Raw genomic sequence first — 230089 nt, 5'->3', positions numbered from 1 at the left:
AGGCGGCGACCATGCGGCCACGGTGCCTGCCGAGGGTGCGACGGAGGATCGAACCGCCGGTGACGGTCTCGGCGGTGACGCCGTCCGGCGTCGACGATCGACTCACGACAGACAGCCTACTGAGGCTGCCCTGAGTGGTGGGACGCGCGGTGGAGCCGGTCAGTCCGCCAGCGAATCGATCGCCGCCCGCAGCCGGACACCGGCCTCCGCGGCGACCGGGGCCAGCGCCGGCTCGCCGGTGACCTGCACCATCAGCTGGGGGTTCATCGCCTCGACGACAACCGCCCCACCCTCCGTGGCGGAATCGCGATCCTCACGGACGACGACATTGCAGGGCAGCAGCAGGCCGATTCGGCGGTCGATGTCGACGGCGCGATGCGCCAGCGGCGGATTGCACGCGCCGAGGATCACGTAGCGCTCCATGTCCACGTCGATCTTCGACTTCAGGGTCGCGGACATGTCGATCTCGGTGAGGATGCCGAACCCCTGCTCCTGCAGAGCATTCCGTGTGCGCTGTACGGCCTCGTCGAACGTGGCGTGCAGTCGGGTGGCGAGGGCCAGGGTGTCGTCTGTCATGATGTCGTCCTTCACTTCTTCGGTGGCCACGTCTTCAGTGACCGTTCCTCCGGTGCCGGTGCCGGGGCCGCTCCCGGCCGCTCAGGCGAGCGCGAGGAACAGCTTCTCCAGCTCGGCCTCGGTCATCGATGGGGTTGCCCCCACCTCACCTTCGCCCGCCTTCTCCCCCGCCAGACACTCGCGCAATCCGGAAGCGACGATCTTGAATCCCGCGCGATCGAGCGCGCGGGACACCGCCGCGAGCTGGGTCACCACGTCCTTGCAATCCCGGCCGTCCTCGATCATGGAGATCACTCCGGCCAGTTGACCGTGGGCACGGCGGAGTCGATTGAGGACCAGCGCGATGCTCTCTTCGTTGCCGACCACGGCACATCCTTCCTGCGGATCCGGGGCGTCCGAACGGGCAATCCGTCACGGTTCGGGTCACTACGCCCGATTATACCCCCGGGGGTATCAGCCGACCAGCGCTCGGCCCGGTTCTCCCCGTCGCTACCCACGGGTAGTGTGGTGGAGCGCACAGCCGGACCAGCGGGAGGATCGACGATGACAGAAGACACCGGGGCCACCGAGGCCACGGACGCCGGAGCTGCCGGGACCGCGGCCCCCGAGCACATCGACGTCCTCGTCATCGGCGCCGGCCTGTCCGCCATCGATGCGGCCTATCACGTCCAGAAGAACTTCCCGGACCGTTCGTACACCCTGCTCGAGGCCCGCGATTCCCTCGGCGGCACCTGGGATCTGTTCCGCTATCCCGGAATTCGATCCGACTCGGACATGTACACACTCGGGTTCCCGTTCCGGCCGTGGACCGGCGAGAAGGCCATCGCCGACGGCCACACGATCCTCGAGTACCTGCGGGACACCGCCGCCGAGTTCGGTATCGACGAGCACATCCGGTACGGCCACCGCGTCGTCCGCGCCGAATGGTCCACCCGGGACTCCCTCTGGACGATCGAGGCGCAGCGCACCGATTCCGGGCAGACGGTGCGCTTCACCGCGGGGTTCCTCCTGTGCTGCACCGGCTACTACCGGTACGACGAGGGCTACACGCCGGACTTCCCGGGAGTGGACCGGTTCGGCGGCACCCTCGTGCACCCGCAGCACTGGCCGGAGGATCTCGACTACACCGGCAAGCGGGTCGTCGTCATCGGTAGCGGCGCGACGGCGGTGACCCTGGCACCCTCGATGGCCGATGCCGCCTCGCACGTGAGCATCCTGCAGCGCTCGCCTTCCTACATCATCTCGGTGCCCGCGCGGGACGCCCTCGCCACCACGCTGCAGGAGAGGCTGCCCGGGGGTCTCGGTCACCGCCTGGCCCGGCTCAAGAGCACCCTGGTCGCGACGGCTCTCTACCAGGCGTGCCAGCGCTTCCCGACGTTCATGAAGGGCCGCATCCGGGATCTCCAGAAACGCTGGCTCCCCGACGGTTACGACATCGACACCCATTTCGCTCCCCGCTACGACCCCTGGGACCAGCGGATGTGCCTGGTACCCAACGGCGATCTGTTCCGGGCCATCCGGCACGGCGACGTCGACATGGTGACCGACCGCATCGCCACCTTCACCGAGACCGGAATCGCGCTCGAATCCGGGGCCGAACTCGAGGCAGACGTCGTCGTCAGTGCCACCGGGCTGAATCTGCTCGCCTTCGGCGGTATCGAGCTGGTCGTGGACGGCGACTCCGTCGAACTGTCCGACACCATGGCCTACAAGGGCATGATGCTCAGCGGCGTACCGAATTTCGCCTTCGTCGTCGGCTACACCAACGCGTCGTGGACGCTCAAGGCCGATCTCGTGTCCGAGTACGTCGTGCGGCTACTGCGGTACATGGACGACAAGGGGTTCGCGCGCGCTGTTCCGCGTCGGGATCCGTCGGTCGACGAAGAGCCGTTCCTGGACTTCGCCGCCGGTTACGTACTCCGCTCGGTGGATTCGTTCCCCCGGCAGGGCTCACAGGCGCCGTGGCGCCTGCGGATGAACTGGTTCCGCGACCTCGCCGCGCTCCGGCACGGCAGCATCGTCGATGCTGCGATGTCCTTCGACGTCGCACCGGTCAGGACGGAGCAGACGCCTCACCGCGAGACCTCTGCCACGGCCAGCGGCCGGTGATCTCGAGGTCGAGAGACCAGCTGAGGAACGTACGGATCAGCACGATGATCGCGAGCACCGCGACGTCGGTGAGCGTCGGGGTAACCGCGACGGTCTTGATGATGTCGCCCGCGACCAGCAGCTCGAGACCGAGCAGGATCGCCCGGCCCAGCCGGCTCCGGAACAGCTGGTAGACGCCCGGGCTGCGGCGTTGCAGATCGACCAACACCCGCAGCGCCGCGATGACCGCGCCTGCCGCGATGACCGTCACCCCGGCGAAATCGATACACCTGGCGATCGTCTCGACGACGCGGTCGAAATCCATCACCTCGTCGACGTCCACGCCCGTCCCCTTCCGTCACACCTGTTCCGACAGTAGCCCCGGACGGCCCTCGCTGCCCGGGGATTTCACCTGGACGGAGATACCCGCGTGCACCCACGTGAGCCGCTACCGTGAACGCATGTCAGCCTCACGCGATGTGCTCGTCGACAACAGCCTCCCGAGCGGTGCGAGCCCCGCCGAGCGGATCGCCTTCGGCCGCGCCAGGCGCAAGCAGGTTCCGCGCAGTGCCCTGGCCGAGGTCTCGCCCGAGGCGGGCCGCAGCGATCCGCTCGGTCTGCTCGAACTCCAGGCCCGCGACCGGGTCCCGGAGCTGGTGCCGATCCGCTACGGACGGATGGCGGCGAGTACCTTCGCGTATCTGCGCGGAGCCGCACTGGTGATGACCGACGATCTCTCCCACGCACCGGACTCGGGCCTGATCGCCCCGCTCTGCGGCGACGCGCACCTGAGCAACTTCGGCCTGTACGCGACACCGGAGCGGGCGCAGGCCTTCGATCTCAACGACTTCGACGAGACCCATCCCGGACCGTTCGAATGGGACGTGAAGCGCCTTGCCGCCAGTTTCCTCGTCGCGTCCCGCGGCAACGGATTCAGCGACACCCGAGCCCGTGCCACCGCCCTCGCCGCGGCCGAGAGCTATCGCTCCGCGATCCGGGAGTCCGCCCGGTCCGGGAACCTCGAGAACTGGTATCGGAACATCGACATCGACGCGGCACTCGCCGTCATCCGGGACCGGCTCGACACGTCGCGGGAGAAGAACACCCGTAAGGCGCTCGCGAAGGCGCGCAACCGCAACAGCGCACAAGCCCTGTCCAAGCTCACGGTCGTGGTGGACGGCAAGGCGCGCATCCGCAGTGACCCGCCTCTGCTGGTCCCGGTCGAGCAGGTCTTTCCCGGTGGCTACGGGGACGAGGTGTACACCGAGATCCGGCGGCGGCTCGAGGACTACCGGCAGACGTTGCAGCCGCACCTACGTCGGCTCTTCGACAGCTACGAACTGGTCCAGGTGGCTCGCAAGGTGGTCGGTGTGGGCAGTGTGGGCACCCGCACCTGGATCGCGCTGTTCACCGGTGCCGGCGACAACGATCCGCTGTTCCTGCAGATCAAGGAGGCGCCGCCCTCGGTGCTCTCGAACTACGTGCCGGGGTACACGTTCGACAACCAGGGTGAGCGGGTGGTGAACGGGCAGCGACTGCTGCAGGCCAGCAGCGACATCTTCCTGGGATGGCAGAGCGGCCCGGGGCCCGGCGGCATCGAGCGGGACTTCTACGTACGGCAACTACGGGACGGCAAGGGCTCAGTCGTGATCGAGGCGATGGCCCCGGATGCGATGCGCCTGTACGCCGAGCTCTGCGGCCGCACCCTCGCCCATGCACACGCCCGCAGCGGCGACCGATTCGCGATCGCCGGCTATCTGGGCGCGAAACCGGTGTTCGACGAGGCGATCGCGGACTTCGCGGTCTCCTACGCAGACCGCACCGAGCGCGACCACGCCCAGCTGGTCGCCGCCATCGCGGGTGGAACGGTGGGCGCGGAGCAGCTCTGACCCCAGGAGCTACCCCGCCCCTGGGTGAACGGACCATTCGCCCGGTCTGAAAAGGCGAAGGGTCCCTTCACCCCACGGGGAGGGGCGGCCTGTGGCCACCGGGGAGGCCTATGGCAGGTCAGGTCAGGTCAGGTCCGTTCCGAGATCAGCACGGCCCGGGTGCCCGGCTCGAGCGCCTCGAAGACGTGCGCGAGGTCTCCGGGATACGAGATGTAGTCACCGGGACGGAGTTCGACCGGCTCGTCCACCAGGCCGACCAGGGCACGGCCTGTGCCCAGGACGACGTGTTCGACGACACCGGACTGGTGCGGATCGGACAGCCGCCGTCCGCCCGGCTCCGCCGAGATCGAATAGACGTCGCGCCGGGCCGTGGGCGGGGAGGCGGACAGGAGCGCGGCGCTGTAGTCGGCCTGGCTCGAAGGGACGGCAGGCCCTTCCCCCGCGCGGATCACCTGGACCCGCGGGCGCGGCTCCCCGAGCAGACCGGCGAACGGGATGTCGAGCGCCACACACAGCGCCCACAGCGTCTCCAGACTGGGGTTTCCCGATCCGGATTCCAGCTGGGACAGAGTCGATTTCGATACATTCGCCCGACGAGCGATCTCGGAGAGCGACAGTCCCGAGCGGGCCCGTTCGCGGCGGAGGGCCGCACCGATGATCTCTCGCGGCGGCACCGATTCCGTCATGACGCCTCCTCGGCTGGCGGCTGGCTTCGTTCGATCTGATGTCAGTTATGTTCGGTTTGACGAACAAGCCTACACGCGTGCATTCTGATGAACATGCGTTTGATATGGCGAACACTCGATCGGGGCGTCCTCCGGGACAGTGCGCTGATCTGCCTCGCCATGAGCGTCGTCGGCATCTCCTACGGCGCCGTGGCGGTCTCGTCCGGGCTGCCGGTGTGGCTCCCCGTCGTCCTCGCCGTCGTCGTCCTCGCCGGGTCCGCCGAGCTGTTGTTCGCCGGAATCGTCGCGGCAGGAGGCAGCCCGATCGCCGCCGTCGTGGCCGGGCTGGTGATCAATGCCCGTCACGTCCCGTATGGACTCGCTCTTCCCGACGTCCTCGGCAGCGGACGTCGGAGACTGGTCGGCGCACACGTGATCAACGACGAGTCGGTGGCGATGACCTTCGCCCAGAAGGACCCTGCCCTCCGCAAGCAGGCGTACTGGGTCACCGGCATCGGCGTGCTCGTGTTCTGGCCACTGGGAGCGCTCACCGGCGCAGTACTCGGCGCGATCCTCGGCGACACGGACGTCCTGGGCCTCGACGCGGTGTTTCCCGCGCTCCTGACAGCTCTCGCCGTCCCGGCCCTGCGCTCGCGGGCCCGCTGGGCCGCGGTCGCCGCCGGCGTGGCGATTGCTCTGGCCACCACCCCGTTCCTGCCCGCGGGAGTTTCCGTACTCCTCGCACTCCTCGGGGTCGCACCGACGCTCCTGCGGACGGGGCGGCGGCAGTGACGGCCGGCCTCGGCTGGATCGTCGGGGGCGGCGTCGCGCTCGGCGTCGGTACCTATGCGATGCGGCTGACGGGGCCGGCGCTCCGCTCCCGTGTGACTCTCCCGCCTCGGGTCACCTCCGCGATGGAGACCGCGGCCGTGGTGCTCCTGATCGCCGTCGCGGCGACGGCCACGATGTACGAGGCGGGAGGGTTCGCCGGAGCAGCCCGCGTCTCCGGCGTCGCCGTCGGCGCGGTGCTCGCGTGGCGGCGGGCGCCCCTCGTGGTCGTCATCGCGGCCGCGGCGGCCACCACTGCCGTGTTGCGCCTGATCGGCATGCCCTGATCTGCAGCAACGCTCGATTCGGAACGGCACCCGCGCGGATCGGCCTCAGGTGCGCCCGATCCGGACCAGCAACCCGGCCACGTGCGCGCACGCCGCGACCCGCGCACCGTCGGCGTCTCCTGCCTCGATCGCGTGCAGGATCCGTTCGTGCTCGGTCACCGCGAGTGTGCGGCCCAGCGGCGAGGTCCACATGTCCGAACGGAACAGGTGCGACTGCCCGTCCAGCCGGGCCAGGGCCTCCACCAGCGGCACGTTTCCGGCAGCTTCCCGGATGACGGTGTGGAACTCGAGATCGAGCCGGGCGTCACGGCGCCGATCCGGCGGCTGGTCCAGCAGCTCCCGCTGAACCTGGACCATCTTCTCCAGCCGGGAGAGGGTTTCCCGGGAGATCGCGAGGGTCGCCTGATAGGCCGCGAGCCCGTCCAGCACCTCGCGTACCTCGAACACCGCACGTACCGATGTCGCGTCGATCGTCGCGACCCGGGCACCGGCGTTGCGGACGTGCACGGCGATGCCCTCGTAGATCAACTGTTGCACCGCCTCCCGCACCGGGGTGCGGCTGACCGCGAGACGGGCCGCCAGCGCGGGCACGCTCAGCGGAGCCCCCGGCTCGAGCTCGCCGGAGAACACCATCTCGCGCAGAGTGTCGTGCACCGATTCGGTGAGCAGTGCCTGCTCCGTCGCCGTCATCCGTTCCTCCGCCATACCACCATCATCACCCGGGAACGCGTCGCCGGCGCACCCGTCACCCGGAGACCCCGCCGGGCTGCCCGGCCGCGAGCACTCGCGCGGTCTCGCGCAGGTCTCCCTCCGGGGCGACGCCGCTGCGGAATCCGGCGATCTTCGCCGCGATGTTCTCCGCCACCGTGATCGGCGGATACCCCTGCTCGCCCTCGGCCAGCATGCCGGGCAACGTCTCGATGACGGCGTCGTGATTGCCGTCGAAGAAGAACGCGGCCGACCGCCGCCGGATGATCCGGCCGTCGGCGACCGGTGGGTCGACCCGATGGATCGTGGACATCCACCGATCGTTGGTCCACCGCGCCATGGCGTCACCCAGGTTGATCAGCAGGGCACCCTCCTCGGGCTGGACGTCGTGCCAGACGCCGTCGCTGCCGAGCACCTGCAGGCCGGGCACTCGGTCCGCCCACAGAATCGTGAGGATGCCGAAATCGGTGTGTGCGCCCATCCCGGTGAGGTCTCCCGCGAGTTCGATCTCTCCCTCGGGCAGGGCGTAGTTGTTCATCTTCAGCGCCTCGATCGAGTGGTCGATCATCGGATCGAAATACCCGGTCGGCAGTCCCAGCGCATCGGTGAACGCCGTCATCAGGGTTCGGGCCAGCTCCTGCGCACGGGTGAAGTAGGCGCGCACCGCGGGTTCGAATCCGGGAGCGGCATCCGGCCAGTTGTTGGCGGCATAGCTGGACTCCGGCAGGTCCTCACCGACGACGTCCGCCGCTTCCGTACCGATCACGAACGCCTCGTAGAAGTCGTTCATCCGATTCGCCGACGGGATACCGAGACTCATGCTCAGCGACTCGCTCTTCGGCGGCGAGTAGCCCCGATTCGCGCCGGGGTCGCGGCGATACCGCTTCTTGACCTCGAGCGGCAGGGCGAAGAACTCGTCGAGCGCGGACGCCAGGCCTGTCAGGGCGTCGGGATCCATGCCGTGCCCGACGATCTGGACGAAGCCGACGTCGCGGCACGCTCGGTCGAGAGCTTCGGCGACGGTACGGCAGTCGGCACTCGTCGACGCCCCTGCGCCTGGCGCGAGGTACGGCCCGATGTCGATCGTGGGAACAGTGAAGCCTGAGGTTGTCATGTCGGTCCTTCCGGAGCGGTGATTCGAGATCGGTGATTCGAGATCAGGAGTTCGGGATCACAGGTTCGGGGAGTTCTGCGACTGGTGCCAGCCGCCCACCAGCCATTTCTGGATCACCCCGAAGAGCGAGAACACCAGCACGCCGAAGAGCGAGGCGAGCACGATGGCCGCGATGAGGTCCTCGGATTGCAATCGGCTGCGATAGACGTCGAGGAGCGTCCCGATTCCCGGCTGCCCCTTGGCGAAGAACATGTCGCCGATGATGGCGCCCACGACGACCAGCCCCGAGGCCGTCCGGATACCGGTCATGATCGACGGAAGCGCCGCGCGCAGTTCGAGTTTCACCAGGCGATCCCAGCGCGAGGCACGGCCGAGTGTGAACAACTCGTGGAGTCCCCGATCGACGGACCGGATACCGAAATGGGTGTTGGTGATGATGGGGAACGCCGCGATGAGCACGCACACCAGGGTTCGGGCGGTCATCCCGTAGCCGAACCACAGCCCGATCAGCGGAACGATCGCGAGAATCGGAATGACCTGGACGACCACCGCGTACGGGTACACGATGCGCTCGATCCATCGCGCCTGGCACATCAGCACGCCGGTACCGACGCCCACCACGACCGCCACCGCGAAGCCCACGAATGCCACCTGCGCGGTGACGGCGAGCGCCGCGAGCATCGGACCGAGATGCTGCCAGTCGAGCAGGGACTGCGACAGCACCTGCCCCGGCGGAGGAAGCAGGAAGCGGCGTTCCGGCGACAGGACGAGGTAACTCACCGCCGACCACACCACGAGCGCACCGGCGATCGAGAGAATCGGATACCCGACCGCCCCGGCCAGGCGCCGCAGCCGGGAGGACCCGGCCAGACGTGACAGCCGGGCGGGCCCGGGATCGGCGGGAGTCGACCCTTCCCGGGTGGCCGAGGACGGTGACGGCGGCAGTGCGGCGGCGGAGGGTGAGGAAACCGCCGGGGCTCCGGTGTGTACCTGTGTCATCGCATGCCTCCGTGCAACAGCGCCGAGATCTCGGCGACGTGGTCGTTGAATGCCTTCTCGTACCGCAACTCCGGGCTGCGGGGATACGGCGAGTCGATGTCGACCACCGCGGCGATGCGTCCCGGCCTCGCCGTCATCACCACGACCCGGTCCGCGAGATACACCGCTTCCGAGACCGAGTGCGTGATGAACATGGCGGTGAAACCTCGCTCCACATAGAGCCGTTGGAGCTCCACCTGCATGTCGAGTCTGGTCATCTCGTCGAGCGCACCGAACGGCTCGTCCAAGAGCATCAGGTCCGGGGACAGGGTGAGTGCCCGTGCCAGTGAGACCCGCATCCGCATGCCCCCGGACAGGGCGCTGGGGAGTTGGTCGGCGAAGTCCCGCAGCCCCACGGCCGCGATCGACTCCTCGGCGCGTGCCCTGCGCTCGTCGTCGGAGACGCCGCGACCGAGTTCGGCGGACAGTTCGACATTCCCGCGCACATCGCGCCACGGCAGCAGTGTCGGCTCCTGGAAGATGAATCCGACCGACTTCGCACCGACCGTGACCGTGCCTTCCGTGGGCCCCTCGAGGCCGGCCGCCATCCGCAGCAGCGTCGACTTCCCACAACCCGACGGTCCGACGACAGCGACGAACTCACCCTGCCGTACCGCCAGGTCGACCCCGTCCACGGCCACCGTTCCGGTGGGGAATCTCTTGACCACGCCGTCGAAGACCATGTCCGTTCCCCGGGTCAGCCTGCGTGCATCGACGTCCTGCAGGGTGTCGATCAGCTCCATCACTACCTCCATGGGTGTGGCCCGCCTGACGTGCCTCCGTATTACATGCATCAGCCAGACCTACATGTATCAGTCAGACTGTTTCGTGGTTCCCATGATTGATTACATGCATCTCGACCACGTTGCCCCGCGTTAAGCGGGCGTGAACTTTGCCGAAGACCGGGCGCATCCACCTGCATTTTTCGGGAGAGTTTGCGATAGATCCCCGGTTGGTAACACCACCGCAACGAATGTCGTATTGCATGTAATCCAACGCGCTGCACGTCCCGTCGGCGATCAGCGATCCCGTCAGCCACGAGGAGACCTCAGTGAACACCCATCGGACCGCCCTGACCCGCTCCGGAGCAGCCGCTCTCGCCGCGGCCGCACTGACCCTGTCCGCATGCAGTTCCTCCGACTCGGCGGCAGCGGCCCAGGACCTCGAGCCCGCTGCCGAGGCCCAGACCCTCACCGGCGCGTGCCCGGACGAGGTCGTGGTTCAACTTCAGTGGCAGCCCCAATCGGACATGGGCGGCATGTTCGCCATGCTCGGCCCGGGCTACACCGTCGACACCGAGAACAAATCGGTCACCGGCCCGCTCGTCGCCGACGGCAAGGACACCGGCGTGGACCTGACCCTGCGCGCGGGTGGCCCCGCGATCGGTTTCCAATCCGTCGCGTCGCAGATGTACGTCGACGACGACGTCACACTCGGCCTCGTCCACGGCGACCAGTTGATCGCGGCGGCGGCGAGCCAGCCGGTCGTCGGAGTCACACCGTTGCTCGCGTACAGCCCCGCGATCATCATGTGGGACCCCGAGAACCACCCGGACTGGGAGTCGGTCGCCGATATCGGTGGGTCCGGCGCCACGGTCGTCGTGTCCAAGGAACAGATCTTTCCTCGATGGCTGGTGGCCAAGGGGCTGCTCGAGCAGGGACAGATCGACACGAGCTACGACGGCGCTCCGTCCCGGTTCGTCGCCGACCCCTCGATCGCCCAGCAGGGATTCGCCAACTCGGAGCCGTACACCTACGAATCCGAGACCCAGGCATGGGGAAAGCCGGTCGCCTACGACCTGATCAAGGATTCCGGGTTCGACATCTACGCATCCAACGTCTCGGTCCGCGCGGACAAGGTCGACGCACTGGCTCCGTGCCTGGAGAAACTGGTGCCGATCATCCAGCAGTCCTCCGCGGAGTACATCTCGGCACCCGAAGCGACCAACGAGGTCATCGTCGACGTCGTCTCCCAGGATCTCTCCTACTCCCCGTACTCGGAGGGCCAGGCTGCCTACAGCGCGGAACTGTTGAGGGAGAAGGGATTGGTCGCGGACGAGGACGGTTCGGTAGGGACTTACGACCTCGAGCGAGTGGCGGGCACCGTCGCCGATCTCGCCCCCATCCTGCGCGAGTCGGGATCGGCGATCCCCGAGGACATCACCGCGGACGAGCTGTTCACGAACAGGTTCACGGACCCGTCGATCGGCATCGGCTGAACGGCGCGGATCACCACCACCCATCCAGGACCGACCCACCTGCGCGTCGCACGCATGCGGGCTGCACGAGAAGAGGAACACCGATCATGACCTACGAACTGACCGAATTGAACCGTGAGACCCGCATGGGCGGAATGGGTTCGGAGACCACCCGCGAGGTGCGTCGCATCGATCTCACCGAACTCGCCTCCCGCCGTGCCGACATCGCGGACGAACTCTGGGCCGCGGCGACGGACATCGGGTTCTTCCAGGTGGTGGGTCACGGCATCGATCTGGACCACGTGCGTGCCGCCTTCGCCGCTGCCGAGGCATTCTTCGCGCTGCCCGAGGACGTGAAGGCGCAGTACCCGCTCCGGAAACAGTTCAACTCGGGCTGGGAGAGCATGGCCCAGGTGCGGCCTTCCGTCGGCACCCCGGACCAGAAGGAGTCCTATCAGGTCACCCGGCCGCACATGGACTCGCTGTGGCCGAGCGACGAGGAGGTGGCCGACTTCCGTGCCACCATCCTCGACTTCGAGACCCGCTGCTGGGAGCTGGCGATGTCACTGCTGTCACTGTTCGCCGACAAGCTCGGCTTCGACCGGGACTTCTTCACCCGCGCGCACGATCCTTCCTCCGCCGGCTACCAGAGCACGCTGCGGCTGTTGCACTATTTCGCGGTGCCCGAGGACGCCGAGTTCGGGCCGAGCACCTGGCGAGCCGGTGCACACACCGATTTCGACTGCCTCACCCTGCTCTTCCAGCGAGAGGGCCAGGGCGGGCTCCAACTGTGCCCGGGCAAGGAGATGGACGGTCAGGAGTGGACCTCCATCGAGCCCGCCGAGGAAGCGATCACCTGCAACATCGGCGACATGCTCATGCGGTGGAGCGACGACCTCCTGCCGTCGAACTTCCACCGGGTCAAGAGCCCGTCCCGGGACGAGCACCGAGGGCCGCGCTACAGCCTGGCGTTCTTCGCCCAGGCGAACCGGGACGTCCTGATCGAGAGCCCGCTCGGCAAGTACCCGCCGATCACCGCGGAGGACTACCTGCGCCAACGAATCGCGGCGAACTTCGCGCGGTGATCTCTCGGGGCCCTCAGCGTGGGCGGGTGGCAGCCGCCGTCCGCCCACGCGGCGTCAGTCGCAGCCACACCGGAACCGGCGCCGCGCCTGACCCACCCCGCCCCAGCGCGGCGACGGCAGTGGCCACCGACGCCTCGGTGGCGGTGTTCCACGGCTGGAGGCCGTCGATGTCCGCACCGATCTCGGCGTACCCGGCATTCAGCAACCGCTCGAGCGCCTCGAGTACCGACGACTCCCGACCACCGTGTTCGAGGAAGACGCTGTCCAGATAGATCAGGTCGTAGGTTGCGCGGAACAGGATGCTCCGCTCGACGGGACCCCACTGTTCGCCGGCAGTGTCTCGGCGGACGCTCATCGTCGTACTGCTCCCTCAGGGACTGGGTCGGCATGATCGCGCACCTGCGCCGGACCCTCACGACCGGCACCGCGTGCAGGTGAAAAGTAGCCCAGATCGCACCCGCGCGCGAGGCGGATTCGGCACCCGAATCCGGTCGGGTCTTCCGGCCCACGGGAGGCGGACCGAACGGCCCTGATTCACCCGGGGGTACCGAAGTGCCGTAGGACACGATATGGTCACGTTCGTTCGAACGAACGTGATGGCGTGGACATGTGCTCGACACACGGCAGTCCCCACGCGTCGGCACCCTGCCTGCGCTGTCGTCATCAGACACGTAGCGAGGAAGGGTCCCCCGTGACGCCACCGGAAATCAGGACGACAGAGAAGTCCCAGGAGACAGTGAAACCCTGGCAGGCAGAGCCGACCGACGCGCCGCCGAGAACCCGAGCCCCGCGCCGTGCCCGCCTCGGTGCCGCATTGATGGGGGCCGCCGCCGTCGCGGCCTCCATGCTCACCTCGACCTCCGTGGCGGCGGCCGACCCCACGGACACACCCCAGGTGGTCGAGCGTGCCGCGGGCGTGGCCGAGGCGATCGCGAACACCACCGGTGTCGGTCCCCTCGAGACCAACGCGGTCTCCGCTATCACCCACGGCATGCTCAACCCGCTGGTGGCCCCGGAAGGGGTCAACGACTGGGACTGCGTGCCCACCGCCGAACGGCCGCGCCCGATCGTGCTGGTGCACGGCACCTACCAGAATGCCTACTCCAGCTTCTCCGCCATCGGCCCCGCGCTCCAGGCCGAAGGCCACTGCGTGTTCGCCCTCAACTACGGGATCACCAGCCACAGCCTCGCCGGAATCATTCCGGGAGTGAACGGGACCGCAGCGGTCGCCGACGGGGCGAAGGAACTTGCTCGGTACGTCGATGCCGTGCTGGCGCAGACCGGCGCCGACCAGGTCGATCTCGTCGGATACTCGCAGGGCGCACCTCTCGCACGTCAGTACCTGCGCTTCGAGGGCGGTGCCGATCCGGCCGATCCGGCGAACAACAAGGTCAAGAACCTGGTCAGCATCGCGGGAACCAATCACGGGACGACGCTCAACGGCATCGCGACCATCGGCCGCTTCATGACCGACCACGGGCTGAACATCCTCGGCCTCTACGAGCTGCCGTTCGGCACCGGCCCGATGGATCAGGCCGTCGGCTCCCCCTTCCTCACGAACCTCAACGCCGGTGGCGACACCGAACCGGGTATCGACTACACGGTCATCGCGTCGAGCTACGACCAGGTCTCCACTCCGTACCAGGCCTCCTTCCTCGAGGCCGGGCCGGGAGCGACCGTCCGCAACATCCGCATCCAGGACGGTTGCGAACAGGACTGGTCGGATCACCTGAGCCTGGCGACCTCTCCGCGCGCGATCGACTACGTCCTGGAGGCACTCGACCCCGAGAGCCGCGACGGAGTCACGCCGAGGTGTGCAGCGCACGCGTGGATCACCGGTAAGTGATCACGGCCCGCAACTGACGCACCGACCTACCACCGACGTGAGCCCCTCCTCGATTCGAGGAGGGGCTCACGTGTGTTCCGGATTCTCAGCACTCGCCGCGCGCCGCCAGAGCCGCCGCATGTACCCGTCCCAGGGTCAGCCGGTGGGCGAACCCCTCGAGCCCGGCGACGAACCGGGCCTCTCGCTCCGCGCCCACGGTCGTGCGCGACACCCGGGCCAGCATCTCGACCGCGGCCAGCGAGTCTCCGCCGAGAACGAAGAAGTCCGAATCCTCGGTCAGCACGCGAACATCGACGCGCAGTACATCCGCCCAGATCCGTGCCGTGGCCGCCCATTCCTCGGCCGGCAGCTCGTCGCCGCCACCCGTTGAGGTATGGCCCTCGGCCGCGACGGGAAGGGGGAGAGCGGCCAGATCCAGCTTCCCGTTGAGCGTCACCGGCAGGGCGGGTACTGCCACGATCGCCGCGGGGATCATGAAGGAGGGCAGGCGGCCGGACAGGAAGTCCCGCGCGTCCACCACCGCGAACTCGGGCACACCGCCCGAGGGCGAGACGACCGTCTTCGGGACCACGTAGGCGACCAGCATCGGCTCCGCGCCCCCGGCCCTCTTCCGTGGCACCACGGCGCAGGCCGCGACATCCGGATACGTCTCGAGCACGGCCTGCACCTCACCGGGCTCGATCCGGTTACCCCGGATCTTCACCTGGTCGTCGGCCCGGCCGACGAACTCGAGGAGCCCGCCCTCGAGCACCCGCGCCAGATCGCCCGTGCGGTAGGTACGTTCGCCCGCGACGGAGACGAACCGCTCCGCCGTCAGCTCCGGACGCCCGAGATAGCCGGCCGCGACCTGCGGTCCGCCGAAGTACAGCTCGCCGACCTCACCGACCGGAACCGACCGACCGCTCTCGTCGAGCAGGAACACCGGTGTGTCCGAGGACGCGTGGCCGATCGGGACGGACTCCGCCGCAGGCGCATCCGGCGTGCGCGCGTCGTCCAGATCGTAGGTCGTGCATACGATGCTCAGTTCGGTCGGCCCGTAGCTGTTCACGATCTTGGGCCCGGCCCCGAAGAACTCGCGCGCCTGCTCCGCGAGCGAGGGGTACAGCTTCTCTCCCCCGATGATCACGGTCCGCACCGGCGGAGCCTCGATGTCGAGCCGCACGATCGTCGACATCAGGCTCGGGGTCAACAGGAAGGTGTTGGCCCCGGAGTCGACGAACATGTGCCGCAACGACACCGGCGACACGTCGTCCGGGAGGAGGGTCACGGCGCCACCGGTGAGGAGAGCGCAGAAGAACGCGGCGCACGCCATGTCCGCCGCAGGCGTGTGGTAGTGAGCGAACCTGGTCTCCGGACCGAGCCGGTACCAGTCCGTCGCGGACCGTACGAAGTTCACCACACCCGCGTGTGGGACGAGGACGCCCTTCGGGCGCCCGGTGGAGCCGGACGTGTACGTGACGTACGCGATGTCCTGTGGCTCGACGTCCGGGAGATCCGGCGGTGCGACGGCCGCCTCGCCCGGGTCCGCGAGCACCTCCTCGAGGACCACGGTCACACCGGGACCGGCCAGTTCGAGGTGATCCCGCTCGACCAGGATCAGGGCCGCGCCGGAATCGTCGATGGTGGCACGGATACGCGCGGCCGGATGGCGGCGGTCGAGGGGAAGGAAGGCCGCACCCGCCTTCATCACACCCAGTTGGGCGGCAGCCCCGGCCACGGTCCGGTCGGCGAGAACCGCGACGACGTCGCCGCGGCCGATCCCCCGCCGAATCAGTTCGGCGGCCACCGTATCCGAACTCAGGTCGAGCTCACCATAGGTGACCGGACCGCCCGGTGCGGTCACCGCGACAGCGTCCGGGGTGACGCGCGCGTGCCTGCGGAACATCTCGACAGCGGTGGCACCGCCCGGTGTCGTGACTGCGCCCGCGCGGAGAGGCAGGGCGGGCACGACCGGGCGAGCGGCCGCCACGGGGCGATCGCCTGCCCCTCGCGACACGGCATCCACCATCTCGTCGAGAAGCTCGTCGAGTTGCTCCGCCACACCCCGCCCACCCCGTGCGGAGACCGTGATCTCGGTGCTTCCGCGGTGTTCGACGAGTGCGACGCTCACCGGGACCAGACCGGTCGGCGACGGAACCGCGCGTACCGAGACGGGCTCGAATCCGGGCAACGAGAACTGTTCGAGGTCGACCTGTCCCGCATGGGACACGATTCCCGACACCACATTCCGCCCCGTCCGGGCACCGATCGCATGTGCGGCACGGAGGATACCGCGGGTGACCGGCTGCGGAATCGCGGACAGGCCTCCGCCCTCCATCTCGTTCAGCTCGCGACGTTCGACCATCCCGGCGAGCAACTGGGCGTTGACCTCGTCCCATCCTTGCCCCGGCGCCACGTCGAGGAACAGCGGCAGTGCCAGGTTCGCGGTCGAGCGGATCCCTGGATCGTGGCGGCGCAGATCCACCGGCACCATGATTCTCGCGGTGTCCGCGCAGTGCTCGGCGATCACCGCCGCCACCTTCGCCACCACTGCGGGCACCCGTGCCGCAACGCTGCGGTGGCGCAACAGGAACACCGGTCCGCCTCCCGGCGCTGCCCGGCCGAACGGCGAGGGTCGGGTGGGAACCAGTCTCGTGGGAGCTCCCGACGCGCCCAGTCGGGCAACGAGATCGGAGTCGGCATCGACGTCCGGGGCACCCAGCGGTTCCTCCCCACGGAGTATCCGGAACACGTCCCCGACCCAGATCGACATCCCGCCCGCATCCATCACACCGTGAAAGGCACGAAAGATCACGGTCGTTCCCTTGTTCCCGGCGGCACGCAGAACGACGACCTCGGTCGTCGCTTCCGGACCGGGCCCGATCGGACGGTGCAGCACCGGGTCGGTGTCCAGTGCATCCCAATCGACACGGCCGGTCAGTTGCTCGACACGCGGCGGCGTCCCCGAGTCGACCCACCGGTCGTCCTCCAGGACCAGACGGGCGCCGGGACACGCGTGCGAGGCGATCGCCACCGCGGCGCGCACGTCGTCCGTGTCGATCTCGCCGTCCCCTTCGACGACGAGTTGAATCGCGAACGGGGGAGCCACCTCCCGGGTGGACAGGTAGAGCCGTTCCGTCGGCGACACGGGACGGTGGAACCGAGTGGGGGCAACCATGTTCACCTCGCGGGCTGGGAGACCGCGTCGGCGATCTCGGGGTAGAGGGGACCGAACACGCCGAGTGCCGTGGCCCGGTCGAATCTCGCCCGGTCGGTGTCGGGAAGGTCGCGCAGGCGGATCAGCTCTCGAATGCGGTCGGCACCGAAGTACTCGTCGGGCCGCGACGCGGGAGCGACCGGTACGGCCGTCCCCTCGCACACGGCGTCGAGATTGCGTTCGAAGAGGGTGTGGCAGGCCTTGACTCCCGCGAGCATCACGTCCTGGAACCGGTCCTCGGGCGTGACGGCGAAACGCTCGAGGTCGAGGACCGGCCCGGTGTCGATCCCCTCGTCCACGACGTGAAGGCTCGCGCCGTACTCGGTGTCGCCGCGGAGCAGGCAGAAGATCACGGCCATCTCGGGAAGCCCTCGATGCTCCGGGAGCAACCCGTTGTGGATGTTGTATATCCGAAGTCCCGAGCCGATCAGGGGCGCACGCAGGATGGTCCGATTGTCGATCGACCACATCACGTCGTCCGTCGCGGCGTCCAACACCCGGGCGTGGTCGTGATTGACGTTCACGGTGCGCAGTAGCGGTGCGTCCGCCACGTCCGGCGGCACCCCCTCGGACGGGGACACGCACACCAGATCCACACGGTGTCCGCGGCTGTGTGCCGCCCGCACGGCTCGCCACAACAGTGATCCACGGCCGACGAAGATCATGCGATCGCCCCGGCCATGGACTCGATCCCGCCCTGGGTATCGACCCAGTCACCGAACGCAGCCAAGCCCTCGTCCCTGCCCACCACCGGCCGATAGCCGAAGTCCCGGCGCGCCGCGGTCGTGTCGAACGTCGCGGTGCGACCGAGCAACGCCAGGACGTACCGCGACAGGGGCGGCGACCACCGGCGAGCGACGGGCGGCAGCGACCACACGGCGTCGAGGACGGTGACGGCGGCCGCGAGCACCCGCGGGTTCGGCCTGCGGCTCGGTGGGTCGAATCCGAACCGATCGGCGAGCACTCCGACGAACTGCCATACGTCCGTGATCTCGTCGTCGGCGAGGAAGTACGCCCGGCCGCCGACACGGTCCGACGCCCACGCCCTGATGACGGCGTCGACGGCGTTGTCCACGTGACACAGCGACGCCTGGACCGCACGCCCGCCGGACAGATCCGGGAGCCGTCCCGCTGCTGCCCGGCCCAGGAGCCGGACCACCGGACCGGAACGGTCGCCTGCACCCCAGATCGCCCGTGGGCGGAGAGCACACGTGACGAACCCGGGGGCGTCGGCCGCGAGCACGGCACGCTCGGCGGCCGCCTTCGTCTCCGAGTACAGGTTCAGGTAGCGCGCCGGGTACGGAACGGACTCGTCGACGTTCACCAGATCGCCACCGTCGTACTCCATGACGGCACTCGGGCTGGAGATGTAGACGAACCTGCCGACTCCGGACTCGCGCGCCGCATCGAGGAGATGAACTGTGGCGTCGAGATTCTCGGAGACGAACTGCGACCGCGTTCCGCGTTCGTCCACGCGGGCGGCGCTGTGGACCACGACGTCCATACCCTGTACGGCGGCTCGCAGACTCGCACCGTCGGTGAGGTCGCCGTGCACCAGAGTCACCGCGTCCAGCACGCCCTCGGCGCGCAGGTCGCGCAGATCGCTGCTCGGACGCACGAGCGCGTGGACCTCGTGTTCGCCGTCCGCGACGATGCGGCGCACCAGTGCACCGCCGAGAAACCCGGACGCGCCGGTCACCAGTACCTTCATCGATCCTCCTCCGTGATTGCCGTCGCCGCGGCCGTCGGCTTCACCGTCTTCCACCACGTGAGGCCGAACACGAACGTCATCAGCGCGGTGCGGGACCGGGAGTGACCCGTGTCGTGACGGTGGCGGAGCGCCACCGGAATCTGCAATGTATGGACGCCGACGCTGAGGACGGCATCGATCCACCAGGCCACCCGCACTGCCGGGTGGGGCCACGGTTTCCTGCCCCGGACGTACACGAGTCCCGCGAGCAGGCCCACCCAGCCCAGCAGCGGAACGGTCCGCAGCGCGAGAACCTTCGTGCCGGTCACGCCCGGTCTCCCTTCCCCGCCGGACCCCGCTGCCGAGCTGCCCACGTCGCCAACTCCTCCCGGCCGATCTTCGCGTTGTGCCGGATGTCCACCGGGAAGGACGGGTGGACGAGGAAGTGCGCGATCTGCCGCGTGTGCTCGAACTCGTCGGCACGCGCGCGTAGACCTGCACGCACCTGCTCGGGGTCGGCGCCGCTCTGCAACTCCACGCACAGAACCGGGACGGCCCGGCCCGGCCCGCCGACCCCGACCAGCGCGGTACGGGCGACTCCGTCCACCGCAGCGAACATCTGCTCCACCTGCACCGTGAACATCGGGCCGTGCTCGGTCTCGACACGCTGACTCTTGCGTCCCTGGAACCAGATGCGTCCCTCGGTGTCGAGTCGGGCCAGATCGCCGGTGCGGTGCCAGAGCACCTCGCCGTCGCGGATCTTCGCCGCGGCATCGGCGGTCTCCGGCCACAGATAGTGGGTACTGACGTTCGGTCCCGACACCACGAGTTCGCCGATTCCCGACTCCTCGAGCCCGTCGGTCCACTCCGGAACGGCCCCGTCGACGATGCGAATCGTCCGCACCGACACCCTCGGTGCGGGGTACCCCACCAGGACGCCGGCACCGTTTCGGGTTCTCTCCACGACGCCGGTGGTCAGGTCCCGGGACTCGACGGCAGCCATCGGAAGGGCCTCGGTCGCACCGTAACCCACGTACACCTCGGCATCGGCGGAGAGGATCGCCCGGAGCCTCGGTACCGCGTCGAGCGGCACCGGCGCCCCTCCGGAATAGATACTCCGTACCGAATCGAAACGCCGAGTCCGGTGCTCGAACTCGTCACTGGTCTCGACGTGTTCGACGAGGGGTAGCAGCACGGCCGGGGAAGCGAAGAGGGTGCGGACACCGAATCGGGTGATGGCGTCGGCCACGTGCGCCGGGTCGGTGGACCCCACCCGCGCCGGCATCAACGGCGGGAGGACACAGCGTGTTCCGAGGAAGAGGTCGAGGAGCCCGAACAACGGCAGCGTGACCAGCGAGCATTCCGGTGGAACGTGACCGCGCATCTCGTCGATCTGCTCGACCATCGCGGTGAGGTTGCCGTGCGTGATCTCGACGGCTTTCGCCGGTCCGGTGCTCCCGGTCGTGAACGCCACCAGTGCCGTATCGGACGCAGCGACCTCGCCGGCACGCGTCGCTCCCGGCTGCACCGACGGGCCGGCGGCGTTCGGTTCCCGGCCCAGGCTTGCGAGCGTGGGCCCACCCCAGAGCCGCACGCGTCCCACCGTGAGATTCACTCGCACCCGGCGGAATCGCCGTCGGAACAGCACCCGGACCGCCTGTGCGGCAGGAACTCCGACGAACACTTCGGCGTCCACCGCGGACAGACATCGCACCATGGCCCGCACACCCATCCCGGGGTCGATGACCACCGGAACCGCGCCACATTTCAGGAGCCCGAGCAGCACCGCGTACAACTCCGGCCCAGGGGTGACCAGGACGATGGCCTTCGTTCCGGCACATACACCCTGTCCGCGCAGGTACTCCGCGATGGCCTCGGACCAGTCGTCGAGTTCGCGATAGGTGAGCGACGCGTACACGGGAGGGATCCCCGGAGCCGAGGACGTCGAGTACAGGACGGCATCGGCAGTCGGAGAGACCCCGGCTCGCTCGCGAAACCGCTCGACCACCGGTGTCAGTGTGGGCGAGGACATCAGACCGCCACCGTCCCGGCAACCGAGGATGGCACGCGATACATGGTGGCCGCCGCGCTCGGTCCGGCGCCCGCACCCACGAACAGGACGTGACGATAGCGCTCGAGCGCGCCGTCCTCGGAGAGCAGGTGGAAGGCAGCCGGCAGGGCCGCGGTGTGGGGATCGCGACCGAACACGGCCGCGAGGTCGCGGTCGTGGTGCTGCAACCGCAGGCGGCGGGCCAGCCGGTCGCCGAAATCGGGCGTCGGCGTGGACGTCACCAGCAACGTGGTGTCCTGGTCCGTGGCATTGGCTCGCAGCGAGTCTCCGGCCGCCCGGACCGCGACGTCGAGCAGGTCCTCCTCGAATCCTCGAGTCCGGGACACGGTGACCTGGCCCCGACCGAGTACGCCCATCGTGGACAGATCCACGTACCCCTCCACCGGGGACGGCCCGTCGGAGAGCACACTGAAGGTACGGCCGAACCCGGCCGCTTCCTCCGACGGCGTGAGCAGGAGCGCGGCACCCGCCGTCGCATAGGGATAGCTCGCAGGTGCATCGGCGCCGGTGAGTGACGGATGGGTGTCGCCGGAGACCACGAGGACGTACTCCGTCGAGCGCGTCAACAGCATCGAGGTCGCGACCTGGATCGCATTGAGCACACCGACGGCGCCGTTCATCAGGTCGAACGCGAAGGTCCGCCGGTCACCGGCGGAGTAGTCGAGCCCGATGCCGAGTTCCTTCTGGATCAGCGCGGCGACCGCCGGTTCCATCGTGTTGGAGTCCCGGTAGACGCCGGTGTTGATGACGGCGCCGACCCGGGAAGGATCGATTCCCGCCGCGGCCAGTGCGGATTGCGCCGCCGCGGCCGCGTGGGTGACGATGCTCGGAGAATCACCCGCACGGCTGATTCCGGTTGCGGTGATGACGATGCCCATGTCACGCCTCCAGAGATGTGATCGTCGTGGACAGATAGCCGGTGACGATTCCGGACGCGGCCGGGACCATCAGGATCTTCGACCCCTTCGGAATCGAGCGTTGCTGCAGACAATCGTGCAGAACGACGAAATGTGAGGTGGTCGAGGTATTTCCGTACTTCTCGACGACACCGGGTGACGGTGGCATCGGGACCCCGAACTCGCGCTCCGCGAGCTCGTTCATGTAGTTCACGGCCGAGGCGCCGAACTGGTGATGGATGATGTAGTCGAACCCTTCCTCACCGAAGCTGCGACCCGTGGCATCGAGGTACTCCCCCTGCGCATCGGTCCACAGCTTGAAACGGCTCTCGTTGTGCATTCTGCGGTTGTCGGTGTAGAGCGCGATGCCCTGCGTCTTCTCACTCGGCATTCCCAGGCATGCATCGGCGTACTCGGCAGCGGTCATCAGATCGACGTAGTGGATCCGATCCGCCTCGTCGACGGACTCGTCGAGAACGACGGCGGACGCCGAATCACCGACCGACAGTGAGGCGAATTGCAGATCGTACTTCTCGGAGATCTCCCGAACCGCCGTCTCCGCAATGGGGGTGATCGCCTCGCCACTCACCACGATTCCCCTGCGCGCGGCTCCCGAGCGGATCATCGCGTCGAGGATGTAGGTACCGGTGAGCATCCCGGCACACGCGTTCGACAGGTCGAAGTGGATCGCCCGGTGGGCCCCGATCCGCTGGGCGAGTACGGCGGCGAAGGACGGTTCGAAGTACATCCGCTCGCCTCGGGTGCGGGTGATGGACGTGGAGATCACCACGTCGAGATCCTCGGCCTCGTACCGGGATCGAGCGAGGCACTCGTCGACGGCCTTGCAGGCCAGGGTGAACGAGTCCTCCAGGTCGTCAGGGTCGGTCGAACGGAACCTCCGCTCCTGCACACCGGTGACGGCGGCGAAGTCGAAGGTCGGAGGTTCGGCCAGTTGCCCGATCAGTTCGTCGGTGGTGACGACCCGGGACGGCAGATAGGTTCCGATCGCCTCGAAACGCGAGAAGGTCAAGGTAACTCCTGGGGAGACGGGTGTCGGTCGATGTGCGAGAGCGTTCGGGTGCGGGTGCCCCGGATACCGAAACGTGCACTGTGCGCGAGATCCTGGGACGCGACGGGATCTTCCGCCTGCCCCTGACCGGATCCGTACTGCGAAATTCGGGTATTTCGCACAGGAATCTACACAAGGAGTTGGTGAGTTCTACCGAACTGTGTCCGAAGCAACAGTTGTCCACTGCTGCAAGGGAATTCGATCACCTCTTTAGTGTGAACCTCTGAAACATTGAAATTCCAACGAGTTTCGAGGCATGAAGGGAAGACAGCTACCGATCGGCTGCGCTACTGCCTGCCGGCGGAAGCAAAAGCTCCGGAGATGACGAGGACTATCGCAGAAGCGATTTCGTCCCTCGACTGCCCTGTCGCCAGACGGCGCAGCTGAAGCCCGGCCACCATCCCGACGAGCACCGCCGCGACCATCTCCCGGTTCGGAACATCGAGCGCCCCGAGAACCGCCATCGTCAGATCGTCGTACGCCTCGAAGCACTCGGTCGCTGCGCCACGTAGCTCCGGGTCACGACCCGCCTGGATGTAGTACTCGAACGGGGCGATCCGCTCCGCCGAGAAGGCCAGGTCGGTGGCCACCCGATCCACGAGGGTCGCCACGCTCCCCAGCGGTTGCCCGCGGAACTGATCCGCAACCGCACCGAGTCGCTCCTTCTCCTCGACGACGAACTGGGCCAGAGCGGCGCGCAGCAGGTCGGTCTGGGTCGCGAAGTGATAGGTGATGGAACCGAGCGAGACACCCGCCACTGCGGCGATCCGCCTGTTGGTGATCGCAGCGATCCCCTCGCTGCCGGCGATCTCCAGGGCGGCCGCGAGTATGCGTTCGCGAACACCGAGCTTCTCCACCGACTACCACCATTTCCGAGGCTGCACCTCCTCCCATCGTAGAGTGGCCTCCAATTGCGCGGCGACGGACACCAGCAACGGCTCGGAGTTCTCCGGACCGAGCAACTGCACGCCCACCGGCAGGCCGCTCGGGGTGAAGCCGGCCGGGACCGCCACCGCGGGCCACCCCACGACGTTCCAGGACCAGGTATAGGGGCAGGTCGCGGTCACGAACCGGTCGGTGGCCCACCCGTCGAGACCATCCACGCAGTCGACGACGGGAGGCGGGGTGGCCGTGGTCGGCGTCAACACGACGTCGCAGTGGTCGAACACCGCTCCCATCCGAGCCCGGATGAATCCCTCCGATGCCCGGGCCACCTGGAGCGGCAGCCCCCCGACCAGCCGTCCGCTGCGAGCATTGCGTCGGGTTCGAGGGTCCGCCAGATCCCGATCCGGGACACCCCGCAGACGATCGGCCACCTCGCTCATGGCCCGCGTGAAGAAGTTCATGCCCACGAACGGGCCGTAGGGAACCTCCCGGACCTCGACCCGGTGCCCCACCTCCCGCAACGCCGACACCACCCGATCGACCCCAGCCTCCACCTCGGGATGCAGACGCGACGACAGCCCGAAGAACGGCGGCTGCAAGGCAACGCCGATGCGCAGGCGCCCCGGATCGCGACCGACCGCGTCACCGCAGCGAACAGGTTCGGGCCGGTGCAGGTCCTCGTCATGATTGCCGCTGATCGCATCGAGGAGAAGCGCCGCGTCCGCGACCGTCCGCGCGATCGGCCCGTACACGGTGAGTCCCCGGAAGGACTCTGCCTCGGGCCACGTGGACACCCGGCCCCGCTGTGGTTTGATCCCCACCAGGTTGGTCCAGGACGCGGGTATCCGGATCGAGCCGCCGCCGTCCGACCCCACCGCAGCCGAAATCAGTCCGGCCGACACCGCGGCCGCCGCTCCCCCGGACGAACCACCCACCGTCATCGCCCGATTCCACGGGTTCCTCGTGTGACCGTAGGCCGTGCTACTGGTGAACGGCCACTGCCCGAACTCCGGTGCATTCGTCTTTCCGACGATGATCGCCCCAGCCGCCCGCAACCTGCGGACCACCTCGGAATCGCGCGCCGCGACCGGAAAGTCGCCGGCACACCCGAACGGGGTGGACTCCCCGGCGACATCCACGTCGTCCTTCACCGCGATCGGCACACCCGCCAGCGGGAGCTCTCGAACCTCGGCAGTATCGATGCGCCGGGCCTCGGCTGAATCGATGCGCCGGGCCTCGGCTGTGTCCATGCGCCGGGCCTCGGCTGTGTCCATGCGCCGGGCCTCGGCTGTGTCCATGCGCCGGGCCTCGGCGATCGCCTTGTGGGAGCGCACCACCCGAAACGCATTGATCCCGTGCTGGCTCGCCTCGATCCGTTCGATCGCGGCCCGGGTGAGGGCCTCGGAGGTGACGCGGCCATCCCGGACGGCGCGCACCTGATCGAGGAGACCGGGGCCGGGGTCCGCCGTGGGACTCACCGGACACGGTTGCTCACGGAGCACACGATCCATGGGGCCTCCCTCGGAATCCCGCACATCCTTCCGATGCGCCGGTGGCGATGCACTGCCGGTGGCCATGCACCGACAAAAGTAGCGTTCGTTCGAACGAACAGTATCACGTTCTCGTGGAGATTCGCTCGCCGAGACTGCGCACCACAGCCACCCGGCCGCCGGGCGAGCCGGCATCACGCTCGACGCGCTGAGCAGCGACCGCCGAGGCGTCGTCGGGCTGAGTCGTCGCCGCCACGTCCGCGGCCACCCGCGCGCGGTACGCGCCCACCTCCCGCGCGACCGTCTCGTCACTCCAGCCGAGCTCCGGCGCGATCAACTCGGCGACCTGTTCGGCGATATCGACTGCACCGGAGGATGATTCGAGATCCGCGTGGGTCCGCCGAGCGAGCACGTCCTCGAGATGCAGGGCACCTTCGTGGGTGACCGCGTACAGCATCTCCACCCACAGGTAGCCGTATCCGGGCACCTTCTCGGCGAGTTCGGGACGCGCGCGCAGCAGCTCCGCGATCTCGATCACCGCGCTGCCGTACCGGCCGAGCAGATGCTCGACGGTCTCGACGTCCACCTCCAGTTCGGCCGCGAGCCTCGTCCGCGCGGACCACAGTTCGCCGTAACCGCGGGCACCGACCAGTGGGACACGATCGGTATGGGAAGCCTCGACGCCGTCGAGTCCCTCGACGGCCATGTTCACGGCGTCCTCGGCCATCACCCGGTACGTCGTGTACTTTCCGCCGGCCACCGACACCAGTCCTTCGACCGGGCTGACCACCACGTGCTCGCGCGAGAGGGTCGTCGTCTCGCCGGCATCACCGGCGGCGGTGTTCGGCACCACCAGCGGGCGGAGCCCCGAATACACACCGACGACGTCGGCACGCGTCAGGGGATGCGCGAGGAGTTCGTTGACGTGGTCGAGGATGTAGTCGACATCCGCGCCGCTCGCCGCCGGATCGTCGAGGTCGTGGTGCCACGCCGTGTCGGTGGTGCCGATCACCCAGTACCGCTCGCTCCAGGGGCACGGGATCACGAACAGCAGACTCTTCTCGGTCTGGGTGATCAGACCTGTGGTCGAGGCGATCTTCTCGCGCGGGACGACGATGTGCACGCCCTTGGATGCCTGCACCCGGAACGGTGGTTCGCCACCGATCAGGCTCTGCAGCTTCTCGTTCCACGGGCCGGTCGCATTGATCGTGCGGCGCGCACGGACGTCGAACTCGGTACCGGTCTCCACGTCGAGCACCCGCGCGCCCACGACGCGCTCGCCCTCGCGGAGGAAGTCCACGACACGGGCGCCACCGGCACACAGTGCGCCGTGGCTCGCGGCCGTACGTGCCAGGGTCATCGCGAACCTCGCGTCGTCCATCGATCCCTCGTAGAACGACACTCCTCCGTGAACAGCGCCCCGTTTCGCTCCCGGGAAGCGCTGCAACGTCTTCCGCTTGCTCAGATGACGATGGTGCGCGGGCACACCGCGTCCGGCGCCGAGGACGTCGTAGACACCGACACCGAGCCCCACCCATGCCCGGTCGATTCCCCGGCGTTGGAGCGGGTAGACGAACTCGACCGGCCGAGCCAGGTGCGGCGCGAGTTCGTCGAGGATCAGCGAACGTTCGCGGAGCGCCTCGAACACGAGGGCGAAGTCGAGTTGCTCGAGGTAGCGGAGCCCGCCGTGGACGAGCTTGGACGAGCGGCTCGAGGTCCCGGACGCGTAGTCCCGCGCCTCCACCAGTCCGACCGTCAGGCCGCGCGTCACCGCGTCCAGGGCCGCGCCCGCGCCGACGACACCGGCACCGATCACCAGGACGTCGAGTTCCCCCGAACTCATCCGCTCGAGCGACTCGCGGCGCGCCGAGGGGCTCAAGGGCGTCGGATAGATCTCCATGGCTACATCTTTCGTCGTATCGAACGTGCGCCTCACCTGGCGGCCACGTCTGTTCCCGCCGTCGGAACGGCTCCTGTCCCCACCGACTGTGCGGCGAAGCTGTCCAGGGTGCGGCCGACGGCATCGGCCCAACCCCGTCGTCCTTGCTCCCGACGCCGGTCGTCCCACCGCGGGTGCCAGCGACGGTCCTCGTGCCAGTGGTCACGCAGTTCGTCGGTTCCCGACCAGAATCCGACCGCCAGACCGGCCGCATAGGCTGCTCCGAGCGCCGACGTCTCGGCGACGACCGGGCGGCTCACGGGCACGCCGAGGACATCGGCCTGAATCTGCATGCAGAGCTCGTTGGCAGTGACACCGCCGTCCACTCGAAGGACCGCCAGCGGTACGCCGGAGTCCTGTGTCATCGCCTCGACCACGTCGCGGCTCTGGTGACAGATCGCTTCCAGTGTCGCCCTGGCGATGTGACCGCTGCTGTTGAAGCGGGTCAGCCCGACGATCGCACCGCGGGCATCCGGGCGCCAATGCGGGGCGAAGAGCCCCGAGAAGGCGGGGACGAAGTACACGCCGCCGTTGTCGTCCACCTTCGACGCGAGCACCTCACTGTGTGCCGCGTCGACGATGATGCCGAGTTGATCGCGCAGCCACTGCACCGCGGAGCCGGTCACCGCGATCGAGCCCTCGAGTGCGTAGACCGCCGGGCGGTCCCCGAACCGATAGCAGACGGTGGTGAGAAGCCCGTGGTTCGAGCGCACGATGGATTCGCCGGTGTTGAGGAGAAGGAAATTCCCTGTGCCGTAGGTGTTCTTGGCTTCGCCGGGGGCGAAGCACACCTGGCCGATCATGGCGGCCTGCTGATCTCCCACGGCGGCACCGATCGGGACCCGCTGCCCGAACGGTCCGCCGGCCGCGGTGAGCCCGAAGTCCACCGGATCGGAGGACGACAGGATCCGCGGCAGCATCCGGCGTGGAATGCCGAACAGCGCGAGCAGATCGTCGTCCCAGTCGAGACGGTCCAGGTCCATGAGCATGGTGCGGCTGGCGTTGGTGACGTCGGTGACGTGCCGACCGCCGTCCGGACCGCCCGAGAGATTCCAGATCAGCCAGGAGTCGACGGTCCCGAACAGCGCCTCACCGCTCTCCGCGGCGGCACGGGCGCCGTCGACGTGATCGAGGATCCAGCGCACCTTGGCCGCGGAGAAGTACGGGGCGGGCGGTAGTCCGGTACGTCGGCGAATGAGGTCGACATCGTCGTCCCCGAGCGCGGAGATCATCGCCTGGGTGCGGGTGTCCTGCCACACGATCGCGTTGTACAGCGGCTGCCCGGTGCGACGGTTCCAGACCACGGTGGTCTCCCGCTGGTTCGTCACGCCCAGCGCCACCAGATCGTCCACCGACCAGTGCGGCAGATCTCTCGCGGCCGCGATGACCTCGCACGTCCGGTGCCAGATCTCCCTCGGATCGTGCTCGACCCATCCCGGCTTCGGCAGGATCTGGGAGTGCTCGATCTGGTGGCGCGCCACCTCGGCACCCTCGTGGTCGAAGACGATGAACCGGGTGCTGGTCGTCCCCTGGTCGACAGCCCCGACCAGCGGCCGGCCGGAGTGCGTACGGGTCGCTCCCGACCCTGCGGACGCCGCCGACACTGGAGACACTGCGGACACTGGGGCCCCGCCGAGCACCACAGCCGAGCCCGACTCCACGACAGCGCCGGATTCCACGGCGACCCCCTCTCGGCTGTCTGATCACTCCGCCGACTCGAGCGAGTCGACGAACCGGGCCACCCCGTTCGACGACGCGGACGGGTCCGGACAATTCGTTGGCTGGAGGCTAGGACCGCTCGGGCCGCTCGGCAATGAAGTGCGTTCGACAATGTCGTACGATCTGACGTCGTGCCTGCTAGGCTCGCCCCGTGCCCGGGCCGATTCAAGCGATCGAACGCGCCGCAGCGATCCTGTCCGTCCTGGCCCGCGCGCCGTACGGGGTGGGCGTCAGCGAGATCGCCGGAGCGCTCGGTCTCGCGAAAGGCACGGCACACGGCCTACTGCGAACCCTGATGTTGGTCGGATTCGTCGAACAGTCCGAGTCGGGCCGATACGCCCTCGGCTCACGTCTGCCCGACTCCCGCTCCCGTGAAGTGGACGGCAACGTCCTCCGCGCGCACGCCATGACCTGGGCCGACGGACTGGTCTCGCGCACCGGGCTGTCCGCCCGCGTGGCCACCCTGCACGATCAGAGCGCGGTCGTCGTGCACCACGTGTTCCGGCCCGGTGATCCCGCGCAGACGCTCCGACTCGGTGTCCGCCTGCCGCTGCACGCGACAGCTCTCGGTAAGGCCCTGCTGGCATTCACTCCCGGCCTGGCAGAACAGCGCACCGGAACCGATCTCGTGTCCTACACGTCCCGGACGGTGACCACGACCCGCGAGGTCGCGAGTGCCCTGTCTGCGGTCCGCTCACACGGGTGGGCGGCCGACACCGGTGAGTTCCGAGCCGACCGCGCCTCCGTCGCGGCACCGATCCGAGATCGTGGTGGCCGGGTCGTCGGTGCCATCGCCGTCGTGGGGACGGTCGACGCCGTGACAGCCGGAAGGGGAAGCACGGGAAAGGGCCCCGACCCGGCGCTCACCGACCGTGTCCGGGAAGCCGCACGCGCCGTCGGGGACGAACTCGGAGGAGATCCGTGACCACCCGCTACGTCATGTCCGTCGATCAGGGCACCACGTCCACTCGGTGCGTGATCTTCGACCGGCAGGGGCGCGTGGTCGCCCTGTCACAGCGTGAGCACCGGCAGCGGTTTCCGCGGTCGGGCTGGGTCGAGCACGACGCCGTGGAGATCTGGCGCAACGTCGGGAAGACGATGTCCCATGCCCTACGCAGGTCCGGCCTGTCCCCGTCCGAGATCGCAGCCCTGGGGATCGCCAATCAGCGGGAAACCACGGTTCTGTGGGAACGGGCCACCGGCAGACCGGTCGGGCATGCGATCGTCTGGCAGGACACGCGGACCGAAGCACTCGTGGAAGAGCTTCTCGCGCGACCGGAAGCGGCGCGGATCTCACGGATCTGCGGCCTTCCGCTCGCAAGCTACTTCGCCGCTCCACGCGTGCGCTGGATGCTCGACGAGCACCCGGACCTCCGCGCCCGGGCCGAACGCGGTGAGATCCTGTTCGGAACGATGGAGAGCTGGCTCGTCTGGAATCTGTCCGGCGGCCCGAACGGGGGGCGGCACGTCACGGACGTCACGAATGCCGGCCGAACCATGCTCATGAGCCTCGACACGCTGGACTGGGACACCGAACTGCTCGACTTCTTCGACATACCCCGCGCGATGCTCCCCGAGATCCGTTCCAACGGAGAGTTCTTCGGAGCCACCGTGGCGGATCCACCGGGGATCCCCATGTACGCGGCGCTCGGCGACCAGCAGGCGGCCCTCTTCGGCCAGACGTGCTTCTCCGAGGGAGAGACCAAGTGCACCTACGGCACCGGCGGATTCCTGCTCAGGAACACGGGCGTCACCCCCGTGCGCTCGGAGCACGGGCTGCTCACCACCGTGGGGTTCCGGATCGGCGACGAACCCGCCCACTACGCGTTGGAGGGGTCGATCGCGGTGACCGGGTCTCTCGTCCAGTGGCTGCGAGACCAGTTGGGGCTCATCGCTTCCGCCCCGGAGATCGAGACCTTGGCGGCCACCGTCCCGAACAGCAGCGGCTGCTACATCGTGCCGGCGTTCTCGGGGTTGTTCGCGCCGCGCTGGCGCGCGGAGGCTCGAGGAGTGATCGCCGGGCTGACGTCCTTCATCGATCGAGGACATCTCGCCCGTGCCGTGTTGGACGCGACCGCCTGGCAGACCCGCGAGGTGGTCGACGCGATGAACGCGGACTCCGCCCTTCCGATGACCCAGCTCCGCGTGGACGGCGGAATGACGTCGAACAACTTACTGATGCAGCTGATCTCGGACGCGCTGGGCGTTCCGGTGGTGCGGCCCCTCGTCGCCGAGTCCGTCTCGCGCGGTGCGGCCTATGCGGCCGGCCTGGCGGCCGGGTTCTGGCCCGACATGCAGGGTCTGCGCAGCAACTGGCACCGAGCCGGGCAGTGGGACCCCGCCGTCGACCCGGTGGAACGCGAACGCGAGTACACCCGGTGGCGTGGCGCGGTGGCTCTCACCTACGACTGGGAGCGCGGCCCCGCGGACCGCGTCTGACGCCCGCCCCGGAAGCCCCCCGGGAGCGAGACGTCAGCGAATCGTCCTCAGCTGCGCAGCTTGCGGCGAAAACGCGGGCGAGACTCCACCTGGTTCGTCGTCGCGGCGAGCGCCACCAGTTCCGCTTCGTCGGTGATCTTCTCGCGCACCCGATGAGCTCGGGCTCCGCGCTGGCGTTCCGCCTCGTCGATGGACCGCCATCCGGCCCGGTCGATGACCGCTGCCCGGCGCTCGCGTACCAGTCGGTCCAGTGCGGAATTGTCTGCGCGTGGGGTGGTGAGACGTCCGGTGTTGAAGTCGTCGACCAACTGGCCCACCGTCTGCTGGGCGCAGGACTTGTTGGTGCCGATGAACCCCGTCGGTCCGCGCTTGATCCACCCGGTGACGTACGCGCCGGTGAGGGTGCTACCGCCCGGCGCGTCGAGCACGCGGCCGTCGGTGTTCGGGATGACGCCCACGGCATCGTCGAAGGGCACCCCGTCGATCGGGACCCCCCGGTACCCGATCGACGTGAGCACCAACCCGGCGTCGACCTTCTCGGTCGACTCGGTGGCCTTCACCCGTACGGCGCCGTCGTCGCCGACGACGAACTCGTTGCGAGCGAACTCGATTCCCGTGACGTGGTTGTCGCCGAGAATCGCCGTGGGGGACAGCAGGTAGCGCAGAACGATCCGCTTCCGGCCCGGGGCGGGGGCGGGCCGCTCGCGGATCTGCTCGAGTTGCACGAGCTTCTGAGCCACGGCGTGCGGGAGTTCGCCCTTGTCGAGCAGATGCCGGGTCTGCGCATCCAGCTGTGCTTCGTCGGACTCGATCACGACTTCGACGTCGGGGGCGGAGAGCAGGCCGGCGAACTCAGGAACGGTGAACGCGGACTGCGCGAACCCACGACGCGCGACGATCACAACTTCCTCGACCTTGCTGGCCCGCAACGCGGCGAGCGCATTCACCGAGATGTCGGTCTCGGCGAGACGTTCCGGATCCGCGGTGAGGACACGGGCGACGTCGAGGGCGACGTTGCCGTTGCCGATGATCACCGCTCGCCGGTGCGAGAGGTCGAAGGCGTCGTCCGCGTGGTCGGGATGCCCGTTGTACCAGGCGACGAAGTTGGTCGCGGACGTACTACCCGGCAGATCCTCGCCGTCGATGCCGAGCTTGCGGTCGCTCGATGCTCCGACCGCGTAGATCACGGCATGGTGATGGGCGAGCAACTCGTCGTGGGTGAGATGCTTCCCGATCTCGACGTTGAGGTAGTACTCGAAGCCCGGCTGGGTCGCGATGGTCTCGTACAGGCGACTGACCTGCTTGGTCTTCTGATGGTCGGGCGCGACACCGGCACGCACCAGGCCGTGCGGGACGGGCAGTCGATCGAAGACGTTGACCGCCACGCCCGGCTGGGTCAGCAGTTCGTCTGCGGCATACATCGCGGCAGGGCCGGAACCGATGATCGCCACGCGCAGTGGCTCGCGGTCTCGGCTGACCTCCGCTGCTGCTGTCACCTTGGCCAGCGCCGGACGGGTCTCCGTCCCGCCGATGCGGGCCCGTCCGGCGTCCTGATCCTTGTAGAAGTCTGCGTTGATCGACAGGAACACCTGCTGCGATTCGGTCAGCTTCTTCTGCGGGACGATCGCATCCACCGGGCACGCGGACACACAGGCACCGCAGTCGACGCAGGCCGCCGGGTCGATGTGCAGCATCTCCGCCGTCAGGAAGTCGGGCTCGTCCGGAGTCGGGTGGATGCAGTTGACCGGGCATGCGTAGACACACGAGGCGTCGCTACAACACGACTGGGTGACGACGTGGGGCATGAGAGGTGGATCCCGTCCTAGGGTCTGTCGGCAGCGCGGGCCGGTCAGGCGACGCGGCGGATGGGCTCGCTGCGGAAACGCGAGGCGTCGCCGTCGATCTTGCAGGCCTTCCACACGAGCCGCGATGCGCGGTTCATCAGTCCGGCCTCGTGCGCGAGCATGCGCACGTCGCCGAAGTAGTTGCGCAGCGCCTTCCGCGCTTCCTTCTTCTCCCAGAAGAGGTCCTTGCGGACCTGCTTCGGAATGTCGAAGTGCTTCCAGAACGACCGCGGCGGAATCACGATCTGATCGCAGAGCACGCGCATGGTGATGGGGGTGGCGAGCGAGAGCGCGAAACGTCCCAACCTGCTCATCTTCGGCACGCGGCGGCGCAGGTACTGGTGCGCGAAGGAAATGTGGCGAGCTTCCTCGGCGACGTGAATGGCCATCACGCTCTTCATGATGGGGTGCAGGTCGCTGTTGCCCCGCAGAAACGACTTCTGGATGTGGTCGATCGGCTCCTCACCGGCGAGGACACCGACGAAGAACAGCTCGGGCAGGGGCCCGGCTGCGAGCGGGATGAAGGCCGCGAGCCGACGCATGATCGGACCCATACCGGGCGCATCCGCGCCGATCCGGTTGACCATCTCCTGGAACATCAGGGTGTGGTTGCACTCTTCCACGCACTCGTGGGTGCAGTAGCGGTACTCCGGGTCGCCGTTAGGCAAGTAGAAGATGTACAGCATCATCCCGCGGATCAGGATGTTCTCGAACTGCAGGCCGACCTTCGCGACGTTGGCCTGGCGCCACATCCCGATCTCGATCTGACGCTCTTCGGTCTGGGCCTGGTACCACGGGTGGGCACCGAGCGGATCGTCCTCGGCATTGAGAATCCACCGACGGTCTCCCGGAGTCACGGCGAACTCGGGCGAGTCCCAGTCGATGTCGACGTAGGGATCGAAGTGCTTGTGCACCGACGCCTCGGACAACGCATGGAGCTTGTCTTCGTACGTGTCCTGCCCTGCGTCGTTGCGGGCGCTCATGGACAGTGTCATCGCGATCTCCCGTGTGTCATCGTGGCGGGTGCCGGCCATCCCGCGTCGACTTCTCCGGCTGCAACTCCCCGCCACCTCTGTGATGACGGTCTCTGCATTGAATGTAACCGGTAGTCGCAGATAAATCCAGGGGCGGCCGCATGCCCGTGATGATCTGTCACCACGGCGAGCCGTGAGCAGCGCACAGAGCAGCGCCCACGATCGGACGCCGTCGCAGGTCAAGACGCCTGGCGAGCACCTACACCGCGGTCGCTCGCACCCGGTGGCCGATGCAGCTACGTCGCCGACTCCCACAGCCCATGCCCTGTGACGGTATCGGTTTTCGTGCCGGGTCGACGCTCGTCGGTGGGGTGAACACCGGGTGCCTGGTCTTGCCGATCGTCACTTCCCAGTCCGTGGTGTGGAGTAGTCGGTGGTGGGTGCCGCAGAGCAACACGAGGTTGTCGAGGTCGGTGGGTCCGCCGTCCGCCCAATGCCTGATGTGGTGGCCCTCGCACCAGGCGGCGGTAGCTCCGCAGCCCGGGAAGGCGCAGCCACCGTCCCGGGCGGCGAGCGCTGTGCGTTGGGCCCGGGTGACAGTGCGGTGGGTGCGTCCCACACTCAACGGGGCACCGTGCTCATCGAGCACGATCGCGGTGACGTTCGCGTCACAGCCGAGGAGGCGTGCGGTGTTGATGGTCAGTGGCCCCATCCACGGCGACCACGCGATACCCCGCACCTCGGCAAGATCGGCGGGGTGTGTGTCTGTGTTGTCGGCCGGCCGTGTTCTGCGGGCATACTCCTCGCGCCGGTCCTGGCCCAGATCCCGCGCATGCACGTGCACCGACAGATGCGGACGTTCCCCACCCTCGACCCCCAACTCGCCGAACGCGAGCAGCATCGACAACAACTGGGTGAGTCCGTCCGCGCGGCGCTGCCGTGGCGGACGAGCATCCGGCGTTCCCTCAGATGCGGGCTGTGGGGCCGAGAATTTCGACAGGGCGGTCAGCAGCATCTCCCCGGTCACCGCGTCCACGTCACCACGAATCGATACCCGACCATTCAACGTCTTCGACACATACAGCTCGTTACGGTCGGTGTCCTCACTGGCGGGCTGGTCGTCGGTTTCGAAGATCGCCTCCAACTTCGCAATCACCGTCCGTACTCCGTCGGTACGCGCCAACGGCCCGTCCGCCGCCGCCAGCAACGCCGCCACACACCCGGGCAGTGCCTCGGCGGGCATGCCCTTCGGGGGTTTCGTGCAGAACCGGACGATCAGCAACGCATGCTCGAACGCGATCCGCCCCGCATCGAACGCTTCCGCTACCGCGGGATGCTCCGCCAACCCGGCACCGAGTTCCACGATCCGCCCCGCCGCACCCGGCGACACCACCGTCACCGACGACAACCACCCCTTCGTCGACGCGAAACCATGATCCACCCGCGTACACCGGCGTTCCACCTCGGCGACCACCGCGACCCGCTGCGCCTCCCACACCGCGATCTTCGCGCTCAACGCGACAGCGTCACACAACAACTCACGACTGGTCCGTTGCCGGAAACGATCCCCCTGATACCCCATACACGAACATTACCTCGAAAGAATGTTCGAAACAAGGTCTCGTGCACACCCATCGGCGAGTTCCCGACCCACGCGCTGGGTCATCGCGAGGTACGTTTCAGACGTGCTGTTCACCGATGCCGTCGCCCGGGCGATCGCAGCCGGAACCGTCACGACGGTCTACCGGCGCTGGCGGGTGGCCCGAGTCTCGCCCGGAACCACGATTCACAGCTCGGCGGGCGTGATTCGGGTCGATGCTGTGGAAGAGATCGAGCCCGACGAGCTCACCGAGGAATCGGCCCGCGCCGCGGGCGAGGGCTCGCTGGCGCGGCTGCGGGCGTCCTTTCACGGCAGCGCCACGGATCCGCTGTTCCGTATCCAGGTCAGTTACGCCGGGGCGGACCCGAGAGACGATCTGAGCCGCGACACGGACCTCGGACAGGGCGACCGCGAGAATCTCTCGTCGGCGCTCGATCGTCTCGACACCCGCGCCGACTCACCGTGGACTCGTACGGTACTGCGGCACATCGCCGCCCACGAAGGCCGGCGTGCCGCGGATATCGCGGCCCAGGTCGACGAGCCGGATCTGGCCAGGATGAAGCGCAGGATCAGATCGCTGAAGAATCTCGGGCTGACCCACAGCCTGACTGTGGGCTACCGGATCTCGCCCCGTGGCCGTGCATTCCTGGACACCGAAGGAACCGTCGAATGAACGATTCCCGCAGTATATTCCGCGCCTGTCCGGGCCCACCCTGCCACGCGAGCACCACCCGGCGACCTACTCGGCCAACCACCGGCTCCACGTAGGTCGCACGAGGTCGGCAAAGCGCCGGTACCCCTCGGCGCCCGGGTGGGCGCCGTCGCCCGCGCGCACCTCCTCCATCCAGATCTCGTCCCGGAGAAGGTCGCCGAACACCGAAGTCGCCGCCGCCCCGGCATCCCGAGCAACGTCGAGGAGAGCCTTGTCCGCCGCCTCGAGCCGGGCGTTGATCTCGGTATCGGCGACAGGCGGCGGCCCCACGAACATCACAGGAAGCCCGCATTCTCCGGCCCGACAGACAATCGACTCGAGGTTGCGGACGGAGGTGGCGGCCGGCACGCGGACGCATCCGTCCTCCGCGACACAGTCGTTCACGCCGAACGACAGGACGATCCGGCTCGCGCTACCCGGGAGTTCACGCGCGGACAGCTCGCGTTCCCAGCGGTCTCGCACGTCGGACGAGGTATTTCTCCGTATACCGAGGTTGTAGGCCGTCAGGTCGATCGATTCACCGGCGCGGTCCGCGGTCAGACGCGTCGTCCAACCGAGCCCCGACGGATCCCCGATCCCCGCGACGAAGGAATCCCCGAAGAACACGACAGTGGTGCGTGGCAGCATGGCTCCCATCGAACCGCACGGCCGCAGAACCCGGCCGCGTCGGTGCCCCTCATCGGGACCGACGCGGCCGGGAGCCACTCGGTGGGAGCGGCGGCTACGGTGCCGGAACCTCGGTCGGCACGCCACCTTCGGGCGGAGTCGAGGCGTCCTCGCCGTACTCCTCGATCGGGGCGTCACCGATGTCGGTGGTCAACACGGGCGTCAGGTACTCGCGTCTGCCGTCACGCACGGTGAACACCGTGGCGCCGGACATACCGAGATGGCTTTCGGACGAGTACCGGAACGGCGCGTGCTGAGGCCCGTCGAACTCCGCACCCACGTCCTGGACGGCGGCGACGATGCCCTCGCGCGTGGGATTCTCCCCGGCAGCCTGCAACGCCTGGACGAACGTGTACGCGTGGCTCATCCCCATCACTCGATAGTTCGTCAGCGGCTGATCACTACCGTGCTCCGCCCAGATCCGCTGCCAGAGTTCGGTCCACTCGTTGCCCGGCGAATCGACGCCGGGAATGTACTCGAGTGACACCAGGCCGTCGAGCACCTGGCCACCGCCACTGACCGCTCCCTCGGAGAACCGCGAGAGCAGAGAACCGACGAGGTGGATGTCGGCGCCGATGGAAGCGTAGAGCCACTCGGGATCGTAGTTGAGTCGCATCGACACCAACTGGCTCAGAGCCGTGTAGGAGGGCACGTTGAAGCCCATGACCAGGTCCGCACCGTCCGCTTTCAGCTGGGCGATCTGGGGTGCCACGTCCGTGTTGCCGGACGTGTACCGCACCACCGAGACGATCGTGTCGTCGCCCAGGATCTCGCGTACCGCCCGCTCGCTGTCACGGCCCAGGTCGTCGTCCTGGAGAAACAACCCCACCTTCGCGTCGGGCCGGTTCTCGGTCACCCAGTCGGCGAGGATCTTCCCCTCGACCTCGTAGTCAGGCATCCACCCGAAGGTGTTCGGGTACTTCCCCGGATCGTCACCCCACATGGTGGCGCCGGAGGAGACGAAGAGGTCCGGAACCCCTTCCTCGTTGAGGAAGTCGACGACCGCGCTGTGCGTCGCGGTGCCGAGCCCACCGAGGATCGCGAACACCTCGTCCTGGAGCACCAGTTCGTTGACGACCTGAGACGTCGTGGTCGGGTCGTAGGCGTCGTCACGGACGACGTACTCCACCGTGCGACCGTGGACACCGCCCTGAGCGTTGACGAAGTCGAAGTATGCCTGTGCCCCGCTCGGGATCTCGCTGTATCCCGGGGAGGCGACACCGGTGAGTGGGAAGTGTCCACCCACCTTCACCGTCGTGTCGGTGACACCTGTCGTCGACCCCTCGCTCGTGCTTTCCCGATCGTCACGTCCACCGGCGCCGCACGAGACCAGCAACGCAGCGGTCGCGGCCGCGGCGACACCGCGTGCGGCCGTCGTTCTCCAACTAGTCATTTCACTCCTTTGTCACGGAGACGTCGTGAGGCGCTCCAGCTGCGATAGGAACCGATCAGTCCCAGTGGGGCGAAGAGAATCACCACCACGGTGAAGACACCGGTGACGAGCGGCGCGAGTTCGGCGGCCTGAAGGCTGCTGAGCCCGGCGTTCAATCCGAGATTGGTCACCACCGGAGGTATGTAGGTGAGCAGTGCAGCTCCGATCAGCGCACCGGACAACGTGCCCAGACCTCCGATCACGATCGCCGACAACAATGTCAGCGACAGCGTCAGGGTGAACCCGCTCGGCGCGACGATCCTGGACGCCATCGCCATGAGTGCACCACCGGCGCCGGCACACGCGGCGCTGATCACGAAGGCCAGGATGCGGGCGCGGCCGAGGTCGATACCCGCGATCTCGGCGGCCACCTCGTCGTCGCGCACCGCTCGCCAACGCCGGCCGATCCGGCCGGCCGACAGGTTCGCGAGCAGGACGAACACCACGAGCAGCACCGCCCAGCTCCAGTACGCGAGGTACTTGGTGGAGCCCAGGTCGTTACCGGTGAGGAAGTACATCACGTCATCGATCACCGGCGGGACGCTGGGAGACGGGACGATCATGCCCTGCTCGCCGCCCAGTTGGTCCGAGAAGTACAGCGCCAGGCCGGGGACGGCCACCGCGAGGGCGAGCGTCGCGCCGGCCAGATAGGGGCCGTGCAGCCGGGCCGCAGCCATGCCGACCACCACACCGACGAGGCTGCTGACCAGTACGGCGACGAGGACCGCGAATGGGAGTGACCACGCGGAATCGTTGCCCCGCAGCAGAAGAGCCGCGGTGTAGGCGCCGACCGCCATGAATGCGCCGTGCCCGAGCGAAAGCTGACCACTGAGGCCGGTGAGCACGGTGAGGCCGGCCGCCGCGATGGCCAGATAGGCGACGGAGGTCAATTGACTCTGCCGGAACGTGCTGGTGTTCTCCAGGACGAGGGCGATCACCACCAGTGCGGCCGCAGCGAGCAGCAGGTGCCTGCGGATCGGTGTGGAGACGGCCGTCGCCCAACGGCCCGGCTTCGGCACGGGGACACCGCCGGCCGGCTCCGGATTCTCCGCCGGTCTCGGGTCGGAGCCGGCAACCGTATCGGATCTCGTACTCATGTCAGACCTTCCTCGCCGCCGTCTGTGCAAACAGTCCGCTGGGCCGGAGCAGCAACACCAGGATCAGGATCACCAGGGCCGCGAAGGCCACCAGGCTCTGCCCGAGGTAGCCGCTCACCGCGCTGAGCCCGAGTCCCATCACGAGTCCCCCGACGACGGCACCTCCCGGGCTTTCCAGCCCTCCGAGAACCGCAGCGACGAAACCGAACACGACGATGGAGTCCATGTAACCGGGGTGCACGAGCGACCCGCCTGCGATGAGGAGGCCGGCGACGGATCCGACGACCGCGGCGAGGGCCCATCCGAGCGTGAGCATGCGACCCACCCGGACGCCCAGGAGCCTGGCCACCTCGGGCTGGAAAGCGCTCGCCCTCATCTTCAGTCCCAGATCCGTGAAGCGGAACAGGAGCACGAGCAGCCCCAGGACCACCAGTACCGCAACGATCTTGAAGAGGTCGAAGCCGGTGATCGCGACGTCCATTCCTCCGATCTGTTGCCCGGTCAGCCCGAACGGTGCAGGGAAGGACCGGAACTGGTTCCCGAAGACGAGGGCCGCCAGCGCGTGGAGGATGATGAACAGGCCGAGGGTGAGGATCACCGGGTTCATCGGCCGGGAGTTGTCGACGTACCGGACGACCAGGCGCTCGACGGCCGCGCCGAGCACGAAGCCGCACACCAGCGCGGCACCGAAGCCGACCCAGTACGAGTATCCGGCGTCGATGACCACGAGCGCGATGTAGGTGGTGACCATCGCCATCGGCGCCTGAGCGAAGTTGACTATCCGCGTCGATCGCCAGATCAGTACGAGCGCGAGCGCGAACGCCGCGTAGATCATCCCCGACGTCACGCCGTTGATGAGAATGGTGAGTAGTTGTTGCACCGAGATTCGTCCTTTCGGTGTCCGAATTCGCTGTGGTTCCGAGATATTCGTGACGGCTCGAACTCGAGGGAGTCGTCAGAATCCGAGGTAGGCGTGGCGGAGTTGTTCGTCGTCGACGAGTTCGGATCCGGTGCCCTGGAGCGCCACCTTCCCGAGTTCGAGCACCACCGCGTGCTCGGCGATCGACAATGCGCTTCGGGCGTTCTGTTCGACGAGGACGACGGTCAGACCGCGGCTCTCGACGAGGCGGCGCAGGGCATCGAAGATCTGCTCGACGATCAGCGGCGCCAGACCCAACGACGGTTCGTCGAGAAGGAGTAGCGACGGCGTCGCCATCAGGGCCCGCCCGATCACCAGCATCTGCCGTTCTCCACCGGACAGTGTGTGCGCCTCGGCCTTTCGACGCTGATCCAGAGAGGGGAACATAGTGTACACGTCGTCGAGACTCACCGGCGGTGCCGCCGGGTAGCGCCCCAGCGCGCCCAGTCGGAGATTCTCCTCGACGGTCATCTCGGCGATGACGCCGCGTCCCTCGGGGACGTGCGACATCCCCCGCCTCGACATCCGCTCGGCAGGGACACCGACCAGTTCGCGTCCCCCCATCCGGATACTGCCGGCAACCGGTGTCAGCAGACCGGAGATCGTGCGCAGCAGGGTGGTCTTTCCGGCCCCGTTGGCCCCGAGAATCGCCGTGACAGCTCCCTCGGGAACACTCATCCGGACGTCACCGAGAGCGGTGATCGGCCCGTACCGCACCGTCAGCCCTTCGATCTCGAGAGCGGCCCGGGTACCAGTGGTGGCGGTCATGCGGTCACCTCGTTTCCGAGGTAGGCGGCCAGCACGGCCGGATCCTCGCGTACGTCGTCCGGTGCCCCGGAAGCGATCACCTTGCCGAAATCGAGTACGACGAGGCGGTCGCACACACTCATCACGAGATCCATGTGGTGCTCGACCAGCATCACCGACATCGACTCGGTGAGACCGCGGATGAGCTCACCGAGCTCGTCCATCTCGTCACCCGACAGTCCGGACGCAGGCTCGTCCAGCAGCAACAGGCTGGGGCGGCCCACCAGCGCCCGCGCGAGGGCGACGCGCTTGCGCACCGCGTAGGGCAGGCTCGGAGGCAGTCGGTCCGCGTAGGCGTCCACCCGCAGCTCGGTGAGCACCTCCATCGCCCGTTCACGCACCGCGCGGTCGTCCGCCGCACCGGCGGGCAGGCCGAGGAGGCCGGTGAAGAACCCGGCCCTGGCGAGGCGGTCCGCACCGATCATCACGTTGTCCAGCACGGTCATCCGATCGAAGAGTCCGAGCCCCTGCAGTGTGCGCCCCATTCCCAGCGCGGCCAGCCCGTGCGGGCGGTGCCGGGGAATCGCCCGTCCGAACCGGGTGACCGTCCCGGATTTCGGGGTCACGAATCCGCACGCGACGTTGAACAGGGTGGTCTTGCCCGCGCCGTTCGGACCGATCACGCCCAGGACCTCGCCGGGCCGTACGGACACGCTGACGTCGGACAGGGCGACGATGCCGCCGAAGGCCACGGTGATCGAAGACAACGCGAAAAACCGATTCGCTCGAGTCCGGTTCGGGTTCGGACATGGGGTCACTCCTCGTCTCGGGACACGCTCCGCATACAGAGAGTTGACACTCGCCTCAGGTGGGTGAGCGCTTGCTTAGTGTGCTCGACGTAGGTTGTGATGTCAATCACGAATCGACACCGCAGGTAGTGTGCGAGGTGCATCGGCGGCGGTGCGGCGACCTACGTACGCGGGGAGAGGATCACGATGGGAGCAACACCTGCCGACACCACCTCCACGGGATCGGCACCGGAGACCTCCGAGGAGGCGAGCTCCGAGGACCGGCTACTGCGGGCGGCCACCGACCTGTTCTCCGATGTGGGATACGAGGCCACCCGTACCCGCGACATCTCCACCCGCGCGGGCATGAGTCCGGCGGCGCTCTACGTGCACTTCCCATCGAAGGAAGAGTTGCTGTTCCGGCTCATCCTTCGATCCACCGAACGCTCACTCGCGATCGTCACGGACGCGGTCGAGGCCCACACCGAGCCGGTCGATCGGATCCGGGCGCTGGTCAGGGAGTTCAGCAAGGTACACGCCACGAAGTACCAGCGGGCCCGGATCGCGCAGTACGAACGCCGGCATCTCACCCCCGAGCACCGCGAGGCGGTATCGGAGATCCGACGGCAGATCCGCCTCGTGACACTGCGCGAGTTGCAGGCGGGAATCGATCGTGGCGACTTCCTGGTGGACGATCCGCGAGTCGCAGGCCTGGCGATCATGTCGCTGTGTGCCGACATCTGCCGCTGGTATCGGCCGGACGGCGAGTTCACTCCCGACGAACTCGGCAACATCAACGCCGATCTGGTGCTCCGGATTCTCCGCGTACCCGGCTACTGAGCCGGCCCCTTCCGTACCTCCACGCGAAGACCCCCTGCATTTCCCCAGGCAGGAGACCGGCAACCCGCAGCAGGCACACCTTGCGGAGCCAGGACTTGTGCAGTTGAACAAGTGTCCGTATAAATACTCTGTGATGTGACACACCTCACTTCCGGCGCGGGGCCGGGGGTGATCTCGCTCATCGAACGGAGTCGTTCATGTCCTCAGCTCAACGCGCCCTCTCACCCCTCCGCCGGGGTGCCGCGGCGTTGTCCGTCGCGGCCCTTCTCACCGGCGGTCTCGCCGTCGGAAGCGGTGTCGCCGCCGCCGACACGGCGTGCGGAACCTCCGCCACCCGGGTACAGAACGGGGCGGCAGGACTGGTCGGGATCCAGCTGACCAAGGAGGTCCTCGGCGACGGCACGGTCGCGCCGGGCGGCACCGTCACCTACCGGACGACGGTGTCCACGGCCAGGGGTGTCCCACCGCTGCTGCGCGGAATCGCCGACTATTCGCCGCCCGGATTCGTCGTCGAATCCGCCACGGTCAACGGATCCGCCGTCACACCGGCGGTGAACGTGGACACCCGCAAGGCGTCGGTGAGCTCCGGGCTGGGCTGGCTCATCAATGGCAGCAACCGGGCGGTCTTCGAGATCACCTACCGGGTTCCGGCCAACGCACAGGTCGGCACCGTGCACGACAGCGGCGCCGCCATGACACCGGATCTCTGGGGCGAACAGACCTGGAATCCGATCGGAGTCTGCACGACGATTCGCGGCAAGAATGCCGGCGAGGCCGTCGTCGGCAGTGTCGAGGGCGCCGGATTCGGCTCGTCCGGACCCATCGCCAACGGGTCGTCCGGATCGTCGATCATCAACGACCCGAGTGGATTCATCGCCGACATCATCACCCAGGTGATCAGAAACGGGAGCTGACACCCGCTCCACCCCAACCGAAACGACCTCGACCCCCACCGGGTCGGGGTCGTTTCGCATGCGACGTGCGGCTTCGGTTTGGACACCAGGCTGATTCAAATTGTCGACGTGCCACCCGATGCTGGTCTAGCGTTCGGAACGCCATCCAGAGCGGCCGAGAGACCTGGCTCGTCGACGCCGCAGCAACCCTCCCGTTCTCGGGTGCGGGTGCTACCGCCGGGACCGATGGAACGACTCGCGATCGTCTGACCCCGAAAGGCCTGGATCGATGCCTGCCCACTCTGGTGTTCCGACATGAGCGCCCCGACCGAGACCCGCGCGGATCACGGTGTCACTCGAGGCGACGCGGACCTCGTCGTCGCCCGGACCCGGCACCCCTGGCGCTGGGCGCTCAGCGCGCTGGTCCTGGTGCTCGGGGCGCAGTTCGTCCACGGTCTCGCCACCAACCCGGGATGGGACTGGCCCACGTTCGCGGAGTACTTCACCGCCGATTCCGTGCTGCGCGCACTGTGGATGACGGTCAAGCTCACGGTGTGGGGAACGCTTCTCGGATTCGGTCTCGGCGTGCTCGTCGCCCTCGGGCGCCTGTCGAGCAGCATTGTCCTGCAGACGATTTCCTGGCTCTACATCTGGGCCTTCCGATCGATCCCGCTGATCGTCCAGTTGCTGTTCTGGTTCAACATCGCCTACCTGTACCAAACACTCTCGGTAGGTATACCTTTCGGACCGGCATTCTTCGAGTTCGAGGTGGGCGGAGTGATCTCCGGGTTCACCGCCGCAGTGATCGGTCTCGCCCTGCATCAGGCCGCCTACTCCGCGGAGATCATTCGCGGCGGGATCATCTCCGTCGATCCCGGGCAGGTGGAAGCAGCCAAGGCACTCGGCATTCCGCGCCGCAGGCAGTTCCTGAAAATCGTGCTTCCCCAGGCGATGCGGTCCATCCTCCCGAACGCAGCCAACGAAGTGATCAGCCTGTTCAAGGGCACGTCGATCGTGTCCACGATGGCCATCGCCGAGTTGTTCTATCAGGTCCAGGTGATCTTCGGACGAAACGGGCGCGTCGTCCCCCTCCTCATGGTGGCGACCGTCTGGTACATCATCCTCACCACCGCACTCTCCGTCGTCCAGTACTACGTCGAGCGCCACTACGCCCGGGGCTCGGCGCGGGCTCTCCCGATGACCCCGCTACAGAAGATCCGGGCACGGTTCGCCGAGATCGCCGAGCGCGGCCCCGCCCTCCCGCGGGGAGGTGGCACGCGATGACGGACGAGAAGAGCACCGCCCCTTCCACTGCCGCCGCCCCGGCGCTCGCTGTCGACGTGCGCGGGGTACACAAGTCCTTCGGTTCCCTGAAGGTTCTCGACGGCGTCGACCTCCAGGTGGGAACCGGAGAGGTCACGGTCATTCTCGGGCCCTCGGGATCGGGGAAATCCACTCTCCTGCGCACGCTCAACCACCTCGAGAAGGTGGACCGGGGCACGATCCGCGTGGGCGGCGACCTGATCGGGTACCGCAGGCGAGGCAACAAGCTCCACGAACTGCGCGAGACGGAGATCCTCCGCCAACGGTCACGGATCGGGTTCGTCTTCCAGAACTTCAATCTCTTTCCACACCTGACCGTTCTCGAGAATGTCGTCGAGGCACCCGTATCCGCACAGCGTCGGCCGCGCGACCATGTCGAGCGCGAGGCGATCGCCCTCCTCGAGCGAGTCGGCGTTGCCGACAAGGCACACGACTATCCACGCCAGCTCTCCGGCGGACAGCAGCAACGAGTCGCCATCGCGCGGGCTCTCGCCCTACGGCCCACGGTGATCCTGTTCGACGAACCGACGTCGGCACTCGACCCGGAACTCGTGGGCGAAGTCCTCGCCGTGATCCGGGGGCTCGCCGAGGACGGCACGACGCTCGTGATCGTCACCCACGAGATCGGGTTCGCCCGCGAGGTCGCCGACACGGTGATCTTCATGGATCACGGCGTGATCGTCGAACGCGGGACTGCCGAAGACGTGCTCGACGATCCGCAACACGCACGTACCCGCGCCTTCCTGGCCAGCGTCCTGTGACCTGGTCGATCACCCCGCCCACACCCCACCACGAGAAGGTCACGATGTCCCTACTGCACCGCCCCATCACGTTCCGCCGGCCGACGTCACCGCCCCGACACGCCAGGGCACTGATCGCCGCGCTCTCCACCACCGCGCTCCTGGCCGTGGCCGCGTGCGGCTCCGACGCAGAGGCCGGTTCGGCTGCTTCCGATACGGCTGCCGAAGGATACAACCTCACCGCGGACCAGGATCGGATCACGACGGACGAGGTCCCCGAGATCGCGGCCAAGGTGCCGCAGGCCATCCGCGACAAGGGCACCCTCGCGGTCACCGGGGCAGCAGGATCCGTTCCCCCGCTTCGCTTCTACGCAGAGGACGACAAGACCATCATCGGCTCCGAGACCGACTTCGCGTACCTCATCGCGGACGTCCTCGGCCTCGAGGTCGAGCTCACCGCCGCGGATTGGGCACAGAACTTCGTCCGCATCGACTCGGGGGCCGCCGACGTGTTCATCTCCAACGTCACGGTCACCGAGGAACGCAAGGAGAAGTACGACTTCTCGACGTACCGCCTCGACAACCTCGCTTTCGAGGTGAAGAAGGACAGCGGCATCGTCGTCGAGGGCCCCGAAGACGTCGCGGGCCTGAAAGTGGGCGTGAGCTCGGGAACGAACCAGGAGGCCATTCTGGTCGCCTGGAACGAGCGGAACGTGGCCGCAGGTCTCGAGCCGGCCGAGATCCTCTACTACCAGAACGCTTCCGACTACTACCTGGCGCTGGGATCGGGACGCATCGACGGGTACTTCGGGCCGAACCCGGCGTCCGCCTTCCATGTCGCCCAGTCCGGTGAATCGGAGATCGCGGGGACCTTCTCCGGCGCAGGCGAGGACCTCCAGGGTGAGATCGCGGTGCTGACCAAGAAGGACAATGGTCTGATCGAAGCGATCAACGAGGCGATCAACCATCTGATCGACAACGGCACCTACGCAGAGGTTCTCGACAGGTGGGGCATCTCCAACGAGGCCGTCGAGGTTTCGGTGATCAACCCGCCGGGGCTTCCGAAGCAGTAGTTCGACATGACCGGAACCGAGCGACTACAGGTGCGTTTCGTGTGGCAGGACGACCCGACCGCCCGGCCGAGGAGATCGGCCCGCATCCGTTCGAGAAGTACCTCTGAACCGGGAGCCGGACACCCATTCGGCCTGGAGACGTCGGTCGCGACTACTACTGCCGCGACTACTCCTGCTCGGCGCGCTGCCGTTCTTCTTGAACAGCTGCCTCGGCGCGCGCCTTCTCCGCAGCGGCCTCCTTCTCGGCGACTTCCCGCTGCGCGTCGGCCTTGTCCTGTTGAGCCCGGCCTTCCCGTGTCAGCTCGTCGTCACCCGCGACGGCACCCGCGACCTCTTTCGCCTTACCCTTGACGCCTTCCACGACGCCCTTGACTCCCTCGGTGGGACCCGAATTTTCCTCCGGCACAGAGCGACACCTCCTCGGTCTGGTTCGGTCGGACAGTCTGTCGTGCGCGTGGCACGCCTCTCGACTACCCGCGATCGAGCGCACCGAAACACCGAGGCAGCACCATCGCCCATATCTCGAGGTCATCGACTCGATCCTCCGACGGGAGGGCGAATACGGCCTCCTCCGGCGTCACTACGCTGTCGTTGTGAAGACGCTCTCGAACGTGTCGGTGATCTCGGTGCTGTGTGCGGTGTCGATCTGGCTGTTCGTAGCGCCACAGCTGCTGATCGGCGGCGTGATCGAGCTTCGGGCGCCCGTGGAGTTGATGGTCGTGCTCCCGACCCTGGTGGGGTTGGTCTGCGCACTGGTAGGGGTCCTCGCCGGAGCGCCGGGACTGGTCCGTCGCTCCGATGCTCGCAGCGCGCCGAGGATCGTGATGACGTTCGGCCAGATCTCGACGGTCACGCTGGCAGTCGTCATCGTCGTGTGGTCGCAGACCCACCGCTCGACCGGATGGGAATTGCTGGCACTGCCCGCATCGCTGATGTTCGGGCAGATCGCGGTCGCAGCGGGATTGATCCTCGCGATCGCCCGCCGACGCCGGCACACCGGCTACGGCGACGACCCGTCGCGCCCGGCACACAGTGATCGGTGAACCGCCTCGGTGTGCTCGCCGAGACGAGGCGGGGGAGTCCGGTATCGAACCGGGGTCGATCCCAGTCGAATCGGGTTGGCCACCTGACGAACCGAGTCCTCGCCCTCGCGTCCGCCGACCTCCACCACCGGTGCGAGGCCCAGCCGTTCGGCGAGCGCGACGGCCCCGGCGATGTCGTTGACGGGACCACAGGGAACACCGGCCCGGGTCAGCGCCTCGAACCAGTGATCCGCCGAGTGCGCGGACAGGGCGACGACGAGTTGGTCCCGCAACTCGTCCCGGTGCTCCACGCGCCGAGCGTTGGTCTCGAACCGGGGGTCGTCGGCCAGATACCCGAGGCCGAGAACCTCAGCGAGCGAGCGGAACTGGCGATCGTTTCCGACGGCGAGCACCAACGGCCGATCGGCGGTCTCGTACAACTCGTACGGCGTGATACTGGGATGTCGGTTTCCCATCGCCGCCGGCACGACCCCGGCCGCGACGTAGGACGAGGACTGGTTCGTGAGCGCGGCCAGCAGCGACGACAGCAGGTTCACCTCGACCCGCTGCCCCTGCCCGGTGCGCTCCCGGTGGCGCAGCGCGGCAAGAATACCGACCGCCGCATGCAACCCGGTCACGACATCCACCATCGCGACACCGACCTTGGTCGGGGTGTGCTCGTCCGGCCCGGTGACACTCATCAGCCCACCCACCGCCTGGACCAGCAGGTCGTAACCCGGGAGGAGATTCGCTCCACCGAACCCGGTCACCGAGCAGTACACGATGCCCGGATTGTCCTGCCGCACCGCGTCGTACCCCAGTCCGAAGCCTTCCATCGTGCCGGGAAGCAGGTTCTCCACCACCACGTCGGCGCGGGCCACGAGTGCACGGGCCGACGCGAGGTCACGTGGATCGCGCAGGTCCCACGCGGCCGACTGCTTGTTGCGGTTGACCGACTGGAAGTACGTCGACTGCTCCGCGGACCACGGCGGGCCCCAGTGACGCGTGTCGTCTCCGTGCCCGGGCCGTTCGATCTTCACCACTTCAGCACCGAGATCGGCGAGCAGCATCGTCGCGTAGGGAGCTGCGAGGACGCGTCCGAAGTCGGCGATCAGCACCCCGTCGAGCGCGCCGGCGCCGGTCACCGGAACGCGGCTTCGCCGGTGAGTGCGCGGCCGATCGTGAGCTGGTGCACCTCCGAGGTGCCCTCGTAGGTGAGAACGGACTCGAGGTTGTTCGCGTGCCGGATGACCGGGTACTCGAGGGTGATTCCATTGGCGCCGAGGATGGTTCGGCATTCGCGGGCGATGGCGATGGCCTCGCGCACGTTGTTGAGCTTGCCGGTGCTGACCTGCTCCGGCCGGAGCGTACCGGCGTCCTTGCGGCGACCGAGGTGGTACGCGAGCAGATGCCCCTTGCCCAGTTCGAGCGCCATGTCTGCGATCTTGACCTGGGTGATCTGGTACGCGGCGAGCGACTTGTCGAAGACGGTGCGCTGCGTGGCGTACTCGATGGCCGTCTCCAGGCAGTCGCGCGCAGCACCGAGCGCACCGAAGACGATCCCGAACCGGGCCTCGTTCAGGCAGCCGAGCGGCCCGGAGAGCCCCTTCGCCTCGGGGAGCATCGCCTCGGCCGGGAGCCGGACGTCCTCGAGCACCAGTTCCGAGGTGACGGACGCACGCAGCGACATCTTGGCGGTGATCTCGGGCGCGGAGAAGCCCGGGCTGTCGGTCGGGACGACGAATCCGCGGATGCCGTCCTCGGTCCGAGCCCAGACCACCGCGACATCGGCGACCGATCCGTTGGTGATCCACATCTTCGTGCCGTTGAGCACCCAGTCGTCGCCGTCACGCTTCGCGTGGGTGCGCATGCCGCCCGGGTTGGATCCGAAGTCGGGCTCGGTGAGACCGAAGCATCCGATCGTCGTTCCGGCCGCCATCCCCGGCAGCCACTGCTGCTTCTGCTCCTCGCTGCCGTAGTGATGGATCGCGAACATCGCGAGCGATCCCTGCACCGAGACGAGGCTACGGATCCCCGAGTCGACGGCCTCGACTTCGAGGCAGGCCAGCCCGTAGGACGTCGCACTGGTGCCCGCGCAGCCGTAACCCTCGAGGTGCATACCGAGGAGTCCGAGGCCCCCCAGTTCCCGGGCGAGATCCCGTACCGGCAGCGCCCCTGCCTCGAACCACTCGGCGATGTGGGGGCGGATCCGCTCGCTCGCGAACTTCCGCACCGTGTCGCGGATCGCGATCTCCTCGGGATCGAGCAGGGTGTCGAGGGCGAACAGTTCGGCGAGGGTCTGGGCGTCTGACATGTCGGGGCCTCCGGGTCGGCGAGTGCGGTGTTCGGCAGTGCGGGCTCTTCGAGCAAGGCATGCAAACGATTGCACGAACGTTTGCGTCACGTACAGTAGAGCCCGCCGATCCGGCCGTCAACCACGACCGGCACAGGGCACGAAACACGCCGACCCGACCACCGAGGAGATCCGTGACCGATCGCCTTGCCCGCGTGCCCGGGCGCCCGCCCACCCTGCGGGAGATCGCGGACCGGGCCGGGGTCCACGTCTCCACCGCCTCGCGCGTACTCCGCCAGCCGGAACCCGCCGACGGGTGGTCCGACGCCGCCCAACGGGTCCGCCGCACCGCCGCGGAGCTGGGGTACCAGCCCAACCTGTGGGCGGCGAGCCTGCGCACCCGGCGGACGACGACCCTCGGCGTGGTCATGCCACGGCTCACCGACGGAGTGGTGGCGACGATGTTCCAGGGCATCGAGGAGACCGCCACCGCGGCGGGATACTCCGTCCTGCTCTCCAGCCCGCCGGACGACCTCGGCGCCCAGCGCGACGCCGTCGACTTCCTGTCCGGCCGTCAGGTGGACGGGCTGCTGCTGAGCAGTCTGCACAGCCCGAGCGAGGACTTCCTCGCCTCGCTGTCGACCCGATCACTGCCGATGCTGCAGCTCAACCGGCACCCGGACCCGACGCTGCCCTATGTGGCCGGAGACGACGCACAGGGCGGCCGTCTCGCGGCTCGTCACCTCGTCGAACGCGGGTACACCGATCTCGCGGTCATCGCGGGCCCCGCGCACGCGACGACGGCCCAGGAACGACTGTTCGGCTTTCGGAACGGATTGTCCGAGTATGGAATCGACCTCCCCGACGACCGGGTGCGACGGACGGGCTTCGACGTCGCGGGCGGTGTCGCGGCAGCCACCTCACTACTCGACCGCCCGGACCGCCCCCGGGCGATCTTCGCGGTCAGCGACACCGTCGCGATCGGCGTCATCGGGGTCGCGCGCGATCTGGGGCTGACGATCCCGGACGACCTCGGGCTGGTCGGCTACAACGACATCCCGGTGGCGGCCCAGTTGCCGGTTCCGCTGACCACGATCCGCTCGCCCGCACGGCTCATCGGGGCCACCGGGGTCCACCTCCTGCTCGACCTCGTCGCCGGGCGTGATGTCGAATCAGCCGTTCTCCCCGTGGAACTCGTCGAACGTGCGTCCTCGTCCGCCGCACGCACCCGCCCGCGCTGAGTTCGTCACGTCCGCTTCTGTTCCGCGGGCACCAGCCTGCGGATCTTCAGGACGTTGTCGGAACGCGCCCCGGCACTGCCGTCCGGAGCCGTCATCGGCACCTGAAGCTCCCTGCAGCTCAGGATCTCCCATTCGCCGTCGCGTGGCCGGAGCCCCTCGTACACCTCGGTCGGGGTGGGCAGATCCCCGTGGTCGTGGTCGGTCACCCACGAGGGTGGGCCGGCGTGCCCGACGACCAGCAACACGCCGCCGACGGCCACGGCGTCGGCCGCCGATCCGAGGATCTGCTCGCGGGGTAGCTCGCCGTGCGAGTGGAAGTAGTGGGCGGAGACCAGATCGAACTCGCCCTCCGGGAACTCGGCCGCCAGATCCATCTGTTCCCATCCGATCCGGTCGGCCACCCCTTCGTCCGTCGCATGCTGCGCCGCACGACCGAGCGCCACCGCGGAGACGTCCACCGCGGTGACCTGCCAGCCCTTCTTCGCGAGCCAGATCGCATCCGCGCCTTCGCCCGCTCCCAATTCGAGCGCGGTTCCGGGCTGCAGGTCCGCGGTCTCCTCCACGAGCACGAGGTTGGGCGCGCCGCTCCAGATCCGTTCCCGCTCGAGATACTTCGCGTCCCAGAGTTCGCTCGCGGGGGCGTCGACTTCGGTGGTGTGCGTGTGGTCCATGCCGTCGAGGATCCACAGCATTGCCCGAAAGCGCCAGAAAGTTTGCCGAACCGGCAAAGTACAGTGGGGCCGAGCGGACCTCAGAACCCGGGCGGCGAGCTGACCATGAGGAACCGGGCCTGCTCGTCGGAATCGTTGAACCACCGGTGTGGCACGGTCGCCGGATAGTAGAGGGTGTCCCCGGCTGCGAGCAGGTACGGCTCCTCCCCGTCGACCTCGATACGCACCTGCCCCTCGACGACGTAGACGAACTCCTCACCTGGATGCACGGTCGACGAGTCGGCGCAGGTGCGGGCCGCCGCGGTCACCTCGTTCGGTTGCATCGTGCGGCCACCGGGAGCGCAGAACCGCACGGTTGCTCCGGGCGAGACCTCGAAACTGCGACTCACCCGGGCTTCGACCAGCGTGGTCGGGATCCGGGCACTGCGTTCGAGAATCGCGTGCGCGGTGGTTCCCAGCGCCTGGGCCACTCGATGGAGATTGATCAGGCTGGGGAGGGACCTGCCGTTCTCGGCCTGGCTGAGAAACGGCTGCGACAGGCCCGTCCGCTTCGCCAGCTCGTTGAGGGTGAGGTCGGCATCCAGCCGTGCGGTCCTCAGCGTCGTCCCGACCGCGGAGGCGAGTTCACGCTGGTCGTCGTCCATCCGCGCACGCTATCAAGGCCGCACGGCGGACCGCACGCCCCGCCCGACTCCGTCACGCGCCCGAAACGTCATTGAAAAGAGCTCGGAAATATTGACCGAGACAATATTTGCGTGAGCGATGCCCATGCCGACGCCGAAGGAGTGGCCGTGACCGACACACCCAGCCGACAGGACGAACCGTTCGAGGTTCCGGTGATCGACATCCGTCCCTACATCGACGGGGGTTCGCGTACCGATCGCGACCGGGTGGCGTGGGAGATCGACCGCGCCTGCGAACAGGTGGGCTTCATCCAGATCCTCGGGCACGGCATACCCGACGACGTCCTCGACGGGCTGGCCGGTGCGGTGGACTCGTTCTTCGGCCTCCCCCTCGCCGAGAAGAAGGCCTATCGCGTCGAGGGTGCCAACCGCGGGTACAGCCCGCCGAAGAGCGAGTCGCTGAGCCTGAGTCTCGGCGTCGAATCGTCCGGGCGGATGAACGACTTCTTCGAGGCATTCAACGTCGGGGTCGAGGCGAGGTCCTTCACCGCCCTCGACCTGCACGAGCGCGACTACGGCGTCAACGTCTGGCCCGACGTCGCGGACTTCCGGCCCCGGGTCGAGCGATACTTCGCTCACGCGGCCCGCGTCGCCCGGACACTGACGACGATCTTCGCCGACGCACTCGGCGAGAGCGACGACTACTTCGACCCCCTCACCGACCATTCGATCGACGTGCTCCGGATGAACAACTACGCCCTTCCGGAGGGCCCGGTCACCCTGGACGGCGACCTCACCGGGATGGGTGAGCACACGGACTTCGGCATCGTGACGGTGCTGTGGGCGGACCGCGTCGCCGGTCTGCAGGTACTCGGCACCGACGGTGTGTGGCACGACGTCGCACCGGCCGAGAACGCCCTGTTGATCAACCTCGGAGATCTCACCGCCCGGCTGACGAACGACCGGTGGATGTCCACGCTGCACCGGGTCAAGCCGCCCGTCGTCGACGGCACCATCATGCGTCGACGTTCGGTGGCGTTCTTCCACGACGGCAATGCCGACGCCGTGATCTCCACCCTGCCGAGCCATCTCGACGCCGACGGCGGCCTGGCGTACGAGCCGATCACGGTCCGTGACCACATCGCGGCCAAGCTGGCCGGCAGTCGCCAGGGCAAGGCGAACACGGCGGCGGTCCGTGAGGCCGCACGCGTGCTCGCGGCGCACGGCGCCACCAACGACGGCGGCACGGGCCGATGACCGCCCCGCACGTCGTGCTCGTCCACGGGGCATGGGCGGGACCGTGGGTGTGGGACAACGTCGTCGGGCCACTCCGCGCAGCGGGGGCCATTCCGCACACACCGGCACTTCCCGGGGTCGGCACCTGGGCCGCCGACGAGGAGATCACCCTCGACACCGTCGCCGACACCGTGTCCGCACTCGTCGCCTCCCTCGACGGCCCGGTGTTCCTGGTCGGGCACTCGGGCGGTGGCGGCGTCGTCACCGCCGTCGCCGAGCGACTGCACGAGCGGATCGCCGGGGTCGCCTACGTGGCCGGGATGATGCTCGAATCCGGCCGGACGTTCGGTGATCTGTGCGAGGAGATCGGCCTGCACCCACCTGTCGGGATCTCGAAGTGGTTGCGGCCCACGGCAGACGGGCGGGGGACGACGGTGCCGGTGGAGGCCGGGGCGGCTGTCTTCTTCCACGGCGCCGGTGCCGAGGATGCGATCGGTGCTGCCCGGCGCCTGGTGCCGCAACTCGAGACGGCCCGGCTCATCGCACCCGTCTGGAGCCCGGGACGGTTCGGCCGGCTGCCCCGCCTGTACATCGAGGCGACCGAGGACAGAACTCTTCCGCTCGCGGCCCAGCGGGAGATGCAGCAGCGGGTACCCGGCGCACAGGTGGTCAGCCTCGCCTGCGACCACGCGCCGCAACTGTCCGCCACCTCCGCGCTGGTCGAGGCGCTGGTGCGGTTCACGCTGGGCGCCGAGCCGGAACGAGGTCAGCGCGAGGCGGACCGAGCGGCGAATCGGCGACGGGCGCTGCGCACGTGACGAACCGGGAACGGCACGTCCGGATAGATGCGGCCGGCGAGTGCGGTCTTCTCGCCCCGCAACCGGGCCACCGTCTCGTGCCCGAAGCCCCCGTCCGCAGGGGCGTCGGGCAGTGTCGACGTCTCCGCCACCGCCCAGTGCGACCCGGCCTCGACGAGGGACCGGTGCTTGACCGGGTAGTAGTCCCCGCCCGCGGACAGCGCGATACCGCGCGCTCCCGCCGCGGCAGCGACGAGGTGTGGGTGGAAGCGCGTACTGACCCACACCTGGTCCCGGCGGGCCGGCAGGCCTCGCCACCACACATCGGTGAAGGGAACGAATTCGGCTCCCGGAAGGAGGTCGACCACCCTGTCGTACACGACCCGATCGGCGCCGGGGATACCCTCGACGAACGCCGTGTCCGTGCCGTCGATACCCCAGCGGTCCACGATGTCGCTCACCGCGCTCGTCAGACCGTCCACACCGCGGCCGCCGTCGAACCCGTCCATGAGGTCGATCTGCAAGCAGAACACGTACTTTCGGCGTGACGCCTCGCTGTCGGTGTCGTAGATGCCGTCGTCGCGGATCGCCAGCCACGCGTCGTCTCCGGTGAGTGACACACCCGCACAGTCACCGATCACCTCCCACGACGGGGTGTCGCGCACGTCGAACACGTCGAACCGTTCGACGTATCGCCGCAGCAGTTCGAGGCGGCGTCCGCCGCCCACCGGTGTGAGCCCCTGGCCGGTCGCCACGAGACTTCCTCCGGAACGCTCGACGGCAGCGGATGCGGCGGCGAGCAGGGCAAGGTGATGAGGCCACACCGCATTGACGTACCCGCCACCGACGAGATGGATCACGTCGGCACGGGCGAGCATCTCGATGCCCGAGACGATGCGGCACAGGATCCCCGGGTCGTGGATCACGCGGTGCGCGAAGTCGGCCGCCTCGGCCTCGTCCAGGTGCTCGGATTCCGCGCAGATCCGCCACAGGGTGTCCACGAACGTCACTCGCGGATGCTCGCGCCCGTGCAGGACCGCGGCCTGTCCCGGCGTGTGGCAGTCGACGACGACGTCGGCATCGGGCTGTACGCGCTCGAGGTGCCGGAGCCATCCCCGCAGGATCAGTTCGTCTCCGTAGTTCGGGTGACCGCTGGGGGCGACGAGGTAGATCGACGGACGCTCGGACGGATGCCGCGCCAGGCCCGGCCCGAGCAGGGTGCGCAATCCCGCATCACCCGCCACCCGGCGGAGGCGGCGCAGCGGCGGGGTCCGATCGACTGGCGGGATGAGGGACTCCTTCGAGCGCGCGGGCACGCGTTCGATCGACGACGATGACGCGGCAGGTCCCGGGCAGCATACCCGACATTCCCGGCGAGCCGAGGCGCGGATATCGCCGCTCCGGGTGACCTCAGGCGAACCGTTTCGCGAGCGGCGACGGATATCTGAGAGTGACTCGGGCCCCGTCGATCCACTCGGTCAACCGCTCGGCCTCGCGATCCAGCACGGCACGGGCATCCGCGCCCACGTCCTCGAGCAGGTGCACGACGACGGCGCCGTCCGGGTCCTGCCACCACCCACCGACGATGCGGCCCTCCCACCATGCCGTCGGTCCGGCATTCCCGACACTGTCGAACAACTGCTCGCGGTGCGGACCGAGGTACCACTCCCGCTCCTGCCAGCCCATCGTCGTCGGATCCAGTGTGGGCAGCAGTGCGCCCCACGGTTCGATCTCGGGTTCCGGTTCCACGTCGTCGGCGAGCAGGTAGCCGGTGTGCCCGTCCAGCTCGACCTCGACGACGTCGAGTTCCGCGAGCGCGCGACGGACCGCGGTGAGTGTGGATCCGAGCCACCATTTCAGATCGGCCTCGGTGCCCGGCCCGAACGAACGGAGCCAGGATCGCACCAGTTCGCGGGTACCGTCCTCCGCAGTACAGCCGACAATCGGTGCACCCAGCCATGATTCGGTGACAGCCCAGCGATTCCGGGAGACGTTCCAGCCGCCGCCGTTGCCGGCACGTACCAACCGCCCCTGCGCCGACAGCACGGTGAGGATGCGTGGGCCGATCGCGGCGCGCCCGGCCCAGGCCTTGCCCTCGCCGTACTCGATCGAGCCCGTCAGGATCGGGAGCTCGTCGCGCAGTTCGGTCCAGGACGCACTCCGGTCACCCCGCAGCGCGTCGAGTACCGCCGCCTCGGCGTCGCGGATCCACCGCTCCCCGTCCGGGTGCAGCCCCGCGTCCTCCACCTCGCGGGCGAGCCTGCGCCGCTCGGCGGCGGCCACCCGGTCGCTCGCGCCCGCCTGCGCATGCGCGAGACGATGACGCGGGAAGACGAACAGCGTGCGCCGCATCGCCAGATGCTTGACGAGTGAACGCTCCTCGTGGAGAGCATGATCGACGTCCGCGACGGTCAGCCCGTCCACCCGCGCCCACGCGGACAGGTGGATCGTCGCCTGGTCCGTGGCGTGCAGCGCCACCAGGCTGTCGGCGGCGTCGACGACGTCGCGGGCACGCGAGCCGGGGGCGAGACGATGACGGCGGGCCAGCCGGGAGCGTCGTTCACCTGCGTCCACCGAGCGGAAGTGGGTCACGGACTCATTGTGCACCGTTCGACGCGTGCCGTTCGAGACGTGCCCGGGCCGTCACCGCTTCCCGGTGAACCCGATCTCGGACAGCGACGTCTGGTACCCGCCGTCGACGGGCGCCAGCCCGGTGAGCCGGACCAGGAGGCGATCGGTGGGGTCGGGCGTCGCCACCGCGATCCGGGTGACGCCTGCCTCGATCGTCCCGGTTCCCAGTATCCGGGTCGAGTCGAGCCGGCCGCTCCGGTCCGGGACCGTTCGGATCTCCACCGTGGCGCCGGGCGAGAGCGAGTCGATCCACACGTCGCCGACTTCCGCGAGCACGGGAAGCGTGACCACCAGGCCGATGTCCTCGTCCGGGTACGGACTCGGGCGACGATCGGTGGACCACGCGGTGGACGGATCCCCGTCCACCGCCGCGCCGGCATCCTCGCCGGCGCCGTCCCCCCTGCCGAGCACGACGACAGTGGCGCCGGTGGGCGCGAACGCGTCGTCCTGGGGCACCGTGGCGGACGGGAACGGTTCGGCGATCGATGCCGGTTCCCCGACCGCGACGAGAGGTGCGTCGGAGGACACCGCCCACGCGCCGACCCCCCACCCCGCCACGCCGAGACCCACCACCAGCGCAGCACCGACGGCCACGGCACCTACGGGCCCGGGGGCGTCCGGGGTCGCCGGCGACTGCTGTTCGTGCGGATGGGCGGCCAGCCAGCCGTCCAGGGCCGCGACGAGAGTGTCGGCGGACATTCCCGACCCGCGGGGACCGAGAGCCGACACGGTCAGCGCGGACAGCTCCGGATCGATGTCCGGCCGCACCAGCGCCGGCGCGAGCACCTGACCTTCCCGGTCTCTCGCTGCGGGCGGCAGGCCCGCATACGAGGACTCCGAGCCGTCGAGCGGCCAGGCGCCGGTGAGCAACGCGTAGAGGATCGCGCCGAGCCCGACGACGTCGGCCTCGTCGGTCGCGGTCGCCGGCGTCGACGGGTAGGCGAGGACCAGGCTCCGATCGAGAGCGACCCGGACCCGGCCCGGGTGATCGAGCGGCAGATGGTGGCCGTGCCGGTGCGAGGCCGACGTGTCGGCGGCGAGTGCCCGGACCGCCCGAGCGGCCTCCCGGGCCGCCGGGCCCGCCGCCGCCACCTCGGCGAGGGTGCGTCCGGGAATCCACTCCGCGATCACCGCGACGCGGTCACCGCCCTCGCTTCCGAGAATTTCGATGATGTCGTACACCCGGGCGACGTGGGATTCCCGCCCGTCGCCGGTGCCCGAGGTGTCCCGGGAGTATCGGCGGAGTGCCTCTGCACCCGCCGGAGCGATCGTGCGTGGTTCGATGACGTCCACCGACACGTCCCGGCGGAGCCGGATGTCGTGGGCCAGCCAGAACTGGGAACCGCGCGGTCCGTCGAACCGCTCGATCAGGCGATAGCGGGAGCCGACGACCGCGCCCGCGTTCCACGGCGCGGGGTCGTCCGGCCCGTCGCTGCAACCGGTCGTCGTCATCGCCCCCTCGCGCATCCGAAGGCTTGCCCGGGGAGGGCCGCACTTCGCGGCCCTCCCCGGGCATCGAAGCCTCTCTTTCGTGATTATGCACATATCACGGGTCGGGAGACTGGAGATTCGGACGGATCAGTCCACGAACTGTGGCTGCGGCTTCGCCTCCTTGGTACCGCTGCCGAGCCCGGCGAGCTTCTGTCCCTCCACGTCGATGTTCGGAAGGATGCGATCCAGCCACTTCGGAATCCACCACGCGGAGTCACCCATGAGCGCCAGGAGCGACGGGATGATGACCATGCGCACGATGAACGCATCGAACAGCACGCCCGCGGCGAGTGCGAAGCCCATCGACTTGGCAGCCACGTCGTCCTCGAGCATGAATGCGCTGAACACCGAGATCATGATGATCGCCGCCGCGGTCACGACCCGGGCCCCGTGGTGATAGCCGTTCACCATCGCTTCCTTGGGTGAGGCGCCGTGGACGTACTCCTCCCGCATTCGCGTCACGAGGAAGACCTGGTAATCCATGGCGAGGCCGAACACGAGCCCGATGAGCATGATCGGCAGGAAGCTGACGATCGGCTGCGGATCGGAGATCAGCCCCAGCGCGCCTTCCTGGAAGATCAGGACGGTCGCGCCGAAGGTGGCCGCCATCGACAACAGGAACCCGAGAGCCGCGGTGAGCGGTACCAGGATGGACCGGAACACCAGGATCAGCAGCAGGAAGGCCGCTCCCGCCACGATCGACATGTACGGCGCGATAGACCCGAGCAGCTTGTCGTCGACGTCGGCGAAGATCGCGGTCGTTCCGGTGACGCCGTATTCCATCCCGTACTCGTCGGCGAAACTCGCCTCGGCACCACGCGCCTCCTTGACCAGGTCCTTCGTGGCCTGGTTGTTCGGCCCGGACATCGGCACGGCCTGGAACAGCGCCCCGGCGCCGTCCTCGCTCGGCGTCGGCCCGACGACGTAGTCCATGTCGCCGTAGGACTCGAGCTCGGCGCGCAGCGAGTCGAGCGCCTCGTCCCGGCGTTCGTCCGGCACGTCCTCGAGATCGACCGCGATCTGCAGCACCCCGTTGCTGCCCTCCCCGAATCCCTCCGTGCGCAGCTCGTACGCCTGCCGGATGGTGGACTCGGTGGGCGCGCTCTCGTCCCCGGGCAGGCCGAGGTTCAGGTTGATCGCCGGCGCGGCGAGTACACCGAGCAGGACGATGCCCGCGACGAGGGTGACGGCGGGGAACCGCCCGATCAGGCGAGCGATCCGCTGACCGTTGGTGACGTAGCGATCGTCCTCAGGATCGTGCTTGGCCACGAACGGGATCTTCGGGGTGAACAGGAACCGGCCGAATGCTCCCAGGAGAGCCGGCATCAGGGTGAGTGCGACGATGACCGCGAAAGCCGCGGCGAGCGCACCGCCCAACCCCATGTAGGTGAGGAAGTCGACTCCGACGATGCTCAGCCCGCTGAGCGCGATGATGACGGTGAGGCCCGCGAACACGACGGCGGATCCGGCGGTGCCGACTGCGCGTCCGGCAGCTTCCTCGGGTGAATCCGACACGACGAGTTCGTGTTTGTACCGAGAGACGATGAACAGCGCGTAGTCGATGGACAGGGCGATACCGATCATCGACGCGAGGAAGGTGGTGAAGGTGGGGATCGTCGTCACGGCCGTACCGGCGAGAATCACCATCGTGGCGGCACCGAGCCCCACGATCGCGGTGATGATCGGGACGAACGCCGCCACGATCGCGCCGAACGCGATGATCATGACGATCAGTGCGACGCCCATACCGATCAGCTCGGCCGTACCACCCGGCATTTCCTCTTCCATCGCGATGGAACCGCTGAGTTCGACCGCCAGTCCGGCGTCACGGGCGCCGTCGGCTGCGTCGAACGCGGCCGCGCGGTCCTCGGGCGTGATGTCCTGCCAGGAATCGATGGTGAACGGAACGTCCAGCAGCGCCACGGTATCCGCGTTCGTCGTCGCCAGGACGTTGAGTGGCGCCCCCGAACACGTGGCCGTGAACTCGTCGGTGGCACGCTCGGGCGACAGGCAGCCCATGGATTCCGCAGTGGCAACCGGATTCTCCAGCGGCACAGAGTGATCGACGATGTCGAGCGCACCGAGTTCGGCGACGAGCGAATCGATCGCGGCCACGTTCCCGGCGTCCGTCAGGCGAGTGCCCTCCGGTGCCGCGATCACGTACGTACCGGTGACGGCGTCGAAGTCGAATTCGGCGGACATTCCCGGAAAATGACGGTCCATGATCTCGGTGGCCCGCTCGGACGGCAGGTTCGGCATGGTGAAGTCGTCTTCCATCGGCTTCGACACCGTGCTCGCCAGCGCGCCGAGGGCGACCAGCAACACCAGCCAGACAGGCAGAACCAACCACTTTCGGCGGAAGGCGAATTTGCCCAGCCGGTACAGATACAAGGACACAGCTCGCTCCTTCGGTACGGACCCGCGCACACGCAACGGCTTTGTCGTTTCAGAATGACGCCTCGGCCCGTCGGGAAGCATCAGGGATATCCCTGAGAACCGGGTCGTACTTCCGGATCATTCCGGTGTCGAATCCGGCACCGTCCGTAATATTCCGGTGCACCAGTGAATATTTCGCAGAGCGAACGACCGCACTGGGGGACGTCGGGGCTCTCGCGTCGATTCACGCACGGACTCGGAGTTTCGATCCGAAAGGTGCCGCTCCCCTGGACCCAGCCGCGGACCACGGAACGCACTCGGCCGTCGTATCCGACATCCGGGGGCACGCGCGCCCCGCCGAGCGCCCGGGCGTTGCCGGTGGCGAAGGTCACAGCGAGATCGCGCACCCGGCCGGCGCCCATCCTCAGCGGTGCGGGTGGGGCGGCGGTGTCGAACGTCCCCAGCCGCTCTCGCGGGTGAGCTCGGTGAGGAGCGGACCGATCCGGTAGGGCAACGGCGACGTCAGTGCCAGCGCGGTGGTCGAATGGGTGACGCCGTCGATGCCCACCACCCGCTCGATGAGCGTCTGCAACCGGGCGTGGGTGTCGGTGGCGACCCGCGCCAACAGATCTTCCCGGCCCGTCGTCGCGTGGATCTCGAGCACTTCCGGAATCGAGGCGAGTTCGTCGATGACGGCCTGGAGCCGACCCTGCACCAATTCGAGCCCGACGAAGGCCTGCACCGAGATGCCGGCGGCCGAGAGATCCAGGTCGGGACGGTATCCGCGGAGTACCCCGGATTCCTCCAGGCGCCGCAACCGCGCCTGCACGGTGTTGCGCGCGACGCCGAGAGCCTCCGCCAGCTCGCCGATTCCCGCGCGGGCGTTCAGCGACAGGCGCCCCAGGAGCTCGGCATCGAGTCGATCGAGAGTGAGCATTTCGGAGACCTCCAGGTGTGAACCAGATCACCAGCACATCATTTCGATCAGTTGTCTGCCGGGCAATTGACCGAACTTCCCCGGTGAAGAACCATGAAATGACGAACCATGAAGTAGCCGCACACGGTGAGTTCAGCGAATCGGGCCGCACACCCCGCGGCCCGCTCGAAGGTGGTGCATGTCGGATGACACAGCTACGTGAGCCCGAGCCGGTCCCCGCCACGGTGGATCTCGACGACCGGTACCGGACGACCTCCGGCCCCGTCCTCGTCACCGGGATCCAGGCCATCGCCCGGCTCCTGGTGGAGCAGCATGAACGCGATCGTCGCGCCGGCGCGCGGACCGCGACGTTCGTGTCCGGGTACCAAGGAAGCCCGCTCGGCGGCCTGGACCGGCTCCTGGCTTCCCTGCCGATGCTCGCGGCCGACCACAACGTGCACCTCACCCCGGGAGTCAACGAGGAACTCGCCGCCACCTCGGTCTGGGGCAGCCAGATCGAACTTCCGGCAGGCGAGCGCACCCACGACGGCGTCGTCGGAGTCTGGTACGGCAAGGGCCCCGGCCTGGATCGCGCCGGGGACGCGCTGCGGCACGCCACCATGTACGGCGCACACCCGTCCGGAGGCGCGCTCGCGCTCGTCGGGGACGACCCCGCCGCGAAATCGTCGACCCTGCCCGCCGCCAGCGAGAAGTCGCTCGCCGCGCTCGGGATCCCGGTCTTCTTTCCCCGCAACGCCGAGGAGGTGGTCGCCTTCGGGATGTACGGGATCGCGCTCTCACGTGCCTCCGGCTGCTGGTCCGCGTTGAAGATCGTCGCCGACGTCGCCGACGGACTGTGGACCTTGGACCGCGACTTCGCGGCGCTGCCGATCGTCACGCCCACCGTCGAATGGGAGGGAGCGCCCTGGACGTACCGGCAACGCGTGCTCGCCGCGCCACCGGACAGTCTGCTCGCCGAGGCCGATCTCCACGGCCCCCGATGGGCGATGGTCGAGGCCTTCACCGAGGCCAACCCGATCGACCGGATCGAAGTCGATTCGACGGACGCGCGCATCGGTGTCGTCGCGGTCGGCACGGCGTACGACGCGGTGCGCCAGTCCCTGCGCGACCTGGGCGTCACCGATTCCGAACTCGGCCGGGCCGGAGTACGGATACTGCGGGTGGGCATGCCCTTTCCGCTGGCTTCGGGCACTGTGCGGCAGTTGGCGGAGGGAGTCGACACCATCCTCGTCGTCGAGGAGAAGACCGCATTCGTCGAGTCACAGGTCAAGGAGATCCTCTACGGATCCGGTGGGGCTCCGGAGGTGGTGGGGAAACGGAACCGCAACGGCCGCCGGCTCGTTCCCGCCGACGGCGAACTGACCGCGGCGCGCCTGGCCCGTCCGCTGCGCGAGGTACTGCACGGCCGGGTGACCCTGCGAGCTCCACTTCCGGCGCCACTCGAACTCACCGTGCTTCCGGCGCGGCGTGCCCCGTACTTCTGTTCCGGGTGCCCGCACAACCGCTCGACGGTGGTACCGGAAGGTTCCCTCGCCGGAGGCGGAATCGGCTGCCACACACTGGTGACCATGTCGGCTCGTACCGAATCCCGGGTGACCGGGCTGACCCAGATGGGCGGCGAAGGAGCTCAGTGGATCGGGCAGTCACCGTTCACGTCCGTGCCCCACATCTTCCAGAACATCGGTGACGGTACGTATTTCCATTCCGGGCAGTTGGCCGTGCAGGCCTGCCTCGCCGCGGGAGTGAACATCACCTACAAGATCCTGTACAACTCGGCCGTCGCGATGACCGGCGCGCAGGACGCCGAGGGCGCACTGCCCGTTCCCGAACTCACCCACCAGCTGGCCGCGGAGGGCGTCGCGAAGATCATCGTGTGTGCCGACGATCCGGCACGGCATCGTAGGGCTCACTTCGCGCGTGGAGTCACGGTCTGGGACCGCGATCGTCTCGACGAGGCCCAGCGGATCTTGCGTGGCGTCCCGGGGGTGACCGTCCTGATCTACGACCAGCAGTGTGCCGCCGAGGCCCGGCGCAAGCGGAAGAGGGGCACGCTCCCCGTCCGCACCACGCGCGTCGTGATCAACGAGGCGGTGTGCGAGGGCTGCGGCGACTGCGGCGCGAAGAGCAACTGCCTGTCGGTCCAGCCGGTCGACACCGAGTTCGGCCGCAAGACCCACATCGACCAGACCGGGTGCAACACCGACTACTCGTGCCTCGACGGCAACTGTCCTTCGTTCGTCACCGTCGAGGTGGATCCGGACGGAGCAGCTCCGGGGAACACCCTCCCCGAACCACCGGTCTCGCCCGAGCCGCGAGCGGTGATGCCGGCCGACGGCGTCACCCTGTTTCTCGCCGGCGTGGGCGGCACCGGCATCGTCACCGTCAACCAGGTACTCGGCACGGCAGCGCTGCACTGTGGGCTGCATGTCGAGGGCCTGGATCAGACCGGGTTGAGCCAGAAGGCGGGCCCGGTCACCTCACATCTCCGGATCACGCCCGACTCCGAGGACACCTCCAACCGGCTCACCCCGGGCTCCGCCGACTGTATCCTCGCCTTCGACCTGCTCACCGCCGCGGACTCCCGCTTCGTCGGCTACGGGTCCGCGAGCCGCACACTCGTCGTCGCCTCGACGAGCCGGACACCGACGGGTGACATGGTGCGCGATCCCTCCGTCGAGCATCCGGATATGGATGCCCTGCTCGATCGGCTGCGCAGCGTGGCTCGGCAGGTGCGATCCTTCGACGCGGCCGCGGCAGCACGAAAACTGTTCGGGGGCACTGCGAGTGTGAACTTCCTCCTCGTCGGGGCGGCCTACCAGTGCGGCGCCCTCCCCTTCGCGGCCTCCGCGATCGAGGAGGCCATCGCACTGAACGGGGTCGCGGTGGACGAGAATCTGGCTGCGTTCCGGTGGGGCCGGGCCGGCGTGGCTCATCCACGGACGTTCGATGCCGCCACCCGCACGGACGGCGCGCCGGCCACCCCGCGTTCCGACGTCACGGCCCTGCTCGAGCGCCGGTCGTTCACCGGGCCCACTCGCGAACTCGTCGAACGGCGCGCCGCCGAACTCGTTGCCTACCAGGGCACTCGGATTGCCACCGACTACATCGACGTCGTCGACACCGCCTGGCACGCGGAGCGGGCACTGGGTACGAACACGGCGTTCAGTGAGGCGGTGGCGACCGGGCTGTTCACGCTCACCGCCTACAAGGACGAGTACGAGGTGGCCCGGCTGCTCACCGACCCCGACTTCACCGCGCACGTAGCCCGGGAGGTCCCCGGCTCCGGCGCACCGACGTACCTGCTGCACCCACCGGTCCTGAAGGCGCTGGGCCGGCGGAAGAAGATTCGTCTCGGGCCACGTACCCACTGGGCGTTGACACTCCTCGCACACGGGAGAAGGCTGCGTGGGACCGCTCTCGATCCGTTCGGACACACCCGGATACGCCGGATCGAACGCGCACTCGCCGCCCACTACTCGGCGACGGTCCAGGCACATGCGGCCGGGCTCGGCGCGGACAACTACGACACCGCCGTGGCCGTGGCCGAGGCAGCCGGACTCGTCCGGGGCTACGAGGAGGTCAAGATGCGCAACGTCGCGATCTACCTGGACCGCCTCGACTCCCTGGGAGTGGATACGGGCGCGATCCGCGCACTGACGGTCACGGACGCACGTGCCCGTCGATCACCGTTCTCGCGGAGCCGGACACCCAGACGACGCCTGCGTCGTCGGAGCTGATTCCGATGCGGCCACGCCGCCCCAGTACCGTGCCCTGCTGGGCGCGATACCCGGCTGCAGGTACCAGACCTTCGCCGATGAGCCATTGCGCGAGTCCGGCATTGGCGCTTCCGGTCACCGGATCCTCGGGAACCCCGTCGCCCGGCGCGAAAGCGCGAACCTCGAAGTCCACCGGCCCGCCGGGCGGATAGGCCCCGATCACCGCGACTTCGAGTTGCCCCATCGCCGCGAAATCCGGACGCAGCGACAGCACCGTGTCCGCGGAGTCGAGCCGGACCCCGAGCCACTGGGGGCCGTTGACGATCCAGTTCGCCCCGAGAACGCGTGCCCGGTCCACTCCGAGGCTCGTGATCGCCTGGTCGAGGACCGGCGCGTCCACCGGGCCGGATCGGCGGAGTTCCGGTGCCGCGAAGGCGAGTTCACCGTCTCTCGTGCGGCGGATCTCGACGAGTCCGGCGCCGCATTCCTGCACGATCCCGGACCGATCGGGGGTCTCCGACAGGTTCTGTAACCACGCGTGTGCCGATCCGAGCGTCGGGTGTCCGGCGAACGGCAACTCGGAGTGCGGGGTGAAGATGCGCAGCCGATAGTCGGCCTCGTCGATGGTCGGTCGTAGCAGGAACGTCGTCTCCGACAGGTTCGTCCAGTTCGCGAACGCCTGCATCTGCTGCGTCGTCAACTCGTCGGCGTCATGGACGACCGCGACCGGGTTACCGATGCCCGGCGCCTCGGCGAACACGTCGACCTGCGAGAACGGAAATGCCTTCACCGACACCACTACTCCTCCGTCACGAACTGCACCTCGTCGGGACCCCGTTGCGGGCATCCCCGGACCGAGTCTTGCCAGGTTCGCCCGCTCCGACAAGGGGGCATCCACATCCGGTGCCAGTATCTCCCCACTGGTATGCCTGGCACGGCGTCACACGGGTTCGCTCAGATCGATCCGATGTCACATCGTGCCGCGGAGGCCGGGGCGGGCGACAGACTGCGCGCCTACGTCTGGGCCCACAGCAGCAGGGTCAGATACACGCAGTAGGCGACGACGAACATGCCGCCCTCCACCCGGGAGATCCGCCGCCCGGTGAGGAAGGTGGGGACACACACGAGCGCGACCGCGGCCATGAGCGGCAGGTGGATGTAGAGCACGTCGTCGGGGACGGCGACACCACCCGGTGCGACCATCAGGGTCACACCGAGGATGAACACGATGTTGTAGATACTCGACCCGAGCAGGTTGCCCAGGGCGATGTCCCGGTTCCCGCGGAGCGTCGAGACGAGAGTCGTCACCAGCTCCGGCGCGGACGTCCCGATCGCGACGACGGTGAGGCCGATGACCACATCGGAGACGTCCAACGCCCGCGCGATGTCGACCGCACCGTCCACGAGGAGTTCCGCTCCGAGGACGATCACGACCAGACCGGCCAGGAGCAACCCGAGGTCGAGGGCGACCCGGCGGCGTTCCGGCCGGTATTCGAGCGCGTATTCCTCCCGGACCGCGGCCGACTCCCGTCGGCTCGCCCGGACCACCACCACCGTGTAGACGAGCCCGGCGGCGACGAGCAACGCGCCCTCCAGCGCGGTCAGCACGCCGTCCAGGCTCATCACCCACAGCAGCAGGGCTGCAGCGGTCATCACCGGGAGATCGAGGCGCAAGGTCTGGGTGTCGAGAGCGATGGCCCGGATGAGGGCGCTCGCCCCGAGGATGAGCAACAGGTTGACCAGGTTCGTCCCCACGATGTTGCCGACCGCGAGCCCGGCATGGTCGTTGAGCGCCGCGTCGATACCGACGGCGAGTTCCGGCGTGCTGGTTCCGATGGAGACGATCGTCAGGCCGATGATCATCGGGGAGATCCCGAGGGCTGCCGCGAGGCGTGAGCCGCCGCGCGTGAGCAACTCGGCCCCGCCGATCAGCGCGACGAGTCCGAACACGACGGCGAGAACGGAGGCCACGGGAAGAAACTATCGCCTGTCGGCACCCGATGCCGCTCGTGACCGCGTCGAAACCCGGGAGATCGAAACGGAAACAGGGTGGTATCGGCCGGGACTCACCCCTACGAAAGACCGTTTCGGCAGGTTACCGTGGAATCGAGTCGACCTTGACCCCGGTACCCGTGTCGTTGCAGGTAGCAAGGAAATGTCGAGTCGAGAGGATCAGTGTCATGGCGTCACATTCCGAGAAACACCGACACCGCCGCGAATCCCACGCGCGTCCACTCTCGTCCCGATCGTCGTCGGACGGCACCCCGGTGCCTCTGTCGATGTACCTCGCCGAGCATCCGAACGTCCAGGTCTTTCCGTCCACCAGCGAAGCAGCGGCCAAGGTCGTGATGGTCAGCGTCTACGCGCTGATGATCGTGACTCTGGTATTCGTCGCCCTCCGCGCAGTGGGCGTGGTCAGCTGACGGACACCCCCGTGCGGTCCCCGGACCGCACGGGTCACGTCTCACCCAGGACGCTGTTCACCCAGGACGCTGTCGAGGAGAAGGCCGAGTTCGGACTCGACCCGGTCGAGGGCCCGGAGGTCACGCTGAGCCTTGGCCAGTAGGAGAGCGCCCTCGAGCATCGCCACCGCCGTGGTCGCCAGCGAGTTCGCCCGATCGCGTGCGACACCGTGCTGTGCCAGCGACTCGGCGACCGCGTCCTCCCACGCGGTGAACGATTCCCCGGCCACGTCCCGCCCGGCCGGCCAATTGGTTCCGTCCAATGACGCGGCGGCGACGGGGCAGCCCGACGCGAACCCACTGGCGATCAGTTGCGTGCGGAATCCGTCGACTACCGCAGCCAGCGTCGCGGCCGGGCCTCGCTCCGGCAGTCCGGCCTCGAGCAGCGCCGTCATCGCGCCGCCCGCGAGCCGTGTCGCCTCCTCCACCAGTTGCTGTTTGCCGCCGGGGAAGTAGTGATAGATGGAGCCGCGGGCCGCGCCCGCGTGAGTGGTGACGTCGGTGAGTTTGGTCGCCTCGATCCCGTTCTCACGGAACAGCGCAATCGCGCTGAGCACCATGTCCTCGCGTGCCGTACTCCGCGGTGCCACGTCGTCTACCTCCCGATTCTCTGGCCGCGAGCATAGCAGCGTGCCCTCCTCCCACCCCGGACCATTGACTGTTACTCGTAGTTGCACATAGTCTTTCCTCCACTCCCGGACAACACCCGGTCGACCAAGGAGAGGGCCATGGCACTCGAGTTCGACATGACACCGGTGGGCAGCGACTTCTTCGACTCGGCGCCGATGCGGTGGCGGTACTCGATCGACGTCGCGGCCCCCGCCGAGAGCGTCTGGGCGGGCCTCACGACGCAACGACCACTCTCCTGGTGCCGGCTGCTCACCGACGTCGAATACACGACGAGCGGTCCGTACGGCATCGGAACCACCCGGACGGCCGTTCTCGCCCACGGCGCCATGCGGATGAACGAGCAGTTCTTCCGCTGGGACGAGGAGAACACCCGGCACTCGTTCTTCGTGACCGGCTCGAATGTTCCGCTGTTCTCGGCGTTCGCCGAGGACTACCTGATCCAGAGCACACCGACCGGAAGTCGTCTGGTCTGGACGTTCGCGCTGGCGCCACGCCGCGGATTCGGCGTGGCCGCCCGGCTCGGCTCCCCGGTGAACAAGTTCGTGTTCACCACCTTCGTTCGTGACACGAGAACACATTTCGGCACCCCGAAGGGTGCCGGCGACCAGACGAGGAGCTACCCGTGACGCACTCGACGGCCGGACTCGTCACCGGGCCGGCGAAACAGCTCTACCGCCGCGTCCCTCTCCTCTGATCCGGGAAGCACCCCCGTCGTCCGATTCGTTCGCGAACACGCCGTTCGCGGGCCCCGCCATTCGTGAAAGTGAGCTGAGCAATGTCGACCGTCACCGCCGAACCGGAGGTATCGCCCCGCGAGAAATGGCTCGCGCTCGGCGCACTCGTGACCTCGTGCCTCGCCGTGCTTCTCGTCCTGCTCGACAACACGGTCGTCGTCGTGGCGCTACCGACGCTGGCCAACGAGCTGGACGCGGGTTTCAGTGCGCTGCAATGGGTTGTCGACTCCTACACCCTTCCCTTCGCAGGGCTGCTGCTGATGTTCGGCCACCTGGGAGACCGCTACGGCCGGCGCCGGGTCATGATCGCCGGACTCGTCGGTATCGCCGTGATGTCCGTGGTCGGAGCGGTCGCCGAATCCGTGACGCAGGTACTCGTGGCACGAGCCGGAATGGGAATCGCCGCGGCAGCGGTGTTCCCGGCGACCCTGGCGATCATCACCACGGTGTTCCGGAAGCCGCGTGCTCGGGCCCTCGGTATCGCCGCGTGGACGGCGATGGCGGGATTCGCCGTCGCCATCGGGCCCACCATCGGTGGCTGGCTGCTGAACCATTTCACCTGGCATTCCATCTTCTGGATGAATCTCCCGGTCGCGGCGGTCGCTGTTGCGCTGACCCTCGTCTTCATCGGTGAGTCCCGCTCGGAGAAGCACGGCCCCATCGACGCGGTCGGCATCGCGCTGTCGATCGCGGCCATCTTCCTGCTGGTGTGGAGCTTCATCGAAGCTCCCCGGCACGGGTGGATCTCGGCCGCGACCTTCGGCGGGGTCGCGGGTGCCCTCGCGCTCCTGGCCCTGTTCGCGTGGTGGGAGTTGCGGGCCCCGTACCCGGTGCTCGATGTGAGGCTGTTCCGGATTCCCCGATTCGCCTTCCCGGCAATGGCTCTCGCCGTCTCCTACTTCGCCATGTTCGGCTTCCTCTTCATCGTCAGCCAGTACTTCCAGGCGGTGCTGCTGATGGATCCACTCACCTTCGGTATCCACTCCCTCCCGTTCGCCGCCGCCATCGGTATCGGTGCCCCGGTCGCCACCTGGTTCGGCTACCGATACGGCCACACGGTCGTCGTGGTGGTGGGGATGGCGGTGCTCGCCGCCGGTCTGTACTGGGCCGGTCAGGCGACGATCGACACCACCTACTGGGAGATCCCGTTCGGCTCGATGATCCTCATGGGCGGAGGGCTCGGCATCGTCACCGGCCCGGTGACCGACTCGATCATGTCGTCCGTGCCCGCCGACGAGGCGGGCGCCGGGTCGGCGGTCAACGACACCACGCGTGAGGTGGGCGGAGCGCTGGGAATCGCGGTGCTCGGATCGGTCCTGTTCGGGCGGTACCACGAGATCGTCTCCGAGAAGCTCGACTCCTACGGCCCGATCGTCTCGACCTTCCTCTCCGATCGTGAGCGCGATCTCATCGTCAATTCACCGGTGTCGGTGCTCGAAATCCTCGGCCGCCCGGGCCTTCCCGCGTCGGTCAACGACCTCGACGATCCGAACAGCCTCGTCTACGCCATGCAGGACGCCGCCATGCAGGGATGGAAGATCTCGGCGATGGTGATGGTCGTCAGCGTCGTCGTCACCGCGATCGTGTTCGCGATCTTCATGCCGTGGAGCCGCGGCACGTCGCTCGTCGACGCAGCGACGGAGGATTCCTCCGCACCCGACGCCTCGCCCACATCCGGTGCGAGTGCGGACGAGGCCACGCCCGGTTCCGACGAGGTCCCGCCCGGACAGTCCGACGACGGTGCCGTGGTTGAGACCCCGGAGGACCGGGTACCGCGATAGCGGAACGGAAGGAGCACCATGACCGACACGACCGATATCGCGGCACGAAGCCGCACGGCTCTCGTCATCTCCACCAACTACGGCACCGAGCACGCCGAGATCGAGCAGCCGGTCCGCGCCCTGCGTGACGCCGGAGTCGCCGTCACCGTCGCCGCCGTCGAGGACGGCCCGATCCGTACCCTCGTCGGCGATGCCGATCCGGGCCCGGACGTCAGCCCGGACACGACACTCGCCGCGGTGGACGCGCGGGACCACGACGTCGTGATCGTCCCGGGCGGCACGCTCAACGCGGACACTCTCCGCCTGAACGAGGACGCTCAGCGCCTGGTCCGTGAGTTCGCCGACGCCGGCAAGCCGGTGGCCGCGGTGTGCCACGGTCCGTGGCTGCTGGTCGAGACCGCGCTGTCCGCGGGCAGGACCCTGACGTCCTACCCGTCCCTGCGTACCGACATCACGAACTCGGGTGGCGACTGGGTGGACCGGGAGGTCGTCGTGGACGACGCTCACGGTTTCGCCCTCATCACCTCACGCAATCCCGACGATCTGCCCGCCTTCTCCGCGGCGATCATCGACGCGATCGGGGCATCTGCCGGCGGGTGACCCCGCGTCAGCCGCCGGGGCGAGGAGCCGGCGGAGGGGTGGTCGTCGTCGTGGTGGTCGTCGTCGTGGTCGGCGCGCTGCGCGTCGTGTCCCGGGTGGACGGTGCGGCCGAAGTCGGCGTGACCTCGGACCCAGCGGATTCGGGCCCAGTCGATTCGGGCCCAGCGGAGTCCGGCCCATCCGTCCCGTCGTCGGTGGCCGGTGCGGTGGCGGACTCCGATGACGTGGTCGTGGGCGCGGAGGGACCACCGGTCGTCGCCTGGGCCTTCTCGTCCGCCGCCACTGCGGGGAGTGCCTCGCGCGCGGCCTCGGTGGCCGCGGCCGCGTCGAATGCCGCGGCGATGTCGGCGGCGTCGGGCGTGGCCGACGTGTCGATCGGTTCGCCCGCCTGCGCCTGCTTCGCCAGGTGGGTGAGCCAGGCCGCCGCGTACTCGGCGGATGTCAGCGGCTTGCCGTTCGCCGGATCCGCGTCCTTCCAGTAGTCGAAGTGGTGGCCGGTGGCATTCGGGCCCAGGGTGAGCTGGTACGGATCGCTCATCACCACGGGGATGGTGTTCTGGTTCGTCACGATCAGTCCGACGATCTCGTTGAACACCTTCTGCGGGAGGTACGCCAGCGGCGACAGTTCCTCACCGGAGATGGAGTCCGCCTTCGCGGGCTTCTGGGCGGGTTCGCCCGGCTGGTACGAGGGGTCCGACACCTTGAGCAGCACCTCGAGGAACGTCTCGTCGCTCTGCATCCAGTTGCCCTGCGACTGGATGTCGGCGAACGCGGCGAACGCGATACCACTGAGCACGACGGCAACGTCCTGGCCGGTGGCCGGGGTGAGCCCCTCGTCCTCGAGCGCATCGACGTTCAGCTGCCTGCCCACGTTGACCGCGAGTTGCAGCAGGGAGATGCTCTCGGGTGCCGCGCAGGTGAGGTCGCCCTCGGAGCAGAAAGACGCGATCTTGCCGTCGAGAGCACCGAAGTCGCCACCGGTGTCCGGCATCGCGCCCTGGCCCGGGGTAGGTGCCGTTCCGTTCGAATAGTTCTGGTCGAAGTTGTCCGGGTTCCCGAACGGATTCTTCGCGCCGGGGAACGGGCCGTCTCCCGGCGCGCGGCCGGCGTCGGCGAGGATCACCACGCCGACGACATTGGCCGGGTCGACGATGCCGTACCCGCCGTTCTCGTCGGCTTCCTGGTGCCCGATGTTCATGGCGACGCGGCGCACCACGTCGGCGCCCTCGCTGTATCCGACGATCGCGAACCGGGTGTCCGGGCAGGCCGAGCGGATTTCCCGCATCACCCGCTCGGAGTTCTCCACCCCGGCGGCGACGGCGTCCTCGTAGGTCGCCATGTTGGCGGGATAGGCGATGTACACCGCGGCGTACGAATCCGCACCGACGGCACCGCCAGGAGCGTTGACCACGGGATCGACCCATTCGCTGGCGTAATCGCTGGACAGGGCCGCAGGGAGCGGCTCGCCGTTCGGCCCGACGAGCAGCTTGGTGGTGCCCTCGACCGGTGTGTCTCCACGGCCGGCGACCGAGATGGTCACCATGTCGCGACACTCGGTCACCGAGGTCGTCAGCTGCGTGTCGATGGCCCGCGGGCCGGGGGACACGGCCAGACCGACGGCCGCGACCGCGGCGACCCCCAGGATCGCCGGCGCCGCCACGCCCGCAGCGAGGCGATGCCGCGCGAAGAAGCCACCAAGAGCCATGTCCCGATCCCCAATCCCGATTCTCCCGCACACGGCACGACCCCGGTGCCGTGCGTCACGTCACCTCACTCGTCGGCGGACGGACGCTCGCCGTTACACAGTGGGTCCGTGCCGGTTGGATGTGTTGCTCACCTGCGGAGCTCTCCGCGAGATGTCGGGGCCCATGATCCACACATTTCCCGTGCAGTCATTTCGGGGCAGTCGCCCGTGCGTGGATCCGGAACCAGTACGTCCACACTTCCTCACGTTCTGCCCGGAGCCTGGCTCGGTACTTCCGGTCGAGACCCCTGGGCGAGCGCGAGGCATCCGGATCGGGGCGGTTGCCGATCGCGTCGAAGGAAATCCCGAATCGCCCACGGATCCAAGGACGCCGAACAAGAGAGTGACCCGTATCACGTTGCGGGTCTTGATCTTTACTCATTCGAGTCAGGCCTCGCGAATCGGGCGAACGGGACGCTTTCACGCACGGTGATTCTTTGCCGCGACAGCGCCGCGCCGCTCGAGTACAGTCGATCTTGTCCGAGTGACAGTCGCTTGCGAGCCCCTTGCTTACAAGCCCGAGACGCGCCGGACTCGTTTCGCCTTCGCTTGCACAGCCTCCACTCCGCCTGCGCTGCCGGCCCCGCCGGTCGCTGCCTGCGCGGAACCGCCGTGGACGCTGCCGACCGAAAACCGACTCCGAGGGGCTCGCCGTGACATCCACGATCGCACCACAGGTTTCCCATTCGACACTCGTCCCGCGTGAACACGTCCACCGCGAGGCATTGTCCGAGGTCTACCTCACCGACATCATCTGCGACCGGTACCCGAATTTTCGTATCGGCGTACACCTTCCGAAATCACACAGCTACTACAGCGACCATCTGGGCGTCGCGGCGGGTCGGTACGACACGCTCCTGTTCCTGGAGTGCTTCCGCCAGGCGTCCATCCTGATCGCGCACCGCCATGTCGACGCGGGATACGACCAGTCGTTCATCTTCAACTCGGGCGATCTCGAGGTCGTCTCGACCGGCGCGGCCTCCCTGCGGGTCGGCCCGGGGAACGGAGAGCTGGCCGCCCGCATCGTCGACGAGAAGAAGCGGGACGGCAGCACCGTGGGGATCACACTCGAGATGGCGATCTCGCTGGACGGAGACCTGGCCGTGTCCATGTCGATGGTCATCCAGTGGATGCCCCGACCGGTGTGGAAGCGCATCCGGGATTCCGGGCGGTCGAAGCTGGGGCTCGAACCGTACCGACCGGGCATCGCACCGCAGCCAGGGCGCGAGCCGCACTCGCCCGCCATCGTCCTACCTGCCGCGTCCGTGGGCCGCACCCTGACCCGCAACGTCGTCGTCGGTGCACCCCGCCACACCCACGAGGGCCATGTCGAACTGGACGTCGTGGTCGACGAAGGCCACCCGAGCCTGTTCGACCATCCCCTCGACCACATCCCCGGGGCGGTGATCTTCGAAGCGGTCCGGCAGTCCGGGCTGGTGGCGGCCGACGAGTTCTTCGGGCTCAGCGCCCGCCGACTCGAGGTCACCGAGCTCGCCGCGAACTTCACCCGATTCGGTGAGCTGGATCTGCCGACGACGGCAACGGTGTCACTGCCGAGCGAAAGCACCTCGGGGACGGTGCTGTTCACAGTGGTCATCGCGCAGGAGCGAGTACCCATCGCCGAATGCCAGGTGACGTTCGCCCGATCGGGACGCGCACTTCCGGCACACGCGACTCCGGCACACGAGGTGGTCCGATGAGCCGGATACTCACTGCCCGCACGTTCCCGCACCACACCGGCCGAGGCCGGTACGGCACGGTCTTCGTGGACTTCGGCGGGGTCCTGTCCCCACCGATCGAGGATCTCTTCCTCGACTACGAGCGCAAGACCGGAATCTCTCCGGCACAACTGAAAGCGGCCATGGCCAGTGTCGCGAACGGACTCGGCGTCGACGTCCTCGCCCCGGTCGAACTCGGTCTGATCTCCGAGGTCGAATGGGTCGAACGGATGCACCGCTGGCTCGTCCCGCGCGGCGTCGACGTGTCCCGTTCCGAACCGGACTTCGGCGCACAGTGGTTCGCCGGCCACCAGGTGAACACCGCCGTCCGCGACCTGGTGATCGATCTGTCCGGGAAGGGCTACCGCGTCGGGATCCTGACCAACAACGTCCGTGAGTGGGAACCGTACTGGCGGCGGATGGTCGATCTGGACGACCACGTCGACGTCATCGTCGATTCCTACGCGGTCGGGGTCCGCAAGCCCGATCCGGAGATCTTCCGCATCGCCGAGGAGCGGATCGGTGCCGCACCGGGAACATCGATTCTCGTCGACGATCTGGGCGTCAACTGCGAGGCCGCACGATCCGCCGGCTGGGGGGCGGTCCGCTTCGGCGACACCGATCAGGCGGTGGCCGACCTCCGGGAACTGCTGTCGGTCCCGGCGCAGGCTCCGGGTGCACTCCAGGTCGAGGTGACGCAGCGATGACGGTCACCGACGTATCCCGGACCACGGCACGGCCGAAGGTGCTGCTCGCCGGCATCCTCCTCGCCGTCGTCGTGGTCCCCACCGGAGTCTCGGGCACCGGTGTCGCCCTGCCCCACATCGCCGCCGATCTCAGTTCCTCACCGGCGATGTTGCAGTGGGTCGTCAACGGATTCAACCTCACTTTCGCGGTGTTCAGCCTGGTGGCAGGATCCGTCGCCGACCATCTGGGTCGGCGGCGCGGCCTGATCGTCGGCGCCCTCCTGTTCTTCGGCTCCGCCGTGCTCAGTGCCCTCGCACCCACCCTGCTGATCCTGGACATCGGTCGCGCGCTGGCCGGTATCGGGGCCGCGATCATCTTCGCCTGCTCCGGCGCGCTGCTGGCGATCACCTTCGACGGCGCCGCCGCGGCCCGCGCGTTCGCGCTGTTCGGTACCGCCGCAGGCGTGGGCCTGGGGCTCGGACCCACCATCTCGTCGACCGCCATCTCACTGGTCGGCTGGCCCGGCATCTTCTGGTTCAACGCCGCTGCCATCGCGGCGTCCGGACTTCTGGTCGTCCTCTCCGGGGTGCACGACACCCCGGCGCACGACGCCGGGAAGCTGGACTACCGGGGTGCGATCGCCTTCGCCGTGTCGCTGACCCTCGTGATCGCTGCTGTCGTGCAGGCGGATTCCTGGGGCTGGGGTTCTGCCGCCACCCTCGGCACACTCGCCGCCGGGATCGCGTTGTTCGCCGTGTTCATCCGGATCCAGTGGACCGGTGACCATCCACTGCTCGACATCGGACTGCTGCGTTCGCCCCGACTCGTCGGGCTGCTGCTCGTCCCGGTCGCCGGTGCAGTCGGGTTCGTCACCCTGCTGACGTACTACCCGACATTCCTCAACACCGTATGGCAATTGAGTGCGGGCGAAACGGGACTGGTCATGCTGCTGATGACGGTCCCGGTCATCCTCGCTCCACTCGTCGCGGGAGCGCTGCACACACGGGGTGTCCCGGTGTGGATCATCCTCGGTGGCAGCGCCCTGTTCTTCGTGGCGGGCGCGGCACTGCTCACCACGGCAGGAACCGACCGCGACATTCTCGCGCTTGTCGTGCCGTTCCTGTTGCTGGGAACCGGGTTCGGACTCGGTGTCGGACTCGTCGACGGCCAGGCGATCGGGTCGGTTCCGCCGGAGAGGTCCGGCATGGTCTCGGGCCTGGTCTCCACCGTCCGACTCGGCAGCGAAGCCCTCGTGGTCGCGGCCTTCGCCAGCGCGTTGACGACCGGCGTCGGCGCTCAGGTCCGCAGTCAGCTTCCGGATTCTCTGGATCCCGCGGCCAGGGACACCGTCGTCGACCAGGTCGTCACGGGCGAGATCGGAAGCGTGGACCCGTCCCTGAACGCCGAACTGCTACGAAACAGCTTCTCCGACGGCCTGATCCCGCTGCTGTGGGCCCTGGCAGTCATCAGCCTCGTGCTCGCGGTGGCGATCACGGTGCTACTCCGCCGCCCGGCCGCCACCGCACCGTCGGCACCGCAGGGATCGGCCGACGTCCCCGCCGAGCCGAACCTCGATCCCGTCGAACCCATTGCACCCCTTCCCGCTGCGAGCACCGAGGAGATACGACGATGACACGCACACTCACACCCACGACCACAGCAGGACCGCACCCCCGGGTGACGGACATCCCGCACCTGGACACTCCGGCCCCCTACGTGCGCGAGGTGCCGAGCACGGACGGGCACCTGCGCGTCGAACTCCCCAGCGGGCACACCGCCGTCTGCCTGACCTCCTACGAGGACGCGAAGAGCCTGCTGCTCGATCGCACGGCCAGCAGGGAGAGCTGCAACGTCGACGGGGGACCGTCGTTCATGCCCACCAACTGGGCGCCGGAAGTACTCATCAATCTGGATGCTCCGGTTCACGGAGTCGTCCGCGAGTTCGTCTCCCACGAGTTCAGCGCACGGGCGATGCGGGACCTGGAACCGACGATCCTCGAACTCACCGGACAGGCCCTCGACGACCTGGAACGGTCGGACGACCCGGACCTCGTCCGCGACGTCTTCCGGCTGGTCCCGGCGCAGGTGGTCTGCCGTCTGCTGGGCATCTCGACCGACCATGCGCGCACGATGAACGAGCTCGGCCGCCGAATCCAGCTGGCCAGGCGCGACGAGGTCGACCTCATCGTGGAGGCCTGGCAGGAGCTCTACGGGTGGGTCCAGCGCCTCGTGGCCGAGGACACCGATCACGACGACTCCGGGCTGCTGGCGGTGTACAAGCGGCGGGCCACCGAGCCCGGTTTCGAGGCCGTCGACTCGACACTCATCGACGGGACGGTGATGGGGATCGTGCTCGGCGGGGACAACAACGTCGCCACCATGCTGAGCAAGACGCTGTACGCGGCGCTCGCCGATCGGCGCCTCTACGAGGCCGTCGTCGCGGACCCCGGCCTGATCCCCGATCTGGTGGAGGAGATTCTCCGTCTCATGCCGCTGGGGACCCCGGGCAGCTTTCCCCGCGAGCTCACCCGTCCGCTCACCACGAGCAGCGGCGTCCTGCCCACGGGCGAGATCGTCTACCCCCACATCAACGCGGCCAACCGGGATCCGTCCGTGTTCCCGGAGCCGCTGGAGATCCGCCTGGACCGGCCGCGCGGACGGCACCTGCAGTACGGCTACGGAATGCACCGGTGCATGGGGTCCGCGCTGGCGCAGATCGAGTTGACCACGGTGATCGGCGCGGTCGTGGCGCGCTACCCGCATCTGGCACTGCGGGGCGCTCCGGCCAACGTACCGTGGGACTTCGGTACCGGCCTGCGGCGGCCGGCAGCCCTACCCGTGACGCTCGGAAACGGAGGTGAGGCGTGAGTCACGACGTGATCGTGGTGGGCGGCGGCCCGGTCGGGATGCTGGTGGCCAACGAGTTGGCGCTGCACGACGTCTCGGCCGTCGTCCTCGAGAGCCGGGGCGCCGTCAGCGAACATCCGAAGGCCGGCACCTACCACGCCCGGGCCATCGCCACGCTGGCTCGCCGGGGGATCGTCTCGTTCCCTCGACGTACCAACGACCACACGATGATCTCGTCGGAGCCCTTCCAGTTCGCCGGGTACCCGTGGCTGACGCTCCGGGCTCCCACCATCGACGGCCCGGTGATGCTGGGGATCGCCCAGGCCGATCTCGAACGCGCGATCGGGACGCGGGCCGAAGCGGCCGGGGCACAGGTCGTTCGGGGAACCACCGTGACGTCGGTCGTCCCACACGACGACCACGTCGCGGTGGAGACGGTCGACGAGGCGGGCCGGCCCCGGACCTTCGAGGCGAAGTACGTCGTCGGCGCGGACGGCGGGCGCAGTGTCGTCCGCCGGGACGGGCAGTTCGGAGCCACCGAGTATCCGCCGACGATGCGCGCGATCCTCGGCCTCGCCCGCCTGCCCCACCCCGAGCAGATGAGGGTCGGCTGGAGCCACACCGACAGAGGGTGGACCCTGTTGAACCTCAACAGATTCGGGTTCAGCCGCATCATCGTCTTCGAGTTCGACGGACCGGCTCCCGACCGGCACGCACCGGTGACGGTGGAGGAGTACGGCGCGGCGATCGACCGGGTGGTGGGCAGCCACGTGGAGCTCGAATCTCCGTACTACCTGAACAGATTCAGCGATTTCAGCCGAATCGTGCACCACTACCGCGACGGACGGCTACTCCTCGCCGGAGACTCGGCGCACATCCACTACCCGCTCGGCGGGCAGGGCCTCAACACCGGCATCTCCGACGCCGTGAACCTCGGCTGGAAGCTCGCCGCCGTCGCCACCGGAGCCGCCGACGAGAGCCTCCTCGACACCTACTCGCACGAGCGGCAGCCCGTGGGGAAGTGGATCATCGACAACACCCGGGTGCAGTCGACCATCATGAACCCGTCACCCGCAGGTGGCCCGCTCCGGCGGATGGTGTCGGAAATGCTGTGTCACCGGGAAGTCCACGACTGGCTGGCCGACAAGGTCAACGGCAGTTCCCTGCACTACGAGATGCCCGATGCCGAGAACGAACTGGACGGGACATTCCTCCCCGACCATGCCCTCGTGGTGGGATCCGAACAGACATCGGTGGCGGAACTGGTCGGCAGGGGCCGCATTCTCGTACTCGTCGCCGATCCGGAGACAGCCTCCGCCGTCGCCGATCTCGGCACCGTTCCCTTCACCGACGTGGTCGTCGCGCAGGGCCTGCCGACCGACTATCCGCCGGTCCTGGCCGTTCGGCCCGACGGGTACGTCGCGTGGTCCGGTGGAGCCGACGAGCTCACCCAGATGCTGAAGGTGCTGGAGAGATACTTCGCGCTCCGGATCCAGCTCTGACCGCACGCGAACGAACGGTCCGCCGCCGGTATCCTTGCCACGGGCAGCCGGATCCGGGGAGGAGCAGTCGCGTGCACGAAGGGTGGTTTCTCATCGAGACGTCCGGTGACGCGCCCACCGTTCTCATGGTCGGATCACGGACGAAACAGTGGCGGCCGGTGTCGAACGTGTTTCGCGGATCCGTGTACTCGGTGGTGCAGCAACTGGTCGAGACCGTGATGAACAACCTCAAGCAGTCCCAGGTGTTGCTGGAAGGTCCGCGGCTGGCGCTCGCGCACCCGGTCCTGGGGCCCGCCAGGCAGGTTCACGCGATTCTGATGTGGATCGGTGACTCCACCGTGCTGCCCCCGCCCGCGCCCCGCGTGCATTCCTGGGCGTGGGACCTCGCCGATCGGGTGTCTCCGATTCTCGTCGACGATCCGGAGGGACGCACCATGACGGACTGGCTCTCCGGATGCGCCCGGATCGGTGACGTCCTGTGCACTCTCACCGACGTTCGCCGTGCCGAACTCGGTGACCGGTTCGCCGGAGAATGGGTCCGCGTCGACGGGGTCGTACACCGCTATGCGCTCCGTTCCGTCGCCACCTTCGACGGGCCCCGGCTCGTCGGAGTGTCGGTCGAGCTACCGGAGGCGCTCCCTGCCGGCCACGCCGAGTTGCTCCCTCGTTCGGCCCTGGAGTTCTCCTGCGATCACCACGGCACCGCGATGGCGGTGGTCGACGGGGCCACTCGGCGCGCGCAGGCCTGGCTGACGGACCGGGTACCCGGGTGCGACCCCGCGGTGCGCTCCGGACGCTCGGCGGCGCCGCCTGCCACCCGTCTGCTGGACCTGGAGTCGATCGGTTCGCTACTCGCCGTCTTCGAGTGTGTCGACGGGTCGTCGCGGTGGGGCTGAGCCGGGTCGTCGCGGTGGGGCTGATCGCGCCAACCGTGCGGCCGCGCGCCGGAGCATCGCGCGCACGACCAGCGCGTGCAGGGGCCGGATCGCCGCGAAGTACGCGCGACCCCGGCGATTGTGCGTCCGCACGAGGGTGGTCAGCACGATCCGTCCGGGCTCGCGACGCACCGAGGCCCGGAAGTCCAGGTGGCCCGCGTCGGCGCCGAGAAGCACCTCGTCGTCTCCCTCTGCGAGAACGGCGAATGTATCCGCACTGCCCCGGTCGATACCCACGAGTCCGACGAGGCGTTCGCGCACGGCCATGAGCGCGGCGACCCACGCCGGCAGGTCACCGAAGATCGCCTCCGCCCAGGGCCGAGGGTCGTCGGGGGTCTCGCGCCGGCGCGGGGTCGCGTAGGCGTCACTGTGATCGACCCGGCCGAGTGCACCGGCGAGCAGGTCCGTCTGCGTCACCGGGACCGCACGGGCGCGGGGCCGCTCGAACCAGCGCAGCAGCCGGGCGTAGGGCGGCGGGTCGTGTGGACGGGACGGCGGGCAACCCACGCCGGCCTGTAGTCGATCCAGAACCTGTTCGAGGACGGCGTCGTGGGCCGGGCGGATCAGTGCCTGCCAGCCGAGCCAGCCCACCAGGGTGGCATCGGCATCGACGTCGTGGCGGACCAGCGAGCGCCGCGGGCCGAGGGTGGTCACGGTGAACGTGTGTGTCCCGGTGACCCCGATTCCGTCCGGGAACGCGATCTCGATCAGGCGGCCCGGTTCGTAGGCGGTGATCGTGCCGTGGGTGCCGCTCGCACCGACAGCCACCGGCCCGTCGAACCACATGGGTTCCCACAGTGGCGGATAGAGAACGTCGTCGGGCTGGCCGATCGTGGCCAGCAGCGGCGCGATGTCCTCCGCGTCGGCGTCGACCACTCGCTCGTGGATGTTGCGGATGCGCATTCCGACTCCTTCCATACGGTACCGTACGGTTTAACATACGGTACCGTATGGGAGTGCCCCCGCGAAAGCGTCTCTCCGCATCGGACTGGACCGAGGCCGCCCTCGGAGCTCTCGCCGACGGCGGTCTCGCGGCCGTCGCCGTCGAACCGATCGCGGCCCGCCTCGGCGCGACGAAAGGTAGTTTCTACTGGCACTTCTCGGGCCGAGAGGCGCTGATCACGGCCGCGTTGGAGCTGTGGGAGCGTCAGGACACCGAGGACGTCATCGCCGAGATCCACGCCGAGCCCGCCGGCGTACCCCGGCTGCGTGCCCTGATCGTCGGCGCGATCACGAGCCGCGATGACCAGGGAGCCCGCGCAGAGCTGGCGCTGCAGGCCACGGCACGGCACCCGCTGGTCGCACCCGTGCTGGCACGAGTGACCCGGAGGCGTCTCGACTACCTGTCCGAACAGTTCACCGAACTCGGGTTTCCACCGGGCGAGGCCGCACGGCGCGCCCAGCTCGCCTACACCGGCTACCTCGGGGCCGCCCAGCTCGCCCACGCGACGCCCGGCGAGGCGGATCTCTCGCCCGCCTACCTCGACACGATGCTCAGGGTGCTGACTTCGCTGCCGTGACGGAAGACGCCGCCGCGCCGCTCAGGTCCCGCGCGGCGATCCGGGCCGCACGCAGCGCTCCGCGTCTCATCTTGCCGGCGTCGTCCCGCAACGGGGTGTCGCTGAACTCGACCGTGCGCGGAACCTTGTACGACACGAGGCGGCCCCGCAGGTGTTCGCGCAGGTCCACCTCGGTGACCGGCTCGGCGACCTGCACGATGGCGTGCACGGTGTTGCCGAGGTCGTCGTCGGGAAGCCCGATCACCGCACAGGTGAGTACCGCCGGGTGTTCCGCGAGCGCCGCCTCGACCTCGGCGGGATAGACATTCGCCCCGCCCACGAGAATCATGTCGCTGGTCCGGTCGGTGAGGTACAGATAGCCGTCTCGATCGACATGCCCCAGGTCTCCCAAGGATTCCCATCCGCCCCGACACCGGGCCTGCGCACCCACGTAGCGATAGGTTTCCGGCGCGCCGTCCGCTCGTCGCATCCACACCTCGCCGACGGTTCCGGCGGGAACCTCACGGAACCCGTCGTCCCGAATCGTCATCACACCCGACGTGACCCGACCCACCGATCCGGGGTGGGACAGCCACTCGACGCCGTCGATCATGCAACTGGCCTGCGCTTCCGTCCCCGAGTACAACTCGACCACCGTCTCCGGTCCGGTCCACTCCAGCCATCCGCGCTTGACCTTCGGCGGGCAGGGAGCACCGACGTGGAGCACGGTACGCAGGCTGGACATGTCTGCCGCACTGCGGATCTCGTCCGAAAGGCGCAGCATGCGGCCCATCATCGTCGGGACCACGTAGAGCCAGGTGACGCCGTACTCGCCGATGAGATCGAGAGTGTGCTCGGGATCGAAGCGATCCATCACCACCACGTGATTTCCCTGCGCCAAGGCCATCAGCGAAAACATGTTGGGCGCATTGTGATACATCGGCGCCGTGGTGAGCATGACCCCGTCCGGTGCGATCCGGAGTGCCCCGGCACGAGCGAGAACCGCCTCGGCCGTGGCCTCCTGTCCGGCGACGATGAGCTTCGGGCTACCGGTGCTCCCTCCGGACGTCGGCGCCTTCCACGCGGGAGCGACGATATCCGGCAGGTGCGTATCGGACTCGGTCGACACGTCCTCGTCCCCACGCAACCACGGCCGGCCCTGCCCTGGGTCCAGCCCCACCACCAGCGCCGGATCAGCCACCGCGAGCAGCCGTTCGAACTCGGTGCCGGGCAGTCGATGCGACAGCGGCTGCGGGACGGCGCCCAGCTTCCACGCCGCGATGGACGACTCCAGATGGCGGATGCAGTTCGGCAGGGCAATCGACACCATCGAACCGGCGGTCACTCCGAGCGCGGCGAACCTCCTCGCCAATCGCGTGGTCCGACGGTCCAGCTCCTCCCGGGTGATCGTGCCGGAACGGTCGGTGATCGCCGGTCGGTCCGGGGCGATCTCCGCCAGCTCTCGCAGCCGCGCCTGCAGCGACGTACGTCCCTGGTGGGTGACGCGCGGTCCGGCAGCATCTGCGTCGACGGTCATGGGTCGAACCTCCTCGGTCGTTCCGCCCGTCGGCCGGTGCAGCCACCCCGGGACACCACGCTGCTCATCCAATGCCGTCGGTGCCGTTCCGGTCAAAGAGCACCCGACGAACCGACCGATAGGCAGTTCCTATGTCGAGCCACTGTTCCCGTGTCGAGCCACCGCGTCGGCCAGGTTGCGGCGGCACGCCGGGAGACCGGGCTACCCTCTACCGGTGCCCGACGATCTCCCGGACCCCCACCGACTACGTCAGTTCATCGCCGTCGCACAACATTTGAACATCACTCGCGCCGCGGCCGAGCTTCATCTGACGCAGCAGGCCGTCAGCAGCACGATCAAGTCCCTCGAACGGGACCTCGGCGTCGAGCTGCTGAGGCGGTCCGGTCGACGGATCGAACTCACCGCCGCGGGAGAGGAGTTGCGACGGGGTGCGGTGCCGGTACTGGATGCGTCCGCGGCCCTGCTCCGCGCGACCCGCGCGGCGGCGCGCGGTGGCGGTGAGCACCTGACGATCGCGCACACGCCCGCGATCTCCGCCGACGAGGTGTACGACCTCACCGCTCCGGTGCGCAGCGCCCATCCGGCAGCGTCGATCACCGTGCGGCAGAGCTTTCCGGACGAGATCACGGAGGCGCTACGCACAGGTGCCGTCGACGTCGGGTTGCGCCGCGGTGCCGCCACACCCGAGGGCCTCGCCGCCACCGTGGTCGGATACACGCCCCTGCACCTGGCAGTGTCGGCCACTCATCGTCTGGCGACCCGGCCCTCGGCGGCACTGACCGACCTGGCGGGCGAGCAGCTGATCCTCTGGGGACCGCCCGGAGACTCCTTCTACGCCGACTTCCTGCTGTCGGTGTGCAGACGCGCAGGATTCGAGCCCACGACCACCGTCACGCACATCCAGGGTGCAGCGCCGACGACCGCGGTGATCGACACCCCGTCCTTCGCCTTCGTCACCGCGGAACCGGGGATCTACCACCACGGGCAGGTACGCGTGCTCGGCCTCGACGATCGCCCGCTGGCTCCGATACAGGCCATGTGGCTCCGATACACCCGGTCTCCGTTACGGCAGACTCTGCTCGACGGCTCGGCGGCACACCACGACGGCTGAGCGCGCGAGGAACTCTCAACGCAGGCGACGCTCTTCTTCCTCCTCGAGACGCTTGCGCTCTTCCTCGCGGCGCTCCTCTTCCTTCCTGATCTGCTCTTCACGCGGCGTCTTGTCACTCATGCCGCACTCCCTTCGTTCTCGACGTCCTGACCGATCAGCGGAACACTCGCCTCGGCGGTGAAGGCGAGGAACGCCAGCGACTCCTGCAGGTACAGCTGAATGCTGTCGGCGTCGTGGGAGAGGTACCCGATCGAGAGGTCCTGGCCCAGTTGCAACTGGTAGTCGCCGCCACGGGTGGAGATCAGCAGCGCGCCGTCCAGCGCCGGCGCCCAGATGGCGTGTCCGTCGTGCAACATCCGGGCAAGGTGGTCGCGGATCGGATAGCCGTGGTCGGTGGTCTCCGCCACCGCGGTGTACAGGTCTGCCGACAACAGCAGGTCGTAGGGTCCGTCGACTCCGGCAAGCCGGAGCGCGCTCGCCGCCCGGGCCACCGCGTCGGGAAGATCGCGTACATCGGACGGCAGCGACACCGGCGTATTGGAACTGCCGGGCGCGATGCCGCCGATCCCCGCCGCCGACGAACCGTGGAAGATCGAGTGGTCCTCGGCGAACGCGATCTGCTTCGCCGCGTCCTTGACCGGCTGCCAATCGGAGTCCTGCGCACCACGTTCGACATCCTCGACCGCGTCTCGGGTGACCGTGAAGGGCGCACGCAGTTCGATGAGGGGGAGCACCTCGCGCTGACGGACGACGACGTCGCCGATCGGGGCATCGAGTACCCGCACATGACCGGTTCCCACGGCGGACAATGTCGGCCCTGCCGGGCCGACGACGTCCACGACGCGGCGTCCGGCCAGGTTCCTGGTGAAGGTACGACGGGCCTCGTCCTCGATCTGAGCCCAGGCGGGGTCCGAGATCGGCGCGAGTTCGCGATGGAGATTGTTCATGATGTGCCGGTCCTTCTCAGACTGCCGATGGCCAGTGATCCGTCGGACGGGTTGTCCGACGAAGTGTTCGGGGAGCGGTCGGGCTCGGGTGGCTCGCCGCTGTCGGGCTGGTCCCCGGAGCTGTGGGGCGGCTGGTCGTCCAGGAAACCCGCGGTGGGTACGTAGAACAGGGAACCGGTGACTGCCGTCGAGAAGTCGAGGATGCGGTCGTAGTTTCCCGGCGGCTCACCGATGAACATGCGCTGCAGCATGCGTTCGATGACGTCGGGTGTGGCGGCGTATCCGATGTAATAGGTGCCGAATTCGCCCGCGCTCACCGAGCCGAACGGCATGTTGTCGCGGACGATCTGCAGCTGGGTTCCGTCCGGGTCGGTGATGGTGTTCACGGAAACATGCGAATTGGGCGCCTTGAGCTCGTCGGGAATCTCGATGTCGGTGAGCTTCTCGCGCCCGATCGCCCGTTCCTGTTCCTCGACCGACAGCGTGTTCCAGGCGTCGAGGTCGTGGAGGTACTTCTGGACGAGGACGTAGCTGCCGCCGGCGAACTCCGCGTCCTCGTCACCGATGGTCACCGCATCGACGGCGGCGATTCCCTCCGGGTTCTCCGTGCCGTCGACGAAGCCGAGCAGGTCTCGTTCGTCGAAGAACTTGAAGCCGTGGACCTCGTCGACGATGTCGGCCCATCCGGACAGCCGACGGGAGATCTGGTACGCAAGTTCGAAGCACACGTCCAGCTGTGTGCCGCGCAGGTGGAAGAGGACGTCACCCGGCGTCGACACCGCCGTGTGGCGTTCGCCTTCGAGAGCTCGGAACGGGTGCAGACCCGCGGGCCGCGGGCTTCCGTACAACCGCTCCCACAGCTGTGCACCGATCCCGACCACACAGTTCAGATCGGCGTCGGGAACCCGGAACCCGACAGCACGGACCAATCCGCTCACGTCGCCCAGCAGTTCGCGAATGTCGTTCTCGGCGCTGGGACGAACCGTCACCACCAGGAAAATGGCAGCCTTCGCAGGCGGGGCCAGGACGGTCTGACTTCTGGTCGGGCGGGTCACCGATCACCCTCCGTTCCCTGCGCACCTCGAAGCGGACACCTACCGGACTCGACCAGCGTAGCCAAGGTGGCTTCCGATGCGCAGCCGGACGCTCGAGGCTGTTGCGGGCGACAATTCGAGTTGTTCCGGCTACCAGACCGGGGCGTGGTCGAGCTCGCTACCGCCGCCGCGGCGACGTACCGGCGTGCGGGTCCAGGCGCAGCGCGTATGCCGCCGTCGCCAGTTCCGCGATGTCCTGTGGATCGACCAGAGACCGGCCGGTGAGCTCGTTGAGGCGGCGGAGCCGATACCGCACCGTGTTCGCGTGGCAATGCAGTACCTTCGCCGCCGACTCGGCGGACCCACCGTGTTCGAGGTAGGCGGTGAGGGTGTCGAGCAACACGGCGCGATCTTCCGCAGGCAACCGCAGCACGGGTCCGAGTACCTGTTCCGCGAGCCGCCGGCCCTCACCCGGCGTCCGGGCCATGAGCGCCTCGAGCGGGCTCGAGCTGAACACGGCGACCCCGGCTTCACCCTGCTTCGATGTGGCCAGCGCGGATCGCGCCAGCTCGAGGGCGCGGGGTGTGTCCGCGAGCGCCGGGAATTCGGGACTCACACCGGTTCGGGCGCTCGCCGCGTCGCGGAGGATGCCGAGCGCGGTCGCGTACTGGTCCGCTCGCAACGAAATCACACCGAGCTGGAGCGCCGGGGTCAGTCGCCAGCCCGACACGATCCCCTGGTCGGCGAGGCGGCGCTCGATTCCGGGCAGGCTCTCCTCGGCCAGACCACGGGTGTCTGCCGCGACGACGACGAATTGCGCGTCGGGCGGAAAGCCCAGCAGCGCAGCCGCCTCCGACGGTCCGGCGTCCGGACTCGGATGCCCGGTCAGCAGTGCCTCGACCAATGCCGAACGGCGCTGTTGCTGGGCGAGAAGCATCTCGGCGGTTGCGGCCCGGTAGGACTCGGTCAGCGCCACGGCATGCTCGTCGGTCAGATGCCAGATCGTGGTGGCGGCGGCCAGCAGAGCTTCCGCCCCGGCGGGCTGGCGAGCACTCCGACCCCGCTCGACCAGCGCGTCCCACAGCGTCCAGAAGCTGATGCGGTACGCGCGGAGCACCTCGGGTAGCGGCGCACCCTGCCGTGCACGACGACGACCGGTTTCCTGCGGGGCTCCGAGTTCCGTCGACGCTCCTCCCCGGGCGATCGCGCCGACGAGAAAGCTCAGGTTCTCGGCGATGGAGCGTCGCAGATCACGGCTCGGGACCAACTCTTCCGTGTGGTACATCGGGATGCGGTCGACGATCGCGGCATATGCGGTGTCGACCAGAACGGGCAACTTGGCCTCGGCCCACCGCACCAGGTCGGCCATCTCCGTGTCGGTCACTCACCCTCCAGCGTCTGCGAATCGCAGGCGTATGGCGAGCGGCCATCGCCTCGAAACCACTGTAGCGACACGGGACGGCCCCGGGGCAGGCCGGAATTATCGGCGGCGACCGTCCGTGTCGGTAGCGTGAGCGTCATGACCAACCCTGACGTGACGGACGCGCGGGTGCCGATCCCCCGGGCAGTGTCCGTGGCTGTCGAGCGATTCCTCTCCGCACACGGCGGTTCGGCCGAGGTGGTCGTCGAGCCCGTGGGGGTGAGCGGAGTTCGCCTGGCGTTGGTGGGCACGGACGGCGTGCTCGGCGACGTGATCGTGGCGGACACGACGGTCGCACAGGCCGTGATCGAGGCGTTCCCCGATCTGGGGAGTGCCTCGTGGGATCGTGCACTCACGAGCGTCGTCTCCCCGACGCCCGGTCACGACCGCGCGATGGCCGGGTGGTTGTCCCGATGCACTCGCGGCCGCCACCATGCCTGGGGCTGCCGAGTCGCGCACCGGATCCGCGTCGCCGCCACCGACGCCTGGTGGTGGCGTGGCAACTCGAAAGACGTTGCCACAACTGATCGCTGAGCCCGGTCGCTCAGGACCGGCGCCACCGCGCGAGCAACTCGTTCGACACCTTGCCGAGTTCCATCTGCCACAGGGGTCCGAAACTGACACGACCGGCACCGGCGGCGGCGATCTCCGACAGGTCGTCCTCACCGGGCCGCCCCAGCGCATTGACCGGTAGCGGGAGTTCGTCCGCCAGACGCGCCAGGACGTCCAGGGGATGGAACCCCACCGGATACAGGCAGTCGGCACCGGCCTCGGCAGCGAGAGTCATTCGGGCAACGGCACGTTCGACCCGGTCGGACTCGTCACCCACCTGGTTCTTGAACAGATCGGTGCGAGCGTTGACGACCACGTGCACGCCCTGCCGGTCCGCGGCGGCACGGAGCCGGGCCACCAGTTCGGCATGCTCCTCGGCACTCCTGAACCGGCCTCCTTCGCGGTGCACCGTGTCCTCGATGTTCAGGCCCACGGCCCGTGAATCGAGCAGTCCCGCGACGAGGTCCTCGGCGGGGAGCCCGTAACCGGACTCGATGTCCACCGACACCGGCACGTCGACGGCATCGGTGATCTGGCGGACGCGAGTGAGGAGGTCGGAGAACTCCATGCCCTCACCGTCCTGCTTCCCGATCGAATCGGCGACGGGGTGGCTCCCGACGGTGAGCGCAGCGAAACCCGCGTCGACCGCCAGCTTCGCCGACCATGCATCCCAGACGGTGGGGAGAACGACCGGATTGCCCGGTTGATGCAGTTCCAGCAGCGTATCGGCATGGGTGGCGAGAGAAATGGACACCAGCAACTCCTTCGGCGAGGTGAACGCGCGGGCGAACTCCACGGTACTCACCGCAACGTGGGCGAGAGGCCCGTGATTCGTCCGCCGGGGTGAAATGTTCGCCGATATCCTGAACTCATGTGCGCTGCGACCGGCCCGGACCGTGCCCACCCGCGCTGACGAAGGGCGTCTGCCCCGGACCTCGACCACGATCTGGATGCTCGAGGATCTCGAGCCGTTCCCGGACGATCCCGCCGTGGGCGATCGGTGTGAGCCGACGACGTACTGGGCGGCACCCGACATGCTGGGACTGCCCGCCGAGCTGTGGTGCCGGGTCGAGGCCAGAATCGAGGAGGTGCATGTCGACGGGCACCGTGAACGGGTCGCGCACCTCGGCGAGGGGTTCACCACGATGCTCCCGGACGCGGTGGAGGCCTTCCCTGACACGGCGGGCCGCACGTCCCTGACCGGGTGCCTGGTCCGGGACCGTCACCTCTGGGCCGACTATCGAACGCGACCGACCGGCAGCGGCCGGGTCCTCGAACGTAATTGGTTGATACAACATGCCATTCGGGATCCGACTCGCTCTCCCGGATGGTTCTCGGTCAGCCACGACGGCCCGCTCCGAGTCCACCACGGTGGCTCGTTACCCCCGAACCACGCCGTCGTCTGGTCTGCGCTGTCCCTGGAACTGATCCCTGCCGGTGCAGGAGAGACCCGTGGTGCTGCGGATCATGGTGAGGGCGACCCGGAACGTGGGGTCTGAGGAGTCCGTGAACAGAAGGGCGCTTCCGCTTCCTTCCACCTTCAATGTATAGCGCACCCCGGGGCTTGCGGCAAGGGCGGGGTCGTGCCGCAGAATCGCTGGCCGTAGCGGAAATCTGCGGCACGACCATGCAGGACGCGCGGACGACATCGAAGGGGATCATGGCCACTCGGGAACACCGGAACGATCAGGAACATCGGGACGCATTGTGCTCGGAGCAGGAATACGTGACCGAGCTCTACGCGCGGCTCGACGCCGAACGCGCACGGGTGAAGGAGCGGTACCGCACGGCTCTGCGCGCACCCGTCGACCTCGCGAACGGTGGAACGCTGGTGGAACGCGACGCCGAAGTGCGTGCGCTGGCCGAGGAAGCCAGGCGTCTCGACGTGGCGGACAGCGGTCTGTGTTTCGGCCGACTGGACAGCATCTCGGGGGAGCGCACCTACGTCGGCCGGATCGGCCTGTTCGACGAGAAGAACGAGTACGAACCGCTGTTGCTCGATTGGCGGGCGCCGGCAGCGCGGGCGTTCTACGTCGCCACAGCCGCACACCCGGAGAACATGCGGCGACGACGACAGTTCCACACCCGTGGCCGGCGGGTGGTCGACTTCACCGACGAAATCCTCGGCCGTCCCGACCAGGCGGTACGAGGTGGGCGCGGGGACTCGGCTCTGATCGCCGCTCTCGACGCGCCACGTGGCCACGGGATGCGCGACATCGTGGCGACGATCCAGGCGGAGCAGGACCGGATCATCCGGCTCGACCACTCGGGCGTCGTGGTCATCGAGGGTGGCCCGGGTACGGGAAAGACAGTGGTCGCGCTGCACCGCGTGGCGTACCTGCTCTACACGCAGCGCGAGCAGATCCGGCGCCACGGGGTGCTCGTGGTCGGCCCTCACCCGGCGTTCCTCGACCACATCGCTCGTGTGCTGCCCTCGCTCGGCGAGTCCGACGTGGTGTTCACCACCACCGGCGACCTCGTGCCGGGCATACGCACCACCACCGAGGACGCACCGGACGCCGCACGGGCCAAGGGGGCGCTGACGATCCTGAGTGTCCTCGCGGCCGCGGTCGCCGACTACCAGCGCCTTCCGGAGGAGCCGATCTCGATCGAGTTGACGGACGTCACGGCCCGGATCGACGCCGAGACCGCGGAGTGGGCCAGGGAGGAAGCTCGCGGCAGCGGCCTCCCGCACAACGAGGCGCGCTCGGTGTTCCGCGAGATCGTCACCTGGGTGCTCACCGAACGGGCGATTTCCCGGATCGGCCGGGGGTGGTTGTCCCGATCGGACCGCGACGCCTGGGAACAGCTGCGCACGGACCTGGTCGACGAGCTCGCAGATCACGCGGGGTTCACCGCCGCTCTCGACGCGCTGTGGCCGATCCTCACCCCGGAAACAGTTCTGGCACAGCTGTACACGTCTCACGATCGTCTGCGCACGGCCGGTGCCGGTGATGCCCTGTGGCGCGCCACGGGCGATGCCTGGACGGTGTCGGACGTGCCGCTGCTCGACGAACTGGTCGACTTGCTGGGACGGGACCCGTCCGCCGAGAAGGAATCCGACAAGGCGGCCGAGCGCGAGAACAGATCCCGAATCGAGTACGCGGCAGGAGTGTTGGACACCCTCGTCAGTCGAGAGGACAGCATGGACGACGAGGACCACCTGTTCGCCACGGACCTCCTCCATGCCGACGACCTGGCGGAGCGATTCCTCGAACGCGACACCCGCGAGCTCGCCGAACGTGCGGCGGCGGATCGGGACTGGACCTACCGGCACGTCGTCGTCGACGAGGCCCAGGAGCTTTCCGAGATGGACTGGCGAGTACTCATGAGGCGGTGCCCGAACAGGTCTTTCACGGTGGTGGGCGATCTCGCGCAGCGCCGATCGGCTGCAGGCGCGACCTCGTGGGACGCGGTGTTCGAGCCGTACGTTCCCGGACGTTGGGTGTACCGCTCACTGTCGGTCAACTACCGGACCCCGGCAGAGATCATGTCCGTCGCCGCGGCGGTGCTCGCCGAGTTCGCACCCGGTGCCGCGCCGCCGGAGTCGGTCCGGAGCTGCGGCGTGGCTCCGTGGTCGAGGCAGGTTACCGAAGACGAACTACCTTCTGCCATAGACGACTTCGTCCACGAAGAGTCCGGACGCGCAGGCACCAGTGTCGCCATCGGCCCTCCCGGCGTACCCGGCACAGTGACGGCATCGGAGACCAAGGGCCTCGAGTTCGATGCCGTCCTCGTGGTCGAACCGGAGCGCATCCTCGCCGACGGGCCCCGGGGTGCGGCCGAACTCTACGTCGCACTCACCCGGGCGACGCAGCGTCTCGGCGTCCTGCACCGAGGTCCGCTGCCGCAGGCCCTCAGCGGACTCGCCGACCGCTGAAGCTCCCGGCTTCCGGGTCCCGGAACAGGACGCGTGGAACGAACCACAGGTAGAAGACCATGCCGAACAACTCGACCAGCGACTGCATCACGACGACGATCGCGGCGATCTCCCACCCGGCGGGCAAGGACAGGGCGAAGGGCAGGACGATGAAGGAGTTGCGAGTGCCCAGGGAGAACGCGAGGGTCCGGCCCTGAGCAACGGGCAGCCGAGCCGCGAGGCCGAGCAGCTTGGCGATCACCAGATTCGCGGCCAGGAACGCGACGGCGACGGCGATGACGATCGGGAGCAGATGCACGGTGTCGCCGACGGCGCCGACGTGGGCGGTGGCGACGAGCAGGATCACGATCGCCAGCAGCGGCACGGGCCACCACCCCAGGCGCTGCACCACACGGTGACGATCGGGCTTCTCGGCGGCCCAGGCCTCGGTGAGCGCGGCCGCCCCCAGCGGCGCAAGGACGACGAGCAGTGCCGGCCAGACGTCGGCGGGAGCGAACACGGACGAGACGTCCACACCCGCCATCAGCCACAGGTACAGCGGCAGGAGCAGGAGTTGGAGTAGCAGGGTGATCGGAGTGAGCGCGGTCGCCCGTGCCGCGTCTCCGCGCCCGAGTTGGGTGAACGTGATGAACCAGTCGGTGCAGGGCACGAGCAGGACCAGGAGCAACCCGAGACGCAGGCCTTGATCGTCGGGAACGAACCGCACGAGAACCCACACCAGCGCCGGAACGACGACGAAGTTGCCGACCAGCGCGGTGGCGAGGAATCGCCCGTCCTTGAACGCGGCAGGGATCGATGCCAGCGGCATCTGGGTGAAGGTCGCGAAGAGGAGCAGTGCGAGCACGGGCCAGACCAGCGCTTCGGCGGTGTGGCCGGCTTGCGGCGCAACGGTCCCCAGGAGTAGTCCGAGCGCGACGGCGGCGAGATAGAACCAGACCTGACGGCGCTCGAGGGTGTCACGACTCATCGGGGTTGCCGCCTGCCCGCCGGTCGCTGCCGTCGGGGACCAGCTCGTCGAGCAGGGACATGCCCTCGGGTGGGACGGTGGTCGTCAGCGTGAACTGCGATCCTCGCAGGGCGATGGCGAATGTCCGGTACCCGTTGGGCGCCCGCTGCGGCCGCAACAGCTCGGGGCCCTCGTCGTAGCGCAGCGTCGTGGCCGGCACCCCGCTACGGGCAGCAACCTGGGATATCCGCATGGTCTCCACTCGACCACGCTAAACCTTCGAGTGGACGCGAAGGTCAAGGGATCTGTCGGCGGTCTGTCCTAGGGTCACGCGGGAAGGGCTCCGGGACCGTCGCACGAGGAGGCTCGCATGGAATCGGAGGGGACGTGACCGTGACCGGCTACCGCGCAACGGCACAGCGGCCCGACGTGCTCGGCCGACTGCCCGGCGACGAGCAACTCGATGCCTTCCGCGAGGCACTCTGCCGCAACACCACGCTCGTCGATGTGCTCGACCGCTGCACCACACTCGACCTACCGCACTGGTACCTCGCGGGCGGCTGCCTGTTCCAGACCGTGTGGAACGTCGTCACCAACCGCCCACCCGATGAAGGCATCCGCGACTACGACCTCTTCTACTTCGACGACACCGACACTTCCTGGAGTGCCGAGGACGCCAGAATCCGCGCCGGTCGAACCGTGTTCGCCGATCTGTCCGCCCCGGTGCTCGCTCCACGCACCGTCTACGACGCCAAGACCGCGCGGTGGAAACATCAATGGCCGACCCTCACCGTGCTTCCCTGGCCTTGACTCCGGGGCCCGGAACCGCCCCTCGCGCGTGCCGTCAGAGCAGGGTGGACCAGTAGGCGTAGAAGCGGTGGATCACCAACCCGGCCACGAGGAGGAACCACGCCGTGACGGGAATCAGGTGGTTCCCGGCCGCGGCCAGCGCGTCGGCGCGGGTCGATGCGCCGAACGCACCCTGCCGCACGTTGCGGAGGGTGACGTACCAGAAGATCGGGACGGTCACAGCCCACACCACCATGCAGTACGGGCACAGCGCACCGACGACGTAGAGGCTCTGGACGATCAACCAGTGCACGAACACCACCGCGGCGGTGACGCCGAATTGCATCCCGATCCAGTACCAGCGGGCGAACCGGGCACCGGCGAGTAATCCGGCCCCTGTGGTGACGACGATCGCGAACCCGGCGATGCCGAGCAGCGAGTTGGGGAAACCGAACACCGATGCCTGCGCAGTGGACATCACCGACCCACAGTCGAGAATCGGATTGAGGCTGCACGACGGGATGTAGTCGGAATCGGTGGCCAGCGAGAATTTCTCGATGGTGAGCACGGTCGAGGCCGTCAGACCGACGAGGCCTCCGATCAGCAGCAGAGTGTGCAGGATCCCGTCGATCGGCTCACCGATGATGCTCCGAGTGCTCCGCGGGACGCCCGTGTCAGCGGAGGACGGAATCGAGTTCATCGATCAGATCCCCGTACGTGATGGGTTCGATCCGCCGGCCGTCGAGGAAGAATGTCGGAGTACCCCGCACCCCGAGTACGTGGCCGTCAGCGACATCCGCGGCCACTCGCTCGGCGGTGGCGGGGTCCGTGTAGGCGGCCTCGAAGGCAGCCATGTCGAGTCCGAGGTCGGCGGCAAGGCCACGGAACACGTCGTCCTTCGGGATTCGCTGTTCACCCCACTCGGATTGGGTTTCATACATCCGCTGATACATCTGCTCGAACTTGCCCTGCTGCGCCGCGGCTTCCACCGCTCGCGCCGCCCGCTCGGCATTGAAGTGCCCGGGCATCGGGAAGTAGCGCACGACGAAACTGATCCGGTCACCGTACTCGGCGCGCAGTTCCTCGATCGCCGGGTACACCGACAGGCAGGCCTCGCACTCGAAATCGAGGAACTCGACGAACGTCGGGCTGCCCGCCGGGGCCGGGGAGATCCGGTGGCTGTCCTGGCGCACCACGATCGACGACGGATTCGCGCCGGCGTCGTCGGGAGCGTCGGCACCTGACCGGTCGACCAGGAAGATCGCGACCACACCGACGACGAAGACGGCCACCAGCGCTACGGAGATCCGGGCTCCCCTACTCATAGGTCCACCGCGGTCGCGTCCGGGAAACGGGGCGAACAGGACGAGGAAGTCACGGGCAACACGCTAACGGATGTTGATATCGGCATACGACTCCGGTTCCCATTCATATCAATACTCGTTAGTGTGTTGATATGAATGAGGAGAAAGCGGACGCCTGCGACCTGCTCTGCCTCGACCTCCCCCACGCGGAGCGGATTCGGGCCGGCTTGCCACCGCGGCAGAGTGTCGAGCCCGCGGCCGCAGCCTCCCGGGCACTCGGCGACCCCACTCGCCTGACGATCGCCACGGCCCTGCAGGCCGGTGACGAACTGTGCGTCTGCGATATGGCGTGGGTGGTCGGACAGGCGCAGAATCTCGTGTCCCACCATCTGCGTCAGCTCAAGATCGCCGGCCTGGTCACCTCCCGCCGTAGCGGCCGACTGGTGATGTACTCGCTGACCGAGCGCGGCCGGGCGCTCGTCGACGCCGTCGTCGGTGTCCCTCGGCCCGTCGAGGCTCACACCCCCGTCGAGGCCAACAGTGTCTGATGCCTGCTGTAGTCCGGCGACCACGGAGACGACAACCACCGCGGGGGTCCCCGACCAGGGTCCGGGGCGGCTGTAGCAGGTACGCGAATTGCATTGCGCGGCAGCAGCAGCCGTCCTACTGGTCGTCGGATGGGGCCTGGGGCGGGCGGAAGCAGGCCTGGTGGGAACGGCCTTCGAACTCGCTGCCGTGGCGGTCGCCGCCGCGACGTTCGTGCACCCGGCACTGAGGAATCTCCGGTATCGCCGAATCGGGGTCGGAACGTTGATGACGATCGCCGTCGTCGGTGCGGTCGCCCTCGGCCAGTACCCCGAGGCAGCGCTACTCGGCATTCTGTTCTCGATCGCCGAGGGCCTGGAACATTTCGCGGTGACCCGGACCCGGCGCGGGCTGCGGGCACTGTTGTCCCTCGTCCCGCCCGTCGCCACCGTCGCGCGGGGCGGTGCCGAGGTATCGGTGCCTCCGGACGAGCTGCGGATCGGCGATCGGATGCTGCTCCGCCCGGGCAAGCGTGCCGCCACCGACGGCATGATCCGGGCCGGCCGCACCAGCCTGGACCTTTCCGCGATCACCGGGGAATCTGTTCCGGTCGAGGCCGGTCCCGGCGACGAGGTGCACGCCGGAGCGATCAACGGGGGCGGGGCGATCGAGGTCGAAGTCACCGCCCGCGCAGCCGACAGCTCACTCGCACGAATCGTGCACATCGTCGAAGAAGCCCAGGACCGCAAGGGTGCCGGGCAACGCCTCGCCGACACCATCGCCCGGCCGCTGGTGCCCGCGATCATGATTCTCGCGGGGCTCGTCGCCGGTATCGGATCGATCGTCGGTGACCCGATGCTCTGGCTCGAACGGGCACTGGTCGTGCTCGTCGCTGCGTCTCCCTGCGCGCTGGCCATCGCGGTCCCGCTCACGGTGGTGGCCGCCGTCGGCGCGTCCACCCGACACGGTGCCCTGATCAAAGGGGGCGCGGCGCTCGAGGAACTGGGGCGCGTCCGTGTCGTCGCGCTGGACAAGACCGGCACGCTCACCCGCAACGCTCCCGTGGTCGTGGCCACCCTCGCGACGGAAGGCGCCGCCGAGACCGATGTCCTCGCCACCGCGGCCGCGCTCGAGGCGCGGAGCGAACACCCGCTCGCCGCCGCCATCCTCGCTGCCGTCGATGCGCCCGTGACCGCCGCGGACGCCGTCACCGCCGTGCCGGGGCACGGCCTGTCCGGGACCATCGACGGTGACGTGCTGCGCCTGGGCAAGCCCGGTTGGATCGACCCCGGCGCGTTGGCCGCGGACGTTCTCGAGCTGCAGCGAGCAGGGGCCACGGTCGTGATCGTCGAGCGGCGCGGACAGGTACTCGGCGCGATCGCGGTACGCGACGAGCTTCGTCCGGAAGCTCCGGAGGCCGTCGACCGGCTCCACCGGCTCGGAATCGACGTCGCGATGCTGACCGGCGACAACGAACGTGCCGCGCGTGCCCTGGCGGCCGACGCCGGTATCGGTGCCGTGCATGCGGAACTGCTGCCCGAAGACAAGGCGAGGATTCTCACCGCCCTCGCCGGGGGTCGCCGCGTCGCGATGGTCGGCGACGGTGTCAACGACGCGCCGGCCCTGGCCACCGCCGACGTCGGTATCGCCATGGGCACGGCAGGCACCGATGTCGCGATCGAGACCGCAGACGTCGCACTGATGGGCGAAGACCTGCGCCACCTTCCGCAGCTCCTCACCCACGCGCGTCGCGCACGCCGAATCATGGTGCAGAACATAGGGTTCTCGCTGATGATCATCGCGGTGCTGATACCGCTCGCCGCCGCCGGAGTGCTGGGCCTGGCCACCGTCGTGTTCATTCACGAACTCGCCGAAGTCCTCGTCATCGTCAACGCCATCCGCGCCGCACGCACCACCGCTGCGCCCGGGCTGACCGCCGCACCCGTCGTCGCAGACCAGGTTGGGATCGCACCGCGTCGAGCCGTTCTCTCGGAAGGCCAGTCCCGATAGGAGTTCTGATCACGATTACCGGGCCGCGTCGGTCGGGCGATGGGAGGCACGAGGTCATGGCGAACAATCCGTCGAGTGAAGCCAGGTCCGGGTCCCGCGCGGTGGCGGTACTGGCGTGTTTCGACGACGGCGCCACCGACCTTCCGGTCTCCTCCCTCGCGGCGCGTACCGGCCTTCCGGTCTCCTCCCTCGCGGCGGGTATCAGCATCACGACGAGTCCGGGTGTGGTGCGGTCGGGAGAAGTGTTCACGCTCCTGTCGGCCCGGCCCCCGGAGAACTTCTGCGAGGTCCAGGTTCCGCCCGCGCGACAACCGGTCGAAAGCAGCGTGATGGGCCAGGTGATGCCGGCGTTCTCGTCGAGTACACACCCGGCGTTGTCCGACCGCGCAGAGCTCGAGCAGATCCGTCGCCGCGGCTTCGCATCCGTCCCCGATGCGTCCGATTCGTCGATACTCGGCCTCGCAGTGCCGGTGTTCGACGAGACGCGTGTGCCCTGGGGTGCTCTCGGGGTGCGGGCGCGACGCCGGCGTTTGACCGATGCGACGGTGCGCCAGATCCTCCCCGCCATGCACCTCGCCTCGGCTCGTATCGGGCGAGGACCGAGCGTGGCACGGGTGCGCACCGAATAAGTTCAGGCTGAGCATTTTTCGCATGGTGAGAATGGACTCCAGTCGACCCATCCTCCAGGGGCACAGTAGCGTCCGCGGCGCTCGCCCGCGGTGGACTCCGGCCGTTGTTCACCGACGTCGACCTCACCGGCCCGCTCTCCTACAGCGCACTCGTCTTTCGCGACGACTTCATCGCGAAGCATCCCGAGGAGGTGGCCGACTTCGTCCAGGGAACGGCGCGAGCAATCCGGTGGACGCAGACGACGCCTCGGGCGGAGGTGATCGATCGATTCGTCACCGTCATCGAGGCACGTGGCCGGAACGAGGACACCGAGTTCGTACTTCAGTGGAGGAGCGCGGGTGTGCCCGAGCCGGGCGGTCCCATCGCTGCCGAGGACTTCGGGATCTGGATCGATCAGAGCGTCCGTCTCGGTATTCAGGACGAAGGTGCGGTCGAACCCGTGGATCTTTTCAGCAACGAGTACAACCCGTACGCGAACGGGGCGTACCCGCCCGATGCGGGGCCCGACGGGGACGCGATCTCCGCCGGGTAGTAACCGGAATCCTGCAGCTGCCCGGGATGCTTCGGCGTCCCGGGCAGGTGCGTCTTCTGCCGTCGCTCGTCGGATCGCCCGGGCAGAGGGTGCGCTCGCGGGATTGCGCGCACCTTCCCTACGATCCGCGCAGTGTGCACCGTTCGCGCATGACTGCAGCCTGCGCGAATCCGGGTGGCGAGACCTTCGGACGCCTCTCCGACCTCACGTGCCAGCCTTGTTCGCGGTGTCTACCGGATCAGCCCCGCGCCATGTCCACGAACTTCGACAGATGCAGCTGGTGCGCCACGGTGATGGTCGCGGTGGGCCCGTTACGGTGCTTGCCGAGAATCAGGTCGGCCTCGCCGCCGCGGGGGTCGTCCCGCTCGAACGCATCTGGGCGGTGCAGCAGGATGACCATGTCGGCGTCCTGCTCGAGGGAGCCGGACTCACGCAGGTCAGACACCATCGGCTTCTTGTCGGTGCGCTGCTCCGGGCCACGGTTGAGCTGACAGATCGCCACCACCGGAACCTCGAGTTCCTTCGCGAGAAGCTTGAGGCTACGCGAGAATTCGGAGACCTCCTGCTGACGTGACTCGACCTTCTTGCCGGACGTCATCAGCTGCAGGTAGTCCACGACGATCAGTTTGATGTCGTGCTTCTGTTTCAAACGCCTTGCCTTGGCGCGGATTTCCATCATCGTCAGGTTGGGCGAGTCGTCGATGTACAGCGGCGCCTCGCTGATCTCGCTCATCCGGCGCGCCAGCTTGGTCCAGTCGTCGTCCGACATACGACCCGAACGCATATCGCCCAGTTTGATTTTCGCCTCGGCAGATAGTAATCGCATGACGATCTCTGTCTTGCCCATCTCGAGCGAGAACATGACGCTGGCCATGCCGTGTTTGACCGAGCAGGAACGCAAGAAGTCCATTCCCAGCGTGGATTTGCCCACACCAGGTCTCGCCGCGACGATGATCATCTGCCCCGGATGGAGGCCGTTGGTGACCTCGTCGAGCTCCGCGAAACCGGTGGGCACGCCGAGGGAGATGCCGCCGCGGCTGGCGATGGAGTCGATCTCGTCCATCGTCGGCTGCAGCAGCTCCTCCAGCGGAACGAAGTCCTCGGTGGTGCGGCGCTCGGTGACCTCGAAGATCTCCGCCTGCGCCCGGTCCACCACCTCGGCGACGTCCTGGCCGTCGGCGCCCGTGTAGCCGTACTGGACGATGCGGGTACCCGCGTCGACCAGACGGCGCAGGATGGCCTTCTCCGCCACGATCTCGGCGTAGTAGCCGGCGTTGGCCGCCGTCGGCACCGTCTGCGTCAGCGTGACCAGATAGGGGGCACCGCCGATGCGGCGGAGCTCGCCGCGACGATCGAGCTCCGCGGACACGGTGACCGGGTCCGCCGGCTCGCCGCGGCTGTAGAGATCCAGAACTGCGTCGTACACCGACTGGTGGGCGGGACGGTAGAAATCCCCGGGCCGCAGCACCTCGAGGACGTCCGCGATGGCGTCCTTGCTCAGCAGCATGCCGCCGAGCACCGACTGCTCGGCCGCCATGTCGTTCGGAGGCTGCCGGCCGAACTCCTCACCGGAATCCGGCTCGGGCGCGTACTCCGAGTGACCCCGATCGTCTACAACCGCCACTCGACCCGACCTTCCCCATCATCACCGCCGCACGGTCGCCGGAACTCACGGCCGCGGGAGACTGCATCGCCTCGATGCACCCTTTGTACGCGCCACCCCCGACATATCCGGCGGGGACGCGCGGGCGTCCGGCCACCGTCTCGAGAGAGGCGTCGCACAGACGTTAGGGATTAGCTGCGGCCGGTTCAAACCGAGTTGTGCACACAGCTGTGGATGGATTGGGGAAAGTGCTGGGACCACATGTGCACCCCATGGGGATAACCTGAGGATAAACACACGTCACATTCCCAAATTGCCAGTTCAGAGCGCATTTCTACAGCTCACATGCTGTGGAAGGAAAGTTCTTCGGCGTGTCTTCGACTATCCCCACTCGGGCGTGTTGGCCCGCCGGCGCCCACGAACGGATATGATGTGGGTCACAGACAGGTGGAATTGCCCGTTAACTTCCAGTGACGCTGCGAAGTGGGGTTTGCGCGGCCTGGAGAACGGGTATCACAGGGTGAACACGACTGCGCCCCGCACCGGCAACGGTGCGGGGCGCAGTGATGTGTCCGACGGTTCCGACTAGGCGGAAACGACGTCCAGAGTGAACTTCGCAACCACGTCGGGGTGCAGGTTCACGACGACGGCATGCTTGCCCGTCGCCTTGATGTGAGCCTTCGGCAGCTCGATGCTGCGCTTGTCGACGACCGGGCCACCGGCAGCCTTGACGGCACCGGCGACATCGGCCGCGGTGACCGAACCGAACAGCTTGCCGCTGTCGCCGGCGGTCTTCACCGACAGCGACACGGACTCGAGGCGCTCGATGGCGGCCTTGAGCTCGTTGGCATGGTCGAGGCCACGCACGGCGCGAGCCTCCTGGGCACGACGAATGCCCTCGACCTGCTTCTGGGCTCCGCGGGTGGCGACGATCGCCAGGCCGCGGGGCAGCAGGTAGTTGCGGCCGTAGCCGTCCTTGACCTCCACGGTGTCGCCAGGCGCACCGAGGTGTTCGACGTCAGCGGTGAGAATCAGCTTCATGTCTGTTCCGCCCTTTCCTTAGCGAGCCGAGGTGGCGTAAGGCAGCAGCGCAACCTCACGAGAGTTCTTGACGGCCATGGCAACGTCGCGCTGATGCTGGACGCAGTTGCCGGTGACACGACGGGCACGGATCTTTCCGCGGTCGCTGACGTACTTGCGCAGCAGCGTCGTGTCCTTGTAGTCGATCTGCGTGTCCTTCTCCTTGCAGAAGGTGCAGACCTTTTTCTTGATTACCTTGTCGCGTAGCTGCGGCTTCGGCATGTGTGTGCTCTTTCCTGGATGTTCCGATCAGGTACGGATCAGAACGGGGGCTCGTCGTTCGCAGCGCCGCCGCCACCGAAGGAGCCCGACGCCTGCGGGGCACTGCCCCACGGGTCGTCTCCCGCGAATCCGCCGGCTGCCTGCTGCTGCGGGCGCCCGCCGCCCGATCCGCCGGAGAAACCTCCACCGCCGCCGCCACTGCGATTGGCCTTGTTCACCTTGGCCGTCGCGTAGCGGAGCGAAGGGCCGATCTCGTCGACCTCGAGCTCGACGACAGTGCGCTTCTCACCCTCACGCGTCTCGTACGAACGCTGCTTGAGCCGACCCTGCACGATCACGCGTGATCCGCGGGTGAGGCTCTCGGCCACGTTCTCGGCCGCCTCGCGCCAGATGTTGCAGCGCAAGAAGAGGGCCTCGCCGTCTTTCCACTCGTTGGTCTGACGGTCGAACATGCGGGGGGTGGATGCGACCGTGAAGTTCGCAACCGCCGCACCCGCGGGGGTGAAGCGCAGTTCCGGATCAGCCGTCAGATTTCCAACGACGGTGATGACGGTGTCGCCTGCCATGTGGTTCCTCCTGCAGTGTGTGGAGTCGATTGGCACCGAGAGTAGGGCGTGTCAGTGACAGCCGGGTGAAACTCGGCACCAACGGAATCACTTCTCGTGGCGCAGAACCTTGGTGCGCAGCACCGACTCGTTCAGGCCGAGCTGACGATCGAGCTCGTTGACCGTGGCAGGCGTGGCGCTGATGTCGACCACCGCGTAGATGCCTTCGCTGTGCTTGGCGATCTCGTAGGCCAGACGGCGCTTGCCCCAGACGTCGACCTTGTCGATCTTGCCGCCGTCCTGGCGAACGACGTTGAGGAACGTGTCCAGCGAGGGAGCGACAGTGCGCTCGTCCAAGCTGGGGTCCAGGATGACCATCAATTCGTAATGACGCATTAGACCTCATCACCTCCTGTGGACTGAAGAACGGCCACGGACGGTCCGTGGCAGGAGGGTCGTTGCGTCAGCAACCCGTCAAGGCTACACGAGGCGGTCTGACCAGCGAAATCGAGCCCACCGGGAGGTTCGCGGCCGGCCCAGGAGGGAGCGGGGCGCGGATCACGTGCGGTCGACCTCCCACGACGCCGCCGCGGCCCCTAGGCTGGACAGTATGCGACTCGACCGGAAGACGAGCGCGCCGGTGATGGCGCTCGTCGTCGGGTTGTGCGGGCTCTCCCTCCTGGCCGGGTACCTCAACAAGGCCCGGTGCGCCGGCGCACCGTTCGACGACGCCGGTCGCAGCCTCGTCTTCGATCGCATCAAGGACACCCAGGTCTGCTACTCCGACATCCAGCTCCTGTGGCTGGGTCGTGGCATCGATCAGCACCTGTTCCCGTACGTCTCCGGAGGCATCGACGCCGACGGCCTGCTCACCGGCGGCACCGTCGAGTACCCGGTACTCAGCGGCGTCCTGATGTGGCTGGCGGCCGTCGGAGCACACACGGACGCCCAGTTCCTGCTGCAGTCCGCGCTGCTGCTGGCGCCGTTCGGACTCCTCACCGCGTGGATGCTCGGCCGCATGGCCGGCAAGTGGGCGCTGCTCTGGTCCGCGACGCCGCCGCTGGTGCTGTACGCGTTCCACAACTGGGAACTCCCGGTGGTGGCCACGGTCGTCGGCGCCATCTTCCTGATGTCCTATGAGCGGATCCCGCTCCGGACCCGGGCCATCCTCGCCGCGGCGCTGCTCGCGGTCGGTTTCTGCCTCAAGATCTATCCCGGCCTGTTCGTGCTGCCGCTGGCGCTGTACGTGCTCGCGCACGGACGGCCGAGCAGCGGAGCCGACGGCCCGCGCCGCTACGACGTCCGCGGCGCACTCCTCGTGGTCGCGTCCGCGGTCGTCACGGTGATCGCGGTGAACCTTCCGTTCGCGTTGATCTCCTACGACGGCTGGCGTGCCTCGATCACGTTCCAGCAGAACCGGCTCGCCGACCTCACCACGAACTCGATCTGGTACTGGGGCCTGCTGCCGATGTTCGGGCCGTCGCCGGACAACTCGACGACCCCGGCGTTCGACCAGACCGTCGGGGTACTGTCGCCGCTGCTCGTCCTCGCCGCGATCGCGCTGGCCGCGCACCTGGGCTGGCGGCGCTTCCAGCACGAGGGCACCTTCCCGTGGATCAATGTCGGCGCCGCGATGCTGTGCGGCTTCCTGCTGTTCCACAAAGTGCACTCGCCCCAGTTCACCCTGTGGATCCTGCCGTTCTTCGTCCTGCTGCGGGTGCCGTGGGGGCTCGTCGCCGCGTATCTCGCCGCCGACCTGGCACTGGGTATCGGGGTGTTCAAGTACTTCGGCGCGCTCGTCGAGGGCACCGACAGCCACGTCTACGAACTGTTGGTCAAGTTCGGGGTGTGGGGTCGGGCAACGCTGCTCGTCGCGCTGTTCTTCGTCTTCCTGAACGCGGCGCGCAGGCCCGCCGGCCGGCCCGCGAAGGTACCGGCCCCCGGCGACGACGCGGTGCCCGTCGGGGTGCCCGAGGCCGCCCGCTGACGTCCGGCTCCTAGCGGGGCGCCAGCTGGTCGTCGTCGGCCGGGTCCTCTCGTCTGTCGTACGGGCGCAGCCGGTCCGGCATCCACAGGGGCAACTTGTCGCGGGCCCCGTCGAGCACACCACCGACGGGATCGTCGACGCCGCCGCGGCGCACCAGATCGTGTTCCGGACGGTAGATCTGGCGGACGATCAGCACGCAGATCGCGACGACCGCGACATCGCGCACCAGAACCGTTGCCGTGAACCACTGTTCGGGCAGTCCCTTGTTTCCCACCCCGAGGTAGTAGTACATCCGCGGAACCCACACCAGGGCGTCGATCGTCATCCAGGCCAACAGGATCCGCCGGTGCGGGAAGGCGAGCACGGCGAGCGGGACCAACCACAGCGAGTACTGCGGGCTCCACACCTTGTTGGTGAGCAGGAACCCGGCGACCAGGAGGAAGCACAGCTGCGCCACCCGTGGCCGCTGCGGCGCGGTCAACGCGACGTAGCCGACGCCCAGACACACGCCGACGAACAGGAACAACGACACCGCGTTGAGGATCGTGGGGGCCTCACCGTGTGCGAGGGGACCGTCGAATCCCGCCCAGCCGGTGAAGGACGAGAGGACGTTGTAGATCGAATCCGGGTCGGCGCCACGCTCGGAATTGAGCCGGAGGAACTCCGCCCAACCCCGCGGGAACAACACGGCGATCGGCAGATTCACCGCGAGCCATCCGGCGACCGCACCGAGCGCCGTGCGCGTCCAGTCCCGGACGCGGCCGACCCGGAGACAGAGCACCAGCAAGGGCCCGAGCAGCAGGAGCGGGTACAGCTTCGCCGCGCCGCCGAGCCCGAGGAGCACGCCCGCCAGGACCGGCCGCTTCCGGGCCCACGCCAACAGGCCACCGGCAGCGAACGCCGTGGCGAGCGGGTCGAAGTTGGTGAACGCGTGCACGATCACCAGTGGTGAGCAGGCGACCAGCGCGGCATCCCAGACGCGGCGACCGGCCAGGAGAGCGGTGGACCACAGGGTCACCAGCCAGGCGAGGGACAACCCCAGTGCGACGACGTTGAAATAGATCACGACCTGCAACGCGCCCGGCAGCCAGGGCACCGCGTCCCACGCCTTGGCCACCACCATCGAGCCGTACTGGTAGAGCCCGGACAGCACCGGATACTCCATGTACCGCACCTGGACGTGGCCGTCCGAGGAGGTCTCCTCCCACGACTTCTTGTACGGGAAGGCTCCCTGGTCCAGCCGTTCGGCGCCGTACAGCGGAACGGTGTCCGAGTAGCACATCGCCACGTACTGGCGACTCCCGCTCCAGTCCAGGCCGAGCGCGCCGTCGGCACCGACCGGCCCCTGCTGGATACACGGCGCCTTCGCGAACCAGCCCAACGCGAGGAAGACGACGCCCAGCAGCAACAGCACCCGCATCGGGGTCAGGAACGTCTCCCGGCCGACCAGGGCGTGCCGGCCCAGCGGCCCACCGACCAGCCGCGACAGCTGGCGCACCATCGGATCGGTGCGGCTGGGCAGATCCCGGTCGTCGTCGGATCGACGATCCTCCGCCAGCGGCGCGGGAGACTGCTCGTTGACCGCGCCGAAGTCCTCCCATGTGTCCGACGACCGGGGCTTGTGATCCACGCCGCGAGGCTACCGGCCGGGAACCACCTGCTGGTTACCCGGTGCACCCTGTCCGGCACCGCCCGCACCCGGATCCGTTCCGCCACCGGCACCTCCGTCACCGGGAGTTCCCCCGGGGACCGGCTGCTGCGGCTCGGCGGGGGTCTCCGGGCGTGGGGCCAGACCCGGCAGGGGAATGGTCACACCGGGAAGAATCTCCACCGGCCGTGGCGTCACCACTACCGGCGGGACGATATCCGTCGGCAACTGCAGCGGGTTCTCCTCCGGCTCGGGCGTCGACGTCGGTGCGGGCGCGCTGTAGCTCGGCACACCGGCCTGGCCCGCGATCGACCCCGGCTTGGGGAACCTCTCGACGGGGGTGCCCTGAAGGGCGCCGTCCATCGCGTCCTTCCAGATGTCCGACGGCAGGCCCGAACCGTAGATCTTGCCGCCGTAGACGTTGCGCAGGGCCTGGCCCTCCTCGGTGCCGACCCAGACCGCCGTGGACAGCGACGGCGTGTAGCCGACCATCCAGGCGTCCTTGTTCTCGCCGGTGTCGCCGAGCTGGGCCGTTCCGGTCTTGCTCGCCGACGGCCGGCCACCGGCCAGGCCGTGGTTGCGTGAGTACGCGGCAATCGGTTCGGCCGCGGCGGTCACGTTGTCGGCCACGGCCGCGTCGATCCGCTGCTCACCCGGGTCCGCACCGCGGTCGAGGAGCACGGTGCCGTCCGAGGTCACCACGCGCTGCACGAAGTGCGGTGCCCGGTAGGTGCCGGACGCCGCCAGCGTGGCGTACGCCGAGGCCATGTCCAGGGGACGGGACTGGTACTGGCCCAGCACGATGCCGTTGTTCGGGCCCGCCCCGTTCGGCTCGGTGAGGGTCGCGCCGACGCCGGGGATCTCCTTCGGGATACCGGCGAGATGCGCCATGTCGGCCACGGCCTGCGGACCGCCGTCGAGGTCGAGCATCTGGCGGTAGAAACTGGTGTTCAGCGACCGCTTGAGCGCCTCGGCGATGGTGCACTGGCCGCAACTCTCGCCCTCGACGTTGCCGATGCTGATGCCGTTGACGGTCAGTGGGCTGCTGTCGTACATCTGCGAGAGCGGGATGCCCTGGTCGAGCGCCGCGGCCAGACCGAACACCTTGAACGACGAGCCGGTCTGCAGGCCGGCGTTGGCGAAGTCGTATCCGATGCCGTCCTCGCCGCCGTAGTACGCGACCACGCCGCCGGTGTTCGGGTCCACCGAGACGACCGCCGTGCGCAGCGAGTCCGGCTCACCCTGCAGGTTGGACCGTGCCGCATCGACCGCTGCCTCCTGCTTGGCCGGGTCGATCGTGGTGGTGATCTGCAGGCCCTCGGTGTTCATCAGCTGCTCGCTGACGCCCTCGTCGGCCAGTTCGCGCAGCACCTGGTTGCGGATGTGCCCCTCGGGGCCGGACGCCGAGTCGCCGTTGTCCACCTGCGCGAGCGGTAGAAACGCCGGGTACTGCAGGGTCGGCCGCGCCGCGGCGTCGAGCGTGCCCGCGGTCACCATGCCGTCGAGGACGTAGTTCCAGCGGGCCTGGGCACCGTCCGGGTTCGTCTCCGGATCGAGCAGCGACGGCAGCTGGATCGACGACGCGAGCACCGCGCCCTCCTCGACCGTCAGGGCCTCGACCGGCTTGTCGAAGTACGCCTTCGACGCTGCGGCGATGCCGTAGGCACCCCGGCCGAAGTAGATGGTGTTGAGATACGCGGCGAGGATGTCGTCCTTCGACCACTCGCGCGCCATCTTCGACGAGATGACCAGTTCCTTCATCTTGCGGGTCATCGTCCGCTCGGAACCGACCATCGACGTCTTCACGTACTGCTGAGTGATGGTCGAGCCACCGCCCGCGCTGTCCCGACCGAGGACGTTGTCCCGGGCGGCTCGCCCGAACCCGCTGATGGAGAAGCCGGGGTTCGAGTAGAAGTCCCGGTCCTCCGCCGCGAGCACGGCGTTACGCACGTGCTCGGGGATCAGGTCCAGGTCCACCTCGGTGCGGTTGCCCTCCGGCGGCACGACCCGGCTGATCACGGACGTCCCGTCCGCGGCGAGGATGGTCGACACCTGGTTCGTCTTCAGGTCGCCGGGACGGGGAACGTCCTGGACGATGTAGGCGACCATGAACAGCAGGATCGGCACCACCATGCCGACGGCCACCAGGCCGTACGCGGTGCGACGCACGATCCTCCACTTCGACTTCTTCTTCGGGGCCTTCGAGCCGCCACCGCGTGGCGGCTCCCCGCCCGTGCCCCCGCCCGAGCGGCCGCCGCCGGTGGGCGGACGGTTACCGGGGGGTCGGCCACCGCCGGAACCCGACGCGGTGGCGGGACGGCGCTGGCCGGCGGGCGGCTGGGCACCGGCCGGGCGACGCTGTGGGGCTCCCTGCGGCGGCGGCCCGGCGGGACGGCGCGGCGGCTGACCGCCGGGGGGCGCGCTGCCCCTGCGGCGGCGGCCCGGCGGGACGGCCCTGCGGCGGGCGTCCCTGCGGCGGGGGACCACCGCGGTACCCGGGCGGTGGGCCGGTGGGGCGACCACCGGGGGGAGGTCCTCCTGCGGGGCGGGCGCCGGGGGGCGGGCCACCGGGACGTCCCTGAGGCGGAGGGCCGCTGGGCCGGACAGGTCCGTTCGGTCGATCGCCGGGGGCGTTGAAGGGGGAACTCACGTACCAATCTCCAGTGGTTCGTGGACTGCTTCCAGTCCATTGCTTGGCGGCTGCTCTGCGGCGTCTCCGCGCTCCGAAACATCTCCGTGCGCGGTGACGGCGCCGTGCTCGGCGACGTTCACTCGCTCGCGGTGCGGCGGCCGGGTGGCCGCGCTCGTGACGAGCCGCGTGGTCGCTTCGGCTTGGGCAGGGAACCGAGCACGTAGGACTGCACCAGGTGGTTCCAACTGCAGGTCCGGCACACCTCGACCACGTGCACCGAGAACTCCTCCTCGGTGGCCGCGAGCCGGACCAGTTCCTCGGCCGTACGGGCCGAACCCGACACTGTACCCAGCTTCTCGCCGAAAACCCAGGAGACGAGAGTCAATTGCTCCTTGCGGCAGATCGGACACATGACGTCGGTGCCCTTACCGTGGAATTTGGCCGCGCGCAGCAGATAGGGACTTGCGTCACACACCTCGGCGACGCCCGTCCTGCCGGCCCGGACCGCGGCCAGCAGCGACCGCCGCTGGAGCGCGTAGTCCACGACCTGCCGCTGTATTCGCACGCATCCCAGAGTACGTGCGTCGGAGAGCGAGAGAAGGGCTGTGGCCAGTGACACTGGTCAACGAGATGTAGAGCACGGGAACCCGCGCGACACCACCCGAACTACGATTCCCTCGTGGCCAGGACACCGCAACCGCGTACGCGTGCCCGCGACATCGACCGGGTGAACGTGTGCAACCGGCTGGACGCCGCCTACGCCGAGGGCATGCTCGCCGCGGACGAGTACCACGACCGGCTGGCGCTGGCCCGGACGGCGACCACGCTGGCCACGCTCGCGGAACTGGTCCGCGACCTGCAGGATCCGGAAGCCTCCCCACTCGTGCCCGCACCTGCCGACATCCCGCCGCCACGGACGTCGAGGCGCCGGACGCTGATCGCCGCCGCGGGCGCCGTCGTCGTGATCGGCGCGGTCGGGACGATCGGCCTGCTCCGCACCGGCGACGGGCCGGAGGCGGCAGGCCCGTCGGTGCTCGAGCCCGCAGACCTGCCCGCGCCGGCGGCGGCCGTCGACGGTGACACGGTCACGGACGCTGCGTCGGTGACCGTGGACACCCTGACCGTCGACGGGGCGACCGGGTTCCGCGAGCGGTACCGGGCCGAGTTCGGCGACGTCGTCGCCCACGATCTCGCGCTGTACCCGAGCTACGCGATCGTGAGCCGCCCGGATCCGGAGAGGCGGGACCGGTTGGACGTGTACGAGTTCGTCGGCGAGTTCACCGCGACGAGCGGACGCACCCGCGGCGCAGGAACCGCCCCGATCGATCTCGATGCGGTGGACGTCGCCGGCCTGATCGCCGCGGTCGAGCAGGCCCCGGCGACGATCGGGGTTCCGGACGGCGCGGTCCGGCACGTCCTGCTCGCCGACAGCGGCACCCCGGCGGCCAGCATCTATGCCTACGATGCCGCGGGCGTCCGGGGCGGATACGTACGTACGGACCTCTCCGGCAACGTGGTGCAGGTCGTTCCCGCGCCCTGACGTTCGGCGACGCCCGGATGCAGGCCGAAACCTCTCGCCCTCCAGTGCCCCGGCCCGTATCGTCGCTTCCCGTGAACTTGCAGAAGCACTCGCCGAGCGAGGTGAGTTGGCACGCCGTATCGAACAGTTGCAGTCCCGGATCGTCGCCAACGCGCGCTTCCAGGAGGGTGAGGCACCGGCCGAGAACGCCGCGGCCCTGCTCGCCGAGTTCGACGAGGCGGTCGGCCGCGTCGAACTCCTGGTCGGCCGCATCAACCGGACGAACGCCACGGCACCGCTCGGCGACCGCACCCTCACCGAGGCGCTCTCGCGGCGAGAAGCGTTGCGCACCCGCCACAAGGCGATCAGTGCGGCTGCCGACGCCGCCTCCGGCGCCCGGCACGGTTACCAACGTCAGTTGCGATCCGAACTCGCCTACGTCGCCGCACTGCCGGTGGCCGAACTGCGGCGCACTGCCGACGACCTGTCACGGCAACTACGGGAGATCGACCTGGAGATCCAGCGAGCGAACTGGGAGGTCGACCTGGTCGACTGACTTCGACCACCGGCTGGGGACGGTAGCCGGCACGGAAGCGAGCACACACCGAGGTCCGGCGGTTCCGGTCCACCACCTCTGGCGCGCGACGGCAGCGCTCGGGTTCGACTCCCGACATCACAACGCAGCCGATACGGCGCACAGTTGACGGTGCACGACACACACATCACCACCACGTGCTGATCCGGGCCGGTGAGGGCGGGAACGGGGTACCCAGCCACCGCCGCGTCGATCCGCCGCGGTCGCCTCACGGTCCATCCGCGAGGCGACCGCGGCGGGCGGCGCGAGCGGCGATGCCGTCGAGCACCATGTCCAATCCGGAGAGCATCATCGTCTCGGCATCGAGCGATGCCAACTGCCTGGTCAACTCCGACAGCATCGGACGGCCGGTCAACGGCACGCCTTTCATCGTCTCGTTCCAGGCGGCGCCGATATCGGTGCCCGCGGGAACCGCGAGGGCGATACGCGCGCTGCCCTGTACGTAGGTGCTGACGGTGAGGATGGCACTCGCCGCATCCTCGAGGGGCAGTTCGAGTTCGGCGATCGCATCCAGTGCCCATTCCATCGACCGGACCATCGCGGGGCTGGCGACCGGCTTGGTGGTCGCCTCCGCCATCCAGGGATGGGCGGCGTACATGTCCCAGTCCCGACGGCCCAGGATCTGCAGGCTCTCGCGCCAGTTCGGTTCGGGTGAATCCGGGTACGCGTACTCCTCGGTGACGGCATCGACCATCGCGACGACGAGCGCGTCCTTGGTCGGCACGTGCCGGTACAGGGACATGGTTCCCGACCCCAGCTCTTCGGCAACCTTGCGCATCGACACCGCGTCCATGCCTTCGCGGTCGGCGAGGTCGACGGCTGCCCCGACGATCCGTTCCATCGTCAGGGGTGTCGCACGTTCGGATGGTTCCCTGCTCATCGCACTCCCGCCGTGGCCCACGCTCTTGCCCCGATCCTAGCTGATGCGTACGGTGTACCCACATGACGCGTACGACGTACGCACGACGTACAGCCGAGACCCGGAGGAACCGTGTCCACCACCCCTGACAACCCGGCAGCCCCCGAAAACCCGGCGCGCACCGACACGGCGACCACCACCCCGAGGCGCGCCTGGTTCGCGCTCACCGCCCTCGTCCTCCCGGTCCTGCTCGCCTCGATGGACCTGTCGGTGCTCTACCTGGCCATGCCCGCCATCGGCCTCGACCTCGACCCCACGGCCGGACAGGCCCTGTGGATGATCGACATCTACGGATTCCTGCTCGCCGGACTGCTGGTCACCATGGGCAACGTCGGCGATCGGATCGGCCGCAGAAAACTCCTGATGATCGGCGCCGTCGTCTTCGGAATCGGCTCCGTCGCAGCAGCCTTCGCGCCCACCGCCGAGATGCTCATCGCGGCGCGGGCGCTGATGGGCATCGGCGGAGCCACTCTCATGCCGTCGACCCTGTCGCTGATCCGGTCCATGTTCGCCGACGATCGCGACCGCACGCGCGCCATCGCGATCTGGACCGGTGCCTTCGCCGGCGGTAGCGCCCTCGGCCCGCTGATCGGCGGGGTTCTGCTCGAATTCTTCTCGTGGGGTTCGGTATTCCTCATCAACGTCCCCGTCCTCGCCGTCCTGCTGATCGCCATTCCGATCCTCGTTCCCGAGTACCGGTCCCCGGACCCGGGTCGCCTCGATCCGGTGAGCGTCGTACTGTCCCTGGCTGCGGTGCTGCCGCTGGTATGGGCGATCAAGCAGGCTGCCGAGCACCTGGCGGTCGACGCCGGAACCGTCGCGGCGGCCGCGGTCGGAGTGGTCTCTGCATACGTGTTCGTCCGGCGCCAGCGGCGGATCGAGACCCCTCTGGTGGATATCACCCTGTTCCACAACCACCATTTCAGCGCGGCCGTGGTGTCCGGCGCGCTGTCCCTGTTCGCCCTCACCGGCGTGCTGCTGTTCATGGCGCAGCATCTGCAACTGGTCGCCGGACACGGCCCACTCGTCGCGGCGCTGTGGAACCTGCCCGCGCTGGTCGCGGTCGCGATCGGGTCGGTGACGGCCCCGGCGCTCGCCGAAAGATTCGGCAGGCCGGCGGTTTTCCGTGCCGCGCTGTCCACGGCCGCGGTCGGCCTGGCAGTCATGGCGATGACTCCCTCGGACGGGTCGCTGACCGTGATCGTGCTCGGGTCCGCCATCCTCGGATTCGGCCTCAGCCCCGTCATGGCGCTGGCCACCGATCTGGTGGTGGGTTCCGCACCGCGTGAGCGGGCCGGGGCGGCGTCGGCGGTGTCGGAGACGGGCAACGAACTGGGTGCAGCACTGGGAATCGCCGTCATGGGCAGCGTCGGCGCCGCCGTCTACCGGGCGACGATCGACCTGCCGTCGCCCCTGCCCGCGCCTGTCGAAGATGCCGCGGGTGCGACCCTCCCCGGCGCACTGGCCGCGGCCGACGGCCTGCCGGCCGAGGTGGCCGGCCAGATCGCCGAGGCGGCCCGCACCGCATTCGTGCAGGGTATGAGCGTGGCGGCGCTCTCGGGCGCGGTGGTGCTGGCCGGGCTGGCCGTCGTCGTACCGCGGCTGCTGCGCCGACGGTGAGTGGGCGGGCGACGGGTGGCCGGGTGGTGGTGCCGGAGTTCGCGTACGCGTCCTAGGATTCCGGTGTGGCCCACCGATACCCACCGGAAACCCGCGCCCGGAACGCGGATCGCGAGAGCACGTGCACCCGGCTCGATTCCGCATTCGGCGACGGACAGTTGGACGAGCAGGAGTATGCGGCGCGGACCGAACTGGCCCGCACGTCCCGCACACTCGGCGACCTGGCGGTGCTCACCGAGGATCTGCAGACCGTCGACCCGCCCGCGCCACGGCCGCCGCGCGCACTTCCCGTCCTCGCCGCGGCCGTCGCCGTCGCGAGTGTGGTGGCGGCGGTCGGCGCCTACGCGCTCGTGCGCGACGGCGGTGACGACCGGGCGGCCGCCGACCCGGCGGAGGTGGTGGCCGTCGACGTAGACGCGATCGCACCGATCGTGGTCGCGCACCCGTCGCCGGTCACGGCGGAAGGGATGACGCTGGTGTTCGAGCGGTACCGGGACAAGTTCGGCGACACCGTCGTCGACGAGATGAACCTCTATGCGAGCGGCCATGCGAGCCTCGACCGGGCACTGCCCGCCGAACCCAACCGCGGAGTGAGCTACTCCTATCGAGGCGGCTTCACGCGGTCGGGCCAGGCGACGACCAGCCGGCGCATCGACACACCCACGATCGACCTGGCGACGATCGATGTCGCCGCGATCGCCCGGCACCTCGACACGGCCCCGGCAGGCCTCAACGTCCCGGACGGCACGGTCGACCACATCAGCATCGAGACGGACCGTGACGGCGCCGCGGGACTTCGCGTGTTCGTGCGCAACGACTTCTCCGAGAGCGGCTATCTCGAGCTCACCCCGGCCGGTGAGCTCCTGAGATCCCGCCCGTTCGAGGGATAGGAACCATGACCGCATTCACCCCGGGGTCGTCCGCGCGTTCCACCGTGGACCTGCGTGCCCGCGACTCCGATCGGGTCGACACCTGCGCACTGCTCGACTCCGCCCTCGCGGACGGCCAGTTCACCGAGGACGAGCACGCCTCCCGGGTGGAGTCGGCGATGGGAGCCAAGACTTTCGGCGAGCTGCGGGCACTGATCGGGGATCTGCAGTTCCCCGGACGGCTCGGGAACGTACCGGTGTTGCGCCCGGAGCGCCGCAGAAACGGTCGGCGGTGGGCGCTGGCCGGTGGAACCGTCGCCGTCGCATTCGGTCTCGGCGCGCTGGCCGGTGTCATCGGAAACGGCCTCGGCGGTTCCGCGGAAGCGTCCGACCACGCCGGCTCGGGCTGGACGACCCCCGAGGGGATCGAGCGCTTCCTCGACGACTACCGCGATCGTTTCGGTGACCTCACGGCCGACGAGGTGTTGCTCTTCCCGGAGCACGCCTCCGTCGACCGAGTGGGCGAGGACCCCCGGTCCGCCACCGACTACCTGTACCGCGGCGAGTTCCGGGAGTTCGGCAGCCCCTCGACGCGGTCCCTCGACACGGTCCCGGTCGATCTCGCGGAACTCGACGTGGAGCGGCTGATCGGCCTCGTCCGCGGGGCGCCGGAGACACTGGGCGTGCCGACCGGGATCGTCGACCAGATCCGGTTCGAGTACGACGACTCCGACCTGGAACCACGCCCGATCGTCCGGATCTACGTCGAGGACGAGCAGGCCCAGACGAGCGGGCACATGGAGATCGCGTTCGACGGCGAGATCCTCGAATTGTTCCCTCGGTCCGCGGACTGACCGCGACCGAATCCACTGTGACATGTTGTCACACCTATCGCCGTCATCTATGGTCGTTTATATCGGTGCGATATAGTTTGTCATCGCATCAGGAAATGTATCGAGCGGCTCGGGAGGTGACGGATGCTCGAACTCGCCATCCTCGGGCTCCTCCTCGAGTCGCCGATGCACGGTTATGAGCTGCGCAAACGGCTGACCGGCCTGTTGGGAGCGTTCCGTGCCTTCTCGTACGGTTCGCTGTATCCCACCCTCCGGCGCATGCAGGCCGACGGCCTCATCGAGGAGGACGCCGGCACCCCGGTGCCCGTCAAGCGACGGGCCCGACGCGTGTACCAGCTGACGCCCGCCGGGCGGCAGCGGTTCTCGGAGCTGGTGGCCGACACCGGCCCGCAGAACTACACGGACGACGGCTTCGGCGTCCACCTGGCCTTCTTCAGCCGCACGCCCGCCGAGGCGCGGATGCGCATTCTCGAGGGCCGCAGGCGCCAGGTGGAGGAACGCCGCGAAGGCCTCCGTGAAGCCGTGTCCCGGGCGAGCGGATCGCTCGATCGCTACACCCGCCAGCTCCACCAGCTCGGCCTCGAGTCCAGCGAACGCGAAGTCCGCTGGCTCAACGAACTCATCGCCGCCGAGCAGTCGACAGCATCACCGAAGAAAGAAGGAGAACCCGACCATGGGTGAGAACAGTAGCGCGGTGCGCGTGGCCATTGTGGGCGTGGGGAACTGTGCCTCGTCCCTGGTCCAGGGCGTCCAGTACTACCAGGATGCCGACGAGACGTCGACCGTCCCCGGCTTGATGCACGTCAAGTTCGGCGGCTACCACGTGCGGGACGTCAAGTTCGTCGCCGCGTTCGACGTGGACGCCAAGAAGGTCGGATTCGACCTCTCCGAGGCCATCCTCGCGTCCGAGAACAACACCATCAAGATCGCCGACGTCCCGCCCCTCGACGTCCCCGTCCAGCGTGGCCCGACGCTCGACGGCATCGGCAAGTACTACGCGGAGACCATCGAGGTCTCCGACGCCGAGCCCGTCGACGTCGTCAAGGCACTGAAGGACGCACAGGTCGACGTCCTGGTGTCCTACCTTCCGGTGGGCTCCGAGGAGGCGGACAAGTTCTACGCACAGTGCGCGATCGACGCCGGTGTCGCGTTCGTCAACGCGCTTCCCGTCTTCATCGCGTCGGATCCGGTGTGGGCGAAGAAGTTCACCGACGCCGGTGTCCCGATCGTCGGTGACGACATCAAGAGCCAGGTCGGCGCCACCATCACGCACCGCGTCATGGCGAAGCTGTTCGAGGACCGCGGCGTCGTGCTGGACCGCACGTACCAGCTGAACGTCGGCGGCAACATGGACTTCAAGAACATGCTCGAGCGTGAGCGCCTGGAGTCGAAGAAGGTCTCGAAGACGCAGGCCGTCACCTCGAACCTCACCGGCTCGCTCGCCGGCAAGGTGCACGACCGCAACGTCCACATCGGCCCCTCGGACTACGTCGAGTGGCTCGACGACCGCAAGTGGGCGTACGTCCGCCTCGAGGGTCGCGCGTTCGGCGACGCCCCGCTGAACCTGGAGTACAAGCTCGAGGTCTGGGACTCCCCGAACTCGGCCGGCATCATCATCGACGCCATCCGCGCCGCGAAGATCGCCAAGGACCGCGGCATCGGCGGACCGATCCTCCCGGCCTCGGCCTACCTGATGAAGTCCCCCCCGGTCCAGATGGCCGACGACAAGGCACGCACCGAGCTCGAGGCGTTCATCGTCGACGCCGACTGACAGCTCTCCGCACCCTGGGTGAAGGTGCCCTTCGTCCCCTCGAGGAGGCGAAGGGCACCTTCACCCATTTCGGCGGAGGGGATTTCCGGGCAGAGGGGTATTTCCGGGCGAGGGGTACGGACGGCTACTGGCCGGGGATCGGGATGACGACCCCGGGGAGGATCTCCACCTGTCGCGGCGGAGCGGGGGGCGGCACCGGCGGGGGGAGCTGAACCGGTGGTGGCGACGCCTCCGGCGGTGGAGGGGGTGGAGGCGCGTCGCCGGGTGGCGGAGGGGGAGCCTCCGGCGCCGGTCCGGCGGGTGCCGGTGCCGCCGGACGGGTCGGGGAGTTCACCCGCACCTGGGGTGCTCCCGCCTGGCCGCCGATGGAACCGGGCCGGGGGAACGTCTCCGTCTGCGTCCCGTCCAGGGCGCCGTCCATCGTCGCCTTCCAGATGTCCGACGGCAGCCCGGACCCGTAGACGGACCCACCCCAGCGCGTACGGATAGCGCCGGCGTCGGCCGTCCCCACCCACACCGCGGTACTCAGCGACGGCGTGTACCCGACCATCCAGGCGTCCTTGTTGTCGCCGGTCTCGCCGAGCTGCGCGGTGCCGGTCTTCGCGGCCGACGCCCGGCCTCCGGCGAGGGCGTGCCCGTTCGAGTACGCCGCGACCGGCTGGAGAGCGGACGAGATGTTGTCCGCGACGGCAGGTTCGATCCGCGGCTCGCCCGGGTTCGGCTGCCTCTCGAACAGGACCTCACCCTCGGCATCGACGACCCGCTCCACGAAGTACGGCGCACGATAGGTGCCGGATGCGGCGAGGGTCGCGTACGCCGACGCCATGTCGATCGGGCGCACCAGGTACTGGCCCAGCACGATGCCGCCCTCGGGAGGCCCACCGTCCTGTCCGAGACTCGGCCCGTCCAGCCCGGGGATCTCCACCGGGATGCCCGCCTCGTGCGCCGCATCGGCGATCGCCTGCGGCCCGTCGTCCAGCGACATCATCAGCCGGTAGAAGCTGGTGTTGAGGGAACGTTTGGTGGCCTCGGCGATGCTGCACGTGCCGCAGGACTCGCCTTCGACGTTGCCGATCTCGAGGTTCCCGACGCGCAACGGCGCGCTGCTGTACTGGGCGGAGAGCGGGACACCCTGTTTCAGCGCTGCCGCCAGCCCGAACACCTTGAACGACGACCCGGTCTGCAATGGGGCCTGGGCATAGTCGTAGCCCGCGCCCTCCTCGCCCCCGTAGTACGCGCGGACCGCGCCGGTGCGGGGGTCGATCGACACCACCGCCGACCGCAGCGCCGGGTCCTCACCCGAGAAGGTGTCGCGCACCCCTTCCACCGCGGCCTCCTGCGCCTTCGGGTCGATCGTGGTCGTGATCCGCAGGCCCTGGGTGTTGATCGTCCGTTCGCTGATCCCGATTCCGGCGAGTTCGGCGAGCACCCGGCCCCGGATGAGACCCTCCGGGCCGGGCGGCAGGTCGGCATCCGTCGAGATCGGGGCCAGCGGCGGGAACTGCTGCTCGGCCCGGGACGCCTCGCTGAGGGTCCCCATCGTCACCATCCCGTCGAGGACGTAGTCCCAGCGCGCTTCGAGCAGCCCCGGATTGACCTCCGGATCCAGGTAGGAGGGGCTCTGGACCAGGGCGGCGAGCACGGCGCCCTGAGCGATGTCGAGGTCGGCCGCCGGACGGTCGAAGTAGGTCTGCGACGCCGCCTCGATGCCGTACGCGCCGCGACCGAAGTAGATGGTGTTGAGGTAGGCGGCGAGGATCTCCTGCTTGGTCCACTGCCGCGCCATCTTCGTCGAGATCACCAGCTCGCGCATCTTGCGGTAGAGGCTGCGGTCTCCGCCGACCAGCGCGTTCTTCACGTACTGCTGGGTGATGGTGGAGCCGCCGCCCGCACTCTCCCGGCCCAGCACGTTGTCCCGTGCGGCACGGGTGAAGCCGGAGACGGAGAAGCCGGGATTGGAGTAGAAGTCGCGGTCCTCTGCCGAGAGCATCGCGTTCTGGACGTGGGACGGGATCTCCTCGAGCGGAATCTCCGTGCGGTTGCCCTCGGGCGGAACAACGCGGGCGATCTCGGTGGTGCCGTCCGCGGCGAGCACCGTGGCCACCTGGTTCGTCTCGAGATCCGACGGCCCGGGCACCTCGGCGAACAGGTAGGCGGTGAGGAACACGGTCATCGGGATCACCAGGAAGATCACGACGACCGCGGCGAGGGCACGGCGCAGGATCCGGCCGCGTGGGCGCCGCGGGGGTGGCACCCTCCCCGCCCGCGTCGGTGCTTCGGGTGAACTCACGTGAACAACTCCCGATCGAGGATCCGTTCCCGCACAGCATTGCACCGACCGGTCCACGGTTTCCGGAGTTTCCGTGCAGTGGTGGTAGGGGTCACCGGGCAGCTCGCGGCCGTTGCCGGCGCTCGCCGGTGGCTCGTATACTCGGATGTAGCATTCTGCAACAGCCGGGAGGTCCAGCGATGACGTCCGCCGACAAGGTGACCAGATTTTCTCCTGACCTGTGGGGCGACGCCGTTACGGCAGGTGTCAGGGAACAGCGGTCGGCACGCCAGCAGCTCGAGCACTGGGCACGCGTCGGCCGTGCGGTCTCGGACCGATCCAGCACCGGACGTCGCCGGATCGAATCGGCGCTGGCGGGAACTCTTCCCTCCGCGCAACTCACCACCGACGAGGCCGTCGTCTTCGACGCGGAGATCGACGCGAGCATCGAGGCGGATCTCGCCGAGTTCGACTTCGTGGCCTCTCGGGCACAGCGGGGATTCACCTCCGTCGCGCTCGACGAGCAAGGCGAGCTGGTCGAATACGGGCCCGACGGATCCGAGCGGGCCCTGCCCGGGGAATGACGACGCCGAGACTCGACCTCGTGGTCGGCTGCAACGGTGCCGGAAAGTCCTCCCTGATCCGCGAGGTGCTACTCCCTCGCCTTCCCGGCTCCCTCTACGTCAACGCCGACGACATCGCACAGAGACGATGGCCCGACGACGCAGAGAACAGGTCGTACGACGCGGCCCGGATCGCCGAGCGCACCCGCGACGCACTGATCGTCGCGGGCAAGCCGTTCATCGCCGAAACGGTGTTCTCGCATCCGTCGAAGTTGGAGCTCGTCGAGAACGCGCACCGTCAGGGCTTCCGGGTTGTTCTCCACGTCGTGGTGGTCCCCGAAGAGCTCGCGGTACACCGCGTGCGGCTTCGTCGACAATCTGGGGGACACGCCGTTCCGGAACAGAAGATTCGTGCGCGATACCAACGCGTCTGGCCGCTCGCGGCCGAGGCGATCACTCGGTGTGAGCAGGCGTATCTCTACGACAACAGCCGACGCCGGATGCGGAGGGTGGCGCGTTTCGTGGAAGGCATCGAAGTCACCGACCACGCCCGGCCCGCGTGGTTTCCCGCGGCTCTGTCCCGCGCCAGGCATCCGTAGCCGGACCGGAGCGACACAAGAGGCCCGACAATCCCAGCCGGGGCCTACCCTGGCGACCCGACGGACACGTCGACAACCTTCATGACTGCACCATCCCGGGTTCGATGCCGCTCCCTTCCTCGCAACCACGGCTGGGAAGTCGGCAAGCACACGGTGGAGCGGGTCCACTGGTTCAACACCAGTCGCCTGCACAGCCGCCTCGGCAACGTCAGTCCCGACGCGTTCGAGGCGGCCCACGCCCCTTGCGAGTCGGAGCGATCGGCACGAAGGACTCGCTGGGGCGGCGGGAAGGTGCGATCTCACCGGTCGGTCGCCCGTGCTCGTCGAGGACGAAGTCGGACGCTGGCGAACCCGCCGCTGCACTCGCTCGTGGCATTCAGCCGCGCTCCACGTCCCCGTTGAAGGAACTGCTCGACGTTGGTGTCCTAGACCCGTCGGCGCCACACCACGGCCCCGGCCGTGAGCAGCAGGCAGCCCAGCAGCACCGTTCCGGGGAGGATCCCCGGCTCGGGCCGGAAGAGCTCCACGACGGCGGAGATCAGTGCCATCACCGAGAAGAAACCGAGGACGCCGACGAGCAGATCGAGGCGTTGGCGTTTCGCGACCGGATGCACGGCGATCAGCTCTTCACACCACCGGCGGTGAGGCCGGAGACGATGCGGCGCTGGAAGATCAGCACCATGATCACGAGCGGAATGGTCACGAGCGTTCCCGCGGCCATGATCGCCGCGTACGGCTGGGTGAACGCGTTCTCCCCGGAGAACCGGGCGATCGCGACGGTCACGGGTTCGGTGGCCCGGTTCGACAGCTGGCTCGCCAGCATGAACTCGTTCCACGTCGCGATGAACGCGAGGATCGCGGTGGTGAACAGCGCCGGAGCCGCGAGCGGGAGGATCACCAGCCGGAACGCCTGGCCCCGGGTGGCCCCGTCCACGCGGGCCGCCTCCTCGAGCTCCCACGGCATGTCGGACATGAACGAGGTCAGTGTGTAGATCGTCAACGGCAGCACGAACGAGATGTTCGGGATGATCAGTGCCTGGTATTGGCCGATCCAGTTGAGATCGCCGAACAGCTGGAACAGCGGGGTCACCAGCGCGACGCCCGGGAACATCGAGGCAGCCAGGATGATGCCGGTGACCAGGTACTTGCCCCGGAACTCGATGCGCGCCAGCGCGTAGGCGGTGAAGATTCCGAGCAGCAGGGCGACGGCGGTGGTGACCGTGCCGATGACGAGGCTGTTGACGATGGCCCCGAGGAAGTCGTTGCCCTTGTCCGTGGACAGCGCGGCCCGGAAGTTCTCCAACGTCAGGTAGGTGGGCCACGGCGTGGTGTCGAACGTGTGCCCGACGTCCCGGAACGCGGTGATCACCATCCAGTAGAAGGGCGCCAGACCCCACACCAGGATGATGCCGACTCCGAGGTAGGTGCGGACCAGCGGCGCGACGGGCCGTCGATGGACCGGGAGGGGAGCCGGTTCCGTCACCACGGCCTCGGGACTCCTGTGCCTGCCCGTCATCATTTCCTCACTCCCTTCCGCTGCTCGTCCTGGGTCCGGACGGCGTTGGCGCCGAGGAACTTCACCATCACGAAGGCCACCGCGAAGATCATCAGGAACACGAGCGTCGACAACGCCGACGCACTGTTGAAGTTGCCGGACCGCATGTCCGCGACCACGAGGATGGACACCGTCGTGGTCGGAGTCGAGCCGCTGGTACCGGACAGGATCGCCGGGAGATCGTACATGCGCAGCACGTCGAGGGTCCGGAAGAGGACGGCGACCATCAGCGCCGGCTTGACCAGCGGCAACGTGATGCGGGTGAAGCGCTGCCATGCGGTGGCGCCGTCGACGCGCGCCGCCTCGTACACGTCCCGCGGGATCATCTGCAGGCCGGCGAGGATCAGCAGCGCCATGAACGGCGTCGTCTTCCACACATCGGCGAGGATGACCGCGAACCGGGACGCCCACGGATCCGTGGTCCATGCGATCGAGGTGCCGAGAACCTTGTTGGCGATCCCGTTCTCGGCGAAGATGAAGAACCAGAGCTTGGCGGTCACCGCCGTGGGGATGGCCCACGGGATGAGCACGCTGGCCCGCAGCATCGAGCGGCCGAAGAAGTTGCGGCTCATGACCGTCGCCATCCAGAGGCCGAGAACGACCTCGATGGAGACCGTCACCACGGCGAAGAACAGCGTGACCCCGACCGCAGGCCAGAAATCCGCCCCGAGCGTGCCGGGCGGGCACGAACCGGCGCCGGCACCGCAGTTTCCGGTCAGCCACATCAGATAGTGGTCGAACCCGGCGAATCCGCCCGGTTCGAACCGGCCGGTCGCCTCGTTGATCCCGCGGTCCGCCTGGAACGACAGGTACAGCGCCCGGAACACCGGGTACAGGATGACGACGGCGAGGATCACCATCGTCGGCGCGATCAACCAGAACGCGCGCCGATCACGTATTCGGCGCGGGGGATCCTCGTCACCCGTCGTGCGGGTGCCCGGCACACCGTTGCGACCGGGGCTCGGGGCCCCGGTCGCAACTCGACCTTCGTCCGCTGGCCTGACGTCGGCGGAGTCGACCATCGTCTCTTACCTGGTTCCTCGTCGTCGGTCCGGACTCGGCGGATTCGGTCGCCGGCCTCACGGCCGGTGGGTGCCTGTCCGGAGAATCAGTTGGCTGCTGCCGAAATGGCGGCGGACATGTCCGTGATCGCCTGATCGACGGACTTCTGACCCGTGATCGCCGCGAACGCGTTGTCCTGGATCGCCTTGCTGACGTTCGCGTAGTACGGCGTCACCGGCCGCGGCTCGGCGCTTTCGAGCGCCGCCTTCAGAGCAGGCAGGTACGGATACTCGGCGATGAGCTCCGCGTCGTCGTACACCGAGGCGAGGACGGGCGGGAACGCCGCATCGGCGAATGCTGCCTGGTTCTCGGCACTCTGGACGAACTCGACGAAGTCGCGAGCCGTGGCCTTGGCCTCCGAGAAGACGTTGATGCCGTTGTTGTAGCCGCCCAGCGTGGACGCGCCGGCACCGTCCGGTCCGACGATCGGGGCGACGGCGAACCGGCCGGCCACCGCGGAACCCTCTTCGTCGGCGTTGCCGAACATGTACGGCCAGTTGTAGGCGTACGCGGCCTCACCGTTGACGAACGCGAAGTTCGTCTCTTCCTCGGTGAATCCGGTTGCCCGCTGCGGGATCTGGCCTGCCTCGTAGGCGTCGACGAGGGCCTGGAGCCCGGCCCTGGCCTCGGGGGAGTCGACCTCGGGGGTCGCTCCGTCGGAGCCGACGACCGCGCCGCCCCACGAGTGGATCGCCTGCGTGGTGTTGACGGTCAGGCCCTCGTACTGCTTGAGCTGGGTGACGAGGCAGTCGACGTCCTGCGCCGCGACGGCAGCGCAGCTGTCGATCAGCGCGGACCAGGTCGCGGGCGCCTCGGGAGCCAGGTCGGTGCGGTAGTACAGCAGCTGCGCGTTGGTGTTCTGCGGGGCCGCGTACAGCGTGTCGCGGTAGGTGGCGCTGTCCACCGTCGCCGGCAGCAGGCCGGACGTGTCGATGGCCAGGTCGTCCTCGAGCGCCTGCAGCCAGCCGTTGGCGGCGAACTCGGCCGTCCAGGTGACGTCGAGCGCCATCACGTCGTAGTCGGCGTTGCCTGCCTGGAGCGACTGGACGAGACGCTCACGCTGGTCGTCCGCCTCACCCGGCAGTTCCTCGAGCGTGACCTGCTCGTCGGGGTTGTTCGCGTTCCATGCCGCGATCACCGGCTGCAGCTTGTCGGTGTCGTTCTTGCCCATCGCGAACGTGATGGGGCCGCGACCGTCGAGGTTCTCGGAGGCCGCGGCGTCGGAGCCGCCGTCGTCACTCGAACATGCGGTGAGCGTGACCAGCGCGGCAGCGGTGGCGAGCACCGCCGTGCGGCGGGCCGCCCGGGAAATCTGGACCATGAATACTCCCCATGGGTTAGGTGTGGACGCGCACGCCCGGCACGACGAGGCCGCCGCGCGGGCGCGATATCGCACCATACTGTGGCACGGAACACGGCGAGAACACGACATTCCGCCGCCCTGAATCGGTCATGAGCACTGCCGCCACCCTGCGATCAACCGAGTCGACGCCCGTCGACCGCGGAGAACAGATGGACCTGCGAGGGATCTACGTGCAGGTTCACCACGTCGCCCTTGCACGGCGGACGCCGCCAGTCCGCGCGGGCGACGATCTCCTGCGACGTGCCCGCGACGGTGGCGCGTCCGTAGAGAAAGGCGTCCGAGCCGAGTTCCTCGACCACGTCGACCTCCACCGCGATACCGGTGCCGTCACCGACGATCTCGAGATGCTCGGGCCGGATGCCGACGACGACCTCGTTCTCGCCCGCGTCCCCACGCAGCTGTCGCGGCAACGGAATGACGGACCCGCCGAACTCGATGCCCTCGTAGCCGAGCGGCATCGTGAACAGGTTCATCGACGGCGAACCCATGAATCCGGCGACGAACAGGTTCGCGGGGTGGTGGTAGAGCTCGCGGGGAGAGGCACACTGCTGCAACACCCCGTGGTCGAGTACGGCCACCCGGTCGCCCATCGTCATCGCCTCGACCTGGTCGTGCGTGACGTAGACCGTGGTGGTGCCGAGGCGGCGTTGCAGCTGTGCGATCTGCGCACGGGTCTGCACTCGCAGCTTCGCGTCGAGGTTGGACAGCGGCTCGTCCATGAGGAACACCTGCGGTTCGCGCACGATCGCCCGGCCCATGGCGACCCGCTGCCGCTGCCCACCCGAGAGTGCCTTGGGCTTGCGGTCCAGGTAGGGCTCGAGGTCCAGCATCCGCGCGACGTTCTCGACCCGCTCGCGGATCTCCGCCTTGGTGCGCCCCGCGAGCTTGAGGGCGAAGCCCATGTTCTCGGCCACCGACATGTGTGGATACAGGGCGTAATTCTGGAACACCATCGCGATGTCCCGCTCCTTGGGCTCCTGACCGGTCACGTCCTTGTCACCGATGAGGATTCGGCCACCGTGCACGTGTTCGAGCCCGGCGAGCATCCGCAGAGACGTCGACTTCCCGCATCCGGACGGGCCGACGAGGACGAGGAACTCGCCGTCCTCGATCTCCAGTTCCAGGCCGTCGACCGCCGGACGGTCCGACCCGGGAAACAAGCAGGTGGCGCGGTCGAATGTCACCGGGGCCATGGCACTCCTTCACCGTAGGTGACTGAGAATGTACCTTCCGGGGGCCGACGGCCCCCAGGTGTGCCGCTCGATCACGCGGTGATGAGGCCGCGCAGTTCCTCTCCGAGCTCCTCGGTGGCGGCCACGATGCCGCTCCACCGGCGGGTCAGGTCGATGTCGAATTCGATGGGCCGGTCCCGGGCGTCGAGCACCACCCCGCCGGACGCGCCGACGAGAACGACCGCGGCGGCGATGTCCATGAGCCGATGCGTGTCGCTCCCGGCGTCGACGAACGCGTCCACCGCGCCGGTCGCGACGAATGCGGCGTCGATCGTGCTGCACGAGAGGATGCGCACCCGGCTCGCACGTTCGGCGACCCGTGTCCACGCGTCCCAGTTCCGCCGGTGGGGGCGCAGCATCGACACCGCGGCCTCGGCGACACCGGTGCACCCGCTCGTCCGGTACGGCGAGTAGCCGCGGGACGCCCACCAGCGCTCGTCGGTGTGCAGCCAACTGGTCAGCGCCTCGGAGAACTCGCCGTCCTCCACCACGGCGGCGCTGAAACACGAGAGCGGTACTCCGGCTGCGGCATTCGCGGACCCGTCCACCGGGTCCACCACCAGGGTGACCGACGACCCGACGTCGACCCAGCCTCGTTCCTCGGACAGCACGTTGACCCCGATGCTCCGGGCGGCGGCGATGATCGCGTCCTCGACCAGGACGTCGACGAACATCGTCGGCGTGCCGTCCGCGCCCTCCATCTCGATCGAGCGAAGCTTCTCCCGCGAGTATCCGTCGACAGCTCTCCGGTAGGCCGCCGTGGCGGCGTCCGCGGTGACGAGCAGCGCCGGGTGCGCCTGGGTACGAATGGTTTCCGAGATCATCATGCTTCCTCCGTGAGGTCGGTGTGGGCGCCCGGCCGGGTCACGACATGGCCCGGCGCAGCCACATGGCGACAGCCTCGATCGTCATCACCACCGCGAACACCATGAGCACGATCGTCGTGACGACGTCGAACTGCATGACCCGCGCGGCGTTCATGAGGTAGAAGCCGATACCACCGGCGCCGACGACGCCCAGCAGGGTGGCGGCCCGGACGTTGACGTCGAGTTGGTAGAACAGGTGCGCGACGAGGGCGGGAGCGGACTGGCGCAGGGTCGCCGCGACGAATGTCTGCGACCGGGTGGCACCGCCGGCCGCGACCGCGTGCTGCACCCGCACGTCCGTCTCCTCGAGCGAATCGGCGATCAGCTTGCTCAACAGCCCGACGGCACCGACCGAGAGTGCGAGCGCACCCGCGGTCGCGCCGAGACCGGTGATGACGATGAAGATGATCGCGATGATGAGGTCCGGTATGCCGCGCACGGTGACGATGAAGATGCGGAAGCCCTTGGCGACAGCCGGCGAGGGAGACACGTTCCTGGCCGCGAGGATCCCCACCGGCACGGCGAGGATCAGGCCCAGCAGGGTAGCGGCCAGCGCGATCTGCACGGTGACCACCAGCTGCGCGAGGAGTTCACTCCAGATCCCGCCGGTCCCGGGGGGAAAGAACAGCGCCAGCGTGGGGCCGGTCGTCGCGAGTCCGTCCACCGTCCGAGAGAAGTCGATGCCGGACGCCCAGATCGACGCCACCAGCGCCACCACCGCGAGGCCCCCGTACACCGTGGTGCGGATGCGCTGCGGCGTCCACGGCGGGGTGACCCGGAACTGCCCGTTCGCGTCCCTCCGCGCGCCCGTCCGGCGCGGCCCCTCGGTGACCCAGCTCGACCGTCCGATCCGGCGCCACCAGGGCCGTCGGGAACCACTGCCCTGCTCGCCCAGCAGTGACGAACGGACCGCACCCGACACGAGTTCCACTGCGATGCAGAGGAGGACGACGAACAGTGCCAGCGCCATCCCCCGCGAGTAGTCGAGGGTGCGCATCGCGAGCGAGAGTTCCATGCCGATGCCGGTGACGCCGACATAGCCGAGGATCACCGATGCCCGCAGGTTGATGTCGAACCGGTGCAGTGCGGTGGCGACGAAGGCGGGCATGGCCTGGGGCACCACCGCGCCACTGATCTGCTGCCACCACGTCGCGCCGGCCGAACGCAACGCGTCCCGCGGGCCCGCGTCGGTGTCCTCGATCGCATCGGCATACATCTTGCCGACCATGCCGATCGAGTGGATGCCCAGTGCGAGGATGCCCGCCAGCCCGCCGAGCCCGAACATGCGCAGGAACAGGATTGCGAGGACGATCTCGGGGATCGCGCGGGTGACGACGATGACGGCGCGGGCGGCCCACCGCCACGGAGTACCCGGCGAGGTGTTGCGGGCGGCCGCGAGGGACACACCGAAGCTGAGGACGACCGACAGCGCGGTCGCACACGTGACGATGGCGAGGGTCTGACCCGTCATGGCGAGGATCTCGCCGAGCGGCGGGAAGTCGAGGGGGAAGATCCGGGAGACGAAATTCGCGGCGTTGCCGATACTGTCGGCGAACGTGGCGATGTTTATCCGTAGCTCGATGATCGACCACACCGACGCCGCGAACCAGACGAGCAGCACTGCCGCGACGCCGAACGCCCGCAGTGACGGTGGCCGGACGGTACGAACGGTGGCCGAGTCCGTGTCCGAGGGACGCTCGGGGAGTAGGACGGGCACGCCGCCTCAGACCGGTTGAGGTGCGGACGCGGCGGCGACCGACGAGTAGATGCTCATGGTCTCGGTCTTGCCGATGCTCGATACCGGCTTGTCCAGCACCATCTTCCCGGCACGCAGGCCGATCAGCCGATGTCCGAAGGACAGTGCCAGCTCGACCTGGTGCAGGCTGCACAGCACCGTGAGATCGTCTTCCGACGCCACCCGGGAGATCAAGGCCATGACCTGAGCGGAGGATTCCGGATCGAGCGAGGCGACGGGCTCGTCCGCCAACAGGATCCGGGGCCGCTGCACCAGCGCGCGAGCGACGGCCACCCGCTGTTGCTGGCCGCCCGACAACGTGTCCGCACGCTGGAATGCCTGGTCCGCCAACCCCACCCGATCCAGCTGCTCCATGGCGGCCAGGCGCACCGACCGCGGATAGGTGAGCAGACCGATCCGGGGCCCTCGGAGAGATCCGAGAGCCCCGGCGCAGACGTTTTCCAGTGCGGACATGGAACCGACGAGATGGAACTGCTGGAAGACGAACCCGACCTTGCGGCGCAGTGCACGCAACTCGCCGCCCCGCGCCGTGCCGACGTCCTGACCGAGTACCGACACCGTTCCGCCGGTCGGGACGTGCAGTCCGTTGAGCAGACGCAGCAGCGTGGACTTTCCGGATCCCGACAGGCCCAGGAGCGTGACCACCTCTCCGGGAAAGACGGTCATCGACACGTCGTCGAGTGCCCGAACCCGGGGCCCGAAGTCCTTGGTGACGCCGTCGAGAGCGATCGACGGAGCGAGGATGCGGTCGATGGACTCGCCGATGCCAGGTCGCTCGCGGGGTCGTTCGCGGTCCTGTTCGCGGTGGGCGGCCTTCTCGCGGTGGATCATGGCGGATTCTCCTGGCTGTCGGGAGTTCGGGGATTCGGGCAGGCGGCTATTGCACGGAAGCGACTACTGCTTGCAGGCGTCGGCTTCGGTGACCTCGCAGACCTTGCGCACGCCGTCGAAGAACGCATCGTCCACGGCGGCGTACCCGTACTCGCTGGCCTCCGGGAGACGGCAGGAGTCCTCGTCGGTGCAGTACCCCTTCGCCACGAGGTTCGGGATGTTCAACTCGTCCCGGAAGATCGAGGTGATCTGGTCCTTCAGTTCAGGGGAGAGACTGTCGCTGAGGGCGATCGGGCTACCCGCGATGGTCTCCGACTTCCACAGCACCTCGATGTCGCCGGGCGCGATCTGCCCCTTCTCCGGCAGCGTCTTGTCGACCATCGTGTCGTACGCGAATCCGGCGTCGCACTGGCCGCTCACCACGGCGAGCACGGCGGCGTCGTGGCCGCCGGCGAACACGGGGGTGACGTCCGTCCTCGGATCGACGCCCGCCTCGATCAGGCCGGCGGACGGGTACAGGTATCCCGACGTCGACGTCGGATCCACGAAACAGACGGTCTTGCCACGGAAGTCCGCGAGCGACGAGATTCCGGATCCGGGCGTGGTGATGGCATACGACTCGTAACCCGGGCTCTCGCCTTCCGCGTCGACGAGCGCTGCGATCGGAGTGGTGGCGACGCCCGAGTCCTTGGCGGTGACGTACGAGAAGGGGCCGTAGGCGGCGATGTCGACCTTGCCCGCGCGCTGCGCCTCGATCACGGCGGCGTAGTCGGTGGCGTTCTGGAACTCGACGGTCAGACCCGTCTCCTTCTCGAGGACGTCCGCGACGAGCTGGTACTCCTGCTGAAGGCTCTGCGACTCCTCCGACGGGATCGACGCGAGGACCAGCGTGCCGGAGTCCCCGGAGCCGGAGGCACCCGAGTCGGATGTCTCGTCCGCGGCACTGGTGCCGCAGGCGGTCAGGACCAGGGCGGCCGCGGCGGCAGAGGCCACACAGCCGGCCACGCCGAACGATCGACGCACATTGCTACCCATGGAAAGTCGTCTCCTCGATTGTCGTCCCGGTGCCGATGCACGGGACACTCGACACGGCGCGCGTCGGATATACGCGTTCGGGACATCAGCGTCCTGGGTGGCGACGAATACGGCGGCAACCCAGGGTGAATTCCTGCGAAACGGACCTGGGCGGGCGCGTGAGGTTGTCCCCAGACACGAGCGGAAAGGTCAGCGCGTCCAGCCGTACCCGCCGTTGGTCGGCTAGCCCGTGCAGGCCTGGGCCCGGGTGGTCGCGCACACCTCGCGCACGCCGGCGAAGTGGGAATCGTCGATCGGCACGTAGCCGTAGCCGGTCGAATCCGGCAGATCGCACGACGCCTCGTCGTCGCAGTAGCCGGCCTCCACGAGCGCCGGGCGCGTCAGCTTGGTCCGGAAGATGTCGGTGAGCTGATCGCGCAGGTCCGCCGGGAGGTGGTCGGAGATCGTGATCGGGCTCCCCGCGATCAGTTCCGACGTCCAGACGACCTGGACGTCGCCGTCCTCGAGCTGCCCCTTGCCGGGAAGGGTCTCCTCGACCATCGTCTGGGTGGCGAAGCCCGCATCGCACTGGCCACTGGCCACCGCGAACACGACGGCGTCGTGGCCCCCGGCGTACACGGCGTTCAGATCGGTGGCCGGGTCGATCCCGGCGCCGACCAGGCCGGCGGACGGATACAGGTAGCCGGAGGTCGACGCGGGGTCGACGAAGCAGACGTTCCTTCCCCGCATGTCTGCCAGACCGGAGATTCCGGCGCCGGGATGCGCGATTCCGTAGGCGTAGTAGCCGGGATCGATGTCCGCGGCGTCCACGGCGGAGGCGACCGGCGTGGTCCCCACTCCCGAATCACGCGCCGTCACATAGGAGAACGGACCGTACCCGGCGATGTCCGCCTTACCCGCGCGTTGCGCCTCGATGACGGCGGCGTAGTCGGTGGCGTTCTGGAACTCGACCGGCAAACCCGTTTCGTCTTCGATGACCTCGATGACGAGCCGGTAGCGCTGCTGCAGGCTCTGGGATTCCTCCGAGGGAATCGCCGCGAACACAAGCTTGTCGCGTGTGTCCGCCGCCGGCTCGGCGCTCTCGGCGGCGCTGCTACCACAGGCCGCGATCACCGCGGTCGACACGAGCACGCCGGCAACGCACCCGGCTGTGCGCAGAGTTGTACCCATCAGTTCACTCCCTCGACGATCCCCGAGGCACTCACCCCTCGGCGGCGGAGACCCGCGCTTCACTGCGCGGTTCGACGAAAGCGTCCCGGTTCACGCCGAATTCGTGGGCACGAAGGAATGAACGGACCGACAACGTGTCGGATCGAGACGGGCGAATTGTCCCGTGTGCGCGGTGGAGGTCGCGACCGGGCGCCCGATGTGTTCAGTCCAGGACGCGTTCAGTCCAGACAGAACTCGTTGCCTTCGATGTCCCGCATGACGATGCAGGATTCATCGACGCCGTCGGCGTGCAACACGCGCACCTGCACAGCACCGAGCGCGACCAGCCGGTCGGACTCGGCTTCCAGCGCGGCCAGGCGCTCGTCCCCGACCAACCCGGTGCCGACACGGACGTCGAGATGCACCCGGTTCTTTGCCACCTTCCCCTCGGGGACTCGCTGGAAGTGCAGCCGCGGGCCCACGCCCGTCGGGTCGCCACAGACGAACGCCCGGCCTCGGGACTCGACGGGCAAGCTTGCGTCGTAGTCCGTCCACGTCGCGAACCCGCCAGGTGGCGACGGCACCACATAGCCGAGAATCTCGCACCAGAAGTACGCGAGGCGCTCGGGATCAGCGGAGTCGAAAGTGACCTGGACCTGCCTGACCGATGCCATGCGGGTCACCCTAGAACGACGAGGCAGGCCGACCAAGCGGTTTTACCGGCGCGCACCTCGAGCCGGCGGAGACGCAGGCGCAGGCGCAGAAATCCTCCTTGAATCGAACATTCTTTCGAGGTAATGTTCGTGTATGGGGTACCAGGGGGATCGTTTCCGGCAACGGACCACTCGTGAGTTGTTGTGTGACGCTGTCGCGTTGAGCGCGAAGATCGCGGTGTGGGAGGCGCAGCGGGTCGCTGTGGTCGCCGAGGTGGAACGTCGGTGTACGCGGGAGGATCACGGGTTCGCGTCGACGAAGGGGTGGTTGTCGTCGGTGACGGTGGTGTCGCCGGGTGCGGCGGGGCGGATCGTGGAACTCGGTGCCGGGTTGGCCGAGCATCCCGCGGTAGCGGAGGCGTTCGATGAAGGTCGGATCGCGTTCGAGCACGCGTTGCTGATCGTCCGGTTCTGCACGAAGCCCCCGAAAGGCATGCCCGCGGAGGCACTACCGGGGTGTGTGGCGGCGTTGCTGGCGGCGGCGGACGGGCCGTTGGCGCGTACCGACGGAGTCCGCATGGCGATTGCGAAGTTGGAGGCGATCTTCGAAACCGACGACCAGCCCGCCAGTGAGGACACCGACCGTAACGAGCTGTATGTGTCGAAGACGTTGAATGGTCGGGTCGCGATTCGTGGTGACGTGGACGCAGTGACCGGGGAGATGCTGCTGACCGCCCTGTCGAAATACTCGGCCCCACAACCCGCAGCGGACGGGACACGTGACCCGCGCACACCGTCCCGACGTCGCGCGGACGGGCTCGCCCAGTTGTTGTCGATGCTCCTCGCGTTCGGCGAGTTGGGGGTCGAGGGTGGGGAACGTCCGCACCTGTCGGTACACGTACACGCGCGGGACCTCGGCCAGGACCGGCGGGAAGAATCTGCCCGCCGGCATGCCGGCGCGGGTGCCGCACCGAACACGCGGCCCCCACAGGACCCCCACAGCACGGACAGCACGGACGACGCGGACAGCACGGACGACGCGGATGACATGGCCGACCTTGCCGATCTCGCGGATCGGCGGGGTATTGCGTGGTCGCCGTGGATGGGGCCACTCACGATCAACACCGCACGCTTGTTGGGGTGTGACGCGCAGGTGACGGCGATCATCCTCGACGAGCACGGCGCCCCGCTGAGTGTGGGACGCACCCACCGCACCGTCACCAGGGCCCAACGCACAGCCCTCGCCGCCCGCGACGGTGGCTGCGCCTTCCCCGGCTGCGGAGCAACCGCCGCCTGGTGCGAGGGCCACCACATCACGCATTGGGCAGACGGCGGACCCACCGACCTCGACAACCTCGTATTGCTCTGCGGCACCCACCACCGACTACTCCACACCACGGACTGGGAAGTGACGATCGGCAAGACCAGGCACCCGGTATTCACCCCACCGGCGAGCGTCGACCCGGCACGAGAACCGATTCCCGGAAGCCGACAGCCGATGTGCCACGAACGCAAAGAGATCCGGAAAGCGGCGAGGCACAGGCGCGTCCGAATCAGGAGCGGGCCCTGAGCACCGAACGCACCACCGGGCAGTCGTGTTCGAGGCCCACGATCACCAGATCCGCTCGTTGTCCGGGTTCCAACGCACCCCGGTCCGCCAAGCCGACAGCTGTCGCGGGTCCGCTCGTGATCAGTGAGACAGCCGCATGCAGCGGCAGCGTACGCCGCTGCGCCAGTGCGAAAGCCGCCCCCAGCAGGGACGAGGGCAGGTAATCGGAAGCGAGGGCGGTGACGAGTCCCTCCGCGGCCAGCGTCTCCGCCGAGACGTTCCCGGAATGCGAACCGCCCCGCAAAATGTTGGGCCCGCCCATCACCACGGACATTCCCCGCGATCGCGCCTCGCGTGCCGCTTCCACCGTCGTGGGGAACTCGGCGACGTTTCCGCCCCGACGCGCCAGATCGGCGATCTCGACGGCGGACTCCGGATCGTGGCCGAAGATCATCGCCAGACCCGCTCCCGCACACCCGGCGAGCCAGTCCATCGCCTCCTCCCGCACCGGCAGGTTGCCCTCACGGGTGCGTACCACCTCGTCCACGTGCGAACGCGCCTCGTCCACCGAGATACCGCGCATACCCGCGACATAGCGCTCGTAGAAGGTCCGGTCGGCATACTGCCCGATCCCCGGGGTGTGGTCCTCGTGCGAGATCACCGCAGGCACCCGGTCGTCGATCCGACCCGCCGCGATCTGCGCATCGAAGTGCTCACGCATCGCCGACAGTCCCGGCGCCGAACGGACGTCGAGCCGATGGAGCACGCGGTGATCGACGAGCCTCCCGTCGACCTCCCGTTCGTTCCACGCATCGATCGCCTGACACATCTCCAGCGCGGCATGCACACTGCGCTGGTTCTTCGCCGCCTCACGGTCGGAGAACGACGCACCGTGGAACACCGTCGTGACTCCCGCGGCACGCAGCTTGCCCTCGAACGACATCATCGCGAACATCCACGGAAGCTCCGCCCCCGGACGGGGTAGGCGTTCACGCTCGAGACCGTCGGAATGCACGTCCACCAGACCCGGCAGGCAGAACAACCCGCCACCGTCGACATCGACCCGCACGCCGGGGCGAGCGGGGCCGACCTCGGCCACCCGCCCGTCGCGGACCACGACGCGAGCGTCGTCGAGGATCCGGTCCGGCAACACGGCGCGGACGTGTCCGAGGACGTAGTCGCCCGGGGCCTGCTCGAGCGACCAGGCCGGCTGCCGGACGGGAACTGATGTACTCATGCTGCGACTCCCAACACCTCGAGTGGACTGCCTTGCTGCGCGATACGTCCCTCACTGAAACGAATGACCCGAGAGGCCAGCCGGTGCATGGCATCGAGGTCGTGGAAGACCGCGAGAACCGCAACGCCTCCTGCGGACAACGACGCGATCAACTCCAGCGCACGTTCACGATTGGCCGGATCCAACGCCGACACCGGCTCGTCCAGCAGCAACAGCCGGGGCGGATGCACGGTGCCGGCCGCGATGTTGACCCGCTGGCGCTCACCACCGGACAGCACACTGCAGTCGACGTCCCACAGCGCCTCGTCGAGCGCCAGTCGGCGCAGCGCGTCGGCGGCCGCCTCCCTCGCCTCCGGCCCGGTCAGTCCGCGCCGACGGGCCGATGCGGCCACGACCTCCCACGGCCCGGTCCGTGGCGGCGCCGAGAGGAACTGCGAGACGTAACCGAGCTCGCGCCCCCGTAGCCGCGCCATTGCGCGATCGTCCAGCGCCGTCAATTCCACCGGGCCGTCCTCGGTGTGCAGCGTGACCGTTCCGGAATCGGGCAGATAGCTGCGGTGCACACACCGCAGCAGGCTCGACTTTCCCGCGCCGCTCGGTCCGGCGAGTGCGACGTGCTCACCCGCGGCGACGTCGAGGTCCACACCGTGCAGTGAGGTGACCGTGCGGCCGTCGATGGTGTGCAACGTGAACGTCTTCCGCAGATCGCGGACCGACAGGACGCCGTGCCGGGAGGGGTGCTCGTTCGAGGTTGGATCCGTCATGGAGAAGCTCACCTTCGCGCCGCGGCGACGAGCCGCTGGGTGTAGGGGTGGTGGGGGTCCTGGAACAGCTGATCGGTGAGGCCGGACTCGACGACCCGGCCGACGTTCATCACGAGGCTGCGGTCGGTGAGAGCCTCGATGACCGCGAAGTCGTGACTGACGACGACGGCCGCCGTGTCCCGCTCGGCCAGCAGACGCCGCAGCAGATCCAGCACGCCCGCGGCGACCGAGGCGTCGAGCCCGGTGGTCGGCTCGTCCAAGAGCAGCACCCGCGGGTCGGTGGCGAGGGCCTTGGCGATCTGCACCCGCTGTCGCATGCCGCCGGAAAAGGTGCGCACCGGGTCGTCCATCCGGTCGAGGGGAACCTCCACCTGTTCGAGCAGGGAGGCGGCTCGGTCCCGGATCTGGTGGTAGTTCCGCCATCCCGCCGCCGTGAGCCGCTCGGCGATGTTGCCGCCCGCGGACACCGTCATGGTCAGGCCGTCGGCGGGGTTCTGGTGGACGAGGCCCAGCGTGTCGATACGCAACGCGCGTCGCTCGGCGTCGCCCAGTTCGAAGACGTTACGGTTCCCGTCCTCGACGGTGGTGAGGTACATCGCGCCCGCTGTCGCGATCTCCTCACCGACCAGGCACCGCAGCACCGTCGACTTACCCGAACCGGATTCGCCGATGAGGCCCAGCGCCTCTCCGGGCGCGACATCGAAACTGACGTCCCAAGCCGCGACGATTCCGCCGGTCCTCGGACTGATCGCGGTGCCGGTGTCCGGTCCGGTGCCCGGTACGGCCTCGGCTCCGCCCGGGCCGTGGATCTTGCCGACTCCCCGCGCGGCCAGCGTCCAGCCGTCCGGGGTCGCGGGCACCGGGCGCGCCTCCGGAGCGGACCCTCCACGATCGACCGCATACGCGGTCCGCACCCGTCGCGACGGATCGGGGAGAAAGCGGAGCGGCGCTGCCTCCGTGTGTCGCTCGGCGTCGACGTCGCCGTCGAGGGTCCGGGTGCACCATTCGATGTCGCTACACGCCTGACGCCCGCCCGGCGCCTCCACCAGGAAGGTGTCCGTCGATCCGCACCGAACGCAGGCCGTGACTCCGTCTCCCTCGACCTCGTAGGGGACGTCGTCGAAGGTGAGCGGCTCCACGGTGGTATACGGCGGGACAGCGTAGATGCGCTTCTCGCGGCCGGCTCCGAACAGTGTCAGGTGCGGCGAATCATTCAGGCGCGGAACGTCCCAGCGCGGGATCGGGGTGGTCGCCATGACGTACCGGCCGGCGACGAGGACCGGGTATCCCGTGGTCTTGGTGATGACCCCGTTGCGCACCAGGTCCTCGTAGAGGCTGACCCACATCAGCGAGTAGTCCGCCTCGGAGTGCATGCGAGCGCACTCGGCCACCGACTTCTGCACTCCGCGTAGCGGTTCGGCGACCGGAACCTGCAACACCAGCGTCTGGCTGTCGCCCATGGGCTCCTCGGGGACACGGTGACGGCTCTGCACCACCGTGGCATCCCGGGTGTCCTGGGTCTGTTCGCATCGTTCGCTGTCGACGATCAGGCGGCGCAGGTTGGTGGCGTTGACGCCGTCGTCGTCGCCCTGATCGATGACCTTGACGACGTCCTCGGCGCCCAGCAGGCCCAGGGTGATCTGCAGGCCGCCGGACCCCCACCCGCGGGCAACCGGCATCTCGCGGGAACCGAACGGCACCTGATAGCCGGGGATGCAGACGGCCGCGAGAGTGGCGCGGCGGATCTCTCGCTTGGATCCCTCGTCGAGGATTCCCCGCACATGGGCGAGGGCATCCAGATCGTCCAGAACCTTAGCGGTGGTGGGATGTTCACTACCTCGAGTGGGTGCGAACGGGGCGGCGGCCGTGGGTGTGGCCGCGGGGACGATACTCATCAACAGGTCCTTCCGACAGGTTCGGCGGTGCGCTCGGCGACAGCGTCGAGCTGTCCGTCGACCCCGCGGACGGCTCGCTTGCGGTCGATCATCGAGCGGAAGGTGACGTAGTGCGGCAGCTTGAGGTGCTCCAGGAAGCCACAGGAATCGAGACCGTCGGTGGTGAGCAGCAGGACCTGCTCGAGCCCGTCGGCATCGCCGAACCGGCGGCAGGCGATGTCGAGATTCGCCATCGCGATGGCCTTGCGTTCGTTGTGCCCGAAGCACAGTCCGTAGCCGACGTCGAACCGGCTCCGATCCTCGTCCGGGCCGTCGAGGTCCTCGATGGCCTCGCATTCGGAGGCACGGACGTGACCGAGCAGCACCGACTCTCCGGTGTGGGGGTGACGCACCCGTAGCGGCAGGCGGCCGTGCCGGACCTCGCCGAGGGTCACCTCGTGGAAGTTCCCCTCGGTACCGCGGATCGAGCGGTACCAGGTCCCGATCAACGAACCGGTCTCGGCCCGGGCCATGCTCGCCAGTACGGCGGAGCGGGGCGCCGGTGGCCGCGCCGGGTGCCGCGTCAGGTCGAAGGGCTCGTCGGTGCCCGGCCCTGTGCTGTGCGGTTCGGTGGGGTTGTGCGGCTCGGTGGGCCGGTGGTCCACGAGCAGATCCTGCTCACGAAGCCATTCCGAGAATCGCCGCGGGTGGCGGTCCTGTGACGAGCGTTCCTGTTCCTCGAATCCGCTCTCGGGTACCACCGGGCCGCCCGGACGCGGGTCACGGTCCAGCATCCGCCCCGTGTAGTCGCTGGTGCGGCCCAGCAATTGGGGTCCGTCCGGAGTGCGGTGCGCGGGAACCACGCGGCGCAGGACCACCATTTCGTCGGGATCGATCGGCTCGCTGACCGCCAGCCGCGGCATCGTCGACTGGTGTGCACGCACCAGGTGAGTGGCCTCGATGATGTCGCCCTCGGCCTGACGTAGCGCATCGGCGGCGGTGTCTTCGTGGTAGAGGCTGCCTTCGCCCATGACCCGGTCGACGGCCAGGCGCATCCGGCCGGTGATCTGGTGGGTGGTCAACCACGGCGCAGGGTCGTGGTTCCTGGCGCCGCGGACCAGGTTCTCGGCGGCGAGGATGGCGTCGAGCCCGCCGCGTGCTCCCGAATATCCCATGTCAGTAAGCCTTTTCGGTGTCGTCGGACTGCCCGCCGCCGGAGCGGCCGGGGTCAGGGAGCAGCCTCGGATCGGTGCCGTCCCGGTACGAGTGCGTGACAGCTGTCGTGCGCGGAATCCCGACCAGCGAGCCGTCGCGAGCGACGAACAGCAGGTCGATCCCCGCGGGGAACTCCGCGACCTTCTCCTCCCGGGCCGCCCAGATCTCCGGGTCGATCACCCGCGGCGCGAATTCGCATTCCGTCCGCAGGCCGGGGCCGGTGAGCCGGACCGGATCGCCGCCGTCGAGCGAGTCGACGGCGAGGACGAGGGTGGCGCCCGACTCCGGGCTACGTGCCGTTCCCGTGTGCATCCGGGCGACCGTGGCGGCCGTGACCGGGGCGAGTGCGGTGACGTACTTCGCTCTCGGTTGCGATACCGCCGGGGCACCGGTGGCGACGGCCAGCACCGGGCCCCAGCCCCCGTCGTCGCCCTCGATCAGATGCGTTCCCGTCTCGAGGTCGGCCAGCGCCAGCATCGGCAGGAGTGCCGGGGGAAAATGGCTGGGAGGCAGCAACTGCCGGCTACCCGGTCGGGCGAAGGCCTCGAGCACCGCTCGGTACACCTGCTGGGCACGGACCGGGTCCAGCCCCGCGCCGAGTACCGCGGGTGGCGCCTGCGCGGGCAGGATGTTCTCACTCATCAGGTCAACTCCTCGAATTGGACGACGGTGGGGGCGAGTGCGGCCCACTCGTCGCGATCGGCCAGCTCGCGGTCCCGCTCGATGCGCGCACACAGTTGCCGGATCCGGTCGGCTCGGGGCCGCTCGGCCGTCACCTCCGCGTCGCATACCGCCGCCGCCAGGGTGGCAACACGGTTGTCTCCCATCCGCATCGCCCATCCGCGGGTGCCGTCCAGACTCACTTCGGCGCGGCAGGCGAGGACGTCACCGAGGAAGAAGCGGTGATGCATGATCGGTTCACGCACCTGCGCCGCGATCGATCCGATCTCCGGCGCGGCGAGAACGGCGAATTGCGCACCGTCGGACAGACATTCGTCCGCGAGCTCGACCAGGTCGTTCTCGGCGGCCGCGGCCAGCAACTCCGCGACCCGCTCACGGGTGTATGTGATGGATGTCATTTCCAGGCAACCTCTTTCGTGTCCGGCGCCGGTGTTCGTGACGGCGCTCCGTCGGGCGCACCGGTGGAGCCGATCTCCATGACGACGCGGACGGCGTCCCCGCGCATCCACGCCGTGCTGTACGTGAGGGGACGGCCGGTGGCCGGATCCCGGTTGACGCTCTCGACGACCCACACGGGTACCGCGGTCGCGAGTTCGAGACGCTGCTGGACGTCCGGCGGCGGGATGTCGGAGGCGGTGCGACACCACGAGCGCACCGCCTCGACGTGACCGACCTGCCGCAGCACCTCGTCGAGCGACTCCTCGACCCGCATCGCATCGGCCAGATCCGGGACCGCGTCGTGCACGATCCACTCGACTGCGGTCCCGGCGACGACGTCGTCGATGTAGCTCATTCGCACCATGCGGTGGGTCGGTGTGCCCACCGGGGCCTCGAGCAGCACCGCGCAGTCGGCGGGGAGCGGCTCGATCGCACGGTCGAGGACCACCGACCGCGGGTGCGCGCCGGCCTCCCGCACGGTCCGATGCCAGGACGGTGGCCGATCCCGCGAGATGACGTAGTCGATCCGCTTGGTGACGAACGTGCCCGCTCCCTGGACCCGGCGCACTCGCAGCCTGCGTTCGAGTTCCTGCACGGCGGCACGGGCTGCGGCGCGGCCGACGCCGAAACGCTTCATGAGGGTGTGTTCGCTGTCGAGCTTGCTCCCGGGCGCCATCCCGGCGATCTCGCCTTCGAGTTCGTCCGCGATGAGCCGGTACCGCTGCTGCGTCATGCGCATACTGTCCCGGCTGCAGTTGTACGAACAACCGCCCTCCAGGTAACCGGGAGGGAAACGCGATTGAACAGCGGGGCAAGTTGTCCGAGTTCGGGGTGTCCCGAGGCGCCGCCGCCGGTACCGGCCTCTTACGCGGGAGTGACGGGCGGCATCGTGTAGTCGCCTGCCAGAACGGATGATTCGGGGATGTAGGAACGGGCGAAGAGGATGAAGGGGGTGCCGTCGGCCGGACTCGGCAGCCAGTTGGTACCGGAGGTGTCGGGCGCCGCTGCTCGTATCGTGATGTCGATACCGCCGTCGGGGTTGGTGACCAGTCCTTCGGTCTCGCTGCTGATCACGTAGCGGTCGACGGGGTTGGGCGTCGGGAACTGGCCGGTGTCGCGGACTTCGTAGAGCGTGATCGACCAGAACGCCGCGGAGGGGATGCCACCGGGGGGTAGATGCAGGGTGTAGTCACGACTACCGAGCAGAGGCTGATCGTCGGATCCGGTGAAGGTGATCCAGTAGTTGGCCTCCTCGCGAGACATCCCGAGCATTCCACCACCGGTGGCCAACGAGTACGCCCGCAGGTCGTAGTCCTTCTGCTCGGTCGTGCCGAGCAGGTTGCCGGGCGGGCTGTAGTCGATCCACCCGCTCGATCGGCCGTCACCGGCCAGTCGTTCGAAGTACCGGCCGAGGCCGGGGAACTCGGTCCGCCAGACGTCCTTGACGTCCTCACTCAGTTCGTCCCAGCTGCACTCGGACCCGCACACGCCGACAGCACGGAAACGGTCGAGTAGACCTTGTTCTTCGGCGGGTGGCGGATCGAGCGCGAGCATCTGGTTGACGACGTCGAGATAGTTCTCGGGATCGTCCGCCACGGGGCGTACTCGACCGGTGCCGTCCCCCGAGACGGGCGTGGTGGGAGTGAAGCGGAATCCGTCCTGAACGGCATTCGTGGCCGCCTCATCTGCGGGACCGGCCGTCTGGACCCGCAGGTTCACGTAGACGTCGTTCGTGGTGGCGCGCACGAGGGTCGCATCCGCAGGCGCATCGCCCTGCCAGTCCGGTGCGACGACGAAGTATCGCTGGGCCTGCGTACCCGTGGTGCGTTCGCCGGCATAGAAGAACGTGTTGGAGTAGAAGTCGATCAGTGTGAGCACGGAGAATCGGTCCCCGGTGTCCGGGGTGTCGAGGTGGACCGGCCCGGCAGCGAGGTCCAGCCAAGCGGTGGAGTACAGCACGTCCAAGCTGGGCGCATTCGCCCACGTGTCGTCCGGGCCCGCCAGGCTGCGCGAATGGGCGAAGGTGTTCAACGTGGTGCTGGTCGTACCGTCAGCGGTCTCCAGAGCGTTCCAGCGGTGGCGCGCCAGCTCGTAGAGCGGGTACGTGAACGAGTAGGCGTCGTCGACGGTGGCGGCGAGGTCGACGGCTTCGAGATCGACCGCCGACTGCAGGTCGGGCGCAGGGTCGTCGTTCGAGCATCCGGCAGCCGCGATCGTAGCCAGGCACACCCCGGTGAGCGCGGCAGCCGTGCGCCTGCGCACTCCACCACTCCGTCGCAACGCCATTCGTTGTTCCTTTCCGGATTCGACTACAGGGTGGTTCGACCACCGGGTGATTCGACTACCACGTGCTGTCGCCGCGCAGGACGGCGTCGGCGCCACCGTCGACGAAGATCACCTGACCTGTCACGTGCGTGTTCTGGGGGGAGGTGAGCCACTCGAGCAGCGGAGCGATCTGCTCCGGGCGGGCGTGACCGTGCAGCGGCATGGGGACTGCGCCGTCGATGGCTTGCCGCCCGGCCTCGGTGTCGAGCATCGCCTGGATCATGGGTGTGGCGATGGTGCCCGGCGCGATCGCGTTGAGCGGGATGCCCGCGCCCGCCCATTCGGGGGTGATCGCGGTGCGGCGCACCCACCGCGCGATCGCCGCCTTCGACGACCCGTACACCAGTGCGCCGGCACCACTGTCGACCGCTGCCCGGGCCGCATCCACGGCTGCTTCCTCGTCACCGGCCAGCGCGGCGTCGACGATCGCCGGATCGCTCGGATGCACCGAGGCCACGGACGAGATCACGACCGCACGCGGATCGGTACCGGCAGCGAGAAGGGGGCGCAGGCTCTCGAGCGTCGCGACCGCGCCGAAGTAGTTGACCTTGATCGTGAGCGGGTCGAACAGCGCGACTCCGGCGCACGCGACGACGCCGTCGAGGCGACCGCCGGTCAGTTCCCCGGCCTGCTCGGCGAGGGTCGTGCGGCCCTCGTCGGTGGCGAGGTCGGCGGTGATGTCGGCATCGCGGAGGTCGACGCCGATCACATGGGCGCCCTGTCGGCGCAGATGGGCGCTCGTTGCGGCGCCGATTCCGGACGCACTGCCGGTGATGAGGAACGTGCGGGCCATATCCTGACTTCCGTGGTTGGAGGAGAGCGCCGGTTGGTGGGACAGCCGGTTGGTCGGTCAATGCACCAAGGCTGCGCATTCGTGCCAATGTTGCCAGTTTGTGCCAGATTAATGATGTGTGTCAAGACACACTCCCAGGAGGAGACGTGACCGAAGCGAGCCGCACCGTGATGAATCGACGGCGATCCGCCATGCGAATGGACATCGCGGCCAGCGCTGCGCGACTCTTCCTCGAACGCGGCTTCGACGAGACGTCGGTCGAGGACATCGCCCGGGGTGCCGACATCTCGGTGCGCACCTTCTACCGGTACTGCGATGCCAAGGAGGACACACTGACCCCGATCATCGCGTCGGGTATCCGCGACTTCGTCTCCTATCTGGCCGACAGGCCCGAGGACGAACCCGTGGAGATCGCGGTCCATGCCGCATTCGTCGAGTCCTTGCGCCAGGACCGCTACGCTCACATCGTCTCCACCAGAGACCTTTTCGTTCTCCTCACGTCTGTTCCGGGCATGCGCGCACGATGGATGGTCGCCGCCCTCGATCTCACCGACGAACTGCGTCCCGTCATCGGAGCTCGCGCCGGGCACGACCCGCAGAGCTTGGAGGCGCGGCTGCTGTCGCACACGTTGATCGGCGCGCTGACCGTTGCTCTCGAACACTGGGTCACGTGCGTATCCGACGAAGGGGCGCCGCGGGTGGAGGCGGCGGAGCTGGCTGCCTCGGCGCTGAGCGTCGTCCGCTTCGCACGCAGATGACGCCGACCTCCAGGGGCGGAATCAGCGCCCGGTGTCGGGTGCCACCACCCCGTGCTCGTAGGCGAAGACCACAGCCTGGGTCCGATCGCGCAGCCCGAGCTTGTCGAGGATCCGGCCGACATGGGTCTTCACGGTCTGCTCGGCGATGAACAGTTCTCCGGCGATCTCCGCGTTCGTGAGCCCGCCCGCCAGCGACACCAGCACCTCGTTCTCGCGGGGCGTCAACATGGTGAGGCGCTGCGGCGGCACGGTCTCCGCCGGCCCCATGCGGGCGAACCGAGTGAGCAGCCTCCGGGTGACCCTCGGTGCGAGCAGCGCCTCGCCTTCCGCGACCGTCCGGACCGCGTCCGCGAGCTCCTGCGCGGACGCATCCTTGAGCAGGAATCCACTCGCACCTGCCCGCAGCGCGCGGTAGACGTACTCGTCGAGGTCGTAGGTGGTCAACACGATCACTGCCGTGTCGGGATGGTTCTCCCGCACCACTGCCGTCGCCGCGAGGCCGTCGAGAACCGGCATCCGGACATCCATGAGGACGACGTCGGGGTGAGTGCGGGCCACCATGTCGACCGCGCGCCTGCCGTCCGCGACCTGACCCACCACCTCGATGTCGTCCTGCGCGTCCAGCACGACGCCGAGTCCTTCCCGCACCATCGCCTGGTCGTCGGCGATCACCACCCGGATCGTCACCGCGAGCCCCCTCCCGATTCCCGCTCGCGCGGTTCCTGTTCCCGTGATTCGCGCTCGCGCGGAGTGGCGGGTATGCGAACGTGCACCCGATAGCCGCCGCCACCGGTGGGGCCGGCGGTGAGTTGCCCCTTGAGGGAGTCCACCCGCTCACGCATGCCGATCTGTCCCTGTCCGCCGCCTGCGGAGGCACTCTCGGTGCCCGGCGACGTTCCCGGACCGTTCTGCACCAGGACCACCAGATCCTCCTCCTCGTAGTCGATCTCGACTCGGATCACCGATCCCGGGCTGTGACGCACCGCGTTGCTCAGCGCCTCCTGGACGATCCGGTACGCACTCATCTCGATTCCGGCCGGGAGCGGACGAGCGGCGCCGCCGACTTCCAGATCGACAGTGGTCCCGGTGGAACGGATTCCGGAGACCAGCCCGTCGATGTCCGAGAGCGTCGGTGCGGGCCGCGGCGGCGCCAGCAGATCGTCGGCGTCGTCGGCTCGCAGCACCCCGAGGATTCGACGCATCTCGCCCAGCGCCTCGGATGCGCTCGCGCGGATGGCCTCGAGACCGGCCACCAGCTCCGACGGGGGATCCTGGATCCGGTATCTCGCGGCCTGCGCCTGGATCGCGACGACCGACATGTGATGGACGACGACGTCGTGCAGTTCCCGGGCGATGCGGGTCCGTTCGGCGAGTGCCGCGCCCCGTTCACGTTCGCGTTCGGTCGCCTCCTGTTCGGCGGTCAGCCGGGATCGGGCCTCGAGCGCCGCACGGACGGCACCGCCGGCGACCAGGACGAGTGCGGCGAGTACGGAGATCTCGAGGAAGTCGCGCAGCGCCTCCGGCGGCCGCACCGAGCCTGCCAGTGCCACGCCGGCGGCGACGGTGGCCGTCCACATGCCGACGGCAACTCGGGGCCGGACCCGCAGACCGGCGAGCGCGAGAACGACGAGATAGCTGTTGACGACCGGGTCCACCCACAGCTGCCCCGGTTCCGCGAGTGAGGCGACCACCACGGCCCCGAGCGCGAGCATCACTCCGCCCAGAGGGCTGACCACGACCAACGCGACCGCGCCGCCCTGGCACAGTGCCAGGATCGCGGCGGAACGATCGGACAGACCGGTGTCGGAGGTGAGCGTGTGCAGGACGACGACGAAGACGAAGACCGCGCCGCCGAACTGAGCGGTGCGCCACCACCAGTCCCGGAGCTGCAGGCCGGTCACGCGTCCCGCGCCACGAACACCGCCCGAGCCGCGACCGCCACGACGGCCGTGTACGACACCAGGATCATCAGGGACACCCACCCTCCCCACGATCCCATCACTTCGGGCGCGGCGTCCGCGCTCTGGGAGAGCTTGACGACGACCGCGGACGGCGCGGCACCCGTGATCCACGGCTGCAGGCTGCCGAGTAGCGGGCCGATCAACTCGGGCAGGATCAGCACCCCGAGGACGACGGCCACCGCTCCGGCCGAGGACCGCAACACCGTTCCGCAGGCCACACCGAGGACGCCCACGGCGCCGTAGGCGAGCGCGATACCGAGCAGGGCGGGTACGGGATCCCCGGTGACGTGCCCGTCGAGCGTGACGAGACCGATGCCGAACGCGGCGGCGCACGCGGGTATCGCGAGCAGGATGGCCGCGACGCCCACCACCACAGCCTTCGCTGCGAGCACCCGGCCACGGAGCGGGGTCACGGTCAGCACCGGCTCGATCGTTCCGCTGGAGTACTCGCCGGTCACCACGAGCGCTCCCCAGATCCCTGCAACGGCGAGCCCGAGAATGCCTCCGGTGAGTGCGCCTCCGAACACGGTGTCGTCCGGGTCCAGGCTGCCGGTGACGCCGACGAACAACGCCATCGCCGGGACCAGCACCGTCATCACGACGGGCAGAATCGTCAGTGACCGCACCGACCGGATCTTCACCAGCTCGGAACGGATCTGGGCGGACAGGCCGCTGTTCCCGCTCATCGCGTCTCCACCTGTCCGCTCTCGAATGTCCCGCCCTCGAATGCGCCCGCGTCGAACAGGCCGGTGTAGACGTCCTCGAGGGTGGAGCGCACCGGGGTCAGTTCCACGAGGGGAATCCGTGCCGCGAGAGCCGCTCTACCGATCGTCTCGCCGTCGACACCACTCACGACGAGCCCAGCGGACGGACCGCCTTCGGGCGAGGTGACGACGGCTCCGTCGGCGGTGAGCCTGCGGGCGAGTGCCCCGTCGTCGAGGGAGCGGACCCGAGCGCGGTGGCGTCCGGACCGGGCGACGAACGCCGATGTCGCCTCGTCGGCGAGCAGACGCCCGCCGCCGATCACGACGAGGTGGTCGGCGACCAGTTCCATCTCGCTCATCAGGTGACTGGAAAGGAACACGGTGCGGCCTTCGTCGGCCATGCCACGCAGTAGATTCCGTACCCACCGGATGCCTTCGGTGTCGAGGCCGTTGACGGGTTCGTCGAGGACCAGTACCCGCGGGTCGCCCAGCAACGCGGCGGCGATCCCCAGACGCTGGCGCATACCCAGGGAGTACGCGCCCGCACGACGGTCGGCGGCATCCGCCAGGCCGACGATGCCGAGCACCTCCTCGACCCGCCTCGACCCGATACCGGCGGCGCTCGCGAGCATCCGGAGATGGTCCCGGCCGCTCCGCCCACCGTGCACGTGGTGCGCGTCGAGCAGGGCACCGACGGTACGCAGCGGCGCGCTCAGCGACCGATAGCGATGTCCCGCGACCGCCGCGGTGCCGGACGTCGGTGCCACCAGACCGAGGATCATGCGCAGCATCGTCGACTTCCCGGCTCCGTTCGGGCCGAGGAACCCGGTGACCCGTCCAGGCCGCACCGTGAACGTGAGATCGTCGACGGCGGTCAGTGCGCCGTAGCGTTTCGTGACGCCCTGCACCTCGATGAGGGCTTCGCTGCTGGTCATGGCGTCGACGCTATGATCCGATCGGGCACGGCACATCCCGCTGCGGAGTGGTTTCGAACAGTAGTCCTCAGGTACTACGTGCTCGGCTGCGGCAGCCGGCACCGCGACGGGCGTAGCGTGGCCGGAGTGAGTTCGGAGAAGATGCTGACCCGCATCGGTGGGCTGCTCAGGCAGGCCGAGTCCACCGACAACGAGCACGAGAGCGCCGCCTTCATGGCAGCCGCGCAACGGCTGGCCACCGCGTCGTCGATCGATCTGGCCGTGGCACGAGCCCACGCCACCGGTCGCGAACAGCGCGTCACCCCCACCCAACGACTCGTCCACATCGGCGAGCCGGGCAAACGCGGCCTGCGGACCTATGCGCAACTGTTCCTGGTGATCGCCGCGGCCAACGACGTGCAGTGCGACATCGCCCAGACGTCGGCGGTGGTCTACGCGTACGGTTTCGCCGCCGACATCGACGTCTGCGAGGCGCTGTACACCTCCCTGCTGGTGCAGATGGTGCGTGCCTCCGACACCTACATCAAGTCCGGCACCTACCGGTCCGAGACCACGGTGCGGACCGTCGTCGAGCGCCGCGGCGGGCGCCGGGTGACGAGCCGGGTGCGCCGTCCGGTCGCCGCGGTCACGGCCCGCCTGAACTTCCAGACCGCATACGCGGCCAGGATCGGGCAGCGGCTCGCCGACGCGAAGCAGGAGGCGCAGACCGAGGCGGTGTCCGCGCCCGAGACGTCCGCCGAGACCGCGCTGGTGTTGCGGGGCAAGGAGCTCGAGCTCCGCGACTACTACCGCGAGCACTCGACGGCGCGCGGCACCTGGCGCGGTGTCAAGGCGACGGCCGGCCACTCCTCGGACGCGCGCCGCGCGGGTGACCGCGCTGCCCGTACGGCCCGCCTGGGCAACAGCCCGGAGCTGCCCTCGCCGCGGGGGAGGATCGGGTCGTGAGACGGGGCCGCGACACCCAGCGTTCGGCGGTGTACGACGCGGAAGCACTGGTACGCACCATGTTCGACCGGGCCGACGAACGTGGACTGCGCACCGTCGAGGTCCTCGGATCGCACGTCACCCTGCCGATCGAACGAAAGTTCGCGTCCATCGATTCGGTGCAGGCATACGTCGACCGGGTCCTCGCCCTGAACTGGGTGCGCGCGAAGTGGACTCGTGCCGAACAGCTGGTCCGGGTCCGGGCCCGCGCCGGAAACGCCGCCGCCCACTACGAGAGCGACTGCGCGACCATCGCCGTGCCCGAGCACCACCACGGTGCCGCGTGGGCGTTCCGGGAACTCGTCGTCCTCCACGAACTCGCGCACCACCTCGACCCCACCGACCCGGAGTCGCCGACGACGGCGCCGCACGGGCCGGAGTACGTCGACCGCTACCTCACCCTGGTGGGTGAGATCATCGGACCGGAAGCCGCTTTCGTGCTCCGAGCCACCTTCCTCGCCGGCGGGGTCCGGGTCGGCTGAACGCGCTCAGCGCAGTGCTGATGTGCGCTCAGCGCAGTGCTGATGTGCGCTCAGCGCAGTGGGAACCCGAGGTTCCGCAACGACTCGCGCGCCCGGTCGCGTCCCTTCAGCCCGGCCACCGTGCCGAGACGGGCCAGGACGCGCTCCTTCCAGCTGTGCGCGAGGCCCTCGCTCTCGTAGAACGCACCGATCGTGGTCTCGTACTCACCGATCGCGGGCAGTTGCGTATCCGACCGGTAGCGCTCGGGGTGTGCCACCGCGTCCTGCGGAAGACGCGGTTTGATCCGTGCGGGGCGCTCCGGGTCCGGATGCCCGACGGCGAGCCCGAAGGCGGCGACCACGCGGGGCGGCAGGCCCAGTTCGTCGGCGACCTGCTCCGGGTTGTTGCGGATCGCTCCGACGAACACCGTTCCCAGACCGAGTGATTCGGCAGCGAGAGAACCGTTCTGCGCAGCCAGGCCGACGTCGACGAATCCCTGGACCGCCGACTCCACGTAGTCCGCTCCGTCCAGCCCGTGGCCGTGCTGACCGGCGAGCTGGTCCAGGCGGGCGAAGTCGACGAGCCACACCAGGAACACCGGCGCCTCGCGGATGAACTCCTGGTCGCCGGCCAGCGTGGCGAGTCGCGACTTGTGCTCCCGGTCCCGGACGACGACCACACTCCACGTCTGCAGGTTCGACGACGACGGCGCGGACTGTGCAGCGGCGACGATCGCCGTGACGGCGTCCTCGGACACCGGTTCGGACCGGAAGGCGCGGACCGAACGGTGCGCCAGCTGGTGACGGAGCACCTCGCCCGGCTCGGGGCCGGACAACTCGGCCGCGTGTGCGGCGCCGTAGCGTTCGGCGAGCAGGTCCGCGGCGGACGTCGTCGGGGCAGGCGTACTCGCTGCGGTGTCGTGGACTGCGGTCATGAGGTCTCCCGGTCGGTGTGCGGGTCGGTGAGGGCGCCCGGTGGCACCCGGTGGCGCGACCGCACCGTATCGCCCGGCCGGTGGGCAGGGCGACGGTTGGGATCAGCACGACGGGAACCGCGGCGATCCCCGCAACCGCTGCACGGCCACGTGCTCTGCGGCAAAGTGGAAGAGGACCGGCAGTGTCACCACCCGACAGTGTCACAGCAGTTGACGTCACCGCCCCGCCTCGAGGAGATTCGCATGAGCCGTCCCGTCCGCATCGGCGTCCAGCTCCAGCCCCAGCATGCACCCGACTATGCCCTGATCCGTGATGCCGTCCTGCGCTCCGAGGACGCAGGAGTCGACATCGTGTTCAACTGGGACCACTTCTTTCCACTCTACGGCGATCCCGACGGCGCACACTTCGAATGCTGGACGATGCTCGGGGCGTGGGCCGAGCAGACCGAACGGGTCGAGATCGGAGCCCTCGTCACGGGTGGCGGGTACCGGAATCCCGACCTGCTCGCCGACATGGCCCGCACCGTCGACCACATCAGCGGCGGCCGGTTGATCCTCGGCATCGGCGCCGGCTGGTTCGAGAAGGACTACACCGAGTACGGGTACGAGTTCGGCACCGCCGGTTCGCGGCTGAACCTCCTGGGCGAGTACCTGCCCCGTATCGAGGCGCGGCTCGGCACGCTCAATCCGGCACCGACCCGGCGCATTCCGATACTCATCGGCGGTGGTGGCGAGAAGAAGACCCTGCCACTCGTCGGCCGGTACGGCGACATCTGGCACAGCTTCAGCGATCTGGACACCTACGTCCGGAAGGCGAACCTGCTGGCGGACCTGGCGACGGACGCCGGACGCAGCCCCGCCGACATCCAGCACTCCGCGCCGTGGCCGGGAGTCGAGGACGCGCAACGCTTCGTCGATGCGGGCGTCACGCTGTTCACCGTCGATACCGGGGGTCCGGACTACGACCTGACCGTCGTCCGCGAGGCCACGGCCTGGCGGGACGAGTTCACGCCGCCGCCGTTGACGGGGCTGTCCTGACCGACGTGCACCGGCCCGCACGCGCAGGGAGTCCGGCCCCACCGGGGAGATCGTGTGGGGCCGGACTCGCTCGACGACGTCTGCGCTGTCCCCGTCGAACGTCGAGAACCCTACAGTAGCTATCGATCAGTTACCAAACGGACATTACGTACGGACGGGGATGCCCGGGCTCGGGACGGGATCCCTACGCTCGGGCGAGGATCACCGACAGGTCCGCGCCCGGCGGAAGAGTGCCGTACTCGATGCCGCGGTCCTCACCGAGCCGCGCCGCCACGAACGTCTCGGACACCACGGCAGGTGAGAACCGGACGAGCAGCGACGCCTGCAGGGCGAGTGCCATCGACTCGACCACGGCACGTGCCCGGCGCTGGGCACCCGAGGAGTCGAGTGTCGCGAGCTCGGCGAGCTGAGTGCGGACCCGGTCGAGGTGCGCGTCGAGCACGGCATTCGTCCCCCTGGCCAGGTTGACCTCGGCGTCGAAGGCGGCGACGGATTCGGGCTCACGCGTCATCGCTCGCAGGACGTCGAGGGCGATGACGTTGCCCGAGCCCTCCCACACCGCCATCACCGGCTGCTCCCGGTAGCGACGCGCGAGCGGGAAGTCCTCGGTGTATCCGTTGCCACCCAGGCACTCGAGCGATTCGTACGCGTGGTGCGGGCCCCGCTTGCAGATCCAGTACTTGGCGACGGCGGTGGCGAGCCGCCGGAACGCGCGCTCGGAGTCGCTCGCGTCCTCGTCGTGGGCCCGGGCCAACCGGATCGCGGTGACCGTGGCGGCCTCCGATTCGAGAGCCAGATCGGCGAGTACGGCGGCCATCGCCGGTTGATCGACCAGCGTCGCCCCGAACGCCGCTCGGTGCCGGGCGTGCCACACCGCCTGCGCGACGGACTCCCGCATCCCCGCGGAACTGCCGAGGATGCAGTCGAGGCGGGTGCGTGCCACCATCTCGATGATGGTGCGGACGCCGCGCCCCGGCTCACCGACCATGACGCCGACGGTGCCGTCGAGTTCGATCTCGGACGAGGCATTGGACTTGTTGCCGAGCTTGTTCTTGAGCCGCTGGATCCGGAACACGTTCCGGGTGCCGTCGGGCAGGACGCGCGGAACCAGGAAGCAGGACAGGCCCGTTCCCGCGGCGCCCTCCGCCTGGGCGAGCACGAGGAAGCCGTCGGACATCGGCGCGGAGCAGAACCACTTGTGGCCGGTGAGCAGGTAGTCGCCGCCGGGCCCGCCCTTGCCCGCAGGACGGGCCACCGTCGTGTTGGCCCGCACATCGGAGCCACCCTGCTTCTCGGTCATGGACATGCCGAAGAGGGCCGACTGTTTGCCGGGGGCGTCCAGCCGCGGATCGTACGAGCGGGAGAGCGCGCGGGGCACCCACTGGGCCGCGACGTCCGGCTGCAGTTCGAGCGAGGGGATGACGGCGTGGGTCATCGAGACCGGGCACGCGTGACCAGGCTCCACCTGGGAGAACAGCATGAATGCGGCCGCACGGACCACGTTCGAGCCCGGCCTCGGGTCGGCCCAGGAACGGGTGTGGGCGCCGTGCTCGACGGCCGCGGCAATGATGCGGTGGTAGGCAGGGTGGTACTCGACCTCGTCGATCCGGTGGCCCCAGCGGTCGAACGTGTGCAGCACCGGAGTCACGGTGTTGGCGAGTTCGGCGTCGTGCTGGAACTGCCCGGTTCCCACCAGGGCACCGATCTCGGTGAGCTCCTGCTCGCCCCAACCGCCGTCGTGCCGCGCCACCGCCTCAGCCAGGACCGTGTCCAGGGTGTACTCGTTGACGTCCACGCGTGGCGTCGACTGGTTGAGTACCGTGTGCGTGCCGTGCGGCTGCGGATGGGTGACGGCGTGTTCGAATGTGCCTGTCATGACGTTCCTTTCGTCGGGATGGTCAGTCCGCTGCACGGATGAGGTGTTTCTGGATCTTGCCCGTCGGAGTACGGGGGAGCACGGTGCGCACGACGTATTCGCGGGGGATCTTGTACCGGGCGATCCGGTCGGCGAGGAAGGATCTCAGCGCGTCGCCGTCCACCACCCCGGGTTCACGGATGACGATGTGCGCGACCACGGTCTCGCCCCATTCGGGGTGCGGCTTGCCGACGACGGCGACGTCCACGATGTCGGGGTGCGCCGAGATCGCGTCCTCGACCTCCTTCGAGTACACGTTCTCGCCGCCGGTGACGATCATGTCCTTGGCCCGGTCGACGACGAACAGGTAGCCGTCCTCGTCAGAACGGGCGAGATCGCCGGTGCGATACCAGCTTCCGGGATCGAAGGCCGCCTCGGTGGCGGCGGGATCGTCCAGATAGCCGGTCATGACGGTCTCCGAACGGAGCCAGATCTCGCCGATCTCACCGGGTCCGGCATCGCTGCCGTCCGCGGAGACGAGCCGCATGTCGACCCCGGCGAGGGCAACCCTCCCGATGGAACCGGCCTTGGCGAGCTGCTCCTCCGGGTAGAGCACCGTGCCCACCGGACCGGTCTCGGTCATTCCGTACACCTGGTAGAAGCTCGTCGTACGGTACGACTCGATCAGCCGACGGGCCACATCGGGTCCGATGGGTCCGCCGCCGTACAGCCAGGCGCGCACGGACGTCAGGTCGTACTCGTCGAAGTTCGGGACGAGATTCAGCGCCGTCGTGTAGATCACGGGCGGCCCGAAGCACAGCGTGATGCGATGGTGCTGAACCGCTTTCAGGAACTCGACCGGGTGGTACTCCCGCAGCAGCACCACGGATCCACCCATGTACAGCGTGCCCAGGAGCCAGTTGTTCAGCGGTGACGCGTGCCAGACGGGGACCGCCATGAGCAGTCGTTCGTCGCGGGTGATCGACAGTCCCGACGCCGCGGTGGTCGCGACGAGGACGACGTTACGGTGGGTGTGCACGCACCCCTTGGGGGAACCCGTGGTCCCGGAGGTGTAGAGGATCTCTGCCGGATCGGTCTCGTCGATCGGCTCGTCGGCCGCACGCGCGCGATCGGCGGCGAGCTCGTCGACGAAGCCGAATCCGTCGGCTGCGGTGTCGGTGCTCCAGAGGGTGAGCTCCGGGCGGTCGAGCTTGCCCGCCACCTCGGCGAGGGCCCCGTCGAAGACGAGGACCTTCACGTCCGCGTGATCGAGGATGTACTCCACCTCGGGCGCCTGGAGCTTGTGGTTGATCGGCACGACGACGGCACCGATACGCCAGGCACCCAGCATGGCGTGGACGAACCCCGGTGTGTTGTAACACATCAGCGCAACGCGGTCGCCCTTGCGCAGGCCCGATTCACGGAACAGGGTGGCGAACTTTCGGCTGTCCTCCTCCACCTGCGTGTACGTGTGGTCGGTGCCGTCGTGGTGCAGGAAGGTCTTGTCCGGGTATTTGCGGACGTTGCTGTCGAATACGCGAACGATGTTCATCGCGCTCCTCGTCACTGGGATGGTGGGTGTTCTGGGCAGAAAGCCGAGGGGAGAGACCGCCGGTTCAGTCGATGGCTCGGGAGAGGACGGTCTCGGGGATCTGCAGGTTCGCGAAGATGACGGCGACGGCCTCCTCGAGGGAGTAGCCGAAGCTCTCCCCGGTGGCCGTCTTCTGGATGACGAGGCCGAACACCGCGGACCAGAAGGCCTTCGCCTCGACGTCGATGCCGGCCCGCAGCGTCCAGCCGGTACGCACGAGCGTGCGCAGCAGTGCGTCCTCACCGCGCGTGTGGAGGGTGCGCAGGGTGTCGGTGATGAGTTCGCGGAGATCCGTACGCCGGGCGACCAGGAGCATGGCGGAGGTGAAGAGCTCCACGCTGGGCGCGGCCGGGCCGAGCAACGTGCCGACCAGAAGCTCGGTGTATTCGCGGACGGTCTCGGCACCGGCCGCCGCGTCCTCCGCCTGCTGCCCGGCTCGCAGCACCGCAGCGCACGCCACCTCGACGAAGAGCCGTTCCTTCGATCCCCAGTAGTAGGTGACCTGGTTGGGGTGGGCTCCCGCCGCCGCGCAGATCTGCGCGATCGGCACCGCGTCCCCGTGCTCGAGGAACAGCTCGGTTGCCGCCGTGAACAGGGATTTCCTGGTCTGTCGCCCGGAGGCCCTGCTGGCGCGTCCCGATTCCGTCATGAGTTCCGCTCCTCTTGTTTGTACGACAAACAATAACTGCGCCGCGCACTCGTGACAAGGGTCACCCGCAACTTCACGCTGCGAACCAGTTCTCACTCACGACAACGATGTGGCGACCGGCCAGGTGACTTGGCGCTCTCCCGGGTGTCGTCGGCGCTACGCTGCCTTCATGTTTTTCGCGCACTCGTCGATCAGCGATCGGGGTCACCCACCGATCAGAGATCGGGCGGCGGTCAGGATCCGTGCGGTGGTGGCGTTCGCGCTCATCGCCCTGCTGGCGCTGACGCTGTCGTCGTGTAGCACCGACACGAACGAGACGGCCACTCCGGTTCAGGATCAGTGTGCTCCGCCCGGGATGGAGGCGGCGACGTCGGTGCCGGTCAACCTCGACGCCGCGGCCGCGGCCCAGGAGGAGGACCGCTACACCACTCCCGACGTCACCCCGCTCGAGCAGATCGACACCTCCCGGCTGGGATTGATCACTCCGGGAGTCCTCACCGTCGGCACCCTGTCCGACGCGCCGCCGAGCATCTGTGTCAACTCCGAGAACATCTTCACCGGCTACGACAACGAACTGCTCCGGGCGGTCGGCGAGAAGCTGGGGCTCCGAGTCGATTTCGCGGGCACCGAGTTCGCCGGGCTCCTCGCCCAGGTGTCCGGCCGTCGATTCGACGTCGGCTCCTCGTCCATCACCACCACGGACGAACGGCGCAACACCGTCGGCTTCACCAACGGCTACGACTTCGGCTACTTCTCCCTCGTCGTCCCGCAGGGCAGCCCCATCGCGGGCTTCGACGATCTGGACGCCTCCACCAGGATCGGCGTCGTCCAGGGCACGGTGCAGGACGACTACGTCGTCAACTCGCTCGGCCTGGACCCGGTGAAGTTCCCCGACTACGCCACCGCGTACGCGAATCTGAAGACCGGTCAGATCGACGCCTGGGTGGCTCCGTCCCAGCAGGCGGAGGGCGCACTCGCCCCGGGCGACCCGACGGCGATCGTGCAGAACACGTTCAGTGTCAACAACTATGTGGGCTGGGCCGTGGCCAGGGAGAACCAGCCACTCGTCGACGCCCTCAATTCCGGGCTGGATGCGATCATCGCCGACGGCACCTGGGCCGAGCTGTACGCGGACTGGGTGCCCCGCGAGCTTCCCGAAGGGTGGCAGCCAGGTAGCAAGGCGGCCCCGGCCCCCGAGTTACCGGACTTCGCCGAGATCGCGGCACGCAACACGTCCGACGTCGAGAGTCCGGTCTTCCAGCAGAAGTCGACCCTCGCCCAGCTCGGTGACACGTTCTTCGACTGGGAGCTGTACAAGCGTGCCTTCCCCGACCTGCTGAAGACGGGGCTGCCCAACACCCTGATCCTCGCGATCACCTCCGGCATCGCCGGCACCGTGATCGGCATGCTCCTGGCGATGGCGGGCATCTCCCGTACCCGCTGGCTGCGCTGGCCGGCCCGCATCTACACCGACATCTTCCGCGGCCTGCCCGCCGTCGTGATCATCCTCATCGTCGGTCTCGGCGTGGGCCCCATCGTCAGCGGCATCACCGGGAACAACCCGTACTGGCTCGGCGCCGCGGCGCTGTCGCTGCTCGCCTCGGCCTACATCGGGGAGATCTTCCGATCGGGCATCCAGAGTGTGGAACCCGGCCAGCTCGAGGCATCTCGTGCCCTCGGGTTCAGCTACCGGCGCTCGATGTGGCTCGTCGTCGTACCCCAGGGGGTCCGGCGGGTGCTCCCGGCGCTGATGAACCAGTTCATCTCGCTCATCAAGGACTCGTCGCTCATCTACTTCCTCGGCCTACTGGTGACCCAGCGTGAGTTGTTCGCCGTAGGACGCGATCTCAACGCCCAGACCGGTAACCTCTCGCCACTGGTGGCCGCGGGACTGTTCTATCTGGCCATGACGATCCCGCTGACCCATCTCGTCAACTACATCGACCATCGACTCCGGACCGGCCGCGCCGACACCTCGGGCACGCTCGATCCCGTGGAACAGTCCATCGTCGTGGAGAGGGGCTGAGCCGTGAGCACCGACAACGGCACCACCGCCACCACCGGGATCGCGGCCGAGTCCGTATCCCTCACCGGCACCGGCCTGCACCTGTCGTTCGGCACCAACAAGGTGTTGCGCGGCGTCGACATCCACGTCGACGCCGGGCACACGGTGACGGTGATCGGACCGTCCGGGTCCGGGAAGTCCACGCTGCTGCGGGTGCTCAACCGGCTGCACGAACCCGAACAGGGCGACATCCTCCTCGACGGCACATCCGTCCTGAAGGACAACCCCGACCGGCTCCGGCAGCGCATCGGGATGGTGTTCCAGCACTTCAACCTGTTCCCGCACAAGACCGTGGTGGAGAACATCGCGCTCGGCCCCCGCAAACTCCAGGGGCTGAGCAAGGACGCCGCCCGCGAACTCGCGCTCGAACAACTCGAGCTCGTCGGGTTGGCCGCGAAGGCGGACTCGCGGCCGGGCAACCTGTCCGGCGGCCAGCAGCAACGTGTGGCGATCGCCCGGGCTCTGGCGATGAAGCCCCAGGTGATGTTCTTCGACGAGGCGACCTCGGCCCTCGATCCGGAACTGGTCAAGGGGATCCTCGCGCTCATGGCGGACCTCGCCCGCGGGGGCATGACGATGGTGGTCGTCACCCACGAGATGGGATTCGCACGTCAGGTCTCGGACCGGGTCCTGTTCATGGATCACGGCGCCGTCGTCGAAACCGGTCCTCCCGAGCTGCTGTTCGACGATCCGCACACCGAACGGCTGCAACAGTTCCTGTCCCAGGTTCTCTGACGGCCCGGCTTCCCGGTGCGAATTGGCTGCGCCTATCGCACCGACAGCACATTCCTCTGGCCGACGACCTGGTCTCCCGGCAGCCCTGGCAGTAACTTGACGATCATCCGGACCGTGATCCACGCAACATCATTGCTCCGATCATGGCCCACGACACGATCGAGAGGTTGCCCATGCCTGCCGACCCCACTCCGACGGAGGTGATCACGTCCACGACGGACGGTCACGTCACCACCTGGACGCTCAATCTGCCCGAGGCCCGCAACCCGATCTCGGGGCCCGAAATGGTCGACCGGCTCGTCGAACTGGTGGCCGACGTCAACGCGGACCCGCAGACCCGGGTCGTCATCCTCACCGGGGCGGGCAGTGCGTTCTCCGCGGGCGGCAACGTCAAGGACATGGCGGACCGGACGGGCATGTTCGGCGGCACGCCGCGCGAGCTGCGCGACGGATACCGCCGTGGGATCCAGCGCATTCCCCTGGCGTTGTACGACTGCGAGGTACCGGTGATCGCGGCCGTCAACGGCCCGGCGGTCGGCGCCGGCTGCGATCTCGCTCTCATGGCGGACATGCGGATCGCCTCCACGAAGGCGTTCTTCGCCGAGAGCTTCGTCAAGCTCGGCATCATCCCCGGAGACGGCGGAGCCTGGTTCCTGCCGCGGGTGATCGGGCCTGCCCGCGCCGCCGAGATGGCGTACACCGGAGACCGTGTCGATGCCGCGACGGCACTGGAATGGGGTCTGGTGTCCCAGGTCGTCGAGCCCGAGGAACTGCTTCCGGCCGCGCGGGCGCTCGCTGCCCGGGTGGCCGTCAACCCGCCGCACACCCTGCGCATGACGAAGAAGCTGCTCCGCCAGTCGGAGAAGCAGGACCTGCGCGGGCTTCTCGAACTGTCCGCCGCACTGCAGGCGATCTCGCATCACACCGAGGACCACCGGGAGGCTCTCGACGCCCTGCTGACCAAGCGCACCGGCACCTTCACCGGACACTGACGGGAGTTCGACGTGAAACGCACGATCCTCGGCCCGGAACACGACGAGTTCCGACTCATGGTCCGCGACTTCATCGCCCGTGAAGTCGTGCCCCGACGGGAGAAATGGGACGCCCTCGGTCGACCCGACCGCGACTTCTTCCTGCGGCTCGGCGAACTCGGCATCCTCGGTGTGCAGGTTCCCGAGGAGTACGGCGGTGCCGGAGAGAGGAGCTTCGTGTACTCCGCCATCGTCTTCGAGGAAGTGGCGCGGGCGGGCGTCTCGTTCGGCTCCTACACGGTGCACACCTGCCTGATCCTGCCGTACCTCCTCGAATACGGTACCGCCGAACAGAAACGGCGCTGGCTGCCGAAGTTCGCCACCGGCGAGCTGATGACCGCCATTGCGATGACCGAGCCCGGCACCGGTTCCGACCTGGCGAACATCGCCACGTCGGCCCGACTGTCGGAAGACGGCAGTCACTACGTCGTGAACGGCGCCAAGACGTTCATCACCGGCGGGGTCACCGCAGACCTCGTTCTCACCGTCTGCCGCACCCGCCCGTTCGATCCCGAGAACCGCAGAGCCGGCCTGTCCATCCTCTGCGTCCCCACGGATGCAGCGGGTTTCGAGGTGGGACGCAAGCTCGACAAGCTGGGGCTGCATCAGCAGGACACCGCCGAGCTCTCCTACTCCGATGTCGTGGTCCCGGCCGAGAACCTCCTCGGCGAGGAAGGACGGGCCTTCGAATACCTGACGCACAACCTGCCCCAGGAACGCCTGAGCATCGCTCTCAACAGCGTGGCCCAGGCGGAGGCGGCGATCGCGCACGCCACCGCTTACATCAAGGAGCGCACGGTGTTCGGCCGACCGGTGGCGGCGTTCCAGAACTCGAAGTTCGTGATCGCCGAGTGCGTCACCGAGGCCACCGCCGCGCGGGTGTTCGCCGATCGCTGCCTGGAGCTGCTCGACCGCGGCGAACTGACCGGCGCCGAAGCGGCGATGGCGAAACTGCACTGCACCGAGATGGCCGGCCGCGTCATCGACAAGTGCCTGCAACTGCACGGCGGCTACGGCTACATCACCGAATACCCGGTGGCACGGCTCTACGCCGACACCCGCGTCACCCGCATCTACGGCGGGACCAGTGAAGTCATGAAGACCATCGTCGCCAAGAGCGCCGGCCTGTAGGAGTCAGATGTATCCCGGAGTCCATGCCCGCCGCACCCCCGACAAGCCCGCCGTGATCGAGGCACACACCGGCCGAATCGTCACCTACGCCGAGCTCGAAGCCGGCTCGATCCGCTTCGCGCACTGGTTGCGCGCGCAGGGGTGGGGGTCCGGCGATCACCTCGCGGTGCTCTCCACCAACGACGCCACCGTGTACGAACTCTATTGGGGCGCCGTGCGGTCGGGGATGTACGTCACCCTGGTCAACACGCACCTCACCGCGGCCGAGATCGCGTACATCGTCGACGACTGCGGCGCCGAGGCGCTGGTCGTCTCGGCAACACTCGCGGACCTCGCGCCCGAGATCGCCCCGCACATCCCGAAGGTACGCAGCCGGCTCGCCTTCGGCGGCCCCGTACCCGGCCACCTCGACTATCACACCGAGACGGCGGCCGAGCCGGCCACCGAGCCCGCCGATCAGCCGCGCGGTACGGACATGCTGTACTCGTCCGGCACCACCGGAAAACCGAAGGGCATCAAGCCGGCACTGTCCGGATTGCAGGTGGGCGCGAGTCCCGGCCCTCATGTCACCGAAATGATGAAGCACCGCTACGGATTCGGCAGCGACACCGTGTACATGTCACCGGCACCGGTCTATCACGCGGCCCCACTGCGCTACGGGGCAGGCACCCTGGCGCTCGGCGGGACCGTGGTGATGCTCGACCACTTCGATGCCGAGCGTTCCCTGGCCGCGATCGAGAAATACGAGGTCACTCACAGTCAGTGGGTTCCCACCCACTTCGTCCGGATGCTCCGGCTCCCCGACGACACCCGGTCCCGGTACGACGTCTCGTCCATGCGGGTCGCCGTCCACGCCGCCGCCCCGTGTCCGGTCGACGTCAAACACGCGATGCTGTCCTGGTGGGGACCGGTGATCTACGAGTACTACTCGTCCACCGAATCGTGCGGGGCCACCTACATTTCGCCGGACGAATGGCAGCGCAAGCCGGGAAGCGTCGGGCACAACGGCCCGGAATCGTCGGGCACGGTGCACATCTGCGACGACGCGGGCACCGAGCTGCCCCGCGGGGAGGTCGGGCTCATCTACTTCGAGCGCGACGACTACACGTTCGAGTATCACAACGACCCCGGCAAGACCGCGGAGGCGCGGCACCCCACCCGCGACACGTGGACGACCACCGGCGACCTCGGATACCTCGACGAGGACGACTACCTGTTCCTCACCGACCGCGCCAAGTTCACGATCATCTCCGGAGGCGTCAACATCTACCCCCAGGAAGTGGAGAACGTACTGAGCTTCCACCCCAAGATCCACGACGTCGCCGTGGTGGGTACGCCGGACCCGGAGATGGGCCAGCTCGTCACCGCCGTCGTGCACCCTGCCGACGGTGTCGCGGTGACGGACGAGCTCGCCGGAGAACTGATCGAGTTCTGCCGCGGACGGATCGCCCACTACAAGTGCCCACGCTCGGTGCGGTTCGTGGACTCTCTCCCTCGCACGGCAACAGGAAAACTCGTGAAGGGTGCGCTGCTGACCGAGGCATCGAGCGGGGCCGGTCGGTGACGCCGCGCCTGGTCCCGCCGGCAAGCGTCACCGCGGACGAGCTGTCCGGGCTCCGCACGCAGGTGCGGGACTTCCTGCACGAACAGATCGCGACCGGCACGTTCACCCCCGGCGTCGACACCTGGCTGACTCGATGGGATTCCGACTTCTCGCGAGCCCTGGCGGACCGCGGATGGATCGGGATGACGATTCCGGTCGAATACGGTGGCCACGGGCGCTCGTTCGTGGAGCGGTTCGTCGTCACCGAGGAGCTGCTCGCCGCGGGCGCCCCGGTGGCCGCGCACTGGGTCGCGGATCGACAGGCGGCTCCGTCGCTGTTGACGTTCGGTACGGAAGAACAGAAACAGCGCTTCCTCCCGGGTATCGCCCGGGGCGAAATCTCCTGGGCGATCGGAATGTCCGAACCGGAGTCCGGATCGGACCTCGCCAGTGTGCGCACCCGGGCCACTCGGGTGGACGGCGGGTGGCGGATCGACGGCACCAAGCTGTGGACGTCCGGCGCCCACCGTGCCGACGGGTTCTTCTGCCTCGCCCGGTCCGCACCTCTCGACCCGGCCGGCCGCCACGAGGGACTCAGTCAGTTCATCGTGCTGCTGGACTCGCCCGGCGTGCACATCCGGCCGATCCACACGATGGCCGGCGACCACCACTTCAACGAGGTACTGCTGGACGGCGTATTCGTCCCGGACGCGTCGGTACTCGGCCGGATCGGCGACGGCTGGCACCAGGTCACCTCCGAGCTCGGCTTCGAACGCAGTGGGCCGGAACGGTTCCTGTCCACGTTCGCGCTCCTCGGAGCCGCCGTGGACGAGATCGCCGCGCGGAGGCTGCCCTCCGACGCCGGAATCGGCCGCCTGGTCGGACGTATGTACGGAATGCACCAGATGTCGCTCGCCGTCGCCGGCGCACTCGCCCGTGGAGAGAACGCCGACCTCGCGGCCTCGGTCGTGAAGGTACTCGGCACCGAGTCCGAGGGTGATGTCGTCGAGCTCGTCGACGAGCTACACGGTGAGACATGGCCCGGGGGAGAACGATTCGACGATCTTATGCACGGCGGAGTGATGCAGCGGCCCGGCTTCACCCTGCGCGGTGGAACCACGGAGATTCTGCGCGGCGTCGTCGCGCGGGGATTGGGGATGCGATGAACTCCGGAACAGCCGAGGACACGCGCGAGTTGCTGGCACTGTTCACCGACGTCTTCGGCCGCGGCTGCGGCGACGATCACCCCACGCTCGACCGCGCGTTGTGGAACACCCTCCGTGAGGTCGGCGCTGCCAGACTCACCGCCGACGAGGCCGTGGGTGGCAGCGGCGCGGGGTGGACCGAAGCCGCGCTGCTCCTCGGCGCCGCGGGTGCCCATGCGGCGAGCCTGCCGCTCGCGGAGAACGACCTGCTCGCGCTGCCACTGCTCGACGCGGCCGGTGTGACGGTGGCCGCGGACGACACGATCCGCTCGGTCGCGGTCCTGGACTCCTCCGGGACGGCGCGCGACGTGCCTTGGGCGCGGGATGTGGACCGGATCGCCGTGGCGTGGAGCCTCGACGGACGGTGGCTCGTCGCGGACGTCCCGCGCGAGAAGTTCTCGATCATCGAGTCCACGAACCACGCGCGTGAACCGCGTGACCACCTCCGCATCGATCTCGGTGCTCTCTCCGGCGCCGACGTCGACTCTCCCGTGGCGGAGAGCCTGCGCTACCGGGGCGCGCTCGCCCGCAGCGCCGTCGTCGCCGGAGCGCTCGAACGGATACTCGATCTCGTCGTGGAGCACACCACCGGCCGCACCCAGTTCGGCCGGCCCCTCGCGAAGTTCCAGGCCGTCCAGCGCCTGGCCGCCGACATCGCCACCGAGACCGCCCTGACCCGCGCGGCGGTGGACGCCGCTGTCGCCGCGGTCGACCGTGCCGGATTCGACGATCCCGACGTCCGGTTCGCGGTCGCCGCTGCGAGATCGTGTTCCGGCCACGCCGCCGGGTCCGCGGCCCGCAACGCTCACCAGGCGTTCGGAGCGATCGGATTCACCGAGGAGCATTCGCTGCACCGATACACGAATCGAGTGCTCGCCTGGCGATCCGAGTACGGATCGACCCGGTCCTGGGACGAGACCCTGACCGCGGCCGTGGTCGCTGCCGGTGGGAAGGGGTTGTGGGCGGCGATCACCCGGACGTGAGCGCGGTTTCCGCTCGTCGGACGAGAAGCCCGCGAGATAGCCGCTATTCGCTGCTGTTGGCACGTGTCGCCGCTCGTGCGACCCGTGCTCGGTTTCCACAGATGTTGCTGCACCAGTGTTGGCGGGAATCGAGTTGGGTGAAATAGAGGACGCAGCGTGGTGCGTGGCATTTGCGGAGTAGGGGCGCGCGCGGACCTGTGAGCGTGTCGACGGAGGCGACGAGGACGGTCGCCGTGAACTCGGCGAGGACCTGGTCGGGCGTGGGGGTCCAGGCGGCAACGGCGACGCCGTTCCGGTCGAGATCGATGCGCGGGCGAAGCATCGGTTCGGCGAGTAGGTCGTTGAGGGCGTTGAGTGAGCCGGTCGAGAAGTCGTTGTCGACGGTGCGACCGTACGACGCCTCGAGGACGCCGCGGATGTCGCGCAGACGCACCAGTTCGTCCGTCGTAGGGGTGAAGGGTCGCGGACCGTGAAGTTGCACGTGGATGACTTCGATCCATCGGCGTGCGTCCTCTGGAGTGCCGAGGAGGTCGACGATGCGGCGGCCGTTGTAGTAGCGGCTGCTGAGGAAGTTGGTGGCGAGCGTCTCGAGCGGCCGTACGAGGACTCCGTCGATGATGTCCTGCGTCTTGGCCATCGGAACCTCCCTCGGCGTGACCCTACTAATTGCTCTCCCATTAGCCTACCTCTACACTCACCGCTAACGGTTAAACCATTAGCAAGGGAGGCTGCATGGGTGCCACTGCCACCGAAAGCCGAAAGACCCGGGGTACCGCCCGATTTACGGCGCGACTGTCGTCGTCGGCCCCGCCGAGGTTGTCGTGGGGGACGATAGCGATCGCGACGGCGGCAAGCGCAGCCGCGTTGTTCGTGTTGGCCGCACTTACCGAGTTGACCGCGGAGCCGTTCCTGATTCCGCCACTGGCAGCGAGTATGGCGCTGGTTGTCGGCGCCCCTCGGCTTCCACTGTCACAGCCGCGCAATGTCATCGGCGGCCAGGCAGTTTCTGCGGCGGTCGGCGTGTCGATAGGCGCATGGCTGGGGGACTCGTTGTGGTTCGGGGCCCTGGCCGGCGCGCTGGCCTTGGGGGCGATGCTCGTGTGCAGGGTCCCGCACTCTCCGGCCGCGGCTACCGGAATGATCGGTGTGACCACCTCGGTGGCCGCCTGGCAGTTCGTCCTCGTCGTTTCCGCCGCTGCGATTGTTCTCGTTGCCGTCGGGGTGATCGGCAACAAGCTGAACGGCGCGAAGTACCCGGTCTACCTCTGGTAGGCGGCCGCCGACATGCCGCTTCCGGAGGCACCGGACGAGATCAGTCCGGCGCGCGAGTCGGCAGGTACGGCGCGACTGCATCGAGTAGTCCGCGGGGTCGTTCCCGCGTCGGAACCGGCTCCACCAAGACGAACTCGTAGCCGAGGTGCCGGGCGGCCCCGTCCGCCTCGGCGCTGTCACCCACCATGAGTGCGCGAGTGGGAGCCGTTCCGAGTCGCTCCGCCGCGATCTCGAAGATTCGCTCGTCCGGCTTGACCGCACCGACCTCGAAGGACAGGACGAACACGTCCACCCAGCGATCCCATCCGCGCGAGGCGAACGCACGCCGCGCATCGAACGCGATGTTGCTCAACACGGCCACGCGCACTCCCGCGTCGTGGACCTGCTGCAGCACCGCACCGGTGTCGGGATACGGCGTCCAGCCGTCCGGGTCGGTCGCCAACGAGTAGATCGCCTCGCGCAGATCCGGGTCCGTCACCCCCGACTGCTGCAGTATGTGCAGGTAGGCGACCCGATGGAGGGCAGGATCGAGGTCGCGACGCTCCCACGCCTCGGCCGTCGCCTCGTCCATCGGCACATCCGTACCCACCGGTGCCGTCATCCGCGTCATGATCGTCGACTGCGTGTCCGCGTCGAGCTCTCGTCCGTGCTCGTCGCGGAACAACCCGTCCCATCTCTCGTTCGGCTCGAGGCGGAAGAGGGTTCCCGAGAAGTCGAAGACGACGGCGTCGATCATGCCGCCAGCGTATCGGTGCCACCCCGATCGTCCGCTGAGCGGAATCGGCGGTTGACCGAGAGCCTCACCATGGGGCTCATTAGGGGAGAGGAACCACGACACGAGAAGAGGTCCGCACCGATGACTCCGCGACCCGCATCCGACGCATCCACCGCCCAGACCGGGACGACGATGTCGGTCGACCTGCTGGTGGTCGGCGCCGGCACCGGAATGGCCGCCGCCCTCACCGCGCACGAGATGGGCCTGACCACGCTGATCGTCGAGAAAACCGAGTACGTCGGTGGCTCGACCGCACGCTCGGGCGGAGCCTTCTGGATGCCGGCCAACTCGATCATGCAGGATGCCGGCGCGGCCGACACCCTCGACCGCGCCGAGACATACGTGCGTGCGGTCGTGGGGGACTCCGCACCGCTCGACCGGGCCGCCGCGTTCGTCGAGCACGGCCCCGCCACCGTGGAGATGCTGCGCCGCACGACGCCCATGCGTTTCCAGTGGGACCGCGACTACTCCGATTACCATCCCGAGTTGCCCGGCGGGTCCGCCACCGGCCGCACATGCGAGTGCCGGCCCTTCGACGCGTCCGTCCTCGGCGCCGAACGTGCACGGCTGCGCCCCGGAGTCATGGAAGCCCCGCTCCCGATGCCCACGACGGGCACGGACTACAAGTGGATGAACCTCATGGCCAAGGTGCCGGTCAAGGGCATCTCCCGTGCCGTGAAGCGGCTGGCGCAGGGCGTCGGCGGGCTCGCACTCCGCCGCGAGTACATGGCCGGCGGGCAGGCACTGGCGGCCGGGCTCTTCGCGGGAGTGGTACGTGCGGGGATCCCGGTGTGGACGGACACCGCACTGAACCGGCTCGTCACCGACGGCGACCGCGTCACCGGTGCCGTCGTGGTACGAGACGGTCGCGAGATCACCGTGACCGCGCGACGGGGTGTCGTACTGGCGGCCGGCGGCTTCGACCACGACATGGACATGCGCCACAAGTTCCAGTCCGAACGTCTGCTGGACCACGACAGTTTCGGCGCCGAGGGCAACACCGGTGACGGCATCAAGATCGGCCAGGACGTCGGGGCCGACATCGGGCTGATGGAGCAGTCGTGGTGGTTCCCCGCCGTCGCAGCACTTCCCGGCCGCAGCCCGCTCGTCATGCTCGCGGAACGGTCCCTCCCCGGGTCGTTCATCGTGGACCAGACGGGCACGCGCTTCGTCAACGAATCCGTCGACTACATGTCGTTCGGGCAGCGGGTACTCGAACGCGAACGCACCGGCTCGCCGGTGGAATCCATGTGGATCGTCTTCGACCAGACCTACCGCAACAGCTACATCTTCGCGGCAGGGATCTTCCCACGGCAGGCCTTGCCACAGTCCTGGTACGACGCCGGAATCGCCCACCGCGCAGATGATCCGCGGGCACTCGCCCGTTCGGCCGGTCTCCCCGAGGACGCGTTCGAGGAGACGTTCCGCAACTTCAACGACGCCGCCGCGGCCGGAAGCGACTCGGAGTTCCATCGCGGACGGAGCGCGTACGACCGCTACTACGGCGACCCGACGATCACGCCGAACCCGAACCTGCGCCCGCTCGACCGCGGCCCGTTCTACGCCGTGCGGATGACGCTCAGCGACCTCGGCACGTGCGGTGGCCTGCGCGCCGACAGCCACGCACGGGTGCTACGCGAGGACGGCAGCACCATCCCCGGCCTGTACGCGATCGGCAACACCGCCGCGAATGCCTTCGGGGACAAGTACCCCGGCGCCGGGGCCACGATCGGGCAGGGGCTGGTGTTCGGATACATCGCGGCGCGCGACGCCGCCCGACGCGGAGCTTCCGTGGCGTCCGGGTCGTAGTCGGCGTCGGCCTACGGACACCGGCAAAACGCGCACGATCGGTCCAGGAACGGTCGGTTTCGGCTGCGAGAAAGAACTGGGAACCCACGGAGGCCGACCGGCGCGGATTCGACGGGGATTCGAAGCATCCCCACTACGGGCAGCGCCGTTCCGGCACATAACATCCCGGGCTGATCGGCGCAACAGGCTCGTGTACACCTGGCGTCACCGGGACGTTCACCCACTCGTTCCCTGAGGCACGTTTACGACTTCTACGGTGCCGGAGTTGTTCCAACGACTCGGGAGTTACCTGGTGAGCGTTCTCAAACCTCTTGCTCTGTTCGTCCAGCACGACGGGCACTCGTCGCGCGCCTCGGTCACCTGCCGCTACAAGTGCGGCGATGCGTGCTCGCACGCGGTGCCGAACACCTCGTCCGGCGAGTACTTTCGCGACATCGCGCGGACCGCGCTGACTCGGCGCGGAGTGCTGCGCGGGGGAGCGATGGCGGTTCTGGCCGTCGGCGCGGGCGGCGCCTTGGTGGCCTGCGCCGACGACGAGGCCACCGGCACCGGAAACGGCTCCGGCACGACGAACGGGACCGGCGACGGCTCCGCCCCGGCGGGAACCGATTTCGGCGCCGTCGCCCCCAACACCGAGGACGTCGTGGTGGTACCGGACGGATACGAACAGGCCGTCGTGATCCGTTGGGGAGACCCGGTTCTCCCCGACGCCCCGGAGTTCGACTTCGCGAACCAGAGCGGCGCGGCCCAGGAGAAGCAGTTCGGTTTCAACAACGACTTCGCGGGCCTGCTCCCGGTGGAGGGACAGCCGAACACGTTCGTCCTCGTGGTCAACCACGAGTACACCACGGAGCCGTTCATGTTCACCGGCTACGACGAGGAGAACCCCAGCGAGGAGCAGTTCCGTATCGGAATCGCCGCCCACGGACTGACCGTGGTCCAGGTCAAGGGCGAGTCCGGATCCGGGAGCTTGACAACCGAGTTCGGCCCGTACAACCGGCGGATCACGGCGGAGACGGAGTTCGCAGTCACCGGCCCGGCCGCCGGTAGCGACCTACTGAAGACGACGGCCGACCCGACCGGCACGAGGGTTCTCGGCACCCTCAACAACTGTGCGGGAGGTGTCACGCCCTGGGGCACGGTCCTGTCCGGCGAGGAGAACTTCAACCAGTACTTCGCGAACGCCGAGACGGTCGCCGACCCGGTGGCGGCAGAGCGGCTGGCCCGCTACGGCGTGGAGGGCACCGAATCCGAGCGCAAGTGGGAGCGCTTCGATCCCCGTTTCGACATCGCACAGGAACCCAACGAGGTCAACCGCTTCGGCTACGTCGTCGAGGTGAATCCGTGGGATGCCGCGTCGATCCCCGTCAAGCACACCGCGCTCGGCCGGTTCAAGCACGAGGCCGCCACGATCCACGTCACCGACGACGGCACCGTCGTCGCCTACAGCGGTGACGACGAGCGTTTCGACTACATGTACAAGTTCGTCTCCAGCCGGAAGATGCAGGACGGCAACAGCCAGGCCGCCATGCGTCACAACCTCACGTTGCTCGACGCGGGCACGCTGTACGTGGCGAAGCTCAGTGGGAACTCGGAAGACGAGATCGACGGGTCCGGAGAGCTGCCGTCCGACGGTGAGTTCGACGGCACCGGTGAGTGGATACCGTTGTTGCGCACGGGAGAAGACGGACGCGGCGAGTCGCTGGTGGACGGCCTGAGCGCCGAGGAGGTGGCCGTGTTCACCCGGCTGGCCGGGGATGCGGTGGGCGCCACCAAGATGGACCGCCCGGAGGACTTCGAACCCAACCCGAAGACGGGCAAGGTGTATGTGGCGCTGACCAACAACACCAACCGGGGCGCCGAGGGCAAGGCCGCCGCGGACGAGGCGAACCCGCGCAACAACAACAAGAACGGCCAGGTCCTCGAGATCGACGACGACCACGCCGGCACGTCGTTCACGTGGAACCTGCTGCTGGTCTGTGGTGACCCCACCGAGGCGGACACCTACTTCGGCGGGTTCGACAAGGATCAGGTCAGCCCCATCTCCTGCCCCGACAACCTCGCGTTCGACCCGCACGGCAACCTCTGGATCTCCACCGACGGCAACGCGTTGAAGTCCAACGACGGCCTGTTCAGCGTCGTGCTCGAGGGCGAGCGGCGCGGTGAGACCAAGCAGTTCCTCACCGTCCCGAGGGGCGCCGAGACATGTGGTCCGATCGTGGAGGAGGACCGGGTCGTCGTGTGCGTGCAGCATCCGGGCGAACTCGACGACGCCAGTGCCGACAACCCGATGTCGCACTGGCCCGATGGTGGGGATGCGCAGCCGCGACCGGCCGTCGTCGTGGCCTGGAAGCCGGGCGGACGCATCGGCGCGTGATGCTGCAGCCGGGCGGACGCATCGGCGCGTGATGCGGCATTCGGGCGGAGGTGCCCACCTCGGCCTTCGCGGATCTCCGGTCGCGGAGTGCCCGGCTCTCGTCGGGCACTCCACCGACAGGAGCCCGGGGACCGATTGTCCGAGGACTCAGCTGCCGAAGAAGGGCGGCCACATGTTCGCGTATGCCGCGAAGTCGCCCTGGGCACCGCTGTAGACGTTGAGGTCGACGTTGCCGGTGACGCCGGGTAGCCGTCCCGAACTCGTGTACTGCCAGAAGGACCAGTGTGCCCAGCCTCCCGGCAGCGGACCCGGTGCGTCCCGGCCGTTGTAGTCCGCGATCCAGAGCGGGTACTGGGTGAACTCGCGGGTGTCGGCCATCGCCGTCCGCCAGAAGTTCGGGTACGTGTAGATGATCGGCTGCCGCCCGGTGAGTGCGCGGACGGTGTTCAGGTAGCGGTGCGTCCAATCGATCAACTGATGCGGCGGTAGCCCCTTGCTGTCCTCGAGGTCGAGCACGGGCGGCATGTCGCCGGGGCCGTTGATCCCGAGGACGACGGTCGCATAGAACGCCGCCTGCGGTTCGGGCGGCAGCGACGGATCCGCGTAGTGGTAGGCGCCGCGGGCGAGCCCGGCGATACGCATCTGCAGGCTGTCCTGGACGAAATAGGGGTTGACGTAACTGAGTCCCTCGGTGGCCTTGACCATCGCGAACGTCTGGCCGGCGCCCCGCACCGCGAACCAGTCGATGGACACCCCGCCGGGATGCTGCCAGGACGAGACGTCCGGACCGCGCACGGGTTCGGCGGATGCCACTCCCGCGCCGCCCGCGATCATCGCCGCGGCGAACACCGCCGCCGCGGTCCGTCGTGCTGCCCCACCAGTTCGCACACGCATGCGCTCGACAGTAACGGCAGAGGCCCCGGGCGCGAGCGGGTTTCGGTCAGCCCAGCCGTTCGGTCAGCCCAACCAGTCGAGAACGGCCGCCGCGGTCCACGACTGCTGCATGCTGCCGAGCGGCGCGCCGGTGAACGGCTCGTAATACTCGGCGAAGCTGCCGTCGCTGGCCTGCCGCAACCCTTCCGACTTGAGCAGGTGCGCTTTCTCGGCCCAGCCTCGGCGTGCGAATGCCCACGAGAACAGCCACGTCATCACCGGCCAGACGGGGCCGCGCCAGTATTCGCGGGAACGGAAGTCGCCGGAGACCGGCGAGGTGGACGGCGGCACCGCATATCGCAGATCGGGATGACCGCAGAACTTCGGCCCCTCGAACGTCCGTATCAACGCCCGCTCGGCATCCCGGTCGAGGCCGCCACACAGCAGCGGCGAGAACATCGCCAGCGTCTCGGTGCCGATCCACCGCCCGCTGCGCAGATCGAAGTCCTTCGCGGCACCCGACCGGCTGTCCGTGGTGGCGATGACGCCCTGGCGGAACCGCTCCGCCCATCCGTACAACTCGCGGACGTCCGAGCGCGGCCGCGCGTGTTCCTCACCGATCTCGGCGAGAACCTGGCAGGCCATCGAGAACACCGCGCTGACGAACACGTCCTCGACGGCGAAGCTCATCGCCGTCTCGAGCTGGGTGTCGTCGTAGCGGACCTGCTTCATCTCCTCGACCAGCCACAGATAGCGGTCGTACTCCCCGTTGGACGGACGCTGCGAGGTGTCGGTGACGACGGCCAGGTCCTGGCGCAGGTACGGCGGCACGGCACCGGCCATCACGTTGGCGTACGACGCGTCCCATCGGGGCGAGTTGTCCATGCCCGACTCCCACCCGTGGAACAGGGCGATCCGGCCGTTCCCGTCGATGTCGCGCGCGTTGGCGAGCCAGCGGTGCCAGCGCACCAGATCGGCCCACCGGCGGTCGAGGAACTCCTCGGCGACGGCGCGGGTACTGCGCCCGTGCCGCCGGGAGTGGTCGAGGATGCGCTGCACGGCGATGGCGTGCACCGGCGGCTGGGTGATTCCGGACGTGTGCACGTCGGACGGCGCATGGGCGGCGAGCGACTGGGTTTCCCAGCGCGCCGGGCCGGGGAAGTACCCGTCCACGCCGTTGGCGAAGACGATGTGCGGGATCATCCCGTTCTTCCACTGCGCCGACAACAGCGTGTCGAGTTCGACGACGGCACGCTCGACGGACAGCGGCGCCAGCCCGACCGACACGAACGCCGCGTCCCAGCTCCACATGTGCGGATAGAGCCTCGGGGCAGCACTGGTCATCGTGCCCAGGTCGTTGCCCCGCAGCAGGTAGGCGGCGCGTGCCGCCAACTGCGTGGGAGTGAATCCGCGGTCAGCCATTGCCCCATTGTCCGCTCGGGCGGCCGTTCGTGCGCGCCGGACTCGCGCGGCTTCCTCCCGAACGGCTTGCCGATATACGGTAGGGGGGTATGGTACAAAGTATCCGTAGTCCGAAGTATTCGGAACTTCCCGAACCGAAAGGCAGCACCCATGAGCGCCATCACCGTCACCGTCACCGGAATGACCTGCGGCCACTGCGTCGCGTCGGTCCGCGAAGAGGTGGGCGAGATCGACGGCGTCACCTCGGTCGACGTCGACCTGGCCAGCGGCCGCGTCACCGTCGAGGCGGACCGGCCGATCGACCGCTCCACCCTCGCGGCCGCAGTCGACGAGGCCGGATACCAGCTGGCGGAGTAGGCAGTGAACACACCCACCAAACTGGCAGCCTTCGCCGTGGGGCTCGCCGTACTGTTCGCCGCCGGCTTCGGCGTCGGCGCCGCCTTCGGTCCGGGACCGGTCGAACCGGTCGCCCACGGCGGGGACCACGACACCGACCGGGAGGGCACCGCGCGACCCGACACCGGCGCCTCCGAGGCGGGCGGCCTGACGGCTACCGACGGCGACCACACCCTGGTGCTGGACGACCCCGTCGTGAGCGCGGGGCAGGCGACGGACCTGCGATTCCGCATCCTGACCTCCGAGGGTGTTCCACTCACCCGGTACACCACCAGCCACGAGAAGGATCTGCACCTCATCGTGGTACGCCGCGACCTCACCGGATACCGACACCTGCATCCCGTCCTCGACGACACCGGAACCTGGTCGACCCCGCTCGAGGCACTGCGGGGCGGGGACTACCGCGTCTACGCCGACTTCACCCCCGGGGACGGCGCCGCCACCACCCTGGGCGCGGACCTGCACGTGGCGGGCGACTACGACCCCCGGTCCCTGCCCGCGGCTGCCGCGAGCACCTCGGTCGACGGCTACGACATCGCCCTCGACGGCACGGCACGGGCCGGGCGCACGTCGGAGCTGACGTTCACGATCACCCGGGACGGGGCACCCGTCACCGACCTCGAGCCACACCTCGGCGCCTACGGGCACCTCGTCGCACTACGTGCCGACGATCTGGGGTATCTCCACGTCCACCCCGCCGGTCATCCCGGCGACGGATCCACGGATCCCGGCCCGGACATCGGATTCGGGGTCACCGTTCCCGGCGCCGGGAACTACCGGCTGTTCCTCGACTTCCGTCACGAGGGGGTCGTACGCACCGCCGAGTTCACTCTCACGGCCGAGGGGACTGTCGCCGCGGAGACCCCGAGCGACACCGAATCCGACACCGATGGGCACGGTCACTGACAGCCCTGTCATGCACAGCGAAGGAGTATCCGTGAGTTCCGGAACAACGCCGCACCGCGGGGACACGATGCCCCGCGGCGGGCACGTCGAACTCGAGATCGAGGGCATGACGTGTGCGTCGTGCGCGAACCGTATCGAGCGCAAGCTCAACAAGATCGACGGCGTGAGTGCCACCGTCAACTACGCGACGGAGAAGGCCCGCGTCGACATCGACGACGGGGTCGCGACGGACACCCTGCTCGAGGCGGTTGAGAACGCCGGCTATTCCGCGCGCCTTCCACGCCGCGCGGACGCACCCGCAGCGCAGGACGATACGCAGGACGACCCCACCGACGCCCTGCGGCTGCGGCTGATCATCTCGGCGGTACTCAGCGTCCCGGTGATCGCGATGGCCATGGTCCCGGCGCTGCAGTTCACCAACTGGCAGTGGCTGTCCCTGACACTCGCGGCCCCCGTGGTGGTGTGGGGCGCCTGGCCGTTCCACCGCGCGGCCTGGACCAACCTGAAACACGCCACCGCCACCATGGACACCCTCATCTCCATGGGAACCCTTGCCGCACTGGGGTGGTCGGTGTACGCGCTGTTCTGGGGCACCGCGGGCACACCGGGCATGACGCACGCCTTCGAGTTCTCGGTGGCCCGCACCGACGGCGCCGCGAACATCTACCTCGAGGCCGCCGCCGGGGTGACGACGTTCATCCTCGCCGGCCGCTACTTCGAGGCACGATCCAAGCGGCGCGCCGGGGCGGCCCTGCGCGCACTCCTCGAACTGGGCGCGAAGGATGTCGCGGTGCTCCGCGACGGCGTCGAGATCCGGATTCCCACTGGGGAACTCGCGGTGGGGGACCGCTTCGTCGTCCGGCCCGGCGAAAAGGTCGCCACCGACGGCACGGTCGTCGAGGGCGCCTCGGCCGTGGACGCGTCGATGCTCACGGGCGAGTCGGTGCCGGTCGAAGTCGGCCCGGACGACCGGGTGGTCGGGGCGACGGTGAACGTGGGTGGCCGCATCGTGGTGCGGGCGGACCGTATCGGATCCGACACCCAGCTCGCCCAGATGGCGCAGCTCGTCGAGGACGCCCAGACCGGTAAGGCACAGGCGCAACGCCTGGCGGACCGGATCTCCGGCGTCTTCGTACCGATCGTCATCGCGCTCGCCGCCGCCACCCTCGGGTTCTGGCTCGGCACGGGCGGCTCCGTCTCCGTCGCATTCACCGCGGCGGTCGCAGTCCTCATCATCGCCTGCCCCTGCGCGCTGGGCCTGGCAACGCCGATGGCACTCATGGTCGGCACCGGCCGCGGCGCCCAACTCGGCATCCTCATCAAGGGGGCCGAGGTGCTCGAGTCGACCCGGCGCGTGGACACCGTGGTCCTGGACAAGACCGGTACCGTCACCACCGGGGTCATGACCCTGCAGGACGTGATCGCCGCCGACGACGAGGACCACGGGGACGCGCTGCGCCTGGCCGGAGCGCTCGAGGACGCCTCCGAGCATCCGATCGCCCGCGCGATTGCCGAGGCTGCCCGAGAGAAGTTCGGTTCCCTGCCCGCGACCGAGCGGTTCGCGAACGTGGCGGGGCTCGGTGTCGAGGGTGTCGTCGACGGCCGCGACGTCGTGGTGGGCCGCACCCGCCTGCTGGCGGATCGGGGCCAGTACCTGACCCCGGAGCTCGAGCGCGCCGCCCGGGCCGCCGAGGAGCAGGGCAGGACTCCGGTCGTGATCGGCTGGGACGGGAAGGCGCGGGCGGTGCTGGTCGTCGCCGACGCCGTCAAACCGACCTCGGCGGAGGCCGTGGCGCAGCTGCGCGGCCTGGGCCTGACTCCGATCATGCTCACCGGCGACAACGCGGCGGCGGCTCGCGCCATCGCGACCGAGGTCGGCATCGACGAGGTGATCGCCGAGGTCCTGCCCGAGGGCAAGGTCGACGTGATCACCCGGCTGCAGTCCGAGGGCAAGGTCGTGGCCATGATCGGCGACGGGGTCAACGACGCCGCGGCGCTCGCGCAGGCGGACCTCGGACTGGCGATGGGCACCGGGACGGACGTGGCGATCGAGGCGAGCGACCTGACCCTCGTCCGCGGCGACCTGAGGGCCGCGGTCGATGCGATCCGGCTCGCCCGTAAGACGCTGTCGACCATCAAGGGCAATCTGTTCTGGGCGTTCGCCTACAACGTGGCGGCGCTGCCACTGGCTGCGGCCGGTCTGCTCAACCCGATGCTCGCGGGTGCCGCGATGGCGTTCTCGTCGGTGTTCGTGGTGAGCAACAGCCTGCGGCTGCGCCGGTTCCGGTCCGTGGCGCAGTGACGAGAAGCTAATACCCCTAGGGGGTACTATGGACGAAGAACCTATCCAGGAGGATGCCATGACGTCGCCGACCACGCCCGCCGAGCCCGCCCCCGCGTCCGACGCCGTCACCCACGATCACGAGCACGCCGGGCACGGCTACATCAGCGCCAAGGACGACTACCTCAAGCGGCTCCGTCGCATCGAGGGCCAGGCCCGCGGCCTGCAACGGATGGTCGAGGACGAGAAGTACTGCATCGACATCCTCACGCAGGTCTCCGCGATGACCAAAGCCCTGCAGGCCGTGGCGATGGGGCTGCTCGAGGACCACATCAGCCACTGCGTGGTCGACGCCGCCGTCGCCGGTGGCCCCGAGGCCGAGGCGAAGATCAAGGAAGCGACGGACGCCATCGCGCGCCTGGTGCGTTCCTGAGTTCCTCCCGGCCGGCACCTACCGGCCGAGGCCGTCGACGAACCTGGTGAACAGCCGCGCGAACGTCTCCACCTCCTCGTCGGTCCACTCGTCCGTGGCCGCGTCGACAGCACGGTCGAGCCGTTCCCGCATGGTGACCACGGCCTCGCGCCCACGGTCCGTCAGGTCCAGGAGCACGGCCCGGGCATCGGCCGGGTCGGGGCCCGAGGCGAGCAGACCGGCCGCCACCAGGGTCGCCGCACGGCGGCTCACCACCGACCGGTCCAGCCCCACCTCGTCGGCGAGTGCCGCGGCACTCGAGGGACCGAGGCGATCGATCGCGCTCACCACCGGATAGGTGGCCGGGTTGACGGCGGCATCCAGGTTCGCGGTCAGATCCGCGTACAGCGGCGCACGGACGCGCCTGCGCACGACGCGGCCGAGCGCCTCGGCGATGCGGCGGGAACTGTTCCGGGACGAGGTGTCTGCCACACACGCGATACTAGCGTGCTTTTCGCACGCAATTTCGGTAACGTGAGTTGCGTGCAAATAACACGCAATTCGCCGGGTCGGGCCGTGCCGTCCGTCGCCCGCGCCCTCGATGCCCTGCTCAACGACCGCGATACTCCGCTGGCGGAAATCGTCGATCGCCACTTCACCCCGGACTACCGCCAGCGCACCGACGGCAGTTGGGACGATCGCGCCGGATTCGTCCGGCACATCGAACACCTGAGATCACTGGTCCGCCGGGCGTCGGTGACGGTCCTCGACGAACTCGTCGACGGCGACACCTACGCGGAGCGGCACGTCGTGGAAGTCGACAAGGTCGACGGCAGCCGCGCCGCACACGAGGTGTACGTGTTCGCGCAGATCACCGCGGACGGGCGGTTCTCCCGGCTCGAGGAAGCCACCGTCCTGCTCGCCGGCAGCGGGCGCGACGCCGAACTCGGCCGGGCGCGCTGACGGATACCCGACTGCCTCCGCGGCGGTCAGGCCTTCGCGCCGACGTCCGCGATGATCCGCTCGGACAACCGGTCGGAGGACTGCGGGTTCTGCCCCGTGTAGAGGTTCCTGTCCACCACGATGTGCGGACGGAGCGGCAACGTGCCCTTCGAGTAGTCGACCCCAGCCTCCTTCAGCCTGTCCTCCAGCAGCCAGGGAGCCTTACGCGCGAACCGGTTGAGGAGTTCCTCCCGATTGGACAACCCCGTCATCCGGTACCCGGCGAACGGGGACGTGCCGTCGGCAGCGGTCGCGGCGAGGATCGCCGCCGGGGCGTGGCAGAGCAGCGCGAGCGGCCTGCCCGACGCCAGACGCGCGGTCAGCAGCGCACCGGACGTCTCGTCGTACGCGAGGTCTTCCATCGGGCCGTGGCCGCCGGGATAGAACACCACGTCGTAGTCGGCCTGGTCGACGGTGTCGAGCGACACCGGAGTGGCGAGCTCGTCGGCGATGGACTCGAGGTAGTGCTCGACCTTCCTGCGATTCCACGGCAGTCCGCCGGAGATCCCCAGACTGAGCCGGTCGAGGGTGGGCGGCGTGCCTCCCGGAGTGGCGATCGTGATGTCCCATCCGGCCTCGGAGAAGTTGCGGTGGGGCACCGCCACCTCCTCGGCCCAGTATCCGGAGGGATGCACCTCACCGTCGGCGAGGGTCCACCGGTCGGCTGCCGTGATCACGAACAGGACCTTCGTCATGTCTTCTCCTGATCCATTCTCTCCCGATCCGGGGAACGTCCCGAAATGTATACACCGCTTACATTAGGGTTGCGGGAGATGCCCGTCAACAGCCACGCCGATCACCGAACTCGCGTCAGGCGGTGGCCACACTCGGGGCAGCAGCCGCACGCGAGCGCCTCGACGTGAGCCAGCGGGAGTACCGCCGGAGCGCGCCACGCTGCACCCACTGATCCACGGCGAGGGCGACCAGTGGCCGGACGCCGAGCGCGGGATCCTTCCCCGCGGCCATCCGGCGCATCTGGTGCCGCACCATCGCCATGCCGGCGAGCGAGGCCAGTGGCTTGTCCGACCAGGTCACCGGGCGCAACGTCCCGGCCGCCCCGCGGCCCTCACGCCAGCGCGCGGGCAGGTCCGGGGTGACCGACAGCGCGGTGCCGATGCCGACCACGGCCACGTTGTCGGCGAGCACGCGATCGGCCGTGTCCCGACGGGAGATCCCACCGGTCAGCATGAGCGGAGTCGCGGAGGCCTCCGCCAGTTCGGCAGCGAGTTCGAGGAAGTACGCCTCGCGGGCCGCGGTACGCCCGTCGGCGGGACGCCCGGACATGGCAGGACTCTCGTAGCTGCCCCCGGACACCTCCACCAGGTCCACCCCCCACGGTTCGAGGAGGGCGATCACCGCGGCGGCGTCGTCGGCGGCGAACCCGCCCCGCTGGAAGTCGGCGGAGTTCAGCTTCACCGCGACGGCGAAGCCCGGCGACACCGCGGCACGGACGGCGCGGACGACCTCGAGCAGCAGGCGGGCCCGGTTCTCGAGCGAGCCGCCCCATTCGTCGCTGCGAGTATTGACCAACGGAGACAGGAACTGTGACAGCAGGTAGCCGTGTGCCGCGTGGACCTCGACACCGTCGAAGCCGGCCTGCTCGGCGCGCTGCGCAGTCGTGGCGAAGCGGGCGATCGTCTCCCGGATCTGTTCGGTCGTCATCGCCACCGGCCGGCCGAAGCGCTTGGAGTGCTTGCCGACGTCGACGGCGACGTCCGACGGACCCCACACCACGCCGGGCATGTTCGCCTGGACCTGCCGGCCGGGATGGCTGATCTGCATCCACATCGACGCACCGGCCGCCTTGCCCGCCGCAGCCCACGCCGCGAACGGCTCGAGCGGAGCGTCGGCATCGAGCACGATGCCGCCCGGGCCGGTCAGCGCCTCGGCATGCACCATGACGTTTCCGGTGACGAGCAGGCCCGCACCGCCCGTGCCCCATCGCCGGTACAGCTCGACCAGGCGCTCGTCGGGCAGTTGCGCCGTGCCTGCCATCCCCTCCTCCATGGCCGCCTTCGCGATCCGGTTGCGCAGTACCTGGCCGGACTTCAGCCGGAGGGGTGAGAACAGCTCGGCCGGTGTCGAACCGCGTGTCATATGATGTCCTTTCGATCTAGGTGTTAGCAGTGCTTACACGGTATGCAGCGCTAACATTAGAGAATAATGTAAGCAGTGTCAACACGCGTTAGGTTAGGAAGATGTCAACTTCGTCCGGGTCGTACCACCACGGTGACCTCCCCGGCGCGCTGCTGCGAGCGGCCATGGAACTGCTCGAGGAGGACGCCGCGAGCGACCTGTCGCTGCGCGCCGTCGCCCGCCGCGCCGGCGTCTCCACCGCAGCGCCGTACCGCCATTTCGCCGATCGCACGGCCCTCGTGTCCGCCATCGCCGCAGTGGGATACCGAGAACTGGCCGAGCACCTGGTCAAGGCCTGCCCCGACCCGGTGACCGCCGACGACCTCGCGACCATTGCCGTGGCCTACGTGCAGTTCGCCCTCACCAGGCCGGGACTCTTCCGGGTGATGTTCGCCGAGCCGTGTGACCCGACCAGCCCGGAGCGCACGGCCGCGGCCGAGGCGATCACCGCCTACCTCGAGTCGATCGTGGCGAAGGCCCTCCCGGCATCGGACCCACAGGCCATGGCCACTGCCACGTGGGCACTCGTGCACGGCCTGGCCTTTCTCCACCTCGACGGCAAGTTCGACGCCACCCGCCCCGAGGAGGTCGAGCAGCGTGTCCGCGCGGCCGTCGGCGCAGTGCTCGCGATGTCCGACCGCCAGGGGTAGACGGGACGGGTTCACCGCAATGTGTTGACAGTGCTTACATGCCAGGGTTAGCCTCGGGATGTAAGCACTGCACACATAGCGAGGGAGTACCGCGATGCCATCGTCCCCCCTGGACGCATCCCGTCAGGACGTCGCCGTCTCTGAAACCACCGCCGTCGATCTGGGCGGCCGCACCGTCACGGTCCCGAAAGGCGGCCTGTACGACCGCTTCCGAATGGACACCGACCTCGACGAGGTCGCCCGCGACCCTCGGGTCACCAGTGTCGACTTCTTCCGGAAACTCCCGAAAGCACGGGTCGATTCCCCGATCGGCTCCACCCTGACGCCGAATTTCTACTACCGCATCTCGACGGCCCGACTGGTGATGCTCGCCCCGACGCGCGCGATTCGCGCCCGCCTGCCCCGCGAGCTGGCGCCCCTGGAAGTCACTCCGGGCCTGGGCCTGATCTCGACGATGTTCTTCCGGTACGACGTCTGCGACATCGACTTCTACGCCGAGGCCGCCGTCGGCATCGCCGTCCGCCCGGCACGGCACGGAGGACTCGGTGTCGTCGACCTCGTCTCCGCACTGAAGAACGAGAACCTCGATTCCTACGTGCTCTCCCTCCCGGTCAACACCGACATCGCCCAGGTACGCGGGCACGACGGGTACGGCTTCCCGAAGTGGGTCACCGACGTGGACGTCGACATCGATGCCCGCCGCGCCACCGCTCGGGTCGCGAACGCGGACGGGCAGACCGATCTGGCGCTGTCCGTGGCCACCCCCTCGCAGACCACCCACGCCACCGGGGAACACGTCACGTCGTTGACCTCGTACACGACGATCGACGGTGCGTGGCATTCGACGCTGAGCCAGACCAATCTGCTTTCCACCGGCCGCACGCTGTTCCCCCGCAAGGTGGACCTCGAGATCGGGCAGGGCCGCATGGCCGACGACCTGCGGTCCCTCTCACCGAAGCGGATCGTGCAACTGGACGTCGCGACGGATGCCCAACTGGCCCTGCACATGCCTGTCCCGATCTCGGTCCGCGACCGCTGACCGCGGATCCACCGAAACATCCACCGAACGGTCCGCACGAAAAACCCCACCGAAGGAGAGTGTCATGACCGACAACAAGCCCGTACTCGAGACCGAGGCGGCCGAGTTCGCCGCGGCGACGGATACCCCGCCGTTCCTTTTCCAGTTGCCGCCGGCCGAAGGCCGCAAGACGGTGGACGAGGTCCAATCCGCCGAGATCGACAAGCCGGAGATCGACGAGGAGTGGATCACCGTCGAGGGCGGGCCGACCGGTTCGGTGAAGGTTCGCATCGTCCGACCCGCCGGCGCGTCGGGGACTCTTCCGGTCATCTTCTTCATCCACGGGGCCGGCTGGGTGTTCGGCAACGCGCACACCCACGACCGGCTTGTCCGCCAACTCGCCGTCGGAGCCGATGCCGCCGTCGTGTTCCCGGAATACGACCTCTCTCCGGAAGCCAAGTACCCCACCGCGATCGAGCAGAACTACGCTGCCGCCCAGTGGGTGTTCGCCCACGGCGCGGAGAAGGGGCTGGACGCCTCACGCTTCGCCGCTGCCGGGGATTCGGTGGGCGGCAACATGACCGCCGTCCTCACCCTGATGGCCAAGGAGCGCGGGGATGTCACGATCTCACAGCAGGTCCTGTTCTACCCGGTCACGAACGCCGACTTCGACACCGAGTCCTACCACCAGTTCGCCGAGCATTACTTTCTCGCCCGCGAGGGCATGCAGTGGTTCTGGGACCAGTACACGGAGAACGACGCCCAGCGCGAGGAGATCTATGCTTCCCCGTTGCGGGCTTCGATCGAGCAGCTCCGCGGGCTTCCGCCGGCACTGATCATCACCGGCGAGGCCGACGTGCTGCGGGACGAGGGCGAGGCCTACGCAGCCAAGCTGCGTGCGGCGGGCGTGCCGGTCACCCAGGTGCGTTTCGGCGGCATCATCCACGACTTCGTGCTGCTGCACGCCCTGGCCCCCACTCAGGCCGCGAAGACCGCCGTCAAGCTCGCCCAGGACACGCTGCGCGACGCGCTGCACTGACGTATCACCCCGGCAACAGATTTCGGAGTTCCCATGTCCCTCGACCAGTCCGCCCCGCCGGCCCCGACGATCGGCCTGCCCGCCTCGGCGACTCCTGCGCTGCTCTCGCGGCTGGCGGGGCGGGTCTCGGCCGCACCGGATGCCGCCCGCACCGTGACCACCGCCCCCTACACGGGGGCGCCGCTGGCGGATCTCCCGGTGTCCACGCCCGCGGACGTCGAGGCCGCCTACACCCGCGCCCGAGCCGCCCAGACACTCTGGGCTGCAACCCCGCTCGGCGAGCGGAAGAGGATCCTGCTGCGCTTCCACGACCTCGTCCTCGATCACCGCGACGAAGCCCTGGACCTGATGCAGGCCGAGAGCGGCAAGACCCGCCGCGACGCCCTGCTCGAGGTCACCGACATCGCGATCACCGCGCGCTACTACGCCCGCAGCGCCGCGACACTGCTGGCACCCCAGCGGCGGCGCGGGGCGATACCCCTGCTGACGCATACCACCGAGCTGCGGCATCCCAAGGGCGTCGTCGCCGTGATCTCGTCGTGGAACTATCCCCTCAGCATGGCCGCCGGCGACGCCCTCCCCGCGCTCATGGCCGGCAATGCCGTCGTCCAGAAGCCCGACACCCAGACCGGCCTCACCGCGCTGTGGGCGCTGGACCTGATGCACCGGGCCGGTCTGCCCACCGACGTGTGGCAGATGGTGATCGGCCGGGGAAGCTCCATCGGCGGAGCCCTCATGGGCGGCGCCGACTACATGATGTTCACCGGGTCGACGGCGACCGGACGGCAGATCGCCAGGGATGCCGGTGAGCGCCTCATCGGAGCCTCCCTCGAACTGGGTGGAAAGAACGCGATGCTCGTCCTCGACGACGCCGACATCGACCGGGCCGCCGACGGCGCTGTCGCCGCGTGCTTCCCGTCCGCCGGCCAGCTCTGCGTCTCGATCGAGCGCCTGTACGTCGCGGAAGACATCCGGGATCGCTTCGTGTCCGAGTTCGTCGCTCGCACCGAGAGACTCCGCCTCGGGGCGGCATACGACTACAGCGTCGACGTCGGTTCCCTGACGACCCCGGCGCAGTTGGAGACGGTCTCGGCGCACGTCGACGACGCGGTCGCCAAGGGGGCCACCGTCCTCGCCGGCGGCCGGGCACGCCCCGATCTGGGGCCGCTGTTCCACGAGCCGACCATCCTCACCGACGTCACCCCCGACATGACGCTGTACGAGCACGAGACGTTCGGTCCGGTCGTCGCGATCTACTCGTTCCGCGACGACGAAGAGGCGATCTCCCGAGCCAACGCCACCCCGTACGGACTCAACGGCAGTGTGTGGACCCGCGACGGCGCCAGGGGCCGGGCTGTGGCCGCCCGGCTGCGTTCCGGGACGGTGAACGTCAACGAGGCGTTCGCCGCAGCGTGGGGAAGCATCGACTCTCCGATGGGTGGCATGGGCGACTCCGGTATCGGTCGCCGCCACGGCGCGGACGGGCTGCTGAAGTACACCGAGGCCCAGACAGTCGCCCAGCAACGCATCCAGGGGTTCACGCCCCCTTCGGGTGTCTCCTTCCGCACCTGGGAGTCGGTCCTGACCGCCTCCCAGCGAATCCTGAAGGGCATCGGCTCGCGCTGATCCTCTCCTCGCCGTCCACGAAAGGACTTCCGATGACACAGGGCTCCACCATGCGTGCCGTCCTCGTCGACCCCGACAGCCGGGAGCTCTCGCTCGGCCGCGCACCCACCCCGACGCCCCGTCCCGACGAGGTTCTGGTCCGAGTCGCCGCAGCGGGGATCAACCGCGCCGACCTGATGCAGAGACAGGGTCTCTATCCACCCCCGCCCGGCATCACCGACATCCTCGGGATGGAGGTGTCCGGCACGATCGCCGAGATCGGCTCCGAGGTGACCGGGTGGAGCCCCGGCGACACCGTGTGCGCTCTCATCGCGGGCGGCGGTTACGCCGAGTACGCAGTGGTCCCGGCAGCGCAGCTCCTGCCCGTCCCGGACGGTGTGTCCACGGTGGACGCCGCGTCGCTCCCGGAGGCGGCGAGCACGGTGTGGTCGAACCTCGTCACCGAGGCCGGGTTGCGTGCCGGCGAAACCCTCCTGATCCACGGCGGCGGTAGCGGGATCGGGACGCACGCGATCCAGGTCGCCAAGGCACTGGGCGCGAGGGTGGCGGTCACGGTCGGCTCCGAATACAAGGCGCAGCGCAGCCGCGAACTCGGCGCCGACGTCGTCGTCAACTACCGCGACCAGGACTTCGCGACCGAACTGGCCGACAGCGTGGACGTCGTCCTCGACATCATGGCGGCAAAGTACCTGTCCGCCAACATCTCCGCACTCGCACCCGGTGGCCGGCTGGTCATCATCGGGATGCAGGGCGGCGTCGTCGGCGAACTGAAGATCGCGACGCTGATCGCCAAACGTGCCCGGGTGATCGGTACCAACGTCAGGAACCGGCCGCTGACCGGGCCGGGATCGAAGGCCGACATCGTCGCCGCCGTCCGCGAGTTCGAATGGCCTCTGGTCGCCGAGGGAAAGGTACAGCCGGTGATCTCGGGGAGGCTGCCGATCACCGAGGCCGCGCGGGGCCAGCAGATGCTGGACTCTCCCGACTCGGTGGGCAAGGTGCTCCTCCTGCTGGATCCGGAAGGGAACGAGGTGGCGCGATGAACGGCAACGCCTGGAAGGATCGCGGCGCGAAGCTGATGAACCGGGCGCATCGCGTGGTTCTCACCGTGAGCGGCAACAGGCTGCTCGCGAACCCGTTCGGTATGCCGACCGTGGAACTGCACACCACCGGCCGGAAATCGGGGCTCCCGCGGTCCTGCTACCTCACCGCTCCCGTGCACGATTCCGACCGGGTGGTGCTCGTCGCGTCGAAGGGCGGCGACGACAGGCACCCCGACTGGTACCGGAACCTGCAGGCGTACCCGGACGCCGAACTCGTGATCCACGGCCGCCGCCGGAAGATCAGGGCACGGACCGCGAACGCGGAGGAGAAGGCCGAACTCTGGCCCCGGATCACCGAGGCCTACCGCGGCTACGCGAGCTATCAGCAGCGCACCAGCCGGGACATCCCGGTGGTGATCTGCGAACTGCGGGACTGACACCGGCACCGGCGACGATCCCCCGTTCCCTTCGACCGCAGGACCGCTCGTGGGATCCTGGGACCATGAACGGAGAAGTACCGGACCCGCGGCAGGTCTTCACTGCCCTGGCCGACATCGTGTATCGAGGCTCGTCGGTCAGCGAGGTGTACACCGCGGTGTGCGTGTCGGCGACGATCCTGGTGCCCGGGTGTGATCACGCGAGTCTCATGCTGCACCAGGAGGCCGGCTTCGCCACCGCCGCGGCCTCCGACGAGGTCGCGCGCCTGGTGGACGAGTACGAGCGTGAACTCGGCGAGGGCCCGTGCCTCGACGCCATCCTCGACGAGGTGCCCCAGCTCGACCCCGACCTCGCCACTCCCACCGCCTGGCCGGCGCTGGCCGCGCGACTGCTGGCGGACACTCCGGTCCGGGGCGTGATGGGCTTCCGGCTGCTCGTCGACGACCGCAAGGTCGGGGCCCTGAACCTCTTCAGCGATACCCCCGGCACCTTCGGGTCCGAAGCTGCCGACGCCGCCGCGTTGCTGACCTCCTTCGCCTCGGTGGCCGTGGCCGCCGCCGCGCACGGGGAGCAGGCCCGTTCGCTGCGCGAAGGGCTGGCCAGCAACCGCGAGATCGGCAAGGCCATCGGACTGCTCATGGCGCTACATCACTTCGACGACGACGCGGCCTTCGACCTGCTGCGCCGCACCTCCCAGTCGATGAACGTCAAGATCGCCGAGGTGGCGCGCCGCGTCGTCGCACAGCATCGCTGAGCTCGGGCCGTCCCGAGCGGGGACGGCCCGGGCTTCGGCTCAGATCACCCCGCGGGAGGCGGGCAGCAGACGCGCCAGGACGTCCGCGAGCGTGACGACACCGACGATCCGGTCGCCGTCCGTCGCGACCGAGAGATGGCTGCGCGTCTCGCGCATCGTCGCCAGCGCCTCGTACACCGGATCTGTGATCGACAGCGTGAGCACCGGACGCATCAGCTCGCGCGCCGTGGTCGCGGGATCGGCGGCGAGCGCATCGCGCACGTGCACCACCCCCGTGATGCCCGAGGCGTCACGCACCAGCAGCCGCAGGTGTCCGGACCGGTCGCCCTCCGCCCGGATCTCGTTCGGGTGAGCGGTCGGCGCCACACTGCTCGGCTCCGCGACCGGGGTGGCGACGTCCCCGATGGTCAACGACTCGAGGGACAGCGCCCCGGCAAGATAGTCGTGGTACCGCTCGTCGAGGGTGCCCACCGTCGCGGAATGCTCCACCAGGTGCCGGAGCGCATCCGGATCCTGCCCTCCCGCAAGCTGATCCACCGGTTCGACGCCCACCTTGCGCAGGCACCAGTTCGCCATCCGGTTGAGCACCTCGAGCAGCGGCCGGGTGAACCACATGAACGCCCGCATCGGCAGCGCCAGCATCGTCGCGGACTTCTCCGGGTGTGCGATGGCCCAGGACTTCGGCGCCATCTCCCCGACCACGAGGTGCAGGAAGGTGACGATGACGAGCGCGAACACGAACCCGAGCACGTCCGCGATCCACACGGGAGCACCCCAGCCCTCGAAGAGCGGGGTCAGCCAGTGATGCACCGCCGGTTTCGTGGTGGCACCCAACGCGAGGGTGCACACCGTGATACCCAGCTGGGATCCGGCGAGCAACACCGACAGCTCCGATGCGCTGCGGAGCGCGGCCCTCGCCGATCGGCTGTTCGGCGCCGCATCCTCGAGCCGGTGCCTGCGGGCAGCGATCAGGGCGAACTCGACCGCGACGAAGAACGCGCTGGCGGCGATGAGCCCGATCGTGACGACGAGAACCACCCACGGATCACTCATCGTCGGCCTCCGCTTCTTCCTCGAGTCGCACGTTCAGCGACGACGGGACGTGTTTGCCGATCTCACGGACCTCCGCGACCAGCACCCGGTGCGGCGCGTCCCCGTTGCCGGCGAGGTCCGCCGGGTCGGGAGGCAGCTCGATCCGCACCGCCGTCCCCACCTGCGGCAGCCCGCCGTAGCGGGCGATCACCAGGCCGGCCAGGGTCTCCGCGTCCACCTCGGGGAGCTTGTGTCCCAGCACGCGTTCCACCTCGTCGAGGTGCAGATCGCCGGGCATGGTCCAGCCCTCGGCCGCCGAACCCCGAACGTCTTCCTCGACCGCGGGGTCGTGTTCGTCGGCGATCTCACCGACCAGTTCCTCGGCGATGTCCTCGACCGTGACGACACCGGCGAATCCGCCGTACTCGTCCACGACGAGCGCCATCTCGTCCTGTGCCTCGGCGAGGCGGGTGAGTACCTCGACCAGGGACAGTGACGCGGGAACGATCACCGCGGCACGGGCCCGCGAACGCGCCGTGCCGCTGACATCCTCACCGAGCAGATCGTGCAGGTGCACGACACCGAGCAGGTCGTCCACGGTGTCTCCGACGACGGGATACCTGGTGTGGCCGGTACTCATCCGTTCGAGCACCTCGGTGATCGGCTGGTCGTCCGGCACCGTGTCCACCCGGGACCGGGCGATCATCGCGTGCTCGGCGGTACGGGTGGGGAAGTCGAGCACCCGGTCGAGCAGGGTGGACAGCTCCCGGGGGAGCTCACCCGTATCGCGCGACTCGGCGACGATGTGCTCGAGATCGCGGGCGGTGGCGGAGTGCTCGACGTCGTGGACCGGTTCGATACGCAGCGCACGCAGCAGCAGATTCGACGACTGGTCGAACAACCAGATCAACCAGCCGAACAGCCTCAGGTACAGCGTCGTCGACAGGGCGAGGCGCCGGGCGACCGGCTCCGGCCGCGCGATGGCCAGGTTCTTCGGGAACAACTCGCCGAACAGCATCTGCACGAGCGTGGAGAACGCCACGGCGAGAATCGCGCCGACGGCGATGCCGACCGTCGTGGGCACGCCGACGCCGCCCATCAGTTCGCCGAGACCGCGGCCGATCAGTGGTTCGGCGACGTAACCGACGAGCAGGCCGGTGACGGTGATGCCCAGCTGGGCACCGGAGAGCATGAACGACGTCCGGCGGGTGACGGTGAGGGCGCGGGCGGCGCCGGCGTCACCGGCGGCGGCGCGGGCCTTGAGTCGGGAGCGATCCACCGACATGTAGGCGAATTCCTGGGCCACGAAGTAGCCGGTGAGTGCCGTGATCGCGAGGACCACGAAAAGTCCGAAGAGAATACTGAGTGCGGTCACCGGGCGACCGCCGCATCGAGCCGCTGGGGCTCGGGATACTCGGGTTCAGGCTCCGGGTCGGGCTCCGGGTCGGGGTCTGGGTCGGGTGATCTGCGCGGTGCGCTGGTCATCGCTCTCTCTACGGGTCCGGGAACGGGGTATTCGGACAACAATAGGACGAGTAGGGCCCGAGGATGGTTCCGAACGTGAGGTACCGCACACGCCACTACCCGGTATTCGCAGGTAGAGGCTCATTCCTCGTCGTCGGACGGCGTGTCCGAAATCTCGATCAACCGCACCAGGCAGTGCATGCGCAGCGGCTCGGGGAAGCCGTCCGCCAGTCGGTAGTAGACGGTGCGGCCGGCCTTGCGGCGCGTCACCATGCCGGCCGTCCGCAGGATCCGGAGCGCGTAGCCGACGGCGTCCTCGCCGAGTTCGAGGGCCAGCGCGATGTCGCCGACGCACAGCTCGTCGGCGAGGTCGAGAGCGTAGATGACCCGGGTGCGGGTGGGGTCGGCGAGCAGGCTCAGGATGCTGCTCAGCCGAGCCGCGTCGTCGTGGCCGATCAGCCTTTCACGCGCCTTCGCGACCCGTTCGGGATCGACGGGAGTAGTCGGGCTCATGGGACCATTGTCCCTGATTTCCGCACGACCGTTTACCCGTACGTGTTTACGGATATAGGCTCGGGCTCGAGTACCTCCCTCCATAGGGAACCCGATATGGAACTCCCCGAAAGGAACCCTCGCCCCGATGAAGAAGACACTCGCCGCCGGAGCCGTGTCCGTTGCCGTCGTGCTCGCGCTGGCCGCGTGCGGCGATTCCGACGACACGACCGCCGAGACCACCACTGCGACCACCTCCGTCGGCGCCGAGGCCACCACCGGTGAGCACGGCGCCCACGACGGCGACTCGTCCGCCCACAACGAGGCCGACGTGGCCTTCACCCGGGGCATGATCCCGCACCACGAGCAGGCCGTGGAGATGAGCGACGTGATCCTGGCCAAGGACGGCATCGACCCGCGCGTCACCGCACTGGCCGAGCAGATCAGGGCGGCTCAGGCTCCGGAGATCGAGACGCTCACCGGCTGGCTCACCGACTGGGGCGTGGCGGGCACCGACGACTCCACCGGTGGGCACGAGGGACACGACATGGACGGCATGATGTCCGAGCAGGACATGCGGGCGCTCGAGCAGGCCGAGGGCACCGAGGCGGCACGGTTGTTCCTCACCCAGATGATCGTGCATCACGAGGGCGCAGTTGCCATGGCGGACACCGAGATCCAGGAGGGCGAGTTCCCCGACGCCGTCGAGATGGCCCGCACGATCGCGCAGACCCAGCAGCAGGAGATCACCGCGATGGAGGAACTCCTCGCGACTCTGTGACCGCCGGTATCGGCCGCGGGGTCAGGCCGTCCCTCGGCCCTGCTCGCCCCGAGCGAGCAGGGCGTCGACGGTGTTCACGCCCAGCACGTGATCGAGCGCCCTGACCCGCAACCGATGATTCCAAAGCGACGCATAACGCGGTGTACTGCAGCGGTTTTCGTGTTACCGATCTCACCCGCCGCCCTGAGGGGGGAGGACGCATGCCGGTGCCGGGAGCACGCGCTCCGGGGCGGCGAGCCCTACGGGACCCGAGGTGGGCTGTCCGAAACGGAACGCGGCGCGCTCGCCACGCCCCGGGAGGTGTAGCACCGATCTCTCCATGGCGACCCACGACATAAATATGATGTATTAGGTTCTGGTCTTATAATCGTATGGTTATAAAGGGTGGCCTGAGTCGCCTCGTGGCCATCGCGCCGGCCCCCGCACACTGGAGCACCGATTCATGACCAGCACCGCACTACTCGCCGCGGCGGGCGAGTCGGGTCAGGACGCGCGCCTGATCACCGCCGCGATCGTGGGCGTCGCCGTGATCATCGCCCTGATCACCTGGCTGAAACTGCACCCGTTCGTCTCCCTCGCGATCGGTGCGGTGGGCGTCGGCATCGCGGCCGGTCTCGGCGCCGCGGAATCGGTGGCGGCGTTCGTCGAGGGCTTCGGCTCCACCATGGGCAGCGTCGGAATCCTCATCGGGTTCGGTGCCATGTTCGGCAAGCTCCTCGCCGATTCCGGCGGTGCGGACCGGGTGGTCGACACGCTGGTCGGGCACTCCGGGCCCCGAACCCTGCCGTGGATGATGGCCCTGGTCGGCGCCGTCATCGGCCTGCCGATGTTCTTCGAGATCGGTCTCGTGCTGTTGATGCCGGTCATCATCCTCGTCGCCCGCCGCTCCGGACTGTCGCTGATCAGCATCGCGATCCCGACCCTCGCCGGGCTCTCCGCGATGCACGGTCTGGTGCCCCCGCACCCCGGTCCGCTGGTGGCCGTCGCCGCCCTGAACGCCAACCTGGGCCTCACCCTCGCGCTCGGTGTGCTGGTGGCGATCCCGACGGTGATCGTCTCCGGGCCGCTGTTCGGCAAGCTCGCCGCACGCTGGGTGAACGTGCCGGTTCCCGAGCTGTACGTCACCGCGGAAGACACCGAGGGAGCCGAGGCTGCTGCCCAGCGTCAGCGCCCGGGATTCGTGCCTACCCTCGCGGCCATCCTGCTTCCCGTCTTCCTCATGCTCGGCAAGGCGGTCGCCGACGTCGTGGCGCCCGATTCGCAGGCGACGGCGAAGGTGACGCTCGATTTCCTCGGCACCCCCGTCGTCGCGCTCGGTCTCGCCGTCCTCGTGGGGATGGTGCTGCTCGGCCGGGGCGGCGGCATGGGACGCAAGGAGATCGCCGGGTCGCTGGAGAGTTCACTGCCGCCGATCGCCGGGATCCTGCTGATCGTCGGTGCCGGTGGCGGTTTCAAGCAGGTGCTCATCGACACCGGTATCGCCGACGTCATCGCCGAGGCGATCAAGGGCAGTGCGCTGCCCGTCCTGTTCCTGGCTTGGCTGGTCGCGGTGCTGATCCGGGTCGCGACCGGTTCGGCGACGGTCGCGACGGTGACGGCGTCCGGCATCCTCGCGCCGGTGGCGGCGGAGTTGTCCTCCTCCCACGTCTCGCTCATGGTGCTCGCGATCGGCGCCGGGTCGCTGTTCCTCTCCCACGTCAACGACGCCGGATTCTGGCTCGTCAAGGAGTATCTCGGCGTGAGCGTGGTGCAGAACCTCAAGACCTGGACGGTGATGGAGTGCGTGATCTCGGTGACCGGACTTGCCGGCGTGCTCGTACTGAGCCTGGTCATCTGAGAGGCATTCGATGAGCAACGAAAGAAGTGCATCCTCGTCCGAGCGCCACGTCCCGGTGCTCGTCGTCATGGGTGTCTCCGGCTCCGGCAAGTCGACCGTCGCCGGGATCATCGCGGGCGCGATGGGCTGGGACCTGCAGGAGGGGGACGCGCTGCACCCGCGCGCCAACCTGGAGAAGATGGCGTCCGGCCAGCCCCTGACCGACGAGGACCGCTGGCCTTGGCTGGCGCTGATCGCCGAGTGGATCGGCGAGCACACCACCCACGGTCTGCCCGGGATCATCACGTGCTCGGCGCTCAAACGCAGCTACCGGGATGTGCTGCGCGGCGACGACGTCGTGTTCGTCCACCTCGCCGGGTCGACGTCGCAGATCAGGGAACGCCTCACCGCGCGCCTCGACCATGTCGGTTCGGCATCTGCGCCCGGACCAGTGGAACCACCGACTCCCGCCTCAGCGCCGAGGCGACGATGTCGTTCTCTCGTAGCGCCGAGTTGCTCACCACCAGCGGCACGCCCCCGAGCCGCTTCAACTGGAACGGCTCGTCCGGAACGGGGGTCCCGGGGGGCATCACGAGCAAGAGTCGTTGATCCCCCAGTTCCAACCGCTCGAGGTTCTCGGTCGGAACAGGAAAAGTGGTGAACCCGAGCTCACAGTGCCCGGCAAGAACTTCGTCGCATAGTTCCCTCGCGCCGGGAAATTCCAAGAGATCGATTCGGACCTCGGGATACATGCGGGTGAACGAAGCACTCCACGCCGCGACCGCCTCACTGGACATCTCCGGCATTGTGCCGATCGTGATGGATCCGGCCTGCAGTTCCCGAGCCCCGCGCATGATGTCCTGCACGGCAACGAGATCGTCGAGGACCTTGCGTGCGGGCTCGACCAGCAGGTGCCCTGCCGGGTTGAGCACGAGATTTCGGCCGGTCCGGTGGAACAGGCTCAACTTCAGCTCACGTTCGAGCTGACGGATGCTCTGCGAGATCGAGGCCTGAGCGACGTGCAGGTGCTGCGCCGCCCTGTTCACGCCATGGTGCTCGACAACGGCTAGGAAGTATTCGAGTTGGCGAATGTCCATGGCAGCAATCTTCCCCTCTACTGCAGACCGGCCGTAGTCTCCGCGTCAGGCCCGGTAGGAGTCCGGCAGAGTGCCGTCGGCGCCGACCTGTTTGATCATTGCTTTGGCCAGGTTCCGTTCGTGGATGGGAGAGGAGCCCTCGTAGATGCGCAGCGCTCGGACGTCCCGCCACATCCGGGGGACGGGGTGCGGACCGACGATGCCCTCGCCGCCGAGCAATTGCACGCAACGATCGGCGACTCGGCTGGCCATCTCGGAGCCGTACAGCTTCGCCGCAGCGATGCGGTGGCGCGGGACAACACCCGAGTCGAACGCCCGCGCGCTCTCGATCACCAGGGCACGACCGGCCTCCATCTCCGCGAAGCTTGCGCCGAGTTCCGCCTGCACAGCGCCCAACTCGGACAGCGGAGACCCGAACTGGCGTCGACCGATGACGTGTGCCGTCGTCTCCTCCAGCATTCGGGTCGCCTGGCCGACGCAGGTCGCCGCAACGTGCGTGCGCGCGTGGTTGATGCCGCGCAGCGCCATGACCAGCCCCTTCCCCTCCCCCTCACGTCCGCCGAGCAGGTTTGCTGCCGGCACCTCGACACTGTCGAAGTAGATCTCGCCGACAGGGCCCTCTGCATGTCCGTTCATTATGGTGGGCAAGGCAGTTCGCACCCCCGGCGCCTTGGCATCGACAACGAATGCGGAAACTCCCGCGGCACCGGGTTCGGTCTCGTCGGTGCGGGCGAATACGATGAATGCGTCTGCCCAGCCGGCGTTGGTGATGTAGCGCTTGCTTCCATCGATGACGTATACGCCACCCTTGCGCCTGGCGGTGGTGCGCAGACTGGCCGCGTCGGAGCCCGCGAATTCCTCGGTGAGCGCGAACGCGGTCACCAGCTCACCCGCTGCCATCGCCGGAAGCATCTGGCGCCGTTGCTCTTCGGTTCCGTGGTCGAGGATTGCCTGCGAGCACAAGCCGATCACCGTCGAGAACCGCGAGCGGTACACACATGATGCGCGGGTGAACTCGAAGGTCAACTGCACCTGCTGCTCCATCGTCCAGCCGAGGCCCCCGTACTCCCGCGGGATCGTGATCGCGAACAGTCCGAGTTCCGCCATGCGGTCGACGATGCGGGCGGGAACCTCGCCCGCATCGACCATCTCGTTCTCGGCGGGGATCAGCTCGTTCTCGGTGAAATCGGCGATCACCTTCAGGTAGGTAGGGAAGTCGTAGTCGAGAACGCTTTTGTTGATCATGAAGGGAGCCTTTCGGAGTGTTGTCTTTCGGGAACGGAGGCGCCGACGACGCGGCTGTCGAGCAGATCGGAGACTGCCGCGTCCGTGTAGCCGAGTTCGCGGAGGACATCGACCGAGTGCTGTCCCACGCCAGGTGCCGCGACGGAGGTGGTGCGGCGACGACCGTCGAGGGTGAAGGCCAGGCCCGGGCTGGTGTATGAGTCGCCACCGTCGGCGGCGACGTCGACGAGGATCTCGGACGCGGAGACGTCCTTGTCCTCGGCGAGGTCGTCGAATGATCGGATTGCGCCGCAGACGATCTGCGCGGACAGCAGGCGCTCGACGGCCTCGCGCCTGGTCATCGCGCCGAACGCCTCGGACAGGGCCGCCAGGAGCTCTGTGCGGTGCGCGACCCGAGCCGGGTTGTCGACGAATCGCGGGTCGTCGAGCATGTCCGGACGTTCGATGAGATTGCACAGCGCAGACCATTTCTCGCTGGTGTAGGCCGAGAGCACGATCTTCCCGTCGGCCACGTCGACGACGTCGGCGCCAGGAGCGACGAGGGCCTGGCCGTTGCCCTTGCGACGCGGAGCCTGCCCGGTGAGTGCGTACTCGCCCCAGTTGGACGCCTGCATCGACAGCGTCGCCTCCATGAGCGAGGTCTGGACGTGCGCACCGCGACCCGTCGAGTTCCGCTGATACAGTGCCGCAAGGATTCCGGTGGCGAGCGCGTTGGCCGCGGTCACGTCGGCGATGGGCAGACCCAGCCGTTGTGGTTCTCCGTCCGCTTCGCCGGTGGCGTGCATCAGCCCGAACTCCGCCTGAGCGGCGATGTCGAGTCCCGGACGGGCGCTCGACGGCCCGTTGGTGCCGAACCCGGTCACGCTGCCGTGCACCAGGCGGGGGTAGCGCCGCCCGAGCTCGTCCGGGCCGATGCCCAGTCGTTCGGCCGAGCCGTGGCGGAAGTTCTGCACCAGCACATCCGATTCCGCGATCAGCCTGTGCAGGATTCCCCGGGCTTCCTCCTGGCGGAGATCGAGGGCGATGCTGCGCTTGTCCCGGTTGTAGGCCTGCACCATCGCTTCACCGAACGTGCCGATCGTACGGGCTTGGTCGCCGCCCAGGCTTTCCACCTTGAGCACGTCGGCGCCGAGGTCAGCCAGGGTCTGGCCCGCGCTGGGGCCGGCGATGTACTGGCCGAGGTCGAGCACTCGAATGCCCGCGAGGGGTCCGTTCATGGTGTTCACCGTGCCTCTCGTGCCGCGTACTCCAGGGTCAGCTGCTCGAGCCGTGCCTTGGCCTTTTCCGGGTTGAGCATCAGGCCGCCGATGACGCCGAGCACGCATACCGTGACACCGACGAACATGAAGCCGGTCGAGTAGCCCTGGGCCGCAGTCGGCGCGTGCTCGACGATGAGCCCGAGGCCGAAAGGCGCCACGATGCCGGCGACGCTGTAGGCCGCGATGATGCATCCGAAGAACGCCACCCGCTGCTTGGCAGGCAAGAAATCCGATGCACCGGCAAAGGCGACGGAGAATGCCACACTGTTGACGGCGAACGCCACGATCACGAAGACCATCTGGGCGGGCCCGGCCGGCAATTGGGTGAAGACGATCATCGACAACCCGCCGACCAGCAGGTACGCGCCGGTGACGTAGCCACGGGCGACTCGCGAGCTGCAGCCCTTTCGCATCAGCCGGCCGGACAGCAGGCCCGCCGAAAGCAGGACACCGACCGCGGCGATGTACGGCAGGGTCACCAGCATCCCGACCGTGGTCGCGGAATATCCGAGCCCCTCGTTCATGAACGCGGGCAGCCATGCCACCTTGAGCGAGGAAATGAGGTAGCCGGCGAACGACAGGAGGACCAGACCCCAGAAACTCTGCAGCGTCAGCAGACGGTGGAACGGAACCACGATATTGCCGTTGGGGTCTTCGACCTTCGCGTCACCCGTTGCCGGAGTATCGCTCCGCTTGAACGGCAACTTCTCGGTGTACCAGAACCAGCCGATCAGCCAGAGCACTCCCACCCCCACCAAGGCCACGAACGCGGCGTGCCACGACCAGGTCAGGATCACCCAGGTCAGCACGGGCGCGGCTACCAGCGGCCCCACCGACGATCCGGCATTGACCACGGCTCCTGCAGTCGCCCGCTTCTCGGGCGCAAACCGATCCGCGACAATCGACTGACACAGCGCGTGCGCGGGACCCTCGAAGAAACCCAACGCAACACGGCACGCGAGGAGCACGCCGAACGATGTGGGGACGGTCAGCGGGAGCATGCTCGCGATCCAAGTGAGCATCAGCAGACCTGCGCCCCAGGTATACGAGATCTTGCGGAGCACGGCGGTGAGAGTGACCGCCCCGACCGCGAACAACCAGAAGAATGCACTGCTGAGCAATCCGTACTGCCCCGCTGTGAGACCAAGATCCGCACGGATCTGCTCACTTCCCAAACCGATCGCCGCCTTGTCGGCGAAGTTCAGCGTGAAGAACAGGAACAGCAACACGACGATTCCCCACGCACGCCGGTTTGCCTGGCGCGGCGGTCGTACTCCGACGTCGCCGAGACGGGCTTCTGTCGTAACCATGAATGTCCTCCGAATGTGAGCGCTCAGGAAGCTCGGCTACCCGGGTCTGTGTGATGGCGACCACTGGAGCGGTACTCACATCACATCCAAGCCCCGGTGCCGGATCAACCGGCAATCCGCGGTCGGACCATACGTTTCTGCCTGTACCCTCAGTTCAAGACTGTTGGCCCCGGGACTGACAGGCGATCACGTCACCCTGAAGGGTGGGATCGAGCGGATTGCTGATCAACCGGATGTTCTGCTGAGGCACTGCACACGTAGGCTCGCCGGGGGAGATCGACGGTAGGTGATCATCCGGCACTACGACGGGCGGGCCGAAACGTGTCGACGAACTCGATCGTGAGAACTGAAATTGCGGAGTACAACCGAGATTTCGAACGCGGGGTCGGTGTTCTCACGGCAGCGGAGCGGGTCGCAAACCCAGCTAATTACCACTTGTCCGTCCCATTCTCGCGGTTTCCACTGGAGCGGAACCGTTCGCATGCGCAGCATCCAGATGAACCGGAAGCGGTCGTGACTGTCGTCCTCGTGACAGTTCGGCCGTCTCCGCTCTGGTCGAAATAGGTTCGACAGGAACGGGCCCGGCGGATACCGTGCACGCGATATGCATTCGGCGCCGCGAGGTGCAGGTGTGGATGAGGTGGATCTGTGTCGACAGAAGTGAGGGGCAGCGCCTGGGAGTACGGTCCGCTGGCCACTCTGGCGTACGAACTCGACAAGCCGATCGGAACGTCCTTCGGGGACGTCGAGTTCTACTCGTCGCGCCTGCGCGGCGTGGCCGGTCCCGTTCTCGAACCCGCGGTGGGTACAGGGCGCATCCTGATACCCCTGCTCCAGCAGGGCTTTTCTGTACGGGGTTACGATGCCTCGACTGCCATGCTCGAGCAGTGCCGCACCAACTGCGCCCGACACGGGCTCACCGCGGACGTCTTCGAGGCCGACATGACCGCCCACCGCGATGAGTACACGTACGAGGCGATCATCATCCCGACCGGCTCCTTCGCTCTTGTCCCGGACCGCGACAGCGCTTACGCCGCGCTCGAGGCAATGCACGGCAACCTCGCCCCGGGCGGGCGACTCATCGTCGACCTCGAGCCGCCATCGCTGCACGTCGAAGGCCCCGATCCGGTCCGCCATTGGCAGCACGACGGGGTCCTGATCACACTCTCCACGTGGCAGAAGACCACCGACCCGATCGCCCAGCGGTCGACCAGCTGGCTCCGCTACGAGCGGTGGGACGAGGGCATGTTGACCCACACCGAGCTTCAAGTCTTCTCGCTGCTGTGGTTCGGGACGGCAGAGTTCACCGCCATGCTGCACCACGCCGGATTCGCCGATGTGTCCATCCACGGCGGATATCGAGCCGGCCACGCTCCTACCCCCGCAGACAAGGTGTGGACCTTCGAGGCCTTCCGGAAGTAACCGAGCAACGCGGGGTCAACCCTGGACTGCGCCACGTGCTCGGGCACCGGCGACGCAGGCGAAGCCCAGAACCCTCTGGTCAGCCTGCGGGTTCGCAGAAGCGCAAGATGTTCCCGGAAGGATCGGTGACTTCGATCGTGGGTCCGCCGGGAGCGTCACGGTCGATGCCGGGACGGAGGCGGGGGTACGGCCGCGCCGAGATGTCGGCGTGGAATGCGTCCGCACTGCCGACGGGTATCCACACCGCGGTACCCGGCGTGCCGTCACCGTGATGCTCCGACAGGTCCAGCACCGTCTCGTCGCGGCGGATGCGCAGGTACAGCGGCATACCGGGCTCGAAGCGGTGCTCCCACTCGACACCGAAGCCCAGGTAGTCCAGATAGAACTCCCGCGTCAGCGCCTCGTCGTGCATCCGGAGTACCGGAACCGCCGCACCCGAACCTCCACGCGCGGTGGAGAGCACGGCAGAGGCGGTGTTCCAGTCGGTGAAGCCGAGTTGCTGCGCGACGATCTCCAGCGCGCGGCTGTGGCTGATGGTGACGTCGGTCGCGGCCAGGCTGCGTCGCAGTGCCTTCGCGGCCGCCTTGGCGTCGTTCGGGGTCAGGTCCATGATGTCGTCGCTATCCCGGTGCCGAAGAAAATGGTCGGTGCTCGCGTTGCCGTCCGTGGCACCGTGACAGTCACGGGAACCTCCGACAGGAGAACCGCTCGATGCGTTCACCAGACCGAGAATCTCGGAGCGAGCGGCAGGCCCATCGAATTGCCTGCCAGCAGGATACCAAGCATCCACGTCGGTGCATGCCGGGTACCGTCCCTTCCTGAGGGACCGCCGCCGGTCGCCGCCGCGACCAGGCCCCAGCGGCCATCAACCGGCATTCCTCATCCGCACTCCGGGGTGATTGGCCCGGATACCGGCCTCCGCGAGTTCGACGGTCCTGTCTATTCGGCGCCGACGGGTGTCCGCCTTCTTCGCCGTCACGATCCATTCCAGGATCAGCCGCTTCGACGATGGCGGAAAGCTCTCGAAGTTCTCGCGTGCCACCGCGTTTCGGTGCAGGGACTCGCGCAGGTCGTCGGGCAGTTCCGAGCCGTCGTCCGGCAGGACCTGCCACGTCCCCTTCTCCTTTGCCAGATCGACGAGCGCCTGGCCTTGTTCGGTCATCAGACCTTGCTCGATCATGTTCGCTGCACGTGTCCGGTTCACGCTGCTCCACGTGCTACGCAGATTGCGTGGCGTGAACCGGAGCCGTGAGCTGTGCTCGTCGTGGGTGCGATGCAGTCCGTCGATCCATCCGAAACACAGGGCGTGCTCGATCACCTCGTGATAGCGCAGACTCGGTGTTCCGCTGTCCTTGTGGTGGATGATCAGCCAGATCTCTTTCTCGGACTGACCGTTTCGACTCAGCCAGTCGCGCCAGACGGCGGCCGAGCTGGCAACGAGGGTCTGCATCTCACGCCTCCTTCGCGTCGACGGTGTCGAGGTAGTGCTGGTTGAACATCACGCCGAGGATGTTCCCGAACGGGTCGACGACGGAGGCGGTGACGAACCCGGGTCCGCGCGTCGTGGGCTTGTCGTGGACGGTGGCGCCGAGCGAGAGCAACCGTTCGAAGCCGGCGTCGACGTCGTCCACGTGCCAGTACGTCACCTGGCCGGCGGGTTGCTCCGTGGCGGCGTGCGGTGCGAACCGGCGGTCGATGATCCCGAGCTCGTGCTGGAAGTCGCCGATCCGGTACTCGATGTACGCCGCAGGGCCTTCCTCGGGACGGGTGAAATAGGGGTCGATACCCAGCACCTCGGTGTACCAGTCTCGAGCGGCGGCAACGTCGTCGGCGAAGAAGCTGACGGTGGTGAGTCCTCGCAACATCGGTGAATCCCTTCTCTCGTTGTCGTTGACGAATCTCATGCTGCCGCTCAAAGTGCTCACCAATTGATCACTTTCTCGGCAAAGATGAGATTCATGCGCGCAGACCGACTCGTGGCCACCCTCCTGCTCATGCAGAACCGGGGGCAGGTGACCGCTGCCGAGGTCGCCGGCGAACTCGAGGTGTCCGTCGCCACCGCCAGACGCGACCTCGAGGCACTGTCCACCGCCGGCGTCCCCGTCTACTCGCAGCCCGGACGTGGAGGTGGCTGGTCGCTCGTCGGTGGTGCGCGTACCGATCTGTCCGGACTGTCCGCGAGCGAGGCCCAGGCATTGTTCCTGCTGATCGGGCCCAGTGCGGCGGTGTCGCCCGAGGTCAAAGCCGCACTACGCAAGCTCGTGCGCGCGCTGCCGCAGACCTTCCGCGCCGAGGCGGAAGCGGCGGCCGACGCCACCATGATCGACCCGACCGCGTGGGGCGAGCGCCACGACGACCGCCCCGCGGTGGTGGAGATGTTGCAGTCTGCCGTGGTGCGCAGGCGGAAGGTCGCACTGACCTACGAGAATGCTGCTCGGCATCGATCCGAGCGTGTGGTCGACCCGTGGGGGCTGGTCGACAAGGACGGGTCCTGGTACCTGATCGCCGGAACCGAGCGGGGCCGGCGCACGTTCCGCGTCGACCGGATCGTCGAGGCCGAACCCACCGATCGACAGGCCGCCCGACCGGACGACTTCGCGCTCGCCGAAGCGTGGGACGAGGTGGTCGGGAAGATGGAGGAGCGGCGCAGCGCCACGTGGGCGACCGTGCTGATCGAACGCCGATTCCTGCCGATTCTGCGGGACCATTTCGGGCGCCATTGCCACGACGACGGCGATACGGAGGACGGTCGCGCCCGAGTACGGCTCGCCGCGCCCACCCCCTTGGACATCGCCCGCAACCTGGCCGGCTGGGGCACGCAGGTCGAGGTGCTCGAACCACATGACGTGCAGGCCGAGCTGGCGCGCATCGGCGCGGAGCTCGCCGGCAGATACGGCGGCGGGTTCACAGCCCCGTGACCCGGCACGGTCTTCGCAAGAGCGAGACCGCGGACTCGACCTCACACAAAGTGGGTGTTACCTTCATTTAAAGGTAACACCCACTTTATGGAGGTGACATCCGTGATGGTCGACAACACTCGCTGGTGGGCACTGGCTGCGGTGACGGTGAGCGTGCTCGCCGCCGGGTTGGGCGGAACGGTCGTCGTGGTCGCCCTGCCGGTGCTGGCGCGCGAGCTCCACGCCACGCAATCCGATCTCGTCTGGTTCCAAACGATCTACCTGCTCGTCATGGCGGTCGCCGTGCTGCCGATCGGCCTCGTCGGCGACTGGATCGGCAGAAAGCGAGTCACGGTGGTTTCGTTGCTCGTCTTCGGCACCGCGTCGACGGTGTGCGCCTTCGCCACCTCCGTCGAGCAGTTCATGATCGGTCGTGTGCTGCAAGGACTTTCCGCGGCCGGAATCACCGTCATGGCAATGTCCGCCTTGATCGTCATGTTCGACGACGACGAGCGACCGAAGGCCGTCGGCATCTACCAGGCCGCCAACTTCGTGGCCCTTCCACTCGGCCCGATCCTGGGCGGATGGATGCTGTCGAAGTTCTGGTGGGGGTGGGTGTTTCTGATCAACGTGCCGGTGGTGCTGATCGCGATTGTGGCCTGTTGTCTCATCGTTCCCGAATCACGGGCCGACGAACGTCCTGGACTGGACCCCGCCGGAACCCTCGCATCGGTGGTGGGCCTGACGGTGTTCGTCTACGGACTCATCCGAGCGGGAGACGACGGCGTGACCCCGGTGGTCGCGCTCGCGCTGATCGGCGGCGTCTGCACGTTGTCGTGGTTCGTGTACTGGGAGCGGCGGCTGGGGCGCCGTCCGAACGGAAGGCCGTTGATCTCACCGTCGCTGCTCACGTCACGCACGTTCATGGGTGGTGCACTCCTCGCCGGATTGGCAGGCATGGCGATGATCGGCGTGCTGTTGACGATGCCGCAGTACTTCGAGGGAGTACAGGGCGAGGACGTCCTCACTTCCGGCATGCGCTTGTTGCCTCTCATCGTCGGGATGGTCGTCGGTTCGGCGAGTGCCGGCCCCGTGGCCCAGAGGATGGGTGCGCGTTCGACGGTCACGGTCGGATTCCTTGCTCTCGCCGCCGGACTCGCCTGGGGAGTGACGACGGGGCCCGGTTCGAGTTCGACCTACATCGGCGGATGGATGACGCTCGTGGGACTGGGTACCGGCCTCACCATGTCGGCCGCAACTGCGGTCGCCCTGTCCGGCCTGACGAAGGAACGAAGTGGAACCGAATCAGCAGTGGTCCAAGCCCTCAACAAGACCAGCGGCCCACTCGGAACCGCCGTCATGGGCAGCGTCGTCGTGGCCGTCTACCACGCGCGCCTCGACGTCTCCGGCCTCTCCGAAAGCGCTGCAGCCGCTGCGCGGAGCAGCCTCTTCGATGCACTCGCCATCGCGGACGAGAGCGGCGCGTCCGAACTTGCGGACGCTGCCGGAACCGCATTCGTCGACGGGCTGCGGGTCGCCCTGATGGTGTCCGCAACGATCGCGGTGGTCGGGGCCATCGGTGCGCGCATACTGCTTCCGAGTCGGCGGCAGCAGAACGCCATGACCGATAATCGATGAAGAGTCGAGTCCGATCGAGGGAGTTGTCCATGCCACCGCCAGCAGAGGGTGCCGCTCGAAGCCTGCGGGAACGCAAGAAGGCGAGAACCAGAGCCACGATCCAGGCCCACGCCCTGCAACTGTTTCGGCAACGTGGGTACCGCGGGACCACCATCGAACAGATCATCGACGCGGCCGAGGTCTCCGAAACCACTCTGTTTCGCTACTTCCCCACCAAGGAAGACCTCGTTCTGCGAGACGACTTCGACCCCGTCATCTTCGAGGCCCTCCTCGAACAACCGGGCGACGTCCCACCCCTCCGCGCGATCCGCGCGGCATTCCGCTCGTTCTTCGCAGGGGTCACCGCCGAGCAACGCACCGAGATGCACGAACGACTGGCCCTCGTGGTCACCGAGCCGAGTCTTCGCGCGGCCATGTTCGACCAGCACTCGCAGACGATGGAGCGGCTCGCCGACGTACTCGCCACACGCCCCGACGCCACTCGCGATCGATTTCGGGCACTCACGGTCGCCGGTGCGGCGATCGGCGCCCTGATGGCGGCGATGTCGGCACTTCGAGAAGATCCGTCTGCCGACCTACCCGAGTTGGTCGACAATGCCCTCGGCTACCTGGAGGAACTGGAATCCGGGGCGTAGCGGAAAGCACTCCATCCCAGGGCTGTCGAGCGACCACGTATCGCACTCGTATCCGAGGGTTGGCGGCATCACCGCTGCGCATCCCGCAATTCGTCGACGGCGGAAGCAGATTCGGTGACGATCTCCCGCATCGCCGCCTCGGCGGTCTCCGCGTCGCCGCCCTGCACGGCCGAGGCGACCACCCCGTGCAGGCGGATCGCCTCCGGCTCGGCAACATGGGGCATGAGCGCATGCCGGGTCCGGCCCTCGAGGATCTCCACGACGATGTCCGCCATCGCCCGGAGCATCGGGTTTCCCGAGGCCGCCAGCAGCGTGCGATGGAAATCGGAGTCATGACGCAGATACGCGTCGGTGTCCGCGGCCCGGGACGTCGACGACATCCCGATCACCGCCGACGTCAACGCACCGCACTGTTCGGGCGTCGCCCTCGCGGCCGCGAGACGCGCAGCGAGCGGCTCGATGCCCGAGCGCAGTTCACTGAGGATCGCCAATTGCTCGAACCGCTGCGGACCGGCCAACTGCCAGCGGATCACGTTCGGGTCGAGTGAGTTCCAGCAGTCTCGGCCCTGCACCGTGATACCGACCCGGCGCCGGACCACGAGCAAGCCGAGGGATTCGAGAACACGGACGACCTCGCGGACGACGGTCCGTGACACGTCGAAACGCTGGACCACGTCGTCCGCCGAGATCGTCGTCCCGGGTACGAGGATGCCGGACACGATGTCCTGGCCGAGCCGGTCCAGGATCGTGTCGTGCAGCTGGGAGGAAACTCCTGCGACGCGGTCCACCCGCTGATCGTCTCACGGACCGCCGAGCCAGGTCTCACCCAGCGAGAGCCCACAACGACAACGTGGCGCGCACGGGATACCAAGCAAGTGCTAGGTACTCACAAAAGGATGTGGCCAATGACGCTCGTGCAGACCGATCCGACCATGATGGAGACAACGCCGGACCTCCCGCGTCCGAGCGTGGCAGGACGCCTCACGCGAATCCTCGACGTCTTCGCGACCGGGCCGGAACGCATGCGTCTCGAAGACATCGCCCGCCTGACCGGACTACCGAGATCGACTACGTTCCGGCTCCTCACCCAGCTCGTCGACCTGCAGTGGATGGAACACGACACGCGGGGTTACCGGCTGGGAATGCGGCTGTTGGGCATCAGCAGGAGCGACCACTCCGAGCTGCGCGCGGCTGCCTCCGCCGTCCTCAACGAACTCCACGTCAGCACCGGGGGCGTCGCCCACCTCACCGTCCTCGAGGGCTCGTCCGTCTACTACCTGGACAAGATCGGCGGCGCGGCCAGTTCGGGCATCCCCTCACGGGTGGCCGCACGCTTGCCCGCCGAGAGCACCGTCAGCGGGCGGGCACTGCTCGCCGGCCTCGTCCCCGAGCAGGTCGACTCGCTACTCTCGATGGCTTCGGGGACCGATCGCACGGCACACCTCCCGCGGCTGCACGCGCAGCTCAACCGGGTCCGACAGCAACGCGGCATCTCGTACGTGCCCGGTGAGTCCTGCCCGATGGAGATCAGCGCGGTGGCCGCGCCCGTCCTCGGACCGCACGGGGTCGTGGGCGCGGTCTCCGTCGCCTGCCGAGGCGTCGTCGCGCTCGGCGCGGTGGCCCCCATGGTCTGGTCCGCAGCACGACAGACTTCCCAGACATTGTTCCCGCACTGGAACCCCCGTTCCCGCCGTCGAATGGTGTGCGAGTGACCCGTTCGGTGGAGACGTCGGTCGAGGTACTCACGCGGGAGACCCGACGGCCGGGGCGGTGTCGAGCCGATCGCCGAGTTCGGCGGCGACCGCGGCGGCACTACCGAGTGTGAACGCGATCTGACGCCCCCAGAGAAAGTAGCGGTGAATGGGGTAGTCGACGTCGGCACCGATCCCTCCGTGCAGGTGCTGACTCGCGTGCACCACGCGCAACCCGCCACTCGACGCCCACCATTCGGCGACCAGACTCGCCGATTCCGCCTCGGACTCGCGGCCGGAGTCCAGCAACCACGCGGCGCGCCGTGTGGTGAGCCGGATCGCCTCGGTATCGAGGTAGGCGTCCGCGGCGCGCACCGCGACAGCCTGGTTCGTCGAGAGGGGACGGCCGAACTGGATCCGCTCCGACGTGTACGCCGCGGTCCGGCGCACCGCCTCCTCGCAGACCCCCGACTGCAGTGCCGAGAGCGCCACCCTGGCCCGCCGCCGAGTCCACTCGAGGATCTCCGATCCCTCCCCCGGCAGCAGGCCGTCGGGCGGTACCTCGACGCCCTCGAACCGCACCGTCGCGGAGCTCTCGCGGCTGGTGACGTCCACCGAGGTCACGCCGACACCGATCGCGTCGACGTGCACGATCACGAACACCGTCGAGTCGTCCTCACACCGGACCGGGACGACCAGACCGTCGGCTACGGCAGCCGCGGGCACTCCGGTGAGCTGACCGTCGACGATCAGGCTCTCGCCCTGTCGCACTGCCGACAGGGCCGGTCCGCCGGCGTCCGCCACCTCCGGGACCCCGACGAGAAGCGAGGAGCCGTCGATCAGGCCGGGAAGCCATCGGGCAGTCTGCGCGGCGGTACCGAACCGCGCGATCGGGAGCGCGGCGCCTGCGAGCGCCGACCACAATGGCACCGGCGCGACGTGCCTGCCCTGTTCCTCGAGCAGAGCCACGAGGCCGAGGGTGCCCATTCCACCGCCCCCGAGTTCCTCGGGCAGCGCGATCGCCAGCAGCCCGGCATCGCCCAGCGCCCGCCACAGCGTGCGATCGAAGCCGCGCTCCCGGTTCTCCACATCTGCCACCCGGTCCACCTTCGCGAGGGCGCCGAAGATCTGCGCCGCCAGTTCCCGCACCGATTCCAGATCACCGTCGAGTTCGAAATCCACGTCAGTTCCTCGTTTCCTTCAGAGTGTCGGCGCGGCGGCGGGGGGCCAGTGTCATGCCGAGACACCTGGCCGCCACGATCTCCCGCATCACCTCGTTGGTTCCGCCGCCGAACGTGTTGTTCTGTGCGCGCCGGGCCAGGGCCTCGACCCTGCCCTCGACGATCGCGCCCGGGCTGCCCGGTCTGAGCAGACCGCGTGCCCCGAGGACTTCCTGCAGCTTGCCGTAGACGGTGACCACCGCCTCCGTGCCGAAGATCTTCGCCGCCGCCGAGTCACCGCCGCCGAGAGTGTTCGCGGCCACGTCCGCCACCAACCGCAGATTGAACAGATCGGCGGCACTGAGCAGCGCATAGACCTCGGCCAGCGTGCTACGCACCCAGGGCACGTCGTAGAGGGTGCCGGTGCCGACGGGTTCGCTTCTGGCCCAATCGAGTACCTCGTCGTACAGCTCGTTGGCGATACCGCCGCGCGCCGCGAGCGCCACGCGCTCGTGGTTGAGCTGGCTGGTGATCAGCCCCCAACCGGCGTCCAGCTCCCCGACGACATGAGTCAGCGGAACCCGGACGTTCTCGTAGTACGTCGCCGACGTACTGATGCCCCCGACGGTGCGAATCTCGGTGGCGGAGAAGCCGGGTGCGGACGTGGGAACCAGGACCACGGAGATGCCCTCGTGCCGGGACGCGTGCGGGTCGGTCCGAACCGCCAGCCACACCCAGTCGGCGTAGATACCTGCGCTGGTGAATATCTTGTTCCCGTCGACGACCAGCTCGTCGCCGTCGATCCGGGCCCGGGTCTGCAGCGACGCCAGGTCCGTCCCGGCCCCCGGCTCGGTGTAGCCGATGGCGAAGATCAGTTCACCGGCCAGGATCCGGGGGAGGAAGTACTCCTTCTGTTCCCGGGTACCGAACTTCATCAGCGCGGGCGCGACCGTGTTCAGGGTGACCAGCGACAGCGGAGCGCCGGCGCGGATCACCTCGTCGTAGAAGACGTACAGCGCTTCCGGATCCTCGCCGCGGCCGCCGTACTCCTCGGGCCAGCCGAGGCCGAGCCAGCCGTCCGCTCCCATCCGGCGCAGAATCCGGTCGAACACCGGGCCGCCCTCGGTCTGGTCCACCAGCGCCCTGCGATCGTCGTCGTCGATGATGCGGGCGAAATATTCACGCAGTTCGTTGCGTAGCCGACGTGATTCGTCGGACAGCTCGGGATACATGTCGTCTCCTGTCGATCCGGCCGAGCTCAGCGCGGCAGTTCCAGCACCCGCCGGGCCAGGACGTTGAGTTGGATTTCGATGGTTCCTCCGCCGAAAAGCACAGCGGGCAAACCGATGTGGTCGATCGTGTGGCCGCCGTCGAGAGTGGCCCCGGCCGGGCCCAGCAGGGAGACCAACGCACGAGACCCCTCGCGTTGAGCGATCGCGCTGAATACCTTCTGCACGCTGATCTCCGAGCCGACGTCGAGGCCGGACATCCGGCCCAGCACACTGCGCAGGTTCAGCGCCGCCAACGCCATCTCCCGGCCCGTACTGCGCCCGAGCACCCGGAGCACGTCGTCGCGGTCCGCCGCACAGGCACCGGACTCGACGAGCTCCCGCACCCGGAGAGCCGAGCCGTGGCTGAGCTGGGCGCCCATGCTCAGCCGCTCGTTCGACAGCGTGGTGATCGCCAGCCGCCAGCCCTCCCCGGGATCGGAGACCAGGCACGCGTCCGGGACGAACACGTCGTCGAGGAACACCTCGTTGAACTCCGCGTGCCCCGTCGCCTGCCGTAGCGGCCGGACGTCGAGTCCGGGACTGCGCATGTCCACGAGGAAGTACGAAATCCCCTCGTGTCTGGGCGCGTCCGGGTCGGTCCGGGCGAGGCAGACACCCCAGTCCGCCTCATGGGCCATCGAGTTCCAGACCTTCTGACCGGCCAGCACCCAGCCGCCGTCGACCTTGCGGGCCCGGGTGGTCAGGCCGGCCAGGTCCGAGCCGGCACCCGGCTCGGAGAACAACTGGCACCAGACGATCTCGGACCTCAGGGTCGGACCGACGAAACGCTTCTGCTGCTCCTCGGTTCCGTGCACCAGCAGGGTGGGGAGCACCCACTCGCCGATGACGGTTGTCGGCTGCTCGAGCGCACGCTCGGCGAACATGTCGGCGATCACGGCCTGTTCCTCGGGCCCGGCGCCTCGCCCGTAGGGCGCGGGATAGTGCGGGGCGACCAGTCCGGCCTCGGCCAGCCGCGCGCGCCGGGCGCCGCCGCGGGCCGGGGCCCACCCGTCGCTGCGGAGGGCATCGTCGGGAAGTTCCGCGACCTCGTCGAGCACCGCGGCAACCTCCGCCCGGAGCTCGGGGAGCGCGTGCGCGTCGACGAAGGAGAAGTCCCGGGAGCCGGCCAGCGCCGCCTCGCCGAGTCGATACGCCCAGCGGTCCTCCGCGCCCGCGACCGACGCGATGCTCAGCGCCCGACGCCAGTACAGGTGCGCGTCGTGCTCCCAGGTGAAGCCGATCCCGCCCAGCAGGGTCACGCACTCGAGTGCCACGTCGATCCCGGACGGGAGAGCGGTGAGCGCCGCCTGAGCCGCGGCCAGACGGCGTTGGTCGGCGGCCTGGTTCTCCGCACGGGCCGCGTCCCACGCAGCCGCACAGGCCAGCTCGGTGCGGACCAGCATCATGGCGGCCTTGTGCTGCACGGCCTGGAAGCTGCCCACCGGCCGGCCGAACTGCACCCGGTTGCGAACGTGCTCGACCGCAGCGTCCAGGGCCCACCCGGCGACGCCCGCGGCCTCGGCGGCGAGCAGGGTGTTGAACACCAGGTCGAGGCGGTCCGGATCGGGGGTCGGCAACAGTCGACCCGGCTCGACGACACGTCGATCGAGCCGGAGCCGCCCGATCGCCCGGGTCAGGTCGATGCCGTCGGCGACGTCCACGTCCCCGACGTCGGGGGAGAGCCGGAACCACAGCGGCATCCCGCTGTCCCGATCCGCGCGCACGATCACCTCGTCGGCGCCGGGCAGTCCGAGGACCGGCCCGCTCGTCCCGGTGACCACCCAACCGTCCCCGTCGGGGCTCGCCACGAGCCCCCCGGTGGTCACCGCCGCGCCGGTGGCTCCCTCCCCGAATCTCCCGAGCATCTGCCGGACGGGGCCCTCCGCACCGCCCTCCGGCCCCAGGGTGGTCAGAATCGCGCCGGTCAGTACCGTCGGCAGCCACGGTCCGGGCACCAGGGCCCGGCCGAGCTGCTCGGCGACGACCGCCAGGTCGAGCAGCCCGCCGTCGGCGCCACCGTGCTCCTCGGGCAGATGCATCGCGTGTAATCCCTGCCGGACCAGGTGATCCCAGATGTCGGGGCGCTTTCCGGTGGCGAGCTCGTCGAAGCCTTCCCTGGTCTTCTCGGTCGGTGCGTGTCGCCGGGCGAGGCCGGAGACCGAGTCGGCGAGGGCACGATGGTGGTCGTCGAGTGCAACAGGCATCAGCAGCGCTCCACGATCATGCAGGTGGTGGCGGCCGAGGCGCAGATCGCGATCATGGCGACCTCTCGGTCGCGTCGCTCCAGCTCGTCCACGGCGGTCGCGAGCAGCCGGATGCCGGTGGCGCCTGCGGGATGACCGAGTGCGATCGCGCCGCCGTTGACATTGAGCGTGCCGGGATCGACGCCGTGGACCTGCGCGAACGACAGGGGGACCGAGGCGAATGCCTCGTTCACCTCGAACAGGTCCACGTCGCCGACCTTCATGCCGGTGCGGTCGAACAGCTTCCGAGCCGCCGCGACGGGACCGTCCAGCATCAGCTCGGTGTCACCACCGATCACGCACTGGCCGAGCAGCCGGGCACGCGGAGCCACACCCAGCGTGCGGGCACGATCTTCCGTCATCAATACCGCGGCGGCCGCCCCGTCGGAGATCTGGGAGGACGTGCCCGCCGTGTGCAGACCGCCGTCGGCGGTGGGCCGGAGCCGGGCGAGCGCCTCCATGCCGGTCTCCCGCAGTCCTTGATCGCGGGTCACCCTCGTGTCGCCGCCCTCTCTCGGCACCGTCACGGCAATCATCTGGCGGTCGAAACGCCCCTCTTCCCAGGCTGTCCGAGCGCGATCCTGAGACCGGAGCCCGAATGCATCGAGGTCCTCGCGGGTGAGGCCGCGGTGGCGCGCGATCCGGTCGGCGGCGGTGTACTGGTCCGGCATGTCCACACTCCAGGAAGCCGGTCGGGGAGTGCCGAGACCGACACCGACCTTCGCGGTCAGCGGCACCCGGGACATCAGCTCCACGCCACAGGCCATGCCGACCTCGAGAGCGCCCAGCGCAATCTGGCCCGCCACCAGGTGGACCGCCTGCAGCGCAGTGCCACACTGGGCATCGATGGTGGTCGCCCCGGTGTGTGTCGGCAGGCCGGCATGCACCCACGCGGTGCGGGTGATGTTGCCGAACTGTTCACCCACCGGCGTCACGCACCCGCCGATGGCCTGTTCGACGAGTTCGGGGTCGAGGTCGAGCCGCTCGAGCACCCCGCTCTGCGCGAGCCCCAGGAGCTCGGCGGCGTGCAGGCCGGAGACCCACCCTTCGCGTTTGCCGAACGGGGTCCGTGCGGCGTCGACGATCACCGGGGTCGTGCCACGGGCTTCGGTCCGAGAACGAGAGGACACGGCACTCACTTCCACTTCGCAGCGAAGTCGTCGATGGCCGCGCCGATGCGGGCCACCTCGTCGTCGGTCAGGCCGTGGCTCATACCGAGGGTCATGCCCCGTTCGAACACGGCGTCCGCTTCCGGTAGCCCTTCCTCGGGGGCACCGAACTCGATGCCTGCCATCATCGGATGGCGAGTGATGTTGCCACTCCACACTGTTCGGGTGTCGATGCCCCGGGATTCGAGGAACTCCTGGAGATCGCTGCGAGAGAACGGGGCTTCGGCGGCCACCATCACGGGGTAGCAGAGCCACGCGGTGTCGAGGCCCTCGGTCTCGACCGGCGTGGTGAAGAACTCCGGGTGCGCCGCATAGGCCGCGGTGTAGGCGGCGAACGTCTTCTTGCGTCGCTCGAAGTTCCGCTCCAGCTTGTCGAGTTGCACCACTCCGTAGGCGGCGCCGAGCTCCGACGGCTCGAAGTTCCACGGCAGCAGATCGAAGATGAAGTCGTTGTCGTAGTCGACACCGTCGAGATCCTCGCGGAAGACCCGGCCCGAACCGTTGCCGAACAGGTTCGGTTCCGAGCGGCGACCCCAACGGCGCAGCAGCAGAGCGCGATCGCGGGCGTCCTCGTCGTCCATCATCACCATGCCGCCGGTGCCGGCGCAGGTGATGATGTGCGCCATCGAAAAGCTCGTCACGCTCAGGTCGGCGCGCGCACCGGTGGGGGTCCCGCGCAGAGTGGCGCCGAGGGTGTCGCACGTGTCCTCGACGACCTTCAGCCCGTGCCGGTCCGCCACCTCCCGGATGGCGTCCCAGTCGGGACAGTTTCCCGCCAGGTTGGGAATCAGGAGGGCGCCGGTCTTCTCGGTGACCATCGCCTCGATCTTCGCGACGTCGATATTGAAAGTACCCGGCTCGACGTCCACGAAGACGGGAACGAGACCCGCGCGGACGATCGGCGCGACGTCGGTGGAGAAGGTCAGCGGTGAGGTGATGACCTCGGTTCCGGGAGCCAGTCCGAGCAGTTCGACGGCGAGGTAGAGGCCCGAGGACCCGGAGTTGCACATCACCCCGAACCGCTTGCCGGACAACTCGGGCACCCGGCGCTCGAGCTCGAAGACGTTCTTTCCGATGCGCAGGCCCTGGTGGCCGCTGCGGAGGACGCCGAGCACGGCGTCGATCTCTTCTTCGCCGTGAGTGGCACGGGCGTAGGTGATGCGTTCGGTCATGTTCCCGTTGCTTTCTGTGGGGTCACGTCGTCGTCAGTGGTCGGCGGAGAGCACGATTGCGCTGTGCGGCACCGGGGAACCCCCGGTCACGAGCACGTGGCCGAGGTTCCCGGCAGGCTGGTTGACCGAACTTCCCCGAATCAACCGGACGCCCTCGGCGATTCCGTTGACACCGTGGATGTACCCCTCGCCGAGTTGTCCGCCGTGGGTGTTGATCGGCAGCCGGCCGTCGAGTTCGAGGTTGCCGTCCGCGATGAAATCCTTGGCCTCACCGCGGCCGCAGAAGCCGTACTCCTCCAACTGCAGCAAGACCATCGGCGTGAACGCGTCGTAGAGCACGGCGGCGTCGATGTCGTCGGGACCGATCCCGGCCTGGGCCCAGAGCTGTCGGGCGACCAGGTCGACCTCGGGCATCTCGTCGATGTCGTCGCGGTAGTAGCTGCTCATCGAGATCTGCTGGGGGCCGACTCCCTGTGCCGCGGCGGAGATGATCGCCGGCGGATGCGGCAGGTCCCGGGCGCGTTCGGCACTGACGATGACCAGCGCCTGACCGCCGTCGCTCTCCTGGCAGCAGTCGAGCAGACGCAACGGGTCCGCGATGAGCTTCGAGTTCTGGTGGTCGTCGAGGGTGATCGGACGCCCGTGGAACCACGCCTTCGGGTTGGTCGCCGCGTGCTTGCGGGAGAGAACGGAGATCTGCCCGAAGTCGGCGCTGGTGGCTCCGTACTTGTGCATGTAGCGCCGCGCCAGGAAAGCCTCCTGCTGCGCGGGCGTGAGCAGCCCGTAGGGGTTGATCCAGTTCCGATACTCCTGGTCGGTGTTCGCGGTGTACGCGAACGGCGGCGGACCGGAACCGAACCGGTGGCCCGAGCGCTCGTTGAAAGCGCGGTACACCACGACGACGTCCGCGACGCCGCCGGCCACGGCGAGGGCAGCCTGCTGCACCGGGGCGCAGGCGCCGCCACCGCCGTGCGGGATTCGGCTGAAGAACCTGAGCTCGGGGATACCGAGAGCGCGGGCGACAGCGATCTCCGGGTTGGTCTCCATCGTGAACAGCGCGAACCCGTCGACCTCTTCGACACCGATCTGCGCGTCCTCCAGTGCGGCGAGGACGCTCTCGCACGCCAGCTGCCACTCGCTGCGGCCGGAGTTCTTGGAGAACTCCGTGGCGCCGATCCCGGCAATGGCCGCCACCCCGGACAGCTCCCGGCCGGTCACCGCCACGCTCCCGCGTACGGGCCCACGGTCACCGAGGCCGTCACGTGCACTCCACGGTCGTTGCGTCCGAGGACCTCGAGCGTGACGACGTCGCCGTCGACCGCGGTGACCTCACCGGTCATCCGCATGGTGTCGCCGGGGAAGTTCGGCACCCCCAGCCGTAGCGCGGTCCGCCGGATCCGCGACGCGGGCCCGGCCCAATCGGTGACGAACCGGTCCACGAATCCGTTGGTCGAGTTGATGCTCATGAAGATGTCCGGCGTCCCGCGCCCCTGCGCAGCCCCCGGATCGTGGTGGACGTCCTCGAAGTCCTGCGAGGCGAGCGCGGCGGCCACGATCGTGCTGCGATCGATGACGAGGTCCAGCTCGGGCAGCGACGTTCCTACTCTGCACTGTGGCAACATCATTCGACTCCGATCGTGGGTGGGCGCAGTTGGGGGAGAACTTCGCCGTGCGCGTGCTCGACGAAGCAGACCTCGAGTTCCGTGCCGGGCTCGAGCCGGTCGTGGTCGACACCGGCGATGTCGGCGACGATCCTGATTCCCTCCTCGAGATCGACCAGGCCGACGGCGAGGGGGTACTCGAATGCCGGATCCTGGGGATGGTGGATCACGGTCCAGCTGTGCAGGACGGCCTTCCGGGTGGACTCGACGGTGTCCCAGGCGAAGGAGCAGCAAGCCGGGCAGGCCGGGCCCGGGGGATGCCGCAGCGTGCCGCAATCGCTACATCGCTGGATCACCAGGCGTCCGTCTCTCGCTGCAGCGAACCAGAATTCGTTGTCCTGAGTGACGATCAACGGGGGTACGGCGGTCATCGGCGCGCCTCCCCGGCCGTGCTCGGATCGAACCGGAGCAGCCGGAACCGCTCCTCCACGAGCAACTCACCGTTCTGGTTCTCGTAGCGCTTGTGCAGGGTGAGGAAGCGACCGTCCCCGAGCCCGGTGCGTTTGACCGGAGAGATCGACTCGATCGTGATACGTGCGGTGACGTGGTCGCCCGGCACCAGCTCACGGTGATAGTCCTGCTCGACGTCGGTGGCGACGACCGAGGTGAACCCGCTCTCGTCCAGCATCGCCAGCAGCCGGGAGTACGCCGAATCCTCGGTGCGTCCCTCGGCGCGGAGCCGGTGCACCTCGCGCCAACGTCGGTAGCCGGCCATCACCCAGGTCGAGATCATCGCCGGGGGGCAGATCACCTGTGCGCGTCCGGTCTCCCGGGCGGCCCGGGCGTCGACGTAGACCGGGTTGTCGTCCTCGTGGGCCTCGACCCAATTGCGGATCATCGCCTCGTTGACCGGATACCTCGACACCCGCGGCGGCTCCGCCTCCAGACCGTGAAACTGATCGAACTGCCGATCCAGTGTGTGCATGGTTTCGGCCACCTTTCCTCGGCGAGCAGTGATTTCGCCACGGTAGGTCGATCGATGCGGCCGCGGGCATCCACTCCCGTTGAGTTGGAACGGAATGCGATCTCGGATCCCCGATCGCCCACCAGTCCCACTGAGCGGTCAGGAGCCCGGCTCGTCGGACGTCCTTTGCCACACTCGGCGAGACCTGGACAGCCAACAGCCGCTTCGCCGAGCCCCGCTCGCGAACGCCCTTCCCAGCCCGGCACAGGGCCAGTCAAGAAGTGGACCGCATCCGTGACCAGTACCGCAGACACCCGTACCGCCGTCGACCCACCCGAACCTGCCCGCGGACGTTTCGCTCGGCAGCGGCCGGCGTGGTTGATCATCGCCGTGCTGGTGGCGGTCGAGATCATCAGCGCTTTCGAGACGTCGATGGTGTTCGCCGCCCTCCCGACCTTCATCAGAGAGTTCGACAGCGACGCCGCGACCGTCGGCTGGGCCGTCACCGCGTTCCTCCTGGTCGCTGCCGCTTCCGCAGCGGTGTGCGGCCGGCTCGGCGACATGTACGGTCGCGAGCGTGTCCTGGTCATCCTGCTCGCCACCGCCGCCGTCGGCTCACTCGTCAGCGCACTCGGCGACAGCATCGGCAGCGTGATCGTCGGCCGGGCGATCCAGGGGGTCGCCGGGGCAATCCTGCCGCTGTGTATCGGTCTGGCGCGTTCGCATCTTCCTGCCGCGAAGGTCCCGGTCGCCGTCGCGATCATCTCCGGGTCGGCCATCGCCGCGGGCTCGGCGTCTCTGCTGGTCGCCGGCGTGATGCTCGATCACGCGAGCTGGCACATGATCTTCGTCGTCGCGGCCGTGTACGCGGTCTTCGCGCTGCTGTTGGTGGTCTTCGTGTTGCCGTGGCGTCCTGCCCCGGGCACGACCCAGCGGGTCGACTACATCGGCACACTGGCGTTCGCACCCGCGATCGCCGCCGTTCTCCTGGGCATCAACAAGTCCGGCGAATGGGGATTCGCCGACCCTCGCACCCTCGGTTTCGTACTCGGCGGGCTGGCCGTCCTCGCGATGTGGGTGGCATGGGAACTACGCGTCCCCGATCCGATCGTCAACGTCAAGTTGTTCACCGACCGCAAGGTCGCCCTGACGATGTGCGCGACACTGGCGATCGCGATCGGCCCGATGGGTGTGAGCACGATGATCATTCCGATGATCCTGCAATCACCGACCACGGCACCGTTCGGCCTCGGCATCTCGCCGACCAACGCCGGCCTGCTGTCGTTCGTCGGATCGCTGTTCGGCTTCGTGTTCACGCCACTGAGCGGACGCATCACCCGTGCCGTCGGCTCACGGGCGGCAATGCTGCTCGGCACCACACTGTTCACGGTGAGCAGTGCGATGATGCTGCTCCTCCACGATTCGGTGATCGGCATGGCCGCGATGATCGTCACCGTGTCGATCGGCACCGCGTTCGCGTTCACCGCCCTGCCCAATCTCATCGTCGAGGCGGTTCCCGAGGGCAACACGAGCGAGGCGACCGGGACCAACGCCGTCCTGCGCACGGGCGGCCAGGGCATCGGCACGTCGATCGCGACGATGCTGCTCGCCTCCTCGGCGACGGCGGCGACCGGCGGCGCGCCCAGCGTGAGCGGACTGAACACGGTCGGCGCGATGATGATCGTCGCGGGTCTCGTCACCCTCGGCTTCACCCTGCTGATCCGCAGGGGCAGCGTCTACACCGACAGGACGTCGACCTGAGGGTCCGGCACCCCGGGGAGGACGCCCGTCCACCGTGCGTCGTCAGTCCCGCGTCCAGTCCAGCAAGCGCTCCACCGGCCAGGTGTTGATCACCCGGTCCGCCTCGACGCCGCACGCGGTGGCCCGTTCGCACCCGTAGCCCTGCCACGCCAGCTGGCCCGGAGCGTGCGCGTCGGTGTCGATGGAGAAGACGCAGCCGAGGTCGCGGGCCAGTTCGATGAGCCGGCGCGGCGGGTCCCGGCGCTCGGGACGCGCATTGATCTCCACGGCCGTTCCCGCGTCACGGCAGGCGGCGAACACCTTCTCGGCATCGAACTGCGACTCCGGCCTGGTCCCGCGACCGCCCTCCACCAGCCTGCCGGTGGGATGCCCCAGCACGTCGACGAGCGGGTTCTCCACGGCGGCAAGCATTCTCCGCGTCATCGCGCCGCGTTCGGCACGCAGTTTCGAATGCACGCTCGCCACGACGACGTCGAGTTCCGCCAGCAGTCCCTCGTCCTGGTCGAGCGAACCGTCGTCGAGGATGTCGACCTCGATCCCGGTGAGAATGCGCATCGACGGGATCTTGTCCTGCAAGTCGCCGACCACGTCGAGCTGCTGCCGCAATCGCTCGGCGGACAGCCCGTTCGCGACGGTGAGGCGAGGGGAGTGGTCGGTGAGCGCACAGTATTCGTGCCCCAGCGCCGCCGCGACCTGCATCATCTCCGCGATCGGGCTACCACCGTCCGACCAGTCCGAGTGCGTGTGCAGGTCCCCACGCAGCGCCTCACGCAACGCACCGCCACCGATCGGCTCCGCCTCGTCACGCAACCGGGCCAGGTACTCGGGCACCCCGTCGAAGGATTCGCGGATCACCGCCGCCGTCTTCGGTCCGATGCCCGCCAACTCGGTCCAGCTGTCGTCGCGGCGTCGACGCGCGCGCTCGTGCTCGGACAGGTCCGCCACGACGTCGGCGGCACGCCGGTACGCCTGGACACGATGCGAGTCCGCTCGCGAGCGCTCCAGCCAGAACGCCGTCTCCCGCAAGGCCGCCACCGGATCCATGACTCCATGGTGGCGCGGACCGCCCGCCGGATGCAGTGATTCGCGCAACGTGCCACGCGACGACGACGTACCGTCCGGGAACAGACCCCGCACGGAGAGTCGAGTTCACGCCCGGGAGGGAGGAGGCAGCCGGTGAGCGCACGCGAGAGATTCGCCGAGGCCCGCGTCGCGCGCCTGGCGACCGCCGACGCCGACGGCACCCCGCACGTGGTTCCCCTCGTCTTCACGCTCTTCGCCGAGACCCTCTACACCTGCGTGGACGAGAAACCGAAGACCACCCGGCACCTGAAACGGCTACGCAACATCGCGGCCCGCCCACAGGTGAGCGTCCTCGTCGACCACTACGACGACAACTGGGCTCAGCTGTGGTGGGTGCGGGTGGACGGTGACGCCTCGATCCTGACGCCGGCCGAGCCTGTCGATGCGGCCGCCGAGGAAGCACGACGCGCTGTCGACCTCCTCGCGGACAAGTACCCACGCTACCGGCGAGAACGACCCCGTGGTCCCGTCGTCGCGGTGCGGAATCTGCGCTGGCACGCATGGTCCGCCCACGGCGATCTGTGAACCGTCGTCACAGCGCTCCGCGCGCACCCTCCCGCACCGCGTCGGTGACGGCGGCCAACGCGGGGGAGTCGAGCTTCCACCGCTGCCAGTACAGCGGGACGTCGATGAACGCGTCGGGCAGCACCTCCACGAAGGCTCCCGCGGCGAGGTCGGCGGCCGCCTGCACCTGAGGGACCATCCCCCAACCCAGCCCGTGCCGCACCGCGTCGGCGTAGGCGGAGGACCCGGGCACGTAGTGCCGCGGCGGAGTGACCCGCCGCCGCGTGACCCTGCGGAGGAATCGGGTCTGCAGATCGTCCTTGCGGTCGAAATCCACCACCGGCGCCGACGCGAGCGACTCGGCATCGGCACCGTCCGGAAACCACCGCCCGGCGAACTCCGGGCTGCACAGCGCCCGGTACCTCATGGCACCGAGTTTCACCACCGAACATCCCTGTACCGCTTCGGGTTCGGACGTCACGGCCGCCATCGCGGTGCCGTCGCGCAACAGTTCCGCCGAGTGGTACTCGTCCTCACGGCGCAGATCGAACTGCAGTCGATACCGCGGATCGACGCGCCCGAGCGCCGGGATCATCCATGTGGTCAGCGAGTCCGCGTTGACGACGATCGTCACGGTCACCGGCCCGGCGCCGGTAGGGGCGAGCGCGTCGAGTGCATCCTGTTCGAGGCGGGCGACCTGCTTCGCCAGCCGCAGGACGACCTGGCCCGACTCGGTGGCCTGCACCGGCTTCGACCGGCGCACCAGAACCCCGCCCACCTGCTGCTCGAGCGCCTTGATCCGCTGGCTCACCGCGGAGGGCGTGACGTGCAGCGTCCGCGCCGCCGCCTCGAACGTGCCCTCGTCGACCACGGCTGCCAGCGTGCGCAGCTGCGCGAACTCGATGTCCATGTGAAGCGATGCTAATGCCCCATCAGAAAAATGAGCTGGAGACATGGTGATGAGATTCGTAGCGTGACGGTCATGTCCCTCCCCGTCGTCGCCACCGGATTCGGCACCGGCCTCTCGCTGATCGTCGCGATCGGCGCCCAGAACGCCTTCGTCCTGCGCCAGGCCGTCAGCCGCAGGCACGTCACGCCGACGATCGTCGTGTGCGCCGTGTCGGACCTGGTGCTCATCGGCGCCGGTATCGCCGGGGTGGCCACCCTGCTGGACCGGGCACCCGGAGTCCTGCCGGTGATCCGTTGGGCGGGAGTCGCGTTCCTTCTCGCGTATGCGGCCCTGGCCCTGTGGCGCGCGGTCCGGCCGGTGGGAATGACCGCCTCCGAGGCAGCGGCGACGTCGGGCACCGCGGTGATCCTCACCTGCCTGGCACTGACCTGGCTGAACCCGCACGTGTATCTCGACACCGTCGTCCTGCTGGGCTCGATCGCGAACCAGCACGGGGAGACCGGACGCTGGTGGTTCGGCGTGGGGGCCGCCGTCGCCAGCGTCCTCTGGTTCCTCGCCCTCGGCATCGGCGGGCGCAGACTGTCCGGGGTCTTCTCCTCACCGCGGGCCTGGCGGTACCTGGACCTGGGCGTCGCCGCGCTCATGGTGACCCTGGCCGCGACGCTCGTCGTCGGCAGCTAACCTGGCGCCATGCGTCCCACCGCCCTCGTCACCGGAGCCGGCCGCGGCCTCGGCGCGGCCGTCGCCCGCGAGCTGGCCCCCACCCACGACCTGCTGCTCGGCGCCCGCACCGAGCAGTCGCTCACCGACATCGTGGCCGAACTCCCCGGCGCGCGAGCCCTGCCGGTGCCGCTCACCGATCACGCCGCCGTGGCCGAGGCCGTCGCCTCGATCGACCGGCTCGACGTCCTCGTCCACAACGCCGGTGTCGCCGAACTCGGCACCGTCGCGGAATCGAGCGTCGACCAGTGGCGACACACCCTCGAGGTCAACGTGATCGCGGTGGCCGAGCTGACCCGGCTGCTGCTGCCCGCGCTGCGGGCCGCCGGCGGGCACGTCGTCCTGATCAACTCGGGTGCCGGGCTGCGGGCCAACGCCGGCTGGGGTTCCTACGCGGCGAGCAAGTTCGCGCTCCGCGCCTTCGGTGACGCGCTCCGCGCCGAGGAGCCGCAGCTCCGGGTCACCTCGATCCATCCCGGGCGGATCGACACCGACATGCAACGTGCGATCGTCGCGCACGAGGGCGACGAGTACGACCCGGAACGCTTCCTGCGCGCCACGACCGTGGCCCGTGCGGTGCGCACCGCCGTCGAGACCCCGGCGGACGCCCACCCGGTCGAAGTCGTGCTTCGAGTTCGTTGACACAGTTCAGAACGATTTTCTGGGTTCGGGCACAAAATCGCCCCCCGATGCGTTGTCATGCTAAACGAGACGCCGTCACGGCACCGACGAGCAGGGCAACAGGAAACCTGCCCGGGCTGATCTGAGCGAGGAGGAGATCACATGCCTACCGACTACGACGCACCCCGCACCACGGTCGAGGACGAAATCAGCGAGGATTCCCTCGAAGCGTTGAAGGTGCGCCGCACCGAGGCGCAGTCGGCCACCGCCGACGTCGAGGAAGCGGACGTCGCCGAATCCTTCGAGCTGCCCGGCGCCGATCTGTCCGGCGAGGAACTGAGCGTCAAGGTCCTCCCCAAGCAGGCCGACGAGTTCACCTGCACCAGTTGCTTCCTGGTGCAGCATCGCACCAACCTGGCGAGCGAGTCCGAGATGATCTGCAAGGACTGCGCCTGACCTCGTCCTCGTTTCCTCGACAGCATCACCCGACAGACTCTCGACAGCATCACCCGACAGACTGAAGACGCGCCCCTCCCGAGCGGGAGGGGCGCGTCTGGTCGTCGCGGGGGGTGCTCAGCCGGGGTGAACCCGCCCGAGCCAGTCGGCCAGGGCCGGCGCGAACTCCCCCGACAGCGGCAGGGGCGCCATCCCGTCCGGGCCGATCGCCGGGAACGGCCCCAGCTCACCGAGCATGTGGTTCGCGGTGGTCAGGTGCGCGAAGGTCAGGGCCTCGGGCGCGACGGCGGCCCCCAGGCGTTCGACCTGCGCACAGCTGACGTTGAGATCGCGGTCCGAGCAGGTCACCAGGACCGGCAGCGTCGCGGGCAGCGAGGCCGCCAGCGCCGGCGGATCGTACTTGTCCGCCTCGTGCAGGAATCGCGCGCTCTCCTGGCCGAGCGCCACCTCGGCGAGCAACGGATGCAGACCCTCCGGCACGGTCCCGTCGGCACGGATCGACGCGATCGCGACCGGGAGGTCGGCCCGCACCCGATCGGCCTCCTCCGCGCTGAGATCACCGGATTCGGTGGCCCGTCCGACGTAGGCGCCGATCTGCGCATCGAGGAGGTCCAGGTAGCGCATCGGGAGCGGCGCGAGCAACCCCAGGCCCGCGGCACCGTGCCGCTGGCCGAGCACCAGGGCGGTGAGCCCACCCTCGCTGTGTCCGAGGACGGTGGTCTGCGCCGGCGTGGTCCCGGTCAGCTCGTTCAGCGTGGCCAGCGCGGCCTCGGCGTCGGAGACCTGCTGCTCGTAACCGTGTCCGGTCGAGTCCAGGCCGGCGCCCGTGCTGCCGACGCCGATCTTGTCGAAGCGCAGGCTCGGGATGCCCTGATGTGCCAGTTCGTCGGCCAGCTGGGCGAGCGTGTTCGGCTGGAAGCCGCCCTCGGGCGCGTTGCCGTTGCGGTCCGTGGGGCCGCTGCCCGGGATCAGAAGCGCGGCCGTCTCCGCCCGCGCCCCGCCGGGCGGGGTGCGGAAGCTGGCGTGGAAGGTGACGCCGTCGGACTCGAAGGTGACGTCGCTGTCCTCACCGACCGACGTCCCGATCGAAATGCCGGGCGCGAGTTCGATCGGGGCGGCGGTTGCCGCACCGCCGGGCCAGACCACGCTGCCGGCCGCGAGCGCCCCACCGAGAAGTGCCGCCGCCACAGCCCGATTCCATTTGTTCCTCATACGAATGATCCCAACCTCCAGCTGTGTCGTGTGTCGTACTTCGTCGATGTACGGGGTGCGGCTATTCGAGCGTGAACGCCGCGAACGGCTCACCGGACGGCGTCTCGGAGCCACCGGACGGTTCGAGCGTGAAGGCCAGGCTGGTGGACTGGTCCAGATCCTGCAGGAACGCGGTGGTGGACGGCGCGACCGCGTCGGTGTCCATCACTCCCGCGGACACCGGATCGTGCGTCGATCCCAGCAACCACATCTGGTACGCCGACCCGGTCGGCGGTGGCGGGACGTCGTTCATCACCAGCACGGCGGCATCGGCCGTGCGCGAGTACACGAGTGTCGCGGTGCCCCCACCGTCGATGGGCGCGACTGCCGTACGCACGTCGTCGGCCGCGAACACGTCACTGACGCCCGGGGTCGGGGTCGGTGGCTGATCGCCACCGTGCGTTCCTATCGTCACCACACCGACGCCGATCGCGACCACCACGGCCGCGGCGGCGGCCACACCGAGCAACCGGTTCCGCTGCTTGCGCCTGGCATCGAGCGCGACGACGTTCTCGTCGGCAGGAGCGGTGAGCTCGGCGATGATCCGGTCGTAGAGTTCGGGCGGCGGCGCGAGGGCGGTGGCATCGGACTGCGCGGCCATGACCTCCCTGGCCTCCCGCACCGCGTCGTCGAAACGCTCACGCACCGGCGCCGAGGCACGCTCGACGGCGGTCTCGATCGCGTGACGCTCCGTGTCGTCGACGGCATCGAGCGCATAGGGGGCCGCGAAGTCCACCAGGTCGTCGAGGGGTTCGTTCGGCTGCAGGTCTCTCGGTTCAGTCATCGCGTCCCACCCCCAGGCAGCGGCCGAGCCGGATCAGACCGTCCCGGATCCGGCTCTTGATCGTCGGGAGCGACACCGACAGTTGCTGCGCCACCTCGCGGTAGGTCAACCCGCGGTAGTACGCGAGCACCACCGAGGTGCGCTGGATATCGGTGAGCGACTCCAGGCAGTCGGTGACCAGATCGTCCTCGGTGCGGCGCACTACCTCCTCGGCGACCGTGTCGAAATCCGTGCTGCGGGTGGTCGAGCCGTACACCGATTCCCGGTCCGCCGCCGACTGCTCCGAACGCACCCGGTCGATCGCGCGGCGATGGGCGAGCGTGATGAGCCAGGACAGCGCCGAGCCACGATTGGGGTCGAAGCTGCCGGCCGAGCGCCAGACCTGCAGGTACACCTCCTGCGTGGTCTCCTCACTGTAGCCGGGGTCGCGCAGTACCCGGACCACCATGCCGTACACGCGGGAACTGGTGCGGGAGTAGAAGTCGCCGAACGCCTGACGCTCGCCCGCCGCGATGCGGGCGAGCAGCGTCGTCAGGGCGGCGTTCTCCCCGTCGAGGACGGTCACCGGCAGCCTCCGCTCATGGAGGCACAGCCTAGTGGGTCCACGGGTCGGTTGCGCGAAGGCGTACATCACGACCCCCCGGAACGTGGCGGCCGCGGCAGGAAGAAACTGGTGCGCTGCTGGTACTCGCGATATCCGGGACGTTTCTCCATCGACTTCTCCAGGAGGCGCGCGCCGGTCGCGTGGACGAGGAAGTAGGTCATGACGATCGGCGCCACCACGGTGAGCACACCCGGCCAGACGGCGGCGGCGACCAACCAGATCCCCCACCAGACGGCCGCGTCGCCGAAGTAGTTCGGATGCCGCGTCCATCCCCACAGGCCGCGGTCCATCACCGGGCCCCGGTCCGGATCCGCCTTGTACCGGGCGAGTTGCCGGTCGCCGATCGCCTCGAAACAGAACCCGACGAGCCACACGGCCACGCCCAGCCCGAGCACGATCCACCCCACGCCCCGGGTCGGGCCCGCCGCCGCCGAGACCTGGAGCGGCAGCGACACGAACCACTGGGCGAGCCCCTGGGTGAGGAAGATCTTGCGGATCGCCACGGCCGCCGACGCCGACGCGGTGCCACCGCCGGATCGCTCGGTGGCACCGCCGGAGCGCTCCAGCATCTCCTCGTAGCGCGGGTCCTCGCCCTTGCCGCGGCTCTGCGCCGCGATGTGCACGCCCAGCCGGATCCCCCAGATTCCGGTGAGAGCGAACAGCAGGAGCGCTCGCGCACCGTCGCCGCTGCCCACGAGCGGGGCCACCCCGGCGACCAGCACGAAACCGGGACCCCACACCACGTCGACGACGTTGTAGCGGCCGAGTCTGCGCGCCACGAAAAACGTTCCGGCCTGCAGGAACGCGAGAGCCAGCAGGCTCGTCAGAGCCACCGCCCCGAACGACGCGAGATCGAATCCGGTCATGACGCCACCTCCGGCCGACGGAGCAGTATCTGGTCCACGCCCATCCGGCCCTGCGCGAAACTGGCCCGGCCGCCGACGAGGTACAGCCGCCACACCCGCGCCGTCTCGACGCCGACGAGATCGACGATCCGGTCGTAGTTGCGTTCGAAGTTGGCGAGCCAGCCGTCGACGGTCCGGACGTAGTGCTCGCGCATCGGCTCCACGTCGACCGGTTCGAGCCCGCCGTCGGTGAGGAGATCGACGGTCTCCTCGGTCGGCCGCATGGTCATGTCCGGGGCGATGAACGCTTCGATGAACGGCCCGCCCCCACGGTGCCGTCCGGTCCGGCACATCTGCTGGATCAGTACCCGCGCGCCCGGGCGAGCCGCGTCGAAGAGCGTCCGCGCATAGCGCGGATAGTTCTTCTCGCCGACGTGCTCACCCATCTCGAGCGACGCCACCGCGTCGAATCCACCGTCCGCGAGCAGGTCACCGCCGGAGATCTCCCGATAGTCCTGCACCCGGATCTCGACGATGGAATCCAGCCCGAGGGCCGCGATCCGGGCGTCGGCGTACTGCTTCTGTTCGCGGGAGAGGGTGACGCCGACGACGCGGGCGCCGTACTCGGTCGCCGCATGCAGGCTCAGCGCTCCCCAGCCGCAACCGATGTCGAGGAAACGCATGCCCGGCTCCAGCCCCACCTTGCGGCACACGAGGTCGAGTTTGTCGCGCTGGGCATCCTCGAGCTCTCCATCCACAGCCTGTGGAGAAACCTCGGGATGAATCGTGAAATACGCGCTGGAGTACGCCATTCGAGAATCGAGGATCAGTCCGTAGAACTCGTGAGTCAGGTCGTAGTGATGGCTGATCACCTTCCGATCCCGACGTCGGCTGTGCCGCCGCCCGCGAATGTGCGCCTGACTGGACGGATTCGGCAGACGCGGCCCGAGTGCTCCGACCCGCGCCGCTACCGCCACCGCCCGCGCGAGGGTGACCGGCCCCGGACGCACTCCGCCGAGCCCGCGGCGGCGGGCCACGTCCCAGACGTGGTCGAGCGCCGCGACGAGATCCCCGTTCACGTCCAGGTCTTCGGTGACATACGCCTGCGCCGCACCGAGTTCACCCGGATTCCACAACATCCGGCGTAGTGCCCGTGGACTCGTCAGGACAACTCGCGGAGCGTCCACCGGCCCGGCAGTGCTGCCGTCCCACGCGGTGAGGTGCACCGGCAGGTCCCCGCCGACCACGGGACGCAGAGCGCGTTCCAGTTCGTGTGCCACGTTCATGCCGGGTCTCCCGTTCGTGTGGGCTCAGTCCGGGCGAGGACGAACTGCGCGACGTCGATGTATCCGGAGCGGAATCCCGCCTCCGAGTAGGACAGATAGAAGTGCCACATCCGGCGGAACGTGTCGTCGAAGCCGAGCCGCGTCACGTCGGTGGCACGGGCGGCGAACCGTTCCTTCCACAACCGCAGGGTCTGCGCGTAGTGCGGACCCATCGACACGTTGTCGATCACCCTCAGCCCGGTGTGCGTGCGGGCGACGGACTCGATCGCCTCCACGGAGGGCAGCAGACCGCCGGGGAAGATGTACTTCTGGATCCAGGTGTAGGTACGCCGGGTGGCCAGCATGCGCTCGTGCGGCATCGTGATCGCCTGCAGAGCGACCCGGCCGTCCGGTGCGAGTACGCGGTCGAGAGTGCGGAAGTAGTCCGGCCAGTAGTCGTGGCCGACGGCCTCGATCATCTCCACCGACACCACGGCGTCGTACTCGCCGTCGAGGGCGCGGTAGTCGAGCAGATCGATCTGCACCCGGTCGGCCAGCCCGGCCTCGGCAACGCGGTGGCGGGCCAGATCTCGCTGCCGAGTGGACAGTGTGATCGACCGGACGGTGGCACCGCGACGGGCCGCCAGCAGGCACAGCTCGCCCCACCCGGTGCCGATCTCGAGCAGCCGGGTTCCCGGGCCGACCCCCGCGGCATCGAGCAGCCGGTCGATCTTGCGTCGCTGCGCGGGAGCCAGATCGGCCTGGCCCGGGCCGGTGCCCGCCCGGCTCGGCGCGGGATCGGGCACCACGGAATCGGACGCTACGGAATCGGACGCTACGGAATCGAACACCGCGCTCGAGTACGTCATGGTCTCGTCCAGGAACGTCTCGAACAGCTCGTTGGACAGGTCGTAGTGGCGTGCGACGTTGGCGCGGGTGTTTCCGCTGGTCCCGAGCTCACTGTCCGGCTGCCGCGCGACATACAGTGCCCGGAGCCGTTGCAGCGCCGGCGGGACGAGGGTGCTCATCCGGGTCGCGAACACCTCGAGCACCGCCGCGAGATCCGGGGACGTCCAGTCGCCGGCCATGTACGACTCGCCGAAGCCGATGAGCCCCGAGGTTCCCACCCGTCGCGCGAAGGCGTCGGGGTCACGGAGGATCATCCGCGGCAGGATCTCCGCGCCCTCGTGGGCACCGACCAGTCGGCCGTCGGGGTATTCGATGCGGACCGGCAATTGCCGGGCCACCCGGTGGAACATCCACCGTGCCACCCGAGCCGCCACTGCCGCGCGCGGGCCCGTGGGCACGGTGGCGACATCCGGCCACAGGGCCGCGTCCACCCGGTCGGACGCGTCGGAACGATCGGTGTCGTCCGGGTGGACGGTGTCGTCGGGGTGGACGGTCATCGGAAGGTCTCCTTCTCGCGGTGCGGGGAATCGGGGAGGGCGGGCCGGGGCGTCGGCTTCAGCCCCCGGACCCAGAGCGCGATGCCCTGTATCCGGATTCGTGCCGCCACCGCCAGCGGAGCCAGCGGGGCACGCACCTGCCGGCGCACGATCGCGGAGGGCACCGCAGGCACCCGGGTTCCCCGCATCGTCGCGGTGAACGGCGGCGCTCCCGGCCGGTGCAGGACGACCGTCACGGCCAACCGCTCCCCGGGTTCGGGCAGGACCAGCGAGTAGTGGCCGTCCACCTCGTTGAACGGGGACACGTAGAACTCCTTGCCGACCTCGGCCCGCCCGTCGCCGTCGACCCGCACGACGTAGCTGTGCCGGCCGCCGTACGTGTTGTGCACCTCGGCGATCACGGCGACGAGCGTGCCGTCGAGGTCGTGGCACCAGAACAGGGTCAGCGGATCGAACACGTACCCGAGCACCCGGGCGTTCATCAGGGCCGTCACGCGGCCGCCGCGGAGATCGATGCCGTGGCCGGCGAGGACGTCGTCGACGCGGGCGCGCAGTGTGTCCCCGCCCGCTGCCGGGGCGAGGTGGTCCCCGGCCCGGAAACTCACGAAAGGATGGAGCCATCGGGGCAGTCGCGGCGGGCGGTCCACGTCGAGGAACCAGCTGTAGCTGCGGTACTCGAAGGCGTGGTGGACCGGCGCCCGCCGGACGTGCCGGATGGTGGTGTCGTACAGGGCGGTGGTCTCGTCCGGTGTCGTCGAGGTGCGTGTCGTCGAGGTGCGTGTGGTCGAGGTGCGTGTGGTCATCGCGCGTTCTCCCGTTCTCGTCGTGTGTCCGCGGTCTGCGGGAGGTCCCACCGGCCACCGAGGCGTTCGGCGGCCCGCAGGCCGGAGGCGGCGCCGTCCTCGTGGAAACCCCAGCCGTGGTAGGCGCCGGCGAAGGCCACGACGTCGGAATCGAGTTCGGGCAGCCGGGACCGTGCGGTCACGGACTCCGGCGTGTATTGCGGGTGCCGGTACGTCATCTCCGCGAGCACGGTCGCCGGATCGACGCGGTGGCTGCCACCGAGCGTGACGAGGAACCGCCTGCCGCCCGTGCGGGCCGGGTCGAGACGCATCAACCTCGTCATGTCGTAGGTGACGAGCACTCCGCCGGAGGCATCGGTGTGCTTCGGCACCAGGTAGTTCCAGGACGCACGGGCACGGACGGCGCGCGGCAGCATCGTGGTGTCGGTGTGCAGCTGTGCGTGGTTGACCGAGTAGCCGATCGCACCGAGTACCGCACGCTCGGTCGCGGTGGGGGCGGCGAGCAGGTCGAGTGCCTGATCGGGATGCACCGCCACGACGGCTCCGTCGAAATAGCGGACCTCCCCGCCGGTGTCGACGATGCACACCCCGTCGCCGCTGCGCTGCAACTCGGCCACACCGGTGCCGGTGAGGACCTCGCCGATCCGGTCCGCCACCGCCTCGACGTACCGGGCCGAGCCTCCGGTGACGGTGCGCCACGTCGGCGACCCGAACACCGTGAGCATCCCGTGGTGGTCGAGGAAGGTGAACAGGTAGCGGGCGGGATACCGCAGGGCGAGACCCGGATCGCACGACCACACGGCGGCGACCAGGGGAGTCATGAAGTACCTGGTGAAGTACTCCCCGAATCCGTGCCGCTCCAGGAACTCGCCGAGCGGTTCGTCGGCACCGGCCGCCCCGGGTGGCTCGGCGAGGAGAGCGGTGGCGGCGCGGTGGAAGCGCCGGATCTCGGTGAGCATCTTCCAGAACCGTGGCCGCAGCAGGTTCGCCGTGGACGGGAACAGCCCGCGCACGCCCCGGGCGCCGGCGTATTCGAGGCCCCCGGTGTGCGCGCCGTTCTCCGGGTCGGAGCGGACGGACATCGACATGTCCGTCTCCTGTGTGCGGACACCGAGTTCGTCGAACAACCGCAGGAGGGTCGGGTAGGTGCGGTCGTTGTGCACGATGAAGCCGGAGTCGACGGCCACGTCGCAGTTGTCACCGTCGACGGCTACGTCGCAGTTGTCACCGTCGACGGCTACGTCGCAGTTGTCACCGACGGTGAGATGGTGGGTGTGGGCGTGCCCGCCGAGCCGGTCGTCCGCCTCGTACAGAGTGACGTCGTCGGTGCGGGAGAGGACGTACGCGGCGGTGAGTCCGGCGACACCGCTTCCGATCACGGCGAAGCGCCGGCGGCTTCCTGGAATTTCCTGGTCCATGCCAGGTATTCGGAGCCGCCGGCGCCTCGGATCACAGCCGGTTCCGTGTCACACGGTTCCGGCCGGCCGTCACTGCTGCG

At 68.5% G+C, this 230089-nt stretch carries 218 protein-coding genes, 2 pseudogenes and 1 riboswitch (2 of these 221 only partly in view); of the genes and pseudogenes, 90 read left to right on the top strand and 130 right to left on the bottom strand.

The annotated features are described in order from the left end of the window. The 3 genes from G4H71_RS11510 to G4H71_RS11500 all read right to left on the bottom strand — a co-directional run. Positions 1-13 carry the 5' portion of an ABC transporter ATP-binding protein gene (locus tag G4H71_RS11510; RefSeq protein WP_072738608.1) on the bottom strand. Its footprint begins 1646 nt before the window's first position, so 13 of the gene's 1659 nt are visible here — the first part of the coding sequence; its start codon is at positions 11-13; its stop codon lies beyond the left edge, outside the window. A gap of 146 nt (positions 14-159) precedes the next feature. Further along, the gene (locus G4H71_RS11505) at positions 160-576 is read right to left on the bottom strand and encodes a DUF302 domain-containing protein (protein WP_072738609.1); all 417 of its coding nucleotides are present in this window, start codon (positions 574-576) and stop codon (positions 160-162) included. 81 nt (positions 577-657) lie between these two features. Continuing rightward, the gene (locus G4H71_RS11500; RefSeq protein ID WP_072738522.1) at positions 658-942 is read right to left on the bottom strand and encodes a metal-sensitive transcriptional regulator; all 285 of its coding nucleotides are present in this window, start codon (positions 940-942) and stop codon (positions 658-660) included. 177 nt (positions 943-1119) lie between these two features. On the opposite strand from G4H71_RS11500, the gene G4H71_RS11495 reads away from it, so the two are divergent. Beyond that, a complete protein-coding gene (locus G4H71_RS11495) occupies positions 1120-2685 on the top strand; it encodes a flavin-containing monooxygenase (RefSeq protein ID WP_072738523.1) in 1566 nt (521 codons plus the stop codon). Here the strand turns inward: G4H71_RS11495 and G4H71_RS11490 are convergent. Continuing rightward, complete coding sequence (locus tag G4H71_RS11490) at positions 2630-2989, bottom strand: DUF1622 domain-containing protein (protein ID WP_072738610.1); 360 nt, start codon at positions 2987-2989, stop codon at positions 2630-2632. The genes G4H71_RS11495 and G4H71_RS11490 overlap by 56 nt on opposite strands. Positions 2990-3125: 136 nt before the next feature. Here G4H71_RS11490 and G4H71_RS11485 point away from each other — a divergent pair, with 136 nt between their 5' ends. After that, positions 3126-4553 (top strand): DUF2252 domain-containing protein, encoded by a 1428-nt coding sequence (locus G4H71_RS11485; RefSeq protein ID WP_072738524.1) that lies wholly within the window; start codon positions 3126-3128, stop codon positions 4551-4553. A gap of 128 nt (positions 4554-4681) precedes the next feature. Here the strand turns inward: G4H71_RS11485 and G4H71_RS11480 are convergent, their stop codons facing one another. Then, positions 4682-5239, bottom strand: a complete 558-nt coding sequence (locus G4H71_RS11480) for a helix-turn-helix domain-containing protein (protein ID WP_072738525.1) — start codon at positions 5237-5239, stop codon at positions 4682-4684. A 93-nt stretch (positions 5240-5332) separates the two neighbouring features. Here G4H71_RS11480 and G4H71_RS11475 point away from each other — a divergent pair, with 93 nt between their 5' ends. After that, positions 5333-6010 carry an AzlC family ABC transporter permease gene (locus G4H71_RS11475; protein ID WP_072738611.1) on the top strand — a complete coding sequence of 226 codons (678 nt, stop codon included), beginning with the start codon at positions 5333-5335 and terminating at the stop codon, positions 6008-6010. Further along, positions 6007-6333, top strand: coding sequence for an AzlD domain-containing protein (locus G4H71_RS11470; RefSeq protein ID WP_072738526.1), 327 nt, complete (start codon positions 6007-6009; stop codon positions 6331-6333). The genes G4H71_RS11475 and G4H71_RS11470 overlap by 4 nt, the downstream gene beginning before the upstream one ends. 45 nt (positions 6334-6378) lie before the next feature. On the opposite strand, the gene G4H71_RS11465 is transcribed toward G4H71_RS11470, so the two are convergent. Genes G4H71_RS11465 through G4H71_RS11450 form a run of 4 tightly spaced genes read right to left on the bottom strand, consistent with a single transcriptional unit; the run spans position 6379 to position 9936 of the window. Then, a complete protein-coding gene (locus G4H71_RS11465) occupies positions 6379-7023 on the bottom strand; it encodes a GntR family transcriptional regulator (RefSeq protein ID WP_072738612.1) in 645 nt (214 codons plus the stop codon). Between the two features lie 55 nt (positions 7024-7078). Continuing rightward, positions 7079-8155, bottom strand: a complete 1077-nt coding sequence (locus G4H71_RS11460) for an isopenicillin N synthase family dioxygenase (RefSeq protein WP_072738527.1) — start codon at positions 8153-8155, stop codon at positions 7079-7081. Positions 8156-8212: 57 nt separating this feature from the next. Continuing rightward, complete coding sequence (locus G4H71_RS11455) at positions 8213-9154, bottom strand: ABC transporter permease (RefSeq protein ID WP_072738528.1); 942 nt, start codon at positions 9152-9154, stop codon at positions 8213-8215. After that, positions 9151-9936: an ABC transporter ATP-binding protein gene (locus G4H71_RS11450; RefSeq protein ID WP_072738613.1), complete on the bottom strand. Its 786-nt coding sequence runs from the start codon at positions 9934-9936 to the stop codon at positions 9151-9153. The genes G4H71_RS11455 and G4H71_RS11450 overlap by 4 nt, the downstream gene beginning before the upstream one ends. A gap of 308 nt (positions 9937-10244) precedes the next feature. Here G4H71_RS11450 and G4H71_RS11445 point away from each other — a divergent pair, with 308 nt between their 5' ends. Both G4H71_RS11445 and G4H71_RS11440 read left to right on the top strand, forming a co-directional pair. After that, complete coding sequence (locus G4H71_RS11445) at positions 10245-11411, top strand: nitrate ABC transporter substrate-binding protein (RefSeq protein WP_072738529.1); 1167 nt, start codon at positions 10245-10247, stop codon at positions 11409-11411. A gap of 86 nt (positions 11412-11497) precedes the next feature. After that, on the top strand, positions 11498-12475 hold the full coding sequence (locus G4H71_RS11440; RefSeq protein ID WP_072738530.1) for an isopenicillin N synthase family dioxygenase: 978 nt from the start codon (positions 11498-11500) through the stop codon (positions 12473-12475). Between the two features lie 13 nt (positions 12476-12488). Here G4H71_RS11440 and G4H71_RS11435 read toward each other — a convergent pair whose 3' ends face one another. Continuing rightward, the gene (locus tag G4H71_RS11435) at positions 12489-12830 is read right to left on the bottom strand and encodes a hypothetical protein (RefSeq protein WP_072738531.1); all 342 of its coding nucleotides are present in this window, start codon (positions 12828-12830) and stop codon (positions 12489-12491) included. Positions 12831-13211: 381 nt separating this feature from the next. On the opposite strand from G4H71_RS11435, the gene G4H71_RS11430 reads away from it, so the two are divergent. Further along, complete coding sequence (locus G4H71_RS11430) at positions 13212-14321, top strand: esterase/lipase family protein (protein WP_217631328.1); 1110 nt, start codon at positions 13212-13214, stop codon at positions 14319-14321. An 85-nt stretch (positions 14322-14406) separates the two neighbouring features. Here the strand turns inward: G4H71_RS11430 and G4H71_RS11425 are convergent, their stop codons facing one another. The 11 genes from G4H71_RS11425 to glpK (G4H71_RS11375) all read right to left on the bottom strand — a co-directional run bounded on the left by G4H71_RS11425 (position 14407) and on the right by glpK (G4H71_RS11375) (position 29161). After that, complete coding sequence (locus G4H71_RS11425) at positions 14407-17478, bottom strand: non-ribosomal peptide synthetase (RefSeq protein WP_072738533.1); 3072 nt, start codon at positions 17476-17478, stop codon at positions 14407-14409. Between the two features lie 2 nt (positions 17479-17480). Beyond that, on the bottom strand, positions 17481-18182 hold the full coding sequence (locus G4H71_RS11420) for a formyltransferase family protein (protein ID WP_072738534.1): 702 nt from the start codon (positions 18180-18182) through the stop codon (positions 17481-17483). Continuing rightward, positions 18179-19228 (bottom strand): NAD-dependent epimerase/dehydratase family protein, encoded by a 1050-nt coding sequence (locus tag G4H71_RS11415; RefSeq protein ID WP_072738535.1) that lies wholly within the window; start codon positions 19226-19228, stop codon positions 18179-18181. Before G4H71_RS11415 ends, G4H71_RS11420 begins: the two co-directional genes overlap by 4 nt. Continuing rightward, entirely contained in the window at positions 19225-19536 is a 312-nt protein-coding gene (locus G4H71_RS11410) for a hypothetical protein (protein WP_083343138.1), read from the bottom strand. The genes G4H71_RS11415 and G4H71_RS11410 overlap by 4 nt, the downstream gene beginning before the upstream one ends. Beyond that, the gene (locus G4H71_RS11405) at positions 19533-21239 is read right to left on the bottom strand and encodes a fatty acid CoA ligase family protein (protein WP_072738536.1); all 1707 of its coding nucleotides are present in this window, start codon (positions 21237-21239) and stop codon (positions 19533-19535) included. Before G4H71_RS11405 ends, G4H71_RS11410 begins: the two co-directional genes overlap by 4 nt. After that, positions 21239-22156 (bottom strand): hypothetical protein, encoded by a 918-nt coding sequence (locus G4H71_RS11400; protein WP_072738537.1) that lies wholly within the window; start codon positions 22154-22156, stop codon positions 21239-21241. Before G4H71_RS11400 ends, G4H71_RS11405 begins: the two co-directional genes overlap by 1 nt. Position 22157: 1 nt before the next feature. Further along, complete coding sequence (locus G4H71_RS11395) at positions 22158-23204, bottom strand: 3-oxoacyl-ACP synthase III family protein (protein WP_072738538.1); 1047 nt, start codon at positions 23202-23204, stop codon at positions 22158-22160. A gap of 326 nt (positions 23205-23530) precedes the next feature. Next, the gene (locus tag G4H71_RS11390) at positions 23531-24100 is read right to left on the bottom strand and encodes a TetR/AcrR family transcriptional regulator (RefSeq protein ID WP_072738539.1); all 570 of its coding nucleotides are present in this window, start codon (positions 24098-24100) and stop codon (positions 23531-23533) included. Positions 24101-24103: 3 nt separating this feature from the next. Continuing rightward, on the bottom strand, positions 24104-25639 hold the full coding sequence (locus tag G4H71_RS11385; protein ID WP_072738615.1) for an amidase: 1536 nt from the start codon (positions 25637-25639) through the stop codon (positions 24104-24106). A 103-nt stretch (positions 25640-25742) separates the two neighbouring features. Continuing rightward, on the bottom strand, positions 25743-27518 hold the full coding sequence (locus G4H71_RS11380) for a glycerol-3-phosphate dehydrogenase/oxidase (protein ID WP_072738540.1): 1776 nt from the start codon (positions 27516-27518) through the stop codon (positions 25743-25745). Between the two features lie 32 nt (positions 27519-27550). Beyond that, positions 27551-29161, bottom strand: a complete 1611-nt coding sequence (gene glpK / locus G4H71_RS11375) for a glycerol kinase GlpK (protein ID WP_246442962.1) — start codon at positions 29159-29161, stop codon at positions 27551-27553. A 266-nt stretch (positions 29162-29427) separates the two neighbouring features. Here glpK (G4H71_RS11375) and G4H71_RS11370 point away from each other — a divergent pair, with 266 nt between their 5' ends. Then, a complete protein-coding gene (locus G4H71_RS11370) occupies positions 29428-30201 on the top strand; it encodes an IclR family transcriptional regulator (RefSeq protein WP_072738541.1) in 774 nt (257 codons plus the stop codon). Then, entirely contained in the window at positions 30198-31715 is a 1518-nt protein-coding gene (gene glpK / locus G4H71_RS11365; protein WP_139183283.1) for a glycerol kinase GlpK, read from the top strand. The genes G4H71_RS11370 and glpK (G4H71_RS11365) overlap by 4 nt, the downstream gene beginning before the upstream one ends. A gap of 47 nt (positions 31716-31762) precedes the next feature. Here glpK (G4H71_RS11365) and G4H71_RS11360 read toward each other — a convergent pair whose 3' ends face one another. The 3 genes from G4H71_RS11360 to G4H71_RS11350 form a co-directional block, all read right to left on the bottom strand. After that, the gene (locus tag G4H71_RS11360) at positions 31763-33520 is read right to left on the bottom strand and encodes an FAD-dependent oxidoreductase (RefSeq protein ID WP_072738542.1); all 1758 of its coding nucleotides are present in this window, start codon (positions 33518-33520) and stop codon (positions 31763-31765) included. A 44-nt stretch (positions 33521-33564) separates the two neighbouring features. Further along, on the bottom strand, positions 33565-34554 hold the full coding sequence (locus G4H71_RS11355) for an AurF N-oxygenase family protein (RefSeq protein ID WP_083343159.1): 990 nt from the start codon (positions 34552-34554) through the stop codon (positions 33565-33567). A 238-nt stretch (positions 34555-34792) separates the two neighbouring features. Further along, entirely contained in the window at positions 34793-36115 is a 1323-nt protein-coding gene (locus G4H71_RS11350; protein WP_072738543.1) for an HNH endonuclease signature motif containing protein, read from the bottom strand. A gap of 103 nt (positions 36116-36218) precedes the next feature. Between G4H71_RS11350 and G4H71_RS11345 the strand changes: the two genes are divergently transcribed. Beyond that, positions 36219-36806: an ASCH domain-containing protein gene (locus G4H71_RS11345; protein ID WP_072738544.1), complete on the top strand. Its 588-nt coding sequence runs from the start codon at positions 36219-36221 to the stop codon at positions 36804-36806. Positions 36807-36872: 66 nt separating this feature from the next. Here the strand turns inward: G4H71_RS11345 and G4H71_RS11340 are convergent, their stop codons facing one another. From G4H71_RS11340 to G4H71_RS11315, 6 genes are all read right to left on the bottom strand, one after another. Further along, complete coding sequence (locus G4H71_RS11340; protein ID WP_169847159.1) at positions 36873-37472, bottom strand: DUF459 domain-containing protein; 600 nt, start codon at positions 37470-37472, stop codon at positions 36873-36875. A gap of 94 nt (positions 37473-37566) precedes the next feature. Then, on the bottom strand, positions 37567-38904 hold the full coding sequence (locus G4H71_RS11335; protein WP_072738546.1) for an ABC transporter substrate-binding protein: 1338 nt from the start codon (positions 38902-38904) through the stop codon (positions 37567-37569). Beyond that, entirely contained in the window at positions 38901-40040 is a 1140-nt protein-coding gene (locus tag G4H71_RS11330; protein WP_083343139.1) for a branched-chain amino acid ABC transporter permease, read from the bottom strand. Before G4H71_RS11330 ends, G4H71_RS11335 begins: the two co-directional genes overlap by 4 nt. A 1-nt stretch (position 40041) precedes the next feature. Next, entirely contained in the window at positions 40042-40920 is an 879-nt protein-coding gene (locus G4H71_RS11325; protein WP_072738547.1) for a branched-chain amino acid ABC transporter permease, read from the bottom strand. 75 nt (positions 40921-40995) lie between these two features. After that, positions 40996-41727 (bottom strand): ABC transporter ATP-binding protein, encoded by a 732-nt coding sequence (locus G4H71_RS11320; protein ID WP_072738548.1) that lies wholly within the window; start codon positions 41725-41727, stop codon positions 40996-40998. After that, a complete protein-coding gene (locus G4H71_RS11315; protein WP_185284891.1) occupies positions 41724-42473 on the bottom strand; it encodes an ABC transporter ATP-binding protein in 750 nt (249 codons plus the stop codon). Before G4H71_RS11315 ends, G4H71_RS11320 begins: the two co-directional genes overlap by 4 nt. A 228-nt stretch (positions 42474-42701) precedes the next feature. Here G4H71_RS11315 and G4H71_RS11310 point away from each other — a divergent pair, with 228 nt between their 5' ends. The 5 genes from G4H71_RS11310 (at position 42702) to G4H71_RS11290 (ending at position 47363) form a co-directional block, all read left to right on the top strand. Then, positions 42702-43334, top strand: coding sequence for a TetR/AcrR family transcriptional regulator (locus G4H71_RS11310; protein WP_072738550.1), 633 nt, complete (start codon positions 42702-42704; stop codon positions 43332-43334). A gap of 197 nt (positions 43335-43531) precedes the next feature. Further along, positions 43532-44248 (top strand): hypothetical protein, encoded by a 717-nt coding sequence (locus G4H71_RS11305; protein ID WP_083343140.1) that lies wholly within the window; start codon positions 43532-43534, stop codon positions 44246-44248. A 138-nt stretch (positions 44249-44386) separates the two neighbouring features. After that, a riboswitch (SAM riboswitch) is annotated at positions 44387-44480 on the top strand. A gap of 62 nt (positions 44481-44542) precedes the next feature. Next, positions 44543-45511 carry an amino acid ABC transporter permease gene (locus tag G4H71_RS11300; RefSeq protein WP_072738551.1) on the top strand — a complete coding sequence of 323 codons (969 nt, stop codon included), beginning with the start codon at positions 44543-44545 and terminating at the stop codon, positions 45509-45511. Beyond that, complete coding sequence (locus tag G4H71_RS11295) at positions 45508-46311, top strand: amino acid ABC transporter ATP-binding protein (RefSeq protein ID WP_072738552.1); 804 nt, start codon at positions 45508-45510, stop codon at positions 46309-46311. The genes G4H71_RS11300 and G4H71_RS11295 overlap by 4 nt, the downstream gene beginning before the upstream one ends. 44 nt (positions 46312-46355) lie before the next feature. Then, positions 46356-47363 (top strand): ABC transporter substrate-binding protein, encoded by a 1008-nt coding sequence (locus G4H71_RS11290; protein WP_083343160.1) that lies wholly within the window; start codon positions 46356-46358, stop codon positions 47361-47363. A 166-nt stretch (positions 47364-47529) separates the two neighbouring features. Here G4H71_RS11290 and mbp1 read toward each other — a convergent pair whose 3' ends face one another. Then, positions 47530-47769, bottom strand: a complete 240-nt coding sequence (gene mbp1, locus G4H71_RS11285) for a microaggregate-binding protein 1 (RefSeq protein WP_072738553.1) — start codon at positions 47767-47769, stop codon at positions 47530-47532. A gap of 187 nt (positions 47770-47956) precedes the next feature. Here mbp1 and G4H71_RS11280 point away from each other — a divergent pair, with 187 nt between their 5' ends. Continuing rightward, complete coding sequence (locus G4H71_RS11280) at positions 47957-48406, top strand: hypothetical protein (protein ID WP_072738554.1); 450 nt, start codon at positions 47957-47959, stop codon at positions 48404-48406. Here the strand turns inward: G4H71_RS11280 and G4H71_RS11275 are convergent. Then, on the bottom strand, positions 48364-49530 hold the full coding sequence (locus G4H71_RS11275) for a CaiB/BaiF CoA transferase family protein (RefSeq protein WP_072738555.1): 1167 nt from the start codon (positions 49528-49530) through the stop codon (positions 48364-48366). The genes G4H71_RS11280 and G4H71_RS11275 overlap by 43 nt on opposite strands. Next, positions 49527-50699: an acyl-CoA dehydrogenase family protein gene (locus G4H71_RS11270; RefSeq protein ID WP_072738556.1), complete on the bottom strand. Its 1173-nt coding sequence runs from the start codon at positions 50697-50699 to the stop codon at positions 49527-49529. The genes G4H71_RS11275 and G4H71_RS11270 overlap by 4 nt, the downstream gene beginning before the upstream one ends. Positions 50700-50872: 173 nt before the next feature. Here G4H71_RS11270 and G4H71_RS11265 point away from each other — a divergent pair, with 173 nt between their 5' ends. After that, entirely contained in the window at positions 50873-51919 is a 1047-nt protein-coding gene (locus tag G4H71_RS11265; RefSeq protein ID WP_072738557.1) for a LacI family DNA-binding transcriptional regulator, read from the top strand. 5 nt (positions 51920-51924) lie between these two features. Here the strand turns inward: G4H71_RS11265 and G4H71_RS11260 are convergent, their stop codons facing one another. After that, positions 51925-52590: an SAM-dependent methyltransferase gene (locus G4H71_RS11260; protein ID WP_072738621.1), complete on the bottom strand. Its 666-nt coding sequence runs from the start codon at positions 52588-52590 to the stop codon at positions 51925-51927. Between the two features lie 80 nt (positions 52591-52670). Then, positions 52671-53234 carry a type II toxin-antitoxin system RelB family anti-toxin gene (relB, locus tag G4H71_RS11255; RefSeq protein WP_072738558.1) on the bottom strand — a complete coding sequence of 188 codons (564 nt, stop codon included), beginning with the start codon at positions 53232-53234 and terminating at the stop codon, positions 52671-52673. A 147-nt stretch (positions 53235-53381) separates the two neighbouring features. Between relB and G4H71_RS11250 the strand changes: the two genes are divergently transcribed. Beyond that, a complete protein-coding gene (locus tag G4H71_RS11250) occupies positions 53382-54470 on the top strand; it encodes an isopenicillin N synthase family dioxygenase (protein ID WP_072738622.1) in 1089 nt (362 codons plus the stop codon). Continuing rightward, the gene (locus tag G4H71_RS11245; RefSeq protein WP_072738559.1) at positions 54467-55267 is read left to right on the top strand and encodes an alpha/beta fold hydrolase; all 801 of its coding nucleotides are present in this window, start codon (positions 54467-54469) and stop codon (positions 55265-55267) included. Before G4H71_RS11250 ends, G4H71_RS11245 begins: the two co-directional genes overlap by 4 nt. On the opposite strand, the gene G4H71_RS11240 is transcribed toward G4H71_RS11245, so the two are convergent. The 5 genes from G4H71_RS11240 to G4H71_RS11220 all read right to left on the bottom strand — a co-directional run bounded on the left by G4H71_RS11240 (position 55216) and on the right by G4H71_RS11220 (position 62681). Next, complete coding sequence (locus G4H71_RS11240) at positions 55216-56562, bottom strand: polysaccharide pyruvyl transferase family protein (protein WP_072738560.1); 1347 nt, start codon at positions 56560-56562, stop codon at positions 55216-55218. The genes G4H71_RS11245 and G4H71_RS11240 overlap by 52 nt on opposite strands. A gap of 94 nt (positions 56563-56656) precedes the next feature. Continuing rightward, a complete protein-coding gene (locus G4H71_RS11235; RefSeq protein ID WP_072738623.1) occupies positions 56657-57838 on the bottom strand; it encodes a winged helix DNA-binding domain-containing protein in 1182 nt (393 codons plus the stop codon). A gap of 51 nt (positions 57839-57889) precedes the next feature. Continuing rightward, positions 57890-59329, bottom strand: a complete 1440-nt coding sequence (locus G4H71_RS11230; RefSeq protein ID WP_072738561.1) for a protein kinase family protein — start codon at positions 59327-59329, stop codon at positions 57890-57892. A gap of 126 nt (positions 59330-59455) precedes the next feature. Next, positions 59456-61765, bottom strand: a complete 2310-nt coding sequence (locus tag G4H71_RS11225) for an MMPL family transporter (protein ID WP_072738562.1) — start codon at positions 61763-61765, stop codon at positions 59456-59458. 403 nt (positions 61766-62168) lie between these two features. Continuing rightward, the gene (locus tag G4H71_RS11220; protein WP_072738563.1) at positions 62169-62681 is read right to left on the bottom strand and encodes an Lrp/AsnC family transcriptional regulator; all 513 of its coding nucleotides are present in this window, start codon (positions 62679-62681) and stop codon (positions 62169-62171) included. 185 nt (positions 62682-62866) lie between these two features. On the opposite strand from G4H71_RS11220, the gene G4H71_RS11215 reads away from it, so the two are divergent. Continuing rightward, positions 62867-66418, top strand: a complete 3552-nt coding sequence (locus tag G4H71_RS11215) for an indolepyruvate ferredoxin oxidoreductase family protein (protein WP_083343145.1) — start codon at positions 62867-62869, stop codon at positions 66416-66418. On the opposite strand, the gene G4H71_RS11210 is transcribed toward G4H71_RS11215, so the two are convergent. Continuing rightward, entirely contained in the window at positions 66342-67196 is an 855-nt protein-coding gene (locus tag G4H71_RS11210) for a PhzF family protein (RefSeq protein ID WP_246442248.1), read from the bottom strand. The two genes, G4H71_RS11215 and G4H71_RS11210, sit on opposite strands and share 77 nt — an antisense overlap. A gap of 215 nt (positions 67197-67411) precedes the next feature. Further along, entirely contained in the window at positions 67412-68368 is a 957-nt protein-coding gene (locus tag G4H71_RS11205) for a calcium/sodium antiporter (RefSeq protein ID WP_072738565.1), read from the bottom strand. 209 nt (positions 68369-68577) lie between these two features. Between G4H71_RS11205 and G4H71_RS11200 the strand changes: the two genes are divergently transcribed. Beyond that, a complete protein-coding gene (locus tag G4H71_RS11200; RefSeq protein ID WP_072738566.1) occupies positions 68578-68820 on the top strand; it encodes a hypothetical protein in 243 nt (80 codons plus the stop codon). A gap of 41 nt (positions 68821-68861) precedes the next feature. On the opposite strand, the gene G4H71_RS11195 is transcribed toward G4H71_RS11200, so the two are convergent. Next, positions 68862-69449, bottom strand: a complete 588-nt coding sequence (locus G4H71_RS11195; protein WP_246442250.1) for a TetR/AcrR family transcriptional regulator — start codon at positions 69447-69449, stop codon at positions 68862-68864. Positions 69450-69587: 138 nt separating this feature from the next. Between G4H71_RS11195 and G4H71_RS11190 the strand changes: the two genes are divergently transcribed. The 3 genes from G4H71_RS11190 to G4H71_RS11180 all read left to right on the top strand — a co-directional run bounded on the left by G4H71_RS11190 (position 69588) and on the right by G4H71_RS11180 (position 72604). Further along, positions 69588-70115, top strand: a complete 528-nt coding sequence (locus G4H71_RS11190; protein WP_072738568.1) for an SRPBCC family protein — start codon at positions 69588-69590, stop codon at positions 70113-70115. A gap of 149 nt (positions 70116-70264) precedes the next feature. Further along, the gene (locus tag G4H71_RS11185) at positions 70265-72004 is read left to right on the top strand and encodes an MFS transporter (protein ID WP_083343146.1); all 1740 of its coding nucleotides are present in this window, start codon (positions 70265-70267) and stop codon (positions 72002-72004) included. Positions 72005-72022: 18 nt separating this feature from the next. Continuing rightward, positions 72023-72604: a DJ-1/PfpI/YhbO family deglycase/protease gene (locus G4H71_RS11180; protein WP_139183284.1), complete on the top strand. Its 582-nt coding sequence runs from the start codon at positions 72023-72025 to the stop codon at positions 72602-72604. 7 nt (positions 72605-72611) lie between these two features. On the opposite strand, the gene G4H71_RS11175 is transcribed toward G4H71_RS11180, so the two are convergent. Further along, positions 72612-74309: a cutinase family protein gene (locus G4H71_RS11175; protein WP_072738569.1), complete on the bottom strand. Its 1698-nt coding sequence runs from the start codon at positions 74307-74309 to the stop codon at positions 72612-72614. Between the two features lie 692 nt (positions 74310-75001). Between G4H71_RS11175 and G4H71_RS11170 the strand changes: the two genes are divergently transcribed. From G4H71_RS11170 to G4H71_RS11145, 6 genes are all read left to right on the top strand, one after another. After that, positions 75002-76048 carry an AfsA-related hotdog domain-containing protein gene (locus tag G4H71_RS11170; protein WP_072738570.1) on the top strand — a complete coding sequence of 349 codons (1047 nt, stop codon included), beginning with the start codon at positions 75002-75004 and terminating at the stop codon, positions 76046-76048. Further along, on the top strand, positions 76045-76773 hold the full coding sequence (locus G4H71_RS11165; protein WP_072738571.1) for an HAD family hydrolase: 729 nt from the start codon (positions 76045-76047) through the stop codon (positions 76771-76773). Before G4H71_RS11170 ends, G4H71_RS11165 begins: the two co-directional genes overlap by 4 nt. Continuing rightward, positions 76770-78386 carry an MFS transporter gene (locus tag G4H71_RS11160; RefSeq protein ID WP_072738572.1) on the top strand — a complete coding sequence of 539 codons (1617 nt, stop codon included), beginning with the start codon at positions 76770-76772 and terminating at the stop codon, positions 78384-78386. Before G4H71_RS11165 ends, G4H71_RS11160 begins: the two co-directional genes overlap by 4 nt. Next, positions 78383-79621, top strand: coding sequence for a cytochrome P450 (locus tag G4H71_RS11155; protein WP_072738573.1), 1239 nt, complete (start codon positions 78383-78385; stop codon positions 79619-79621). The genes G4H71_RS11160 and G4H71_RS11155 overlap by 4 nt, the downstream gene beginning before the upstream one ends. Further along, positions 79618-81102 (top strand): FAD-dependent monooxygenase, encoded by a 1485-nt coding sequence (locus G4H71_RS11150; RefSeq protein WP_072738574.1) that lies wholly within the window; start codon positions 79618-79620, stop codon positions 81100-81102. Before G4H71_RS11155 ends, G4H71_RS11150 begins: the two co-directional genes overlap by 4 nt. 71 nt (positions 81103-81173) lie before the next feature. Next, entirely contained in the window at positions 81174-81998 is an 825-nt protein-coding gene (locus tag G4H71_RS11145; protein ID WP_072738575.1) for a GAF domain-containing protein, read from the top strand. Here G4H71_RS11145 and G4H71_RS11140 read toward each other — a convergent pair. After that, the gene (locus G4H71_RS11140) at positions 81951-82940 is read right to left on the bottom strand and encodes a DUF2867 domain-containing protein (protein ID WP_072738625.1); all 990 of its coding nucleotides are present in this window, start codon (positions 82938-82940) and stop codon (positions 81951-81953) included. The genes G4H71_RS11145 and G4H71_RS11140 overlap by 48 nt on opposite strands. Positions 82941-82993: 53 nt before the next feature. Here G4H71_RS11140 and G4H71_RS11135 point away from each other — a divergent pair, with 53 nt between their 5' ends. Further along, entirely contained in the window at positions 82994-83557 is a 564-nt protein-coding gene (locus G4H71_RS11135; protein WP_371842559.1) for a TetR/AcrR family transcriptional regulator, read from the top strand. Here G4H71_RS11135 and G4H71_RS11130 read toward each other — a convergent pair. After that, entirely contained in the window at positions 83532-85073 is a 1542-nt protein-coding gene (locus G4H71_RS11130) for an AMP-binding protein (RefSeq protein WP_083343148.1), read from the bottom strand. The two genes, G4H71_RS11135 and G4H71_RS11130, sit on opposite strands and share 26 nt — an antisense overlap. A 214-nt stretch (positions 85074-85287) precedes the next feature. Here G4H71_RS11130 and G4H71_RS11125 point away from each other — a divergent pair, with 214 nt between their 5' ends. Continuing rightward, a complete protein-coding gene (locus G4H71_RS11125) occupies positions 85288-86184 on the top strand; it encodes a LysR family transcriptional regulator (RefSeq protein ID WP_072738577.1) in 897 nt (298 codons plus the stop codon). A gap of 116 nt (positions 86185-86300) precedes the next feature. Here G4H71_RS11125 and G4H71_RS11120 read toward each other — a convergent pair whose 3' ends face one another. The 3 genes from G4H71_RS11120 to G4H71_RS11110 all read right to left on the bottom strand — a co-directional run bounded on the left by G4H71_RS11120 (position 86301) and on the right by G4H71_RS11110 (position 89549). Further along, the gene (locus G4H71_RS11120) at positions 86301-87131 is read right to left on the bottom strand and encodes a family 1 encapsulin nanocompartment shell protein (protein WP_072738578.1); all 831 of its coding nucleotides are present in this window, start codon (positions 87129-87131) and stop codon (positions 86301-86303) included. After that, complete coding sequence (locus G4H71_RS11115) at positions 87128-88186, bottom strand: Dyp-type peroxidase (protein WP_072738579.1); 1059 nt, start codon at positions 88184-88186, stop codon at positions 87128-87130. The genes G4H71_RS11120 and G4H71_RS11115 overlap by 4 nt, the downstream gene beginning before the upstream one ends. A 157-nt stretch (positions 88187-88343) precedes the next feature. After that, a complete protein-coding gene (locus G4H71_RS11110) occupies positions 88344-89549 on the bottom strand; it encodes a PucR family transcriptional regulator (RefSeq protein WP_246442253.1) in 1206 nt (401 codons plus the stop codon). A 135-nt stretch (positions 89550-89684) separates the two neighbouring features. Here G4H71_RS11110 and G4H71_RS11105 point away from each other — a divergent pair, with 135 nt between their 5' ends. Then, positions 89685-90119, top strand: a complete 435-nt coding sequence (locus G4H71_RS11105) for a hypothetical protein (RefSeq protein WP_072738580.1) — start codon at positions 89685-89687, stop codon at positions 90117-90119. 10 nt (positions 90120-90129) lie between these two features. Here the strand turns inward: G4H71_RS11105 and G4H71_RS11100 are convergent, their stop codons facing one another. Continuing rightward, positions 90130-90894: an isocitrate lyase/PEP mutase family protein gene (locus G4H71_RS11100; RefSeq protein WP_376697596.1), complete on the bottom strand. Its 765-nt coding sequence runs from the start codon at positions 90892-90894 to the stop codon at positions 90130-90132. 139 nt (positions 90895-91033) lie between these two features. On the opposite strand from G4H71_RS11100, the gene G4H71_RS11095 reads away from it, so the two are divergent. Both G4H71_RS11095 and helR read left to right on the top strand, forming a co-directional pair. Continuing rightward, on the top strand, positions 91034-91636 hold the full coding sequence (locus G4H71_RS11095) for a hypothetical protein (protein ID WP_246442256.1): 603 nt from the start codon (positions 91034-91036) through the stop codon (positions 91634-91636). Positions 91637-91797: 161 nt separating this feature from the next. Continuing rightward, positions 91798-94017 carry an RNA polymerase recycling motor ATPase HelR gene (helR, locus tag G4H71_RS11090; RefSeq protein ID WP_072738630.1) on the top strand — a complete coding sequence of 740 codons (2220 nt, stop codon included), beginning with the start codon at positions 91798-91800 and terminating at the stop codon, positions 94015-94017. On the opposite strand, the gene G4H71_RS11085 is transcribed toward helR, so the two are convergent. Further along, positions 93995-94984 carry an arsenic resistance protein gene (locus G4H71_RS11085; protein WP_072738581.1) on the bottom strand — a complete coding sequence of 330 codons (990 nt, stop codon included), beginning with the start codon at positions 94982-94984 and terminating at the stop codon, positions 93995-93997. The two genes, helR and G4H71_RS11085, sit on opposite strands and share 23 nt — an antisense overlap. After that, on the bottom strand, positions 94974-95216 hold the full coding sequence (locus G4H71_RS11080; RefSeq protein WP_083343162.1) for a MerR family DNA-binding transcriptional regulator: 243 nt from the start codon (positions 95214-95216) through the stop codon (positions 94974-94976). Before G4H71_RS11080 ends, G4H71_RS11085 begins: the two co-directional genes overlap by 11 nt. 134 nt (positions 95217-95350) lie before the next feature. On the opposite strand from G4H71_RS11080, the gene G4H71_RS11075 reads away from it, so the two are divergent. Next, a complete protein-coding gene (locus G4H71_RS11075; RefSeq protein WP_246442259.1) occupies positions 95351-95773 on the top strand; it encodes a nucleotidyltransferase family protein in 423 nt (140 codons plus the stop codon). Between the two features lie 34 nt (positions 95774-95807). Here G4H71_RS11075 and G4H71_RS11070 read toward each other — a convergent pair whose 3' ends face one another. Together G4H71_RS11070 and G4H71_RS11065 are read right to left on the bottom strand one after the other, a co-directional pair. Next, complete coding sequence (locus G4H71_RS11070) at positions 95808-96452, bottom strand: vitamin K epoxide reductase family protein (protein WP_072738583.1); 645 nt, start codon at positions 96450-96452, stop codon at positions 95808-95810. Then, positions 96427-97077: a DsbA family protein gene (locus tag G4H71_RS11065; protein WP_072738584.1), complete on the bottom strand. Its 651-nt coding sequence runs from the start codon at positions 97075-97077 to the stop codon at positions 96427-96429. The genes G4H71_RS11070 and G4H71_RS11065 overlap by 26 nt, the downstream gene beginning before the upstream one ends. A gap of 131 nt (positions 97078-97208) precedes the next feature. Between G4H71_RS11065 and G4H71_RS11060 the strand changes: the two genes are divergently transcribed. From G4H71_RS11060 to G4H71_RS11045, 4 genes and pseudogenes are all read left to right on the top strand, one after another. Continuing rightward, positions 97209-97604 (top strand): ArsR/SmtB family transcription factor, encoded by a 396-nt coding sequence (locus G4H71_RS11060; RefSeq protein WP_072738585.1) that lies wholly within the window; start codon positions 97209-97211, stop codon positions 97602-97604. Beyond that, positions 97597-99591: pseudogene (locus tag G4H71_RS11055) on the top strand (heavy metal translocating P-type ATPase). The gene G4H71_RS11060 and the pseudogene G4H71_RS11055 overlap by 8 nt, the downstream one beginning before the upstream one ends. Positions 99592-99647: 56 nt before the next feature. Next, positions 99648-100220 (top strand): IclR family transcriptional regulator domain-containing protein, encoded by a 573-nt coding sequence (locus tag G4H71_RS11050; protein WP_072738586.1) that lies wholly within the window; start codon positions 99648-99650, stop codon positions 100218-100220. 104 nt (positions 100221-100324) lie between these two features. Next, entirely contained in the window at positions 100325-100753 is a 429-nt protein-coding gene (locus tag G4H71_RS11045; protein ID WP_072738587.1) for a type 2 periplasmic-binding domain-containing protein, read from the top strand. Positions 100754-100991: 238 nt separating this feature from the next. Here G4H71_RS11045 and dnaB read toward each other — a convergent pair whose 3' ends face one another. The 5 genes from dnaB to rpsF all read right to left on the bottom strand — a co-directional run bounded on the left by dnaB (position 100992) and on the right by rpsF (position 104599). Continuing rightward, the gene (dnaB, locus tag G4H71_RS11040) at positions 100992-102377 is read right to left on the bottom strand and encodes a replicative DNA helicase (RefSeq protein ID WP_072738588.1); all 1386 of its coding nucleotides are present in this window, start codon (positions 102375-102377) and stop codon (positions 100992-100994) included. Positions 102378-102941: 564 nt separating this feature from the next. Beyond that, positions 102942-103397 (bottom strand): 50S ribosomal protein L9, encoded by a 456-nt coding sequence (rplI, locus tag G4H71_RS11035; RefSeq protein ID WP_072738589.1) that lies wholly within the window; start codon positions 103395-103397, stop codon positions 102942-102944. 18 nt (positions 103398-103415) lie between these two features. Further along, entirely contained in the window at positions 103416-103658 is a 243-nt protein-coding gene (gene rpsR, locus G4H71_RS11030; protein ID WP_072738590.1) for a 30S ribosomal protein S18, read from the bottom strand. Positions 103659-103696: 38 nt separating this feature from the next. Next, positions 103697-104224: a single-stranded DNA-binding protein gene (locus tag G4H71_RS11025; protein ID WP_072738591.1), complete on the bottom strand. Its 528-nt coding sequence runs from the start codon at positions 104222-104224 to the stop codon at positions 103697-103699. 87 nt (positions 104225-104311) lie between these two features. Continuing rightward, positions 104312-104599, bottom strand: a complete 288-nt coding sequence (gene rpsF / locus G4H71_RS11020; protein ID WP_072738592.1) for a 30S ribosomal protein S6 — start codon at positions 104597-104599, stop codon at positions 104312-104314. 214 nt (positions 104600-104813) lie between these two features. On the opposite strand from rpsF, the gene G4H71_RS11015 reads away from it, so the two are divergent. Next, complete coding sequence (locus G4H71_RS11015; protein ID WP_072738593.1) at positions 104814-106190, top strand: glycosyltransferase family protein; 1377 nt, start codon at positions 104814-104816, stop codon at positions 106188-106190. 10 nt (positions 106191-106200) lie between these two features. Here G4H71_RS11015 and G4H71_RS11010 read toward each other — a convergent pair whose 3' ends face one another. From G4H71_RS11010 to G4H71_RS11000, 3 genes are all read right to left on the bottom strand, one after another. Further along, the gene (locus G4H71_RS11010) at positions 106201-107691 is read right to left on the bottom strand and encodes a glycosyltransferase family 87 protein (RefSeq protein WP_246442966.1); all 1491 of its coding nucleotides are present in this window, start codon (positions 107689-107691) and stop codon (positions 106201-106203) included. A 138-nt stretch (positions 107692-107829) separates the two neighbouring features. Beyond that, positions 107830-109971, bottom strand: coding sequence for a transglycosylase domain-containing protein (locus G4H71_RS11005; RefSeq protein ID WP_083343163.1), 2142 nt, complete (start codon positions 109969-109971; stop codon positions 107830-107832). 635 nt (positions 109972-110606) lie between these two features. Then, positions 110607-111035 (bottom strand): DUF5318 domain-containing protein, encoded by a 429-nt coding sequence (locus G4H71_RS11000; RefSeq protein ID WP_174561899.1) that lies wholly within the window; start codon positions 111033-111035, stop codon positions 110607-110609. A 114-nt stretch (positions 111036-111149) separates the two neighbouring features. Here G4H71_RS11000 and G4H71_RS10995 point away from each other — a divergent pair, with 114 nt between their 5' ends. Both G4H71_RS10995 and G4H71_RS10990 read left to right on the top strand, forming a co-directional pair. After that, on the top strand, positions 111150-112010 hold the full coding sequence (locus G4H71_RS10995; RefSeq protein ID WP_072740307.1) for a DUF1707 SHOCT-like domain-containing protein: 861 nt from the start codon (positions 111150-111152) through the stop codon (positions 112008-112010). Between the two features lie 58 nt (positions 112011-112068). Continuing rightward, complete coding sequence (locus tag G4H71_RS10990; protein WP_072740323.1) at positions 112069-112545, top strand: DIP1984 family protein; 477 nt, start codon at positions 112069-112071, stop codon at positions 112543-112545. A gap of 247 nt (positions 112546-112792) precedes the next feature. On the opposite strand, the gene G4H71_RS10985 is transcribed toward G4H71_RS10990, so the two are convergent. Beyond that, positions 112793-113464: a TetR/AcrR family transcriptional regulator gene (locus G4H71_RS10985; protein ID WP_072740308.1), complete on the bottom strand. Its 672-nt coding sequence runs from the start codon at positions 113462-113464 to the stop codon at positions 112793-112795. A 111-nt stretch (positions 113465-113575) separates the two neighbouring features. On the opposite strand from G4H71_RS10985, the gene G4H71_RS10980 reads away from it, so the two are divergent. The 5 genes from G4H71_RS10980 (at position 113576) to G4H71_RS10960 (ending at position 118617) form a co-directional block, all read left to right on the top strand. Further along, a complete protein-coding gene (locus G4H71_RS10980; protein WP_246442265.1) occupies positions 113576-115123 on the top strand; it encodes an MFS transporter in 1548 nt (515 codons plus the stop codon). Positions 115124-115188: 65 nt separating this feature from the next. Then, entirely contained in the window at positions 115189-116013 is an 825-nt protein-coding gene (locus tag G4H71_RS10975; protein WP_072740309.1) for a DUF1707 SHOCT-like domain-containing protein, read from the top strand. 5 nt (positions 116014-116018) lie between these two features. After that, complete coding sequence (locus G4H71_RS10970) at positions 116019-116846, top strand: DUF1707 SHOCT-like domain-containing protein (protein WP_072740310.1); 828 nt, start codon at positions 116019-116021, stop codon at positions 116844-116846. Between the two features lie 123 nt (positions 116847-116969). After that, on the top strand, positions 116970-117527 hold the full coding sequence (locus tag G4H71_RS10965) for a PadR family transcriptional regulator (RefSeq protein WP_072740311.1): 558 nt from the start codon (positions 116970-116972) through the stop codon (positions 117525-117527). After that, positions 117520-118617 carry an inositol-3-phosphate synthase gene (locus G4H71_RS10960; protein ID WP_072740312.1) on the top strand — a complete coding sequence of 366 codons (1098 nt, stop codon included), beginning with the start codon at positions 117520-117522 and terminating at the stop codon, positions 118615-118617. The genes G4H71_RS10965 and G4H71_RS10960 overlap by 8 nt, the downstream gene beginning before the upstream one ends. A 124-nt stretch (positions 118618-118741) precedes the next feature. Here G4H71_RS10960 and G4H71_RS10955 read toward each other — a convergent pair whose 3' ends face one another. Continuing rightward, positions 118742-120907: a transglycosylase domain-containing protein gene (locus tag G4H71_RS10955; protein ID WP_072740313.1), complete on the bottom strand. Its 2166-nt coding sequence runs from the start codon at positions 120905-120907 to the stop codon at positions 118742-118744. A gap of 179 nt (positions 120908-121086) precedes the next feature. Here G4H71_RS10955 and G4H71_RS10950 point away from each other — a divergent pair, with 179 nt between their 5' ends. Then, positions 121087-121470 (top strand): TA system antitoxin ParD family protein, encoded by a 384-nt coding sequence (locus G4H71_RS10950; protein WP_072740314.1) that lies wholly within the window; start codon positions 121087-121089, stop codon positions 121468-121470. Next, entirely contained in the window at positions 121467-122048 is a 582-nt protein-coding gene (locus G4H71_RS10945) for an ATPase (protein WP_072740315.1), read from the top strand. The genes G4H71_RS10950 and G4H71_RS10945 overlap by 4 nt, the downstream gene beginning before the upstream one ends. Positions 122049-122473: 425 nt before the next feature. Here G4H71_RS10945 and G4H71_RS10940 read toward each other — a convergent pair whose 3' ends face one another. The 11 genes from G4H71_RS10940 to G4H71_RS10890 form a co-directional block, all read right to left on the bottom strand. Further along, positions 122474-122662 (bottom strand): hypothetical protein, encoded by a 189-nt coding sequence (locus tag G4H71_RS10940; RefSeq protein ID WP_072740316.1) that lies wholly within the window; start codon positions 122660-122662, stop codon positions 122474-122476. 5 nt (positions 122663-122667) lie between these two features. Next, positions 122668-123567 carry a carbohydrate ABC transporter permease gene (locus G4H71_RS10935; protein ID WP_371843058.1) on the bottom strand — a complete coding sequence of 300 codons (900 nt, stop codon included), beginning with the start codon at positions 123565-123567 and terminating at the stop codon, positions 122668-122670. Further along, positions 123564-124625, bottom strand: coding sequence for a carbohydrate ABC transporter permease (locus G4H71_RS10930; RefSeq protein WP_083343151.1), 1062 nt, complete (start codon positions 124623-124625; stop codon positions 123564-123566). Before G4H71_RS10930 ends, G4H71_RS10935 begins: the two co-directional genes overlap by 4 nt. A gap of 86 nt (positions 124626-124711) precedes the next feature. Beyond that, on the bottom strand, positions 124712-125986 hold the full coding sequence (locus tag G4H71_RS10925) for an ABC transporter substrate-binding protein (protein WP_072740317.1): 1275 nt from the start codon (positions 125984-125986) through the stop codon (positions 124712-124714). 155 nt (positions 125987-126141) lie between these two features. Further along, complete coding sequence (locus G4H71_RS10920; RefSeq protein WP_072740318.1) at positions 126142-127221, bottom strand: ABC transporter ATP-binding protein; 1080 nt, start codon at positions 127219-127221, stop codon at positions 126142-126144. 71 nt (positions 127222-127292) lie between these two features. Beyond that, positions 127293-128087 (bottom strand): inositol monophosphatase family protein, encoded by a 795-nt coding sequence (locus G4H71_RS10915; RefSeq protein ID WP_072740319.1) that lies wholly within the window; start codon positions 128085-128087, stop codon positions 127293-127295. Between the two features lie 37 nt (positions 128088-128124). Next, positions 128125-129747, bottom strand: a complete 1623-nt coding sequence (phnE, locus tag G4H71_RS10910; protein ID WP_371843061.1) for a phosphonate ABC transporter, permease protein PhnE — start codon at positions 129745-129747, stop codon at positions 128125-128127. A gap of 102 nt (positions 129748-129849) precedes the next feature. Next, positions 129850-130713 carry a phosphonate ABC transporter ATP-binding protein gene (phnC, locus tag G4H71_RS10905; protein ID WP_083343153.1) on the bottom strand — a complete coding sequence of 288 codons (864 nt, stop codon included), beginning with the start codon at positions 130711-130713 and terminating at the stop codon, positions 129850-129852. A 63-nt stretch (positions 130714-130776) separates the two neighbouring features. After that, positions 130777-131748 (bottom strand): phosphate/phosphite/phosphonate ABC transporter substrate-binding protein, encoded by a 972-nt coding sequence (locus G4H71_RS10900; RefSeq protein ID WP_072740320.1) that lies wholly within the window; start codon positions 131746-131748, stop codon positions 130777-130779. Positions 131749-131970: 222 nt separating this feature from the next. Beyond that, positions 131971-132918, bottom strand: a complete 948-nt coding sequence (locus G4H71_RS10895) for a phosphate/phosphite/phosphonate ABC transporter substrate-binding protein (RefSeq protein WP_072740321.1) — start codon at positions 132916-132918, stop codon at positions 131971-131973. Between the two features lie 218 nt (positions 132919-133136). After that, positions 133137-133571: a VOC family protein gene (locus tag G4H71_RS10890; RefSeq protein WP_072740322.1), complete on the bottom strand. Its 435-nt coding sequence runs from the start codon at positions 133569-133571 to the stop codon at positions 133137-133139. Between the two features lie 133 nt (positions 133572-133704). On the opposite strand from G4H71_RS10890, the gene G4H71_RS10885 reads away from it, so the two are divergent. Next, positions 133705-135120: an HNH endonuclease signature motif containing protein gene (locus G4H71_RS10885; protein WP_185280456.1), complete on the top strand. Its 1416-nt coding sequence runs from the start codon at positions 133705-133707 to the stop codon at positions 135118-135120. On the opposite strand, the gene G4H71_RS10880 is transcribed toward G4H71_RS10885, so the two are convergent. From G4H71_RS10880 to G4H71_RS10840, 9 genes are all read right to left on the bottom strand, one after another. Beyond that, positions 135104-136336 (bottom strand): alpha-D-ribose 1-methylphosphonate 5-triphosphate diphosphatase, encoded by a 1233-nt coding sequence (locus G4H71_RS10880; protein ID WP_072738770.1) that lies wholly within the window; start codon positions 136334-136336, stop codon positions 135104-135106. The two genes, G4H71_RS10885 and G4H71_RS10880, sit on opposite strands and share 17 nt — an antisense overlap. Next, positions 136333-137100: an ATP-binding cassette domain-containing protein gene (locus tag G4H71_RS10875; protein ID WP_072738882.1), complete on the bottom strand. Its 768-nt coding sequence runs from the start codon at positions 137098-137100 to the stop codon at positions 136333-136335. Before G4H71_RS10875 ends, G4H71_RS10880 begins: the two co-directional genes overlap by 4 nt. An 8-nt stretch (positions 137101-137108) precedes the next feature. Beyond that, positions 137109-138995, bottom strand: coding sequence for an alpha-D-ribose 1-methylphosphonate 5-phosphate C-P-lyase PhnJ (locus tag G4H71_RS10870; RefSeq protein WP_083343286.1), 1887 nt, complete (start codon positions 138993-138995; stop codon positions 137109-137111). After that, positions 138995-140149, bottom strand: a complete 1155-nt coding sequence (locus tag G4H71_RS10865) for a carbon-phosphorus lyase complex subunit PhnI (RefSeq protein WP_072738771.1) — start codon at positions 140147-140149, stop codon at positions 138995-138997. Before G4H71_RS10865 ends, G4H71_RS10870 begins: the two co-directional genes overlap by 1 nt. Before the next feature lies 1 nt (position 140150). Next, the gene (phnH, locus tag G4H71_RS10860) at positions 140151-140831 is read right to left on the bottom strand and encodes a phosphonate C-P lyase system protein PhnH (RefSeq protein ID WP_072738772.1); all 681 of its coding nucleotides are present in this window, start codon (positions 140829-140831) and stop codon (positions 140151-140153) included. Further along, a complete protein-coding gene (locus tag G4H71_RS10855) occupies positions 140831-141268 on the bottom strand; it encodes a phosphonate C-P lyase system protein PhnG (RefSeq protein WP_072738773.1) in 438 nt (145 codons plus the stop codon). Before G4H71_RS10855 ends, phnH begins: the two co-directional genes overlap by 1 nt. After that, positions 141265-142041 (bottom strand): GntR family transcriptional regulator, encoded by a 777-nt coding sequence (locus G4H71_RS10850; RefSeq protein ID WP_072738774.1) that lies wholly within the window; start codon positions 142039-142041, stop codon positions 141265-141267. Before G4H71_RS10850 ends, G4H71_RS10855 begins: the two co-directional genes overlap by 4 nt. A 131-nt stretch (positions 142042-142172) precedes the next feature. Continuing rightward, entirely contained in the window at positions 142173-143594 is a 1422-nt protein-coding gene (locus G4H71_RS10845; RefSeq protein WP_083343285.1) for a DUF1254 domain-containing protein, read from the bottom strand. A 55-nt stretch (positions 143595-143649) separates the two neighbouring features. Next, the gene (locus G4H71_RS10840) at positions 143650-144426 is read right to left on the bottom strand and encodes an SDR family oxidoreductase (RefSeq protein WP_072738775.1); all 777 of its coding nucleotides are present in this window, start codon (positions 144424-144426) and stop codon (positions 143650-143652) included. Positions 144427-144572: 146 nt separating this feature from the next. Here G4H71_RS10840 and G4H71_RS10835 point away from each other — a divergent pair, with 146 nt between their 5' ends. Further along, the gene (locus tag G4H71_RS10835; protein WP_083343284.1) at positions 144573-145184 is read left to right on the top strand and encodes a TetR family transcriptional regulator; all 612 of its coding nucleotides are present in this window, start codon (positions 144573-144575) and stop codon (positions 145182-145184) included. A 21-nt stretch (positions 145185-145205) separates the two neighbouring features. Here G4H71_RS10835 and G4H71_RS10830 read toward each other — a convergent pair whose 3' ends face one another. The 4 genes from G4H71_RS10830 to G4H71_RS10815 are packed head-to-tail and all read right to left on the bottom strand — an operon-like array spanning position 145206 to position 148784. Next, a complete protein-coding gene (locus G4H71_RS10830) occupies positions 145206-145871 on the bottom strand; it encodes a response regulator transcription factor (protein WP_072738777.1) in 666 nt (221 codons plus the stop codon). Continuing rightward, positions 145868-147085, bottom strand: coding sequence for a sensor histidine kinase (locus G4H71_RS10825; RefSeq protein WP_072738778.1), 1218 nt, complete (start codon positions 147083-147085; stop codon positions 145868-145870). Before G4H71_RS10825 ends, G4H71_RS10830 begins: the two co-directional genes overlap by 4 nt. Beyond that, positions 147082-147831: an ABC transporter permease gene (locus G4H71_RS10820; RefSeq protein WP_072738779.1), complete on the bottom strand. Its 750-nt coding sequence runs from the start codon at positions 147829-147831 to the stop codon at positions 147082-147084. Before G4H71_RS10820 ends, G4H71_RS10825 begins: the two co-directional genes overlap by 4 nt. Further along, positions 147828-148784, bottom strand: a complete 957-nt coding sequence (locus tag G4H71_RS10815) for an ATP-binding cassette domain-containing protein (RefSeq protein ID WP_072738780.1) — start codon at positions 148782-148784, stop codon at positions 147828-147830. Before G4H71_RS10815 ends, G4H71_RS10820 begins: the two co-directional genes overlap by 4 nt. Positions 148785-148910: 126 nt before the next feature. On the opposite strand from G4H71_RS10815, the gene G4H71_RS10810 reads away from it, so the two are divergent. Together G4H71_RS10810 and G4H71_RS10805 are read left to right on the top strand one after the other, a co-directional pair. Continuing rightward, positions 148911-149729, top strand: coding sequence for a DUF2786 domain-containing protein (locus G4H71_RS10810; protein ID WP_072738885.1), 819 nt, complete (start codon positions 148911-148913; stop codon positions 149727-149729). Then, on the top strand, positions 149726-150250 hold the full coding sequence (locus tag G4H71_RS10805) for a TIGR04338 family metallohydrolase (protein WP_072738781.1): 525 nt from the start codon (positions 149726-149728) through the stop codon (positions 150248-150250). Before G4H71_RS10810 ends, G4H71_RS10805 begins: the two co-directional genes overlap by 4 nt. 50 nt (positions 150251-150300) lie before the next feature. Here the strand turns inward: G4H71_RS10805 and G4H71_RS10800 are convergent, their stop codons facing one another. Further along, positions 150301-151164, bottom strand: coding sequence for an NADPH-dependent oxidoreductase (locus tag G4H71_RS10800; RefSeq protein WP_072738782.1), 864 nt, complete (start codon positions 151162-151164; stop codon positions 150301-150303). Positions 151165-151407: 243 nt separating this feature from the next. Here G4H71_RS10800 and G4H71_RS10795 point away from each other — a divergent pair, with 243 nt between their 5' ends. Next, the gene (locus G4H71_RS10795) at positions 151408-152202 is read left to right on the top strand and encodes an LLM class F420-dependent oxidoreductase (protein ID WP_072738783.1); all 795 of its coding nucleotides are present in this window, start codon (positions 151408-151410) and stop codon (positions 152200-152202) included. 184 nt (positions 152203-152386) lie between these two features. On the opposite strand, the gene G4H71_RS10790 is transcribed toward G4H71_RS10795, so the two are convergent. The 3 genes from G4H71_RS10790 to G4H71_RS10780 all read right to left on the bottom strand — a co-directional run bounded on the left by G4H71_RS10790 (position 152387) and on the right by G4H71_RS10780 (position 156297). Further along, positions 152387-154078, bottom strand: a complete 1692-nt coding sequence (locus tag G4H71_RS10790) for an acyl-CoA dehydrogenase family protein (RefSeq protein WP_072738784.1) — start codon at positions 154076-154078, stop codon at positions 152387-152389. A gap of 22 nt (positions 154079-154100) precedes the next feature. After that, positions 154101-155609 (bottom strand): class I adenylate-forming enzyme family protein, encoded by a 1509-nt coding sequence (locus tag G4H71_RS10785; RefSeq protein ID WP_072738785.1) that lies wholly within the window; start codon positions 155607-155609, stop codon positions 154101-154103. Between the two features lie 64 nt (positions 155610-155673). Then, a complete protein-coding gene (locus G4H71_RS10780) occupies positions 155674-156297 on the bottom strand; it encodes a TetR/AcrR family transcriptional regulator C-terminal domain-containing protein (protein ID WP_072738786.1) in 624 nt (207 codons plus the stop codon). Between the two features lie 169 nt (positions 156298-156466). On the opposite strand from G4H71_RS10780, the gene G4H71_RS10775 reads away from it, so the two are divergent. From G4H71_RS10775 to G4H71_RS10745, 7 genes are all read left to right on the top strand, one after another. After that, positions 156467-158323, top strand: coding sequence for an ABC transporter substrate-binding protein/permease (locus tag G4H71_RS10775; protein WP_083343283.1), 1857 nt, complete (start codon positions 156467-156469; stop codon positions 158321-158323). Between the two features lie 3 nt (positions 158324-158326). After that, complete coding sequence (locus tag G4H71_RS10770; protein WP_281392603.1) at positions 158327-159097, top strand: amino acid ABC transporter ATP-binding protein; 771 nt, start codon at positions 158327-158329, stop codon at positions 159095-159097. A gap of 173 nt (positions 159098-159270) precedes the next feature. Continuing rightward, a complete protein-coding gene (locus G4H71_RS10765; protein WP_072738787.1) occupies positions 159271-160089 on the top strand; it encodes a crotonase/enoyl-CoA hydratase family protein in 819 nt (272 codons plus the stop codon). Positions 160090-160101: 12 nt separating this feature from the next. Further along, positions 160102-161259: an acyl-CoA dehydrogenase family protein gene (locus G4H71_RS10760; RefSeq protein WP_072738788.1), complete on the top strand. Its 1158-nt coding sequence runs from the start codon at positions 160102-160104 to the stop codon at positions 161257-161259. 7 nt (positions 161260-161266) lie between these two features. Continuing rightward, a complete protein-coding gene (locus G4H71_RS10755) occupies positions 161267-162823 on the top strand; it encodes an acyl-CoA synthetase (RefSeq protein WP_072738789.1) in 1557 nt (518 codons plus the stop codon). Next, positions 162820-163968: an acyl-CoA dehydrogenase family protein gene (locus G4H71_RS10750; protein WP_072738790.1), complete on the top strand. Its 1149-nt coding sequence runs from the start codon at positions 162820-162822 to the stop codon at positions 163966-163968. Before G4H71_RS10755 ends, G4H71_RS10750 begins: the two co-directional genes overlap by 4 nt. Then, positions 163965-164990, top strand: a complete 1026-nt coding sequence (locus tag G4H71_RS10745) for an acyl-CoA dehydrogenase family protein (protein WP_072738791.1) — start codon at positions 163965-163967, stop codon at positions 164988-164990. Before G4H71_RS10750 ends, G4H71_RS10745 begins: the two co-directional genes overlap by 4 nt. Positions 164991-165033: 43 nt before the next feature. Here the strand turns inward: G4H71_RS10745 and G4H71_RS22600 are convergent, their stop codons facing one another. After that, the gene (locus G4H71_RS22600; RefSeq protein ID WP_072738792.1) at positions 165034-165627 is read right to left on the bottom strand and encodes a CGNR zinc finger domain-containing protein; all 594 of its coding nucleotides are present in this window, start codon (positions 165625-165627) and stop codon (positions 165034-165036) included. A gap of 95 nt (positions 165628-165722) precedes the next feature. Here G4H71_RS22600 and G4H71_RS10735 point away from each other — a divergent pair, with 95 nt between their 5' ends. Beyond that, the gene (locus tag G4H71_RS10735) at positions 165723-166262 is read left to right on the top strand and encodes an HPP family protein (RefSeq protein WP_072738793.1); all 540 of its coding nucleotides are present in this window, start codon (positions 165723-165725) and stop codon (positions 166260-166262) included. Between the two features lie 40 nt (positions 166263-166302). Here G4H71_RS10735 and G4H71_RS10730 read toward each other — a convergent pair whose 3' ends face one another. After that, positions 166303-166998, bottom strand: a complete 696-nt coding sequence (locus tag G4H71_RS10730) for an HAD family hydrolase (protein WP_072738794.1) — start codon at positions 166996-166998, stop codon at positions 166303-166305. 120 nt (positions 166999-167118) lie between these two features. Between G4H71_RS10730 and G4H71_RS10725 the strand changes: the two genes are divergently transcribed. After that, the gene (locus tag G4H71_RS10725; RefSeq protein WP_072738795.1) at positions 167119-168846 is read left to right on the top strand and encodes a 3-ketosteroid-delta-1-dehydrogenase; all 1728 of its coding nucleotides are present in this window, start codon (positions 167119-167121) and stop codon (positions 168844-168846) included. 292 nt (positions 168847-169138) lie between these two features. After that, complete coding sequence (locus G4H71_RS10720) at positions 169139-171223, top strand: PhoX family protein (RefSeq protein WP_072738796.1); 2085 nt, start codon at positions 169139-169141, stop codon at positions 171221-171223. 147 nt (positions 171224-171370) lie between these two features. Here the strand turns inward: G4H71_RS10720 and G4H71_RS10715 are convergent, their stop codons facing one another. Both G4H71_RS10715 and ggh read right to left on the bottom strand, forming a co-directional pair. Then, the gene (locus G4H71_RS10715) at positions 171371-172057 is read right to left on the bottom strand and encodes a glycoside hydrolase family 25 protein (RefSeq protein ID WP_246442976.1); all 687 of its coding nucleotides are present in this window, start codon (positions 172055-172057) and stop codon (positions 171371-171373) included. Positions 172058-172180: 123 nt separating this feature from the next. Then, positions 172181-173518 (bottom strand): glucosylglycerate hydrolase, encoded by a 1338-nt coding sequence (ggh, locus tag G4H71_RS10710; RefSeq protein WP_072738798.1) that lies wholly within the window; start codon positions 173516-173518, stop codon positions 172181-172183. Positions 173519-173668: 150 nt separating this feature from the next. Here ggh and G4H71_RS10705 point away from each other — a divergent pair, with 150 nt between their 5' ends. From G4H71_RS10705 to G4H71_RS10690, 4 genes are all read left to right on the top strand, one after another. Beyond that, the gene (locus tag G4H71_RS10705) at positions 173669-173875 is read left to right on the top strand and encodes a heavy-metal-associated domain-containing protein (protein ID WP_072738799.1); all 207 of its coding nucleotides are present in this window, start codon (positions 173669-173671) and stop codon (positions 173873-173875) included. Positions 173876-173878: 3 nt separating this feature from the next. Continuing rightward, on the top strand, positions 173879-174820 hold the full coding sequence (locus G4H71_RS10700; RefSeq protein ID WP_072738800.1) for a DUF8832 domain-containing protein: 942 nt from the start codon (positions 173879-173881) through the stop codon (positions 174818-174820). Between the two features lie 67 nt (positions 174821-174887). Then, positions 174888-177122: a heavy metal translocating P-type ATPase gene (locus G4H71_RS10695; protein ID WP_072738801.1), complete on the top strand. Its 2235-nt coding sequence runs from the start codon at positions 174888-174890 to the stop codon at positions 177120-177122. A gap of 58 nt (positions 177123-177180) precedes the next feature. Beyond that, a complete protein-coding gene (locus G4H71_RS10690; protein WP_072738802.1) occupies positions 177181-177534 on the top strand; it encodes a metal-sensitive transcriptional regulator in 354 nt (117 codons plus the stop codon). A gap of 18 nt (positions 177535-177552) precedes the next feature. On the opposite strand, the gene G4H71_RS10685 is transcribed toward G4H71_RS10690, so the two are convergent. Next, a complete protein-coding gene (locus G4H71_RS10685) occupies positions 177553-178005 on the bottom strand; it encodes a MarR family winged helix-turn-helix transcriptional regulator (RefSeq protein WP_072738803.1) in 453 nt (150 codons plus the stop codon). Positions 178006-178056: 51 nt separating this feature from the next. Between G4H71_RS10685 and G4H71_RS10680 the strand changes: the two genes are divergently transcribed. Continuing rightward, entirely contained in the window at positions 178057-178476 is a 420-nt protein-coding gene (locus G4H71_RS10680) for a nuclear transport factor 2 family protein (RefSeq protein ID WP_217631337.1), read from the top strand. 26 nt (positions 178477-178502) lie between these two features. Here the strand turns inward: G4H71_RS10680 and G4H71_RS10675 are convergent, their stop codons facing one another. Together G4H71_RS10675 and G4H71_RS10670 are read right to left on the bottom strand one after the other, a co-directional pair. Further along, entirely contained in the window at positions 178503-179210 is a 708-nt protein-coding gene (locus G4H71_RS10675; RefSeq protein ID WP_072738805.1) for a type 1 glutamine amidotransferase domain-containing protein, read from the bottom strand. Between the two features lie 115 nt (positions 179211-179325). Beyond that, positions 179326-180612: an NADH:flavin oxidoreductase/NADH oxidase family protein gene (locus tag G4H71_RS10670; RefSeq protein WP_072738806.1), complete on the bottom strand. Its 1287-nt coding sequence runs from the start codon at positions 180610-180612 to the stop codon at positions 179326-179328. A gap of 101 nt (positions 180613-180713) precedes the next feature. Here G4H71_RS10670 and G4H71_RS10665 point away from each other — a divergent pair, with 101 nt between their 5' ends. The 7 genes from G4H71_RS10665 to G4H71_RS10635 all read left to right on the top strand — a co-directional run bounded on the left by G4H71_RS10665 (position 180714) and on the right by G4H71_RS10635 (position 187219). Next, complete coding sequence (locus G4H71_RS10665; protein WP_072738807.1) at positions 180714-181301, top strand: TetR/AcrR family transcriptional regulator; 588 nt, start codon at positions 180714-180716, stop codon at positions 181299-181301. 94 nt (positions 181302-181395) lie between these two features. Next, the gene (locus G4H71_RS10660; RefSeq protein ID WP_072738808.1) at positions 181396-182340 is read left to right on the top strand and encodes an acetoacetate decarboxylase family protein; all 945 of its coding nucleotides are present in this window, start codon (positions 181396-181398) and stop codon (positions 182338-182340) included. 64 nt (positions 182341-182404) lie between these two features. After that, on the top strand, positions 182405-183358 hold the full coding sequence (locus G4H71_RS10655) for an alpha/beta hydrolase (RefSeq protein ID WP_072738809.1): 954 nt from the start codon (positions 182405-182407) through the stop codon (positions 183356-183358). Between the two features lie 33 nt (positions 183359-183391). Then, complete coding sequence (locus G4H71_RS10650; protein ID WP_072738810.1) at positions 183392-184984, top strand: succinic semialdehyde dehydrogenase; 1593 nt, start codon at positions 183392-183394, stop codon at positions 184982-184984. Positions 184985-185034: 50 nt separating this feature from the next. Further along, positions 185035-186027 carry an NAD(P)H-quinone oxidoreductase gene (locus G4H71_RS10645; protein WP_072738888.1) on the top strand — a complete coding sequence of 331 codons (993 nt, stop codon included), beginning with the start codon at positions 185035-185037 and terminating at the stop codon, positions 186025-186027. Next, on the top strand, positions 186024-186464 hold the full coding sequence (locus G4H71_RS10640) for a nitroreductase family deazaflavin-dependent oxidoreductase (RefSeq protein ID WP_072738811.1): 441 nt from the start codon (positions 186024-186026) through the stop codon (positions 186462-186464). The genes G4H71_RS10645 and G4H71_RS10640 overlap by 4 nt, the downstream gene beginning before the upstream one ends. 65 nt (positions 186465-186529) lie before the next feature. Further along, positions 186530-187219, top strand: a complete 690-nt coding sequence (locus tag G4H71_RS10635; protein WP_072738812.1) for a GAF and ANTAR domain-containing protein — start codon at positions 186530-186532, stop codon at positions 187217-187219. 39 nt (positions 187220-187258) lie between these two features. On the opposite strand, the gene G4H71_RS10630 is transcribed toward G4H71_RS10635, so the two are convergent. The 3 genes from G4H71_RS10630 to G4H71_RS10620 all read right to left on the bottom strand — a co-directional run bounded on the left by G4H71_RS10630 (position 187259) and on the right by G4H71_RS10620 (position 190228). Continuing rightward, the gene (locus G4H71_RS10630; RefSeq protein ID WP_072738813.1) at positions 187259-188272 is read right to left on the bottom strand and encodes a hemolysin family protein; all 1014 of its coding nucleotides are present in this window, start codon (positions 188270-188272) and stop codon (positions 187259-187261) included. Then, a complete protein-coding gene (locus G4H71_RS10625; RefSeq protein ID WP_072738814.1) occupies positions 188265-189626 on the bottom strand; it encodes a hemolysin family protein in 1362 nt (453 codons plus the stop codon). The genes G4H71_RS10630 and G4H71_RS10625 overlap by 8 nt, the downstream gene beginning before the upstream one ends. 230 nt (positions 189627-189856) lie before the next feature. Then, positions 189857-190228 carry an ArsR/SmtB family transcription factor gene (locus G4H71_RS10620; protein WP_072738815.1) on the bottom strand — a complete coding sequence of 124 codons (372 nt, stop codon included), beginning with the start codon at positions 190226-190228 and terminating at the stop codon, positions 189857-189859. A gap of 127 nt (positions 190229-190355) precedes the next feature. Here G4H71_RS10620 and G4H71_RS10615 point away from each other — a divergent pair, with 127 nt between their 5' ends. From G4H71_RS10615 to G4H71_RS10605, 3 genes and pseudogenes are all read left to right on the top strand, one after another. Then, complete coding sequence (locus G4H71_RS10615; RefSeq protein ID WP_072738816.1) at positions 190356-190988, top strand: DUF305 domain-containing protein; 633 nt, start codon at positions 190356-190358, stop codon at positions 190986-190988. Between the two features lie 442 nt (positions 190989-191430). Then, the gene (locus G4H71_RS10610) at positions 191431-192825 is read left to right on the top strand and encodes a GntP family permease (RefSeq protein WP_072738817.1); all 1395 of its coding nucleotides are present in this window, start codon (positions 191431-191433) and stop codon (positions 192823-192825) included. 10 nt (positions 192826-192835) lie between these two features. Continuing rightward, a pseudogene (locus tag G4H71_RS10605) lies at positions 192836-193228 on the top strand (gluconokinase); the annotation flags it as partial. Here the strand turns inward: G4H71_RS10605 and G4H71_RS10600 are convergent. The 4 genes from G4H71_RS10600 to G4H71_RS10585 are packed head-to-tail and all read right to left on the bottom strand — an operon-like array spanning position 193209 to position 197634. Beyond that, a complete protein-coding gene (locus G4H71_RS10600) occupies positions 193209-193901 on the bottom strand; it encodes a LysR family transcriptional regulator (RefSeq protein ID WP_246442269.1) in 693 nt (230 codons plus the stop codon). The pseudogene G4H71_RS10605 and the gene G4H71_RS10600 overlap by 20 nt on opposite strands. Before the next feature lie 45 nt (positions 193902-193946). Continuing rightward, positions 193947-195146, bottom strand: coding sequence for an acyl-CoA dehydrogenase family protein (locus G4H71_RS10595; protein WP_072738818.1), 1200 nt, complete (start codon positions 195144-195146; stop codon positions 193947-193949). Continuing rightward, complete coding sequence (locus G4H71_RS10590; protein ID WP_246442283.1) at positions 195143-196363, bottom strand: CaiB/BaiF CoA transferase family protein; 1221 nt, start codon at positions 196361-196363, stop codon at positions 195143-195145. Before G4H71_RS10590 ends, G4H71_RS10595 begins: the two co-directional genes overlap by 4 nt. A gap of 5 nt (positions 196364-196368) precedes the next feature. Next, a complete protein-coding gene (locus tag G4H71_RS10585) occupies positions 196369-197634 on the bottom strand; it encodes an MFS transporter (RefSeq protein ID WP_246442977.1) in 1266 nt (421 codons plus the stop codon). Positions 197635-198363: 729 nt separating this feature from the next. Between G4H71_RS10585 and G4H71_RS10580 the strand changes: the two genes are divergently transcribed. After that, entirely contained in the window at positions 198364-199137 is a 774-nt protein-coding gene (locus G4H71_RS10580) for a class I SAM-dependent methyltransferase (RefSeq protein WP_217631336.1), read from the top strand. A 79-nt stretch (positions 199138-199216) separates the two neighbouring features. On the opposite strand, the gene G4H71_RS10575 is transcribed toward G4H71_RS10580, so the two are convergent. The 3 genes from G4H71_RS10575 to G4H71_RS10565 all read right to left on the bottom strand — a co-directional run bounded on the left by G4H71_RS10575 (position 199217) and on the right by G4H71_RS10565 (position 201002). Then, entirely contained in the window at positions 199217-199747 is a 531-nt protein-coding gene (locus tag G4H71_RS10575) for a glyoxalase superfamily protein (protein ID WP_072738889.1), read from the bottom strand. 255 nt (positions 199748-200002) lie between these two features. Beyond that, a complete protein-coding gene (locus G4H71_RS10570) occupies positions 200003-200587 on the bottom strand; it encodes a YdeI/OmpD-associated family protein (protein WP_072738822.1) in 585 nt (194 codons plus the stop codon). Between the two features lies 1 nt (position 200588). Beyond that, complete coding sequence (locus G4H71_RS10565) at positions 200589-201002, bottom strand: VOC family protein (RefSeq protein WP_174561871.1); 414 nt, start codon at positions 201000-201002, stop codon at positions 200589-200591. A 93-nt stretch (positions 201003-201095) separates the two neighbouring features. On the opposite strand from G4H71_RS10565, the gene G4H71_RS10560 reads away from it, so the two are divergent. The 3 genes from G4H71_RS10560 to G4H71_RS10550 all read left to right on the top strand — a co-directional run bounded on the left by G4H71_RS10560 (position 201096) and on the right by G4H71_RS10550 (position 204307). Next, entirely contained in the window at positions 201096-202055 is a 960-nt protein-coding gene (locus tag G4H71_RS10560; protein ID WP_072738824.1) for a helix-turn-helix transcriptional regulator, read from the top strand. Positions 202056-202160: 105 nt separating this feature from the next. Beyond that, positions 202161-203672, top strand: coding sequence for an MFS transporter (locus G4H71_RS10555; protein ID WP_072738825.1), 1512 nt, complete (start codon positions 202161-202163; stop codon positions 203670-203672). 29 nt (positions 203673-203701) lie between these two features. After that, complete coding sequence (locus G4H71_RS10550; RefSeq protein ID WP_072738826.1) at positions 203702-204307, top strand: TetR/AcrR family transcriptional regulator; 606 nt, start codon at positions 203702-203704, stop codon at positions 204305-204307. A gap of 68 nt (positions 204308-204375) precedes the next feature. On the opposite strand, the gene G4H71_RS10545 is transcribed toward G4H71_RS10550, so the two are convergent. Further along, a complete protein-coding gene (locus G4H71_RS10545) occupies positions 204376-205095 on the bottom strand; it encodes a FadR/GntR family transcriptional regulator (protein ID WP_072738827.1) in 720 nt (239 codons plus the stop codon). A gap of 117 nt (positions 205096-205212) precedes the next feature. On the opposite strand from G4H71_RS10545, the gene G4H71_RS10540 reads away from it, so the two are divergent. Next, a complete protein-coding gene (locus tag G4H71_RS10540) occupies positions 205213-206019 on the top strand; it encodes an IclR family transcriptional regulator (protein WP_083343281.1) in 807 nt (268 codons plus the stop codon). 30 nt (positions 206020-206049) lie between these two features. On the opposite strand, the gene G4H71_RS10535 is transcribed toward G4H71_RS10540, so the two are convergent. The 9 genes from G4H71_RS10535 to G4H71_RS10495 are packed head-to-tail and all read right to left on the bottom strand — an operon-like array spanning position 206050 to position 215599. Continuing rightward, a complete protein-coding gene (locus G4H71_RS10535) occupies positions 206050-207180 on the bottom strand; it encodes an acyl-CoA dehydrogenase family protein (RefSeq protein WP_072738828.1) in 1131 nt (376 codons plus the stop codon). Position 207181: 1 nt separating this feature from the next. Further along, positions 207182-208390: an acyl-CoA dehydrogenase family protein gene (locus tag G4H71_RS10530; protein WP_072738829.1), complete on the bottom strand. Its 1209-nt coding sequence runs from the start codon at positions 208388-208390 to the stop codon at positions 207182-207184. Positions 208391-208416: 26 nt separating this feature from the next. Beyond that, positions 208417-210633: an acyl-CoA dehydrogenase family protein gene (locus tag G4H71_RS10525; RefSeq protein ID WP_072738830.1), complete on the bottom strand. Its 2217-nt coding sequence runs from the start codon at positions 210631-210633 to the stop codon at positions 208417-208419. Further along, the gene (locus tag G4H71_RS10520; protein WP_072738891.1) at positions 210633-211802 is read right to left on the bottom strand and encodes a steroid 3-ketoacyl-CoA thiolase; all 1170 of its coding nucleotides are present in this window, start codon (positions 211800-211802) and stop codon (positions 210633-210635) included. The genes G4H71_RS10525 and G4H71_RS10520 overlap by 1 nt, the downstream gene beginning before the upstream one ends. Positions 211803-211807: 5 nt before the next feature. Then, positions 211808-213013, bottom strand: a complete 1206-nt coding sequence (locus G4H71_RS10515; protein WP_072738831.1) for a DegT/DnrJ/EryC1/StrS family aminotransferase — start codon at positions 213011-213013, stop codon at positions 211808-211810. Positions 213014-213046: 33 nt separating this feature from the next. Next, positions 213047-214231 (bottom strand): lipid-transfer protein, encoded by a 1185-nt coding sequence (locus tag G4H71_RS10510; RefSeq protein ID WP_072738892.1) that lies wholly within the window; start codon positions 214229-214231, stop codon positions 213047-213049. After that, on the bottom strand, positions 214228-214638 hold the full coding sequence (locus G4H71_RS10505; protein WP_072738832.1) for a hotdog family protein: 411 nt from the start codon (positions 214636-214638) through the stop codon (positions 214228-214230). Before G4H71_RS10505 ends, G4H71_RS10510 begins: the two co-directional genes overlap by 4 nt. Further along, a complete protein-coding gene (locus G4H71_RS10500; protein WP_072738833.1) occupies positions 214635-215045 on the bottom strand; it encodes a Zn-ribbon domain-containing OB-fold protein in 411 nt (136 codons plus the stop codon). The genes G4H71_RS10505 and G4H71_RS10500 overlap by 4 nt, the downstream gene beginning before the upstream one ends. After that, complete coding sequence (locus G4H71_RS10495) at positions 215042-215599, bottom strand: FAS1-like dehydratase domain-containing protein (protein WP_072738893.1); 558 nt, start codon at positions 215597-215599, stop codon at positions 215042-215044. Before G4H71_RS10495 ends, G4H71_RS10500 begins: the two co-directional genes overlap by 4 nt. Positions 215600-215956: 357 nt before the next feature. Between G4H71_RS10495 and G4H71_RS10490 the strand changes: the two genes are divergently transcribed. After that, positions 215957-217339, top strand: a complete 1383-nt coding sequence (locus G4H71_RS10490) for an MFS transporter (RefSeq protein WP_072738894.1) — start codon at positions 215957-215959, stop codon at positions 217337-217339. A 42-nt stretch (positions 217340-217381) separates the two neighbouring features. Here G4H71_RS10490 and G4H71_RS10485 read toward each other — a convergent pair whose 3' ends face one another. Continuing rightward, positions 217382-218383, bottom strand: coding sequence for a PHP domain-containing protein (locus G4H71_RS10485; RefSeq protein ID WP_072738895.1), 1002 nt, complete (start codon positions 218381-218383; stop codon positions 217382-217384). A 132-nt stretch (positions 218384-218515) separates the two neighbouring features. Between G4H71_RS10485 and G4H71_RS10480 the strand changes: the two genes are divergently transcribed. Next, on the top strand, positions 218516-218947 hold the full coding sequence (locus tag G4H71_RS10480; RefSeq protein WP_072738834.1) for a TIGR03668 family PPOX class F420-dependent oxidoreductase: 432 nt from the start codon (positions 218516-218518) through the stop codon (positions 218945-218947). Between the two features lie 7 nt (positions 218948-218954). On the opposite strand, the gene G4H71_RS10475 is transcribed toward G4H71_RS10480, so the two are convergent. Beyond that, complete coding sequence (locus G4H71_RS10475; protein WP_072738835.1) at positions 218955-219836, bottom strand: LysR family transcriptional regulator ArgP; 882 nt, start codon at positions 219834-219836, stop codon at positions 218955-218957. Between the two features lie 72 nt (positions 219837-219908). Here G4H71_RS10475 and G4H71_RS10470 point away from each other — a divergent pair, with 72 nt between their 5' ends. The 3 genes from G4H71_RS10470 to G4H71_RS10460 all read left to right on the top strand — a co-directional run bounded on the left by G4H71_RS10470 (position 219909) and on the right by G4H71_RS10460 (position 221633). Continuing rightward, positions 219909-220517 (top strand): LysE/ArgO family amino acid transporter, encoded by a 609-nt coding sequence (locus G4H71_RS10470; RefSeq protein WP_072738836.1) that lies wholly within the window; start codon positions 219909-219911, stop codon positions 220515-220517. A 9-nt stretch (positions 220518-220526) separates the two neighbouring features. Continuing rightward, positions 220527-221198 (top strand): SDR family oxidoreductase, encoded by a 672-nt coding sequence (locus G4H71_RS10465; protein ID WP_072738837.1) that lies wholly within the window; start codon positions 220527-220529, stop codon positions 221196-221198. A gap of 141 nt (positions 221199-221339) precedes the next feature. Beyond that, complete coding sequence (locus tag G4H71_RS10460) at positions 221340-221633, top strand: DUF4193 domain-containing protein (RefSeq protein ID WP_072738838.1); 294 nt, start codon at positions 221340-221342, stop codon at positions 221631-221633. A gap of 117 nt (positions 221634-221750) precedes the next feature. Here G4H71_RS10460 and G4H71_RS10455 read toward each other — a convergent pair whose 3' ends face one another. The 9 genes from G4H71_RS10455 to G4H71_RS10415 form a co-directional block, all read right to left on the bottom strand. Continuing rightward, the gene (locus G4H71_RS10455; RefSeq protein ID WP_246442286.1) at positions 221751-222821 is read right to left on the bottom strand and encodes a serine aminopeptidase domain-containing protein; all 1071 of its coding nucleotides are present in this window, start codon (positions 222819-222821) and stop codon (positions 221751-221753) included. Positions 222822-222906: 85 nt separating this feature from the next. Continuing rightward, a complete protein-coding gene (locus tag G4H71_RS10450; protein ID WP_072738839.1) occupies positions 222907-223668 on the bottom strand; it encodes an anti-sigma factor in 762 nt (253 codons plus the stop codon). Continuing rightward, positions 223661-224233, bottom strand: a complete 573-nt coding sequence (locus G4H71_RS10445; RefSeq protein ID WP_072738840.1) for a sigma-70 family RNA polymerase sigma factor — start codon at positions 224231-224233, stop codon at positions 223661-223663. Before G4H71_RS10445 ends, G4H71_RS10450 begins: the two co-directional genes overlap by 8 nt. Positions 224234-224298: 65 nt before the next feature. Further along, positions 224299-225138, bottom strand: coding sequence for a DUF1295 domain-containing protein (locus G4H71_RS10440; protein WP_072738841.1), 840 nt, complete (start codon positions 225136-225138; stop codon positions 224299-224301). Beyond that, positions 225135-226403: an SAM-dependent methyltransferase gene (locus G4H71_RS10435; protein ID WP_072738842.1), complete on the bottom strand. Its 1269-nt coding sequence runs from the start codon at positions 226401-226403 to the stop codon at positions 225135-225137. Before G4H71_RS10435 ends, G4H71_RS10440 begins: the two co-directional genes overlap by 4 nt. Further along, on the bottom strand, positions 226400-227788 hold the full coding sequence (locus tag G4H71_RS10430; protein WP_083343278.1) for an SAM-dependent methyltransferase: 1389 nt from the start codon (positions 227786-227788) through the stop codon (positions 226400-226402). Before G4H71_RS10430 ends, G4H71_RS10435 begins: the two co-directional genes overlap by 4 nt. Further along, the gene (locus tag G4H71_RS10425) at positions 227785-228591 is read right to left on the bottom strand and encodes a DUF1365 domain-containing protein (RefSeq protein ID WP_083343277.1); all 807 of its coding nucleotides are present in this window, start codon (positions 228589-228591) and stop codon (positions 227785-227787) included. The genes G4H71_RS10430 and G4H71_RS10425 overlap by 4 nt, the downstream gene beginning before the upstream one ends. Then, positions 228588-230009: an NAD(P)/FAD-dependent oxidoreductase gene (locus tag G4H71_RS10420; RefSeq protein WP_072738843.1), complete on the bottom strand. Its 1422-nt coding sequence runs from the start codon at positions 230007-230009 to the stop codon at positions 228588-228590. Before G4H71_RS10420 ends, G4H71_RS10425 begins: the two co-directional genes overlap by 4 nt. 69 nt (positions 230010-230078) lie before the next feature. Next, a protein-coding gene (locus G4H71_RS10415) for a fasciclin domain-containing protein (RefSeq protein ID WP_072738899.1) crosses the window boundary here: on the bottom strand, positions 230079-230089 show its final stretch. 658 nt of this gene lie beyond the right edge of the window; only the last 11 of its 669 coding nucleotides appear in the window; its start codon lies off the right edge, out of view; its stop codon occupies positions 230079-230081.

Origin of the sequence: Rhodococcus triatomae, from assembly GCF_014217785.1 — a bacterium.
Taxonomy (GTDB): Bacteria; Actinomycetota; Actinomycetes; order Mycobacteriales; family Mycobacteriaceae; genus Rhodococcus_F; species Rhodococcus_F triatomae.
This window is presented reverse-complemented; position numbering and strand designations above follow the sequence as displayed.

Coding starts and splice junctions, on each gene's coding strand:
- G4H71_RS11290 (WP_083343160.1), top strand. CDS start 46,356: ATGTCCCTACTGCACCGCCCCATCACGTTCCGCCGGCCGACGTCACCG.
- G4H71_RS11420 (WP_072738534.1), bottom strand. CDS start 18,182: ATGATCTTCGTCGGCCGTGGATCACTGTTGTGGCGAGCCGTGCGGGCG.
- G4H71_RS11165 (WP_072738571.1), top strand. CDS start 76,045: ATGAGCCGGATACTCACTGCCCGCACGTTCCCGCACCACACCGGCCGA.
- G4H71_RS22600 (WP_072738792.1), bottom strand. CDS start 165,627: ATGGCCAAGACGCAGGACATCATCGACGGAGTCCTCGTACGGCCGCTC.
- G4H71_RS11335 (WP_072738546.1), bottom strand. CDS start 38,904: ATGACTAGTTGGAGAACGACGGCCGCACGCGGTGTCGCCGCGGCCGCG.
- G4H71_RS11480 (WP_072738525.1), bottom strand. CDS start 5,239: ATGACGGAATCGGTGCCGCCGCGAGAGATCATCGGTGCGGCCCTCCGC.
- G4H71_RS11425 (WP_072738533.1), bottom strand. CDS start 17,478: ATGGTTGCCCCCACTCGGTTCCACCGTCCCGTGTCGCCGACGGAACGG.
- G4H71_RS11495 (WP_072738523.1), top strand. CDS start 1,120: ATGACAGAAGACACCGGGGCCACCGAGGCCACGGACGCCGGAGCTGCC.
- G4H71_RS11310 (WP_072738550.1), top strand. CDS start 42,702: ATGGGAGCAACACCTGCCGACACCACCTCCACGGGATCGGCACCGGAG.
- G4H71_RS11005 (WP_083343163.1), bottom strand. CDS start 109,971: ATGGTGGTGCCGATCCTGCTGTTCATGGTCGCCTACATCGTCCAGGAC.
- G4H71_RS10530 (WP_072738829.1), bottom strand. CDS start 208,390: ATGTATCCCGAGCTGTCCGACGAATCACGTCGGCTACGCAACGAACTG.
- G4H71_RS11155 (WP_072738573.1), top strand. CDS start 78,383: ATGACACGCACACTCACACCCACGACCACAGCAGGACCGCACCCCCGG.
- G4H71_RS11320 (WP_072738548.1), bottom strand. CDS start 41,727: ATGACCGCCACCACTGGTACCCGGGCCGCTCTCGAGATCGAAGGGCTG.
- G4H71_RS11485 (WP_072738524.1), top strand. CDS start 3,126: ATGTCAGCCTCACGCGATGTGCTCGTCGACAACAGCCTCCCGAGCGGT.
- G4H71_RS11105 (WP_072738580.1), top strand. CDS start 89,685: ATGACCAACCCTGACGTGACGGACGCGCGGGTGCCGATCCCCCGGGCA.
- G4H71_RS11465 (WP_072738612.1), bottom strand. CDS start 7,023: ATGACGGCGACGGAGCAGGCACTGCTCACCGAATCGGTGCACGACACT.
- helR (WP_072738630.1), top strand. CDS start 91,798: ATGGCCACTCGGGAACACCGGAACGATCAGGAACATCGGGACGCATTG.
- rpsR (WP_072738590.1), bottom strand. CDS start 103,658: ATGCCGAAGCCGCAGCTACGCGACAAGGTAATCAAGAAAAAGGTCTGC.
- G4H71_RS10495 (WP_072738893.1), bottom strand. CDS start 215,599: ATGCACACACTGGATCGGCAGTTCGATCAGTTTCACGGTCTGGAGGCG.
- G4H71_RS11300 (WP_072738551.1), top strand. CDS start 44,543: ATGAGCGCCCCGACCGAGACCCGCGCGGATCACGGTGTCACTCGAGGC.
- rpsF (WP_072738592.1), bottom strand. CDS start 104,599: ATGCGTCATTACGAATTGATGGTCATCCTGGACCCCAGCTTGGACGAG.
- G4H71_RS10815 (WP_072738780.1), bottom strand. CDS start 148,784: ATGACCAGCAGCGAAGCCCTCATCGAGGTGCAGGGCGTCACGAAACGC.
- G4H71_RS10755 (WP_072738789.1), top strand. CDS start 161,267: ATGTATCCCGGAGTCCATGCCCGCCGCACCCCCGACAAGCCCGCCGTG.
- G4H71_RS11405 (WP_072738536.1), bottom strand. CDS start 21,239: ATGTCCTCGCCCACACTGACACCGGTGGTCGAGCGGTTTCGCGAGCGA.
- G4H71_RS10885 (WP_185280456.1), top strand. CDS start 133,705: ATGGGGTACCAGGGGGATCGTTTCCGGCAACGGACCACTCGTGAGTTG.
- G4H71_RS11505 (WP_072738609.1), bottom strand. CDS start 576: ATGACAGACGACACCCTGGCCCTCGCCACCCGACTGCACGCCACGTTC.
- G4H71_RS10690 (WP_072738802.1), top strand. CDS start 177,181: ATGACGTCGCCGACCACGCCCGCCGAGCCCGCCCCCGCGTCCGACGCC.
- G4H71_RS10575 (WP_072738889.1), bottom strand. CDS start 199,747: ATGGACCTGACCCCGAACGACGCCAAGGCGGCCGCGAAGGCACTGCGA.
- G4H71_RS10870 (WP_083343286.1), bottom strand. CDS start 138,995: ATGAGTATCGTCCCCGCGGCCACACCCACGGCCGCCGCCCCGTTCGCA.
- G4H71_RS10745 (WP_072738791.1), top strand. CDS start 163,965: ATGAACTCCGGAACAGCCGAGGACACGCGCGAGTTGCTGGCACTGTTC.
- G4H71_RS10850 (WP_072738774.1), bottom strand. CDS start 142,041: ATGACGCAGCAGCGGTACCGGCTCATCGCGGACGAACTCGAAGGCGAG.
- G4H71_RS11295 (WP_072738552.1), top strand. CDS start 45,508: ATGACGGACGAGAAGAGCACCGCCCCTTCCACTGCCGCCGCCCCGGCG.
- G4H71_RS11360 (WP_072738542.1), bottom strand. CDS start 33,520: ATGCCCCACGTCGTCACCCAGTCGTGTTGTAGCGACGCCTCGTGTGTC.
- G4H71_RS10840 (WP_072738775.1), bottom strand. CDS start 144,426: ATGGCCCGCACGTTCCTCATCACCGGCAGTGCGTCCGGAATCGGCGCC.
- G4H71_RS10590 (WP_246442283.1), bottom strand. CDS start 196,363: ATGAACGGACCCCTCGCGGGCATTCGAGTGCTCGACCTCGGCCAGTAC.
- ggh (WP_072738798.1), bottom strand. CDS start 173,518: ATGGCTGACCGCGGATTCACTCCCACGCAGTTGGCGGCACGCGCCGCC.
- G4H71_RS10630 (WP_072738813.1), bottom strand. CDS start 188,272: ATGAGTGATCCGTGGGTGGTTCTCGTCGTCACGATCGGGCTCATCGCC.
- G4H71_RS10935 (WP_371843058.1), bottom strand. CDS start 123,567: ATGATGACGGGCAGGCACAGGAGTCCCGAGGCCGTGGTGACGGAACCG.
- G4H71_RS10780 (WP_072738786.1), bottom strand. CDS start 156,297: ATGACGGAATCGGGACGCGCCAGCAGGGCCTCCGGGCGACAGACCAGG.
- G4H71_RS11415 (WP_072738535.1), bottom strand. CDS start 19,228: ATGAAGGTACTGGTGACCGGCGCGTCCGGGTTTCTCGGCGGTGCACTG.
- G4H71_RS10450 (WP_072738839.1), bottom strand. CDS start 223,668: ATGACTGAACCGAGAGACCTGCAGCCGAACGAACCCCTCGACGACCTG.
- G4H71_RS10650 (WP_072738810.1), top strand. CDS start 183,392: ATGTCCCTCGACCAGTCCGCCCCGCCGGCCCCGACGATCGGCCTGCCC.
- G4H71_RS11070 (WP_072738583.1), bottom strand. CDS start 96,452: ATGAACTCGATTCCGTCCTCCGCTGACACGGGCGTCCCGCGGAGCACT.
- G4H71_RS10670 (WP_072738806.1), bottom strand. CDS start 180,612: ATGACACGCGGTTCGACACCGGCCGAGCTGTTCTCACCCCTCCGGCTG.
- G4H71_RS11340 (WP_169847159.1), bottom strand. CDS start 37,472: ATGCTGCCACGCACCACTGTCGTGTTCTTCGGGGATTCCTTCGTCGCG.
- G4H71_RS11450 (WP_072738613.1), bottom strand. CDS start 9,936: ATGGAGCTGATCGACACCCTGCAGGACGTCGATGCACGCAGGCTGACC.
- G4H71_RS10615 (WP_072738816.1), top strand. CDS start 190,356: ATGAAGAAGACACTCGCCGCCGGAGCCGTGTCCGTTGCCGTCGTGCTC.
- G4H71_RS11015 (WP_072738593.1), top strand. CDS start 104,814: ATGCGACTCGACCGGAAGACGAGCGCGCCGGTGATGGCGCTCGTCGTC.
- G4H71_RS11060 (WP_072738585.1), top strand. CDS start 97,209: ATGAATGAGGAGAAAGCGGACGCCTGCGACCTGCTCTGCCTCGACCTC.
- G4H71_RS10735 (WP_072738793.1), top strand. CDS start 165,723: ATGGGTGCCACTGCCACCGAAAGCCGAAAGACCCGGGGTACCGCCCGA.
- phnC (WP_083343153.1), bottom strand. CDS start 130,713: ATGATCCACCGCGAGAAGGCCGCCCACCGCGAACAGGACCGCGAACGA.
- phnH (WP_072738772.1), bottom strand. CDS start 140,831: ATGAGTGAGAACATCCTGCCCGCGCAGGCGCCACCCGCGGTACTCGGC.
- G4H71_RS10600 (WP_246442269.1), bottom strand. CDS start 193,901: ATGGACATTCGCCAACTCGAATACTTCCTAGCCGTTGTCGAGCACCAT.
- G4H71_RS10655 (WP_072738809.1), top strand. CDS start 182,405: ATGACCGACAACAAGCCCGTACTCGAGACCGAGGCGGCCGAGTTCGCC.
- G4H71_RS10435 (WP_072738842.1), bottom strand. CDS start 226,403: ATGAACGTGGCACACGAACTGGAACGCGCTCTGCGTCCCGTGGTCGGC.
- G4H71_RS11305 (WP_083343140.1), top strand. CDS start 43,532: ATGTCCTCAGCTCAACGCGCCCTCTCACCCCTCCGCCGGGGTGCCGCG.
- G4H71_RS11350 (WP_072738543.1), bottom strand. CDS start 36,115: ATGGGGTATCAGGGGGATCGTTTCCGGCAACGGACCAGTCGTGAGTTG.
- G4H71_RS10425 (WP_083343277.1), bottom strand. CDS start 228,591: ATGACCACACGCACCTCGACCACACGCACCTCGACGACACGCACCTCG.
- G4H71_RS10960 (WP_072740312.1), top strand. CDS start 117,520: ATGGGTGAGAACAGTAGCGCGGTGCGCGTGGCCATTGTGGGCGTGGGG.
- G4H71_RS11270 (WP_072738556.1), bottom strand. CDS start 50,699: ATGTCAGACGCCCAGACCCTCGCCGAACTGTTCGCCCTCGACACCCTG.
- G4H71_RS11050 (WP_072738586.1), top strand. CDS start 99,648: ATGGCGAACAATCCGTCGAGTGAAGCCAGGTCCGGGTCCCGCGCGGTG.
- G4H71_RS10470 (WP_072738836.1), top strand. CDS start 219,909: ATGTCCCTCCCCGTCGTCGCCACCGGATTCGGCACCGGCCTCTCGCTG.
- G4H71_RS11185 (WP_083343146.1), top strand. CDS start 70,265: ATGTCGACCGTCACCGCCGAACCGGAGGTATCGCCCCGCGAGAAATGG.
- G4H71_RS10925 (WP_072740317.1), bottom strand. CDS start 125,986: ATGGTCCAGATTTCCCGGGCGGCCCGCCGCACGGCGGTGCTCGCCACC.
- G4H71_RS11130 (WP_083343148.1), bottom strand. CDS start 85,073: ATGACCGTCGACGCAGATGCTGCCGGACCGCGCGTCACCCACCAGGGA.
- G4H71_RS10620 (WP_072738815.1), bottom strand. CDS start 190,228: ATGAGCCCGACTACTCCCGTCGATCCCGAACGGGTCGCGAAGGCGCGT.
- G4H71_RS11460 (WP_072738527.1), bottom strand. CDS start 8,155: ATGACAACCTCAGGCTTCACTGTTCCCACGATCGACATCGGGCCGTAC.
- G4H71_RS10970 (WP_072740310.1), top strand. CDS start 116,019: ATGACCGCATTCACCCCGGGGTCGTCCGCGCGTTCCACCGTGGACCTG.
- G4H71_RS11180 (WP_139183284.1), top strand. CDS start 72,023: ATGACCGACACGACCGATATCGCGGCACGAAGCCGCACGGCTCTCGTC.
- G4H71_RS10715 (WP_246442976.1), bottom strand. CDS start 172,057: ATGATCGCGGGCGGCGCGGGAGTGGCATCCGCCGAACCCGTGCGCGGT.
- G4H71_RS10985 (WP_072740308.1), bottom strand. CDS start 113,464: ATGAGCAGGGAACCATCCGAACGTGCGACACCCCTGACGATGGAACGG.
- G4H71_RS10855 (WP_072738773.1), bottom strand. CDS start 141,268: ATGACATCCATCACATACACCCGTGAGCGGGTCGCGGAGTTGCTGGCC.
- G4H71_RS10675 (WP_072738805.1), bottom strand. CDS start 179,210: ATGACGAAGGTCCTGTTCGTGATCACGGCAGCCGACCGGTGGACCCTC.
- G4H71_RS10920 (WP_072740318.1), bottom strand. CDS start 127,221: ATGGCCCCGGTGACATTCGACCGCGCCACCTGCTTGTTTCCCGGGTCG.
- G4H71_RS11010 (WP_246442966.1), bottom strand. CDS start 107,691: ATGGTGCGCCAGCTGTCGCGGCTGGTCGGTGGGCCGCTGGGCCGGCAC.
- G4H71_RS10460 (WP_072738838.1), top strand. CDS start 221,340: ATGCCTACCGACTACGACGCACCCCGCACCACGGTCGAGGACGAAATC.
- G4H71_RS10950 (WP_072740314.1), top strand. CDS start 121,087: ATGACGTCCGCCGACAAGGTGACCAGATTTTCTCCTGACCTGTGGGGC.
- G4H71_RS11385 (WP_072738615.1), bottom strand. CDS start 25,639: ATGGATCGTGTGCTCCGTGAGCAACCGTGTCCGGTGAGTCCCACGGCG.
- G4H71_RS11330 (WP_083343139.1), bottom strand. CDS start 40,040: ATGAGTACGAGATCCGATACGGTTGCCGGCTCCGACCCGAGACCGGCG.
- G4H71_RS10660 (WP_072738808.1), top strand. CDS start 181,396: ATGCCATCGTCCCCCCTGGACGCATCCCGTCAGGACGTCGCCGTCTCT.
- rplI (WP_072738589.1), bottom strand. CDS start 103,397: ATGAAGCTGATTCTCACCGCTGACGTCGAACACCTCGGTGCGCCTGGC.
- G4H71_RS11215 (WP_083343145.1), top strand. CDS start 62,867: ATGACACAGCTACGTGAGCCCGAGCCGGTCCCCGCCACGGTGGATCTC.
- G4H71_RS10555 (WP_072738825.1), top strand. CDS start 202,161: ATGGTCGACAACACTCGCTGGTGGGCACTGGCTGCGGTGACGGTGAGC.
- G4H71_RS10875 (WP_072738882.1), bottom strand. CDS start 137,100: ATGACGGATCCAACCTCGAACGAGCACCCCTCCCGGCACGGCGTCCTG.
- G4H71_RS10540 (WP_083343281.1), top strand. CDS start 205,213: ATGACGCTCGTGCAGACCGATCCGACCATGATGGAGACAACGCCGGAC.
- G4H71_RS10560 (WP_072738824.1), top strand. CDS start 201,096: ATGCGCGCAGACCGACTCGTGGCCACCCTCCTGCTCATGCAGAACCGG.
- G4H71_RS10610 (WP_072738817.1), top strand. CDS start 191,431: ATGACCAGCACCGCACTACTCGCCGCGGCGGGCGAGTCGGGTCAGGAC.
- G4H71_RS10485 (WP_072738895.1), bottom strand. CDS start 218,383: ATGGATCCGGTGGCGGCCTTGCGGGAGACGGCGTTCTGGCTGGAGCGC.
- G4H71_RS10505 (WP_072738832.1), bottom strand. CDS start 214,638: ATGATGTTGCCACAGTGCAGAGTAGGAACGTCGCTGCCCGAGCTGGAC.
- relB (WP_072738558.1), bottom strand. CDS start 53,234: ATGGACGACGACCAGCGTGAACTCGCCTCCGCGGTCGGGACGACGCTG.
- G4H71_RS11475 (WP_072738611.1), top strand. CDS start 5,333: ATGCGTTTGATATGGCGAACACTCGATCGGGGCGTCCTCCGGGACAGT.
- G4H71_RS10820 (WP_072738779.1), bottom strand. CDS start 147,831: ATGAGCGGGAACAGCGGCCTGTCCGCCCAGATCCGTTCCGAGCTGGTG.
- G4H71_RS10900 (WP_072740320.1), bottom strand. CDS start 131,748: ATGGGTAGCAATGTGCGTCGATCGTTCGGCGTGGCCGGCTGTGTGGCC.
- G4H71_RS10635 (WP_072738812.1), top strand. CDS start 186,530: ATGAACGGAGAAGTACCGGACCCGCGGCAGGTCTTCACTGCCCTGGCC.
- G4H71_RS10930 (WP_083343151.1), bottom strand. CDS start 124,625: ATGGTCGACTCCGCCGACGTCAGGCCAGCGGACGAAGGTCGAGTTGCG.
- G4H71_RS10800 (WP_072738782.1), bottom strand. CDS start 151,164: ATGACCGCAGTCCACGACACCGCAGCGAGTACGCCTGCCCCGACGACG.
- G4H71_RS11220 (WP_072738563.1), bottom strand. CDS start 62,681: ATGCTCACTCTCGATCGACTCGATGCCGAGCTCCTGGGGCGCCTGTCG.
- G4H71_RS10420 (WP_072738843.1), bottom strand. CDS start 230,009: ATGGACCAGGAAATTCCAGGAAGCCGCCGGCGCTTCGCCGTGATCGGA.
- G4H71_RS10665 (WP_072738807.1), top strand. CDS start 180,714: ATGTCAACTTCGTCCGGGTCGTACCACCACGGTGACCTCCCCGGCGCG.
- G4H71_RS10525 (WP_072738830.1), bottom strand. CDS start 210,633: ATGCCTGTTGCACTCGACGACCACCATCGTGCCCTCGCCGACTCGGTC.
- G4H71_RS11190 (WP_072738568.1), top strand. CDS start 69,588: ATGGCACTCGAGTTCGACATGACACCGGTGGGCAGCGACTTCTTCGAC.
- G4H71_RS10515 (WP_072738831.1), bottom strand. CDS start 213,013: ATGACCGAACGCATCACCTACGCCCGTGCCACTCACGGCGAAGAAGAG.
- G4H71_RS10765 (WP_072738787.1), top strand. CDS start 159,271: ATGCCTGCCGACCCCACTCCGACGGAGGTGATCACGTCCACGACGGAC.
- G4H71_RS10880 (WP_072738770.1), bottom strand. CDS start 136,336: ATGAGTACATCAGTTCCCGTCCGGCAGCCGGCCTGGTCGCTCGAGCAG.
- G4H71_RS11085 (WP_072738581.1), bottom strand. CDS start 94,984: ATGAGTCGTGACACCCTCGAGCGCCGTCAGGTCTGGTTCTATCTCGCC.
- G4H71_RS10565 (WP_174561871.1), bottom strand. CDS start 201,002: ATGTTGCGAGGACTCACCACCGTCAGCTTCTTCGCCGACGACGTTGCC.
- G4H71_RS11490 (WP_072738610.1), bottom strand. CDS start 2,989: ATGGATTTCGACCGCGTCGTCGAGACGATCGCCAGGTGTATCGATTTC.
- G4H71_RS10775 (WP_083343283.1), top strand. CDS start 156,467: ATGTTTTTCGCGCACTCGTCGATCAGCGATCGGGGTCACCCACCGATC.
- G4H71_RS11455 (WP_072738528.1), bottom strand. CDS start 9,154: ATGACACAGGTACACACCGGAGCCCCGGCGGTTTCCTCACCCTCCGCC.
- G4H71_RS10550 (WP_072738826.1), top strand. CDS start 203,702: ATGCCACCGCCAGCAGAGGGTGCCGCTCGAAGCCTGCGGGAACGCAAG.
- G4H71_RS10645 (WP_072738888.1), top strand. CDS start 185,035: ATGCGTGCCGTCCTCGTCGACCCCGACAGCCGGGAGCTCTCGCTCGGC.
- G4H71_RS11065 (WP_072738584.1), bottom strand. CDS start 97,077: ATGAGTAGGGGAGCCCGGATCTCCGTAGCGCTGGTGGCCGTCTTCGTC.
- G4H71_RS11380 (WP_072738540.1), bottom strand. CDS start 27,518: ATGGAGATCTATCCGACGCCCTTGAGCCCCTCGGCGCGCCGCGAGTCG.
- G4H71_RS10640 (WP_072738811.1), top strand. CDS start 186,024: ATGAACGGCAACGCCTGGAAGGATCGCGGCGCGAAGCTGATGAACCGG.
- G4H71_RS10730 (WP_072738794.1), bottom strand. CDS start 166,998: ATGATCGACGCCGTCGTCTTCGACTTCTCGGGAACCCTCTTCCGCCTC.
- G4H71_RS11080 (WP_083343162.1), bottom strand. CDS start 95,216: ATGCGGATATCCCAGGTTGCTGCCCGTAGCGGGGTGCCGGCCACGACG.
- G4H71_RS11440 (WP_072738530.1), top strand. CDS start 11,498: ATGACCTACGAACTGACCGAATTGAACCGTGAGACCCGCATGGGCGGA.
- G4H71_RS10790 (WP_072738784.1), bottom strand. CDS start 154,078: ATGACAGGCACATTCGAACACGCCGTCACCCATCCGCAGCCGCACGGC.
- G4H71_RS10965 (WP_072740311.1), top strand. CDS start 116,970: ATGCTCGAACTCGCCATCCTCGGGCTCCTCCTCGAGTCGCCGATGCAC.
- G4H71_RS10945 (WP_072740315.1), top strand. CDS start 121,467: ATGACGACGCCGAGACTCGACCTCGTGGTCGGCTGCAACGGTGCCGGA.
- G4H71_RS11025 (WP_072738591.1), bottom strand. CDS start 104,224: ATGGCAGGCGACACCGTCATCACCGTCGTTGGAAATCTGACGGCTGAT.
- G4H71_RS10890 (WP_072740322.1), bottom strand. CDS start 133,571: ATGGCATCGGTCAGGCAGGTCCAGGTCACTTTCGACTCCGCTGATCCC.
- G4H71_RS10795 (WP_072738783.1), top strand. CDS start 151,408: ATGAGCCGTCCCGTCCGCATCGGCGTCCAGCTCCAGCCCCAGCATGCA.
- G4H71_RS10895 (WP_072740321.1), bottom strand. CDS start 132,918: ATGGGTACAACTCTGCGCACAGCCGGGTGCGTTGCCGGCGTGCTCGTG.
- G4H71_RS11175 (WP_072738569.1), bottom strand. CDS start 74,309: ATGGCTCTTGGTGGCTTCTTCGCGCGGCATCGCCTCGCTGCGGGCGTG.
- G4H71_RS10430 (WP_083343278.1), bottom strand. CDS start 227,788: ATGACCGTCCACCCCGACGACACCGTCCACCCGGACGACACCGATCGT.
- G4H71_RS11355 (WP_083343159.1), bottom strand. CDS start 34,554: ATGACACTGTCCATGAGCGCCCGCAACGACGCAGGGCAGGACACGTAC.
- G4H71_RS11160 (WP_072738572.1), top strand. CDS start 76,770: ATGACGGTCACCGACGTATCCCGGACCACGGCACGGCCGAAGGTGCTG.
- G4H71_RS11120 (WP_072738578.1), bottom strand. CDS start 87,131: ATGAACAATCTCCATCGCGAACTCGCGCCGATCTCGGACCCCGCCTGG.
- G4H71_RS10785 (WP_072738785.1), bottom strand. CDS start 155,609: ATGAACATCGTTCGCGTATTCGACAGCAACGTCCGCAAATACCCGGAC.
- G4H71_RS10475 (WP_072738835.1), bottom strand. CDS start 219,836: ATGGACATCGAGTTCGCGCAGCTGCGCACGCTGGCAGCCGTGGTCGAC.
- G4H71_RS10725 (WP_072738795.1), top strand. CDS start 167,119: ATGACTCCGCGACCCGCATCCGACGCATCCACCGCCCAGACCGGGACG.
- G4H71_RS10570 (WP_072738822.1), bottom strand. CDS start 200,587: ATGCAGACCCTCGTTGCCAGCTCGGCCGCCGTCTGGCGCGACTGGCTG.
- G4H71_RS10865 (WP_072738771.1), bottom strand. CDS start 140,149: ATGGGATATTCGGGAGCACGCGGCGGGCTCGACGCCATCCTCGCCGCC.
- G4H71_RS10440 (WP_072738841.1), bottom strand. CDS start 225,138: ATGACCGGATTCGATCTCGCGTCGTTCGGGGCGGTGGCTCTGACGAGC.
- G4H71_RS10595 (WP_072738818.1), bottom strand. CDS start 195,146: ATGATCAACAAAAGCGTTCTCGACTACGACTTCCCTACCTACCTGAAG.
- G4H71_RS10500 (WP_072738833.1), bottom strand. CDS start 215,045: ATGACCGCCGTACCCCCGTTGATCGTCACTCAGGACAACGAATTCTGG.
- G4H71_RS10845 (WP_083343285.1), bottom strand. CDS start 143,594: ATGGCGTTGCGACGGAGTGGTGGAGTGCGCAGGCGCACGGCTGCCGCG.
- G4H71_RS11245 (WP_072738559.1), top strand. CDS start 54,467: ATGACCGCCCCGCACGTCGTGCTCGTCCACGGGGCATGGGCGGGACCG.
- G4H71_RS10695 (WP_072738801.1), top strand. CDS start 174,888: ATGCCCCGCGGCGGGCACGTCGAACTCGAGATCGAGGGCATGACGTGT.
- G4H71_RS11140 (WP_072738625.1), bottom strand. CDS start 82,940: ATGCGCATCCGCAACATCCACGAGCGAGTGGTCGACGCCGACGCGGAG.
- G4H71_RS11260 (WP_072738621.1), bottom strand. CDS start 52,590: ATGGACCACACGCACACCACCGAAGTCGACGCCCCCGCGAGCGAACTC.
- G4H71_RS10705 (WP_072738799.1), top strand. CDS start 173,669: ATGAGCGCCATCACCGTCACCGTCACCGGAATGACCTGCGGCCACTGC.
- G4H71_RS10465 (WP_072738837.1), top strand. CDS start 220,527: ATGCGTCCCACCGCCCTCGTCACCGGAGCCGGCCGCGGCCTCGGCGCG.
- G4H71_RS10915 (WP_072740319.1), bottom strand. CDS start 128,087: ATGATGATCTCGGAAACCATTCGTACCCAGGCGCACCCGGCGCTGCTC.
- G4H71_RS11230 (WP_072738561.1), bottom strand. CDS start 59,329: ATGACGACGACCGGTTGCAGCGACGGGCCGGACGACCCCGCGCCGTGG.
- G4H71_RS11200 (WP_072738566.1), top strand. CDS start 68,578: ATGGCGTCACATTCCGAGAAACACCGACACCGCCGCGAATCCCACGCG.
- G4H71_RS11435 (WP_072738531.1), bottom strand. CDS start 12,830: ATGAGCGTCCGCCGAGACACTGCCGGCGAACAGTGGGGTCCCGTCGAG.
- G4H71_RS11400 (WP_072738537.1), bottom strand. CDS start 22,156: ATGGGCATCGTCATCACCGCAACCGGAATCAGCCGTGCGGGTGATTCT.